Annotated in this window: 195 protein-coding genes, 6 pseudogenes and 2 riboswitches (2 of these 203 only partly in view); of the genes and pseudogenes, 77 read left to right on the plus strand and 124 right to left on the minus strand. The window is 68.9% G+C overall.

The window, feature by feature from the left end:
* Window positions 1-517: the 3' portion of a pyridoxamine 5'-phosphate oxidase family protein gene (locus tag QOM21_RS35705; RefSeq protein ID WP_407555241.1), read on the plus strand. 77 nt of this gene lie to the left of the window's left edge; the window shows 517 of its 594 coding nt (coding positions 78-594); the start codon falls outside the window, past its left edge; it ends in the stop codon at window positions 515-517.
* A 108-nt stretch (window positions 518-625) separates the two neighbouring features.
* Here QOM21_RS35705 and QOM21_RS35710 read toward each other — a convergent pair whose 3' ends face one another.
* Window positions 626-1,762: a Rieske 2Fe-2S domain-containing protein gene (locus QOM21_RS35710; RefSeq protein ID WP_407555242.1), complete on the minus strand. Its 1,137-nt coding sequence runs from the start codon at window positions 1,760-1,762 to the stop codon at window positions 626-628.
* A gap of 621 nt (window positions 1,763-2,383) precedes the next feature.
* Window positions 2,384-3,088, minus strand: a complete 705-nt coding sequence (locus QOM21_RS35715; protein ID WP_407555243.1) for a DUF2470 domain-containing protein — start codon at window positions 3,086-3,088, stop codon at window positions 2,384-2,386.
* A gap of 295 nt (window positions 3,089-3,383) precedes the next feature.
* Between QOM21_RS35715 and QOM21_RS35720 the strand changes: the two genes are divergently transcribed.
* Window positions 3,384-4,076, plus strand: a complete 693-nt coding sequence (locus tag QOM21_RS35720) for a PepSY domain-containing protein (protein WP_407555244.1) — start codon at window positions 3,384-3,386, stop codon at window positions 4,074-4,076.
* Between the two features lie 195 nt (window positions 4,077-4,271).
* Here the strand turns inward: QOM21_RS35720 and QOM21_RS35725 are convergent, their stop codons facing one another.
* Both QOM21_RS35725 and QOM21_RS35730 read right to left on the minus strand, forming a co-directional pair.
* Window positions 4,272-5,000: an SDR family oxidoreductase gene (locus QOM21_RS35725; RefSeq protein WP_407555245.1), complete on the minus strand. Its 729-nt coding sequence runs from the start codon at window positions 4,998-5,000 to the stop codon at window positions 4,272-4,274.
* Between the two features lie 98 nt (window positions 5,001-5,098).
* Window positions 5,099-5,767, minus strand: coding sequence for a nitroreductase (locus QOM21_RS35730; protein WP_407555246.1), 669 nt, complete (start codon window positions 5,765-5,767; stop codon window positions 5,099-5,101).
* A gap of 145 nt (window positions 5,768-5,912) precedes the next feature.
* Here QOM21_RS35730 and QOM21_RS35735 point away from each other — a divergent pair, with 145 nt between their 5' ends.
* Window positions 5,913-6,563 carry an FMN-dependent NADH-azoreductase gene (locus QOM21_RS35735; protein WP_407555247.1) on the plus strand — a complete coding sequence of 217 codons (651 nt, stop codon included), beginning with the start codon at window positions 5,913-5,915 and terminating at the stop codon, window positions 6,561-6,563.
* A gap of 81 nt (window positions 6,564-6,644) precedes the next feature.
* On the opposite strand, the gene QOM21_RS35740 is transcribed toward QOM21_RS35735, so the two are convergent.
* From QOM21_RS35740 to QOM21_RS35785, 10 genes and pseudogenes are all read right to left on the minus strand, one after another.
* Entirely contained in the window at window positions 6,645-7,010 is a 366-nt protein-coding gene (locus tag QOM21_RS35740; RefSeq protein ID WP_407555248.1) for a MarR family winged helix-turn-helix transcriptional regulator, read from the minus strand.
* Between the two features lie 251 nt (window positions 7,011-7,261).
* Complete coding sequence (locus tag QOM21_RS35745; protein ID WP_407555249.1) at window positions 7,262-8,032, minus strand: hypothetical protein; 771 nt, start codon at window positions 8,030-8,032, stop codon at window positions 7,262-7,264.
* A gap of 189 nt (window positions 8,033-8,221) precedes the next feature.
* A complete protein-coding gene (locus QOM21_RS35750; RefSeq protein WP_407555250.1) occupies window positions 8,222-9,838 on the minus strand; it encodes an ABC transporter ATP-binding protein in 1,617 nt (538 codons plus the stop codon).
* On the minus strand, window positions 9,835-10,668 hold the full coding sequence (locus QOM21_RS35755; protein WP_407555251.1) for an ABC transporter permease: 834 nt from the start codon (window positions 10,666-10,668) through the stop codon (window positions 9,835-9,837). The genes QOM21_RS35750 and QOM21_RS35755 overlap by 4 nt, the downstream gene beginning before the upstream one ends.
* Window positions 10,665-11,612: an ABC transporter permease gene (locus QOM21_RS35760; RefSeq protein WP_407555252.1), complete on the minus strand. Its 948-nt coding sequence runs from the start codon at window positions 11,610-11,612 to the stop codon at window positions 10,665-10,667. Before QOM21_RS35760 ends, QOM21_RS35755 begins: the two co-directional genes overlap by 4 nt.
* A gap of 1 nt (window position 11,613) precedes the next feature.
* Window positions 11,614-13,173, minus strand: coding sequence for an ABC transporter substrate-binding protein (locus QOM21_RS35765; RefSeq protein ID WP_407555253.1), 1,560 nt, complete (start codon window positions 13,171-13,173; stop codon window positions 11,614-11,616).
* A 52-nt stretch (window positions 13,174-13,225) separates the two neighbouring features.
* Window positions 13,226-13,354, minus strand: a riboswitch (cobalamin riboswitch).
* A 225-nt stretch (window positions 13,355-13,579) separates the two neighbouring features.
* On the minus strand, window positions 13,580-14,152 hold the full coding sequence (locus tag QOM21_RS35770; RefSeq protein WP_407555254.1) for a GNAT family N-acetyltransferase: 573 nt from the start codon (window positions 14,150-14,152) through the stop codon (window positions 13,580-13,582).
* Window positions 14,152-15,222: a tRNA (adenosine(37)-N6)-threonylcarbamoyltransferase complex transferase subunit TsaD gene (gene tsaD / locus QOM21_RS35775; RefSeq protein WP_407555255.1), complete on the minus strand. Its 1,071-nt coding sequence runs from the start codon at window positions 15,220-15,222 to the stop codon at window positions 14,152-14,154. Before tsaD ends, QOM21_RS35770 begins: the two co-directional genes overlap by 1 nt.
* Before the next feature lie 163 nt (window positions 15,223-15,385).
* Window positions 15,386-15,999, minus strand: a pseudogene (locus QOM21_RS35780) (adenosylcobinamide amidohydrolase).
* A 242-nt stretch (window positions 16,000-16,241) separates the two neighbouring features.
* Window positions 16,242-16,571 carry a chaplin gene (locus QOM21_RS35785; RefSeq protein ID WP_407555256.1) on the minus strand — a complete coding sequence of 110 codons (330 nt, stop codon included), beginning with the start codon at window positions 16,569-16,571 and terminating at the stop codon, window positions 16,242-16,244.
* Between the two features lie 402 nt (window positions 16,572-16,973).
* Here QOM21_RS35785 and QOM21_RS35790 point away from each other — a divergent pair, with 402 nt between their 5' ends.
* The gene (locus tag QOM21_RS35790) at window positions 16,974-17,453 is read left to right on the plus strand and encodes an ATP-binding protein (RefSeq protein WP_407555257.1); all 480 of its coding nucleotides are present in this window, start codon (window positions 16,974-16,976) and stop codon (window positions 17,451-17,453) included.
* A 132-nt stretch (window positions 17,454-17,585) separates the two neighbouring features.
* Here the strand turns inward: QOM21_RS35790 and sbnA are convergent, their stop codons facing one another.
* The 5 genes from sbnA to QOM21_RS35815 form a co-directional block, all read right to left on the minus strand.
* Window positions 17,586-18,641 (minus strand): 2,3-diaminopropionate biosynthesis protein SbnA, encoded by a 1,056-nt coding sequence (gene sbnA / locus QOM21_RS35795; protein WP_407555258.1) that lies wholly within the window; start codon window positions 18,639-18,641, stop codon window positions 17,586-17,588.
* A 228-nt stretch (window positions 18,642-18,869) separates the two neighbouring features.
* Window positions 18,870-19,946, minus strand: a complete 1,077-nt coding sequence (gene sbnB, locus QOM21_RS35800) for a 2,3-diaminopropionate biosynthesis protein SbnB (protein ID WP_407555259.1) — start codon at window positions 19,944-19,946, stop codon at window positions 18,870-18,872.
* Window positions 19,943-20,947, minus strand: coding sequence for a TauD/TfdA family dioxygenase (locus QOM21_RS35805; protein ID WP_407555260.1), 1,005 nt, complete (start codon window positions 20,945-20,947; stop codon window positions 19,943-19,945). Before QOM21_RS35805 ends, sbnB begins: the two co-directional genes overlap by 4 nt.
* Window positions 20,948-20,988: 41 nt before the next feature.
* The gene (locus QOM21_RS35810; protein WP_407555261.1) at window positions 20,989-24,042 is read right to left on the minus strand and encodes a non-ribosomal peptide synthetase; all 3,054 of its coding nucleotides are present in this window, start codon (window positions 24,040-24,042) and stop codon (window positions 20,989-20,991) included.
* A gap of 6 nt (window positions 24,043-24,048) precedes the next feature.
* Window positions 24,049-26,610 (minus strand): Pls/PosA family non-ribosomal peptide synthetase, encoded by a 2,562-nt coding sequence (locus tag QOM21_RS35815; RefSeq protein WP_407555262.1) that lies wholly within the window; start codon window positions 26,608-26,610, stop codon window positions 24,049-24,051.
* Between the two features lie 715 nt (window positions 26,611-27,325).
* On the opposite strand from QOM21_RS35815, the gene sigK (QOM21_RS35820) reads away from it, so the two are divergent.
* The 3 genes from sigK (QOM21_RS35820) to QOM21_RS35830 all read left to right on the plus strand — a co-directional run bounded on the left by sigK (QOM21_RS35820) (window position 27,326) and on the right by QOM21_RS35830 (window position 29,563).
* Window positions 27,326-27,931: an ECF RNA polymerase sigma factor SigK gene (gene sigK, locus QOM21_RS35820; protein WP_407555263.1), complete on the plus strand. Its 606-nt coding sequence runs from the start codon at window positions 27,326-27,328 to the stop codon at window positions 27,929-27,931.
* Complete coding sequence (locus tag QOM21_RS35825) at window positions 27,928-28,662, plus strand: anti-sigma factor domain-containing protein (RefSeq protein WP_407555264.1); 735 nt, start codon at window positions 27,928-27,930, stop codon at window positions 28,660-28,662. The genes sigK (QOM21_RS35820) and QOM21_RS35825 overlap by 4 nt, the downstream gene beginning before the upstream one ends.
* 184 nt (window positions 28,663-28,846) lie before the next feature.
* Window positions 28,847-29,563, plus strand: coding sequence for a 4'-phosphopantetheinyl transferase family protein (locus tag QOM21_RS35830; protein ID WP_407555265.1), 717 nt, complete (start codon window positions 28,847-28,849; stop codon window positions 29,561-29,563).
* A gap of 64 nt (window positions 29,564-29,627) precedes the next feature.
* On the opposite strand, the gene QOM21_RS35835 is transcribed toward QOM21_RS35830, so the two are convergent.
* The 9 genes from QOM21_RS35835 to QOM21_RS35875 form a co-directional block, all read right to left on the minus strand.
* A complete protein-coding gene (locus QOM21_RS35835; protein WP_407555266.1) occupies window positions 29,628-30,923 on the minus strand; it encodes a class I SAM-dependent methyltransferase in 1,296 nt (431 codons plus the stop codon).
* A gap of 256 nt (window positions 30,924-31,179) precedes the next feature.
* Window positions 31,180-32,490, minus strand: coding sequence for an NAD(P)/FAD-dependent oxidoreductase (locus QOM21_RS35840; RefSeq protein WP_407555267.1), 1,311 nt, complete (start codon window positions 32,488-32,490; stop codon window positions 31,180-31,182).
* A gap of 135 nt (window positions 32,491-32,625) precedes the next feature.
* The gene (locus QOM21_RS35845) at window positions 32,626-33,372 is read right to left on the minus strand and encodes an anti-sigma factor domain-containing protein (RefSeq protein WP_407555268.1); all 747 of its coding nucleotides are present in this window, start codon (window positions 33,370-33,372) and stop codon (window positions 32,626-32,628) included.
* Window positions 33,369-33,956, minus strand: coding sequence for an ECF RNA polymerase sigma factor SigK (gene sigK, locus QOM21_RS35850; protein WP_407555269.1), 588 nt, complete (start codon window positions 33,954-33,956; stop codon window positions 33,369-33,371). The genes QOM21_RS35845 and sigK (QOM21_RS35850) overlap by 4 nt, the downstream gene beginning before the upstream one ends.
* Window positions 33,957-34,150: 194 nt before the next feature.
* On the minus strand, window positions 34,151-35,728 hold the full coding sequence (locus QOM21_RS35855) for a molybdopterin-dependent oxidoreductase (protein WP_407555270.1): 1,578 nt from the start codon (window positions 35,726-35,728) through the stop codon (window positions 34,151-34,153).
* A gap of 291 nt (window positions 35,729-36,019) precedes the next feature.
* Complete coding sequence (locus QOM21_RS35860; protein ID WP_407555271.1) at window positions 36,020-36,673, minus strand: fasciclin domain-containing protein; 654 nt, start codon at window positions 36,671-36,673, stop codon at window positions 36,020-36,022.
* Between the two features lie 566 nt (window positions 36,674-37,239).
* Window positions 37,240-37,680 (minus strand): GNAT family N-acetyltransferase, encoded by a 441-nt coding sequence (locus tag QOM21_RS35865; protein ID WP_407555272.1) that lies wholly within the window; start codon window positions 37,678-37,680, stop codon window positions 37,240-37,242.
* A 32-nt stretch (window positions 37,681-37,712) separates the two neighbouring features.
* On the minus strand, window positions 37,713-38,138 hold the full coding sequence (locus tag QOM21_RS35870) for a pyridoxamine 5'-phosphate oxidase family protein (protein WP_407555273.1): 426 nt from the start codon (window positions 38,136-38,138) through the stop codon (window positions 37,713-37,715).
* A gap of 213 nt (window positions 38,139-38,351) precedes the next feature.
* Window positions 38,352-38,825, minus strand: a complete 474-nt coding sequence (locus QOM21_RS35875; RefSeq protein ID WP_407555274.1) for an ArsI/CadI family heavy metal resistance metalloenzyme — start codon at window positions 38,823-38,825, stop codon at window positions 38,352-38,354.
* Window positions 38,826-38,905: 80 nt separating this feature from the next.
* On the opposite strand from QOM21_RS35875, the gene QOM21_RS35880 reads away from it, so the two are divergent.
* The 4 genes from QOM21_RS35880 to QOM21_RS35895 all read left to right on the plus strand — a co-directional run bounded on the left by QOM21_RS35880 (window position 38,906) and on the right by QOM21_RS35895 (window position 41,786).
* Window positions 38,906-39,304 carry an ArsR/SmtB family transcription factor gene (locus QOM21_RS35880; RefSeq protein ID WP_407555275.1) on the plus strand — a complete coding sequence of 133 codons (399 nt, stop codon included), beginning with the start codon at window positions 38,906-38,908 and terminating at the stop codon, window positions 39,302-39,304.
* Window positions 39,301-40,428: an ACR3 family arsenite efflux transporter gene (gene arsB / locus QOM21_RS35885; RefSeq protein ID WP_407555276.1), complete on the plus strand. Its 1,128-nt coding sequence runs from the start codon at window positions 39,301-39,303 to the stop codon at window positions 40,426-40,428. Before QOM21_RS35880 ends, arsB begins: the two co-directional genes overlap by 4 nt.
* On the plus strand, window positions 40,421-40,834 hold the full coding sequence (locus QOM21_RS35890; protein WP_407555277.1) for an arsenate reductase ArsC: 414 nt from the start codon (window positions 40,421-40,423) through the stop codon (window positions 40,832-40,834). Before arsB ends, QOM21_RS35890 begins: the two co-directional genes overlap by 8 nt.
* A gap of 583 nt (window positions 40,835-41,417) precedes the next feature.
* A complete protein-coding gene (locus QOM21_RS35895; protein WP_407555278.1) occupies window positions 41,418-41,786 on the plus strand; it encodes a hypothetical protein in 369 nt (122 codons plus the stop codon).
* 110 nt (window positions 41,787-41,896) lie between these two features.
* Here the strand turns inward: QOM21_RS35895 and QOM21_RS35900 are convergent, their stop codons facing one another.
* A complete protein-coding gene (locus tag QOM21_RS35900; protein ID WP_407555279.1) occupies window positions 41,897-42,247 on the minus strand; it encodes a hypothetical protein in 351 nt (116 codons plus the stop codon).
* A gap of 317 nt (window positions 42,248-42,564) precedes the next feature.
* Here QOM21_RS35900 and QOM21_RS35905 point away from each other — a divergent pair, with 317 nt between their 5' ends.
* Together QOM21_RS35905 and QOM21_RS35910 are read left to right on the plus strand one after the other, a co-directional pair.
* Complete coding sequence (locus tag QOM21_RS35905) at window positions 42,565-43,257, plus strand: PepSY domain-containing protein (protein WP_407555280.1); 693 nt, start codon at window positions 42,565-42,567, stop codon at window positions 43,255-43,257.
* 530 nt (window positions 43,258-43,787) lie between these two features.
* A complete protein-coding gene (locus tag QOM21_RS35910; RefSeq protein WP_407555281.1) occupies window positions 43,788-45,260 on the plus strand; it encodes an APC family permease in 1,473 nt (490 codons plus the stop codon).
* Between the two features lie 127 nt (window positions 45,261-45,387).
* Here QOM21_RS35910 and QOM21_RS35915 read toward each other — a convergent pair whose 3' ends face one another.
* A complete protein-coding gene (locus QOM21_RS35915; RefSeq protein WP_407555282.1) occupies window positions 45,388-47,730 on the minus strand; it encodes a collagenase in 2,343 nt (780 codons plus the stop codon).
* 138 nt (window positions 47,731-47,868) lie between these two features.
* Between QOM21_RS35915 and QOM21_RS35920 the strand changes: the two genes are divergently transcribed.
* Window positions 47,869-49,254, plus strand: coding sequence for an aminopeptidase P family protein (locus tag QOM21_RS35920; protein WP_407556003.1), 1,386 nt, complete (start codon window positions 47,869-47,871; stop codon window positions 49,252-49,254).
* A 12-nt stretch (window positions 49,255-49,266) separates the two neighbouring features.
* Here QOM21_RS35920 and QOM21_RS35925 read toward each other — a convergent pair whose 3' ends face one another.
* From QOM21_RS35925 to QOM21_RS35950, 6 genes are all read right to left on the minus strand, one after another.
* Window positions 49,267-49,983 carry a GntR family transcriptional regulator gene (locus tag QOM21_RS35925; protein ID WP_407555283.1) on the minus strand — a complete coding sequence of 239 codons (717 nt, stop codon included), beginning with the start codon at window positions 49,981-49,983 and terminating at the stop codon, window positions 49,267-49,269.
* A gap of 94 nt (window positions 49,984-50,077) precedes the next feature.
* Window positions 50,078-51,079 (minus strand): proline racemase family protein, encoded by a 1,002-nt coding sequence (locus QOM21_RS35930; protein WP_407555284.1) that lies wholly within the window; start codon window positions 51,077-51,079, stop codon window positions 50,078-50,080.
* A gap of 12 nt (window positions 51,080-51,091) precedes the next feature.
* Window positions 51,092-51,997: a dihydrodipicolinate synthase family protein gene (locus QOM21_RS35935; protein ID WP_407555285.1), complete on the minus strand. Its 906-nt coding sequence runs from the start codon at window positions 51,995-51,997 to the stop codon at window positions 51,092-51,094.
* Window positions 51,998-52,071: 74 nt separating this feature from the next.
* Window positions 52,072-53,466 (minus strand): NAD(P)/FAD-dependent oxidoreductase, encoded by a 1,395-nt coding sequence (locus QOM21_RS35940; protein ID WP_407555286.1) that lies wholly within the window; start codon window positions 53,464-53,466, stop codon window positions 52,072-52,074.
* Entirely contained in the window at window positions 53,447-53,767 is a 321-nt protein-coding gene (locus QOM21_RS35945; RefSeq protein WP_407555287.1) for a (2Fe-2S)-binding protein, read from the minus strand. Before QOM21_RS35945 ends, QOM21_RS35940 begins: the two co-directional genes overlap by 20 nt.
* Window positions 53,768-53,903: 136 nt before the next feature.
* Window positions 53,904-55,076, minus strand: coding sequence for an NAD(P)/FAD-dependent oxidoreductase (locus tag QOM21_RS35950; protein WP_407555288.1), 1,173 nt, complete (start codon window positions 55,074-55,076; stop codon window positions 53,904-53,906).
* A gap of 342 nt (window positions 55,077-55,418) precedes the next feature.
* On the opposite strand from QOM21_RS35950, the gene QOM21_RS35955 reads away from it, so the two are divergent.
* The 5 genes from QOM21_RS35955 to QOM21_RS35975 all read left to right on the plus strand — a co-directional run bounded on the left by QOM21_RS35955 (window position 55,419) and on the right by QOM21_RS35975 (window position 59,524).
* On the plus strand, window positions 55,419-56,135 hold the full coding sequence (locus QOM21_RS35955) for a DUF4232 domain-containing protein (protein WP_407555289.1): 717 nt from the start codon (window positions 55,419-55,421) through the stop codon (window positions 56,133-56,135).
* An 864-nt stretch (window positions 56,136-56,999) separates the two neighbouring features.
* Window positions 57,000-57,203 carry a hypothetical protein gene (locus tag QOM21_RS35960; protein ID WP_407555290.1) on the plus strand — a complete coding sequence of 68 codons (204 nt, stop codon included), beginning with the start codon at window positions 57,000-57,002 and terminating at the stop codon, window positions 57,201-57,203.
* Window positions 57,200-57,790: a sigma-70 family RNA polymerase sigma factor gene (locus tag QOM21_RS35965; RefSeq protein ID WP_407555291.1), complete on the plus strand. Its 591-nt coding sequence runs from the start codon at window positions 57,200-57,202 to the stop codon at window positions 57,788-57,790. The genes QOM21_RS35960 and QOM21_RS35965 overlap by 4 nt, the downstream gene beginning before the upstream one ends.
* A gap of 11 nt (window positions 57,791-57,801) precedes the next feature.
* Window positions 57,802-58,602: a hypothetical protein gene (locus QOM21_RS35970; RefSeq protein WP_407555292.1), complete on the plus strand. Its 801-nt coding sequence runs from the start codon at window positions 57,802-57,804 to the stop codon at window positions 58,600-58,602.
* A 265-nt stretch (window positions 58,603-58,867) separates the two neighbouring features.
* Window positions 58,868-59,524 carry a hypothetical protein gene (locus QOM21_RS35975; RefSeq protein ID WP_407555293.1) on the plus strand — a complete coding sequence of 219 codons (657 nt, stop codon included), beginning with the start codon at window positions 58,868-58,870 and terminating at the stop codon, window positions 59,522-59,524.
* Window positions 59,525-59,727: 203 nt separating this feature from the next.
* Here QOM21_RS35975 and QOM21_RS35980 read toward each other — a convergent pair whose 3' ends face one another.
* The 3 genes from QOM21_RS35980 to QOM21_RS35990 form a co-directional block, all read right to left on the minus strand.
* Window positions 59,728-60,243 (minus strand): hypothetical protein, encoded by a 516-nt coding sequence (locus tag QOM21_RS35980; protein WP_407555294.1) that lies wholly within the window; start codon window positions 60,241-60,243, stop codon window positions 59,728-59,730.
* 114 nt (window positions 60,244-60,357) lie between these two features.
* On the minus strand, window positions 60,358-61,095 hold the full coding sequence (locus tag QOM21_RS35985) for a MerR family transcriptional regulator (protein ID WP_407555295.1): 738 nt from the start codon (window positions 61,093-61,095) through the stop codon (window positions 60,358-60,360).
* A 40-nt stretch (window positions 61,096-61,135) separates the two neighbouring features.
* Complete coding sequence (locus QOM21_RS35990; RefSeq protein ID WP_407555296.1) at window positions 61,136-62,050, minus strand: alpha/beta fold hydrolase; 915 nt, start codon at window positions 62,048-62,050, stop codon at window positions 61,136-61,138.
* Window positions 62,051-62,374: 324 nt separating this feature from the next.
* Between QOM21_RS35990 and QOM21_RS35995 the strand changes: the two genes are divergently transcribed.
* From QOM21_RS35995 to QOM21_RS36005, 3 genes are all read left to right on the plus strand, one after another.
* The gene (locus QOM21_RS35995; protein ID WP_407555297.1) at window positions 62,375-64,330 is read left to right on the plus strand and encodes a protein kinase domain-containing protein; all 1,956 of its coding nucleotides are present in this window, start codon (window positions 62,375-62,377) and stop codon (window positions 64,328-64,330) included.
* Window positions 64,327-64,869, plus strand: coding sequence for a hypothetical protein (locus QOM21_RS36000; RefSeq protein ID WP_407555298.1), 543 nt, complete (start codon window positions 64,327-64,329; stop codon window positions 64,867-64,869). The genes QOM21_RS35995 and QOM21_RS36000 overlap by 4 nt, the downstream gene beginning before the upstream one ends.
* A gap of 157 nt (window positions 64,870-65,026) precedes the next feature.
* Window positions 65,027-65,896 (plus strand): hypothetical protein, encoded by an 870-nt coding sequence (locus QOM21_RS36005; protein ID WP_407555299.1) that lies wholly within the window; start codon window positions 65,027-65,029, stop codon window positions 65,894-65,896.
* Between the two features lie 339 nt (window positions 65,897-66,235).
* Here the strand turns inward: QOM21_RS36005 and QOM21_RS36010 are convergent, their stop codons facing one another.
* Window positions 66,236-66,733 carry an N-acetyltransferase gene (locus QOM21_RS36010; protein ID WP_407555300.1) on the minus strand — a complete coding sequence of 166 codons (498 nt, stop codon included), beginning with the start codon at window positions 66,731-66,733 and terminating at the stop codon, window positions 66,236-66,238.
* A 471-nt stretch (window positions 66,734-67,204) separates the two neighbouring features.
* Between QOM21_RS36010 and QOM21_RS36015 the strand changes: the two genes are divergently transcribed.
* Window positions 67,205-67,492, plus strand: a complete 288-nt coding sequence (locus tag QOM21_RS36015) for a hypothetical protein (protein ID WP_407555301.1) — start codon at window positions 67,205-67,207, stop codon at window positions 67,490-67,492.
* Between the two features lie 240 nt (window positions 67,493-67,732).
* Here QOM21_RS36015 and QOM21_RS36020 read toward each other — a convergent pair whose 3' ends face one another.
* Both QOM21_RS36020 and QOM21_RS36025 read right to left on the minus strand, forming a co-directional pair.
* Window positions 67,733-68,392 carry a response regulator gene (locus tag QOM21_RS36020; protein WP_407555302.1) on the minus strand — a complete coding sequence of 220 codons (660 nt, stop codon included), beginning with the start codon at window positions 68,390-68,392 and terminating at the stop codon, window positions 67,733-67,735.
* Window positions 68,393-68,394: 2 nt separating this feature from the next.
* Entirely contained in the window at window positions 68,395-69,342 is a 948-nt protein-coding gene (locus QOM21_RS36025) for a HAMP domain-containing sensor histidine kinase (protein WP_407556005.1), read from the minus strand.
* A 280-nt stretch (window positions 69,343-69,622) separates the two neighbouring features.
* On the opposite strand from QOM21_RS36025, the gene QOM21_RS36030 reads away from it, so the two are divergent.
* Both QOM21_RS36030 and QOM21_RS36035 read left to right on the plus strand, forming a co-directional pair.
* Window positions 69,623-69,907, plus strand: coding sequence for a DUF3040 domain-containing protein (locus QOM21_RS36030; protein WP_407555303.1), 285 nt, complete (start codon window positions 69,623-69,625; stop codon window positions 69,905-69,907).
* Window positions 69,908-70,037: 130 nt separating this feature from the next.
* On the plus strand, window positions 70,038-71,315 hold the full coding sequence (locus tag QOM21_RS36035) for a cation:proton antiporter (protein ID WP_407555304.1): 1,278 nt from the start codon (window positions 70,038-70,040) through the stop codon (window positions 71,313-71,315).
* Between the two features lie 135 nt (window positions 71,316-71,450).
* Here the strand turns inward: QOM21_RS36035 and QOM21_RS36040 are convergent, their stop codons facing one another.
* Window positions 71,451-71,588 carry a hypothetical protein gene (locus QOM21_RS36040; RefSeq protein ID WP_407555305.1) on the minus strand — a complete coding sequence of 46 codons (138 nt, stop codon included), beginning with the start codon at window positions 71,586-71,588 and terminating at the stop codon, window positions 71,451-71,453.
* 200 nt (window positions 71,589-71,788) lie between these two features.
* A complete protein-coding gene (locus QOM21_RS36045; RefSeq protein WP_407555306.1) occupies window positions 71,789-72,874 on the minus strand; it encodes a TerC family protein in 1,086 nt (361 codons plus the stop codon).
* A gap of 553 nt (window positions 72,875-73,427) precedes the next feature.
* Between QOM21_RS36045 and QOM21_RS36050 the strand changes: the two genes are divergently transcribed.
* On the plus strand, window positions 73,428-73,922 hold the full coding sequence (locus QOM21_RS36050; protein WP_407555307.1) for a lamin tail domain-containing protein: 495 nt from the start codon (window positions 73,428-73,430) through the stop codon (window positions 73,920-73,922).
* 92 nt (window positions 73,923-74,014) lie between these two features.
* Here the strand turns inward: QOM21_RS36050 and QOM21_RS36055 are convergent, their stop codons facing one another.
* From QOM21_RS36055 to QOM21_RS36080, 6 genes are all read right to left on the minus strand, one after another.
* Complete coding sequence (locus QOM21_RS36055; RefSeq protein ID WP_407555308.1) at window positions 74,015-75,220, minus strand: hypothetical protein; 1,206 nt, start codon at window positions 75,218-75,220, stop codon at window positions 74,015-74,017.
* Window positions 75,221-75,542: 322 nt separating this feature from the next.
* Window positions 75,543-75,836 (minus strand): short-chain fatty acyl-CoA regulator family protein, encoded by a 294-nt coding sequence (locus tag QOM21_RS36060; RefSeq protein ID WP_407555309.1) that lies wholly within the window; start codon window positions 75,834-75,836, stop codon window positions 75,543-75,545.
* A gap of 120 nt (window positions 75,837-75,956) precedes the next feature.
* Entirely contained in the window at window positions 75,957-76,808 is an 852-nt protein-coding gene (gene cobF / locus QOM21_RS36065; RefSeq protein WP_407555310.1) for a precorrin-6A synthase (deacetylating), read from the minus strand.
* A complete protein-coding gene (gene thiI, locus QOM21_RS36070; RefSeq protein ID WP_407556007.1) occupies window positions 76,805-78,112 on the minus strand; it encodes a tRNA uracil 4-sulfurtransferase ThiI in 1,308 nt (435 codons plus the stop codon). The genes cobF and thiI overlap by 4 nt, the downstream gene beginning before the upstream one ends.
* Window positions 78,113-78,283: 171 nt before the next feature.
* A riboswitch (cobalamin riboswitch) is annotated at window positions 78,284-78,499 on the minus strand.
* Between the two features lie 374 nt (window positions 78,500-78,873).
* Window positions 78,874-79,596 (minus strand): (2Fe-2S)-binding protein, encoded by a 723-nt coding sequence (locus QOM21_RS36075; RefSeq protein ID WP_407555311.1) that lies wholly within the window; start codon window positions 79,594-79,596, stop codon window positions 78,874-78,876.
* Window positions 79,597-79,804: 208 nt separating this feature from the next.
* On the minus strand, window positions 79,805-80,731 hold the full coding sequence (locus QOM21_RS36080; RefSeq protein WP_407555312.1) for a cobalamin-binding protein: 927 nt from the start codon (window positions 80,729-80,731) through the stop codon (window positions 79,805-79,807).
* A 311-nt stretch (window positions 80,732-81,042) separates the two neighbouring features.
* Here QOM21_RS36080 and QOM21_RS36085 point away from each other — a divergent pair.
* A pseudogene (locus tag QOM21_RS36085) lies at window positions 81,043-81,162 on the plus strand (enoyl-CoA hydratase); the annotation flags it as partial.
* Between the two features lie 117 nt (window positions 81,163-81,279).
* On the opposite strand, the gene QOM21_RS36090 reads toward QOM21_RS36085, so the two are convergent.
* Window positions 81,280-81,501 (minus strand): helix-turn-helix domain-containing protein, encoded by a 222-nt coding sequence (locus QOM21_RS36090; protein ID WP_407555313.1) that lies wholly within the window; start codon window positions 81,499-81,501, stop codon window positions 81,280-81,282.
* Window positions 81,501-81,998, minus strand: a complete 498-nt coding sequence (locus QOM21_RS36095) for a DUF2975 domain-containing protein (RefSeq protein WP_407555314.1) — start codon at window positions 81,996-81,998, stop codon at window positions 81,501-81,503. Before QOM21_RS36095 ends, QOM21_RS36090 begins: the two co-directional genes overlap by 1 nt.
* 296 nt (window positions 81,999-82,294) lie before the next feature.
* Here QOM21_RS36095 and QOM21_RS36100 point away from each other — a divergent pair, with 296 nt between their 5' ends.
* Entirely contained in the window at window positions 82,295-84,301 is a 2,007-nt protein-coding gene (locus QOM21_RS36100) for an ABC transporter ATP-binding protein (RefSeq protein WP_407555315.1), read from the plus strand.
* 71 nt (window positions 84,302-84,372) lie between these two features.
* Window positions 84,373-85,221 (plus strand): glycosyltransferase family 2 protein, encoded by an 849-nt coding sequence (locus QOM21_RS36105; protein ID WP_407556009.1) that lies wholly within the window; start codon window positions 84,373-84,375, stop codon window positions 85,219-85,221.
* An 88-nt stretch (window positions 85,222-85,309) separates the two neighbouring features.
* Here the strand turns inward: QOM21_RS36105 and QOM21_RS36110 are convergent, their stop codons facing one another.
* The 9 genes from QOM21_RS36110 to QOM21_RS36150 all read right to left on the minus strand — a co-directional run bounded on the left by QOM21_RS36110 (window position 85,310) and on the right by QOM21_RS36150 (window position 95,053).
* The gene (locus QOM21_RS36110; RefSeq protein ID WP_407555316.1) at window positions 85,310-85,969 is read right to left on the minus strand and encodes a DUF5825 family protein; all 660 of its coding nucleotides are present in this window, start codon (window positions 85,967-85,969) and stop codon (window positions 85,310-85,312) included.
* A complete protein-coding gene (locus QOM21_RS36115; protein WP_407555317.1) occupies window positions 85,966-87,894 on the minus strand; it encodes a RiPP maturation radical SAM C-methyltransferase in 1,929 nt (642 codons plus the stop codon). The genes QOM21_RS36110 and QOM21_RS36115 overlap by 4 nt, the downstream gene beginning before the upstream one ends.
* A 19-nt stretch (window positions 87,895-87,913) precedes the next feature.
* On the minus strand, window positions 87,914-88,882 hold the full coding sequence (locus QOM21_RS36120) for a phytanoyl-CoA dioxygenase family protein (RefSeq protein ID WP_407555318.1): 969 nt from the start codon (window positions 88,880-88,882) through the stop codon (window positions 87,914-87,916).
* Window positions 88,876-89,847, minus strand: coding sequence for an NAD-dependent epimerase/dehydratase family protein (locus QOM21_RS36125; protein WP_407555319.1), 972 nt, complete (start codon window positions 89,845-89,847; stop codon window positions 88,876-88,878). Before QOM21_RS36125 ends, QOM21_RS36120 begins: the two co-directional genes overlap by 7 nt.
* A complete protein-coding gene (locus tag QOM21_RS36130) occupies window positions 89,847-91,010 on the minus strand; it encodes a glycosyltransferase family 4 protein (RefSeq protein WP_407555320.1) in 1,164 nt (387 codons plus the stop codon). The genes QOM21_RS36125 and QOM21_RS36130 overlap by 1 nt, the downstream gene beginning before the upstream one ends.
* A gap of 70 nt (window positions 91,011-91,080) precedes the next feature.
* The gene (locus tag QOM21_RS36135) at window positions 91,081-91,950 is read right to left on the minus strand and encodes a class I SAM-dependent methyltransferase (RefSeq protein ID WP_407555321.1); all 870 of its coding nucleotides are present in this window, start codon (window positions 91,948-91,950) and stop codon (window positions 91,081-91,083) included.
* A complete protein-coding gene (locus QOM21_RS36140; protein WP_407555322.1) occupies window positions 91,947-92,726 on the minus strand; it encodes a class I SAM-dependent DNA methyltransferase in 780 nt (259 codons plus the stop codon). Before QOM21_RS36140 ends, QOM21_RS36135 begins: the two co-directional genes overlap by 4 nt.
* Window positions 92,727-92,795: 69 nt before the next feature.
* Window positions 92,796-94,055, minus strand: coding sequence for a YcaO-like family protein (locus QOM21_RS36145; protein WP_407555323.1), 1,260 nt, complete (start codon window positions 94,053-94,055; stop codon window positions 92,796-92,798).
* On the minus strand, window positions 94,052-95,053 hold the full coding sequence (locus QOM21_RS36150) for an aKG-HExxH-type peptide beta-hydroxylase (RefSeq protein ID WP_407555324.1): 1,002 nt from the start codon (window positions 95,051-95,053) through the stop codon (window positions 94,052-94,054). The genes QOM21_RS36145 and QOM21_RS36150 overlap by 4 nt, the downstream gene beginning before the upstream one ends.
* Window positions 95,054-95,771: 718 nt before the next feature.
* Between QOM21_RS36150 and QOM21_RS36155 the strand changes: the two genes are divergently transcribed.
* Window positions 95,772-96,632, plus strand: coding sequence for a sulfotransferase domain-containing protein (locus QOM21_RS36155; protein ID WP_407555325.1), 861 nt, complete (start codon window positions 95,772-95,774; stop codon window positions 96,630-96,632).
* Here the strand turns inward: QOM21_RS36155 and QOM21_RS36160 are convergent.
* The gene (locus QOM21_RS36160) at window positions 96,616-97,851 is read right to left on the minus strand and encodes an MFS transporter (protein ID WP_407555326.1); all 1,236 of its coding nucleotides are present in this window, start codon (window positions 97,849-97,851) and stop codon (window positions 96,616-96,618) included. The two genes, QOM21_RS36155 and QOM21_RS36160, sit on opposite strands and share 17 nt — an antisense overlap.
* 466 nt (window positions 97,852-98,317) lie before the next feature.
* Between QOM21_RS36160 and QOM21_RS36165 the strand changes: the two genes are divergently transcribed.
* Complete coding sequence (locus QOM21_RS36165) at window positions 98,318-98,923, plus strand: hypothetical protein (protein WP_407555327.1); 606 nt, start codon at window positions 98,318-98,320, stop codon at window positions 98,921-98,923.
* A gap of 69 nt (window positions 98,924-98,992) precedes the next feature.
* Here the strand turns inward: QOM21_RS36165 and QOM21_RS36170 are convergent, their stop codons facing one another.
* The 8 genes from QOM21_RS36170 to QOM21_RS36205 form a co-directional block, all read right to left on the minus strand.
* Window positions 98,993-101,008, minus strand: coding sequence for an acetoacetate--CoA ligase (locus tag QOM21_RS36170; protein ID WP_407555328.1), 2,016 nt, complete (start codon window positions 101,006-101,008; stop codon window positions 98,993-98,995).
* A 92-nt stretch (window positions 101,009-101,100) separates the two neighbouring features.
* A complete protein-coding gene (locus tag QOM21_RS36175; protein WP_407555329.1) occupies window positions 101,101-101,661 on the minus strand; it encodes an RBBP9/YdeN family alpha/beta hydrolase in 561 nt (186 codons plus the stop codon).
* Window positions 101,662-101,676: 15 nt separating this feature from the next.
* The gene (locus QOM21_RS36180; protein ID WP_407555330.1) at window positions 101,677-102,999 is read right to left on the minus strand and encodes an MFS transporter; all 1,323 of its coding nucleotides are present in this window, start codon (window positions 102,997-102,999) and stop codon (window positions 101,677-101,679) included.
* A 28-nt stretch (window positions 103,000-103,027) separates the two neighbouring features.
* The gene (locus QOM21_RS36185) at window positions 103,028-103,942 is read right to left on the minus strand and encodes a TauD/TfdA dioxygenase family protein (RefSeq protein WP_407555331.1); all 915 of its coding nucleotides are present in this window, start codon (window positions 103,940-103,942) and stop codon (window positions 103,028-103,030) included.
* Window positions 103,943-103,986: 44 nt separating this feature from the next.
* Window positions 103,987-104,958, minus strand: a complete 972-nt coding sequence (locus QOM21_RS36190) for a quinone oxidoreductase family protein (protein WP_407555332.1) — start codon at window positions 104,956-104,958, stop codon at window positions 103,987-103,989.
* Window positions 104,959-105,060: 102 nt separating this feature from the next.
* The gene (locus QOM21_RS36195) at window positions 105,061-106,119 is read right to left on the minus strand and encodes a 3-keto-5-aminohexanoate cleavage protein (protein WP_407555333.1); all 1,059 of its coding nucleotides are present in this window, start codon (window positions 106,117-106,119) and stop codon (window positions 105,061-105,063) included.
* Window positions 106,120-106,209: 90 nt separating this feature from the next.
* Window positions 106,210-106,599, minus strand: coding sequence for a carboxymuconolactone decarboxylase family protein (locus tag QOM21_RS36200; RefSeq protein ID WP_407555334.1), 390 nt, complete (start codon window positions 106,597-106,599; stop codon window positions 106,210-106,212).
* 337 nt (window positions 106,600-106,936) lie between these two features.
* The gene (locus QOM21_RS36205; protein WP_407555335.1) at window positions 106,937-107,959 is read right to left on the minus strand and encodes an AraC family transcriptional regulator; all 1,023 of its coding nucleotides are present in this window, start codon (window positions 107,957-107,959) and stop codon (window positions 106,937-106,939) included.
* A gap of 410 nt (window positions 107,960-108,369) precedes the next feature.
* On the opposite strand from QOM21_RS36205, the gene QOM21_RS36210 reads away from it, so the two are divergent.
* The 3 genes from QOM21_RS36210 to QOM21_RS36220 all read left to right on the plus strand — a co-directional run bounded on the left by QOM21_RS36210 (window position 108,370) and on the right by QOM21_RS36220 (window position 112,403).
* Window positions 108,370-109,278 (plus strand): TauD/TfdA family dioxygenase, encoded by a 909-nt coding sequence (locus QOM21_RS36210; RefSeq protein ID WP_407555336.1) that lies wholly within the window; start codon window positions 108,370-108,372, stop codon window positions 109,276-109,278.
* 36 nt (window positions 109,279-109,314) lie between these two features.
* A complete protein-coding gene (locus QOM21_RS36215) occupies window positions 109,315-110,823 on the plus strand; it encodes a long-chain-fatty-acid--CoA ligase (RefSeq protein ID WP_407555337.1) in 1,509 nt (502 codons plus the stop codon).
* Window positions 110,824-111,347: 524 nt separating this feature from the next.
* Window positions 111,348-112,403, plus strand: a complete 1,056-nt coding sequence (locus QOM21_RS36220; RefSeq protein ID WP_407555338.1) for a D-alanyl-D-alanine carboxypeptidase family protein — start codon at window positions 111,348-111,350, stop codon at window positions 112,401-112,403.
* Window positions 112,404-112,947: 544 nt separating this feature from the next.
* Here QOM21_RS36220 and QOM21_RS36225 read toward each other — a convergent pair.
* Window positions 112,948-113,319: a VOC family protein gene (locus tag QOM21_RS36225; RefSeq protein WP_407555339.1), complete on the minus strand. Its 372-nt coding sequence runs from the start codon at window positions 113,317-113,319 to the stop codon at window positions 112,948-112,950.
* Between the two features lie 81 nt (window positions 113,320-113,400).
* Between QOM21_RS36225 and QOM21_RS36230 the strand changes: the two genes are divergently transcribed.
* Window positions 113,401-113,862 (plus strand): MarR family winged helix-turn-helix transcriptional regulator, encoded by a 462-nt coding sequence (locus tag QOM21_RS36230; RefSeq protein ID WP_407555340.1) that lies wholly within the window; start codon window positions 113,401-113,403, stop codon window positions 113,860-113,862.
* A gap of 199 nt (window positions 113,863-114,061) precedes the next feature.
* Here QOM21_RS36230 and QOM21_RS36235 read toward each other — a convergent pair whose 3' ends face one another.
* From QOM21_RS36235 to QOM21_RS36250, 4 genes and pseudogenes are all read right to left on the minus strand, one after another.
* Complete coding sequence (locus tag QOM21_RS36235) at window positions 114,062-115,051, minus strand: glycine betaine ABC transporter substrate-binding protein (protein ID WP_407555341.1); 990 nt, start codon at window positions 115,049-115,051, stop codon at window positions 114,062-114,064.
* The gene (locus QOM21_RS36240) at window positions 115,051-115,281 is read right to left on the minus strand and encodes a hypothetical protein (protein ID WP_407555342.1); all 231 of its coding nucleotides are present in this window, start codon (window positions 115,279-115,281) and stop codon (window positions 115,051-115,053) included. The genes QOM21_RS36235 and QOM21_RS36240 overlap by 1 nt, the downstream gene beginning before the upstream one ends.
* Window positions 115,274-115,771: pseudogene (locus QOM21_RS36245) on the minus strand (ABC transporter permease); the annotation flags it as partial. The gene QOM21_RS36240 and the pseudogene QOM21_RS36245, both read right to left, overlap by 8 nt.
* Before the next feature lie 8 nt (window positions 115,772-115,779).
* On the minus strand, window positions 115,780-116,577 hold the full coding sequence (locus QOM21_RS36250; RefSeq protein WP_407555343.1) for an inositol monophosphatase family protein: 798 nt from the start codon (window positions 116,575-116,577) through the stop codon (window positions 115,780-115,782).
* A gap of 553 nt (window positions 116,578-117,130) precedes the next feature.
* Here QOM21_RS36250 and QOM21_RS36255 point away from each other — a divergent pair.
* Window positions 117,131-117,487 carry a hypothetical protein gene (locus QOM21_RS36255; RefSeq protein WP_407555344.1) on the plus strand — a complete coding sequence of 119 codons (357 nt, stop codon included), beginning with the start codon at window positions 117,131-117,133 and terminating at the stop codon, window positions 117,485-117,487.
* A gap of 1,421 nt (window positions 117,488-118,908) precedes the next feature.
* Here QOM21_RS36255 and QOM21_RS36260 read toward each other — a convergent pair.
* Window positions 118,909-120,030, minus strand: coding sequence for a substrate-binding domain-containing protein (locus QOM21_RS36260; protein ID WP_407555345.1), 1,122 nt, complete (start codon window positions 120,028-120,030; stop codon window positions 118,909-118,911).
* 334 nt (window positions 120,031-120,364) lie between these two features.
* Here QOM21_RS36260 and QOM21_RS36265 point away from each other — a divergent pair, with 334 nt between their 5' ends.
* From QOM21_RS36265 to QOM21_RS36290, 6 genes are all read left to right on the plus strand, one after another.
* Complete coding sequence (locus tag QOM21_RS36265; protein ID WP_407555346.1) at window positions 120,365-121,708, plus strand: ABC transporter substrate-binding protein; 1,344 nt, start codon at window positions 120,365-120,367, stop codon at window positions 121,706-121,708.
* Window positions 121,705-122,637 carry a carbohydrate ABC transporter permease gene (locus tag QOM21_RS36270; RefSeq protein WP_407555347.1) on the plus strand — a complete coding sequence of 311 codons (933 nt, stop codon included), beginning with the start codon at window positions 121,705-121,707 and terminating at the stop codon, window positions 122,635-122,637. Before QOM21_RS36265 ends, QOM21_RS36270 begins: the two co-directional genes overlap by 4 nt.
* The gene (locus QOM21_RS36275; RefSeq protein WP_407555348.1) at window positions 122,634-123,524 is read left to right on the plus strand and encodes a carbohydrate ABC transporter permease; all 891 of its coding nucleotides are present in this window, start codon (window positions 122,634-122,636) and stop codon (window positions 123,522-123,524) included. The genes QOM21_RS36270 and QOM21_RS36275 overlap by 4 nt, the downstream gene beginning before the upstream one ends.
* A 35-nt stretch (window positions 123,525-123,559) precedes the next feature.
* Entirely contained in the window at window positions 123,560-124,540 is a 981-nt protein-coding gene (locus QOM21_RS36280) for a hydroxyacid dehydrogenase (RefSeq protein WP_407556011.1), read from the plus strand.
* A 180-nt stretch (window positions 124,541-124,720) separates the two neighbouring features.
* Window positions 124,721-126,730, plus strand: a complete 2,010-nt coding sequence (locus QOM21_RS36285; RefSeq protein ID WP_407555349.1) for a PQQ-binding-like beta-propeller repeat protein — start codon at window positions 124,721-124,723, stop codon at window positions 126,728-126,730.
* A gap of 46 nt (window positions 126,731-126,776) precedes the next feature.
* Window positions 126,777-127,628, plus strand: a complete 852-nt coding sequence (locus QOM21_RS36290) for a heparin lyase I family protein (protein WP_407555350.1) — start codon at window positions 126,777-126,779, stop codon at window positions 127,626-127,628.
* Between the two features lie 48 nt (window positions 127,629-127,676).
* Here the strand turns inward: QOM21_RS36290 and QOM21_RS36295 are convergent, their stop codons facing one another.
* Complete coding sequence (locus QOM21_RS36295) at window positions 127,677-128,141, minus strand: hypothetical protein (RefSeq protein ID WP_407555351.1); 465 nt, start codon at window positions 128,139-128,141, stop codon at window positions 127,677-127,679.
* A gap of 246 nt (window positions 128,142-128,387) precedes the next feature.
* Here QOM21_RS36295 and QOM21_RS36300 point away from each other — a divergent pair, with 246 nt between their 5' ends.
* Entirely contained in the window at window positions 128,388-129,803 is a 1,416-nt protein-coding gene (locus tag QOM21_RS36300; protein WP_407555352.1) for a hypothetical protein, read from the plus strand.
* A gap of 183 nt (window positions 129,804-129,986) precedes the next feature.
* Here the strand turns inward: QOM21_RS36300 and QOM21_RS36305 are convergent, their stop codons facing one another.
* The gene (locus QOM21_RS36305; RefSeq protein WP_407555353.1) at window positions 129,987-130,931 is read right to left on the minus strand and encodes an alpha/beta fold hydrolase; all 945 of its coding nucleotides are present in this window, start codon (window positions 130,929-130,931) and stop codon (window positions 129,987-129,989) included.
* An 89-nt stretch (window positions 130,932-131,020) separates the two neighbouring features.
* Here QOM21_RS36305 and QOM21_RS36310 point away from each other — a divergent pair, with 89 nt between their 5' ends.
* The 3 genes from QOM21_RS36310 (at window position 131,021) to QOM21_RS36320 (ending at window position 135,319) form a co-directional block, all read left to right on the plus strand.
* Window positions 131,021-131,611 (plus strand): TetR/AcrR family transcriptional regulator, encoded by a 591-nt coding sequence (locus QOM21_RS36310; RefSeq protein ID WP_407555354.1) that lies wholly within the window; start codon window positions 131,021-131,023, stop codon window positions 131,609-131,611.
* A 291-nt stretch (window positions 131,612-131,902) separates the two neighbouring features.
* Window positions 131,903-132,343 carry a VOC family protein gene (locus QOM21_RS36315; RefSeq protein WP_407555355.1) on the plus strand — a complete coding sequence of 147 codons (441 nt, stop codon included), beginning with the start codon at window positions 131,903-131,905 and terminating at the stop codon, window positions 132,341-132,343.
* A gap of 420 nt (window positions 132,344-132,763) precedes the next feature.
* Window positions 132,764-135,319: an SCO7613 C-terminal domain-containing membrane protein gene (locus QOM21_RS36320; protein WP_407556012.1), complete on the plus strand. Its 2,556-nt coding sequence runs from the start codon at window positions 132,764-132,766 to the stop codon at window positions 135,317-135,319.
* 366 nt (window positions 135,320-135,685) lie between these two features.
* Here QOM21_RS36320 and QOM21_RS36325 read toward each other — a convergent pair whose 3' ends face one another.
* Window positions 135,686-136,165, minus strand: coding sequence for an RNHCP domain-containing protein (locus tag QOM21_RS36325; RefSeq protein ID WP_407555356.1), 480 nt, complete (start codon window positions 136,163-136,165; stop codon window positions 135,686-135,688).
* A gap of 853 nt (window positions 136,166-137,018) precedes the next feature.
* Here QOM21_RS36325 and QOM21_RS36330 point away from each other — a divergent pair.
* Both QOM21_RS36330 and QOM21_RS36335 read left to right on the plus strand, forming a co-directional pair.
* Entirely contained in the window at window positions 137,019-137,624 is a 606-nt protein-coding gene (locus QOM21_RS36330; protein ID WP_407555357.1) for a TetR/AcrR family transcriptional regulator, read from the plus strand.
* A gap of 48 nt (window positions 137,625-137,672) precedes the next feature.
* The gene (locus QOM21_RS36335; RefSeq protein WP_407555358.1) at window positions 137,673-138,353 is read left to right on the plus strand and encodes a VC0807 family protein; all 681 of its coding nucleotides are present in this window, start codon (window positions 137,673-137,675) and stop codon (window positions 138,351-138,353) included.
* 1,584 nt (window positions 138,354-139,937) lie between these two features.
* Here QOM21_RS36335 and QOM21_RS36340 read toward each other — a convergent pair.
* A complete protein-coding gene (locus QOM21_RS36340) occupies window positions 139,938-140,678 on the minus strand; it encodes a class I SAM-dependent methyltransferase (protein WP_407555359.1) in 741 nt (246 codons plus the stop codon).
* Window positions 140,679-141,261: 583 nt separating this feature from the next.
* Between QOM21_RS36340 and QOM21_RS36345 the strand changes: the two genes are divergently transcribed.
* Window positions 141,262-142,683, plus strand: a complete 1,422-nt coding sequence (locus tag QOM21_RS36345; RefSeq protein ID WP_407555360.1) for a HEAT repeat domain-containing protein — start codon at window positions 141,262-141,264, stop codon at window positions 142,681-142,683.
* A gap of 539 nt (window positions 142,684-143,222) precedes the next feature.
* On the opposite strand, the gene QOM21_RS36350 is transcribed toward QOM21_RS36345, so the two are convergent.
* Window positions 143,223-144,263, minus strand: coding sequence for a vWA domain-containing protein (locus tag QOM21_RS36350; protein ID WP_407555361.1), 1,041 nt, complete (start codon window positions 144,261-144,263; stop codon window positions 143,223-143,225).
* A gap of 334 nt (window positions 144,264-144,597) precedes the next feature.
* Between QOM21_RS36350 and QOM21_RS36355 the strand changes: the two genes are divergently transcribed.
* Together QOM21_RS36355 and QOM21_RS36360 are read left to right on the plus strand one after the other, a co-directional pair.
* Window positions 144,598-144,840 (plus strand): hypothetical protein, encoded by a 243-nt coding sequence (locus QOM21_RS36355; RefSeq protein ID WP_407555362.1) that lies wholly within the window; start codon window positions 144,598-144,600, stop codon window positions 144,838-144,840.
* An 874-nt stretch (window positions 144,841-145,714) separates the two neighbouring features.
* Window positions 145,715-146,236 (plus strand): annotated as a pseudogene (locus QOM21_RS36360) (Tn3 family transposase); the annotation flags it as partial.
* Between the two features lie 167 nt (window positions 146,237-146,403).
* On the opposite strand, the gene QOM21_RS36365 reads toward QOM21_RS36360, so the two are convergent.
* The 5 genes from QOM21_RS36365 to QOM21_RS36385 form a co-directional block, all read right to left on the minus strand.
* On the minus strand, window positions 146,404-146,670 hold the full coding sequence (locus QOM21_RS36365) for a metal-sensitive transcriptional regulator (RefSeq protein ID WP_407555363.1): 267 nt from the start codon (window positions 146,668-146,670) through the stop codon (window positions 146,404-146,406).
* Between the two features lie 64 nt (window positions 146,671-146,734).
* Entirely contained in the window at window positions 146,735-147,307 is a 573-nt protein-coding gene (locus tag QOM21_RS36370; protein ID WP_407555364.1) for a rhodanese-like domain-containing protein, read from the minus strand.
* A 101-nt stretch (window positions 147,308-147,408) separates the two neighbouring features.
* Complete coding sequence (locus QOM21_RS36375) at window positions 147,409-148,155, minus strand: sulfite exporter TauE/SafE family protein (RefSeq protein WP_407555365.1); 747 nt, start codon at window positions 148,153-148,155, stop codon at window positions 147,409-147,411.
* Entirely contained in the window at window positions 148,152-148,511 is a 360-nt protein-coding gene (locus QOM21_RS36380; protein ID WP_407555366.1) for a rhodanese-like domain-containing protein, read from the minus strand. Before QOM21_RS36380 ends, QOM21_RS36375 begins: the two co-directional genes overlap by 4 nt.
* 41 nt (window positions 148,512-148,552) lie before the next feature.
* Window positions 148,553-149,938, minus strand: a complete 1,386-nt coding sequence (locus tag QOM21_RS36385; RefSeq protein ID WP_407555367.1) for a rhodanese-like domain-containing protein — start codon at window positions 149,936-149,938, stop codon at window positions 148,553-148,555.
* Window positions 149,939-150,017: 79 nt separating this feature from the next.
* Between QOM21_RS36385 and QOM21_RS36390 the strand changes: the two genes are divergently transcribed.
* Window positions 150,018-150,533 carry a hypothetical protein gene (locus QOM21_RS36390; RefSeq protein WP_407555368.1) on the plus strand — a complete coding sequence of 172 codons (516 nt, stop codon included), beginning with the start codon at window positions 150,018-150,020 and terminating at the stop codon, window positions 150,531-150,533.
* A gap of 103 nt (window positions 150,534-150,636) precedes the next feature.
* Here QOM21_RS36390 and QOM21_RS36395 read toward each other — a convergent pair whose 3' ends face one another.
* The 14 genes from QOM21_RS36395 to QOM21_RS36460 all read right to left on the minus strand — a co-directional run bounded on the left by QOM21_RS36395 (window position 150,637) and on the right by QOM21_RS36460 (window position 163,964).
* A complete protein-coding gene (locus QOM21_RS36395) occupies window positions 150,637-151,242 on the minus strand; it encodes a hypothetical protein (protein ID WP_407555369.1) in 606 nt (201 codons plus the stop codon).
* Window positions 151,239-152,519 carry a hypothetical protein gene (locus QOM21_RS36400; protein WP_407555370.1) on the minus strand — a complete coding sequence of 427 codons (1,281 nt, stop codon included), beginning with the start codon at window positions 152,517-152,519 and terminating at the stop codon, window positions 151,239-151,241. Before QOM21_RS36400 ends, QOM21_RS36395 begins: the two co-directional genes overlap by 4 nt.
* Window positions 152,520-152,522: 3 nt before the next feature.
* Window positions 152,523-153,266, minus strand: a complete 744-nt coding sequence (locus tag QOM21_RS36405; protein ID WP_407555371.1) for an ABC transporter ATP-binding protein — start codon at window positions 153,264-153,266, stop codon at window positions 152,523-152,525.
* Window positions 153,267-155,338: 2,072 nt separating this feature from the next.
* Window positions 155,339-155,605 (minus strand): hypothetical protein, encoded by a 267-nt coding sequence (locus tag QOM21_RS36410; RefSeq protein WP_407555372.1) that lies wholly within the window; start codon window positions 155,603-155,605, stop codon window positions 155,339-155,341.
* Between the two features lie 261 nt (window positions 155,606-155,866).
* Entirely contained in the window at window positions 155,867-156,424 is a 558-nt protein-coding gene (locus QOM21_RS36415; RefSeq protein WP_407555373.1) for a hypothetical protein, read from the minus strand.
* A gap of 462 nt (window positions 156,425-156,886) precedes the next feature.
* Window positions 156,887-157,564: a peptidoglycan DD-metalloendopeptidase family protein gene (locus QOM21_RS36420; RefSeq protein WP_407555374.1), complete on the minus strand. Its 678-nt coding sequence runs from the start codon at window positions 157,562-157,564 to the stop codon at window positions 156,887-156,889.
* Window positions 157,565-157,641: 77 nt separating this feature from the next.
* Window positions 157,642-158,937: a peptidoglycan-binding protein gene (locus tag QOM21_RS36425; RefSeq protein ID WP_407555375.1), complete on the minus strand. Its 1,296-nt coding sequence runs from the start codon at window positions 158,935-158,937 to the stop codon at window positions 157,642-157,644.
* A 239-nt stretch (window positions 158,938-159,176) separates the two neighbouring features.
* Entirely contained in the window at window positions 159,177-159,455 is a 279-nt protein-coding gene (locus tag QOM21_RS36430; RefSeq protein WP_407555376.1) for a hypothetical protein, read from the minus strand.
* A 123-nt stretch (window positions 159,456-159,578) separates the two neighbouring features.
* Complete coding sequence (locus QOM21_RS36435) at window positions 159,579-160,553, minus strand: helix-turn-helix domain-containing protein (RefSeq protein ID WP_407555377.1); 975 nt, start codon at window positions 160,551-160,553, stop codon at window positions 159,579-159,581.
* A gap of 304 nt (window positions 160,554-160,857) precedes the next feature.
* Window positions 160,858-161,757, minus strand: coding sequence for a PhzF family phenazine biosynthesis protein (locus QOM21_RS36440; RefSeq protein WP_407555378.1), 900 nt, complete (start codon window positions 161,755-161,757; stop codon window positions 160,858-160,860).
* A 2-nt stretch (window positions 161,758-161,759) separates the two neighbouring features.
* Window positions 161,760-162,137, minus strand: coding sequence for a Rid family detoxifying hydrolase (locus QOM21_RS36445; RefSeq protein ID WP_407555379.1), 378 nt, complete (start codon window positions 162,135-162,137; stop codon window positions 161,760-161,762).
* Between the two features lie 73 nt (window positions 162,138-162,210).
* Window positions 162,211-163,095 (minus strand): fumarylacetoacetate hydrolase family protein, encoded by an 885-nt coding sequence (locus tag QOM21_RS36450; RefSeq protein WP_407555380.1) that lies wholly within the window; start codon window positions 163,093-163,095, stop codon window positions 162,211-162,213.
* Complete coding sequence (locus QOM21_RS36455) at window positions 163,092-163,511, minus strand: tautomerase family protein (RefSeq protein ID WP_407555381.1); 420 nt, start codon at window positions 163,509-163,511, stop codon at window positions 163,092-163,094. Before QOM21_RS36455 ends, QOM21_RS36450 begins: the two co-directional genes overlap by 4 nt.
* 15 nt (window positions 163,512-163,526) lie before the next feature.
* The gene (locus tag QOM21_RS36460; RefSeq protein WP_407555382.1) at window positions 163,527-163,964 is read right to left on the minus strand and encodes a MarR family winged helix-turn-helix transcriptional regulator; all 438 of its coding nucleotides are present in this window, start codon (window positions 163,962-163,964) and stop codon (window positions 163,527-163,529) included.
* A 143-nt stretch (window positions 163,965-164,107) separates the two neighbouring features.
* Between QOM21_RS36460 and QOM21_RS36465 the strand changes: the two genes are divergently transcribed.
* Entirely contained in the window at window positions 164,108-164,452 is a 345-nt protein-coding gene (locus QOM21_RS36465; RefSeq protein ID WP_407555383.1) for a YbaK/EbsC family protein, read from the plus strand.
* Between the two features lie 23 nt (window positions 164,453-164,475).
* Window positions 164,476-165,228, plus strand: a complete 753-nt coding sequence (locus QOM21_RS36470; RefSeq protein WP_407555384.1) for an SDR family NAD(P)-dependent oxidoreductase — start codon at window positions 164,476-164,478, stop codon at window positions 165,226-165,228.
* 197 nt (window positions 165,229-165,425) lie between these two features.
* Here QOM21_RS36470 and QOM21_RS36475 read toward each other — a convergent pair whose 3' ends face one another.
* Window positions 165,426-166,130 (minus strand): SDR family oxidoreductase, encoded by a 705-nt coding sequence (locus tag QOM21_RS36475; RefSeq protein ID WP_407555385.1) that lies wholly within the window; start codon window positions 166,128-166,130, stop codon window positions 165,426-165,428.
* A 519-nt stretch (window positions 166,131-166,649) separates the two neighbouring features.
* On the opposite strand from QOM21_RS36475, the gene QOM21_RS36480 reads away from it, so the two are divergent.
* On the plus strand, window positions 166,650-167,471 hold the full coding sequence (locus QOM21_RS36480) for a maleylpyruvate isomerase family mycothiol-dependent enzyme (RefSeq protein ID WP_407555386.1): 822 nt from the start codon (window positions 166,650-166,652) through the stop codon (window positions 167,469-167,471).
* 182 nt (window positions 167,472-167,653) lie between these two features.
* Here QOM21_RS36480 and QOM21_RS36485 read toward each other — a convergent pair whose 3' ends face one another.
* The 3 genes from QOM21_RS36485 to QOM21_RS36495 all read right to left on the minus strand — a co-directional run bounded on the left by QOM21_RS36485 (window position 167,654) and on the right by QOM21_RS36495 (window position 172,769).
* Window positions 167,654-168,412 carry an alpha/beta hydrolase family protein gene (locus QOM21_RS36485; protein WP_393894071.1) on the minus strand — a complete coding sequence of 253 codons (759 nt, stop codon included), beginning with the start codon at window positions 168,410-168,412 and terminating at the stop codon, window positions 167,654-167,656.
* Window positions 168,413-168,533: 121 nt separating this feature from the next.
* Window positions 168,534-170,078: an FMN-binding glutamate synthase family protein gene (locus QOM21_RS36490; RefSeq protein ID WP_407555387.1), complete on the minus strand. Its 1,545-nt coding sequence runs from the start codon at window positions 170,076-170,078 to the stop codon at window positions 168,534-168,536.
* Between the two features lie 1,203 nt (window positions 170,079-171,281).
* Window positions 171,282-172,769 (minus strand): PucR family transcriptional regulator, encoded by a 1,488-nt coding sequence (locus QOM21_RS36495; protein WP_407555388.1) that lies wholly within the window; start codon window positions 172,767-172,769, stop codon window positions 171,282-171,284.
* A gap of 147 nt (window positions 172,770-172,916) precedes the next feature.
* Here QOM21_RS36495 and QOM21_RS36500 point away from each other — a divergent pair, with 147 nt between their 5' ends.
* The 5 genes and pseudogenes from QOM21_RS36500 to QOM21_RS36520 all read left to right on the plus strand — a co-directional run.
* On the plus strand, window positions 172,917-174,392 hold the full coding sequence (locus QOM21_RS36500) for a purine-cytosine permease family protein (RefSeq protein ID WP_407555389.1): 1,476 nt from the start codon (window positions 172,917-172,919) through the stop codon (window positions 174,390-174,392).
* A gap of 5 nt (window positions 174,393-174,397) precedes the next feature.
* Window positions 174,398-175,423 carry a carbon-nitrogen hydrolase family protein gene (locus QOM21_RS36505; protein WP_407555390.1) on the plus strand — a complete coding sequence of 342 codons (1,026 nt, stop codon included), beginning with the start codon at window positions 174,398-174,400 and terminating at the stop codon, window positions 175,421-175,423.
* 475 nt (window positions 175,424-175,898) lie between these two features.
* The gene (locus tag QOM21_RS36510) at window positions 175,899-176,390 is read left to right on the plus strand and encodes a hypothetical protein (protein WP_407555391.1); all 492 of its coding nucleotides are present in this window, start codon (window positions 175,899-175,901) and stop codon (window positions 176,388-176,390) included.
* Between the two features lie 1,113 nt (window positions 176,391-177,503).
* Window positions 177,504-178,604 carry an alpha/beta hydrolase family protein gene (locus tag QOM21_RS36515; protein ID WP_407555392.1) on the plus strand — a complete coding sequence of 367 codons (1,101 nt, stop codon included), beginning with the start codon at window positions 177,504-177,506 and terminating at the stop codon, window positions 178,602-178,604.
* Between the two features lie 4 nt (window positions 178,605-178,608).
* Window positions 178,609-178,734, plus strand: a pseudogene (locus QOM21_RS36520) (ribonuclease BN); the annotation flags it as partial.
* Between the two features lie 293 nt (window positions 178,735-179,027).
* Here QOM21_RS36520 and QOM21_RS36525 read toward each other — a convergent pair.
* Window positions 179,028-180,176, minus strand: coding sequence for a S1 family peptidase (locus QOM21_RS36525; RefSeq protein ID WP_407555393.1), 1,149 nt, complete (start codon window positions 180,174-180,176; stop codon window positions 179,028-179,030).
* A 449-nt stretch (window positions 180,177-180,625) separates the two neighbouring features.
* Here QOM21_RS36525 and QOM21_RS36530 point away from each other — a divergent pair, with 449 nt between their 5' ends.
* The gene (locus QOM21_RS36530; RefSeq protein WP_407555394.1) at window positions 180,626-181,060 is read left to right on the plus strand and encodes a VOC family protein; all 435 of its coding nucleotides are present in this window, start codon (window positions 180,626-180,628) and stop codon (window positions 181,058-181,060) included.
* A gap of 613 nt (window positions 181,061-181,673) precedes the next feature.
* Here the strand turns inward: QOM21_RS36530 and QOM21_RS36535 are convergent.
* Together QOM21_RS36535 and QOM21_RS36540 are read right to left on the minus strand one after the other, a co-directional pair.
* On the minus strand, window positions 181,674-182,477 hold the full coding sequence (locus tag QOM21_RS36535) for a maleylpyruvate isomerase family mycothiol-dependent enzyme (protein ID WP_407555395.1): 804 nt from the start codon (window positions 182,475-182,477) through the stop codon (window positions 181,674-181,676).
* A gap of 695 nt (window positions 182,478-183,172) precedes the next feature.
* Window positions 183,173-184,291: an FAD-dependent oxidoreductase gene (locus QOM21_RS36540; protein WP_407555396.1), complete on the minus strand. Its 1,119-nt coding sequence runs from the start codon at window positions 184,289-184,291 to the stop codon at window positions 183,173-183,175.
* 53 nt (window positions 184,292-184,344) lie between these two features.
* On the opposite strand from QOM21_RS36540, the gene QOM21_RS36545 reads away from it, so the two are divergent.
* Entirely contained in the window at window positions 184,345-185,031 is a 687-nt protein-coding gene (locus QOM21_RS36545) for a TetR/AcrR family transcriptional regulator (RefSeq protein ID WP_407555397.1), read from the plus strand.
* Window positions 185,032-185,449: 418 nt separating this feature from the next.
* Here QOM21_RS36545 and QOM21_RS36550 read toward each other — a convergent pair whose 3' ends face one another.
* On the minus strand, window positions 185,450-186,004 hold the full coding sequence (locus QOM21_RS36550; RefSeq protein WP_407555398.1) for a DUF6328 family protein: 555 nt from the start codon (window positions 186,002-186,004) through the stop codon (window positions 185,450-185,452).
* A gap of 805 nt (window positions 186,005-186,809) precedes the next feature.
* Between QOM21_RS36550 and QOM21_RS36555 the strand changes: the two genes are divergently transcribed.
* Both QOM21_RS36555 and QOM21_RS36560 read left to right on the plus strand, forming a co-directional pair.
* Window positions 186,810-188,051 (plus strand): acetyl-CoA carboxylase biotin carboxylase subunit family protein, encoded by a 1,242-nt coding sequence (locus QOM21_RS36555; protein WP_407555399.1) that lies wholly within the window; start codon window positions 186,810-186,812, stop codon window positions 188,049-188,051.
* Between the two features lie 39 nt (window positions 188,052-188,090).
* Window positions 188,091-190,121, plus strand: a complete 2,031-nt coding sequence (locus QOM21_RS36560) for a hypothetical protein (RefSeq protein ID WP_407555400.1) — start codon at window positions 188,091-188,093, stop codon at window positions 190,119-190,121.
* Window positions 190,122-190,490: 369 nt separating this feature from the next.
* Here QOM21_RS36560 and QOM21_RS36565 read toward each other — a convergent pair.
* Window positions 190,491-190,857: pseudogene (locus tag QOM21_RS36565) on the minus strand (transposase); the annotation flags it as partial.
* Between the two features lie 336 nt (window positions 190,858-191,193).
* Window positions 191,194-191,823 (minus strand): TetR/AcrR family transcriptional regulator, encoded by a 630-nt coding sequence (locus QOM21_RS36570; RefSeq protein WP_407555401.1) that lies wholly within the window; start codon window positions 191,821-191,823, stop codon window positions 191,194-191,196.
* A 66-nt stretch (window positions 191,824-191,889) separates the two neighbouring features.
* Here QOM21_RS36570 and QOM21_RS36575 point away from each other — a divergent pair, with 66 nt between their 5' ends.
* A complete protein-coding gene (locus QOM21_RS36575) occupies window positions 191,890-193,695 on the plus strand; it encodes an amidohydrolase (RefSeq protein WP_407555402.1) in 1,806 nt (601 codons plus the stop codon).
* Window positions 193,696-193,992: 297 nt separating this feature from the next.
* Here QOM21_RS36575 and QOM21_RS36580 read toward each other — a convergent pair whose 3' ends face one another.
* Together QOM21_RS36580 and QOM21_RS36585 are read right to left on the minus strand one after the other, a co-directional pair.
* On the minus strand, window positions 193,993-196,287 hold the full coding sequence (locus tag QOM21_RS36580; protein WP_407555403.1) for a protein kinase domain-containing protein: 2,295 nt from the start codon (window positions 196,285-196,287) through the stop codon (window positions 193,993-193,995).
* Between the two features lie 538 nt (window positions 196,288-196,825).
* Window positions 196,826-198,283, minus strand: coding sequence for an FG-GAP-like repeat-containing protein (locus QOM21_RS36585; RefSeq protein WP_407555404.1), 1,458 nt, complete (start codon window positions 198,281-198,283; stop codon window positions 196,826-196,828).
* A 524-nt stretch (window positions 198,284-198,807) separates the two neighbouring features.
* Here QOM21_RS36585 and QOM21_RS36590 point away from each other — a divergent pair.
* Complete coding sequence (locus tag QOM21_RS36590; RefSeq protein ID WP_407555405.1) at window positions 198,808-199,290, plus strand: hypothetical protein; 483 nt, start codon at window positions 198,808-198,810, stop codon at window positions 199,288-199,290.
* The gene (locus QOM21_RS36595; protein ID WP_407555406.1) at window positions 199,287-202,172 is read left to right on the plus strand and encodes a M48 family metalloprotease; all 2,886 of its coding nucleotides are present in this window, start codon (window positions 199,287-199,289) and stop codon (window positions 202,170-202,172) included. Before QOM21_RS36590 ends, QOM21_RS36595 begins: the two co-directional genes overlap by 4 nt.
* Before the next feature lie 718 nt (window positions 202,173-202,890).
* Here QOM21_RS36595 and QOM21_RS36600 read toward each other — a convergent pair.
* Both QOM21_RS36600 and QOM21_RS36605 read right to left on the minus strand, forming a co-directional pair.
* Entirely contained in the window at window positions 202,891-204,126 is a 1,236-nt protein-coding gene (locus tag QOM21_RS36600) for an amidohydrolase family protein (RefSeq protein ID WP_407555407.1), read from the minus strand.
* On the minus strand, window positions 204,123-205,535 hold the full coding sequence (locus QOM21_RS36605; RefSeq protein ID WP_407555408.1) for an MFS transporter: 1,413 nt from the start codon (window positions 205,533-205,535) through the stop codon (window positions 204,123-204,125). The genes QOM21_RS36600 and QOM21_RS36605 overlap by 4 nt, the downstream gene beginning before the upstream one ends.
* Window positions 205,536-205,626: 91 nt before the next feature.
* Between QOM21_RS36605 and QOM21_RS36610 the strand changes: the two genes are divergently transcribed.
* From QOM21_RS36610 to QOM21_RS36620, 3 genes are all read left to right on the plus strand, one after another.
* Window positions 205,627-205,926 carry an antibiotic biosynthesis monooxygenase family protein gene (locus QOM21_RS36610; RefSeq protein ID WP_407555409.1) on the plus strand — a complete coding sequence of 100 codons (300 nt, stop codon included), beginning with the start codon at window positions 205,627-205,629 and terminating at the stop codon, window positions 205,924-205,926.
* Window positions 205,927-205,954: 28 nt separating this feature from the next.
* Window positions 205,955-206,788, plus strand: coding sequence for a MurR/RpiR family transcriptional regulator (locus QOM21_RS36615; RefSeq protein WP_407555410.1), 834 nt, complete (start codon window positions 205,955-205,957; stop codon window positions 206,786-206,788).
* A 349-nt stretch (window positions 206,789-207,137) separates the two neighbouring features.
* Window positions 207,138-207,410 (plus strand): DUF1876 domain-containing protein, encoded by a 273-nt coding sequence (locus tag QOM21_RS36620; RefSeq protein WP_407555411.1) that lies wholly within the window; start codon window positions 207,138-207,140, stop codon window positions 207,408-207,410.
* Window positions 207,411-207,485: 75 nt separating this feature from the next.
* Here the strand turns inward: QOM21_RS36620 and QOM21_RS36625 are convergent, their stop codons facing one another.
* The 4 genes from QOM21_RS36625 to QOM21_RS36640 form a co-directional block, all read right to left on the minus strand.
* Complete coding sequence (locus QOM21_RS36625; RefSeq protein WP_407555412.1) at window positions 207,486-208,337, minus strand: ribonuclease BN; 852 nt, start codon at window positions 208,335-208,337, stop codon at window positions 207,486-207,488.
* A gap of 333 nt (window positions 208,338-208,670) precedes the next feature.
* A complete protein-coding gene (locus QOM21_RS36630; protein WP_407555413.1) occupies window positions 208,671-209,321 on the minus strand; it encodes a carbonic anhydrase in 651 nt (216 codons plus the stop codon).
* A gap of 912 nt (window positions 209,322-210,233) precedes the next feature.
* Window positions 210,234-211,124, minus strand: a complete 891-nt coding sequence (locus tag QOM21_RS36635; protein ID WP_407555414.1) for an RNA polymerase sigma-70 factor — start codon at window positions 211,122-211,124, stop codon at window positions 210,234-210,236.
* Window positions 211,121-212,218, minus strand: a complete 1,098-nt coding sequence (locus QOM21_RS36640) for an NAD(P)/FAD-dependent oxidoreductase (protein ID WP_407555415.1) — start codon at window positions 212,216-212,218, stop codon at window positions 211,121-211,123. The genes QOM21_RS36635 and QOM21_RS36640 overlap by 4 nt, the downstream gene beginning before the upstream one ends.
* Window positions 212,219-213,000: 782 nt before the next feature.
* Here QOM21_RS36640 and QOM21_RS36645 point away from each other — a divergent pair.
* The 5 genes from QOM21_RS36645 (at window position 213,001) to QOM21_RS36665 (ending at window position 218,597) form a co-directional block, all read left to right on the plus strand.
* On the plus strand, window positions 213,001-213,582 hold the full coding sequence (locus QOM21_RS36645) for a TetR/AcrR family transcriptional regulator (RefSeq protein ID WP_407555416.1): 582 nt from the start codon (window positions 213,001-213,003) through the stop codon (window positions 213,580-213,582).
* A gap of 1,213 nt (window positions 213,583-214,795) precedes the next feature.
* The gene (locus QOM21_RS36650; protein ID WP_407555417.1) at window positions 214,796-215,080 is read left to right on the plus strand and encodes a hypothetical protein; all 285 of its coding nucleotides are present in this window, start codon (window positions 214,796-214,798) and stop codon (window positions 215,078-215,080) included.
* Between the two features lie 4 nt (window positions 215,081-215,084).
* Window positions 215,085-216,704 (plus strand): sodium:solute symporter family transporter, encoded by a 1,620-nt coding sequence (locus QOM21_RS36655; RefSeq protein WP_407555418.1) that lies wholly within the window; start codon window positions 215,085-215,087, stop codon window positions 216,702-216,704.
* 112 nt (window positions 216,705-216,816) lie between these two features.
* Window positions 216,817-217,713 (plus strand): MBL fold metallo-hydrolase, encoded by an 897-nt coding sequence (locus tag QOM21_RS36660; protein WP_407555419.1) that lies wholly within the window; start codon window positions 216,817-216,819, stop codon window positions 217,711-217,713.
* Between the two features lie 287 nt (window positions 217,714-218,000).
* On the plus strand, window positions 218,001-218,597 hold the full coding sequence (locus QOM21_RS36665) for a hypothetical protein (RefSeq protein ID WP_407555420.1): 597 nt from the start codon (window positions 218,001-218,003) through the stop codon (window positions 218,595-218,597).
* A 502-nt stretch (window positions 218,598-219,099) separates the two neighbouring features.
* Here the strand turns inward: QOM21_RS36665 and QOM21_RS36670 are convergent.
* A complete protein-coding gene (locus tag QOM21_RS36670; RefSeq protein WP_407555421.1) occupies window positions 219,100-221,274 on the minus strand; it encodes a SpoIIE family protein phosphatase in 2,175 nt (724 codons plus the stop codon).
* A 242-nt stretch (window positions 221,275-221,516) separates the two neighbouring features.
* On the opposite strand from QOM21_RS36670, the gene QOM21_RS36675 reads away from it, so the two are divergent.
* On the plus strand, window positions 221,517-221,702 hold the full coding sequence (locus QOM21_RS36675) for a hypothetical protein (protein WP_407555422.1): 186 nt from the start codon (window positions 221,517-221,519) through the stop codon (window positions 221,700-221,702).
* A gap of 503 nt (window positions 221,703-222,205) precedes the next feature.
* Window positions 222,206-223,516, plus strand: a complete 1,311-nt coding sequence (locus tag QOM21_RS36680) for an NAD(P)/FAD-dependent oxidoreductase (protein ID WP_407555423.1) — start codon at window positions 222,206-222,208, stop codon at window positions 223,514-223,516.
* A 406-nt stretch (window positions 223,517-223,922) separates the two neighbouring features.
* On the opposite strand, the gene QOM21_RS36685 is transcribed toward QOM21_RS36680, so the two are convergent.
* The 5 genes from QOM21_RS36685 to QOM21_RS36705 form a co-directional block, all read right to left on the minus strand.
* Window positions 223,923-224,390: a hypothetical protein gene (locus tag QOM21_RS36685; protein WP_407555424.1), complete on the minus strand. Its 468-nt coding sequence runs from the start codon at window positions 224,388-224,390 to the stop codon at window positions 223,923-223,925.
* A 216-nt stretch (window positions 224,391-224,606) separates the two neighbouring features.
* Window positions 224,607-226,169, minus strand: a complete 1,563-nt coding sequence (locus QOM21_RS36690; RefSeq protein WP_407555425.1) for a long-chain-fatty-acid--CoA ligase — start codon at window positions 226,167-226,169, stop codon at window positions 224,607-224,609.
* 493 nt (window positions 226,170-226,662) lie between these two features.
* Window positions 226,663-228,030, minus strand: coding sequence for a flavin monoamine oxidase family protein (locus QOM21_RS36695; RefSeq protein ID WP_407555426.1), 1,368 nt, complete (start codon window positions 228,028-228,030; stop codon window positions 226,663-226,665).
* A 7-nt stretch (window positions 228,031-228,037) separates the two neighbouring features.
* Window positions 228,038-228,418, minus strand: a complete 381-nt coding sequence (locus QOM21_RS36700; RefSeq protein ID WP_407555427.1) for a hotdog fold domain-containing protein — start codon at window positions 228,416-228,418, stop codon at window positions 228,038-228,040.
* Window positions 228,415-228,458, minus strand: the 3' end of a protein-coding gene (locus QOM21_RS36705) for a flavin-containing monooxygenase (protein ID WP_407555428.1). The gene runs 1,618 nt beyond the window's last position; the window shows 44 of its 1,662 coding nt (coding positions 1,619-1,662); the start codon falls outside the window, past its right edge — the gene reads right to left on this strand; the stop codon is at window positions 228,415-228,417. The genes QOM21_RS36700 and QOM21_RS36705 overlap by 4 nt, the downstream gene beginning before the upstream one ends.

A 228,458-nucleotide genomic window follows, 5' to 3' on the forward strand; every position in this document is an offset into this window, starting at 1 on the left:
GGCGCCACTGGACGGCGGGGGCACGGTCAACCTCTCGCCAAAGGGCTTGAACGGCTCCTTCGCCGTGCTCGATGAACTCACCGTGGCCTACCTCGACTTCGCCGGCAGCAACGCGGAGACGATCGCCCATCTGCGCGAGAACGGCCGCATCACCCTGATGTGGTGTGCCTTCGACGGGCCGCCCAACATCGTGCGCGTGCACGGCCGGGGAGAGCCGGTCTTCCGGGACGACGCGCGATGGTCGAAGCTGATGGGGTACTTCCCGGACATCGATCCGACCCTGCACGGTCTGCGCGCGATCATCGTCGTGACCGCAGAGAGCATCCGCGACACCTGCGGATACGCCGTCCCGTGGATGACCTATGACGAGGACCGCCCGCTGCACGCGTCGCGCTTCGCGCGCGAGACCGATGAAACGCTCGACGGGTACTTCCAGAAGAAGGAGCACATCGCGACGAGCATCGACGGCCTGCCGGGGCTGCCGCTACCACTGCCACCGCTCCCGTCCACCGAATAGCCCCGGCCTCCGGGGCCTGAACCAGGGCGGTCCCTCGACTTCGCCCATTCCCGCCGGCGGGGTGAACACCGTACGGACGGGATGCGCCAAACCGTCCCTTGGCCCAGGTCAGCCCTCGCAGACCATGCCGGGGCGGAGGGGGACGCCGTTGGTGCGGAGTACGTCGCGGACGTGGAGGATCAGCGGGAACACCTCTTGGTTGCGGTCCTCTCCCTGCTCGTCCCAGGCTCGCTGCTCGGCCTCGACGGCCATCCGGTCCTCGGCGAAAACCCGCTCGGTGAAGCGCCGGATGAAAGGCCAGGCGAGATTGAGGGCCCCGGGGATCGGAGGTTTCGCAATCATCAGCAGACCGTAGGCGTGGTTGGTGCGCTGCTCGGCGTCCTCGGGCACGTAGGCCACCCAGAGGGAGAACGCGGGCAGCTCGGCATTCTCCGGGACCGCTTGCAGGGTCTGGTAGGGATACTGCGTACGGACCGTGATGACATCGGGCGATGAGCGGCCGCGCACCCCTTCGGCGGACAGCAGACCGGCGCCGCGGTCCTTCTTCCCGCCGGCCGGGACGAACAGGTACCGGGCCTCCACGAAGTGCGGGCCGGTGTCGTACCCGAGGAGTTCGGGCCGGATTCTGCCGAGGACCCCTCGGTGGAGGAACTGGTGGTTCATGTCGAGCAGGTTTTCGTGCATGAACGAGTAGTGGCAGCGAACGGTGCGCGAAAACGTCATGGTCTTGTGCCTGGCCGAATCGAACTCCGGCAGCTCGGGCAACGGTGTCGAGTCCGCCTTCTGCGGATCGCCCGGGAACACGAAGACAAGACCGTACGCTTCGCGGACCGGATAGGCGCGCACACCACGTGGCGGCCGGTCCACGCCCTTGGGCAGATAGGGAATCTGCGAGATGCGGCCGTTCCCTCGGTAGGCCCAGGCGTGATAGCAGCAGCGCAGCGCCTCACCGTCCACGACGCCTATGCTCAGCGGCACCTGACGATGGGCGCACCGGTCCTCCAGCGCATAGACCGCGCCGCCCTCACCGCGATACAAGGCGATCCGCTCACCTGCGAAGACAGCTGCGAAGGTGCCCTTCTTCGGCACGCTGCCCGACCGAGCGACCGGGTACCAGAAATCCGGGTGGATACCCGTACGCCGGAGGTCGGCGCCCGCCCCGGAACGGTGGTCCGGCAACGGGGACGGCCCCTTCGCCGCCCCGGCCGCGATCGCCGCCTCGCTTCCGGGTTGAGCATCAGTCATGTGTGCTGCTCCCTTGCAGGCAGGTTCGGTGAGACGGAGCCCACGGTGCGCCAGACGTCCGCCGATGTGGCAGGCGGTCACTTCTGTCTGACATCGCCGGAGGACGAGCCCGCAGCCTCACTCTCGCTCGCTCTGTGGATCCCCTGGAAGCGCGCCGATCAGGCTCCGCCCGAAGAGTGACAAGGCGGTGCGGCATGTCGAAGGAGTGATCGCGCCTGGCCAGGACGGCTGTGGCGGATTCGTGCCCGGCGCCATGATTGCGTCCCTCCACGGCAAGGAGTCGAACGCCACGGGAGGACGGTGCCGGGATCGGGCTCGACCAACCGGAGCCAATTTGCGGGCTCCTCGGTTACGCCGTCCCGCCGCACGCTCCTGGCTGCGTACGAACGCCTTCCGCTGCCGAGGCGGTGCATCAATTGATCACCATCACGTGAAGTCCCAGGATCCCCCCGGAGCCTGGGGCCTCACGTCTGTCGGCTTCTTCGCCGCGTTCGGGGCGGCCCGGCAGAACGACGGTGGCCGGTTCCACTCCAGGGGTTGGCGATGTGCGAAGGCGCGGCGGACCAACCTCCGTGTGTGGAAGGGCGGTTCGCGCCCCGGAGCCGTGGTGCGGCCTGGCCTTCAGGGCAGCATGTGGCCCGCGTGGGCGAGGTTGTGTGCCGTGGTCAGGAGGGCGTGGATCTGGGGGCCGGCCTGGTCGATGTCGGTCACGGGTGTCTGGAAGGGCAGCCGGATGTCTTGGTGGGTGTGCGGGTATTCGAGGCGCAGGGTCATGCCGTAGCGGTCGATCGCCACCGGGAGGGCGCGCAGAACGCCGCTGTCCGGGTGGGGGTGGACGAGGCGCAGCAGCAGGGGGACGAGCTCGCTGTGGTCGTCGAGGAGGTGGGTCAGCATGGCCGCTTCGCTGGTGGCGATGGGGTCGAGTTCGGTCGCCTCCAGGTCGTGGAGGGTGACGTAGGCGGATCCGTGGGCGTCTTCGAGGACGGCCTGGCCGAACTCCATGCAGGTGCTCTGGGTGGATTCCGTGCTGTAGGGGGCGGCCAGAAGCCCGGTCAGGGTGACGCGGGCACGTACCCGGTCGCGGACGGGCGCGGGCGTGATGTCGGTGAGCTCCAGCCGGACGGGGAGGTGTGTCGCCGTTTGGGCATCGCCGTCCTCGGACGGTGCGTGCAGGTGGAAGTGGCCCATCGCCCCCGTCCCTTCGAGGCGACGCACCTCGGTGTGGTGCCCGTCGCTCACCACTGTCATGGAGTGGGCAGCAGCGAGGATCGACCGGACGCGCTCGGCGGCAGACGGTGTGGCGGCGCGGTTTTGGAAGGGAGGCATTCCGGATTCTCCAGGCATGAGTAGGGGAGGCGCGCAGCAACGCAAGGTCACTTAGGTAAGGCTAACCTAATCAAGTGTGGAGGTGTCCTGCAAGGCATCCGGAACGCCGACGAGCGACTGAGTCGCCGGCCTCGTAGCGCCGGCCCTTCCGCCTGTGTGCGGATGGGTTCCTTAAGGGGGCTTCAGGGTTTCAGGTTGTGTTCAGGTTGGGTTCGGCAGTGTGGTGGTTGTCGGTGAGGGCGCAGGAGGTCCGCCGGCGGAAGTAGACCGCATCTCGATCTGGAGGTATGTCCTCATGAAGGCCACCGTCAAGCGCACTCTTGCCCCTCGTGCCGTTGTTCTCGCCACGGCTGCTGCCGTTGCCCTTGTCGGCGGGGCGGGTGCCGCGACTGCTTTCGCGGGTGACGACGGCCCGGCTCCGCAGTCCTCGGTTCAGCTCTCGAAGGGTGAGCGTGGGCTGGGTGACACTGCCAAGGACCGGGCGCAGGTCCAGGGTGACGAGGTCGGTCAGTCCCAGGCCACGGCGAAGGCTTTGAAGGCTGTGGCCGGCACTGCGACGTCGGCGGAGCTGGACAGCGCGGACCGTAATGGTTCCCTGGTCTGGGAGGTCGGTGTCCTCGGGAAGGATCACAAGAATCACGAGGTCATCGTCGATGCCGGCAATGGCAAGGTTCTGAGCCAGCATGCCGATCGTGACGACGATGCCGCTCAGGGTGCTGCTGAGGCGCAGGCTTTGGTCAAGGGGGCGAAGGTCGGTCACGGCAAGGCGACTGCTGCGGCGCTCAAGGCTGTCCCGGGCACGGTCGTCTCCTACGGTCTGGATGACAACGACCGTAACGGCTCGACGGTGTGGGAGGTCGATGTCCTTGGTAAGGACCACAAGAGCCATGACGTCACCATCGACGCCGCCTCGGGCAAGGTCCTCAACCAGCACATCGACCAGGACGACCACAACGGTCAGGGTGACAACGACGGCGACGACGACTGATCAGGCTCCAGGGTGTCCGCCTGACGCCGCCACAGCCCGAGGGGGCCGCACCGCCACTGCCCGGCGGACGCGGCCCCCTCGCCCGTTCCGGACGGGGTCCGCTGCCGCACCCCGCGGCATGCTGCCGTGTCCGTTGGGGACGTGCGCGGTCCCCGCACCCGCTGACGGTTGGCGTGCCTGAGGGGGCGCCAGGAGTCAGGCGAGCCAGTCGGTGTAGCGGGTGGGGGCGAGGTGGGCGTCCTTGTCGGTGAGGACATCGCCCTTGATGGCCGCGAACATGCCGGCGGTGGGGTCGATGGTGACGGTGCGCTTGTCGCCCTTGCGGGACAGGGTGATCCGGCCCAGCTCGTCCAGGGTGAAGATCTCGGGGCCGGCGATGTTGCGGATGGCTCCCAGCGGGGTGCCCGCGGCGACCTGTGTCACCTCGTTCGCCACGTCCTTGGCTGCGATCGGCTGGATCGGCGTGGCGGGCAACCGGACGGTGTCGCCGTCCGCGGTCCAGGACAGGACGGCGTCCATGAACTCCATGAATTGCGTCGCCCGAACGATGGAGTAGGGGATCGGCCCGGCCGCGAGCAGCTGCTCCTGGAGCAGCTTGGCCCGGTAGTAGTCCAGCTCCGGCACCTGGTCGACGCCGACGATCGAGAGGATGACGAAGTGGCCGACGCCGCCCTTGTGGGCCGCGGCCAGAAGGTTCTCCATCGAGGTGCGGAAGAAGGCCGGGGAGGCTTCGTCGAAAGTCGGGGAGTTCGTCAGGTTGACGACGGCGTCGGCTCCCGCCACGGCTTCCTCCAGCCCCTGGCCGCTGATGACGTCGACTCCGGTGGACTGCGAGTGCGGTACCGCCTCGTGCCCGGCGGCGTTCAGGTTCCTGACGACCTGCGACCCGATCAGTCCGGTCCCGCCGATGACTGCGAACTTCATGACGTGCCTTTCGTTGGGGGCATGTGTGCAACATGGCACATGAGCCATGTGTGGGCGCGGCAAGAAACGGCGCCCTGGCCGGTTGGAGGCGGGCGGTGTCAGCAGCCGTCGACGAACGTGACCGTCTCGTCGAGCGGCGCCCGCCCCGTGCGTGCGTCACCCGCCGTGCCGTCCTCGAACCCCATCGACATGCCGCAGAAGAGGATGAGTTCGTCGGGCGGTGACAGGACCTCCGCGACGGACGTGTGAAACTTCGCCCACGCCATCTGCGGGCAACTGTGCAGCCCTTCGGCGCGCAGCAGCAGCATGACGGTTTGCAGATACATGCCGACGTCGGACCACTGCGGCCCGCCCAGTTCCGGGTCGATGTAGCAGAACAGGGCCGCGGGCGCGCCGAAGCATTGCCAGTTCGCGGAAGCGGCCCTCTGGCGCGCCTCTATGTCCTCGCGCGCGATCCCGAGCGAACCGTAGCGCTGCTCGCCGAAGGCGGCTCGGCGCTCGCGGTACGGGGACTTCAGGGCGGTCGGGTACTGCTCGTACTCCGGCTCGTCCCAGGAGTCGCCGGCAGCCAGACGCTCGCCGGCCCGCTTCTTGAGCTCTGCCAGCGGGTCGCCGGTCAGCACGTAGGCGTGCCACGGCTGGAGGTTCGATCCGGACGGCGCCCATGCCGCTGCGGACAGTACGCGCTCAAGCGCCTGCCGGGGGACGGGCCGGTCGGTGAACCCGCGCACCGCACGTCGGGTCGTGACCGCCTCGTAGACGTCCATGATCGCCTGCCTCCTCGACCGCTCAACAGCTCATTCCGTTACGCACGAGATAGTATCACTCGATACTGTCTCGTGTTTAACTATCTTCGAGTGTTGATCCTCGGCCCTTGGTTCCCGCCTCGGGCGCGATTCTTTGGAGAAGGTCATGGCCACACTGCTGCACATCGATTCGTCCGTGTTTTCCGGCGAGGCGTCCTCGTCCCGAGCGGTCACGGCCGCCTTCCGTAAGGCGTGGGAGGGGCGGCACCCGGAGGGCGTGGTCATCTACCGCGATGTCGCCGCCGACCCTGTCCCGCACATCACTGCTGACGCCTGGTCCGCCGGTTACGCCGCCCCCTCCGAGCGCACTGCGCAGCAGTCCGCCGCGTTCGCCGCGCGCGTGACGCTCATTGAGGAGCTGGAGCGGGCGGATGTCGTCCTGATCGGCGCGCCCATGTACAACTTCTCGATCCCGTCGACCCTCAAGGCGTGGGTCGACAGCGTCCTCCTGCTCGGTCGCACCGCGGGCGAGGCCCCCTCTGCCCAAGGCACCCCGGCCGTCGTCGTCGCCAGCCGCGGCGGCTCCTACGCGCCGGGGACCCCGCGCGAAGGCTACGACTTCGTGCAGAACTACCTGGAAGCCGTCCTCAAGGACACTCTCGGCCTGCAGCTCGACCACATCGTCCCGGAACTCACCATGGCTCCTCGCAGCGCGGCCATGTCCGAACTGATCCCCCTCTATGAAGCATCCCGCGAGCGTGCGTTCGAGGCGGCGGTCGCCAAGGCCGAGGAACTCGCGGAGCGCCTCGCCGCGTGATCCCGCGGGGGTGATGGGCGCGCCGCCGGTCGCGCGGCGGCGCGGCGCGCCTACGCGGTAACAACCGCCGCGCGGACGGGCTTACGCCTCGACGCCCGCGGGATGGGCGAACCGGGTCAGTAGATCCGCCAACTGCTCGGGCTCGCCGGGCTTCAGTTCGGCAACGAGACGCTCGGTCAGCGGCTCCGCCGCCACGTGGGCCGCGTCGAAAAGCTCCAGGCCCTCAGGCGTGATCTCCACCGCCCGCGCCCGTCGGTCCCCCGGGACGGCCTTGCGTGCGGCCAGCCCCTTGCGCTCCAGGTCGTCCACGACTCGCATGATTCCTGCCTTGTCCGACCCCGTCGCCGTCGCCAAGTCCCGCTGCATCGTGGGCCCTTGGTTGACCAACTCGATCAGCACGGCGAAGTGCCGCAACTCGATGCCGAGCGGCTTAAGGGCCTCTGCCATCACCGCGGCCGCATGCCAGTGGGCCCGACGCAAGAGCAGGCCGAGAGCGAAGGGCGATGCGTCTCCCGGGCGGTCGGTCGCACGGGAGGCAGGGGTTCGGTGAGGAGCGTCGGCGGCCATGAAGCCACAGTACAGTCACCGTTTGTTCGATACCGTATCGATTGAAACCAGATATTCCCGCGGCCGAGGAAGACCGACCGAACAGTCCACCGGCCTTCGGAGCCGGGCGGCTTCAGGGGTGTGCAATCAGGTCAGTCGATCTCGCCGCTTTCACGGAGGAGCTCGGAGTCGACATGGGGCGCCCGTGAGGAGCTTGCCTTGCGCTCAACAGGGACGCAGGCCTCCCCGTCGTCCTTCAGGAGCTTTTCGAGATCCTCGACCCGGAGGTAACAGTCACCGTCGACGCCCCAGTCCCGCCCCCAGGAATTACGCAGCCGCACGACCGGCGTGGTGCCGCGGCTCCCGTTGAGCCGTGCCTTGAGTGAGACACCGCGCACGAGGATCGCATGGCCCCCAAAGTCACCCGGGGACACCTCAAGCAACCCGTTGGGGGCCGGCTGGAACATGGAGTTGTACCACTTGATACCGATCACGACGGGGCCGAAGTAGCCCAGTGTGCGCAGCACGTCGTCCACTCCGAAAGCCCAGCGGTACTCGTCCATGTATCCGCGTGCGGATACCGCCTTGGCTCCGGCGAGCACCGAGGTGCCGTCGTAGTCCTCCCCGGGCCACTCGTCGACCTTCTGCGCTTCGCGATAGACACCGCGCGCGAAGGAATCGTTCACTCCCGGCACCTCGACCGGGGTGGCGATCAGCTCGTGGGACCAGGCGAATCCGACGCAGGCCCCTTCGTTGCCCTGGTCCAGCCAGGAGGGGCAGGCCCAGCCTGCGGAGCGCAGGGGAGCGCGCTCGGTGACCATCTCTCGGATGGGGAAATTCCGGCTGCGCTCGTCGAACTGCGGAATGCGATCGAGCCGCCGGTCGATGGTCGTGTTGCCATTTTTCAATCGGTTGCCGGCCATCGTTTCTCCTCGGTTCGGTCCCCTTCCTCAGCTGACGCTGCTGCGGGACGCGGCGCACCTTGGAAGGCAGGATTCCCGTGCAAACGGGGTAACCGGTGGTGCCGCCACGGATGAGGGTGCCGGGAGGCAGGGGCCGGACCTGAGGTTTTCGACCCCGGATCCTGGTGGGAGCCCTCCTGGGCTTCTCGGTCACGCGTCGTCGCCGCGGCCGCCCTGGCCAGATGTGCCGGACCACGCCGCAGACAGCACCTCGTCGACCGGACCGTGGCGCACACAGCGGCCGCCGTCGAACAGCGCGGCCTCGTCGGTCAGTGCCCGTACCGCGGGCAGGTCGTGGCTGATGAACAGCAGGGCGGTATCTGCCGGGGCGAGCAGGCGGGGCAGCGTGTCGATGACCCGCTGCCGGGATACGGTGTCCAGCGCCGACGTCACCTCGTCGCACACCAGCAGTGCCGGATGTGCCGTCAGTGCCCGCACCAGCGCACAGCGCTGGAGCTGGCCGCCGGAGAGCCGGTCCGGGGTCCGGTGCAGCAGCGCCTCGTCGAGCCCCAGCGAACCGGCGGTCCCGATCGCCTCGGCTGTCGCATCATCGCCCCGCAAACCTCGCAACAGTCGTGCGGTGTCTGCGAGTTGACCGAGGACCGGGCGATGGTTCTCGAATGAGCCGGCGCTGTTCTGGTGCACGTACTGGATGGCGCGGCGCTGCGCGGCCGTGCGCCGGTCGATGCGGCGGGGGAGTGGACGGTCGTCGAACCGCACCTCGCCCTCGGACGGCGTGGTGAGCCCGGCCAGCACCCGGGCGAACGTCGTCTTGCCCGAGCCGGAGGGGCCGAGCAGAGCGACCCTGCCACCGGGCGGGAACGCCATCGATACCGTGCCGGTGAGCGGATCGCCGGACCTGCGGCGCACGACGATCCCCGTGGCGGCGACCCCGCCGCGGCCTTCCGCAGCCGGGCCGATCGTGTCCGGGCCCGCTTCCTTGCCCGCGTCGCCGGGACGTTCCGCGGCGAGCAGTTCCCGGGTGGTGCGATGGCGGACGGCTGGGGGAGGCGTGACGATGGGCACCGGACCGCCGGCACCCAGGACGTCCGCCGCCGGCCCGTCGTCCACGGCCCTGCCCTGCTCCAGCACAATGACCCGGTCGGCCGTCTCTCGCACCAGCTGCAGATCGTGACTGAGCAGCAGCACGCCCGCCCCGTCGTCCGCGAGGTTCCGCACCGTACGGCCCAGGGCGTACGCGAGTGCCGGGTCCAGGCCACTTGTCGGCTCGTCCAGCACCAGCAGCCCGGCCCCGGTCACCATGGTGGAGGCGAGCGCCAGACGCTGCTGCTGACCGCCGGAGAGCTGGTGCGGGAACCGACGGCGGACGGTCTCCCACTCCAGGCCGGAGGCTGTCAGTGCCTCTCGCGCCGCGCGTTTTTGTGCGGCCCGTCCCCGATGCCCGAGGGCGGCCAGCTCCGTCAGCGCGCCGCCGGCCCGGCGGACCGGATCCAGGACGCTCTCCGGATGCTGCGGCAGATGCGCGGCCCGGCCCGCCCGGGCCGCGGGACGCCCGGCAGGTGGCAGGAGCAGGAGGTCCGTGCCCGCCAGCAGGACGCGTCCGGCCAGCCGCACGCCGCTTCGGGAGGCACCGAGCACCGCCAGGCCGAGCGTCGTCTTGCCGCTGCCCGACGGACCGACGACGGCAGTGACGGCGCCCGCCGGAACGGTCAGTCCGACCCGGTCCAGCAGTGGGCGCTCCGCCCCGTCGGCATGCGCGGAGACCTCAGGGACGTCCAGCAGTGGCAGGTGTGCGGAGCCGGTCACCGGCCTCTCCTCTTCCGTGCGAGGGTTCGGTCCACGAGCAGGTTGCCTCCGATGCACAGCGCCGTCAGCAGGCCGGCGGGCACCAGCACAGCAGCGGGCTGGGTGAACAGTGCGTCGCTGTTGCGCTCGATGAGGACGGCCCAGTCCGGCGACGACGCGGGCAACCCCAGGCCGAGGAAGTTGGCGGACGCCAGTAGGTAGAGCACCACGGAGAACCTGCCGCCCGCGTCGGTGGCCAGGGGAGCGGCCAGTTCCCGTGCCAGATGCCGAAGATGGATGTACGCCCAGCCGCGCCCCTGCATCCGCAGTGCCTCGACGACCGTCCGGCTGCCCGGCGCCAGCGCGGCGCCGCGTACCAGGCGTGTCACGGCAGGGACTTGCAGCACCCCGGCGACCGTCACCAGCCAGTACCAGTTGCGGTGTCCCGTCGCGGCCAAGGTCATCAGCACCAGCAGTCCGGGGAAGGCGAGCAACAGGTCCAGCCCGCGCATCACCGTCTCGTCGAGGCCGCGCCGGGGGCCGGCGGCCAGCAGCCCCAGCGGCACCCCCGCGGCCATGCCGACCAGCAGCGCGCCAAGGGCGCTGCACAGCACCGAAGCGCCGCCGTGCAGCACGAGCCACAGCACATCGCGGCCCAGGACGTCCGTACCGAGCGGATGACCCGCGCCGGGCGGCTGCGACGGCAGCGCACCCTCCGCCGACGGCACGGCCCCCGCCACCCACGGCCCCGACAACGCTGCGACCACCGGCACTCCGAGCAGCACCAACGCCGTCCACGGACGGCGAGGCCGGTAGGCGCCTGCGGCGCCGGCCTTCTCCCGCAAGGTCACGCCGTCACCTCCCGGCGCGGTGCCAGCCGATGGGCGGCCAGGTCACCGGCGAGGTTCACCGCGACGGCGGTGCCGGCGAACAGCAGCGCGTACGTCTGCACCTGGGGAAGGTCCCGGTTCTGCACCGCCTCGACGAAACCGCTGCCCAGCCCGTGGAAGCCGAACACGGATTCCACCAGTACGGCGCCGCCCAGCAGCCCCTCCACGCAGCGGGCGAACTGCTGTGTGGCGGGGCCCAGGGCGTTGGGCAGCACATGGCGCAGCACCACCGTCCGCTCCCGCATCCCCAGCAGCCGAAGGTGCTCGGCAACGGCGCCGTACCGCTCCGCCGCCACTCCGACGCGAATCTGCCGGGCCAGGTCACAGAGATGACGAGCCGTCAGGACGATGACGGGCAGCACCAGTACGGCAGGTTGCGCCACCAGCGCGGCGGTGTCCATGCCGACGGCGGTGGCCGGCAGCAGCCCGGCCGTCAGCGAGACCGAGGCGACCAGCAGCAGTCCGAGCACGAACTCCGGTACGGCGTGCAGCAGAAGGGCGGCGGTGTTCAGCGTCCGGTCGACGCGACTGCCCTCCCGCAGCCCCGAAACCGTGCCCAGCAGCGGAGCCAGAACCGTCACCAGCACCAGTGCCGGTATCCCCAGCAGCAGCGTCACCCCGAAGCGACGGCCGACGTCGTCGCCCACCGGCAGCCCGGTGGTCAGGGAAGTGCCGAGGTCACCGGTGAAGAGGTCGCCGAGCCAGTGTCCGAAGCGGGTCCAGGCCGGCTCGTCCAGCCCCAACTGCCTTCGCAGCGCCACCACCTGTTCGGGAGTACCGAGTTCGCCGCGGAGCACGTCGGCCGTGTCTCCGGGCAGCAGCGACCCCACGGCGAACACAGCGACCAGTACCACCAGGCACTGAATGACTGCCAGTAGTGAGCGCCGCAGGACGTAGGCGCACACCTCAGCCCACGCGGACCCGGTCGAACCGGGCCCAGTCGTGCGAGTTCGGCGGTGCGGCGCGCAGTCCGCGGACGGACGGGCCGATGGCGTCGTTGGCGTCGGAGAACGCCCACACCAGCAGCCCGGACCCGTCGCGGGCGATCTTCTGGGCGCGCGCGAGCAGGGCCAGCCGTCCTTGCTCGTCCCGGGTGGTACGGGCGCGTTCCAGCAACGCGTCGAAATCCTTCGAGGCGTACTGCGTCTGGTTGCGGGCAGCTCCGCCGCGGACCCGCTGCTGGAGGAAGTCGGATACGGGCAGCGTGGAGGTGGTGTTGAAGGCGGCGACGCCCTTCGTCTTGATCTCGCTGAAGTAGGTGCTGGAGGCACGGGTGTTGGAGGTGAGCCTCAGCCCCACCTCGCGCAGCTGGCGTGCCATCAGGTCCGCGGCAGGCTCCCATGCGGCGTCGACGGAGCTGGTCTCCACGGTGATCTCCAGCCCGTTCGCGCCGGCCTCCTTCACGAGCCTGCGCGCCTTGCCGATGTCCCGCTCGCGGGGTTTGAGGTCGTCCGGGTAGCCGCGCAGGCCCATGCCGAACAGGTCGTTCCCCGGCTCGCCGTGCCCGGCGAGGGCGACACGCACCAACGCCTCCCGGTCGAGCCCGAGTTGCACGGCCCGCACCAGCCGGGGGTCGTCGAACGGCTTTCGGCCGGTCCGCAGCACCAACTGCTGGGCGGTGGCCCGTTCCGCGGTCAGCAGCCGCGTCGAGCCCTCCTTCTTCAGCCGTTCCACGGAGGCGCCGGCCATGTCGGATATGTAGTGGACCTGTCCGGACAGCAGGGCGTTGAGCCGCGCCGACTCCTCGTTCGCGGGGACGATCTCCAACTCGGCGATGTGCGGGGCGCCGTCCCAGTGGTCCGCCCAGCGCCGGTAGCGGGCGGTACCGCCGGGCGTGAAGGAGACGTAGGTGAAGGGGCCGGAGCCGACGGGCGTGCGGAAGTCCTTCGTACCGTCGGGGATGATCTCGGTGCCCGGGCCGGCGAGGACGCTGGGGAACTCGAAGTTCGGCGCCTTCAGCACGAAGACGACGGACCGCTCGCCGTCGGCTTTTCCGGCGTCGAAGTCGATCGCGGAGAGCAGCTGTTGCGAGGGGGAGCCGGTGTCGGGGTCGGCGGCACGGCGGTAGCTGTAGAGGACGTCCTTTGCCGTCACCGGTCTGCCGTCGTGGAACTCCGCCTTGCGCAGCCGTACGCGCCACCGGGTGCCGGAGGCGTCGCTCTCCCAGGACTCCGCGAGCCGCCCGCGGACGGACATGTCGGCCGCGTAGGTGCCCAGCGTGTCGTAGAGGGCCTTGGCCCGGGCCTGGTCGACGAAGTTCGGGGCGACGTGGGGGTCGAGGGTCTCCTGGGATCCCCCGGCGGTGAACGCGGCGCGGAACCGGTCGCTGCCTCCGCCGTCCCTCGTGTCCCCGCCGCAGCCTGTGAGCAGGCCGGACGCGGCCAGCGCCAGGGAGCCTCCGGCGGCCAGCACCCCTCGTCTGCCGAGTTCGGGCCGTACCGGCTCCGTCCGGGCATGCGTCGTCACAATCGATCCTCTCCGGGGTGTCCTCGCCCCTGCTGTCGGACCGGCGACGGGTCAGTCTCCTGGCTCCCGGATCGTCACTCGCCTCCGCCTTCCCATCCGCGTCCGCGGACAGTGACATGCGGGAGGTTCGCTCCTCGGTCACAGTGGCGGGACCGCGCCGGAATCACACCGGCTTCCTGGTCCCCGTCGCCTCGTGCACTCATTCTGGCGCACGGACAGGGGAACCGGGGCCCAGGGGTCGTTCCCCGCAGGACCCGGGACGAACGAGTTGAAGCGGCTGGAGGGGCTGTCGGGGCGGCGCCGTGTGGGCTCGGCGATGTGAACGGCCGGCTCAGTGCCCGTGGGCAGGGTTCGGACGTCGGAGGTGCACAAGAAGGCTTGCAAAGAGGGTTCCGGAGTGGTCAGTTCAGTCGGGAAGGGGGGCCGGCACTTCGGCGGGGTGGTGGGGACCGAGGAAGACGGCCACTCCCTGCCCTCCGGGTGCGGGGTGGGTGGCCTGGCGCCAGCCGAGTCGCCGGTAGAAGGCGACGGCGCGTTCGGCGCGTACGGAGGTGAGCAGCCACGAGCGGCCGTGTGCCGTCTCGGCGTGCAGCGCATCCAGCAGGCAGGCACCCAGGCCACTGCCGCGCGCCTGTGTGTGCACGGCCAGTTCGTCGATTTCCTGGGCGCCGCACAGCCAGGCAGTGGTGCGTGCGGCACCCAGAGCGGCGGCCGCCTGCGGGTAGCAACGGGTGGTGGGGAAGGGGGCGGGAGTTGTCCAGGCGGTCGCGAACCCGAGCACGGTGCCCTCGTCGAGTGCGAGCGCGGCCCGGAACCCGGGGCGTCGCACATCGTCGGCCAGTCGCAACAGGTACCCGTCGGCCGGGGTCGGACCTTCCGCCCACGGAGGCCCGCCGAAGGCATCGGCATATACGGTGCGAATGCCGTCGGCGTACGACTCCAGCTGTCGGCCGGATACAGCGCGGACCACGCCGGCCATCAGGACACCTTCACGGGGACCTTGCGGGCGACCGGGTGCAGCGCGGCGTACTCCAAGGGCGCTGACGGATCGATCGAGACGTTCAGCGGTGCGGGCTCGGCGCCCGCCCGGACCAGGAGATCCCCGATAGCGGCGATCATCGCGCCATTGTCCGTGCACAGCTTCAGCGGCGGCACGCGCAGGGTGACTCCGGCGGCCGCGCAGCGCTCCTCCGCCAGCGCCCGGACCCGGGAGTTGGCCGCCACCCCGCCGACCACGACCAGGGTGCCCACGCCGTGCGCGGTGCAGGCGGCCACTGCCTTGCGGGTCAGCACATCGGCGACCGCCTCCTGGAGCGAGGCGGCACCGTCGGCCACCGGCAGGACCTGTCCCCGATGCCGCTCCGCCCACCGTGCCGCGGCGGTCTTCAGCCCCGAGAACGAGAAGCCGTACGGATCATCCCGCGGCCCGGTGAGTGGCCGGGGGAAGGCGACGGCGCGGGCGTCGCCCTCGCGCGCGGCCCGGTCGATGGCCGGACCGCCGGGATAGGGCAGCCCGAAGACCCGGGCGACCTTGTCGAAGCATTCGCCGGCCGCGTCGTCGAGCGTGTCGCCGAGGTGCACGATCGGATCCCGGGCCAGATCGCGTACGAGCAGCAGCGAGGTGTGCCCGCCGGAGACGATCAGCACCATGCAGGGGTCGGGCAGCGGACCGTGCTCCAGGGTGTCGGCGGCGACATGCCCCGCCAAGTGGTGCACGCCGTAGAGCGGGACGCCCAGCGCATACGCCAGCCCCTTCGCGCCGGCCAGTCCGACCTGAAGGGCGCCCGACAGCCCCGGACCGGTCGTCACCGCGACCGCCCCGATGTCGGACATCCCCAGTCCGGCCTGCTCCAGCGCCTGCCGGACGACCGGATTGAGCGCCTGGACATGGGCGCGGGACGCGATCTCCGGCACCACTCCACCGAACCGGGCGTGCTCGTCCATACTCGACGCCACCGCATGCCCCAGCAGCCGGCCGTCCTGCACGAGCCCGGCCCCCGTCTCGTCACAGGACGACTCAATGCCCAGCACCACGGGCGTCCCACGCATGCCCTTCTCCTCTCGCACCGCGCCCAGACTAATTGCACCAAAATTGTTATTGCGAACAGTATGCAATAAGCCCGGGCGGTCCCTCGGGCGGGGAGTGGGCCCTGAGGGCAGGGGAAAGCTGCGGCGGTGAGACACAGGGATGCCGGCGGGGCGAGCGCAGGCTTCAGTGCTCAGGGAGCGCGCCGCGCACCGCGTGGTGCACGGAGCGGGCCAGGCGGGCACCCCACAGCGAGCGTGGCCCCGCGAAGGCATGGACCTCGTCTCCCGGCCCTGCGGTACGAGGACCTTGGCCTCCGTGGCGGTGGCGACCGCGTTGACCAGGGCCGAGTCCGAAAGCGGCACGGGCAGCGCGGCGATGATGTTGATCGTGCCCGGCTCCAAGGGCACGGGTATGCCCTGCGCCGGCGAGGCGGCCCAGCCGCGAATCCTGACTCCTGCGGTCGCAACGGCCTCGGTTCCGCCGTCCTCCGCGTGGACGTACGCCTGGACGTCCGCAGCGGTCATCAGCCCGACGCCGGTGCCGTGCGCTCCTGCCTCGCCCGCCAGCTGTTTCAGGTGCCGGGCGGGGTCGGTGCGCCGATAGCCGTGGGCGACTTGGGCGTTGAGAACCCAGGCCCGTTCCCCGATGCCGCCGCCGAGCACCGCGCTGCTGATCATTCGCCAACCGGGCCCGGCCGACCACATCAGCGCCTGTAGCTGTTCCCCGTCCTCGATCCGACTCAGCTGCCGCACCGGCATGAGAACGGCAGTACGCGGCGGCGGGATGGTGGCGGTCACCGGACTGAACTCCTCGGGGGCGAAGGCTGCCCGATCGTACTCGGCGGACCTCACCTCACCCGCCGCCTGCACCGGGTTCCGCTACGTCCCGGCCGATCGCGGGGCGATCTCAGATCGGGCGGAAGCCTGTCGGCGGTCGAGTCGGCCCCCTCCGGTGCAGGGGTCGGAACACCGGAGGGGGCCGGAGCCGATCATGACCGGCCGCGCCCTTGGTCAGGGGGAGCCGTCATGTGCCGGTGGGCTCAGCGGCGGTTCCAGCCGGCGTGCTTCCTCTCCATGTTGTGGTGCTTGCCGCCCCACTTGTCATCGTGCTTCTTGCCCCAGTGGTGGCCGGAGCCGTTGACGCAGGTATTGCCGAACGCCGGGTTCAGCGCCCCGAGCGCACTGACGCTGTTGCCGCACACGTTGACCGGGATGTGCACCGGGACCTGGGTGACGTTGCCTGAGAGCACTCCCGGGGACCCGGCAGCGACGCCGTGCGCGCCGCTGTCGGCGGAGGCGATCGACGCGCCACCCAGGACTGTGGTGGCGGCGAAGGCGGCAAGAGCGGTGAACCGCACGATCCGTGACATAGCGAAATGCCTTTCCGGTCGAGTGGGAAGCGGCGATGCTGCCGCTTCCCGTCATGCCGCATTCGGGGCCGGCAGCGGGAAGGTTGGTTCATGGACGGGCGATTCACCCGATCGGACGCGATGGCGCAGGAGCGGGGCATGCCGGGCGCTGCTTCAGCGCTCTGTGACGGAAAGGAGGCTCAGGCGCAGGTGGGGCGGCGGCGCGTCACAACACGTGATCGAGATCGCACGCAAAGAAATGGTTATTTGTGCGCTCCGGGCCCATCCGGGAGTGGAGTGGGCTCCGAATAAAGGGCAGTTGGAAAACGACAGCGGCTTCCGGTCTTCCGGAAGTCGTGCCGCCCCTCAGAACGCTCGGCGGCACCCAACCGCCCTCTTGGTCACCGCGACAAAGGTCTCGTCATGACTGCCACCCTCTCCACCAGCGCATCCATCTCTCCCGACACCCGGCACCCAGGCGTGGACGACCAGTGGCAATGCGCGTGCTGTTTCGCCGAGAGGCCGGAGGAGGTCTCGGCCACCCGCGATGCCACCCGCGGATTCTTCGATCAGGTGCACCCGGGAAACTCGGCCGACGTGGAAGCAGCGGCCCTTGTGGTGTCCGAACTCGTCACCAATGCCATTAGGCACGGTCATGGGCCCGGCACTCTCACCCTCACCGCGCACCCTGACGGGCTGGACATCACCGTGACCGACCCCAACCCCGAGCTTCCGCACGCACGCCGCCCCGATATCGAGAACGGGACCGGTGGTTTGGGCTGGTACCTCATCACCGCGGTGTGCGATGAACTCGATGCCGCCCCGAATCCGGGTGGTGGCAAGACCGTCCACGCTCATCTGCCCTGGGCGGTGGAGTCCTGGCGGGTCGGCGCGCCCGGATGAGGAGACGCAGGGTGGTGCGAAAGCCACTTGCGGAAGGGCCACCCCTCCTGAAGTTCGCCTTCAGGAGGGGTGGCCCTTTCGCACTTCGGGCCAGGGGCGCTGCGTACGGCATTCGGGCTCGCAGGCTCGGTTTCAGGCTTCGAACCGGTGAGGGCGCGGGCTCGGCTGTGTGTCGAGTGACCGGTCCTGTGGTGCGGTACGGGCAGTGGCGGCATCGGTGTCGGGCGGCAGGTCCGTGTCGAGGACATCCTCGCCGTACAGGTCCTGAACCCAGTTGGCCTGGTAGATGGTGTCGAGGTAGCGCTCACCGAGGTCCGGGGCGATGGCGACCGCCGTATGACCTCGTGTGCCGTGCCGGGCCAGCCAGTCGGTGGCGCCGCTGACGACCGTGCCGGTCGATCCGCCGAACACGAAGCCGCGTCGGGCCAGTCGATGGCACGCCCGGATGGTGTCCGCTTCCTCCACACGGACGACGTCATCCACGTAGGAGTCGTCGAGGAGCGGCGGCCGGACGCTCATGCCCAGGCCGGGAATCATCCTTCGTCCTGGTGCCCCGCCAAAGGTCACCGAGCCGACACTGTCAACGGCGATGATCTGCACCGGCCGGTGCCAATTCCGGAAGTAGCGTGCGCAGCCCATCAGGGTGCCCGTGGTTCCCGCACCGACGAACAGCAGGTCCAGTTGCGGGAAGGAGTGGGCGATGGCGGGAGCGGTCCTGCGGTAGTGCGCCATCCAGTTGCTCGGATTCGTGTACTGACTGAGCCATATGCACCGTGGGTCGGAGGCACACATGTCGCGGACGTACGCGAGTCGCGCGCCGAGGAATCCGCCGTTGCCCTCCTCGTCGGAGACCACGTGCACCTGGCTTCCCAGTGCCTCCATCATCAGCCTGGTTGTCAGATTGCAGCGGGAATCAGTGACGCACAGAAACTGGTATCCCTTGCTGGCCGCGATGATGCTCAGCGCCACGCCGAGGTTTCCGGACGAGGACTCGACCAGGATCGAATCCGACGTCAGGTCGCCGTTTCGTTCGGCGGACTCCACCATCTCGGTCGCGGCCTTCAGCTTGATCGAGCCGGCGAAGTTGAAGCCCTCGCATTTGAGGAAGAGCGAGTGCTCGAAAATCGGCCGGAGGTCGACGTAGAGCTCTTCCTCGTTGAATGCGTGGGGCTCGGTGATGACTGGCACGACGGTCTCCTCCTCTGCGGCAGAGCACCTCGGAATGTTCATCCATCCGACCGTGGCGTCGGGCTTCGCGCTCTTGCGGTGGGACCGGAGTCCAGCCGAGTGGGGCGGGGAGCCGAGGCAGGGCCGCGGCGTGGTGCGTTCTGGTCGGCGGCGTTCAGTCGCCGATCTCTCTTGTGGCGAATCGTGTGGTGCGGCCTCCCTGCCATGGGAGACCGGGCTCTCGGCGGCTCATCCGTACCGGTGCAGCTCATGGAAGAAGCTGTCGACGACCTGTAGTTCTCCGCTGCGGACCACCTCGTCGTAGACGTACTTGCCGACTGCGAGGTCGAGCACCCCGAGGCCGAACGGGGAGAACACGGCGGGCCGGTCCTGCGGCACCGCCACTTGGCCGGCCATCACGTCGTCCAGCGTGCCGTGCAGGAAATCCCGGTTTCCTGTGGCCTGTTCGGTCAGATGGGTGGAGGTGGAGGCTCGCAGGCAGTGCTCGATGTCGTCGACGATGTTGGTCGACTCCAGCAGAACCTGCGGCGCGAGGTCACGCAGCGACACATGCAGCACCACCGGGTTGTGATCGAACCAGCCCACGTCGCTGACGTGTGGCTGCCCGGCGATGGTGGCGAAGACCACCAGGTCGCTGACCCGGATCAGTTCCTCGGCACTCTCATGCACAGTGACCCGGCCGCCGGCGCCCGACTGCTCCAGGTACACCCGGAAGCCGGCAGCGCTCTCGGCCGACAGATCGTGCACACCGACCTCCTCGAACGACCAGCCCGTCCCGCGCAGGAAGGTGTGGATGTAGCGGGCGATCAGGCCGGCTCCGAAGAATCCGACACGTGTGGGGCGCTGCCGTCCGCGGCTGAGCCAGTCGGCGGCGGACGCGGCGGACGCGGCGGTCCTGGTGGCGCTGATGATCGAACTCTCCAGGCAGGCGAAGGGGTAGCCGGTGACGTAGTCGTTGAGGATCAGCACGGCGGAGGCCCTGGGGATGCCTGATGCCACATTCGGCGGGAAGCTGGAGATCCACTTCAGCCCGTCCACCCGGGCCTCGCCGCGGATCGAGGCCGGCAGGGCGATGATCCGGGAGGTGGGCCGGTCGGTGAAGCGCAGGAAGGACGACGGCGGGTTCACCGACTCCCCTGCGCCGTGCAGCCGGTAGGTGTCCTCGACCACCTCCACGATCTCCTTTTCGTGTCCCTCCAGGGCCTTTTGGACCTGGGCTCCCGGGATCACCGAGAAGGACGGGACGGGGCGAGGGTCGTCGGGCAGCGTGGCGGGCGTTGCGACGGGACGGGTTGTGGTGGTCATGAGAGAGTCACCTCGACACTCGGTGAGCATGCGGCCAGGCGTATCGGATCGGCCAGGGCCACGACGACGTCCCGCGTCCCCTTGAACGGCTCCCGGCTGTGGGCGGTACGGACGTTGTCGACGATCAGCAGGTCGCCGGCCTGCCACGGACGGCGTGCGGTGTTGGCCTCGTAGACCTCGTTGAGCAGTTGCACGACGTCCTCGGTGATGGGGTCGCCGTTTCCGTAGCGAGTGTTGAACGGCAGCCCGTCGGGGCCGTATTCGTCGATCAGGTACTCGCGCACCTCGGGCGCCATCGTCCACTCGTTGAGGAACGCGATCTGGTTGAACCAGCACTGCCGGCCGCTGGACGGGTGGCGCACCACGGCGCTGCGGCGCTGTCTGGTGTGCAGCCCGCCGTCCGACTGCCATGCGAACTCGATCGCGTTGGCACGGCAGTAGCGCTCGATGGCCTCCCGGTCCTCGGTACCGAACGCCTGGTCCAAGGAAGCCCCGATCTCGTCGTTGTAGCTGCGGGTCAGCAGCCAGCCCTCCCGCCCGAACCGGTCGGTCAGAGCAGCGGGAAGAGCGTCGAGCACTGCTGCCGAGTCGGCCACTGCGGTCGCCCCGCCCTCAGCGGGCGCGGCGAGGCACGCGAACAGCATCAGGCCGGGGAACTCAAGGGTGTAACTGAGCTCGTGGTGCATGCACATCGGCTGGTTCGGGGGCCATTTCACCGAGGAGTAGATGCCGTCGAAGTAGGTCTGCCGCAGGGCGAAGGCTTCCTTCTCCGCCATCGGAGCGAGGCCCAAGCCTTCAAGGACGGCCCCGACCTCCGCCGCGTCGTGCACCTCCAGACCCCGGATCAGCACCGATCCGTGCCCGGTGACGATGGCCCGCAGCGTCTCGCGCTGCTCGGCCGCCCAGCTCCTCGGGTCGACGGTGGACCCGACACGTAGCATCGGAGGTTTGCCGACTTCCCTTTCGAGGTCGGGCAGAAGGATGGGAAGTGAGGACAGCATCGTTCTTCTCCTCTGAGTTCGGGCGCGGAAAATACCGGCCGTCAGATGTCGCGCAGCACGACTTGTGCAGCGTCTTTCGCACGGGTTCGCAAGAAGGAGTGGCCACCGTCGGGCAGCTCGTGCAGGTCCACGCACTCGGCCGGCAGTTGCCAATCCCGGTATCGGCGCGGAGATTCGGCCGTGTGCGGGTCGTCCGCGGCAACGATGACGGTGATGGGTGCGGAGAGCTTCACCATCGGCGGGGTGTTCAGAACGTCACCGACCGGCGGCGCGCCGAGGAAGACCCGCTCGACGTCCACGCCACGCGCCTCAAGGCCCATGGCTGTTGCCACGGCGAAGGCCGTGCCCGACGCCTGGCCCCAGAGCCGGACCTTGGTCAGGCCGAGCCGGATGATCTCGTCGGCGACCTGGTCGGCCACCTGGGCGGTCGGTGTGGATGCTTCTCCCGTACCGACCGTGTCGGGCAGGGCGAGAGTGACGGCGTAGGGCGCCGTTCCGGTGCCGTGCAGCGCCTTGGCCAGGTCATGGAACTCGGTGGTGTTTCCCCTGATGGAGGGGAAACACACAAGGGAACGTGCCTGTGCGCTCTCCGATTCCGTCAGGGGGCGCAGCACCTCGGAGTGGCTCTCCGACCGGTCTTCAACCAGCCTGGCGAGATCGGCGAGGACCGGGTGCCGGGTGACCTCCTTCACGGAGACCACGCGGCCCAGGGCGATCGCGAGTTTCACGGCCGACAGCGAGGTGCCGCCGCGGTCGAAGAAGTGGTCCTGGCGGCCGACGCGGTCCTGCGGGATTCCCAGCACCTTGGCCCAAGCCGCGGCCAGTTGCCGCTCCGTGGGTGTGCGCGGTGCGTGGTAGTCGTCCTCGGACGGGTCGAGGCCCTCCGCGAGACTCCCGAGAGCCTTCTTGTCGATCTTGCCGTTGGCGGTCAGCGGCAGGCTCTCCTGCCAGAGGAACACCGGCGGGACCATGTACTCCGGCAGTGACCGACCCAGCCGTTCCCTGAGTGCGTCGGTCTCCAGCGGATGCCGGCCCGAGTAGAAGGCCACCAGGCGTTTGGCTGTGCCCTCTTGGGCGACGACCACCGCGGCGTCACGGACCCCGGGTATGCGCAGCAGGGCGTTCTCGATCTCGCCGATCTCGATGCGGAATCCGCGGATCTTGATCTGGCTGTCGCGACGGCCGAAGAACTCCATTTTTCCGTCCGGAGACCAGCGGCCGTGGTCACCTCCGCGGAAGAGCCGCCGACCGGGGTGGTGCGGGTCCGCCATGAAGGCCGGCCGGGTGCGCTCGGGATCGTTGAGGTAGCCGCGGCCGACGCAGATTCCGGAGAAGACGATCGCTCCCGGTGCGCCGAGTGGCACCGGAGACAGGTTCTCGTCGACGACGTACACCTGCACGTTGTTGACGGGCCGGCCGAGCGGGATCCGCTCGGTGTCCGGCACCCGGTCCATGACCTCGTGATTGGTGTCGTCCGAGGTCTCGGTGAGTCCGTAGGCGTTGACCAGCCTGATCCCGGGCTGTGCCGCGAACCAGCGTTGGACCAGCTCCTTCTTCAGCGCCTCGCCGGTGACCGAAACGCACCGCAGGTCCGGCAGCTCGCGGGGGTGCTCCTCAAGACAGGCCAGGACCACATCGAGGTACGACGGGACCACCTGCAGCACCGAGGCCCGGCCGTCGACGATCGTGTCGAGGAACCGACCGGCATCCAGCACGGCCGTCTGCTCGACCAGCAGGGTCCGACCGCCCACCAGCAGCGCTGAGAGCAGCTGCCACAGGGAGATGTCGAAGCACTGGGGCGCGCTTTGGGCGACCACCCGGCCTTCGCCGATCGCCAGGTCGTCGACCTTGGCGAAGAGATGGTTGAGCATGCCCGCGTGCTCGCACATCGCACCCTTGGGCTCGCCGGTGGAGCCAGAGGTGAAGTAGACGTAGGCGAGCTGGTCCGGGGCCACGTCGAGGCCCGGATCGCCGTCCGCGGCGGTCTCTTCGCAGACGGCGTCGATGAAGAGGGCCCGGATGCCCGACGCCGAGCCGAGAGCCTGGTCCAACGCGGTGGTGCTGCCGGGCTCCGTCAGCACGAGTCGGCAATCGGCGCGCGAGAGCATGGTGGCGATACGGCCGGGCGGGAAGTGCGGCTCGATGGGCAGATATACGCCGCCGGCCTTGAAGACCGCGATGACGGCCGCCATCCACTCCAGATTGCGTTCGGTGACCACTGCGACCACGTCTTCGCGGCGAAGTCCGCGTGCCAGGAGGGAGTGCGCGAGCCGGTTGGCTCGTGCGTTGAGTTCCCGGTAGGTCCACCGCCGGTCCGCGTGGACGGCCGCGATGGCGTCAGGGTTCGCTCGCACCCGCTGTTCGAACAACTCGTGGAACCGTCGGTCCGGAAGCTCCCTGCGGGGCCCGGCCAGTCCTTCGAGCTGGAAACGGAGTTCATCGGTGGACAGGAGGGTCTGCCGCCCGTGTTCGGCATCAGGATTGACGGTGATCCGTGTGAGCGCGGAGAGGTAGTAGCCGCTGATTCTGGCGGCGGATTCCGCGTCGAGTACGTCGGTCCGGTATCGCAGTCGAAGTGCGTGCCGGCCACCGTGACCGGAGAGGGACACGCGCAACACGGCGTCGTGCTCAGGGCCGGCGCCGTCACCGCCCAAGTCCAACACGGTCTCCGGGAGTTCCCCGTCCGGTCCCAACATGGCGTCCGTCGAAGCGAGTTGAACTTCCTGACGCGCGAGCAGCTCCGCTTCGGCCCGGTGAGTGTCGAGCAGCAGGGCTCGCCACGTCGTGGGTGCGGTCGTCAGTCGGCAGGGCAGCGGCGTGTCTCCGTGGGGGCCGAGGTAGCCCGTCATGACCTCGCGGTCACCGGACAGCACGGCAAGCACTTTGGCATGGGCCGTCAGCAACACCGCGCTCAGCGTGATGTGTTGATCGTCGGCGAGACGGCGCAGCGACGCCAGAAGGTCATCGGGGACCTCCGTCTCGTGGCTGGCAGTGCCGGGCGTGTGGGAGTGGGTCCATCGCGGGACCTTGGTGAAGGCGCCGGCGGGCAGCGCGTCATACGAGAAGTCGGCATGGGTCTGCGAGGTCGTAGTCATCAGCTCTTACCTCCACTCCGCCCCTGCGTCAGGGCGGTTGGTCTCCCGGGCCGGGTTCCCGCCCCACCGCGCGTACGGGGGAACGGCCTCGCCCTTCATGAGGAAGGAGTCGGGGGCGAGAGTCGCTCCCTCACCCATCGCGACGCCGTAGTGGACCAGGGCGCCGACTCCGAGGGTGCAGCCGGCGGCGATCGCGCTCCGGTCGGATTTGAAGGTGCCGTCCTCCTGCGAGTGGCTCTGGACGACGCTTCCCGCATTGAGGGTGCAGCGGTCGCCGATGCTGACCAGCGTCCGCTCGGTCAGGTGGCCGCCGTCGTCGAAGACTCCTGTGCCGATCCGCACTCCCAGCAGGCGCCAGATCACGTTCTTGAAGGGGGTGCCGTTGAAGATCCGCGCGTACGCCTCCGAGGGCACCTTCCAGAAGCGCTCCCGTCGCCAGAAGCGCCGGTCGTAGATCGAGCAGAACAGCGGGACGAGAGGATGGAAGACCGTGACGGCGCGCTCGACCAGGACGAAGTACACGGTGCCCGACAGGACGACCAAGACATTGCCCAGGGCGATCGCACCCACGCCGAGCGGGGCGTAGAGCTCCGCGGCGATGGCGACGAGCAGGGTGACCCAGAAGAAGTAGAACCACCGCACCAGCAGGTAGAGCCCCATGGTGGCGACGTTGTGCCTGTTCTTGGCGGCGAGGCGGCGACGGAGTTCCGCACCGCTCTTGAGGAGGTCGAATGTGCTGTCCCGCTGGACCGAACGCGGAATCTCGAAGCTGGGCGAGCCGAGGAGTCCGACGCCTTCCCTGATCTTCCCGTCGACAGGGACCATCACCTTCGTCGCGAGCAGGCAGTTGTCGCCCGTCCTGCCCCGTGAGGGGTAGGCGATCTTGTTCCCGAGGAAGTTATGTGGCCCGATCGACGCCCGTGACACGCGGAAGGACGTGCTGGAGAAGTCGGCATTGATGATCGACAGGCCGTCGGCGACCATGGTTCCGCTCCCGACGGAACACAGGTAGGGGGCCTCGTGCTTGACCTCGGTTCCGAAGTTCGACCCGGTCTGCTCCACTCGCGAGAGGTCATAACCGAGGCCGCGCAGATAGTGGACGATGCCGGAGCTGTCGCCGAACAGGCGCATCAGGAACTTGCGGTTGGTGGTGAGCGCGATGATCCGGTGCAACGCGTACTGGAAGCCGTACAGCGGATAGACCTTGCCAGGGGTGATGGCCTTGCTGAGCAGACGGGGGACCGTGGCCAGGAAGAGGAGGCCGAGGAACACGGCACCGAAGAAGAGCACGAAGGAAGCCGCCAGGGCTTCGGCGTAGAAGGTCCAGCTGGTGAGCGCCGTGGGGCCCGGTTCCAACACCGCGGTGAGCTGCGGGGCTTCGGCCAGCAGTATGCCCACTCCGCCGACCGCCACCGGCACATAGAGAAGAAGCACGCTCAGCAGTTGCAGCACGGTGTGGACCGCTCTTCTCAGGACGCCACAGCCGGCCGGCCCCACCGTCCGGTAGTCCGTGTCCGTCCGCTGCGCCGGCGACCCGTGCCAGTGCTCACCGTCGGGCACCGCCTGTCCGCTGTGCAGGGATGAGGCGTGGCCGAGCTGGGCACCGTCACCCATCGAGCACTCGATATCGAGCACGGTGGCCTCGCTGATGACCACGTCTTTCCCGAGAGAGACCGCGCCCGTCTGGATCAGCCCGGCGTGCGCCCGGTAGCAGTTGAAGAAGGAGTCCTTGCGGACGATGGTGTCGTCGCCGATGGTCAGCAGATCGGTGCACACGGGGACGCTGCGGGAGAAGACCGTGACGCGTCGCCCGATCTTCGCGCCCAGGGACCTGAGATAGAGCGTGTAGAGCGGCGAACCGACGAACAGGACCAGCGGGTTGGAGCGGATCAGCGTCTTCACCGCCCAGAACCGGACGTAGGACAAGCTCCAGACAGGGATCTGCTGGGGCTTCCACCGGCCGATGAGGACCCACTTCGCCACGATGGGGAGGGAGCACAGGACCAGAAGGCCGGCAGCTCCGAACAGGACCGACCGCAGGTACACGTCGAAGACGCCGCTTCCGGCCGAGATCCACTCGTAGCCCCGGGTGGTGATGAGGGCGAGGAGATACGAGTACCCGAGGAACGCCAGGAGCTGCAGCACTCCGCACAGGATGTACTGCGCCCGGTTCGTCGGAGCCGGAGCCGGCGCCGCATCCGAAGCCGGGGCCGGGGCCGAGGAGGGGGCGTCCACTTCGGTGCAGGCAGCAGACGCAGCGGGCGCGGAGGCGCCCACTGCCGTCGACAGGGTCCTGATCGTCGGGTTGCGGTAGACGTCCTTCATCGACACCGTGGGCAGGTCGGCCTGCTTCCTGACCCGTGCGCAGAAATGGGCCATCACCAAGGAGTCGGCGCCCAGATCGTCGAAGAAGTGACCGTCGAGCGAGACATCTCCCGTGCCAATGACGTCCGCCAGCGTGGCGGCGAGCACCAGCTCGGTATCGGTGGATGGAGCATCATGCCCACAAGGGCTGACGGCGGATTCTCCGGGGTGTGCGGCCAATTCCTGGACCGGCTCTTGGATCATGCGAGCTCCTCGGCGGCGATCCGATCACCGCCCATACGCTGCGGCGGTCAATCCCAGCCCTGTATGCGCTCGGTCGCGCTCTGCGGGCGGTCTACCTTGTATTCGAACCTCGCGAGGATGTGGATGGGTTTGTGCCGATATTTCTTGAGCTGCTTCCGGTCTGATCGACGGCTGGAGGCCAGGAGCCCGTGAGTAAGCCGGTGGGGAGCGGCCGGGCCCGCGCAGACGGGTGAACACCAGCTCATTCATAGCCTCGGGCGTGCCCTGCTACCGATGGGCGACGCCTTTGATTCAGAGGATTCCATCCCCATGAAGGGAAGGAACGGTGGCGTATCGTCCGTTACGCTCTCCGATTGCCACCCCTCGGAGGGGCTTCCGGAGGTTCGCGGATAACGGCATCATCGGATGTTGCCTCCGGCACCGAAGTCATCCCGCGGCGTTGAGGCGTCGGGCGAATCTGCCGTTCGGGGACCCGGCAGAGGCAGCACCTGAGCGCCATTCACGGGCTCAGGAGGCCGAGCGCAACGGCCCTGCCTGCTCGGCGCGCAGCCATCGAGGCGAAACCCTCAGCCGAACGGGCCCCGCAGAGCTGCGGTCCACGTGGATGAGCATCAGCGTGAGAGAGCCGGCCGGGCGCGTGGTCCGACATCCGGCGCTACCTTCCTTCGGTTTGTGGAGCCAGACCACATTGAGAGATGGGATGGTTCGACACGTCATGAGGCGGATACCGCACACTGGAACCGAGAGGCACCAGCGGTCGGAACGCTCTGCCTCTGATCGAAGGGTGGACAACCTGCTGATGCGGGTCGCCCAGGGGGACCGGGATTCATTCGCCGGCGTGTACGACGCACTCGCTGCGCCCGTGATGGGCGTGGCCTGTCGGGTTCTGCTCGACGAGGCCCAGGCGGAGGAGGTGACTCAGGACGTGATGATCGAGGTGTGGCGGACAGCCGACCGGTTCCGCCCTGAGCGCGGTGCCGCCAAGACCTGGGTACTCACGCTGGCCCATCGGCGGGCGGTGGACCGGGTGAGGTCAGCACAGGCAGGTGCGGAGCGGGAGCGAAGAGCCGCGCGGCTGGACGCCCCTGCCCCCTTCGACGAAGTGGTCGAGGAAATCGAGGGCAGGGAGGAGCAGGCGCGGGTGCACCGCTGTCTGGCCGGCCTGGGGAGTATCCAGCGCCTGCCGCTGGTGCTGGCCTACTACCAGGGGCTGACCTGCGCCGAGGTCGCCGCGGCCCTGTCCACACCCGCAGGCACGGTGAAATCGAGGATGCGCACCGGACTACGGAAACTGCGCGCCTGTCTGGAGGCCGACCGATGAATCCCACCGAGGATCCACACCTGGCCGTGGGCGCATACGTACTGCACGCCCTTCCGCCCGACGAAGCGGCCGCCTTCGAGAACCACCTGGCCGGTTGCGATGCCTGCACCCGGGAGCGAGCCGACTTGGCGGCCGCCGCCGCGCGCTTGGCCGCCGCAGAACCGGTCACGCCTCCCGCGCCGCTGCGTCAGCGAGTACTGGACACGGTCGCGACCACCCGTCAGGAACAGGTGGTCCGCCCCGCCGCCGCGCCCCGCCGCAGGGTGATGCGATTCCTGCTCGCGGCCTGCCTGGCCGCAGCGGCCGCCCTTGGCGGCGTCACGGTCTGGCAGAGCCAGGAAGCCGGCGACGCCCGAGCCCGCATGGCCGAGGCCGAGTCCCGATCGACAGGGCTCACGGACGTGCTCGCCGCGCCGGACGCAACGATCCGCACGCAGAAGCTCGCCGACGGCGCCACCGCAAGCGTCGTCGCCTCCCGCTCCCAGCGCCAAGCGGCTTTGATCGCCGCCGGCCTGCCGCAGCTCACCCGCGATCAGGTGTACGAAATCTGGTACGCCAATGCCGACGAACTGCGCCCCGCGGGCCTGCTGCCCGGCACCGGCGGCCGGCAGACCCACCTACTGGCGGGCCGTCTCGACGGCGCGACCGCCGTGGGCATCACCGTGGAACCCGCAGGTGGATCCGAACAGCCCACGTCCACACCCCTTGGGCTCATCCCGATCCCGGCGTGAATCGACCCGAATGGGCCCCGGGTTGACCCAGATGGGCGGACCGGACGGACGGGCCGACCGACGGGCGCCCGGCGCCGGAGATCGCGAACGACGGGGCTTTGCCGGCCGCCCGGTACGCGCAGTCCGGTTACGCCTTCATCGCGTCGCCGCTCTCCGGCCGGCCGGCGCTACTACTGTCCGTCGCATGCAACCGACCACGCCTGCCCCTGCCGGGCCCGTCAGGACCGAGGTGTGGCAGCTGCCCATCCGTGGGGTCGAGGAGTCCGCGCTCGATCCGGCCGACTTGAGCGAAGGAGAGCGCCAGAGGATCGGCCGCCTCGCACACGCGGCGGATCGTGTGAGCTACGGCGCAGCCCACCTCGCGCTGCGCCGCTTGCTGGGCCGACGGCTGAATGTCCGGCCGGCGGACCTGGAGTTCTTCCGGGAACCGTGCCCGTGTTGCGACGAGCCGCACGGGCGACCAGCGGTGGCGGGACCGACGGTGCCCACCCACTTCTCGCTTTCCCATGACCGTGATCTGGTCCTGATCGCGGTCGCAGCAGAGCCGGTCGGGGTGGACGTGGAGGCGCTCCCTGGAGCCGAGACCGTCAGAAACCTGGCCCCCGAACTGCATCCGGCCGAAGAGGAGGAAATCATCTCGGACAACTACCGTCCCAAGACGTTCGCTCGGATCTGGACGCGTAAGGAGGCCTACCTCAAAGGTCTCGGCACCGGTCTGGGCCGCGAGCTGAACGCCGATTACCTCGGCACGAGGGGACTCGGGCCCACCCCCGAGGGCTGGACGGTCACCAACTTCCCCACAGGCGCCGCACATGCCGCTGCGGCAGCCGTGAAGGCTCCCGGAGCATCCTTCCACTTCAGCCTGCTCGCTCCTCACTTCGTCTCCAAGGACACCGCGTAGCTCACCGGGCAGCACGGCGATCGTTACTCCCCGGGGCTCGGCGCCGGCCGCCACGGGAACCCCGTCACCGCCGCGCGTCCAGTGCGTACCAGTCAGCCGGGGTCGCCGGGAAGTCCGCGCGGCCCGCGGCCGAGGGACGGACGGCGACGATCTGGTCGACGCCCATCCGGCCCTCCGTGAAGGCCAGGCCGCCGCCGGCCAGGTAGAGCCGCCATACCCGCGTGGTCGCCTCCCCGCCCAGCGCCACGAACTCGGGCCGGCGTTCCTCCAGTGTCCGGTGCCAGGCCGCGATGGTGCGGGCGTAGTGCTCACGCAGGGATTCGACCGAGCGCACCTCCAGCCCACCGGCTTCCAGCAGGCCGATGGTCTCGCCGAGCGGGCGCATGTGCATGTCGGGGGCGATGTAGGACTCGATGAACGCCCCTCCGCCGGGCGCGGCGGCTCCGCGGGACATCTGCTGGATGAGCAGCCGCCCCTCGGGACGCAGCAGACGGTGCAGGCGGGTGGCGAAGGCCGGGTACTCGGCGTCGCCGACGTGCTCGCCCATCTCGATGGCGCAGACCGCGTCGTAGCCACCGCCCTGGATGTCGCGGTAGTGCCGCAGCTCGACCTCCACCAGGTCCCCGAGGCCCTCCGCACGGATGCGGGCGGCGACGAAGTCACGCTGTTCCTGGGAGAGCGTGACCGCCGTGACCTGGGCCTTGAACTCCCGTGCCGCGTAAAGGCTGAGCGAGCCCCAGCCGCAGCCGACGTCCAGCAGCCGGGCGCCGGGCGTGAGTCCGAGCTTGCGGCAGATCAGCTCCAGCTTGTCCCGCTGGGCGTCGGCGAGCTGGTAGTCCCGATTGTCGGGGTCGGTCCAGTAGCCGCAGGAGTAGGCCATGGTCGAGTCGAGCAGCAGGGCGTACCAGTCGTTGGACAGGTCGTAGTGGTGGCTGATGGCCGCTCGGTCGCGGGTGGTGCTGTGAAGTGCGCCCCGCAGTCGCGCCCGGGGCGCTCCCGGCTCGGGCGGACGCGGCCCGATGGCCCCGAGCCGCAGCGCGGTGAGGGCGGCCCGGGCCCGGCTCCCCAGGCGCGGCGCCACCGGGCCCAGCCCGCGCTCACGCACGGCCTGCCAGACCCGGCCCAGGCCGTCGGCGAGGTCTCCATCGACATCCAGGTCACCTGCGATGTATGCCTGGGCCAGGCCGAGTTCGTCCGGCTGCCACAGCAGCCGGCGCAGCGCGCGGCGCGAGCGGACGACCACGACGGGCACATCGGCGGGGCCGGCCTCGCTGCCGTCCCAGGCGCGCACCCGCACGGGCGGGCTCCCCGCGAAGTAGCCTTCCAGCAACTGGACGATCTGGTCCGCGACGCGTGTCACCGGACACCTCCATCTTTCGGGGTGGTGTGGTCCGCGGCCGGCAGCAGCCGGCACACGTCCACGTAATGGGCACGGAGTCCGGCCTCGGTGTGCGTCTGGGAGATCTCCCACATTCGCCGGCACGTTCGGTCGAAACCTGGCGTGGTGGCCGCGCCGGACCGTTCAGCGAAGTGGTCACGCCACATCCGCAGGGTTCCGGCGCAGTGTGTGCCGAAGTGGTCGGTGCGCACTGCGCGCGACCCGGGGCCGCGGGGCGTCACCAGCACACCCCTAGAGCCGCGGCCGCCTGGACTCCCGAGCGGCAGCCGTCCTCGTGGAAGCCCCAGCCGTGGTAGGCACCCGCGTAGGCGGTCACCGCGGTGTTCAACTGCGGTAGCCGCTGCTGAGCGGCCACCGACTCCGGTGTGTAAACGGGGTGTTCGTAGACCATCCGCGCCAGGACGCGGTCGGGGGCGACCTTGTCCGTCGCGTTGAGGGTGACGAGGTAGTCCTCCGGAACGCTCAGCTGCTGGAGGCGGTTCATGTCGTAGCTGACCTGCACCCTGTCGGCCGACGTATCGCAGGAGGCCATGAGGTAGTTCCACGAGGCGCGCGCCCCGCGCGCCCGAGGCAGCAGCGACGTGTCACTGTGCAGCAGGGTGGTGTTGCGCGAATAGCGGAAAGCGCCCAGGATCTGCCGCTCTTCCGCGGTGGGGTCGGCCAGCAGCCGCAGTGCCTGGTCGGGATGGACGGCTATCACCACGGCGTCGTAGTCGCGCTCGGTGCCGTCCTCGGTGATCAACGAAGCCCGGTCGGACGCGCGGTGCACCGCCCGGACCGGCGCGGCGGTGTGGACGGCGGTGAGCTGCTTGCCCACCCGGCTGACGTACTCCACCGAACCACCGGTCACGGTCTTCCACTGCGGGGAGCCGCCGACCGACAGCATGCCGTGGTGTTCAAGAAACCGGAACAGGTAGACGGCCGGGTACTGCATGGCGGTGTCGGGGGAGCAGGACCACACCGCCGAGACGAGCGGAATGACGAAGTGACTGACGAAGTACCGCGAGAAGCCGCAGCGTTCCAGGAACCGTCCGAGCGTCAGGCCGTCCCGGGGGCGGTCCTCGGCGAGCGCGCTGCGCGCCGCCTGGTGGAACGCTCTCACCTCCATCAGCATCCTCAGATACCGGCCGTTCAGGGCGCTGCGCGGCCGTGCGAAGAGACCCGCAGGGCCGCGGGCGCCGGCGTACTCCAGTCCGCAGCCCTCGCACCGGACCGACATACTCATCTCGGAGTTCTGGGTGGCGACGCCCAGTTCGCGAAAGAGCCGCAGCAGCATCGGGTAGGAGCGTTCGTTGTGGACGATGAACCCCGTATCGACCCGGGTCACCCGGCCGTCGTCCGAAGCCATGTCGTGGGTGTGGGCGTGGCCGCCGAGCCGTTCCTCCGCCTCGTACAGCGACACCTCGCAACCGCCCCGCTGCAGCACATAGGCGGCGGTCAGCCCCGCCACTCCGCCGCCCGCCACGGCCACCCGTCGACGCTCCACGGTCGTCCTTCCTTGTCCCGGGCCCGCTGAGGTATGCGGCATCCCTCTCCGACCGGCATTCGGAGCTGTCCGGCAGGGGGATTGGTGGACAGATCACGAAGGCCGCCCGCCTGACGCAGCCGGTCGGGGGTGGGCTCCTGCCCGCGAAGCCCACCTCCGCTTCCTCGCGAGGCGCGGTCAGACGGGCAGGATGGCCAGCGGCGGTGACGTCGGCTCACGTGAGCCGCCCTGCGGCTCGGCGGTCACCCCGACCCCGTCGGCGCCTCGCAGCGTGCCGGTCAGCAGCACCGCCCCGGAGTCCCGGCTGCTCCGGACCAGACCGGCGGACACCATCGAGCCGTCGCGGCTGTACCAGAGCTGGTAGACCCGGGAATCCGAGAGAGCCGGCAGGCCGTGGTAGACGAAGGCGGTACGGCCCTGCCGCTCGGACGCCACGACCGTTCCGGTGCCGCCGCCCTTGAGGTGGGCGGAGCGGAAGGTGGCGTCCGGGGCGGACATCAGCGCGCTGAGCTCGCTCGCCCGGGCCTCCGCCCGGGTGCTGCGGGCACGCTGCTGATCGGCCTCCTGCTGGGCATTGACCGCCAGGCCACCCGCGACTGCGGTGACCACCAGGCAGGCGGCGGCCGCGAGATAGGGCATCCGGTGCCGCAACCGGCGGCGCAGCGGGACCACGGTGGCCTCGCCCTGTATCGGGGGCAGCTGCCGGATTTCGGGGAGCGCCCGCATGACACGGGTGCGCAGCTCCGCCGGGGGCACCTCGGCAACCGCGAGCGCGAGCCGGGCCGCGGTCTCCCGCAGTTCCCGAACCTCCTGGGCGCATGCCGGACACTGCGCCAGATGGCGGTTGAACTCCGTCGCCTCCGGCTCGCTCAGCGCCCCCAGCGCGGAGGCGCCGGTCAACGTGTGCAGATCCACGGCGCTCATGCGCTCACCCCCAGGCAGTCACGGAGCCGGATCAGCCCGTCCCGCAGCCTCGTCTTGACCGTGCCCAGGGCCGTATCCAGCAGGTCTGCGGTCTCCCGGTACGTGTAGCCGCGGTAGTAGGCCAGAGTGACCGACTCCCTTTGCAGTTCGGTCAGTTGCTCCAGGCATCGGCGCACCTGCTCGCGCTCCAGACGCCGCTCGACCTGCTCGCTGACCTCGTCGAAGGGCGCGGTGTACGCGCTGACCCCGGCCTTGTGGTCACGGTCGGCGGCCGCCTGCGCGGAGCGCACCCGGTCCACCGCACGCCGGTGGGTGAGCGTCATGATCCAGGCCATGGCACTTCCCTTCTGCGGATCGAAGCGGGCCGCGGAGCGCCATACCTCGATAAGCACCTCCTGCGCGACCTCCTCCGACTGCGCGGAGTCGCGCACCACTCGGCGCACCAGGCCCAGCACCGCGCCGGCCACCGCGGTGTAGAGAGTCTCGAACGCCTCTTGGTCGCCCCGGGAAACCCGATCGAGCAGTGATTCCAGGGCGCCGTGGTGCGGCGTCGGGGACTGGTCGCCGCGTGCTGCGACGGGCATGGACACCTCCGGACTATGACGTGGACACCAGTACTTCGACGCAGGTCGGCGCGTGGATTGGTCGGAGCGGGAAGTCATTCGCGGCAACGGGTCGCGAGCGCGGCCGCCACCCGGACGGCTGCCGCGAGGCGGCTGTGAGGTGGTCGCTGTCGGAAGCACAGTCGTGTCGCCCCATGACTGTGGTGTGCCGCGGGTCAGGGCACCATCACCACCACCGAGTGCCAGCCGGAGGCGCCGTCGGGAATGGGGCGGGCGCGCTTGTCGGTCTGGGTGTAGCCGGTGCGATCGGTCGCTCGGACCTCAAGAGTGTGGGTGCCGGACTTGGCCGCCCATTCCCACGACCACTGCCGCCAGGTGTCCACCGGTCCCTCGGCGGCCAGGTCGGCCCGGTGCCATGCGCCGCCGTCGACCCGGACCTCGACGCGGGCGATGCCCTTGTGCTGGGCCCAGGCCACTCCGGCCACGGCAACGGTGCCGGCTTTGACGTTGGCGAACGGCTTGGGGGTGTCGATGCGGGACTCGGTCTTGATCGGGGCCTTCGCGGCCCAGTCCCGCTTGACCCAGTAGGGGTCGTAGGTGTCGAAGGTGGTCAGTTCGATGTCCTGGATCCACTTGCAGGCCGAGACGTAGCCGAACAGGCCGGGGACGAGCATCCGTACGGGGAAGCCGTGCGCGAAGGGCAGCGGCTCCCCGTTCATGCCGACCGCGAGCAGCGCGTCCCTCCCGTCCATCACCGTCTCGACGGGGGTGCCCAGGGTCATCCCGTCCACGGACCGGGCGACGAGCTGGTCGGCCGGTCCGCCCTTCGACGGCGGCCGCACGCCTGCCTCCTTCAGCACGTCGGCGAGCCGGACGCCGAGCCAGCGGGCGGTTCCGACGTAGGAGCCGCCGACCTCGTTGGACACACAGGCCATGGTGATGTCCCGCTCGACCAGCGGCTTGCGCAGCAGATCCTTGAAGTCGACGGTCAGCGGCCTGCTGACGCCCTTGCCGTGGATGCGCAGCTGCCAGGTGTCGACGTCGACGCGGGGCACGGTCAGGGCGGTGTCCACGCGGTAGAAGTCGCGGTTGGGCGTGGTGAACGAGCCCAGCCCCGGCAGCTTCAGGTCCACACCGCGCGGAAGGTCGGGCGCGGCGGAGGCGGGCGCCGGAAGTTCGACCGTGGCCCGGGACGCCGCTGCCTGTGCGGCGCCGGCCGCGTTCAGCCGAAGCCCGAGGAAACCCGCACCGGTGGAGGCCGCCGCCACCCCGGCCGCGCCGAGGACAAAGCCCCTGCGGTCCATGCCGGAAGGCGCCGTCGATGCCTGTGGTGAGGTGGCCGGCCTGGTCAGAGGCCCGGCGAGGAGGTAGAGCACCGCCGCCGCGGCAACGGCCCCGACGACGGAGGGCGCAGCGTCCAGCAGGCTGGTGGAGTCGGGCCGTCCGGTCGCCGCCAGCGCACCCACGACACCGAAGACGAGCACTCCGGCCGACGCCGCCCTGCGGAAGCGAAGGGCCAGTACGCCCAGGGCCATGGCGAAGAGGGCGAGCACGCTGAGGATGCCCAGTTGCAGGATCAGTTTGTCGTCGGTTCCGAAGTTCCGGATGGCCCAGTCCTTGACCGCCGCGGGCGTGCGGTCGATGGCGGCGCCGCCGACCGCGGTGACGGGACCGGCCTCGGGCCGTACCGCGACCGCGGCCAACTCCGCGACGGCAAGCGCCGCGTACCCGGCGACCAGGCCACTCAGCGCACCCAGGGCCGCATGGACAAGAGTCTTACGTCGCGAGGTCATGACCACTATTCGGATCACGCCCGGACGCGGATTGGCCGAGTGCCGAAGGTCTGTCATCGACGCTCCGGTGGTCGGCGGAACTGAGGTCGGGGAGAGATACGTGGCTCGTGTGGCACTCCACAGAACGGCCCCCCGGCTCGGATACCGCCGGAGGGGGCTGCGTGCGCTCAATCCCGTGACGGCTGTGCTCGCAGCAGTCCTCCAAAGGAAGCGGGCCCTCGGCCGCCGCGGTTCCACGCGACGCCCGAAGGCCCGACTGCTCCGACCGTGGCCGGGGACCTGAGGCCCGGTCTACTTCTTGGGAAGGAGGACGCTGTCGATGATGTGGACGGTGGCGTTGGCGGTCTGCACATTGCCGCAGACGACCTTCGCGGAGTCGTTGACCATGTACGACTCGCCGGAACCGGAGGTGGTCAGCTTGTTCTTCGCCAGGGTGCTGAAGGAGCCGTCGGCCAGCTTGTCGGGGGAGACCTTCTCGCCGACGACGTGACCGGTAAGGATCTTGGTCAGCATGGTCTTGTCGGCCAGCACCTTGTCGAGCTGATCCTTCGGGATCTTGCCGAAGGCGTCGTTGGTCGGCGCGAAGACGGTGATGTCCTTGGCGCTGTTGAGAGTGTCGACCAGGCCCGCCTTCTTCACCGCGGTCACCAGGGTGGACAGAGCCGGGTTGTTCGATGCGGCAGTGGCGACCGGGTCCTTGGCCATGCCGTCGAAGCTGCCCTTACCGTCCTTGGGCACCGTCGAACAGGCGGGGCCGAACGGCTTGGCCATGGTGTCCATGCCATCGCCGGCGCTGCTGTCCTTCGAGGGCTTGGATGCGGTCGAGGACTTGTCGGATGCCTTCTCCTTGCTGTCCATGTCGCTGGAGCAGGCGGCCAGTGCGATCGGCAGAACCGCGGCCGCGGTGACAGCGAGGGCGGCACGACGGAAACGCAGGGTGCTCACAGTGTTCTCCTGAAATTGATGAGGTGATGGGGCGGGCGCGAGTGGTCCGTCGGGACGCGCCCGCCGGTCGAGTCCTGGGCACGAGCGACGTCAGCTCCGCGATGGACGTCGCCACGCACGCGGCCACGAGACGTTTCCTGCGTCTCGTCCCGAGTGGATGACTGTCTGTCGTCGCGTGCTCATGCCCGGTATTCGCAGCCCTCGGGCAAGCGGATTGGTCGATCCCGCTCATCAATTTCCCGCGACCTCTGCCGACCGGCTACAGCAGGCGCTCATCCAGTCGGGTACGGGTCCTGGGGGGCACGTGCAGGCCCGGCGGGCAAGGCAGGCAGCGCGGCCGAACCGGCGTGTCGGGGCTCGTACAGCGGGTCCCTACCGGAAGCACTGGCCCGCGCCTACGCCGACACCCCGCGTGCAATGGACAAGGCCGTGCAGTGCGGCCCGGAACGTCTCGACGAACAGCCCCGGTTCATCAGGATGCGCCTGGTCGACGAGAAGGTCCAGCAGGGCCTGGAACGCCTCACGCAAGGGGAGGTCAGCCGCCTCCAGCGGAGTGAACTCGCCGACTACGACAGTGATTTGTACATGTGGACATCCTCGGCGCCGCCGGGGATTCCCAGGGTCCTACCGGTCTCGACGTATCCGTGGCGCTGGTAGAACGCCGGAGCCTGGAAGGTGAACGAGGACACGCACGCGCGGTCGCAGCCGCGCCGCCGTGCTTCCTCCTCCGCCGACAGCAGGAGCTTGCTGCCCCAGCCCTCCTGGCGGCTTTCCTCACGCACCCAGAGCATGTCGATGCCGAGCAGTCCGCCCCACGTCCAGGCGGACAGACCCCCGATGAGGTTCCCGGCGTCATCGACGACCTTCACCGACAGTGCCCCCTGGTCGGCGGCTGTGGTTCCGGTCGCGGGAAAGTTGACCTCGTCCAGCCCTTGGGACAGGCGTTCACCGAGTTCCGCATCGCGGTTTCCGATGCTCACCGTCGCGCCGTTGGGGTCATGCGTCATGCCGCCGAGTTTGGCACACCTACTCGACCGGATCAGGCGGGCCCGAGGTCGGCGGACACCCAGTGCCGCGGCTGCATGTAGATGGCGATGTGCTCACCGAGCTGGTTGTGGTCGAACTCGACGAACCCGGCGACCTTCTCCTGCGGGAGGTAGCGGGCGGCCATCTCCCAGGAGCGCTCGTGGCTGTCCGGTTCGGTCCTGATGACCGGCCCCTCCACCGACACGTAACGCACCGTCGGCTGGGTGCGCTGCACCATCAGGCTGAAGCGCCCTGCCGCGCGAATTGCCTGCGCTTTCCGTGAGTCGGGACCCGTACGCACCCACAGCTCGCCGCCCGGCGTGTACTGATACCAGATGGGCACCGTCAGCGGTGCGCGATCCGACCGCTCGACCACCGACAGCGCACCGATGTGAGGTTCCGCCAGAAACTGTTCTCGTTCTCGCATCGATAGTGCCATGCACCCGACCATAGTCCGACCGACAGCTCGCAGCCGTGTGGAAACACGGTTTGTCGAGGCTGGCGGCCCCACAACGAACTGTCGCTGTACGACGGCCTTTCGCCAGCAGTCCGAACCGCCACGCGCGCGTCGCCGTAGGTTTTCGGCGGCGCGCGGGCTCCTTGTTGTGGTCGGTGTCGCGGTCGTGTCGTGGTCGGCTGACTGGTCTGTGAATCAGCTGCCGCAGGCGCATCCGGTGGGAGCCTGTGCAGGCTCGGCGGCTGCCGATTGGCTGCTGCAGCAGGCGTCGCCGTCGAGGGCGGCGCTCTTGCCCATCCGGTCGGCGTCGGCCTTGACGACGTAGACCTCCCAGGGCTCCTTACCGGGGCCGTGGACCCAGACCTTGTCCTGGAGGGCGTAGCAGCAGGAGGTGTCGTTCTCCTCGAAGGTTGCCAGCCCGGCGTCCCGGAGGCGGTTGGTGGCGGCGGTGACCTGATCGCCGGATTCGACCTCGACGCCGAGGTGGTCCAGGCGTGTCTCCTGGTCCGCCTCGCCCTCGATGAGGACGAGTTTCAGTGGCGGCTCGGTGATGGCGAAGTTGGCGTACCCGGGCCGGCGCTTTGCCGGCTCGACTCCGAAGAGCTTGGTGTAGAACTCCACCGATCCTTCGAGGTCGGCGACGTTGAGAGCGAGCTGAAGGCGGGACATGGTGGTCTCCCTGAACACATTGAATCGAAGCCTGTCGATACAAGCTTGCGCCTTGAATTGAAGTACGTCAACATAGAAGTATGTCGAAACAAGAGCTTGAGGTGATCGGCCTCGCCGAAGCCTGCTGCCCCGGCCTGCTCGACGCCCCGCTGGGCGAGGAGCAGGCCGCCGAGCTGGCGAAGGTGTTCAAGGCCCTGGGGGACCCGATCCGGCTGCGGCTGCTGTCGATGATCGCCTCCCGGCAGGGCGGGGAGGTCTGTGTCTGTGACCTGACCCCCGCTTTCGATCTGTCCCAGCCGACGATCTCCCACCACCTCAAGCTGCTGCGGCAGGCCGGCCTCATCGACTGTGAACGCCGCGGGACGTGGGTCTATTACTGGCTGCTGCCCGAGATGACGGACAGGCTCGCAGGGATCCTCACCCGCCCGGGATCCCCGCCCGCTCAGTCCCTGGACGAGCCGGCCGGGGCCGCTTCGTGACCGTCGAAGCCGCCACCGCGACGCCCGCCTCGGGGCCGGTGGCCGCCCGGCTGTCGTTCCTGGACCGATTCCTCGCCGTCTGGATCCTGATCGCGATGGGCGTCGGCCTCGGCCTGGGGCGACTCGTACCCGGGCTCGGCGACGTCCTCGCGGAAATCACCGTCACCGGTGTCTCGCTGCCGATCGCGCTGGGCCTGCTCGTGATGATGTACCCGGTCCTCGCGAAGGTCCGCTATGACCGCTTGGACACCGTCACCCGCGATCGGCGTCTGCTGATCCCCTCGCTGGCGGTGAACTGGGTCCTCGGCCCGGCGATCATGTTCGCGCTCGCCTGGATCTTCCTGCCGGACCTGCCCGAATACCGGACCGGCCTGATCATCGTCGGCCTCGCGCGATGTATCGCCATGGTCATCATCTGGAACGACCTGGCCTGCGGCGACCGCGAGGCCGCTGCCGTCCTGGTCGCGTTGAACTCGGTGTTCCAGGTGTTCGCGTTCGGCCTGCTGGGCTGGTTCTATCTCTCCGTCCTGCCCGGCTGGCTCGGCCTCCAGCAGACCGCCCTCGACGTCGGCGTGTGGGAGATCGCCCGCTCCGTGCTGATCTTCCTCGGCATCCCGCTGCTCGCCGGATTCCTGACCCGTCGCCTGGGCGAGAAGGCCAAGGGGCGGGCCTGGTACGAGGCCGAGCTGATGCCGCGGCTCGGGCCGTTCGCCCTGTACGGGCTGCTGTTCACGATCGTCGTGCTGTTCGCTCTCCAGGGCGACGCCATCACCTCCAAGCCCCTCGACGTCGCCAGGATCGCGCTGCCCCTGCTGGTGTATTTCGCCGTCATGTGGGCCGGCTCCATGGCCCTCGGCAAGGCAGTGGGACTCGACTATCCGAAGGCGACGACGTTGGCGTTCACCGCTGCGGGCAACAACTTCGAACTGGCCATCGCGGTGGCCGTCGCGACCTTCGGCGCGACCTCCGGCCAGGCTCTGGCCGGTGTCGTCGGCCCGCTCATCGAAGTGCCGGTGCTGATCGGGCTGGTCAGTGTCGCCCTGGCCGCCCGCCGGTTCTTCCCCCGGCCCACACAGGCGGCGTCCGGTCCGGCCACCGTCGAGGAAGGTCCCGCCCGTGTCTGAGTCCAAGCCGTCCGTACTGTTCGTCTGCGTGCACAACGCGGGCCGATCTCAGATGGCCGCCGCCTTTCTCGGCCACGTCGGCCAGGGCAGGGTCGAGGTGCGCTCGGCGGGATCGGCTCCGGCGGAAACGGTGAATCCGGCAGTGGTCGAGGCCATGGCCGAGGCGGGCATCGACATCGCCGCGGAGACGCCGAAAGTCCTGACCGCAGAGGCGGTGCAGGCATCCGACGTGGTGATCACCATGGGATGCGGTGACGCATGCCCGGTCTTCCCCGGAAAGAAGTACCTGGACTGGAAGCTCGAAGACCCGGCCGGGCAGGGAGTCGATGCGGTCCGGCCGATCCGGGACGAGATCGAGCAGAGGATCCGGGGCTTGCTGGCCGAACTCCTGCCCAAGGAAGGCTGACCGTAAATCACCTGGCGGCCCGGCTCATTCGCGAGGCGAGCGCTAAGTACCTGGTCCGCACTTAGCCCAAGCTCAAAGCCGCAACGGGCGGAGCCGGTTATTCCCTTTGGCGGCCCGGCCATGAACAGCGGGGCCGGGCCGCAGGGGCCGGACAAGCCAACATTTCGAAATGCTGCTGCTCGGGAGAAGTTCGTCTTCTAATCTCAGCATGTCGCGGCGCGGCGGCCCGTGCGGTGAGGTTGTCGGCCGGTCCTTTTCGGTACTGCATACGGACCCGGATTGCTGTGTCGGGTCCCACCGATCAGCACCCATCAAATTCGCGTCGGTGGCGCGGCCTGACCAGGCTCCGCCACCGGCTCTCCCTACGCCCGGGGCCACATGCGTCTGCACCACATCCTTCCGCTCGGCGCGGCTACTCTGCTGCTCCTCGCCGGCTGCGCCGACACGGGAAGGCATGAGACTCCAGACCGAGACGCCTCTACGGGCCGGCCTTCCAAGTCCCCCCCAGGAACAGACCACATCACCACCGGACACCAGCCGAGCATGGGAACCGGACGACGCGTTACAGCGCGCTGACAGGGCCTTGGACGCATACGACGGGGACGGCAGCCACCCCGAACTCGTCGACTCCGCAACCTCATCCATCACAGGCGAGTTACACAAGAATTTTCAGGCGCCGGGCACACGGTGGTACCGCCTCGACATCACCTGCGATACGCAAGGCGTCAAGGAACTCACCCTCACCTTGTCACGCGGCAATAAGGAACAGGCATACGCAATCGGCTGCGGCGACACCGAAGCCGATCAGTTCAACATCCCACCGGGCGGCACCTTCACCGCCCAAGTCGACCCGGTCAAGGACGGCACCGGCCTCGTCACGTGGCGCCTCAACACCGTCGCACGGGACAACGTGGACGGATGCGATGACGACATCGACGGATGCGACGGCTGAATCGCACCCCACACGCCCGGACAGTGAGCCGCGGCTGGTGCCGATGCTGTCGCGGGGCGGAGGTGAGCGTCGCCCCTGTGAGGAGGCCACCACCACGCCGACGAGCGCGTTCAGGAAGGGCCGGCCAAGACCTTCACAGCGAACGGTCGATGCGACTCATCGTTGCGCTCGGCTTCGTAGCCGAGCGCAACGAGCATGCAGACGACGGCGTTCGCTGCCTGCTCGTGCACGTCGACCGAGGCCTGAACAATCGACTCCTGGGGCCGGCCTGCCCGGACGGCTTCCCGAAGGGTGCTTCGCACCGTGGGATGCAGCTCCCATGTGAGCCAGAGGCCACTGAACATGTCGTCGGTGCCGTCCACCTCGACCTCAAGTCCTCCGGGCGCCGTCCTCCGGTCGGGCTCTTCACCGACATCGCGAACGACGAGTCCTGACCGGGCGAGGTCCTGCTTCACGTCCACGGCCAGCCTTTGCAGACGACGGACCTCATGGGCGTGGGCGGCCCTGGGATCAGACTCACTCTCTCGCTGCACGACGTTCACGCTACCGGGCGGTGAAGCAAGCCCGCGTGCGCGTCGACGAGCGGCGGAGGGCGTGGGGGGCGGGCAGCGCAGGGGCGGCGCGGGGCCCGTCCACCGCTTCGGTGGTGGTTCCTGAAGGGGGCTTCAGGGTTTCAGGTTGTGTTCAGGTTGGGTTCGGCAGTGTGGTGGTTGTCGGTGAGGGCGCAGGAGGTCCGCCGGCGGAAGTAGACCGCATCTCGATCTGGAGGTATGTCCTCATGAAGGTCACCGTCAAGCGCACTCTTGCCCCTCGTGCCGTTGTTCTCGCCACGGCTGCTGCCGTTGCCCTTGTCGGCGGGGCGGGTGCCGCGACTGCTTTCGCGGGTGACGACGGCCCGGCTCCGCAGTCCTCGGTTCAGCTCTCGAAGGGTGAGCGTGGGCTGGATGACACTGCCAAGGACCGGGTGCAGGTCCAGGGTGACGAGGTCGGTCAGTCCGGGGCCACGGCGAAGGCTTTGAAGGCTGTGGCCGGCACCGCGATGTCGGCGGAGCTGGACAGCGCGGACCGTAATGGTTCCCTGGTCTGGGAGGTCGGTGTCCTCGGGAAGGATCACAAGAATCACGAGGTCATCGTCGATGCCGGCAATGGCAAGGTTCTGAGCCAGCATGCCGATCGTGACGACGATGCCGCTCAGGGTGCTGCTGAGGCGCAGGCTTTGGTCAAGGGGGCGAAGGTCGGTCACGGCAAGGCGACTGCTGCGGCGCTCAAGGCTGTCCCGGGCACCGTTGTCTCCTACGGTCTGGATGACAACGACCGTAACGGCTCGACGGTGTGGGAGGTCGATGTCCTTGGTAAGGACCACAAGAGCCATGACGTCACCATCGACGCCGCCTCGGGCAAGGTCCTCAACCAGCACATCGACCAGGACGACCACAACGGTCAGGGTGACAACGACGGCGACGACGACTGATCAGGCTCCAGGGTGTCTGCCTGACGCCGCCACAGCCCGAGGGGGCCGCACCGCCACTGCCCGGCGGACGCGGCCCCTTCGGGCTGTGGCTCAACGAAGGGAAGAGGTCGAACAGCGCGGCGTCGGCCGTCCTTAGCCCGCTCGGGTCATGTCCGCTCCAGGGATGGTCGGGATCCGGTGCGTACCAGGGAAGGAGAGCCACGGAGCGTGACAATGGTGCTCATTCCGATGGCCGCCGGCCTGGGCGGATCCGTGATGAAGAGGGGATCGATGGCTGAGAGGTATGGGGGCGATGAGCCTGCCGCGCTTCAGGGCTTGGCCCGCCCGGCGAAGGCTGCGGATGTCTCCGGTCACGGGGCGGTGAGGGCAAGAGGAGGCAGCTTGCGACGATCCGGTTGTCCGTCGGACGGTGCGACCTCCGCCGCTGCCTTTGCGTCCTCGCCGGACGTGTCCCTTGCCTCGGCTGCTCAGCGGGCCGCGTACCCGCTCCGACCGCATGATGCGGGCAACGGGCGGGGCAGGGGCTGCCGGTGACCGCGTCCCCCGCCCCCGCACCGGGGGGCGCCGCAGGCACCGGGCCGGAAGAGGAATCGGAGTTCCGCAAGGACATGGGGCCATGGGCCAATTTCGCCCTCGGCTTCACCTACCTCTCCCCGGTGGTCAGCACCTACACGCTCTTCGCCACGGCGCTGGCGACCGGCGGACCGCCGATGATCTGGGCGTTCGTCATGGCCGGGGCCGGCCAGTTCCTGGTCGCGCTCGTCTTCGGTGAGATCGTCGCGCAGTACCCCATCGCGGGCGGCGTCTACCCGTGGGCCCGACGGCTGTGGGGCAAACGCTGGGCGTGGATGACCGGCTGGGTCTATATGTGGGCGCTGCTGGTCACCATCACGAGCGTGGCCTACGGTGCCGGCCCGTACATCGCCATCCTGATCGGCTTCGAACCGACCGTGCACACCACCGTGCTGTGTACCGTCGCGCTCATCATCGTGGCCGTCCTGATCAACTACGCGGGCACCAAAGCCCTTTCGTGGGCGGCCATGATCGGCTTCAGCGCGGAACTGATCGGCGCGCTCATCGTGGGCATCTACCTGCTTGCCACCCACCGTGCCCACGGCCTGGGCGTCATCTTCGATACCTACGGGACACAGGGAGACGGTTCGTACGCCCCGGTGTTTCTCGCCGCCGCCATCATCGGCTTCTACCAGTACTACGGCTTCGAGGCGTGCGGCGACACCGCCGAGGAGGTCGCGCATCCGGGCCGGGTCATCCCCAAGGCGATGCGTCGCACCATCTACGTCGGGGGAGCGGCAGCCACGTTCACCTGTCTGTCCCTGCTCCTGTCCGTGACCGACTACCAAGCGGTGATCGCCGGGGAGGACACCGACCCCGTCGTGAATCTGCTCTTCGACGCGATGGGCGAGCTGGGGGCACGACTCGTGATGGCCGTGGTGCTCATCTCTTTCCTGTCCTGCACCATCAGCCTCCAGGCCGCCGCCGGCCGGCTGATCTACTCCTACGCCCGCGACAAAATGATCGTCGGTCACCAGTTGCTCCGTAAGTTCTCCCATGCCCGCGCCGTCCCCGGGTTCGCGCTGCTGACGGCCGCCGTGATCCCCGCGCTGATCGCCTTCGCTTCCCTCGTCTCGGCCGATGCCCTGACCAAGATCGTGTCCTTCGCCATCCTCGGCATCTACGGCTCGTTCCAGATGGTCGTTCTGGCTTCTCTCCGTGCACGCCTCAAGGGCTGGAAGCCCGCCGGAGAATTCGTCCTGGGCAGGTGGGGGCTGCTGGTCAACGTCGGTGCGCTGGCCTACGGCATCTTCGCCATCATCAACATCGCCTGGGCCCGCACTCCGGAAGATCCTTGGTACGACAACTACATCGTGCTGCTGTGCGGTGGGCTCGTCGTCGCGGTCGGGCTCCTCTACATGTTCACCACCCACCACTACGGACGCAGCGACGCGCCGTCCGGAGTCGCCATTCCCGAACGCAGGGACTGACCGACGGCAGACCTCCCCGTGACCGGGGTGCCGTGTGGCTGGGGTTCCGGGTGGCCGGCCGGCTCGCCCCGCCGGGCCGAAGCCGGGCGGGGCGAGCTGACCGGCGGAATCCTGGCGCGACGCGGTGTCACCGCCGCAGCGGGCCCTCGCAGCGGAAGTCCGCGCTGCCGGCCTTGCCCGAGGGCCAGATCTCGGTGGGGCCGAAGGAGCAGTTCATGTCGGCGAAGTTGTTCGCGGCGGGCTTGGTGCGGTCGAGGACGAAGTAGTCGACGGTCTCGGCCATGTCCTTGAAGACCTGGTCGGGGCTGCCCGAGTCGTCGAGATTGGCGGTGATGCGGCCGGTGCAGGTGAACCGGCCCGTGCCGGGATCACCCTCGTCCTTGCAGGTGGGCGTGTTCGCGGTGGCGGCGCCGAACGCGCTTTGCACTTCGGCGGGGGTGGCGAACTTCAGGGAACCCTGCGGCGTGAACGTGGTGTTCGGCACGAAGAGGTCGTCGACGATGGCGATCTGTGCGTCGAGGAAGGCGTCGTACCGCTGTTGCAGACCTGCGTCGGCCCCCATGCGGTTGCGCCAGGAGTCGAAGGCGGACGGGTCGTCGGCGCGCAGATGCCGGTACATCTCCTGGAGCTGTGCCGGGCGCTCGCGCCACAGGAACTCGAAGAACGTCCCGGCGTAGGAGTAGAAGCGGAAGCCGTCGTGGTCGTACGTGGCGTGCAGGAACTCGTTGACGGTCATACGGGGCTTGCCGCCTGCGGTGTCCGCGATGATGTCGCGCACGAGTGACCGGCGGACGGCGATGCCGTCGTCGCGGGTCGAGCCGTCGAAGAACTCGGCGCTCCCCTCGTCCATGGCGGTGGTGCGGTCGCCCTCGTACCAGGGGCCCTCGCCGAAGAAGCCGGGGACGGCGAAACGGCCGTTGAGGTAGTGGACGTACTCGTGCCGGAAGAGCTCTTCGAGGGTGAGGCTGGAGTCCTGCGGGACGCGGCGCTGGTAGGTGTAGAAGGTCGCGCCCTGCTCGATGTAGACACCGCCGTTGTTGGTGTCCATGCCGGTGAGCAGCGGGTGGTAGACCTCGTAGTCGGCGCGTGAGGCGTACAGGACGATGTTCAGGGTGGTGTTGGGGTCGCCGGCGAGCGGTTCACCGGTGCCGAGCACTCGGTGGAACTGGGCCCTGACCTGCTTGGACGCGTAGTAGAGCTGGTCGACGACGGACCGGTCGAGAGCGGTGCGGACCTTGATGGAGCCGTTGTCGTAGGAGTAGGTGCGCGGGAAGATCCGCTTTTCGATGTCCTCCTTGCACACCCCGTACGGCTTGCAGGCGTCGAAGAAGCCCAGCCACGTGGCGACCTTGGCCCAGGGTTCGCTGCCCTCGCCGAAGTTCGCCACGGTGGTCGGGAGAAGGGCTCCGAGGTCGGCGACGATGGCCGTCTTGAGGGAGGGGATCTGCCCGAAGCGGCCGTACTCCCCGAGGGCATCGCGTACGGCCCAGGCGTTGGTTGTGCCCTTGAGATGGGTGTATCCGACGAAGGACTTGAAGACGGCGCGGTAGCCGGGGTCCGTGGCGACCGCGTACTGGAAGGCGGTGTCCTTGTTGCCGGGGTAGACGCCGAGGTAGTTGACGGAGAGTGCGGCGAGGGCGGCGTTGCCCCATGCCTGGTCCTTGTGGGTGGCGGGGTGGGACGCGTCCATGGTGGCCAGGACCCGCTGGATCAAGCCGAGTTGATGCTGCCGAAGACCTGGGGCACTGGCGGCGTACAGGGCTTCGCGCAGAGTGTCCGCGTTGGCGCGAGTGACATCGAAGGTGCGGGCGGCGGAGCCGAAGGCGTCGACGGCGCGGCGTACGGCGTCGACGGTGGGGGAGTCGGTGGTGTCGATCTCGTCGTGCGAGAAGTCCTGGTAGGCCACCGCGTGCAAATACGTGAGCATCTCGTACAGATGGCTGCCGTTCTTGCCGTCGTGGGCAGCGGCAAGGCTGCTGACGCGACGGGCCACGGCCTGGACATGGGCGTCGGACATGACCGGGATGAGCCGGGCGTCCCAGGTCCAGACGAGGTTGCGCAGGCAGTCGTCGGCCGTGACGGCGGGGTCGGCGAGGAAATCCGCGAATTGCTCGGGGCTCAGGCCGGTGATGCCGTCGAGGGTGCAGGGCGCGACGCCGGGTCTCGGACCGTGCGGCGCGGCGGAGGGTTCGGTCTGTGGGCCCGGTATGCGGCCTCTCTCGGTGAGAGTGCGCGGTGCCGGCGCAGGGCCTGCGTCGAACTTCGGTGTTCTGGCGAGGCGTTGGACCTGATCCACGGGGTCGGCCGTGGGGGTCTCGGACCGGTGCCCGGACTGTTGCGCCTGGGGCTGCTGGGCGGGGACGCCCGACCTGAGGGGCGCGGCCTGGGATGCCTGGGCGGCCGACATGACGAGCGTGGTGGCGAGGGTCGCGGCGAGCAGGATCCTGCGTGGTATGCGCGGATGTAACACCTGAACCTCCGGGAGGGGGTGGGGGGTTGTGGGGTGTGGGGCCATGGCCTTCACTCCACGAGGTGTGACCCGTAACATAGTAATGTGAAATTGCACTGACAAGGCTTCAGGTAGATTTCCTTCCAGGAGGTGTCGACATTGACCTCGCGCGCCCCTCAACTCCACACCGGTAGCCATGACTTGCCGGTGTCGGATGCCCTCGCCGACTTCATGACCGGGCGGTGGGCCGCCACCCCGCTCCCCGCCGAGTCCCGCGTTCCGGGCTTCGACCGCTTCGCAGGCCGCCGGGCGCGGCTCGCCGCACTCCTCCCCGGCGAACGACTCCTCATCCCCGCAGGTGAGTTGACGGTCCGCTCCCACGACTGCGATCACCGCTTTCGCCCGCACAGCGCCTACGCCTGGCTGACCGGGCTGACGGGCGAGGACCAGCCGGGGCACGTCCTGGTGCTGGAGCCCGACGGTGAGGCGGTGCTGTACCTCCGGCCGCGGTCGCCACGGGACGTCGGCGGTGAGTTCTACCGGGACCGCCGCTACGGTGAGTTCTGGGTGGGCCGCCGCCCCGACCTGGCCGAGGCCGGGCGGCTCACCGGCCTCCGCTGTGCGCACCTGGACGACCTCGCCCGTCACCGAACCGACCGTGATGCCTCCCGGGACGCCGAACTCGCCGCTGTTCTCAGCGAGTTGAGGCTGGTCAAGGACGACTGGGAAGTGGCGCAGCTACAGCAGGCCGTCGATCACACGACCGCCGGCTTCGAGGATGTCGTACGCTCCCTGCCCACCGCATTGCGCCACCCGCGCGGCGAACGCTGGATCGAAGGGGTCTTCCAGCTGCGCGCCCGCGCCGAGGGCAACGGCACGGGGTACGAAACCATCGCCGCCGCCGGAGCCCATGCCTGCGTTCTCCACTGGATCCGCAACGACGGTCCGCTCGATCCCGGCCAGTTGCTGCTGCTGGACGCGGGCGTGGAGACGGACACGCTGTACACCGCCGACCTCACCCGCACCCTGCCGTTGTCCGGGCGGTTTTCCTCGGTCCAGCGATGGGTGTACGACCTGGTGCTCGCGGCCCAGGACGCGGGCATCGCCGCCCTCAAACCGGGGGCGAGCTTCCGCGACTTCCACCGGGCCTGCACAGGCGTCCTGGCCGAGGGGCTGGCCGATCGGGGCGTACTGCCCGTCCCGGCGACGGAAGCGCTCGCCCCCGACAGCGGCCTGTACCGGCGCTACACGTTGTGCAGCTCCGGCCATATGCTCGGACTCGATGTGCATGACTGCGGCCGGGCGCGCGCCGAACAGTATCTGGACGGCGTCCTGACCGAGGGGCAGGTTCTCACGGTCGAACCGGGGCTCTATCTCCAGCCAGACGACGAGACGCTGCCGCCGGAACTGCGTGGCATCGGTGTCCGCATCGAGGACGACCTGGTGATCACCGCGGACGGGGCCCGGCTGATGTCGTCGGCGCTGCCGCGCACCGCCGACGCGGTGGAGGAGTGGATGGAAGGACTCCTCGCCGGGCGGGCCTGACCGGCGGCGCAGTCAGCCCTGACGGACGCCCAACGGGCTCTGTGGGTGCGGAATCACCGGTTCTTCGCGGCTCCGCGCCCACAGCGACCGGACATGGCCGAGGTGGCGGGCCATACAGGCCTCGGCCGCCTCGGCGTCGCCCGTCAGCATCACATCGAGCAGTTCCCCGTGCTCCTCGGCGGACGGCAGCAGTTGGTTGCGCTCGTCGAGGCGGGTGAGTCCGTAGAGGCGGGAGCGTTTGCGCAGATCGCCGACGGTCTCGACGAGGCGGTCGTTGCCGCTGAGGCCGAGCAGTTCGAGGTGGAAGCGCCGGTCGGCCTCCAAGTAGCCGATGAGGTCGTGCGCCCGGGCGGCCGCGACGATCTCCAGGGCGGCCGGCCGGAGTGCTTCAAGCTGCGCACGTTCGGCGGTGCGGGTGATCTGGCCGACCACCGGGACTTCGATCAGGGCCCGGATCTCGGTGTACTGGTCGAGGTCGCGCTCGCTCACCTCGGTGATCCGGAAGCCCTTGTTGCGGACCGGTTCGACCAGTCCCTCCCGGGCAAGATCGAGCATCGCCTCGCGCACCGGGGTGGCGGAGACACCGAAGTCCGCGGCGAGGCCCGGGGCCGAGTAGACCGACCCCGGGCGGAGCTCTCCTGCGATCAGCGCCGCGCGCAGCTGATGGGCGACCTGATCGCGGAGCCGCTCCTGAGCGGTGATCAGGCTGCGGTGCTTGAGTTCACCCATCGTGCTCCTCCGGCTTGACGCGGAGTGCCAGCGTACAATGTCACGTTGCGCAGAGTCCCCGGTGGCGGTCAACGGCCGTCGTCACGGCCGGTGGTCACAGCAGAAAACCCCCGGGAAACGGATCGGACGGGTCGAGGAAGTACTGCGCGGTGCCGGTCACCCAGGCTCGTCCGGTGACCGTGGGGACGACGGCCGGGCGGGAAGCGACCGTGGTCTCGCCGACCAGGCGGCCGGTGAACTCCGTGCCGATGAAGGACTCGTTGACGAAGTCCTGGTGGAGGGGGAGTTTGCCGCGGGCGTGCAGCTGCGCCATCCGCGCGGAGGTGCCCGTTCCGCACGGCGAGCGGTCGAACCATCCGGGGTGGATGGCCATCGCATGCCGGGAGCGGGTGGCGTCCGACCCAGGTGCGGCGAAGTAGACGTGTTTGAGGCCGCCGATGCGCTCGTCCTCGGGGTGGACCGGCCGGTCGGTGGCGTTCACGGCGTCCATGAGGGCGAGCCCGGCGGAGAGGATGTCATTCTTGCGGGCCCGGTCGAAGGGCAGCCCGACGCTGTCCAGCGGCAGGATCGCGTAGAAGTTGCCGCCGTAGGCGAGGTCGTAGCTCAGCGTGCCGTAGCCCGGGACGGTGACCTTGCGATCGAGACCGGCGCAGAACGCGGGCACGTTGGTGAGGGTGACGGCCGTGGCCGCCCCGTCCCGCACCTGTACCGCGGCGGTCACCAGCCCGGCGGGGGTGTCGAGCCGCACCGTGGTCACGGGTTCGCGGACCTCCACCATGCCGGTCTCGACGAGGACGGTGGCCACGCCGATCGTCCCGTGCCCGCACATCGGGAGATAGCCGGAGACCTCGATGAACAGCACGCCGTGGTCGGCGTCGGGGCGGGTCGGCGGCTGGAGGATCGCACCGCTCATGGCGGCGTGGCCGCGCGGCTCGTACATCAGGAGCGTGCGGATGTCGTCACGGTGTTCGGCGAGGTACAGCCGGCGCTCGGCCATGGTGGCGCCGGGCAGGGTGCCGACGCCGCCGGTGATGACACGGGTGGGCATGCCCTCGGTGTGGGAGTCGACGGCGTGGAAGACATGGCGGGTGCGCATGGGGAGCCCTTCTCAGTGGTGGCCGTCGGCGAGGAGCTTCTCGGTGGCGGAGCGGAGCGCGGCCGATTGCTCGGCGGTGAGCGGGGAGCGAGGCGGGCGGGTCGGGCCGCCGCGGTGCCCGGCGAGGTCCATGGAGAGCTTGATCGCCTGCACGAATTCGGGCTTGGAGTCCCAGCGCAGCAGCGGGTGCAGGGCGCGGTAGAGAGGCAGCGCGGTGTCGAGGTCGCCGGCCACCGCGGACCGGTAGAGGGCGCCGCATGCCCCGGGCAGGGCGTTCGGACAGCCCGCGACCCAGCCGACGGCACCGGCCAGGGCGAGTTCGAGGAGGACGTCGTCGGCGCCGATCAACAGGTCCAGATCCGGGGCGACTTCGGCGATCTCGTAGGCCCTGCGGACGTCGCCGCTGAACTCCTTGACGGCGACGATGCTGCCGTCGGAGTGCAGTTCGGCGAGCAGGCCCGGGGTGAGATCGACCTTGGTGTCGAAGGGGTTGTTGTAGGCGACGACGGGCAGGCCGGCCGCGGCGACCTCGGCGAAGTGGGCGCGTACCGCGGCCGGGTCGGCCCGGTAGCCGTTGGGCGGCAGCAGCAGGACGGAACCGGCGCCCGCCTCGGCGGCCTGTTCGGCCCAGCGGCGCGACGCCGCGCTGCCGTAGGCGGAGACACCGGGCATCACACGGTCGCCGTCACCTGCGGCTTCCACGGCGATGCGCACGACGCGGGCCCGTTCGTCGTCCGTCAGCGTCTGGTACTCGCCGAGGGAGCCGTTGGGGACGACGCCGTCACAGCCGGCGGCGATGAGCCGCGCGACCTGAGCGCCGTAGGCGTCGTAGTCGACGGAGAGCTCGTTGCGGAAGGAGCGGAAGGGGAGGGTGGTGGCGACCATGATGCCGTGCCAAGGGCGGGTGCGCGTGACCATACGAAGTCTCCTTCTATGAGGTGTGACATTTTATTGAGTGACCTAGGGGCTTGCCAAGGTCGGCAGGAGCGGAACTACCCCTGTTCGCGGGCGAGTTCCCCCAGAGTGACGGGGCAGGCGAGCGGTCTGCGGTCGGCCGCGGGCCCGTCCTCTCCCGCCAGGCGGGCCACGGCCGAGGCGCACATCCGCCCCTGACACCAGCCCATTCCGGCCCGGGTGAGCAGTTTGACGGTGCGGGTGTCGCGGGCACCGAGACCGGCGACGGCGTCCTGGATCCGCCCGGCGGTGACCTCTTCGCAGCGGCATACGTCGGTGTCCTCGCGCAGCCAGCCGGTCCAGCCGGGGCGCGGCGCGTGGGCGGCGGCCATGGTCCGGGCGAACCGGCGCAGCCGGTCACGACGACGCCCCAGCCTCCCACCGGGTGCCTTGCCCGCGATGTCATGAGCCGCCAACTCGCCCTCAAGCATTGCGAGTTCCGCACCGCCCACGCCGCCGGTCTCACCGGCCGCCCAGACTCCGTCGACCGTGGTCCGCTGCCGGCCGTCGAGGACCAGCGCACAGGTGCCGTCCGGGGTGCGGCGGGTGGCGCAGCCCAGGCCGGTGGCCAGCTCCAGTTGCGGTACGAGTCCGTGCCCGACGGCGAGCGCATCGCAGGGGATGCGCAGTCCGGTTCCGGCCAGGGGGCTCCAGTTCCGGTCGAGCCGCGTCAGGGTGACGGCCTCCACCCGGTCGGTGCCGTGCACGGCGGTAATCGCACTGCGGAAGCGGATGCGTACGCCATGGTGGAGCAGGGATGCTGCGTGGACGGCCCCTTCGGCGAGCTTGCGGGGGTTGGCGGCCAGGGTGCGCGGAGCGCGGGCGTAGCGGGCGTAGCCGCTCGCCTCGGCGACGACCGGCACCGTGGCACCCGCCGCCGCGAGCGATCCGGCAACGGCGAGCAGCAGCGGCCCGCTGCCCGCGACCACGATCCGGCGCCCCGGCAGCACCAGTCCCGCCTTGAGCATGGCCTGCGCGCCGCCCGCTCCCACTACCCCAGGCAACGTCCAGCCGGGGAAGGGGAATTGACGCTCGTGGGCACCGGTGGCGAGAAGCACCGTCCGCGCCGCGACCTCGGCCCGCCCGTGCGCGCCGTCGGGCCCGGTGACCGCACGCACGGTCCAGTGCGCCTCGTCGCGGGTGACGGCCCAGACATGGTGCTCGGGCAGGTGCTGTACCCGGCCGGCAGTGATCTGCTCGTCCAGCCGGTTGGCGCGCCGGGCGAACGCGCCCCAGGAGTGGTGCAGGGCCTCGGGGCGGGCCGCGCCCAGCCCGGGGGCCGGCTGTCGGTAGAACTGTCCGCCGGGCCGGGCGGCCGCATCCACGAGCGCCACACGCAATCCGAGGCCGGCCGCGGTGACGGCGGCGGCGAGCCCGGCGGGCCCCGCGCCGATGACGGCGAGGTCGTGGGTGTCAGACGGCGAGATCGGCACGCCCGTGTCCCTCCTGGGTGGTGATCTCATCCCCGGGCCGGGCCGGCACCAGACAGGCCCGCTGATTGGGCTGGCCGTTGACGGTGGCCAGACAGTCGAAGCAGGAGCCGATGCCGCAGAAGGCCCCGCGCGGCCGCCCGTCGCGCCGCGTGGTCCGCCAGGAAAGCACCCCGGCCGCCCAGAGCGCGGCGGCGATGCTCTGACCGGGCAGTGCGGACAGCGGCCGCCCGTCGAGACGGATCTCGAACGCCGGTCCCGGCGCGGACCGTACGAGCTCGGCAGGGGTGCGGCGAACGCTCATCGTGGACTCCTCTCTGTGGTGGCTTGGCGTTGGTGAGTGCGGTATCGAGTGCGACGCCAGGGGAAGTTGGTTGCCAGAGCCTGACGCCTGGCCGGCTCGGTCCTGCCGCTCCCCGCCCCTTCCGGTCCGGCCCTGCTCACTCCTTCCCCGCACCGTCGACGAAACGATCCGGGCGGAACGGCCGCACATCCAGCGGGCTGGGCGCCCCCGTCAGCGCGGCCGCGATCAACCGGCCGGTAGCCGGGGCGAGACCGATGCCCGCGCCCTCGTGGCCGCAGGCGTGCAGCAGGCCCGGGAGGCGAGGGTCGGGGCCGATTGCCGGGAGGTGGTCCGGGAGGTAGGGGCGGAACCCTTGGTAGGTACGCATGACCCGGACGCGCGCCAGGACGGGGAACAGGGCCGCGGCCTGGGCGGCGAGCCGGCGGAGCACCTCGACCGACAGCGTACGGTCGAAGCCGACGCGTTCTCGGCTGGCACCGATCAGCACCGGGCCCGCCGCGGTGCCCTCGACGACCGCGGAGGTCTGCAGCGCGGCTGATCCGCTGGCCACATCGGCCACGTAATCCGCGGCATAGACCTTGCGGCGTACGACACGCGGCAGCGGCTCGGTGACCAGCACATATCCCCGGCGGGGCAGGACGGGGACGGTCACCCCCGCGAGCGAGGCCAGCCGGCCGGCCCAGGTGCCGGTGGCGTTCACGACCGCGGGAGCCAGGAGATCGCCCCGCGGGGTACGGACGCCTCGTACGCCTCCGCCGGGCCCGCGCAGTACGGCCGTGACCTCCGCGCCCAGATGGAGCCGGGCTCCGGATGCGCGCAGCAAATGGGCGGCGGCCAGAGCCGGTTGGACCTGCGCATCCTGCGGGTAGAGGACACCTCCGGCGAGGTCGGGGGCCAGATGGGGCTCGGCGTCCCGCAGTTGGCCGGCGGTGAGGCAGGTGCTCTGCACGCCCACCCTGCCCTGCGCCGCGCGGAACGCGCGCAGGGACGTCATCCCGGCCTCGTCGGAGGCGACGACCAGGCCGCCCTTCGTCTCGTACTCGATCTCCGGCGGGAGGACGGCGGCGAGTTCGCGCCACAGTCGGGTGGAGAGCAGCGCGAGATCGAGCTCCGGGCCCGGCTCCTTGTCGGAGACGAGCAGATTGCCCTCACCGGCGCCGGTGGTGCCGCCCGCGACGGGTCCGCGGTCGACGACGGCGACGGTGAGGCCGGACCGGCCGGCGTAGTAGGCGCAGGCGGCACCGACCACTCCGGCTCCGACGATGACGACATCGGGAGCATCCAGGGGCTGTCCGTGTCTCGTGGGCACGCGCAGTAATATGTCACACAACACAGGTGCTGAAAAGGGGACTTGGCGTGGCTCCCGGGAAGCGGTCGGCCCGGCGCTCCGGGGGAGCCCGGCAGCCGAGCCGGCCCGGCAGGACCGTACGCAGGTGCCGCGGACGCCGGGGGCAGGCGTCGCTGCCGGAGTGCAGGGCGATGGGTGTACCGGTGATGTCGTCGGCGGCAAGGGCTCTGCCGTGCCGTCGATGCGGCGCGTTAGTGATCCGTTAGCAGAACGCCAAACCGGTGATCGAAGCTGATTGCCGACAGGGCGTGTGCTTGGCGCCGTGTCCGGTTGAAGCAGTCCGATCCACGGGGGACCCCACCAATGCGTAAGAGCCTCATCCGCACGACCACCCTGGCCGCCATGGCGATGGCCACCGTCTTGTCGCTCACTGCCTGCGAGGGCGGGTCCGACTCCGCCGACGCTTCGTCCTCGCCCGGCGCGGCGCAGTCCGCGGGCAAGGGGCAGAAGGGTGACGGCGGCGCGGGCGGCAACGCCGGGGGCTCCGGCTCCGAGGGCACCTCAGGAGGGGCGAAGGCCGGGAGCTCGACGGGCGGCAAGGGGTCCGGCAGCGGCGGTAGCGGGTCCGACGGCAGTGGCGGCGGCAGTGACAAGGGCGGGTACGGGCAGGTCTGTGGCGCCAATGACCTGACGTGGAGCGCCAAGTCCGAGACCCAGGCCGGCGGCTACATCCTCATCTCGGTGAAGGCCAAGCCGGGCATCACCTGCACCCTCCCTGCCGCGCTTCCGGGCGTGGCGTTCGGGTCCGACGGCACCGAAGCGGGGCCTGCCGAGCAGTCCGTTGGTGAGCAGGTGAAGCTGAGTGGCGCGACCACCGCCTATGCCGGGGTGAACCCCAAGACCACCAACACCGACAGCGGCAAGGAACTGACCGAGATCATCGCCTTCGTGAGCAAGGACGACCAGACCGATCCGGTCAGCCTGAACACCGGCAGCATCACCGTCGACGAGCCGATCGTCACCAACTGGCACACCACGCCCCAGGACGCCGTTCCCGGCGACGGCGTGGACAGCCACTGACCAACGCGACGCCCGGGGCAGGGGAAGGCGCGTGCGAGCCCTGCGCCCGTCAGACGTGGATGCCTCAGCCCCGGGCGTACCGCCATCGGCACGACCAGGTCGCTGTCGGCCTGGTCGGACGCCGTGACGGCTTCGCCGTCGTAGGGCTGGGGCAGGGCAGGTAGCCGCGCATCATCCATCCAATCGAGGCGCACGCTGCCTCGCGCCGCAGTACCGCTCCCCGGCGCGCCCTGTGCAACGGCTCGCTTCGTCGCGCCAAGTTCACGCCTCACGGGTGCCCCACGCTGCTGACCGCCGGCTTGCCGCTCGGTGCCGTCCCTGCCCCGGCCGGTAACGCGGCCCTCCTCACTGTGACCACGGGTGTCGCCCCCCCCGGCCCGCAGCCGGGCGCCCACGGGCCCGGGATGCCGTCACGCCGCCCGGGTGGGATGGCATTCCGGTCGATTGTGGGCCGCCGCCGGATCGCCATCACCGGCTGAGCTGACCGGGTTTCCCGTTGGACTCGAAGTCGGTCGTCGGCTACCTCGGAGTAGCTGAAAGGTTGTGACTCAGGTCACGATCGGACTCCGCGCGGCCTGCTGCGACCTGGCTTCGAAGGGCCGCGGGGCGCCCTGATCCGCAAAGTCGCTGCTCACAGCCCGTATTTGACTCATCGCTTTCTGTCTACTGGTCGGTAGGGGATTCAGGGTGAGCGGACGCGAAACCTTTCCGGCTGCGTTGGGTCGAAATTTCTCCGAGACGGCCTCCACGTTTGCCTACCCCTGACCGCTTAGCTGTTGTTCGAGGACAGCGAAGTCCTCCGGCACGCAACCCGGTTGGGGCCCAGGGGGTGGGGCAGTGCCGCCGAAGGGAAGGAATCGTCTCTTGTTCGATCTGCTGACCGGCGCGCTGGTGATAACCACGGCTCTGCGCGTCTTCGCCCCCGACGCCCTGCGTCCGGCCAGACGAGGACTCGCTGTAGGTGTCCGGGTGGGGGCCGCCTCGCCGGCCGACCATCGACGCTCGGGTGGGCTGCCCAGCCGGCGCCTCGAGGTGACTCCGCCGCTGACCGGCGAGGAGGAGGCATGACCGAGAACGAGGAAAGGACAGGCTGGATGGCGCCGGCGCCAGGCGTGCGCGAATCGCAGCGGATCCCGGTGGCCTTCTGGGGTTTCCACGACCGCTTCAAGCGGGCCTACCGCAAATACGCAGAGCTGCATCTGGGTGACGAGCGGCTCGCCGGCCGAGTCGTTCACACCGTCTTCCTCAACCTCCTGCGGGGCTGGCCCCGCCTGATGGAAGAGGCCAGTCCCGCCGCGAGCGCCTGGGCGCATCTGAAAGAGGCGGTCGACGACGTGCTCATCGCCCAGGGCCGGGACTCCGCCATGGCGGAGACGGCCGTCTTCCACCGTGTCGCCCGCGCAGTGCTGGAGGACGCCCGGGACGAGTTCGCCGCCATGGAGAGCAGCGTCGGGTTGTATCCCGCGATCGCCCGCCTGCCCGGACGGCAGTTCGACGTGATGGTGCTGCACTACGTCCTCGGCTGCACCACGGCCAAGACAGCCAGCATCATGGGAATCACCGACGCCACGGTGCGCTCCCACCGCCTCCACGCCCGCAACCGGATCGGCCGCGAACTGGGCCTTGCCCCCGAACCCGAACACCCCGAGGACTGAGGAGTATCGCCATGCAGCCGCCGCGCACGTTGGATGACCTCCTGCACGATGCCCGAGTCTTCCCCGATGACGACCACGACGACGGAAGCGAGGAAAGGGCCTCCCGTCGCCGCCTGGAGGAGGACTTCACCCAGGCCGTCCGGCGCGGCGCTGCCTGGGGCGGCTACCCGCAGCCCGCGGTCCCCCCGCCGTCCCTCGCCGCCCAAGGGAAACCCGCCCCGACAGCCCGCAGGGAGCGGGCAGCCCGCCAGCTGCGGGCGCTGTCGACCTGGACCATCCGCGGCCCCCACGCTGCCCAGCACATCGCCGGCCTCGCCACCACGCATCAGATCGACCCCGACGGAGCCATGGCCTTCGCCTGCCTGCTCCACCTGGCCGACCGCGACGAACTGGCCGAGTTCCTCTGGCAGTTCGCGGCCGGCGCCGGCAAGCCGGCCTCCGCGGAATGCCTGTACCTGCTGCACCTCACCCGCGGCGAACTGCGCCACGCGCGGCACTGGGCGCGTCAGGCAGCGGACCTGGAGTCGGCCGCCGCCGATCCACATCGCCGCAGCACCCCTCCGCCACCGGCCCGGGAGCCCGAGCCGCTGACCTCCCTCATGCTCCTGCGCGCGCTGCACATACTCAGACGTCAGGACCCCGCCACCGAACGGTGGACCATGGCCACCTTCCACACCCGCTCCGGAACCCTCTCCAGGTCCCTGACCGCCGCGGTCCAGGGCCTCACCGCCGAACCCAGCGCCGAGGTCGACGCCTTGCCCTGGCCCGACCTCGCTCTCGCCGACCGGCTCCACGAGTGCCACACTCCGTGAGCCCGCCCGCGCGTAAACGGCGTCACCGCAGGTCCCAAGGGGTGTCCCTTGCGCAGCCCAAGAGACCGCGCCCGGGGCGACGGCGGTCGTGCCGAGGCCATCAGGCGGGAGCGAGGGGTCGGCCTTGCCTGATGATCCATCAACTGACTGCGCCACAGCGGCAATACAGTCACCCTAGGAGGCGGCGATTTCCCGCCCTTCAGGAGTATGGCGTGTGCATGGCACGTATACGATCTGATGCCCCCTAGGGAGAAGGTCACCCCCCATGAACGCGATATTCGCCAGGAAAACCCCCCGCCGCATCCTCCTCGTCCTGGGCAGTGTGGCGGCGCTGACCGTACCTGCCGCGACCGCCGGCGCAGCCGCCGGGCAGTCACCCGACGCCGCCGGAAACGCGAGCCCGCGTGGCGGGTGCGTGGTCGCGTACTTCGACCTCGGCGAGACGTTGGTGCACACCGCAGAGGACAACAGCGTGCGGTACATGCCGCGAGCCGAGGCGCATCTGCGCGCGCTGCGTGCCCGTCACATCCCTGTCGGCCTCATCACGAACGTGCCGTCCTCCTGGGGGGCCACCGATGCAGAGCGGGCGGCGAAGCTGAAGGAGGCGGTCAATCAGGACTGGAAGGGTTCGAAGCCGTTCGCGTGGACCGATTTCGGCGACCGCATCTTCACCCCACGGACCGAGGCGGAACGCAAGCCCGCGCCCGCTCTGTGGGAGCGCGCCAAGAAGGCCGCCGGCGGCTGCCGGGTGGTCTACCAAGCGGAGACGGCTGACGAGGTAGCTGCGGGCGGCTCGCTCGGGTACTTCGCCTATCAGACGGGCCGGGACGGCCGCCCCGCGTACCTTCCCGCACCGTTCATCGCCGCGCTCGCCCAGCTGCCCGCTACGACCACGGCGGCGCGCCCGTCCGAGCCTCAATGACGGTAGTCGGGCAGTAAGCCTCGGGCACAGCGTGATGGACGCCCATCACGTCTGACTCGCCACGACCTCCGATGCCGCCACCTCCATGGGCGCGGCTACACCTCCCGCGTACGTCAGGCCCGCGGGTCGCGTCATCGGAGGTCTGGCGTGACGTGAGTGCGTGCGGCGCGGACAGCACAGGGCAGTGAGGGGTGAGGCTGCGCTCAGCTCACCAGGGCAGCGATGCCTCCGGTGAGCAGGCCCACGACAACGATCAGTGGGCTGCCCTTGACTGCGGCGCCGAGGTGGAATCGCAGGTCGCGATACTCCGCCATGCCCTCGGTGCCGGGAAGGACGAGCAGGCGGGGACGCAGCCCCGCGAAGATGATCCAGTCGAAGACGACCAGGTCCCAGACGGTCAGCGTGGCGAAGACGAGGGCCGCGCAGACGGCCGCGGGCAGGAATTCCAGGCCGCCGTCCAGAGCGCCGTCGAGGCCGATCATCGCCGCGATCATCAAGGGAAGGCCGCAGACGGCCCAGATGAAGGCGCCGAAGAGCACCGCCACCCTGCGGCCACGGGCGCTCTTGGGACGGCCGTACCGGCGCTGGATCGCGGGCGGGTAGTCGTTCAGCAAGAAGTCCCGGCTCATGGCTGCTCCGGCGAACACCGACGCTGTGAACAGCACGCTGAGCACCAGCCCGTAGCCCAAGCCGTACCCGAGCACCGCCGACCACTGCATGCCAACCTCCCGAAGTTTTCCCCCATCCTGCCCGCAACCGGCCGCTGCGTGGGTGTCTTTGACGTCGGCGCCGATGTGCGTGCATCGGCCGTCGGAAGTGACCAGGGTGCCGGCTCAGCTGTCGTGCCCGGCGGTCATGCGCTGCTCGGCGCGGTGGACGAGCGCTTCGATGATGCGTTGCCATGCCGGTGATGCCTCGGAGATCCGGGAAGAGACCAGCTTCAAGTACCCTGCCCGGTCGCTGTCTCGTTCGTGTTCGACCTCCCACGCGTCCAGGTCGTCGATGAGCTGGTCCAGGCGTGGATCGTGCGGGTCCCAGTCAACTGACTGATCACAGGCCAGATACAGGCGCGTCGTCTCGGGATCGTCGAAGCCGGCGTTCTTCTCCCGTATTCGCTGCGGCATGACGTGCGGGTCCAGTGCCTGCATCAGGATCCACGAGTCGCGCTCGAGCAGAACCCTCCGCTCGCTGACCCCGAGACTGCGCATCCGGTCCAGGATGGCGACCACCTCGGGGGGCAGAACGAGCCGTTCACCGCCGGCCAGTTCAGTGATCCGGCGGCGGTATTCGGTGAGCTCGTCGATCTTGCGCTGCAAATCGGCGTCGATATCGGTGATCGCTTCGGCGAACTCGGTCGGCTGTGCGTGCAGCAGCGCGTCGATTCGGGCCAGTGGCACCCCGGCATCGGCGAGGGTCCTGATCCGGATGAGATCCACCGCGGTTTGCGCGCTGTAGCGGCGGTAGCCGGAGGCATCGCGCTCGGGCTCGGGCAACAGTCCGACGTGGTGGTAGTGGCGAACGGTGCGCACGGTCACGCCTGCGGTTGCCGCGAGCCGGCTGATCGTGAGCACCGTCCTCCTCTGGTCTACGTGCAACGTGGTGGCGCCGAGTCTACGGTCGAGCCGCCCGGTCGAGGACGTCACGGATCGCCTGGAGCACGGCGTCGGGGCGGTCGAAGCAGAGCCGGTGGTGGCTGGTGTCGGAGATGAGGCGCTGTTCCCCGTGCGAGACCGCGCTCACCAGGTCCGCGTCCAGTCGCGTCCTGCCGTCGTTCATCTCCTGCAGCGTCCGCTCCGACGTCAGCGCCTGCTGGGCGGGGTCGGTGCCCACCACGCTGAGAGCGACCAACGGGACGTCGGGAATGTTCGGCCCGGCCCGCAGTTCGGTGGCGAGTTCGGCCAACTTGGTGCGCTCGGCGATACCGGCGTGCGTCCATTCGTCACTCACCTTGGCATCGATCAGCGCCTGCCGTATGTGCTCCGGGTAGTCCGCGAGCAGTTCGGCGCTCATCTCGCGCAGGGCCGGGCGCATCTCTTCGAGCTGCTCCAGGTCAGGCATCATCTGCTCGAGCGCGGCCAGACTCGCCGCGGGCGGCATGGAGTCGTCCCAGTCGCGGTGGAAGGCGTCCAGCCAGACCAGCCCGGCCACGTCCTGCGGGTACAGCTGCGCGAACCGGTGCGCGTAGAAGCCGCCGAGGGAATGCGGCACCAGAATGTATGGGGCGGCGATGTTCTGGTCCCTGAGCAGCTCGCGCAGTTCCGTGGCGACCGCGGTGGCGGTGCGGGGCAGCGGGAGAGGATCGCTATAGCCCGTGCCACCGCGGTCGTACAGCACAGCGGTGGTGAACTGCGAAACCTGTTGTTGGACACCGAAGTAGTCCAGGCCGACCGCGCCGGCGCCCGGAAGGAACACGACCGCCGGACCGCCGCTGCCCGACCGATGTACGAAAATGCGGCGGCCGTCGATCTCCTGGAACTCTCCGATCGGCGGAGCGAGCCGCGCTGAGGAAGTGCTGCTGTTCGTCATGCGAGAAGGCTCCAACCCTGACGCAGGGTCAAGGTCAAGCCCGCTCATCATCGTCGCCCCGCTTGCCTGCGCCCTCTGCGACATCCCCAACGCGCCAGGAAAGCCTGGAAGTCCACTGGCAGCGAGTCGTCCGGAGCCGATGCCTCCTCGGGATCGAAGGCGAGTGGTGCGGACAGCTGAACCGACAACACCCGTACATGCAGCCGGTGTTGGAGTGATTTGGTGTCGGCCCTCGGCGCGCTGTGAGGATTCTGGGGTGGTCCGCTCGAACGGCTGTGGGTCGGATCATGGCTCGGTACACTCTGTCACTGTCCGCAACTATGTGTGAGTCTAGGGCTGGGAGTGACGGTGCTGGTGACGCTGGAGGCCGGCGACAAGATCGCTGACCGGTACCTCCTGGAGGAACCCATCGGCAAGGGCGGGATGGGCGTCGTCTGGCGGGCCTGGGACGAGACGCTGAAGCGGCGCGTCGCGGTCAAGTGCGCGCGTCCCGACGACGGCGAGGCGGCGAGGCGGCTCAAGAAGGAGGCGCAGTACGCCGCGCGGCTGCACCATCCGAACATCGTGCCCGTCTTCGACTTCGTCGAGGGGGAGACCGCCTGCTGGATCGTCATGGAGTACGTGCCCTCGCACAGCCTCGCGCAACTGGTCGCCGCGAACGGCCCGTTGACGCCCGAGGACGCCGGTTCCATCGGCTGCCAGGTCGCGGCGGCGCTGGCGAGGTCCCACGCCGAGGGTGTGGTGCACGGCGACGTCACCCCGGAGAACGTCCTCGTCACCGAGGAGGGCGTCGCCCGCCTGATGGACTTCGGGATCGCCCGCGCCCTGTGGAGCGACACCACGCAGACGCACACCATGACGGGCGCTGTGCGGGGGAAGCCGAAGTACCTCGCACCCGAGGTGGCCAAGGGTGGGCCGGGCGACGAGAAGGCCGACGTGTTCTCGCTGGGGGCGTCACTGTTCGCGGCGGTCGAGGGACGCTCCCCGTACGGAGAGGCCGCGCACCCCATGGCTTACCTGGTGCGGGCGATCGAGGGGCACATCGAGACTCCGGAGCGTGCGGGCCGGCTCGCCGCCCCGATGACGGCGCTCCTCGCGGCGGAACCACGGCACCGCCCCAACGCTGCCGAGGCGTACAAGCTGTTGACGCAGGCCACGCCGCCGCCCCCGCACGTCCAGGAAATGCTGCACGACGGCCGCACCCTGTCGCTCGCCCCTCTGACGTCACGACTTCCGCGGCCCCTGCGCCGCCGGCGCCGCTCGCTGACTCTCGCGGCGGTGGCGCTCATCGCGGTGGCGGCGCTCACGACGGGGCTCCTCGTCCTCCTCCCCGGCGACGACGACGGCGGCAGGAGCGGGCGGGGTGCAGCCGACGCCAAGCCCTCGACGTCGGCGCCGATTTCGGGCCCGGGGGAGGCGGGCACCATCGGCGCCGCCCGTACGGCCGACCCCTGCGCACTGCTCGACGCGGCATCCCTGAGCCGTTTCGGAGACACCGAACGGGATCCGGACTACGGGCGGTTCGACCGCTGCGACGTCCTGGTGAAGAACGAGAACGGGGACGAGGCGGCCGGCGTCCAGGTCAACCTCGACAAGGACCCGGCCGAGTTCGGGGACGACGTAGCCACCCGGCGGGTCGGCAATGTCACGGTCGGGACGATGCAGCGCGACGGGGACGACTGCGAACGGATCATCGCGACTGCCGACAGCAAGCAGATCGTGGTGGTCGGGGAGCGCTACGAGTCGCCGTCGCCCGACCCGTGCCGGCTGGCCGACGCCGCCACCGATCACGTCGTGGGCGTACTGGACCGGGGCGCGGTCCCCCGGCGCACCGCGGAGCCCGCAGAGCGGTCCCTGGCCCGCCTCGACGCCTGCGGCCTGCTGGACGCCGCCGCACTCAGGCGACTGCCGGGCATCGATCCGCGCGATCCCGCACCGGACTTCGGTGATTGGGGTTGTGAGTGGAGCAGCCCGGACGGCGACACGGGAGTGGAGCTGGTGTTCAGCCGGGACAACACCCTGGAGGACGACGGAGACCCGACCGTCCTTGCGGGGCACAGGAGTTACGTGTCGCCCCGGGAGTCCGGCGACGACGACTGCGTCGTACGGACGCCGCACCGCTCCTACACGAACTCCGTTGGGGACGAGACCGTCGAGCACCTGATGGTGACCGTGCACGGGCCGCAGACGGTCGGCCGGCTGTGCGAAGGGGCCGAGGCACTCGCGGCCACGGCCACGAAGAAGATCACGAAGGAACTGAACGAAATGAAGGGGAAGTGACCGCACCGGGAAACTCGGCAGCATCGACGGGCCCGGCTGGGGCCTCAGGGCGGGCTGGGCGGCCCGTCGTCGACGGTCGGGCGCTGCTCGCCAGTCACGGCAGCCTCGCCCGGGGCGTCACCGCGCCGGTGCCGGGCACGGTCTTCGCGCTCGCGCTGACCGGGGGCATGACGCTAGGGCCCGGGGACGGCCGCGAGGTCCTGTTCGGCCGCAACAGACCCGGGACGCACGTATGTCTGGGCGAGGACGACCCGCAGGTCAGCCGCCACCAGGGCACGCTCACCCACCGCGGCGGCCAGTGGTGGGTGAGCAACGCGGGGCGGCTGCCGATCCGGTGCGCCGACGGCCGGCTGCTGGAGCGCGTCGAGCACATGGTCAACGGGGTGCGTGCGTGGCTGTCCCGCGGCGGTGAGCCGTGGCTCACCCGGGAGGAGGTCGGCGAGCCGGTCGGCAACGCGCTCAACGACAACCTGATCCGGGCCCTGCTGATGTCGACCACACTCGTCCCGACGGACCTGGCACTTATCGACGCCATCTGAGGCTGCGTGCGCGCACACGCAGTACGCATGCCCGTTACGCCGTCCACTCCCTCGCGATCTCTTACGTCCCCGCGATCTCTCTTACGCCCCGAGGTCGCGTCAGCCTGACGGCCGGCCTCGGGACCGCTCCCGGGAAAGGCTCCTAGGGTCACGCGTCATGACGACCCACCATCACGCACCCGCCCGGCGTGGGACCCGCGAACGGCTCCTTCTCACCGGAGTCGCGCTGCTCGCGGCCCTCGCTGCCGTGCCCACCCCGTCCCCGGCGGTGCCCACCCCGTCCCCGGCGGTGCCCGCCACGTCCTCGGTCCCCGCCGCGCAGGAAGGCACGGCCGCCCGGCTGGTGATCACCAAGGGTGGTACCGCCGAGCACCCGGCCGTCCACCACGGAGCCGGCCGGACCGTCGGTGGCATCACCGTCGAGGCCGACCATGTCGTAGTCGAGGGCTATCGGGTCGACAGGCCGAAGGCCCCGGGCATCGAGATCACCGGGCGCGACATCACCGTGCGCGACAACACCGTCAGCCGTCCGCACGGCGGTGACGGCGACGGCCTGCGCTTCTTCGGCTCCGACTTGAAGATCCAGCGCAACAACATCAGCGGAACGTCGAACCGCTACGGCCACGCCGACTGCATACAGACCTTCGCCGACGACACCCCGCCCAGCCGACGGGTCCTGATCGAGGGCAACCGCTGCGAGGACATCGACAACATGTGTCTGATGGCCGAAGGCCCCAACGACGGCGAGGGCGACGGCCACGGCATCACCTCCGATTTCACCGTCCGGGACAACCACTGCGCGACGCGAAAGGCCTCCCAGGCCCTGATGCTCGAGGACGTGCAGAACGCCACCATCACCGGCAACACTTTCCCCGCCGGACCGCACCACGCGATCGGCCTCGCCATCGGCTCGACGGGCGCCTTTGTCGACGGCAACGAGGTAAGCCCGCACATCGAGTACGAGGTCGGCATCGACTCCTCCTCACGACCGGGCTACGAGGGTTCGGAACCTGGCGGAGCCCCCTGAGCTTCCGGGGTGACGACGTGGCCGTCGAGTTGCAGGGGAGGGCAGGAGCGAACGTCTGGGTCCGGGTGGGTGGCGCCCCCGAGCCAGCGCCTGCGAGCCGGTGTCATGCCGTCCCGAACGGGCAGCATCACCGCCTCCACTCACCGCCGACAACGAAGCCGTTCAGTCGGCGCATCGCGAATACGCCGTCGGCTCGATGGAGGTCACGCCCTGCCTCGTTCAGGTGCCACAAGCGGTCGTGGCTCCAATGACGTTGCGCCGAACGGGTGGCGGCCTCCGTGGGCTCAGACCACCCCGGCCTCCGTTGTGGCGTTTGACCTCACCTTGCCCGGACCCCTGTCACGGGGTGCGGGGCAGCGCGAGCCAGTCCTGCCAGGTGATTTCGCGGCCCAGGTAACGGGGCTGCTGGAAGGGCCAGTCGGCGGCGATCCACTGCGGCACCAACGCGTCGAGGGCGCCCTCGACCTCGCTGCCGACGAGGTCGTCCACCACCCACCAGGAGACCTCTCCGTCGGAGCCGGTGCGCTCTGGCGGGTCGATGTAGACACAGCCGAGGATCGCGGTCTCCTCCGCGTCCAGCAGCGCGTAGTTGAACGATTGGTGCGCGGCTATCTCCTTCTCGTGTCGCAGCAGGTCGATGCGGTCCTCTTCGTAGGTCATCGTCTCCTTGGGCCAAGACCAGGCGGGACCGAAGATCTCCCACAAGCGTTCGCGGGAGCCCATCACGGCGGGGTAGTCCAGCGCGGTGTCCGCCTCCCGGATCGGCCGCAGATGAAGCGCGGTGTTGGGCACGGGCACGTGGACGGGGTGGACGAAGTCTTCAGGCAACCAGGTCATAAGGGCCGAGGTTACAACCGGTCTGCTCGGAATGGTCCGTCTGAGCCTTTGGGGACTCCGCGTGGTGAAATTGCCCACTGGGGTGGCTTGTTGGCCTGATTGGTTCGGAAGGGCCATCGGGGCGGCGGCCGCTCGGCGCCGCCCCGATGAGACCTCGGCCGGTCCAGGGGAGGTCGGACTACGGTGATTCATCTGGTGGGCGGGGGGGGGGATGGCGGCTGCCCGCTCCTGCCGGTGCTGATCATGCCCGGGCAGTAGGTCGACGCATCACAGCTGAGCCCGGCCCTTGAGCGCGTTCGCGTTCCGGGGCCAGGGACTACAGCGCGACTGCGCTCACCGCGCACGCGTGTCGTTCGGATCAGCCAGGACCGCCCTTCAGGTGATTGCCGGGCTCCGCACGAGCCAGGGAGCCGCCACAGGGGTACGGCGTTCCAGCAGACCACGATCCGGACCCCCGTGAGGAGATCGGCCATGTACGCAGCAGTGCGACGGTACGAAGGAGTGAGCGATCCGTCCGAGGCAGGACGCATCGTGGATGAGGGATTCGTACCGCTCATGCGTCAGGTCCCTGGCTTCGTGGCCTACTACTGGGTCGACGCCGGGAACGGAGTCATGGTCTCGACCAGCGTCTTCCTCGACCAGGCCGGCGCTGAAGAATCGGTTTCCAGAGCGGCAGGATTCGTGCGGGACAACCTCGCGTCACTACTCCCCAACCCGCCCCAGGTCATGGCCGGCGAGGTCGTGGCCTCCGCTTATTGATCGACGCCACGGGTGCCGCGACTGACTTCGCGGACGAAGACGGTCGGCCCCGCCCCACCCCCGACGCGCCTCCGCCCCCTCCCTCCAGCGGTACGCCCGCCGTCGGGCGTGGACGCGTCCCCACAAGCGTTTCCCGGCAGCCCCGGCAGCCCCGGCAGCCCCGGCAGCCCCGGCCGCCGCCGACGCGTCTGGTCCCGGTTCCCGTGCTGCGACGGGCAACGCAGCTACCGCGCCTGCGGGCTAAGGCTCGATCAGTCCGACCCGGATCGCGTACCGGGTGAGCTCCAGCCGGTCCTTCATGCCGAGTTTTTCCAGCAGGTTGGCCCGGTGCCGCTCCACCGTCTTGACGCTGATGACGAGCAGGTCGGCGATTTCCTGCGAGGTGTTGCCCTCGGCCACGAGCTTGAGGATTTCCTCTTCCCGGTCGGTGATGGCCTTGGAGGGGATGGTGCCGCCTTCGCGGGCACGGTCGAGGTAGTTGCGGATGAGGGCGTTGACGGCGCCGGGGTAGAGGAAGGGCTCGCCCCGCATGGTGGCGCGGCAGGCCTCGACGAGGTCGCGGTCGGCGACGGATTTCAGGACGTAGCCGGAGGCCCCGGCGGCCAGGGCTTCGAAGAAGTACTGCTCGTTGTCGTACATGGTCAGCATCAGGATGCGGGTCTCGGGCTGTGAGCGGGAGAGTTCGCGGGCGGCCTGAAGCCCGGTCAGACGAGGCATGGCGATGTCGAGGATGGCCAGGTCGGGGTGGTGGGTGCGGGCCGCTTCGACGGCTTCGGCTCCGTCGCCGGCCTCGGCGACGACCGTGAGGTCGGCCTCGCCCTCAAGGATGAGGCGGACTCCACGGCGGACCAGGCGGTGGTCGTCGGCGAGGAGAATGCGGGTTCTTGTCGCCTGGGACATGGTCAGCGGCTCCGGTGGTGGACGGGCACGATCAGGCGTACTTCGGTGCCCCCGCCGGGGCCGGGGCCGAGGGAGAGGTCGGCACCGATGAGCAGGGCGCGTTCGCGCATGCCGCTGATGCCGGCCCCTTCGGCAGCGCCGTCGATGCCGCGGCCGTCGTCGTGGACGCGCAGCTCCACCCCGGTGGGGGAGTGACGGAGCGTGAGGTCGACGCGGTGGGCGCCGGCGTGGCGGGCGACGTTGGTCAGGCTCTCCTGGGCCACGCGATAGAGGACGAGTTCGGTGTCCCTGCTCAGCGGCGGCAGGTCGGCGTCGATGTGGTGGCGTACGGCGAGGGTGGGCCAGGTGAACTCGGTGGTCAGGGCTTTCAGCGCGCTGGTCAGTCCGAGTTCTTCCAGGACGCCGGGGCGCAGGCGGCGGGCGATGCGGCGAATCTCGTCGAGGCTGGCGCGGGTGGTCTCCTGCACCTGATGGAGTTCCTCCCGCACGGCGGGCGTGGCGTGGTCGGCGACGCGTTTGAGTTCCAGGAGCACGGCGGTGAGGGTCTGGCCGATCTCGTCGTGGAGTTCTTGGGCGATGCGGTGGCGTTCGGCTTCCTGTGCGGACAGGGCGCGGGCCGCGCTGGTGGCTCGTTCGGCCTCCAGGCGGTCGAGCATGGTGTTGAAGGTCGTGATCAGTTCGGCGACCTCTCCGTGCCCTCCGACGGCCGGGCGCTTACCCGGTCGCAGCAGATCGGTGGTGGTCATGGCGCGGGTGAGACGTTGCAGCGGGGCGAGTCCGAGGCGCAGCAGCACGCCGTTGGCGACGAGCATCGCGGCCAGTCCGGCGGTGAGGACGGCGGCCTCGGTGAGCAGCACCGGGGTGGAGACGGTGACCGGGCCCAGCAGCAGGGCAGCGGCAGCGATCAGCACCACGGCGTTGAGCAGGAAGATCCGCCAGAACAAGGGCACCGACACCGCCTCCGTCCCGTCGTCGTCCCTGCCTCTGTAGCCGGCCTCGGCGCCACTCGCCGGCGCCTGTGCCCCGGCTGCCGTCGAGTCGCCCTGTGGCCGTCATTGTCAGCCTGCGGGGCGGGTGCTCTGGTGTCCATCGGTGCCGGCACCCAACTGCTGCACGCGTTGGGTGCCAGGCACCTGCGGAAATGGGTGCTGGACCCGATGGTGACGCCTCCGGGCCGCGTGTGACGGTGGCATCGCACCCCTCACCTGCCCGTCCTTGGGAGGAGGAGAGATGACCCAGCATGGTGGCAATCCGCTACGCGATCTTGAGGAGCAGCCACATCACAGCGACCCTCGTGCCGCCCGTGGCCGGGAAACGGGGCGCCCGCGCCGGCCTCGGGGAAACCGCCGCGGCCCGGCCTGGGCGTTGTTGGTCCTCTCCGTGACGATGCTGGTCATGGGGCTGGTGCTCCCGCACGGCCCGGTCCTTGCCGCGGGCCTGGTCGCGGCCAGTGTGGCGGCGTATCTGTTCGCACCCCCACAGGACCCGGCCGGGCACCGTCCCCGCCTGCTCTGACAACCACCGGCCCTTACCGCCGCGGCACCGATGCTCAGATGATCACCGGTGCCCGACGGACCCGTGAACGGAGGACATTCCCGTCGCTCGCAACACCGTGAACGTTCCACGCCGCGGAGGGTGGTGACCCGTGGGACACACCGACACTCTGCTCGCCATGGGCGGCGCCTTCCTGGCCGCCGCCATTCTCGCCCGCCTCGGCAGGCGGATCGGCCTGCCGACGATCCCGCTCTTCATACTCGCCGGCATCCTGCTCGGCCCGCATACCCCGGGCCTGGTCCTCGTCGAGGACGCGCACGACTTCGAAATGCTCTCCGCGCTCGGCCTGGTGCTCCTGCTGTTCTATCTCGGTCTGGAGTTCCACCTCGACGACCTCAGGAGCGGCGGCAGGCGCCTGCTCGCCGCAGGCGGGATCTACTTGCTGCTGAACGTCGGCGCGGGCCTGGGATTCGGGTTCGCCCTGGGCTGGGGTGCGCGGGAGGCCCTGGTGCTCGCCGGCGTCCTCGGCATTTCCTCCTCCGCGATCGTCACCAAGGTCCTTGTCGACCTCGGCCGCATCGCTCGCCCCGAGACCCGCCTGATCCTGGGTGTCACCGTCGTGGAGGACATCTTCCTCGCCCTGTACCTCGCCGCGCTCCAGCCCGTCATCAGCGGCGCCCAGGGTGTCGGGGAGACGGTCGCCCAAGGGGCCAAGGCGTTCGGTTTCCTCATGGTGCTGGCTGTTGCCGCCCGCTTCGGCACCCGTCTGATCGGGCGCCTGATCGCGGTGCGCGACAACGAACTGCTGGTCATCAGCTTCCTCGGCGCCGCGATCCTCGTCGCCGGCGTCTCCGAGGTCCTTGGGGTCGTCGACGCCATCGGCGCGTTCATGGTCGGCATGATCCTGGCCGGAACCCCCTCCGGGCCGCGAATACGCAAACTGGTGCATCCGCTGCGCGATGCCTTCGCCGCGATCTTCTTCTTCGCCTTCGGTCTGGCCATCAACCCGGCAGACATCGCCTCCGTCGCCGTGCCGGTCGCCGTAGCGGCAGCGCTGACCATTGCCATGAACGTGGCCGCGGGCCTGTTCGCCGCCCGACTGTACCGATACGGCCCCCAGCCCGCCGCGAACATCGCCACCACTCTCTTGGGGCGCGGCGAGTTCGCACTGATTCTGGCGGCCATGGCCACAAGCGCCGGCCTCGACAGACGCCTCGCACCCTTCATCGCCAGCTACGTCCTGGTCCTCGCCGTCCTCGGCCCGATCGCCGCCGGTCGCGCCCACCTGCTCGCCCGTCTCCTCCAGGCCGCGACCAGCCGCCTCCGCGGTCACCGAGCCCGCATGCCTACGGACGTCACCCCGCAAGCCGACGGCCGTACCCATGCACGCCACATCAAACGCTCGGACGCCGCACTCGACGGAGATTAGGAGCATTCGTGGGCATCGGCGGCGACAGTCGGGATGGGTTCCTGTGCATCGCCCGGCGCGCCCCGGCAGGCCCGGCGCGTCCGGCACGCGCTCGGCACGTCCGGGTGCTGTGTGGTGCACGCCGGTCGGTTGCCTCTAGAGCTTCTGCTCCTCGCTCCGTTCCCGACCGTCCCGCTGCGACTCCGGCACGTGGTGCGGGCAGTCGAGGTTGGAGCAGGGGCCCGGGACCCAGAGTGGGACGACGATCCCCATCGTCTTGTATCTCTTGACCACCTGGCTCAGTGGGTGATGGCAGGCGGGGCAGAGGTGTCCGGCCTGCGGTGCCGTTTCACGCTCTCGGGTTCGCATATCTACAGAGTAAATCAGAGGCAAAGAAATAGTAATGCCTCTCTTTGTTTCCCTGGGCTTCGAGGGGGTGATCTTGTTGCGCTCCCGGGCAGCGGCGGATTGCGTCGCTGCCTCGGATCACGGGATCACCTGTCACCTGTTGGGGGATTCTCCGGGGGTCTGAATTCGTCTTCCTCGGGCGGTTGGGCGTCGGCATCGGGCGGTCCGTGGGGCGCTCCGGGCGCCGGGGCGGCCTTTTCCTCGCCCTGTCCCGGAGTCGTGGCCCCCGCCGGTTGGGGCTCGGCAGGGCGTCGCAGGCTCAGGATCACGGATACGGCCAGGACCAGGACGATGACCGCAAGACTCACCAGTGACGGGATTTCCGGGATGCCGCTGTTGATCGTCTTGTGCGATGCCTGCAGGATCAGCTTCACGCCGATGAAGGCGAGGATCAGGGCCAGGCCCTTGCTCAGGTAATGGAATCGGTCCAGCAGGCCCGCGAGGAGGAAGTACAGGGCCCGCAGGCCGAGAATGGCGAAGGCGTTGCTTGTGTAGACGATGAAGGAGTCGTCGCTGACCGCGAGGACGGCCGGCACGCTGTCCACGGCGAAGACCAGGTCGGCCGCCTCGATGGCGGCGACGACGGCAAGCAGCGGTGTGGCGACCCGCTTGCCGGCCTCCTTGACGAAGAACTTCATCCCGACGTATTCGTCTCGGACCGGGACCACCTTGCGCAGCAGTCGTACGGCGAAGCTCTTGCCGGGGTCGAAGCTCTCGTCCTCGCCTTTGAGGATTTTGTACGTGCTGTAGAAGAGAACCGCGGCGAACGCGAAAAGAACGGCCGTGAAGCGGTTGACCACGGCAACGCCGAGAGCGAGGAAGACACCGCGGAATACCAGGGCACCGAAGACCCCGTAGAACAGCACGCGGTGCTGGTAGGCGCGTGGGACTTTGAAGTAGGCGAAGATCAGAGCGAACACGAACAGGTTGTCCACCGACAGGCTCTTCTCCAGCAGCCATGCGGTGGTGTATTCAACCCCGGCCGTCGACCCCAGGACGACGAATACGAGCGCGCCGAAGGCCAGGGCGAGGCCGATCCATACTCCGCTCCAGGCGGCTGCCTCCTTGAACCTGATGACATGCGCCTCCCGGTGCGAGAGCAGGTCAACGGCCAGCGACAGGAGAACCGTGACGGCGAATACCGCCCACAGCCAGAACGGAACATCGAGCACCAGGACCCCCTCACGCGAGTAAAGGCGGCAGAACGGGTAGACCCCTTTGCGGAAAGTCTGACCCACCCGGTCGGGGTTGTCGCCCGCAATTGTCCGTGCGGCGGACGAAGCCGCCCCGTCCTGGCAGCCCGGCCGGCATACGGGGCGCATCAGCGGCACGGGACTCTCTCCGCGTCCGGTGCTCACACGTGGTGCCGGATGGACACGACGGAGTCGCGCCAAGCTCATCCGCTGAAGGTCTTACGGCTCCGCTCGCACTGCCTTCTCGCGCCGCTGTTCGACCACGGCGATGCCCTGGCCAAGTCGCCGACCATCTCCATGGGTGGGGTGCACAGTCTCGCCTCTGCCTCCAACCTCTGAGGGTGCCGAGCTTCGCGCACAGTGCGTTGATGGTGGGTCAGTCGGTCGTTGTGGCGGGTGGTGGTGTCGGGGTTCGTGCAGCGGATCCGCTGCCCGTGATGTCCGGGATCAGAAAACTTGAAACCGTAACAAGCGACTCGTGTTGTCTGTAGGGTCCTGTCTCTCATCAGCACTCTTGAGGGGGGACCTCACCATGCGTACCCGTATCGCCTTCGGTGCCACATTTCTCGCGGCCGGAACACTGGCCGCACTGATAGCCAGCCCTGCCCAGGCCGCCGAGTACTCCTCTGCCCTGAAAGTCCGCGGAGCCCAGTACGACGCGCCTGGCCGCGACTCCAACAGCTGCAGCTCCGGCAACACCCGGGACGAGTACCTGACCATCAAGAACTACTCGCGTACGGCGACCGTCAACCTCCGCGGTTACGTCGTCAAGGACGCCACGGGCAACCGGTTCACGTTCACCGCGAACCACTACTTGCAGCCCGGCGACTACATCAGGCTCCGGGGCGGCAACGGCACCGACTCCGACGGCGGCAACGTCGTCTACCGCGACAACTGCAACTTCCTCTGGAACAACGACCGCGACACCATCTACCTCTACAAGCCCGGCGGCAGCCGCGCCGACGTCCACTCGTACTCCAAGAGCGGGAACGACCGCGACGGCAACGGCTACGTCACCTTCCACTGAGCTACGAGCCGGCCCCCTCGCCCGGAGCGACGGGGCCGGCTCCTGTTCCGCCCCGGGGCTCTGCTCGACGCTTCATTGGAGGCAGCCAGAGGTCAGCCGCCGCGCTGCAGGCGTACGACGACGGGGGCGCCGAAGGGATCGCCGGACTGGTTGACCTGCACTTGTCCGGCGCCCAGCCACTCGTCGGTGCCGGGGACCCGGTGAATCTCCTTGAGCCACAGCGATTGATTCGACCCCTTGCGGGCGCCGGTCGACAGGGGCAGGCGGTGGCGCTTGATCTTCACGCACCGGCCGCCGTCGGTCAGGAACCAGTTGCCGTCGAGGAACAGGCCCTTGTCGTCCTGACCCACCGGGGTCCGACCGGCGCAGCCGCCGGTCGCTTCTTCCTGATCGACCCACTTCGAGCCGTCCCAGCGCAGCCGGATGTACTCGTCCGCCGGTTCGTTCTCGACCTCGCCATGGTTGAAGGTGTTGCCGCCGTATGCGCGCACCTCACCGCTTTCGAGAGCGAAGACCTGGCTGAGACCGGCGCTGGGCTCCGGCGGGATCGGCTTCTCGAAGCGGGCCTGTGGAGTCGCCACGGACTTCCATGACGTGCCGTCCCAGTGCATCGAGGCCGGCTGGTTGTACCGCTCGCCGTAGCCCAGTTCGGTGCCCGGACCGGTCGAGCGGCTGCCGACCGCCCAGACATCGTCCGGCCCCACCACGGCCAGGTCGGAGGCGCCGTACGGCAGACGCGTCGTGGTCCAGCGGGTGCCGTCCCAGTGCACGGCGGTCTGCTCGCCGCCGAGGGCCCAGATGTCGTCCGGGCTCGCGGCATCGAGGTCGCCGACGTTGCCCGGCGGAGGGTTCGGCACCGCGGACCAGCGAGTGCCGTCCCACATCGCCCAGGGGTTCACGCCGTCGCCGTCTTGGTGGGTCTGCGGCCGCACCCACAGGGCTTTCTCTCCGACTTCTTCCAGTTTCGGCGGGTAGTCGGTGGCGGCGAGAGGATCGGGGAGAGGCTCACGCTTCCACCGCGAACCGTCATAGTGCAGCAAGTGGGCGTTGGACTTGCCGTTGTTCTCGGTCCCGACCGCCCAGATGTCGTCCTTGGCCAGGACGGCGACATCCGTGAGTTCTCCGCTGAAGTCCGCGATGTGCTCGAACTTCCAAGTGAGGGAGCTGGTCTTCGGCGGGGCATCCTTGCCGCCGTTGTCTGCCGCGTCGGTGGAGCCTGTGGCCCGGGAGTCGGTCGGCTTGGAGTCCGCGCCGCATCCCGCAGCCGTGAGCACAGTGGCCAGCACGGCAGCGGTCACTATGCCCCTACGCCTGATTCCCGCAGCTCTGCGCATGATCGCTCCCCCTCGTCGCTCCCCTTCGGAGCGGTTCTCGGCGAGCGGGCAGCGTACCCGGCCGCCGACCGATATCGCGTGCTGCTGCGGGGGCCGAGCCTGCCTTGCAGTCCCAACGGGATTGGGAGTTGGCCTTTGGGGGCGCGCAACACAATGGGCTGTAGGCCCATGAGACCTGATGAGCACGGCAACATCGCCCCATCTCGACGCTGATGCCCTCGCGGGTGCGGGGGCCCTCGAAGCCCGCCGCGCACTGCGAACACTGCGGAGAGGCTCAAGGCGCCGCTCACCTGTCGCTGCCCGACGGCTCCACCGGATAGGGGACGTGAGTGCGCCGAACGGGTCGAAGGCGAGTCGGCCACCGGCCGGTGGGACGGGCCTGCTGGGCGCAGTCGCGGCGCTCGCAGATGCGGCAGCCCAGGCCGATCGGAGTAGCCGCCCGGGGGTCTTCCAGGGGCGATGCCTTCCGCGTAGACGAGGCGATGGGCGTGGCGCAGGGCATCGGCAGTGGCCGGTACCTCCGGGACACGGGCCGCCCAGGCGCCTGGGCGGCCCGTGTCCCGACTGCGACGCTCCCCATCGTGGGGTCCGCTCGACCCCGCTGGCGTCGTTGTATGACCGCAGCCTCGCCCGGTGTGAAACGTGGGAGCAGCTTGACCACAACGCGCTCATGCGGCAGCGCGCTTCGGCCACCGGGGTGCTACAGCGGCGGGAGAAGCCCGGCGGAGTTCTGGCCGGAACCCGATGGAGGCGTGGCCTCTGCCTGCTGATCGGGACCGTCGGTGCGCAGCAGGCAGGCATCCATGATCCAGCCATGACGCTTGCGTGCTGCGGCACGCAACTCCACTACCTGGTCGGCGACTTCGTTCAGTGGGCCGGAGACGAGCAGCTCTTCGGGTGTGCCGACGTAGGCGCCCCAGTACATCCACCAGCCCTCCGCCCGGTGCGCGGTGAGCGCCGCACCGACGTCGAGCATGACGGCGACGTCCTCGCCCGCGACGAGTCCTGACCCGGCGACGTGTCGGCCGGGGGCGATTCGGAGCGGCCTGCCGAGTCGGGTCAGCGTCGTACGGTGGCGGGCGGCCAGCACCGAGATGCTGCTCACCCCGGGAATCACGTTGTATGTGAACGACACCTGGCCGCGGGCAGCCACCTCATCCAGCGCGTCGATCGTGCTGTCGTAGAGCGCGGGGTCGCCCCACACGAGGAAGGCGCCGGTCCGGCTCGGCGCCAGTTCGTCCTGGATGAGCCGCTCGTACAGGGCGGCCCGGTGGTGGCGCCAGTCGACGACCTGGGACCGGTAGCCCGCGGTGTCCGCGGGGGAGCGGTCACGCCGCGGGTCCTCGGCTTCGACCACCCGGTGGCCGGGGCCGGCGTGCTCGGCCACCAGGTTGCGGCGTAGTCGTGTCAGTTCGGACGTCCGCGTGCCCTTGTCCAGGAGGAGGAACACCTCGCAGTCCCGCATGGCCCGCACGGCGGCCAGCGTCACATGCTCCGGATCTCCCGCGCCGATCCCGATCACCAGGATCCGCCGCAGGTCCTCGCCGGTCATGAGGACACCGCCGCGGACGGTGCCGTCGCGCACACGGCCGTGCCCGTACCGCCATGCGCGAACTCGCTGTCCGCGTCCGCCCGGTCTTCCCCTTCGATCTCACCCGGATACATGACCTGGACGTCGCGCAGCAGGCCGTCCACCACGTCGTCAAGATCGAGGCGCTTCTCCACCGAGCGCAGGTCGGTCAATCCGGCCCGGAGGGAGACTCGGGGTGGTGCGAGGAGTTTGCAGCAGTCCTCGTCAGGCAGTACGGAGATCTCCGCCGTGCCGATGGCCCGGGCTTCGTCGATGATCTCCTGCTTCTCCCAGCCGACCAGCGGGCGAAGCACCGGCAGGGTGGCGGCCTCGTCCACGGCGGCCATGTTCGCGAGGGTCTGGCTGGCCACCTGCCCCAGGCTGTCACCCGTCACCAGGGCTTCCGCTCGGGTCCGGCTCGCCAGCGCGGAAGCCGCGCGGACCATCAGCCGTCGCTGTGCGACGACCTGAAGCTTGCCGGCCCCCGCGATGGCCAGTTGCTTCTGGGCGTTGCCGAGCGCGATGACATGCAGCCGTCCGCCGGGCTGGTAGCGGTTGAGTTCACGCGCGAGGGCGTAAGCCTTGTAGACGGAAGCGGCGTTCGTGTACGGGGCGCCGGTGAAGTGGACGAAGTCGCAGCGCAGCCCGCGACGCATCGCCCGATGGGCCGCCACCGGCGAGTCGTAGCCGCCGGAGAGCAGCACCAGGGCACGCCCGCCGGAGCCGACGGGGAGCCCGCCCGCCCCCTGGTAGCGGTTCCATGAGACATAGCTCTCCTTGTGGTCGATCTCGACCGAGAGTCGTACATCCGGGTTGGAGAGGTTCACCGGCACCGGTCCCAGAGCTTCCTGGACGCGTGCGCCGAGAAAGCGCTCGAACTGCGACGAGGTCATCTCGAAGCCCTTGTACCGACGCTTGACCCGCACGGCGAAACTGATCCCGGGCTGCTCGGCACGGGCGTCGGCGAGCGCGTCCACAGCCACCTGCGTGATGTCCGCAACGGTGCCGGGGACCCGCAGGGCGGGCTCCACCGAGTTGAACCCGATCACCCGGCGGGCGCGCTCCACCAGGACATCCTGCGAAACCTCGCCGCCGAGCACGGTCACGTTCTGGCCGGACTTGATCCACGTGGAGCCGCCTATGCCCCGCAGAGCGTGGCGGAGGTTGTCGTGCAACCGCTCGGTGAACAGGTGCCGGTTGCGGCCCTTGAGGAAGATCTCACCATGCTTGAGCAGGACACAGGGGCCGCTGGGGCGAGGCGTTCGAGGGGAGGGGACGGTGGGCATGCTCGGTTCGTCGGGCACGAAACTCTCCTTCGCGAGTCGTCGTGAGGACCGGATCAGGGCCGCGAACGGGATGCGGGCCGGCCCGTCCCCGTCATGCGCAGGGAGAGGTGGAACGCGCCACTCGGTCATCGGTCCCGGTACCGGGTCGCCGTGGATGCGTGCGCGGTGATCACACCCCGCACGAGCAGTGGCAGGTCTTCGGACTCGTGGGCACATCCCGAAGGACGGGGCACCTACTGACCGTCGCTTCCCAGGTCACACGACCCAGTGCTGGATGACGGCGGTCGTTCCCACTCACCGCTGCGAGGCAGTCCCGGACTCCCACCGGGTTCCCTCTTACGACACCCCGTCTGGCGGACGGGGCGAACCAGCTGCTGGTCCAGGGTAGACAAGGCGGCACACGGCCCACGCACCAGCGGGGGGGGGGCCACCGCGCGCCGCGGGCCTCAGCGGCCTGGCAAGGCGTCGGACTCGACCGTAGACAGTGGTTGCCTGATCGTGGTCCCCTGCCGCACCGATCCGGAGGTCTGACCACAGCAAGGCCGGTAGACCACTCAAGGAGTCCGAGAGTTCCACAGCGAGCGGAACGACCGCCGTGCCCGACACCGGCCCTCCTTGCGCGAGGAGGACACATCGCGCGACGACACCGGGCCGCCAGCACCTCACCGGTACGCGCTTCCCGGCATCACCTCCGTACTCGTCGTATGACGCCGCGATCTCGGCCGGATCGCGAATGGGCCCGGCCCGAAGGGGCTGACGCCCTATCGCCCGGTTCGCCTCAGCACGCAGTCTCCGCAGAGCCCTCCGCCTGGAACGCGGTAGTACAGGCAGCAACTGCGTCGTGAGAATTCAGGGACGGCGGGATCCAGGGTTCCGGTGTCGCGCAGAGGCGGGGCGTCGAGCAGGGTCGTGGTCAGCGCCACCGCTCGTTCCGCCGCTTCCGGGCGGCCTGTTCTGTGGCACCAGTCGTGCAGGACACGGAGGGTGCCGACCAGTGCCGAAGCGGCGTTGCCCCACAGCACCCGGGGGGAGATCGTGGCCACAGTGCTGACGGCCTGGAGCAGCGGCACCAGGTGACCGTGCAGGACCGCTGCCAGTAGTTGGCCCGACAGATCCTTCTCGGAGGTCGAGGGCAGGGGGCACGGGGCGGGCAGCCAGAGTTCGTCAGGGGTGCTCCGGTCCGGATGCCACCACAAGGCGTCGCTGTCGAGATCGGGTAGCCGTCCGGTCAGTACCGCGGGTGCAAGGGCGATGGACCACAGCCGCCCGGCCAGGCCCTGGTAAACGAGGGATGCGGCGACCCGCCGTTCCGCTGTGCGGAGCCGGGTGGCGACCGTCTCCAGGCGGTGGCTCAGTGCCGGTGAGGCATTCTCTTGGTACAGCTCGGCCAGGGGGACAAAGCCCTGGTCGCGCGGTGTTCCGGCATCGGTCCGTACGGAGAAGAACGGCCCTACCAACTCGCTGCGGCCGAGCGTTGCGGTCATCGGCTCCTGCGGCACCGGGCCCTCCTCGGTTCGGGCTGGGTTGCCCGGGCCGGATCGTAGCGGCCTGGGTGGGTTCGGTGCCGGGTCGGGTGGAGCCGGCAGGCGCCCGGCTCGGTGCTCCGTGAGGGAGCGGCCCGGTGAGGCGCGCTATGGCCGCATTGGGAGGCTGTTGCCTCGCAAGCCGTGGTGCCATTGTCCAGCCCTATGGTCACTCCTCCACTGCGGACAGGCGGGTCGCCTCGCCCGGCACCACGGGGTCGCCCGCATCGACGGAGTGCAGGACGTGGGCCAGGACCTCCGCACCCCGGACCACCCTCGGGCCCGGCCGGTTGAAGTAGGCGGGCCCGTCCAGGACCCAGACGGCCTCGTTGCGCACGGCGGGCAGTTCGTCCCAGCCCGGCAGTTCGGTGAGCAAACGGCGTTCCCGCAGCGTGCGGTCAGGGCTGAAGCCGCAGGGCAGAACGAGGATCACGTCGGGGCGGGCGGCGCGTACCGCACTCCACTCCATCGGCTCGGTGTGCTCGCCCGGCACCGCGAGCAGTGGCGTGCCGCCTGCGCAGGTGATCTGCTCCGGCACCCAGTGCCCCGCCGGCCAGAGCGGATCGAGCCACTCGATGGCCACCACGCGCGGTCGCGTTCGCCCGGCGGTCAGCTGCTCCACCTCTGCCAGGCGGGTACGCAGCTCCTCCCGCCGCTGCTCCGCGCGTTCACGTACGCCAAGCTGAGCGCCTACCGTGACCAGGCAGTCCAGTACATCGCCCAGGGTCCGCGGCTCCAGGCTGAGCACCTTGGTGTCGGCGTCCAGGACCCGCACCGCTCGGGAGACGCTGCTGTAGGACACCGCGCACACGTCGCACAGGTCCTGGGTGAGAACCACGTCCGGAGCGAGGGCGGCGAGAGCCCGGGTGTCGAGGGTGTAGAGCGAGGAGCCCGTGTGGGATGCGCCGCCCACGGCGTCGGAGATCTCCCTGCTGCTCAGGGTGTCCGCGGAGAACTCGGCAGCCGTGACGACGGGCATCCCGGTGACGGCTTCCGGCGGCCAGTCACATTCGTGGGTGCGGCCCACCAGGTCGGCGGTCAGACCGAGTTCGGCCACGATGTCGGTGGCCGCGGGCAGCAGGGAGACGATGCGCATGTTCCGACCCTAGGTGTATTGACCCGGCAGCGTTGTGCACACGGTCGATGGGCGGCTGACCTGCGAGCGCGGTGGTGGCATCGGTGGTGGCGAACGCACCGACTGTCCGCAGCGGGCGGTACCACCACCGGGCCGCCGGCTCGCGCTGGACGAGACTGGAGGAGAACAGCAGCGCATTCGTGCCTACCCCGTTGCCGCACAGGACGGCTGAGCGCGCGCAACCGCGGCGCGCCTCTGGGCGAGCACCTGCCCACTGGCCGAAACTGGAGTACGCGACGGCGAAGTGCTCCTGTGCAGTTCGTGGCGGGGTGGTTACCGAGGGCGTTCGCTTCGAACGGCGCCTGTTCCACGCCGTGTTCGCGACCGCGGATCAGAAGGAGGGCATGAGCGCCTTCGTCGACAAGCGACCGCCGGACTTCGTCCACCGCTGAGCGGGCGGCGCCGTGACGGGTGTGGGCCACTGTCTCCGCGACAGGGGCACGCGCCGGAGGTGATGCCGGCTTGGTGAAGTCTTCCTGTGGTTCAACTGCTCAGTCCCTCTCAACTGCCTAGCTCCCTTCGGCGTCGTGGGGCACCCAGCGCAGGACGTCGCCGGGTTGGCAGTCAAGGGCGTCGCAGATGGCTTCGAGGGTGGTGAACCGCACCGCCTTCGCCCGTCCGTTCTTGAGCACGGCGAGGTTGGCGGGGGTGATGCCGACGGTGGCGGCGAACTCGCCGACCGACAGGTTGCGTTCGGTGAGCAGGCGGTCGAGGTCGACGACGATCGCCATCAGATGACTCCGGCCATCTCCGTCCGGAGCGCCGTCGCTCTGCGCAGGAGACTTCGCATGATCAGGGTGAGCATGGCGAACGAGGCTCCCGCACCCGCGGCGGCGATCGCGGCTGCCAAGCCGCTCAGGACGTCCATACCGTCGTCCGGGGAGGGGATCTCGGCCACCGCCAGGTGTGCGGCGGCCCCGACCGCCAGCGTCGTGGCCACGACCGAGGACCCGATGATGATGTCGACCCACGGGTAGGCCCGTGGAGTGAAGATCGCGCCGTGCCGGACCATGCCGAGCAGCCTCCACACGGCGGCGAGGGCGACCTGGACGCAGGCCACGCCGAGGATGGCCACCGCCACGTAGGGCGCCGCGAAGGGGGCGTAGGCGGGGAAGACGTCGACCTCGTCGGCCGCCGTGGTCGGGATGACCACGATCTGGCCGAAGAGGCCGAGCGCGATTGCCACGGCGATAGCGGCCCGGAGCACGCCTGTGATGAGGTGATGCATCTATCGATTGTCGATCGACGCCTATCGGAAATCAATAGACCGAGGTGAGTTTCGGTCATTCGCGTTCGCCGCACGACCGTTGCAGGACAAGGGCTCATGCAGCACACAGGCTGAGGACCCGTCATTTGCCGGGGGCGAAGGGCGACCGAAACACGTGTGTTCGAAAACTCGGCGCTGTCGTTAAGCCCGACATCGAGCTGGACGACTGGCCAGGGGGACCACGTGACGTCGACCGCATCACTGCCACAGCAAGACGCGGAGCCGCTTACGCCTCCCATGGGGCAAGGAGGCCGCTCGTGAAGCCGAGGAGGAAGCGTGCGCTCGCCCCGAGCGGGATCTCGGACGCGGAGCGGGAACTGTTCGGGGGGCGGTTGCGCTGGGACCAGTCCTTCGTCCGCCACGAGGACGCCCTGTCCCGGTTGGGGTTCGGGCAGATGGCCGTGGCTCTACCCCGCATGGCGGGGACGGTGTTGCGCACCGCGTGGGAAGTGGACAGGCGAGCGCTGGCCGGACTGATGACGGCCCAGCTCGGGCAGGGGGTGACGGCCGCGTGGGGGCTGGTGGCGGTCAATCGCGTGCTCACGCAGCTCTTCGCTGACGGCCCGACAGCGGACAAGCTGCGCGCTGCTTTGCCCTCGCTGCTGATGCTTGCGGTGGTGTCGTTGGGCTCGGCGATCCTCGCGGCGTGGTCGACAGCGATGTCTGGCAGGCTGGAACCACAGGTGGAGCGAGCCGTTTCCGTCCGCTATTACGAGGCCATCACCCGGGTCGAGGTGGAGGCGACCGAGCGTCCGGAGATTCAACGGGTCCTGGAGGCGGGGAGGTTCGGGACCGACTCGGCACGCAGCATGCTCCGGCTGTCGGTCGGCGTGGGCAACGTGCTGATCGGCATGGTCGCAGCCGCCGTCGTGCTGGTCTCACTGCACTGGATCCTGCTGCCGATGCTGCTGGCCATCGCGCTGCCCAAGGGGTGGGGTGCGGTGCGCTCGGCTCGCCGTGACTACGCCTCGCGCATGAAGTGGGTCGATCACAGGCGTGCGATCGTCTCCATGCTTGCCTATCTGACCCGGCCCCACGCCGCGGGCGAGATCCGTGCCCACGCTGCCGGGGAGAGACTGCTGGCCGGCTATGCGGAGATGTCGCAGCAGTCGGAGTCGGAGCAACGGCGTCTGGCGCGGGCGCAGGCGAACACCGATCTGGTCGCCGGCGGATTCTCCGGCCTGGCGTCGCTCGCCTGCTACGGGGTGCTGTGGTGGCTGCTGACCAACGGGGGCCTGCCGCTGGCGGTCGGTGGGACGGCGGTCATCGCGATCAGCAACTGCACCGCGCGGCTCACGTCCTTGGTCCAGCAGGTCAACCGCCTGTACGAGGAGATGCTGTTCCTCACCGACACCAAGAACGCCACCGAGCTGGCCGGCGAGCACGCCATCCCGCGCACCGGCACGCCCCTGCCCCGTTCCGTGCGCGCCGCGCATGTGGAGGACGTGTCGTTCACCTATCCCGGGGCCGCCTCGCCGGCGCTGAAGGGCGTGAGCCTGTCGGTCCGCAGGGGCGAGGTGACGGCGCTGGTGGGCGCGAACGGCTCGGGCAAGACCACGTTGACCAAGCTTCTTGCCGGGCTCCTGCTGCCGACGGATGGCAACGTGTGGTGGGAAGGGGCGTCCGGCGAGCGGGTCGGGATCCGAGAGGCCGACCGCTCCCAGGTTTTTGCCCACGTGGGACTGCTCGCGCAGGACTTCCCGCACTGGGAGATGACGGCCGCCACGAACGTGGCCATCGGCGTCGGTGACCACCCCCGTGACATGCAACGGGTCAAAGAGGCGACACAGGCCGCCGGTGTGTATGCCCTCATCGAGGGCCTACCGCACGGCATGGACTCCATCGTCTTCAAGGGATACGAGCGCGGCGTCCAGCTCTCGGGAGGGCAGTGGCAGAAGGTGGGCACCGCCCGCAGCCGGTACAGGAACGCGCCCTTCTTCCTGGTCGACGAGCCCACCTCGGCGCTCGATCCCCACGCGGAAATCGCCGCGTTCGACGGCTTGTGGTCCCTGGCCGACCGCGACCACGCGGTCGTGCTGGTCACCCACCGGCTCGCCGCGACCGCGAAAGCCGACCGTATCTACGTCCTCGACCAGGGGCGCATCGCCGAAGAGGGCACCCACGACCAGCTCATGGCACGCCAGGGCGGCCTCTACCGTGAGATGTACACCGTCCAGGCGGCCCAGTACGGGCCGGCACTGCCGGCGGGCGACGCGTTGCCTGCTCCTCGCGGCGACGCCGAACGCCACGAGGAGACCATGTGACCCTGAAGAAACCCGCGTCCGTCAGGACCAAAGAAGTGCCACAACCTCGCGTCGACGCCGTCCTGTTGACGATGAACGACCGCCCCGACCAGGAGCGCGCCGCTCAGGGCACGCTCCTGGCCCAGCGCGGGGTCGACCTGCGAATCTGCGTCGTCGGCAACGGCTGCGTCCCGGACATCGTGCCGGCCGGCGCCCACACCGTAGCCCTGGCGGAGAACCTCGGTATCCCCGGTGGCAGGAACGTGGGCGCTCAAGCCTTCGCGGAGAGTGGAGGGCCGAGCGAGTACCTGTTCTTCCTGGACAACGACGCGACCTTCCCCCGCGCCGATGTGCTCGCCAGGCTCGTCGCCGAGGCCGAGCGGCACCCTCGTGCCGCGTACGTGCAGCCGCGACTGACCGGCCCGGATGACTCCACCACGCCCAGACGCTGGGTCCCGCGGCTGCGCACGGTCGATCCTGGCCGGCCAGGGACAGTTACCACCATGGCCGAGGGCGTCGTGCTCGTCCGCAGACGGGCCTTCGACGCGGTGGGCGGCTGGGCTGACGGCTTCTTTCTGTACCACGAGGGCCTCGATCTGGCGCAGCGGCTGTGGGACCGCGGGGACACCGGCTGGTATGCGGCCGAGGTCCGTATGCACCACCCGCTCACGGTGCCCAGCAGGCATGCCCTGTTCCATCGGCTCGCCGCCCGCAATCGCGTCTGGGTCGCCTACCGCAATCTCCCGGCGCTGCTGATCCCCCCGTACCTCCTCGTGTGGAGTGCCGCGACGCTGATCCGCTCCGTACGGACCGGCGGGCTCCGGCAATCGCTGCTCGGACTCCGCGAAGGCTGGGCCGGCCGTCACGCCCAGGTCCGAAGGCCGATGAGCTGGCACAGCGTCCTCCGACTCACTGCGGCCGGACGGCCGCCACTCCTCTGACCGGAACGCCCGCCACGCACGGCCGGGACGAGCCGCTGGTGCGATCGGGCGCGCGCGTGGCCGAGGGTGTCGCCGACGGGGTGGTCGGTCAGAACAGCATTGCCGGGAAGGGCCACCGGTGTGGTCGGCACGGTAGCCAGAGGACCTGGGGGCCGACGGCGAGGAGCAGGTTGCGGCGGAGCCAGTCGGCGGACAGGTCCGAGGGCAGGGCGCGGGCCGTTGATCCGTCTGCGGCGGTGCGCTGTGCTGCCAGGGCCGCGGGCTCGTCCAGCAGGTCCACTCTCGGGGGATCGCCGCGGTGGTCGCGGATTTCGATGAATCCGGGACCCCTGCGCCAGATGCACATGCCCGGCAGGTGAGCTGCCCGCCACGCCCGCAATGCGTGCCCGGGACCCTCCTTCGGCTCTTCCGCCAGGTGCAGGTGCCGGGGCGGCGTCAGATGGACGAGGCGCTTCCAGTCGTCGGCCGTACTCAGTCGTACGGACCAGTCGACGGGGATGCCCACGGAGGTCAGTTCGCGTATCACGGCGAGGTGGCGGAGAGCGGTGGCCCGTGTTGCGGCGTCGGTCAGGTCGACGGGTTCGTGCAGGGCCGCGTGCCTGGCGCCTTCCCGGAAGCGGTCGAGCGCCCAGCCGTCCAGAGCGCCGTCGGGCAGCGGCGTACGCCATGTCGCCTCGATGTCCGCGCCCGGTTGCCGAGGGCGGTAGTCGCAGGACCAGGTGAGGAATCCGGCCGCGGTCTCCTTCATTGCGCGCACTCCTCGTCGCGGGGCGAACGCAGCCTGGTGTCGCCCGGCTTCCGTACCGGCAGACGGAGCAGTTCGGCGTTGGTGGCTCGCGGTGCGACCTGCACGACCTGGCCGTCCTCGCGGAACAGCAGGCCCAGTTCGAGCCAGTGGTCGAGGAGCTCGTCCACCCGGGGCTGCTCGGCTCCCAGGCGGCGGGCCAGCCCCTTCGGTGTACGAGGGTTGTCCAGCAACCGGAACGCGGCCACCTCCGCGGGATCGGTCAGCCGGAGGGACGACCAGCCGAAGTGCGGTCGGGTGTTGACCAGTTCGATCGCCTCGCCTTCGTCGCGCCGGGTGAGGCGGGCCGCGGGGTGGGCCTCCTGCCAGGCGCGCAGGCCGTCGTCGAGCCGGGTGGCGGCATCGGGGCCGATCCCTCGGTCGGGCGTCTCGAACAGGTAGGCCAGATCGTGGAGTTCCGCCTCCGGCAGGTCGTAGGCGAGCGCGTACCTGGGGTCGGGGCGCAGCTCGGGAAAGCCCAGCTCGGGCCGGTCGAAGTACGGGCTGAAGCGCTCGACGCGGAGGCGTCCGGCATGCCGTGCGGGCTGGAGGTGGTGCAGTACGGGGAACTGGTCGATCACGCGGTCGTAGAGCTCGGGCTCCTCGCCCGGGAATCCGTACAGGTAGTTCCACGAGACCGTCAGTCCGGCCTCGTCCGCATCCCGTAGGAACCGCACGTTGAGGCAGCCGGTGACGCCCTTGTCCATGATCGAGAGCACTCGGCTGCTCAGGTTCTCGATGCCGGGCTGGACGTGCACCATGCCGGCGGCCGACAGGCGCCTGAGGGCGTCGAGGCGCAGGTTGGACTTGATCTCCACGAACATCCGCAGGTCGTGGCCGGCCTCGGCGAGCAGGGGCAGGGCGGTGTTGAGGTGGGAGGTGCCGAGGATGTTGTCGACGACCCAGAAGTCGAGCGTCCGGTGGCGTTCGGCGAGCCGGATCACCTCGCGGGCGAACGCCTCGGGTGGCTTGGCGCGGAACTCCATGGTGGATCCGTTGAGTCCGCAGAATGTGCAGTGGTGCTTCTCGCCCCACCAGCAGCCCCGTGACCCTTCCACCACCAGTGTGGGTGTGACCTGCTGGGCCGCCGGTGAGCGGGCCAGCCGTTCGAAGTAGTCGTCATAGCCGGGGTCGGCGATGTCCGCCGGGGAGAGCGGCCCGGTCGACTGCGTCTGGACGACACTCCGGCCGTCGGCCGAGCGGTGGCAGATTCCCGGGAGGGCGGACAGGTCGGGCGGGTCGGATGGCGCATCGTGGCGTGCCGGGCCGTCCGGACCGGCCGGCCGCAGTCGTTCCAGCAGGCGCGGGAAGATGCGGTCGCCCTCACCGCGCACCACGACGTCCACCCAGGGGAAGTTGCGGTGCAGCGCCGCGCCCTGCTCCCCCTCGCAGTTGGCGCCACCGAACACGGTCACCACGTGCGGCAGGTCCCGTTTGAGGCGACGGGCCACGGCCAGTGCCGCGGTGTTCTGCTGGAACGTCGAGGTGAAGCCCACCACGTCGGGCTGCCACCGCTGGATCCGGCGGGCCGTCAGCTCGATGAAGTCCGGTGCGGCGCGGTGCAGCCGGCGGGCGAGCCGGTCGGTCCGGGCGGGCAGGTCGAACTGCTCGGCGTACCGGTCGATGTGCCAGTCCGGGTCGTTGTGGAGCGCGGAGGAGAAGATCCAGTCCCCGAGGCCCTCCTCATAGGTCCGCAGGGCGAAGAAGGCGTAGTCGTCGAGGGTGAAGTCGCCGTCGGCCGTGGTGTGGTCGAGGTAGTCCAGATTGGCGTACAGGGTCGCGACCTCGGCGTCCGGGGCGGCGGTCCGGACCGCTGAGGCCAGGATGCCCAGGGCCAGCGAGGGCACCTCGACCAGCGCCCATGGCATGTTGACCAGCAGGACGCGCATGGCCTCTCCTTTCGGGGGTTCAGCGGTGACCGGTCACGGTGCGCAGGGCGTGGCGCAGGCCCGCGGTGGTGAGCCGGGAGCGCCAGGACGTGAGGGGCTCCCAGCGCAGGCCGGAGAGCCGAGGGTCGTGGTACGGCACCCACCCGGTGCCGTGCCGCGGGTAGCGCGGAGGTCCCAGGCAGAGCCGCTTGGTGAGCACGATGCGGGTCGCATCAGTGTCGTTGGGCTGTGAGGCGTGCAGATGGTCGCCGGCGAACAGCAGGACGTCCTGGGCGTCCATCGCCACGTCCACGGGATCGCCGACGTCCTGACCGGGCAACAGGTCCCAGCCGTCGTGGCGCAGCGGGCGGCGGTATGCGTCCGGGTGGAACAGCAGTCCGTTGCCCCGCTCCACCCGGGTCAGGGCGATCCACAGGTTGATGGAGTTGACGGGTGTGTTGAACCACGAGTCGACATGGGCGTCGCGGGGGGTGAGGAATCCGGCGAGGCCGTCCGGTGCGCCGCCGGGGGCGAGGGAGGAGCGTGGCGGCATGATGCGCACCCCGAGGTGGTCGCTCAGGTATACCCGCCCTGGCTGCGGGGTCAGCGCGGTCGTGAAGTCCCGCAGCATGGTCCGGGCGAGGGGGCGGATCCGGGTCTCCAGGTCGGTGCGGATGCGAACGGTGAGCGCGGTGTCCGCGTGGCGGTGCAGCTCTTCGAGGGGGCGGTCCGCCGCCGTACCGTGCGGCAGATGCTCGTCGAGGGCCGCGCGAACCTGCTGTCGCAGCGGCTCCCATGCGCCGAGGTGTGCCAGTCCCCCCTTGAGCAGCACCAGATGGCCTTCGAGTACGGCGCGCAGCGGGGCGGGGAGGGTGCCTGCCCGTGCCCGGGCGCGCTGCTCCGGCAGATTGTCGGCCGTGCGCCCGGCAGGCTCGATGACGTGCAGGTCGGCGGCGCGCGGCGGGGGTGTGGCCGGGTGCTGCTCCGTCGGCTCGGACCGGTTCACCATGGCTCGCCTCCGGTGGGTGCCATCCTGTGACGGTGGTCGGGCGCCCCATGTTCCAAGGCCATCTCCGCCAGGCCCTCGGGCAGGCCGACCGACGGCCTGAAGCCGAACGCCGCCTGCGCCCGCCGGATGTCGGCTCCGGTGTGGCGGGCGTCTCCCGTCGAGGCGGCATGGCGGGTCAGCAGTACCGGGCCGACGAGGCGCTCGACGACGGCGACCGCCTGTTGCATGGAGACCGGGCCGGCACCGCCGAGGTTCGCGATGCCGGTGAAGGAGCTGCGGGCGGCGGCGCGCATCGCGGACACCACGTCGGTGACGTAGGTGAAGTCGCGGGTCTGGCTGCCGTCGCCGTACAGGGGGAACGCAGGCCCTCCGCTCGCGGCGGCGAGCAGCCGGGCGAAGGCCATGTCGGGCCGCTGCCGGGGCCCGTAGACGGTGAACAGCCGCAGCGCGACGGTGGGCAGCCCGTGTGCCGTTCGGTACAGCTCGCACAGCTGCTCCCCGGCGAGTTTGGTGACGCCGTACGGCGAGACCGGCCGTGGGTGGGCGGACTCCGGAGTGGGGCGACAGAGCGCTTCGCCGTAGACGGAGGAGCTGGAGGCGTAGACGAACTTTGCGGGCGGCTGGGCGCGGGCCGCCTCCAGCAGTCGCTGCGTGGCCAGCACATTGCGGTCGGTGTAGAGCGCGAAGTCCTCGCCCCAGGAGAGCCGGACCCCGGGCTGGCCGGCCAAGTGGTAGACGGCGTCGGCACCGGCGAGGAGCGCGACCGCGTCGGTGCGCAGCAGGTCGGCATGACGGAAGGTGAAGCGTGGGCTGCCCAGCGCGGTGCGCAGGTTGCGGCGTTTGACGGCCGGGTCGTAGGTGTCGGTCAGGCAGTCGACGCCGATCACCTCGTCCCCGGCGGCCAGCAGGTGTTCGCACAGGTGGGACCCGATGAAACCGGCCGCGCCGGTGACCACGGCGCGCATCAGCGGACCGCCCGCTCGGTCGCCGCCGGTCCGGCGGGGCGGCGCGGCTCGGTGACCGGGGTCAGGACCCGGTCGGCGCGTCTGCGCCAGGTGTACTCGGTGAGCAACCGGTCGCGGGCCTCGTCACCCAGGCGGGTCCGCAGGTCGGGCTCGGCGGCCAGGCGGCGGACGGCGCGTTCCCAGGCGTCGAGGTCGGCCGGCGGCACCAGCAGGCAGTTGACGTCGTCGGCCATGACCTCCCGGAGGACGGGCAGGTCCGAGGCGACCACCGCCAGCCCGTGGGACATGTACTCGAACAGCTTCATCGGCGAGACCCAGCGGCTGATGTCGCCGACTCCACCCGCGCAGGCCACCTGCTGTTGATACGGGGCGAGGACGAGGTCGAACGCCCGGTAGTAGGGGTGGAGGGAGCCGGGCGGCTGATGGCCGTGGAAGTGCAGATGGGGGCGGTCCGCCCGCTTCCTCCAGTGCGCCAGATCGGCTGCGGTCCCGCCCACGACGTGGAAGTCGGCCTCGGGAACGCGGTCGGCGAGAGCGAGGATGACCTCGATCCCGCGACCGGGGTAGAGGTGCCCGACGTAGCCCACCTTGAGTGCGCCCGGTCGCCCGGGTAGCTGGGCGACCGGGCCCGGCGGGGGAGGATCGGCGCAGTCGTGGGCGGTAACCCGTGCCGGCCCGGCGGGACCGTCGAGGCCGGGATAGGCATTCGCGTAGTCGTCGGCGAGCGCCTGCGAGACGAACACCACGCCGCGCACCGACCGGCTGCCGAGCAGTACCCGTTCGATCGCCCGCATCATCCGGCCTTCCCACAGCAGATGGGTCTCGTAGATGCGGGGCGCCAGGCCGCGGGCGGCGACCAGCGCGTGCGGATCGCGCCCGTAGAGGAGGTCGGGGATGCCGTCGCGGCGGATCGCGCGGCGTATCCGCCAGGCACGCAGCCAGCTGCCGAGCAGCATGGGTGCGCGCATCGGGAAGGTCCGCACGGGGAAGCGGTTGCGCGTCCCGTAGTAGGCGTGCACGTCCTCGGAGACCATCTCGCCGCGCAGGGCGTAGAGGCGGACGTCGTGGCCGGCGTCGGTCAGCGCGTCGCACATGCGCATGACGTGGACTCCGTTGGCGTAGACCGAGGGGATGCTGCCGGAGTGCAGATAGGCGATGCGCATGCGGCGGTCCTCCGTACGACGGGGTGAGGGGCGACAGCGGGGAGGCGGGTGGGGGAGGGCGTCGAGAGGATCAGGGGCCCGCGGGTCCTGGGGGCTCACTGGGGTCCGCCGGCTTGGCGGCGCGGAGCGAGAACGACAGCGGCAGTGCAGGCAGCGTGTCCGGCAGTCGCCACCAGCCGTCCTGGCCCTCCTCCATGAAGGGCAGCATCCGCCAGCCCACGAACGGCCACTCATGCAGGAACTCCACCCGCAGCCCGGCCTCCGCCAGCGCGGTGACCAGGTCGCCCAAGGTGTGCCCCCACACGTACTCGACGTCCGGGATGCGGGCCTCCGGTACCGAGGTGGGACTGTGGTACTCGAAGGAGAGAGGTTCCGGCTCGCCGAAGTAGGAGTAGCGCAGCCGCAGTTCCGGCTCCTGCAGGGTGTTGTCGAGCATCCAGGCGGCGGGGTGGCCCTCGAAGAGGTAGAGGAAGCCGCCGGGCGCCAGGAAGTGGGCCACCACCCGCGCCCATCCGCGCAGGTCGGGCAGCCAGCCGAGGACTCCGTTGGAGGTGTAGACGATGTCCCAGGTCCCGGTCAGCACCTCCGGCAGCCGCAGGACGTCGGACTCGACGAAGCGCGCGTCCGGCGCGACATCGGCGGCCAGCGAGTTGGCGATCTCCACCGCCCTGGAGGAGAAGTCGACCCCGGTCACGCGGGCGCCCAACCGGGCCCACGAGAGGGTGTCGAGTCCGACATGGCTCTGCAGGTGCAGCAGGGTGCGGCCTTCGACGGGGCCGACCTCGGCCTGCTCCAGCGGCCGCATCCGGTTGCCACCTGCCCGGAACCCGTCCAGGTCGTAGTGGGACGAGGCGGCCTTGAGCGGGGTCCACTGCTGCCACAGGCGGTGGTTGTCGGTGAGGTAGCGCTCCGGATCGCGCGGCGCGCCCGTGGCGCTCACGCGGGCAGCTCGTAGACGGAGACGTGATGGGTGCTCGCGTCGCTCAGCGGTCGGCCCGACCAGCCGCCGGTGCGGCGCACCAGGCGCAGGCCCGCGAACTCGGCCAGCAGGTCGAGTTCGCCCGGTGAGGAGTAGCGGAAGGAGACCCGCACATGTCGCATCCTGCCGTCGTCGAGTACCAGGTAGTCGGACGTATAGCGCTGGTCGGCGGGGTGGAGGGCGCGGGTGCGCAGCACGAAGCCCTCACCGGGTGTCGGGACCGGCTGGGTGCCCGTGCCGACGGTGGCGAGAGCTTCGGGCAGATGTGCGTCCAGCACGAAAGAGCCGCCGGGAGCCAGCCGTTGGGCGACCGAGGCGAAACAGCGGCGCTGGGCGGCCTGGGAGTCCAGCTCGGCGAACGTGCCGCCGGCCGCGTAGACGAGCGCGTGGCGGCCGATGTCCGGTGGCTGCGGCGGGGCGGAGAAGTCGCCCAGAGTGATGCGTACGGTGTCGCCGCCGGGCTTGGCACGCAGCCGGGCGGTCATCTCCGGCGAGGCGTCGAGGCCCTCCACGGTCAGTCCGCGCGCGGTGAGCGGCAACACCACACGGCCGGTGCCGCTGCCCAGCTCCAGCAGCGGTCCCGGTGGCCCCTGCTCGGCGATCGAGGCCAGGAACTCCACGGTCGCGTCGCTGTTCGGTGCCGCCAACCAGTCGTCGTAGTGCGCGGCGAACAGGGCCGCGTAGGCCGGCTCGGCGCACTCGGGCTCACAAGGTGCGTCGTCGGGGAGCGCGGACATCGGTCCTCCTGGGGAGCGGTGGCGAGGGTGCGGTGGACGGTGCGGAGTACGAGGAGGGCGTCGCGCCGGTCAGCCGAACGGGTGCGGAGGCACGCCGGGGCGGGGGCCGGCCGGCAGGGGCAGCGAGCCGGGGGCGACCAGCCGGACGACGGCCAGCCCCTCATCTGCCGGTGGCCCCACCGCGCGCTCCACCGCGATGACGTCCTCGCCGGTGCGGTCGGCCAGGAGGGCCGTAGGCGAGGGCGAGGCAGTGGCCCCGACACGAGCGAACAGGTCGGGCCCGGGGGACGGGACGGCCGGGCCCGGAGAGCGCCCCGGTGCGCGGGATCCGGTCCAGTGCGCAAGCGCATCCTGAGCGTGGTACGCCCACAGCGCGTGATCCAGTCCGCTCCGCGGGACCCGGGTGCCGGCCAGTCGATCCCAGCCGCGGCGGGCTACCGGTGTCGCCATGCTCCAACGGACCATCAGCGCCTCCCAGCAGGCCCGCACGACGGCGTCCTGCCCCTCCCCGGCCGGTGCGCAGCGTGCGCCGAAGGTCTGATGGGCGCCGTCCGGATCGTGCAGGCAGACGGCGACCGCCACGACACCCGCAGGCGTCGGCAGCGCCAGCACGACGGCCGTCAGCGCCTCGCGGTCGAGCAGCCCGCGCAGCACGTCGGCGTCCGCGTCCGCGGGCAGTGCGGCACGGGCATCGAAGGACACCGGTGGCCGGAGGTGCGGAGCGCACCAGCTGCGGCCGACCAGATCGCGCTCCAGAATCTCCCAGGCCGCGTGCGCAGCCGCCGCGGCCGGATCCGGATGCGCGGCCACACCGGTCGACCCCGCGCGATGCGTGACCGTACAGCCCGGCGGCGGGCGGTGCTGGAGGAACGCCGTACCGGCCGGCACCCACACCTCCTCACCGGTGCCCGCCGAGCGGCCCCGGCACCACAACTGGCGCACATCACGGGAGTCGTCACGCCCACTCCAGGCGGCGGGGTCTACCGCCGGGACGCCGTGCCGGCGCAGCGCACACCAGTCACCGATGTGGACGAATTCGCCGGTGCCGGGTGTGGCGCCCGGCCGGGCCCGGGCGGCCTCGGCCTCCGCCGACCGGCCGGCGAGCACGTTGCCCATCCGCTCCATCAACTCGCCCCGGGCGCGCCGCCGTACGTCGCCGGGGTCGGCGCCCGCAGCACTGCCGATCAGGACGGGGGCACCGCCGGCCGCGCCCGTGCCGGCGAAGGCTGCGGACCGGGCCGCGACGCGGGCCAGCAGCGCGCCGGGGGAGTGCGGCCAGGGGCCGAAGACCTCGGGCGTCCAGCGGGCCGCCGATACGGAGACCGTCACCCGCGGCCCCCGGAAGTGCCGGCGTGCGCACCCGTCGGCACGATTTCCCGCGCCAGCAGCTGGTCCACCTCGGCGCGTACCGCCTCACCGGCCGGGGTCAGGGAGGCACGGTAGCGGCTCAGCGTCTCGGCGCCCTGCCGGGCCCGGTCCAGCACCTGCGTCCGGCGGGCGGCCACGGCCTTCGGCGGCAGGTCCGCCGGTGCCTCCTCGTACAGGAGGCGGTAGAGGACCACCTGACGCGCCAGGACGACGGTCTGCTGGAAGAGACCGGTCAGCGGCCGGGGATCCGCGCGCAGCGGGGTCGACATGGTCGGCGCGGAGCCGGTGCCGGTGCCGGGTACGAGGAAAGGGGTGCTGAGCGCTGCGGCGTTGCAGCGGGTGTGCGTGCCCTCGTGCACCAGGGCGTCGGCCAGCCGGACCCAACCGGTCAGCCCGGTGCGGCCCGTGGTCAGCCGGGATGCGTTGACGAACACCGCGCCGTGCGTGGTGAAGTCGGTGAAGCCGTCGATCGAAGGGCCGTGCAGCAGGGCGATCTGCCGTACTCCTTCCCGCAGTTCGGCGAACATCGTCGGCCAGGTTCGGTGCAGCCACTCCGCCGACGCGGCCAGGACCGCGGCCTGCTCGGCATCCCAGGCCCGCACCACCGAATGCCGGCCCGCCGCGTCCGCTGCCGGGCCGTGGCCGGGTGGGAGGGAGGCGAGAGCCCGGTCGACGGCCTGCTCCAGATGCGGTGCCGGGTCGGCGAGATCGACGGGCCAGCGGCCGGCGGCCCGCCGAGGGGGCGGGACCACAGCCCCGCCGGCGCCCGGCTCCGGGCTGACGGCCGGCGCGACACCGTCTGCCGACTCCGTCCGCACTGCGTGCGCCGCTGCCTTGCGGGCGGGATGGCGAGCCGGTCCCGGCGCGCAGGCCCCGGCCGTACGCAGCACGGCATCGGTGGTGCTCCAGAGGGCGTCTTCGTCGCGGCGGGCGGCCCCCGCGTCAGGGCTGACAAGCAACAGTCCGGTCTCCAACGTCGTGAGGACTACGGTGTCGTCGGTCTTGGGCCTCGCCGTTCTGCGCACCTCTGCCGCAGGGCGGCGTCGTTCGAGGCGGGCACAGGCACGGGTACGGCGGGCCGGCCGGCCGCGGCGGACGCCCGGGTGCGTGACGGGCGGACCCGCCACGCACCCGGGGTGCTGCCCTTGGACGGACCGGCCGTCTCAGTCCTCGCTCGGGATGTCGATCATCAGGGCGAACTCGGGAAGTTCCTCGGTGACCTCTTCGATCTCCTGCTGCTCCATGAGTGCTCTCTTTCTGATGGGGGCATCCGTGACCGGCCGACGGCGTCCGCCATCGGCCGGTCAGCAGCTACCCCGCCCGGAAACGGCCCAAAGAATCGTGAGCCGGCCACCCGGCGAGATGAAGCCTTGATCAACGGAGCGGGAAATTCTCGGCAGGTTTCCGGAAAGCGTCGAAATTCGTCCGGTAAACGCCTTCGCGTGTTTCCTGTGTGATGAGAGTTTATGCCTGGGGCGCGTCATGCGCAGTGCATATGACCGAGCGTCAACGTTCTGCGGGGGAAAGCAGGCTTGATCGCTCCACTTGCTGTCTCAAGGGCCGAGAAAGCGTGGCCGGGAGCGTCGGAAGGGCCGGAAGCGCCCAGGTGTTTTCTCTCCCGGCCTGCCGCGAAGGCGCTGTTGTCATCCCTCGGAGAGCCGGAGACAATGACCGGCTGTGGCTCATGACAACGCAAAGACCGCCGCATCGAACGCCGTTCGCGCGGTCGATGCCGAAGGCGACGTCTACATCCTCTCGTTCCCCAAGTGCGGCCGGACCTGGCTTCGGCTGCTGCTGGCCCGCGCGATCTCGGCGGCCCACGGCATTCCGATGGAGGTGTGCAGGGACCTGGACCTCACGCATTTCAGCGCGGTCGATTCCACAGTTCCCCGGATCGTTTTCTGGCACGACGACCGGGTGGCCTTGCGCGCCCCCGCGCAGTTATCGGCTGACAAGGATTTCTACCGCGACCGCAGAGTCGTCCTGCTGCTGCGGGACATCCGCGACGTAGCCGTCTCCCACTACTTCCAGCGCACCCGGCGGGAAGGAGACTCCTACAACGGTACGCTCGGCGACTTCCTGACCGAGGAGGTGGGCAGCGTGCGCACCTGCCTGGAGTTCTGGAACATCTGGCACGCCCAGCAGCATGTGCCGGCCGCGTTCCTGCTCTCCTCCTACGAACGGCTGACCGCCGACACCCCCGGCGAACTCGGCCGCATCATGCGCTTCTGCGGTCTGACACAAGCCGTGGACCCCGCCGCGGTGGAGACAGCGGTGGCGTTCGCCCACTTCGGCGCCATGCGGGCGATGGAACGCGACGACGTATTCCGCTCGGAGAAATTGCGCCCCTCCGACCCGGGCGACGTGGAATCGTACAAGACCCGGCGCGGTGTGGTCGGCGGGTACCGCGACTACCTCACAAAGGAACAGGCCGACGACGTGGACGCACTCGTCCGCGGCCACCTGGTCCCGGCCTGGCAGCCCGCCGCCCTCGCGGCCGACGAGCAGCCAGAACCGCCGCTCAGCACTGCGAAGTGACCGCGCCGCGCAGCCCACGCACTTCGGGGAGCGCCAGCGGAAGCACGGCAAGCACGGCGATGAGCGCCGCTCCGGCACCCAACGCGCCCTCCAAACCGAACAGCTGTGCCGCAGGGGCGGCGGCGAGGTAACCGAGGGGAACGGTGACCGACTGGCCGAGTGCCGCGTAGGAGACCGCACGGCTGAGCCGGGCACCGGGCACCCGCTCCTGGAGCACCCCCGTCCATACCGTTATCGACACCGCGCTCGCAGCCCCCGCCGCGGCGGCGGCCACGGTCAGCCCGGCCGTCCGTCCATCTGCGGCCATCACTGCCAGCGGGGCCGCTATCGGCACCATGGCCGCGCAGACCGTGACCCCGGATCTGACGGGCCGCCACCACAGCGCGACCCCGGAGCCGGCGACCAGTCCCAAAGCGAATCCGGAGGTCACCATCCCCCACGCCGCCGGCCCGCCCAGCACCTGGTGTCCGTACACCGGCCCCAGCAGCTGGTAGCCGGCCAGCCACACCGGGACGATCAGCGCGCCCTGCGTCGTGATCGCGACCAGCCAGCGCCTGGAGCGGAAGTCCTGCCAGCCTTCCCGCAGATCATGACGAAACCGGCCCGATGGCGGTGCCGGGTGAGCCGGCTGCGGCAGGCTCGCGAACAACGCGGCGGCACAAGCGAACGACAGCGCGTCCCAGGCGATGACCCAGGCCGACCCCACGAGTGCGACCAGCACGGCACCGACCGCCGGGCCACCGACCTTCACGATGTTCTGCCCCAGTCGCAGCAGGGCGTTGGCCGCCGGCCGGACCTGCTCCGGCACCAGGTCGGTGAGCACCGCGGAGCACGCCGGGGTGAAGAACGCGGCCGCCGCACCGCACACTGCGGACAGCGCCGCCAGATGCCAGACCTGTGCCGTATGTGTCCACAGCAGAATCGCCGCGGTGGCCTGCGCGGCCGACGACGCGGTGTTGGCCACCGCTATCACCCGCAACCGCGGCCACCGGTCGGCGCTCGCGCCCCCGATCAGCAGAAGCACCAGCTGCGGGGCCATCCCACAGGCGAGAACCGAACCGAGCCCCGCGCCGCTCCCACCGGGAAGTCGCAGCACCGCGAAGGCGAGAGCAATCGGCGCGATCGCCGTTCCCGACCAACTCAGCAGCCGGGCGGCGAAGTGCCGACGGAAGACCGGCACCGCGAGTGGCGTCCACACCCCACCGACTCCCGTCGACACCAGCCCACTCCTCCCGCGGTCGCCTCGGCCGGGCACGCCATCCAGGGATCGTCACACGGCGTACGTGTGGCGCGGCGGAACCGGGCCGCCCGCGATCGGGGGACCGTCCACCCGGCGGCCGCTCCGCAACGAAGCCCGCCGCGGCCGGCTGAGGCGACGAATGGGGCGTGAGCTTGCCCGACCGCGGAGCAGGTCAGGTGCTCGGATCCGCACTGACCCAGCCGTGTGGACGATGACCCGAAGGCTCTGCGCGTCGTTCTCGACACCCCGCTGCCATGCCGGAACCATGAGGGCCATGACATGCTCGGCCGAAGTGGGACGACGTCGGATACTCGGGGGTATCGGGGGTATCGCGATCTGGGGCCTCGGTGCGACAGCCACGGGTTGCACCACTCGGCAGGGCTCGGCGAGAGCCGAAGCAAGGGAAGCCGATACCAGCGGTCAGTATGTGTTCGGATATGGATCCTTGATTCAAAGGAAATCCCGAGAGGAGACCTGGCCGAAAGCCGGAAGGGCTTTCCCGGTCTCCGTCAAGGGTGTTACGCGTGGCTGGTACGACCGGGTTGACACGGTCAGCTGGGGGCCCACCTATTTGGGAGCCTTTCCGGACCGCGGCTCCACCTGCAACGGTGTGATCTTCCAGGTGTCGCACGGCGAATTGAAGGCATTTGCCGAGAGGGAGCAGGGATACAAGCTGACCCGCATCCCCGCGGGTGACATCACCATGCTGGACGGCAGATCGGCTCCACCACCCGGAATCTTCTGGTACTTCGGAAGCACGTCGCGTCGATACGTCAGCCGGGAGTTCCCCATCGTGCAGTCGTATGTCGATGTATGCGTGAGTGGATGCCTGGAGGTCGAGGATGAGTTTCCGGCATCCCGCGCAGCGAAGTTTACCCAGAACTTCTTCACCTCTACGACCGACTGGAAGACTCCATGGATCAACGACCGCATCTATCCATGGCGGCCTTTTGTTCATGTTCCGCAGGCCAACAAGATCGACACTCTGATCCGGGATGAGCTCGGCGACGAAATGTTCCGCTCCATCTCCCTTCCTGGTGCCGGGATTTAGGCGCTGTGCGCCCATGCCGGTCGCCGGGGCCGGGCTGTGTGCGGGCTACACCGTGCTCGGACAGCCCCGTCAGTGACCGCCGTCCTGGTCCGGCTTCGGCCTCGTTGACAGACCGGTGGCGAAGTCCGCGAACCACCTGAGCATCTCGGGGTGCGTCGTGGCACCTTCGGCAGCGATGTCGGTGAGGTCGGCTCCTTGGAGCAGTCGCTTGACGGGCACTTCCAGTTTCTTCCCGGTCAGGGTGCGCGGGACCCCGGCTATCTGCACGATGGTGTCGGGCACGTGGCGGGGTGAGAGTTGCTGCCTGATCGACGTGTTGATGCTCTGCCGGGTCCTTTCGTCGAGGGTGGCGCCTTCGGAGAGGACGACGAACAGGGGCATGAAGTACTGGCCGTCGGGCATTTCCGCTCCGATGACGAGGCTGTCCGCGATCTGCGTCATACCTTCGACGATCTCGTAGATATCGGCGGATCCCATGCGCACGCCCATCCGGTTGAGCGTGGAGTCCGAACGTCCCGCCACCACAATGGAGAGGTCGGAGTCGACCGTCACCCAGTCGCCATGGCGCCAGACACCCGGATAGACATCGAAGTAGCTGGCCCGGTAGCGCTCGTCGTCCGGGTCGCTGACGAAACGCAGCGGCATCGACGGCAACGGAGTTGTCACCACTAGCTCTCCTTGCTCACCGGTCACGGGCCGGCCCCCGGTATCCCACGCGGCGAGAGCGACACCGAGCGCGGGAGCCTGAATGCGGCCCACGCGGACAGGGAGCAGCGGAGAACCTCCGGCAAGCACCGAGCAGATATCGGTTCCTCCGCAGATGGACTGCAGCCATACGTCTCCGGGAAGACGGTCCTGGACCCAGCGCCAGGCGCTTGCGGGAAGCGACGAACCCGTCTGCAGGACCGACCGCACAGCGCTCAGGTCCAGTTCCGTGGCCGGGTACGCGTCCGCCTTCTCCGCCGCCATCAGGTACGCCGCGCCCACACCGACCATGGTCGCCCCGGTCTGCCCGGCCACGGCCCAGACACCGTTGACGTCCGGCCAGGTCGGGCTGCCGTCGTAGAGGACGATCGTCGCCCCGTGCAGCAGACCGCCGACCATGAAGTTCCACACCATCCAACTCGTCGAGGTGTGGAAGAAGTAGCGGTCCTCGCCGCGCAGGTCGGCGCCGAGCCCGAGGGCCTTGAGCAGCTCGACGACGATGCCGCCGTGACTGTGGACAATGCCCTTCGGCATGCCCGTTGTGCCGGACGACCACAGGATCCACAGTGGGTGGTCGAAGGGAACGTCGGCGAACGTCAGGGGGACATGCTCGGTGAGGAGTGCCGCCCACGCGTGCTGTTCGACACCCGGCGTAAGCGGCCACGGGGGAGGGGACGGCGACGCGCGCAGCTGGTCGACGGTGATCAGATGCCGGAGCGTGGGCAAACCCTCCACGATCTCGGCCACTTCCCTCCTCCGGTCGAACTCCTTGCCTCCGTAGGGGTAGCCGTCAGTGGCGATCAACACGGTGGGCTCAGCCTGCCGAAGTCGCCCGAGGACGCTGGGAGTGCCGAAGTCCGGGGAGCACACCGTCCATACCGCGCCGACGGCGGCGGAGGCCAACAAACCGATCACGGCGTGGGGCGTGTTGGTGAGGTATCCCGCCACGCGGTCGCCGGGGCCGACCCCCATGTCTCGTAGGGCGGCGGCGAGCGCGGCGACGTCGTGACGCAGTTCCTCCCAGGTGGTCTCCACGGGTATGCCACCCTCGGACATGCTGATCAGAGCCGGGCGCACGTCGGTGGCCTGGGCGAAGCACCGCTGCGAGAAGTTCATGCGCGCTCCCGGAAACCAGGAAGCTCCGGGCATGGACCGGTCCGGCAGCACCTCGTCGTAGTCGCTGACTTCGTCGAGCCCGTAGAACTCCCATACAGCGGACCAGAACGCTGATACGTCCGTGGAACTCCATCGCCACAGTTCCGGGTAGTCCGCGAAGGAGAGCCCGCGTTCCTGTTCCAACCAGCGCATGAAGGCCGTGACGTTGGCGTTGCCGGTCGTTGCGGGGGACGGCGACCACAGCAGATCGGTGGGCGTACTCATCGGGTCTCCAGGGGAGGTTGCAGGGGAAGGACGCCCCTCCTGCCCGGAGCGAGCAGGAGGGCGCGGCGTGGTGGCCGAAGTCGGTGGCCCGCTCAGCCGAACTCGCGGATCAGCGCCGCCGCTCGCGGCCATTCGCCGTACCCGGAGGCCGGGTTGAGGTGGCCGACGGCACCGAGGTCAACGAGGCGGCTGCCCCAGGCCCGCGCGAGGCGGGCGACACGGTCACGGCTCCCCAGCGGGTCGTTGCTGCTCGCCGTCACGATGCTCGGGAAGGGCAGGGGCTTGCGCGGGGTCGGCGTCCAGCCGTTCTCGCGCAGCGTCGTAATGGTCGGGTAGCCCTCGGGCAGCGGCCTCTCGAAGTCCGGCGGGGCGGCCAGCAACGCGCCCTGAATGCGACGCCGGTGCCGTTGGGCCCAGTGCACGGTGGTCATCACGCCGGCGCTGTGGGCAACCAGAACGACCGGCCCCGACACTTCCGCGAGGACGTCGTCGAGGGCCGAGACCTGCGCGTCGCGGCTCAGTCTGTCCTCGGTGAGCGGCGGCACGGTACGGGAATCCGGGAGCTGGTGGGCGAGGACGGTCTGCCAGTGCTCCGGGACGTGATCCCGCATTCCGGGGACGATCACGCAGGTCGGAGGCGGGGTGCGGGTCATGGTGGGGACTCCGGGTCAGTGGACCGGCTCGGGCAGGAGGCCCAGGCGGCGCCGGTCGTGTTCGTAGAAGCGCTTGCCGACGGCGAAGGCCGCACCGCCGGCAATGGCGACGAGAGGGACGATCTGCAGGGCGTCGAGCAGGCCCATACGATCGGCGAGCATGCCCGTGACGGCAGGGCCCGGTGCGAGCCCGAGCAGGCTGTTGGCCAGGGTGAGAGTGGCGAAGGCCGTCGCCGAGAGGGCGGCGGGGGTCAGGTTCGCCACCATGGCGGCGGTCGGCCCGGCCGTCGCGTTGCACAGCAGACTCCCGACGCCTATCAACCCGAGCTGCAGCGGGCCGGCGGGCAGTTGGAACCCACTCATCAGCAGCACCAGTGAGCCGACGCTGCAGACGATCGACACCGTCCACTTGCGGGCCGCGACACGCCGGCCGAGACGGTCCGCCAGCATGCCCCCGCCGATCATCCCGACCCCGGTGATCAGCGCGAAGACCCCGGCCATCAGTCCGGCCTTCGAAGGGGACATGGCGTAGTAGCGGTTGAGGAAACTCGGCATCCAGGCGAGCAGCGCCATCGCGATGAACATCTGCAGCCCGCTGCCGACGTAGGCGCAGTTCACGGACACCGAGGAGAACAGCCGGGGCAGCAGTGGACGGAGCGGAGTACGCGCGCGGGGCCGGTCGCGGGTGTCGGCCGTCGCTTCCCCCCGCTGCCTCCTCAGCCGTTTCTCCGTGACCACCAGGCCGTAGAGCAGGGCCAGGACCAGCCCGAAGATCCCCATCACGCCGAACGCCCAGCGCCAGCCCAGGTGCCCGGCCACCACACCGCCGACCGACACGCCCAGCACCGACCCGAACGCCCCGCCCCCGATGAACGCGCCGGAGAGCGTGGCCCGCAGGCTGACCGGAAAGACGCTGACGACCACGGCGATGCCGACGCTGCCGTATGCCGCCTCACCGACGCCCACGACGAACCTGGCTGCGAACATCTCGCCGTAACCGGCCGAGACGGCGCAGGCCAGGGTCGCCAGACTCCACACCGTGGCGGCGGCGACCAGACACCGGACCCTTCCCCACCGGTCCGCGGCCAGTGACAGCGGAAAGGTCAGTACGCCGACCATCAGGGCCACGATTCCGCTGAGGGAGCCCAACTGGCCGTCGGAGAGCAGCCATTCGGCCTTGAGCATGGGGAAGACGGCATTGAGGACCTGCCGCGACATGTAGTCGGACAGCAGGAGCCCGAAACTGAGCGCGAAGACCAGCCACGCATAGCCGCGGGAGACAGCAGGTCCGGTCCGGGATGCCTCCGGGCCGGTCGCACCGGCGGTGTGCAGCGCCATCGGTGTCACCTCTCTCGTCTCGGGAACGTCAGAAGGGTTGGTCACCGACGATTCCGGCGCGCTCCATCTTGCGGACCGCGGGCCAGTAGTCCTGCACCGCGTAGTGCTGGGTACAGCGGTTGTCCCAGATCGCCACGCTGTTCTTCCGCCAGCGCCAGCGCACCTGGTACTCCGGGACGGCCGCCTGGCTGATCAGGTAGTTCAGCAGGTTGGCGGCGCCTGGGGCGTGGTCCTGACCGAACCGCACGTTGTCGGGGGTGTGGAAGTTGACGAGGTGCGTGGTGAAGCTGTTGACGAAGAGGATCTGCTCGCCCGTTTCCGGGTGGGTGCGCACCACCGGGTGCTCGGGGTCCGGATAGCGGGCCTTGAGCTGGTGACGCTGTTCCATGGGCATGACCGCGCCGAAGGTCGACTCGATGCTGTGCCGTGCGCGCAGATCCGCGATCTGCGCCTTGATGTGTTCGGGCAGCCGGCGGTATGCCTCGGCCATGTTGACCCAGATGGTGTCGCCGCCGACCTCGGGCGTCTCCACGCAGCGCAGTACGGAGCCCATGGGCGGGCACTCGCGCCAGGTGGCGTCACAGTGCAGTGCGTTCTCGTAGTGCTCGGGCTTGCTGTTGAGGTCCTTGTAGATGCGGACCAGCCCCGGGTGTTCGGGGTCGCTGCCCAGAACCGGGTGGTCCTCCAGGGATCCGAAGCGTGAGGCGAAGGCCACGTGCTCGCCGCCCGTGATGTCCTGGTCCCGCAGGAAGAGGACCTTGTACTGCAGCAGCAGCTCCCTGATCTCGGCGAACAGTTCCTCGTCCCGCGCGGCGTCGGCCAGGCTCACTCCGGAGAGTTCGGCGCCGATGGTGCAGGTGAGGGGCTCGACCTGGAGGGAGCTGCGACGGCCCCTTGCGCCCGTGGTGGGCGCGCTCTGCCTCGGTCGGATGGCATGCGGCATGGTGCTCACTCCTTGAACGACGTGCTGCGGCCGGTGCGCAGGTGTCAGACGACGAAGACGGAAGAGCCCGTTGTCCGGGCGGCCTCCAGGTCGCGATGGGCCTGTGGCGCGTCCTGGAGGGCGTAGCGCTGGTTGATCTCGATGCTGATGCGGGCGGAGGCGACGTGGTCGAAGAGTTCGCCGGCCAGGCTGTCGCGCTCCTCGGGATCGGAGATGTAGTCGGCCAGTGCGGGGCGGGTCACGAACAGCGAGCCGTGGATGGCGAGTTGCATGGCATCCAGTGGTGGGACGCCGGAGGCCGTACCGAAGCACACCAGGAGCCCGCGGCGCCGTAGCGAGGCCATGGACCCGGCGACGGTGTCCTTGCCGACGCTGTCGAAGACGACGGGGACACCGGCTCCGTCGGTGAGCTCGCGTACTCTCGCGGCCACGTCTTCCCGCCGGTAGTAGATGATGTGGCTGCAGCCGTGGGCGCGGGCGATCTCGGCTTTCTCCTCGGTGGAGACCGTGCCGATCACGGTGATGCCGTTCAGCTCGGCCCACTGGGAGACGATCAGGCCGACGCCGCCCGCCGCGGCGTGGAGCAGGACGGTGTCCCCGGCCTTCAGCGGGTGGATCCGGCGCAGGAGATAGGCGGAGGTCAGGCCGCGCATCGTCATGGCGGCGGCGGTCTCGCAGCTGATCTCTTCCGGTAGCTTGATCAGCGAGTCGGCGGGCATGACCCGTTCCGTGCTGTACGCCCCGAGCGGGCTGCCCGTGTAGGTCACGCGGTCGCCCTCGGAGACGTGACTCACGCCTTCCCCGATGGCCTCGATGACGCCGGAGGCCTCGACGCCGAGCCCGTCCGGCAGCCGGGCCGGGTAGAGGCCGGTACGGAAGTAGGTGTCGGCGAAATTGAGTCCGACCGCGACGTGCCGGATACGGACCTCGCCAGGGCCGGGACGGCCCACGGTGACCTTCTCCCACCGCAGGACGTCGGGACCCCCGGTCTCATGGAAACGAACGGCATGTGCCACAAGTTGCTCCGTAGTGCTCGTGTGCGGGCGGCTGCCGCGGGCGGTCCCGGGCGCGTGTGCGGGACGGACCCGGCCCTCGCGACAGCCGCCGTCTCTGTCGGATCAGCGTTCGCGGGCGCCCAGCAGGAAACCGCGCTGGCCGGGGAGGCGGTTCGGGCCCATGCCGAGACGGGCCAGGGTCTCGTCGGTGTCCGCGTACCATTCGCCGACCCGGTAGATCTCCTTGGCCTCGGGACCGGTCGCGATGTCGCGGCCGAGTACGCGGGCGAGCTGGACCATCTGCTCGATCTGCTCGACGGAGCTCATCCGCTGACCCTTGTGACGCCACAGGTTGTCCTCGTTGCCCACGCGGACGTGCGCACCCAGCGCGATACCGACCGCGTTCATCGGGGCCACCGCGCGCATGGACGCCTCGATGGTCAGGACGGCGCCGTCGGGGACGCGGCGAATGAACTCGACCAGATCGGCGGGGTGCCGGCCCGCGAAACCACCGCCGATCGCCACGTAGTTGAGCACGAGGGGGCCGCTGTAGACGCCCTTGCGGATCATCCGCTCCACGGTCTCCAGCTGTGCGGTGTGGGCGAGTTGGAAGTGGGGCTGGATGTTCTTGGCGCGCAGTCGCTTGAGGTGTTCCAGGTAGAAGTCCGGCGTGGCGTCGACGACCATGTCGCGGTACGCCTCGTAGGTCGCGGGCTTGGCGATCGAGGTGCCCTCGATGTCCTCGTCGTCGAAGAGCTCGACGATGTTCATCTGGCTGGAGCCGATCGCGATGGTCACCTGGTCGGGCCGGGGCGTGATCTCCGCCAGCATGTGGCGGGTGTCGTAGCTCAGCCACTTGGCGTCGGCCCCCTCCTCCTCGGGGGCGAACGAGATCGAACCGCCGATCTGCAGGACCATGTCGGGCACGGCCTCCCGCAGCCGGGACATCAGCTCGTTGAACATGGACATGCGCTTGGACCCGTGACCGTCCAGCTCACGCACATGGATGTGGAGCACGGTGGCCCCGGCGTTGTAGCAGTCGACGGCCGCCTGGACGTGCTCGTCCATGGTGAGCGGAAGGTCGTCGGCGTCGCCCGGCAGCCACTCCGGCCCGTAGGGCGCGGCCTGGATGACCAGCTTCTCCTGGTTCTCCGGGTACAGAGAGTCGTCGAGGAAATGCATGTCGTGCCTCCTTGCAAGGGAATGTGTGTGGGGATGGGGTGGGAGCGGGTCGGTGGACGGGGCCGTCCGACGAGCCCGCCCGCGCGGGAATCAGCCGCCGTCGCCGCGCTGTTGGCGCGAGTCGATTTCCTCGGCGAGGATCGGTACGCCCACGTTGCAGGCGTGGATTCCCACCAGCGTCGTCAGCTTGAGGACTTCGAGGATCTCCGCACGCGTGGCGCCCAGTCGCAGCGCCGTCCGGATGTGCCGGCGAACTCCGGGTGCGTACATGTGCGTGGCGGACGCGTCCACGGCGATGGCGAGCAGCTCGACGAACTTCGGCTCCAGCACTCCGCTCAGCCACGGCTGCATGGCCGTCGCCATGAACTGCTCCGTCCAGGCCGGGTCCCAGTCGTACAACTCGTCCCACAGCGGGTTCCAGGCGTCGTGCTCGCGCATCCGTTCCACGACCGGGGTGGGGACGGTCTTGCTGTCGCTCATCACTCGTTCAACTCCGTCTCGTGATGGTGGGAGACCGCTCGCGGCGCTGCCACTTGCCCGGCGTGGGAATGGGAGAGTGGCGGAGCGCAGCGAGGGCGTGGAGACGGGGCTCCGGTGCCCTCGCATGGCTCGGTGCGAGACCAGCCGGCTCCGGGAGGAACGGTGTGGCCGCGAGCGGGATCCCCGCTCTTCCTCGTGCGGCCTGCGTTCCCTCCAGCGATGCTTCGACGTTACGTCCGGGCAGGGACCGGTGCTTTGCCCTGCGGGACGCGTGACTTACCTGCTGGGGACATGCCGCTTACCGAGGGGATCCGGCCCGCTCGCGAGCGGGCGTGATTCATCGCCGGGCGGAGGGCTGTGCGCTGCTCTGCTGGATGCGCCACGCCCTCGGGCTGCAGCCGAATCGTTCCCGGAACCAGCGGGAGAAGGCGCTGGGCGCGGAGAAGCCCAGCAGCTGTGAGACATCCGTCAGCGAGCGGTGCGGGTTGGGCACCAGTTGCTCCGCGAGCTGGGTGCGCGTCGCATTGACCAGCGACGAGAACGTCTCGCCCGAGTCCGCCAGGTGCCGGTGGACCGTTCTCCGGTCGACGCCGAGACTCCGTGCCACCTGGCCGATGGAGCAACGCCCGGTGGGCAGAAGGACCTCGATCAGCTCGCGGACACGGTTCAGCACAGTTGTGTCACGTGATTCCGAGACCGACGCGAAATAGCTCCGTGCGTAGGTGTGCAGCTGTGGATCCGACATCGGGTTGACGGTGTTCAGATCGCTTGCGCACAGCACGATCCCGTTGAATTCCTGGTCGAACTCGACGACGGGGCCGAAGACGCGCCGATGCGTACGGAGGTCCGTCGGAGCGGAGTGGACGAAGGACACGCACAGCGGCTGCCGGCGGCTGCCGAGGAAAAGCTGCAGCAGCTGATGGGTTGCTCCCACCGCCAGCTCGGTGGCCTGGCGAACCGCCATGGTCCCACCGGGATCAAGAGCCGTCTTGATGGTGGCCAGATCGTTCGCCACGGAGAGCCGGATGCTCAGCATCTCGTTGTACATGTGCTCGTAGCCGATGAGCAGTTCGAGGGCGCTGCGGAGATTCGGCTCCTCGCGTATGACCAGGCTGAGGGGGCCGAGGCTCGATATGCGGCGGCGCTCGGCCAGCAGCAGGCCGAAGTCCTCGTGCCGTGATGCGGCGGCCGAGAGCTCCAGCAGCTCGGTCACCGCGGGACCGGAGATCCACCGGTCCTGGACCGCGAGGCCCACCGGGTCCAGCCCCACGCGTTTCATCAGGGCACCTGGGTCGAGCCCGAGCGCACGGCTGAGTTCCACGTAGCCGGTCAGCGCTGCGTTGCGAACGAGGGGCTTCATGGCACTCCCTGACTCTGTCCCCAAGCGGTAAGCCGCCTGTCACGTCACGTCACGTATGGAGCGTGCGTGTGTCCTAGCGTTGCACCACCGCGACGGGTTGCCCACCTGCGCTGCTGTGTCCGTGCAGGGTCCGTCCCACACCGGGCAACACCATGGCAAACATCCCGGCCAATGGCGAGACCCGAGGACGCCAGGAAGGAATTCCACTCCAGCTGGGGGAGGATACCGAGGAGGAACGTATGGTTCGCCATGCCAATATCCTGCGACGGCCCTGCAGGGGTCGAGCCGTATGGGGAATGTCGGATCTGGCATCCTCGCGAGATTGGGTCCAACATCTTTCGCCGGCCCATGTCGGTGAAATCGAACGAGCACTACGGGCCGTGCATAATCGGGGTGTACCGCTGCTCAAGGTGACCGCCGCAGACTTCCCGCTGCCGACGCTGGCCCGTGAGCTACGGCGCATCGCCGACGTACTGGAGAACGGCACGGGAGTCGCGCTCATCAAGCGCATACCTTCCGAACGCTACAGCGAGTCGGCAGCCGGCCTCGTTTTCTGGGCCCTGTGCCAGTACCTCGGAACTCCGGTATCGCAGAACTCGTCAGGCCACATGCTCGGCCACGTCCGGGATACGGGCCGAATCATGGGTGACCCTGCCACACGCGGTTACCAGACAAGGGAAATGCTGCCGTTCCACACGAGCGGGTCGGATGTGCTCGGACTGATGTGCTTGCGAGCGGCCCGCTCCGGTGCGCGCATCTCCGTCGCCAGTTCGGGTGCGGTCTACAACGCGATACTGGCACGGCGCCCGGACCTGGTCGAACGGCTGTATCGGACGCACTTCCTCGACCGGCGTGAGGAGCAGGCTCCCGGCGAGAGCCCGTTTCACTCCGTGCCGCTCGCCTGCTGGCACGGCGAGAAGCTGAGCGTGCGCTACCACCGCTGCTATCTCGAATCGGCGCAGCGATTCCCCCGCGTACCCCGGCTGGAAACGGCAGACATCGAGCTCTTCGACCTGATGGACGATATTTCCGGATCACCCGGCCTCCGTCTTGACGTCGATTTCGAGGAGGGTGATCTGCTGCTCATCAACAATCACACGGTTTTCCATTCCCGTACGGACTACGAGGATTTCGCCGAGCCGGAGCGGAAGAGGCATCTGCTACGCCTGTGGCTGACCCTGCGGGAAGGGCGCGAGCTGCCGCGGGAATTCTGGGGAGACATGTACGGCAACACTCGCGACACGGGGCGCGGCGGAATCGCTCCTCGCGACGTGGTCGCCAGGCATGGCCTCCCGAATTCCGGCGGTCGAACTTGGTGATCACCTTGACGACTGATCGAAGAGGACACGCAGACCATGACCAATTTCGCCCAGGCGCTTGTCGAATCGGCTCGCGCCGGCGCTCATCGGACCGCCGTACGCCAGGACGATTCCGCCCTGACCTTTGCCCAACTGGACAAGGCCGCCGCGCGCATCGCGGCGCTGCTGCACACGAGGGGAGTCGCGCCCGGCGACAGGGTCGCGCTGGTGATGCCCAACGTCACGCACTTCCCGACCGCCTACTTCGGCATACTCCGGGCCGGCGGCGTGGTGGTTCCCATGAATCCGCTCTGGAAGGCGCGGGAGATCGCCCACGCCTTGAGGGACTCCGGTGCCGGGCTCGTACTGGCCTTCCCGCAGCCTGACGGCCAAGCCGAACGGGCCGCAGCCGAGGTGGGGGCACAGTGCCTGGTCACGGACTCGACGTTCTTCGAGGCCGCAGTGGGCACCACCGACCCCATGGCGGGGGTCGTCGAGCGGAGGGGCGACGACACCGCGGTGATCCTCTACACCTCGGGTACGACCGGGAGCCCGAAGGGCGCCGAGCTGACTCACCGCAACCTTGCGACGAACGCCGCCACCGTGATCGAGACGCTGGTCCGCGTCGGTCCGGACGACGTCCTGTTCGGCGGGTTGCCGCTGTTCCACGCCTTCGGCCAGACGTGCGCCCTGAACGCCTCCGTGACCGCCGGTGCCACCCTGACGTTGCTGCCGAGGTTCGACCCCGCCAGAGCGTTGGAGATCATGCGCAGGGACGGGGCCACCGTCTTCCTGGGGGTGCCGACGATGTACACGGCACTGCTCCAGGCGGAGTCTCCCGGCAACGATGTCCCGCAGTTGCGACTGGCTGTTTCCGGAGGGGCTGCGCTGCCCGCCGAGGTGCTGTATGCCTTCGAGGAGCGGTTCGGCGTCCCGGTGCTGGAGGGATACGGACTCTCGGAGACCTCGCCGGTGGCAGCGTTCAACCCGCCGGACCGGCCACGCAAACCGGGTTCGATCGGCCTTCCCGTCCGAGGCGTCGAAATGAACCTCGTCGCGGAGGACGGAACCCCCGTGGCCCCCGGCGATATCGGTGAGATCGTGATCCGCGGCGAGAACGTGATGAAGGGCTACTGGAACCGCCCGTCAGCGACCGCGGAAGCCATCCGGGAGGGCTGGTTTCACAGCGGGGACCTCGCGCGCGCCGACGATGACGGCTACCTCTTCATCGTCGACCGGAAGAAGGACGTCATCATCCGCGGTGGATACAACGTCTACCCGCGAGAGATCGAGGAGGTGCTGTACGAACACCCCGCGGTTCTCGAAGCGGCGGTCGTCGGCGTACCCGACGAAGTGCACGGGGAGGAAGTCGCGGCCGTAGTCGCCCTGCGGAAGGGTGCCCACACCAACGCGGCTGAACTACGAGATCACGTCAGGGAACGTGTGGCCCCCTACAAGTATCCGCGGATCGTCACCTTGACCGACGCCCTGCCCAAGGGGACCACCGGCAAGATCCTCAAGCGCGAAATAGTGGTCGCCCGCGACCGCCGCGAACCAGAGGAATGAGGAAATCGGGTGCAGGGCAAGCCACAGGTCCAGCAGATTGGAGCCGGGCGGCGCAAAACGTCCGCGACTACGTCAACTAGCGTGAATCGGTGGGTGGTTGGAGGACGCGGAGGCATCGCCGTCGGGTGCCGGTGATCGTTATGGCTTCGCGCGGCGTGCTCTGCCGGAGGTGCAAGTTGCGCAGGGGGAGGCCGGCCGGGACCCACCGATCGGACAGCGGGCACGCGCGGGCGATTTGGATCACCGGACCGACAAAACAGGCCGGACACGTCGGAGTTGGCAGCCGGTGCCAGGGCTTGCTGTTCGGGCAGCAAACCCGTAACCCAGGGAAGCCGACCGGACGCTGCGCGCGAGCGACCTCACGGAACCCACCTGTCACCTGCACAACACATCCACAGAGGTGAGCCCCGTTACGTGGCTATGACATAGCCCGCTTGACGGTCGTTGTCCCCGTACAAGTAGGTTCACCGTGAACCGAGTTTCTACTACGCACCGGCGTCCCTTCGCCGGAGGAGGACGCCCCCATGGGTTCCCATGCCCGCCCCAACCGGATACACCGCACCGGAGTCCGGATCGCGATGGTCGCACTTGTCGGTGCGGCCCTGCCGATCACCGCCGGAGGTCTGGCCCAGGCGGCCACCCCCGGCGCCACGCACTCCGCGGACGAGAACGACCAGCAGAGCAGCAAGGCCACCACGACGGCCGATCAGAACCAGGAAGCCCAGCAGCAGTTCCAGTCCTCCCAGGCACCACAGCACGCCGTCAAGACCGGTGCCGCAGATGCGCAGGATCAGGCTGCTCCCCAGATCAACGCCGACCATGCCTTCCTGCTGGATGCCCGCGACGGCACCCAGGAGCGGGAGCTGTGGGGCGGGGCCAAGGCGGACGAGAGTGTGTCGATGGCCAGCACCACCAAGATCATGACGGCCATCGTGGTGCTCAAGCACCCGGAGTGGCTGAACCGGAAGATCACGGTGAAGCAGGAGTACCGGGACTACGTCCAGGAGGTCGGCGGCAGCACCGCCGACCTCCAGACCGGCGACACGCTGACCGTCGAGCAGCTGCTGCATGCCATGCTGATCCCGTCCGGCGACGACGCCGCGATGGCCCTGGCCGACAACTTCGGCTCCGGGGACACCGCGGACGCGCGGATCGCCGACTTCGTGAACCAGATGAACGCCGAGGCGCAGCAACTGGGCTTGAGCGGCACGCACTTCGACAGCTTCGATGGCATCTCGCACGGCAACAACCGCGGCACCGCCCGCGACCTGGCCAAGCTCGGTCAGCGCGCCATGCTGCAGCCGGTGTTCGCCGACGTCGTGAAGAAGACTCAGTTCAAGGCCGAGGCGCCGGCGGCCAACGGCCACATCCGGTACTACACCTGGGACAACACCAACAAACTGCTGAGCAGCTACGACGGTGCCCTGGGCATCAAGACGGGCAGCGGCCCGGAGGCCGGCTACGCCCTCGTCTTCGCCGCCCAGCGGGACAACCGCACCCTGGTGGGCGCGATCCTCAAGGACGACCAGGGCCGCTTCGACGACGCCACCAAGATGCTCGACTGGGGCTTCGCCCACTGAAGGGGCCTGTCCCCGGCAGGAACTGAGTAGCCAACGCGGGCATCGTAGCCCCGCATGAAGGGGCTCCACGGCACCCCCGGCTGCGTGACCCGGCTGCCGGGGGAGTCGGCCGTGGATGGTTTCCCGGCAGTCCTGGGGCCGGTTCTGCGACTGGCCGAAGGGCTGCCGGTACTGTCACGGAGGCCGGGGAAGGTAGAGCGGCGCGAAGGCCGCGGAGGCACGTCGAGGTAGCCGTTGGGGAACACGCGGAGCCCAGCGCGCAGGCTCTGCGAGAGGTGCGATCCCCAGCGGCGCCGCCGTTGAATGCGCGGCCCTTCGGCGGGCGATGGAACCATCGTTGCAACAGCTGGATGGAGCGTGCCACCAGCCTGCAGACCGCCCACCCCCACCGGTTGCCCGCCTGAACCGGGCAGCGCTATCGGCCTAGAGACCGCTGTTCAAAGGCTGCACGCCCGCAGTGATCGGGGGGTCGTGGGCGCCCAACGGAGACCACTCAATCCCCCGTCTGTGCCTGAGCGTTCAGTTGGAAGGGCGCTGGCTTCGATCAGCCTCCGTGTGCGGTGAGTGTGTATCCCTCCGGGCCCTCGAAGGAGAACATCGGCCCGAAGGGGCTGTCCGTCATCGGCGTGAGGATCGTGATGTCGGCGGCGACGAGCTGGTCGTGGAGCTGTTGAGCGTCCGGAGTTCGGAACCAGAGCACCACGCCGAGGCCCGGCCGTGGGGCGTCGGCGAGGTTGACACCCGGCAGGAACGCGCGGACGGCGAACGGGATCGGCTTGGTGTCGAACACGACCGCGTGCGGAGGCGAAACCTCGGCCCGGCGCAGCCCCAGGTGCTGTTCGCAGAATGCCGCCGCGGCTTCGAGGTCGTGGACCTGCAGGGCGACGAAGTCGGGACCGTCGATGGCGAATGACATGGGTTTCCCTCACTCTTCAATGTCAGGACTTTGACATGAGGGAGGTTAGGGCGCCGGATTCGGCTATGTCAAAATACTGACATGAACGAGAGTGTGCCGACGGAGCCGTTCCGTCCCGCGGACGACGTCACCCGCCACATGGGGTATCTGCTCAAACGTGCCCAGGCCGCCCTGCGCGGCGCCATGGACAAGGTTCTGCGCCAGCACGGGCTGACCGTGCCGCAGTACGCGACGCTCGAACTGCTGGCCCTGCACCCCGGCATGTCGAACGCCGACCTCGCCCGCGCAACCTTCGTCACCCGACAGTCCGGGAACGTCGTCCTGAGGGGCCTGCAGGACGCGGGACTGCTCACCCGCCCTGCCACGGCCGACCACGGCCGGGCCCGGCCCGCCCGCCTCACCGAAGAGGGCCACGCGCGTCTCGCCGCGGTCCAGGCCGCCGTCTACGCAGTCGAACAGCGCATGGTCGAAGCGATTCCGCCCCAGCGCGTCGCAGCGCTCCTCGCCGACCTCGACCACATCGCTGCAGCTCTGGAGGACTGACCCGCCAAGCCGACGCGAAGGCCCCTCATGGCGACGGCCACGTGTCCCCGTGTGCGGTCTCCCATCTGTGCTTTCCGTAAGCGGCGCAGCGGGATCCGGGGAAGGGCTAGGTCATTTCCTGTGGATCACTGGCCCAGACGTGGGCCATCAGTCAGGATGCTCTCCTCCTGCTCGACGGAAGCTCGTGCGGATCCGTCTGTCAGCCTTCCCGGATGAAGCCCTCTCGCACCAGCCAGTCCTTCGCCACCTCGTGCGGGTCCTCTCCGTCCACGTCCACCCGCGCGTTCAGCCGCTGGGCCTCCGCCCCCGTCAGCCGCTTGGTGATCGGGGTGAGGAGGTCGGCGATGGCGGGGTACTTCTTCATGGTGGCGCTGTTCATCTCGGGTGCCGCGTTGTAGTTGGGGAAGAAGTGCCGGTCGTCCTCCAGCACCTTCAGCTTGAGTTCGGGGATGCGGCCGTCGGTGGTGGCCGCGACGCCGAGGGTGCAGGCCGTGCCCTCGGCGACCTGGGTGTAGACGACACCGTCGTCCATCTTTTTGAAGTTCCCGCGCCGGAGGGCGAATCCGTACGTCTTCGCCACGCCCGGCAGGCCGTCCTCGCGCAACGAGAACTCGCTTCCGCCGCAGATCGTCGCCGCGCCCGGGTCTTTCTTCGTCAGACGTGCCACGTCGGAGAGTGTGCGCAGCCGGTACTTCTGCGCATTCGCCTGGTTCGCGACCAGCGCGTAGGTGTTGTTGAGCGGGGCGGCGGGCAGCCAGGTGATGCCGTTGCGGCGGTCCTCCTTGCGTACGGCCTCCCACTGCTCGTACGGGTCGACGACCGGCTTGGCGTGACCGAGGTAGGTGATCCAGGCCGTGCCGGTGTACTCGTACATCCCGTCCGCCGCACCGGACTTGACCGCCTCGCGGGCACCGATCGAGCCCTGGATGTTCGTCCGGTCCAGGACTTCCGCGCCGGCCGCTTTGAAGACCAGGCCCATGATCTGGCCCAGGATGATCTGCTCGGTGAACTCCTTTGAAGTCACGGTCAGTTGGGCGCCATCCAGCGGTCGCCCCTTCCCGATGGAGCCGGGCTGCACCGAGTCGGCCAGCGGGCTGCCGCTGGTCAGTCCGCAGCCGCTCAGCCCCGCGGCGGCGAGCAGCAGGGCGCCCGCGCCCGCGACGGCCGTCCATATCCGGGTCAGGCGCATCAGTCCACCTCCAGGCTGCGTGGGCGTAGCAGTAACTCGGTGAGCGTCCCCAACCGGTCCATGATCAGCGCCCTGGTGACCGTCAGTACGGAGTCAGGCACCAGATCCGGCAGACGCTGGTGGGTGATCCCGGAGGACACCAGGCCCCAGGCGGATCGGGCGGATCCTCCGGGGCCCGCTGCGCCGGACGACGGGGAGGTCGGTTCGACTATTTCGGCAGAGTCAGCCACGGATCCCCCGTGAGATGGTGAGCCGTCCGATCAGCACGTACCCGGTGTCGAACGGCAGGGCTGGGACGACGATTCCGAGCGTCCCCGACTGTACTTCGTGGAGCGTGTTCGCACTGCCCAGGCGGGAGATCCCGCGGAAGATCTGGTTGCCAAGTCCGGGCCCTGAGGCAAAGGCCGCGACAGCCGTGATGCCCATCAGCATCTGGGTCGACACCCGGACACCGGTGTGGATTGGCGGCCGGGCGAGGGGCAGTTCGCCCCTGAGCAGCTGGGCGAACGTGACATCCCTGTGCCCTCGGCGGCTCGACGAGGGCCGGGTCGACTCCGCGTCACCTGATGACCTTGTTACGGACCACTGGCAGCCGTTCGTACAGCGTCGGCACGATGACGGTCGGCGCGACGCCGAGGCCGACGACCCCGGTACGAGCAGGCCGAGGAGAGCCAGGGAGGGGACGGTGGGGATGCTTGCGGTCATGGTGATCGCGACAGCGAAAGTGCCTAGCCCCGACCGCTGGTCATCGACAACAGCAGTTCGTGAGTCTCGGCGTCCGCGGCCACTACAAGCCCGCGGCCTGCGTGCCCGATCGGAGCTCCGTCGACACCGGTGACGACACAGCCGGCGGCCTTGCACAGGGCGATGCCGGCGGCGAAGTGCACGCTCTCGGTCAGGTCGCCGCCGTCGGTGACATATGCGGCGCGCTTGCCGGCCGCGACCCACGCCAGCGCCAGCGTCGTGGAGACAACTCGCGGGCGGAACCGTTGGATGAACTCAGGGTGAGCGAGCAGGTCCACAGCGCGGAATTCCGGTGCGCTCGGAAAGGGCGGATCGAGGTTCACATCCACCAACCGGCTGGCAGCGGTCGGCGCCAGCTCCGTGTCGATCCCGTTGCGCCGCACCCGAGCGGTCGCACCGTCGGTGAAAAAGACCTCGCCGCTGAACGGATCGGCCACTGCGGCCGGACCGTTGCGCAGCGCCACGTTGACGGCAACCAGCATGTTGCCGACCGCATAGTTGAGCGTGCCGCACAAGGGGTCCACCAACCACTGTCGTGCCGCGCCGGCCGCGCCCTGCTGCCCACCCTCCTCGCCGTGCACCGCATCGTCAGGCCGTGCGGCACGGATGACGCCGAGAATCGCCTCCTCAGCCGCGACATCGGCATCAGTGGCGAAGTCCCCGGCGCCCTTTTCAATACGGGTGAGCCGCTGCCCGTACCTTGAGCGCACGGCCTCAGCGCCGGCACACGCCGCAGCTATCGCAACATCGGCACCGTCAAGGCTCGCATTTGAGTTGGTCACGGCCTGCAGCGTATCGGGGCCATCCTCGCCCTACGCGGAGCCCGCAGGCGGAGGTCATGCTTCCGGCCCACCCGGCCTGATCCGGTGGAGTCCTCCGTTGATCACCTGCCAGAGAGCCCGCCACCTGTCACAGTGCAGCGGCCCCCAGGGCTCCAGCAGGCTCCTGTCACCTTTCTCCGTCCGGCCAGACGGCAGTTCCAGACGGCCGGTGGCCCTCGCTCGGACCGGTCTTGCCGGCTTCACCCAATGAGAGATATCACCCTTTGTCTGACTTAAAGAGCAATGCTTGAAATATGGTGAGCGTCATTCGGTTTGATCCACGTAGAATCCTGTGCCTATTATCGGCGCAGTTTCACCCGACCAGTGAATAGAAAAATATGGGGGAATTGTGTCTACTGCTCGCCGTATAGGTGCAGGGGCTCTAGCGCTTGGCGCGCTTTCCGGGGGAATGGTATTTGCTTCAGCGGCTCCGGCCGCTGCAAGTGGCGGCTGCCGAACCTTTTCGCAGGCCTATTACCCGTCCGAGGCGAAAGTGTCCATGCGACTTGGGCACGTGAAGATGCGCATTCAGATCTGCGAGAACGGGAAGGGCGACATCACCGACAGTCGGGCCTGGGGCGAGGACTCGACGACGGCGCCCGCCAAGTTGACCGGCTGGGAGGTGAAGCTCAACGGGCCCTACCAGTCCGGAAAAAGCAAGACGGTCGTCGAGTGGAAAGCTACCGGCAAGGCCCAGACCTGCCTGATGGGAAAGCTCCCGGTCTGTAGCTATGCTGAAGATTTCGAAATCTCGGGGACGTACTACAGCAGCAGCTTCATCGGTCCGGTGGCCGGCGGAAAGGGCAAGGTACACTGGAAGCCCAAGTGTACTAACAAATACTGCAAGCTGAAGTTCAACAAGACGACGTAAGCGCCAGGAAAGGGGAGGGAATGCCGCAGGAAGGTGCAGGTTACCGACGTATCCGCACACGACGTTGGGCCCCCATCGCAGTTCTTTTCATCACCTGGGCATTTTCTGCCATCGGCTGGGACGAGAATGGTGGCAAGCCAAGCATTCCATGGGCCCTGGGAGGTCTTGCCGTCGGTGTTTGCGTCGTCTGGGTGATTCACCGGATACGGAAGCGCTGACGCACCTCCACAGATCTCGCGCATGACGTGCGGAGAGGCCCGACAGGAACCCTGTCGGGCCTCTCCGCATACGGATGCCGTCGAACTTTGCAGGGCAGCGCTACCCGCTAAGGCCGAACGCTTCCCCCAGACCGGTCCTGTGAGCGGTGGTCAGCAGTGCTGACCGGGCCAAGTCCGATCCCGCCGATGCGCCCTGGTGGAACGTGCCTAAGTCTTCCTTGGCGCGGTTACCGGGGCGGCGCTCATGGTTTGTCTTCGCTCATGGTCGCCCGGATACTGCCCGAGACCGAGCATCCGGGCCCCTACGAGGTCACCCCACCCCCGATTGGTCAGCCCTTCGAGCGGCAGTCCTTCCGCGGTGAGGCATTCCGTCGGCCCGTGCCAGGCGCCGCATTCGGTGCAGTTCCAGTCCGTGCGCAGTGCCGAAACGGTCGCCCATGAGCTGCACCAGCAACAGCGGCGAGTCACGTCGAACCAACCGCCGGGCATGGTGGCGACGCATCTGTCTTCTCGGCGCAGTTCTTCCGGCGGCGGGGCGTGCGCGGCGTCTCGCCGGGGGCCGCAGGCTGATGTTGGGATCCGGGCAGTCGTCATGACGGTATGGTGCCGCACTTACCTGATTGTTCACGTATGTTGCGCCGGTGGGCGGCGAGTTTCGCTGAGTGGCCCGGGGCATCCGGGGACGCGCGACCTCGGTGGTAGGGCCACGGCCGGGCTTGTTATCGCCCAACGAAGCGGCTGGAGCTCCGGATGAACTGGGCGTCGGTCGACTGTTTCGACGGGGCCCGACACCGCGGGCCGATCAGCAGTCGTGATCGCGCTCAAGGCTGAAGTTCCGGTATTGGGTCGGTGCTGCGGTTTCTTGTGGCGCCGGCGGTCTTCGCCACCCGACCCTGCGTCGATGGCCGGGTGGATGACGGAGAAATGCCCGTGTGTGTCGAGGAGCAGTCCGATTCCCCTTCGGAGTGCGGTCCAGACTCGCACTGGCACTGCACCCATCACGAATGGCTCAGCGAGCTTCGAGTTCAGCCGCGAGACACCGGCAGTCTGAAGCATTGGGACTTTCGCCGATAAGGAGGCGACCCGAGCCGCGTGCCGCAAGGAAATATCCGGTCGGCCGAGTACTGGACCGGCACGGATCGCATGGCGGCCGGCCGGCCGGTGCGGAGCCACCAGCCGCCATTGCCCCGCACCGAAGCCCCGTCACCAATCAGCCGGCGGCGAAGTACTCTCGGCACCCCCGCACGAAGCGCGGACGATCAGTGTGGGCCACAGTTGGACGCGGTGTACGGGGCGGTCGGTCGGGTCGGCCATGCGTGCCAGGGCCAATTCCGCCGCGACGGCACCGAGTCGGTGCTTCGGTGGGCGGACCGCGGTCAGTGGGGGATCGGATGCGGCGGCGACTTCGTCGTCGTAGGAGACGACCGCCAGGTCGTCGGGGACGGTGAGCCCTCGGTCGCGGGCGCGCTCCGTGAGGCCGATGGCCTCGCGGTCGGAGTGCACGAACAGGGCCGTGACTCCTGCGTCGTGGCAGCGTTCCAATACCGCGTCGTAGGCGGCGGCCCAGCCGGGGGAGCCATAGGGGGGTAGATCGAATTCGAGGTTCTCACCGCTGGGGAGGTCGAGATCGGAGGTGGTCTCCCGCCAGCCTTCGAGCAGGGCACGGGTCGTGGGGCTGAAGCGAGCGGTGATGAAGGCGATCCGGCGGTGGCCGAGCGTGACGAGGTGCCGCACGGCCAGCCCCGCTCCCAGACTGTGGGCGGTGGTCGCCGCGTCGAGCGGCAGTGTGGGCAGAGCCGGTGGCGGAAGACGTTCGACCAGCATGACCGGGATGTTGAGGCCGCCGAGCCAGCGGACCAGATCCAGGCCGGCATCTCCGGTGTTGGTGGGTGCGATGAGCAGGGTGCGTACCCCGCGGTCGAGGAGCGCCGCGACCTGGCGCCGGTCTTCGGCGGCGTCGTACGCGGACGCGCGCAGTGCGAGCCTTCCGCCCGCGGCGGCCACCGCTGATTGGGCTCCCTGGATGACGGGCGGCCAGTAGAACTCGACGGTGGGGACCACCATGCCCACCAGGGCCTGACCGGGCAGGCGGCCGAAGGGGGAGGAGGTGGCGGCGGCCCGCTGCTCGGCCGGAGGGACGCGGTGAGGCAGGGTGATCCCGCCGTGCACACGCAGCACCAGGCCACGGTCGGCGAGGATCGTCACGTCGCGCCGGACGGTCACCGCGGTCACCCCGAGGCGTGCGACAAGGTCGGTCAGGCGCACGGTGCCGCGCTGCCGTACCGCGGCGAGGATGAGTTCGTGCCGTTCGGACGCCAGCGTCATGCCGCCGCTCCCGCTCCCGCTTGCTGGGGTGATCGATTTGCTTCGTTGGGTTTCCTTCTCCGTGGGCCCCGTTCTATCGCATCACCTCGGCCGCGTGGAAGGAGAAGGCGCTTGCTCGTCCCGTGCTCGTGGCCGGTCAGAGCCTGCTTCTGTGCACCGGCAGTTGCTCCTGCCGGACGGTGCTGCGGGCGCTGTGCTGGGTTTCGCTGCCGAAGTAGCTTTCGTTGTCTATCGAAGTTGATCGCTTTGGTTCGTTGTCGTTGACCAGGGGCTTCCACGGGCGCTGAAGTGTGCGAACACCTCGCTGCCTGAAAGGAAACTCATGGTGTTCGGCATGCCTCCCGACGCCGGTGACAGAGAGGGCGGTCCTCGGACACGCTGGTCGAGGAGATCGCTGCTGCGTACCTCCTCCGGCCTCGGTGCCACGCTCCTCACCGGCGGCGCTCTCTCCGGTTGCGCGAACCGGTCCTCCGGAACCACCCGCGTGCGCATGTGGTCCTGGCTGACCGGGATGGACCGGTACGTCGCGGCTTTCAACTCCAGCCAACGTGATGTCCGTGTCGAGCTGAGCGTGATCGCCGCCGGCGTCGCGGGCGGCTACGCGCAGCAGACCAATGCGATCCGCGCCCACAACGCTCCGGACATCCTGCACGTGGAATATCAGGCGTTGCCGCAGATCCTGACGACCGGCGGCCTGCGCGAACTGACCGACGACGTGGCTGACTTGGCTGACGGTTTCCTGCCCGCCGCCTGGCAGGCCGTCCGCCCGGACGGCCGTACCTGGGCCGTGCCGATGGACTTCTGCCCGATGGCCTTCTACTACCGCAAGGATCTTTTCGACGACGCGGGAATCCGGGTGCCCCGTACCTGGGAGGAGTTCCGGCAGGCCGCCACCGCCGTCCGCCGGGCCGACCGGGCGGCGCGGATCACCACCTTTCCCCTCAACGACGGCGCGTTCCTCGCCGGGATGGCCTGGCAGGCGGGGGACCCGTGGTGGCGGATCACCGACGGCTCCTGGCAGGTCGGCATCGACCGCCGGGGCACCTTGCGCACCGCCGACTACTGGCAGGAAATGATCAGCTCCGGCCGGGTCGCCGGTAGCGGCACCGGCACGCAGAGCTGGACCGCCGCCATGCACGAGGGGCGGCTGTGGGGGCTTCTGGGCGCGACCTGGAGCGTGGGGCTGCTGAAGAAGTCCCTGCCCAAGGACACCGGGCGCTGGGCCGTCGCGACGATGCCGACCTGGGGAGACGAGGCGGCCAATGGCGTGCACGGCGGTTCCGCCTTCGGGATATCCGCCGAGAGCGAGGCGCCCGAGGCTGCCCTGACGTTCCTGCGCTGGCTGAGCACCGACCCCGCGGTTCCGCGCATCGGAGCGAAGGTGACCTTCCCCTCGCCGGCGTACCGCTCCGCCCGGCGGGTGGCCCGTGAGGCGTACGACGACACGTATTTCACCGGCGACCCGGTCCACGACGTGCTGGACGAGGCGGCGACCCGTGTGCCGACGTGGACCTGGGGCCCCAACGCACTCAGTGTCTTCTCCGCGGCCGCCGATGCCCTGGGGCCCGTGCCCACCGGAGCGACCACGATGACCAAGGCGATGCACCGCCTCCAGTCCTCCGCCGTGACCACCATGCGTGAGCGTGGTCTGGCCGTGACGAACGGAGCACGGACATGACCACCACTCTCGCCCCCACCTCAACGCCCGCACCCGTCACCGCTCCTGAGGCGCCGTCCCGGCGGACGGGCCGCCGTCGACGGGCCGGGATGGCACTGGCCGCGCCCTTCGCGCTGCTGCTGCTCTGCACGGTGGTGGTGCCCATCGGATACGCCATCTACCTGAGCCTGTTCACCGACCGCCTCTCGGGACTCGGATTCGAGGGCTACCGCCAGGTGTTCACCGGACTCGCCACCTACGCGTCAGTCCTCGGAGACCCCGCCTTCCGGGACAGCGTGGCCCACGTAGCCCTGTACGCCCTGGTCCATATCCCGGTGATGTTCGCCGGCGCCCTGGCCATCGCTCTGCTGCTGGACTCCGCCGCCGTACGGCTGCGCCAGATCTGGTCGCTGGCCGTCTTCCTGCCGCACGCGGTGCCCGGGGTGATCGCCGGATTGATCTGGGGCTATCTCTACAGCCCGGACATCGGCCCGCTGAACGACATCCTCCCGTTCGACCCGCTCAGTGACGGCGGCGTACTGCCCTCCATCGTGAACATGGCCACCTGGCAGTGGATGGGCTACAACATGATCATTTTCTACACCGCGCTCCAGGCCGTACCCCGCGACGTGCTCGAAGCCGCACGCGCCGACGGCGCCGGCGCCCTCCGCACCGCCCTGTCCATCAAGGTCCCCATGATCCGGCCGACGATTTTCGTCGCGCTCGTGTTCACCACGATCGGCTCGCTGCAGCTGTTCACCGAACCTCTGGTGCTGCGGACCTTCACCGGCACGGTGACCAGTACCTGGACCCCCAGCCTCTACATCTACGAAGCGGCCTTCATCAGCAACGACTACGGGCGCGCCGCCGCCGCGTCCATCCTGCTCGCCGCGGCCTCGGCCCTGCTCTCCGCGCTGGTGATGCGGCTGTCCGCCCGGAGGTCACGATGACTGCCCCGACCACGACGCCGCCCCGCCCCGCCACGCCCGGGCGGGCCGCCGGATCGCGATGGACCTCCCGGGGTGCCGTGCACGGCGTACTGCTCCTCGCCGCGCTCTACAGCGTGCTGCCCCTGGTGTGGCTGGCCACCTCCGCCACCAAGTCCGTCGGCGACTTCTCCACCAGCGGCGCCTTCGAGTTCGCGGACTGGCACCTGTGGGACAACTTGCGGAACCTCTTCACCACGGAGGACGGGGTCTTCCTCGACTGGATCCGCAACTCCGTGCTCTACGCCGGGGTGGGAGCACTCCTCGGCGCGCTGATCTGCACCGCCTGCGGCTACGCCATCGCCAAACTCGACTTTCCCGGACGGCGCGCCCTGTTCGCGGTGACCCTGGCCGGCGTTCTCGTGCCGCCCACGGCCCTCGCCCTGCCGTTGTACCTTCTCGCCTCGCACCTGCGCGTCGTGGACACCTTCTGGGCGGTGTTCATCCCCTTGCTCACCAACCCCTTCGGCGTCTACCTCGCACGGACCTTCGCCGAAGCGTCCGTTCCCGACGAGGTCCTCGAAGCGGCGCGGCTCGACGGAGCCGGCGAACTGCGCACGTTCGCGACGATCGCCCTGCCCGTGATGCTGCCAGGATTCGTGACCATTCTGTTGTTCCAGTTCGTCAGCATCTGGAACAACTTCTTTCTGCCGCTGGTGATGCTCACCGACCCCGAGCTGTTCCCCATGACCCTCGGCATCTACCAATGGGGCACCCGCGCACCCCAGTTCCCCGACTACAACCCCCTGGTGATCACCGGGTCCCTCCTCGCGGTGATCCCGCTGGTCGTCGCCTTCCTCGTGCTGCAGCGCCAGTGGCGCAGCGGCCTGTCCGCCGGGAGCGTGAAGTGACCGCCGCCGTACGCAGGCCCGAAACGCTCCTGCTGATGAACCGCCGGACCCGAGAGACGCAGTTCGGCCCGGCCGAGATGACCCGCCTGCGGGCCGCCGCCTCCCTGGGTGAGCCGGTGGCGGCAGAGGACCTGAGCGGTGACCGCACCCTCGCGCGTCTCGCCGAGACAGAGGTCCTGATCACCTCATGGGGCTGCCCGGTGCTGGACGAACCGGTGCTGCGGGCCGCGCCGCGGCTGCGCGCCGTCCTGCACGCGGCGGGCTCCGTACGCGGCCACGTACCGGCCGCCGCGTTCGACCGCGGCCTGCTGGTGACCACGGCGGCCGACGCCAACGCCGAACCCGTCGCCCAGTACACGCTTGCCGCGGTGCTGTGGGCGTTCAAGAAGGTGCCCTTCCTCGCCGCCGACGCACGACGATTCCGCGAGGACTGGACGTACCGGGACGGCAGGGGAGAGCTGAGCGGCCGCGACCGCACGGTCGTCGTGGTCGGTTTCTCCCGCATCGGCAGGCGTGTCACCCACCTGCTGCGCAGCCTCGGTCTCGCCCGGGTGCTCGTCGTCGATCCGGTCGTCGATCCGGCCGCGATCACCGCGGCCGGAGCCGAACCGGCGCTGCTGGAGGAGGCGCTGCCGCAGGCCGACGTGCTGAGTCTGCATGCGCCGGCGCTGCCGGGGACCCACCACATGATCGCGGCTGCGCAGCTCGCCGCACTGCCCCCCGGCGCGGTACTCGTCAATACCGCCCGCGGAGCCCTGATCGACCACCTCGCACTCGAAGACGCCTGCCGCAACGGCCTGCATGCCGTCCTCGACGTGACTGACCCCGAACCGCTGCCGGCCACCAGCCCCCTGTACGACCTGCCCAACGTGGTCCTCACACCGCATATCGCCGGCTCGCTCGGATCGGAGACCCGGACCATGTCCGCCGCGGTCCTCACCGAACTCGAACGTTACGCCGCCGGTCTGCCGCCGCTCTCCCCGGTGACCCAACAATCCCTGGTGGTGCAGGCATGACCACTGCCGACGACCGCGACGGCCCCGCACAGGGGGCCGCCCTGCCACGCGGGCCTCCCGCCCCCCGACCAAGCACGCGATACGGCACCGGTCCACAGCAACTCCTGGTGCACCAGGGCCCGCCCCTCCACCGGGACGGGCACCCCCACACACCTCACTCCGCAGACACCGGAGGAAGCCATGCCCAACCCCCGGACCATCAGCAGACGACACATGCTGCAGGCAGGAGGTGCGGCCGGCCTGGCCGCCACGCTCGGCCTCGCGGGAATATCGGCCGCAGCCCCCGGCCGGCCCACCGCCAAGATCACCGACCTCGGGCCGGCCGTGGTCCAGTTCTCGCTGATGAGTGCGGTCCTGGTCGGCGACACCGTGTACATCGGCTCGCGCAACGTCGACCCGGTGCGCATCATCGCGCTCCACCTGCCCACCCGCAGAGTCGTGGCCCAGACCGCGCTCACCAATGGGCACTCCATCCAGGCCCTCGCCGCCGACGCCACCGGCCGGTACCTCTACGCCGGTGTGTTGCAGAAGTCCGATGAAGGCAAGCCCAATCTCTACCGCTGGGACCTCAAGACGCCCGGCACACCTGCCAAGGCCATCGCCCGCATAGCCGACCGCGACGTCCGGGCCCTCACTGTCGCGCCCGACGGATTCCTGTACGCGGTGGGCGGTGGAGCCGAGTCCGCCCCGGCGCTGTGGGAGTGCGACCCCAAGACCCTCAAGGTCCGCGACGCCGGGACACCGGGTCCGAAAGGCACCCTCGCACGGGCCGTCGCGGCAACCCGGACGACGGTGTTCGTCGGAGCCGGCACCACCTTCAACGGGGGAGGCGACTCGGGCAGGGCCGCCCTGTACGCCTACGACCGGTCCGCCGGAACCTTCGCCTCGATCGCGCCCTCGGAGATGGAGCGCGACCCGAGCATCCGGGACCTCGCGGTCATCGGCGACAAGCTCGTCATCGGCTCCGCCGCGTCGAAGGAGCCCGCGAAGGTCGCCGTCATGGACCTGGGCGACGCGTCCTCGTACGCCGTCGCGACCTCGTCCGGCACGGTCGCCAAGTCGTTCACGGCCATCGACGACACCGTCTACTTCGCCGGCGACTCCGGCGTCCTCGCCTACAGCATGACGTCCGGCAAGGTTTCCCCCGTCGAGACCGACGGGCCGGACCTGGGCGAGATCTGGGGCGTGGACAGCCGGGACGGCAAACTCGTCGTCACCTCGGCCTTCGGCTTCGTCGCGGAGATCGACCCGGCCGCCGGGACCTCGGCGGTCACCGACCTCGGGAAGGCCCACGCCCCCAGGACCGCGCAGGTCGCCATGGGCATCGCCGCCGGCGGGGGCTACGTGTACGTCGGAGGTACGGGCACCGTCGCCCGCCACTCACTGGGGTCCGGCGACGTCGCCAACCTGCGCGCGCCCGGCGAGGCCAAGGACTGCGTCGTCCACGACGGAGTCCTGTACACCGGCCAGTACAACTCGCAGGGCATCTGGCGCTACGACCCCGGCGACGGCAAGCCGATGCGCCAGGCGGCCCACTTCCTCCCCGAGCAGAACCGGCCCCTGGACGTCACCCTGGACCGCAAGAACGGCCTGGTGCTCGCCGGTGTGCAGTCCGACACCGAAGGCGGCGGCTCACTGTGGACCCACGACCCCAGGACGGGTCGCTCCCGCTGCTTCGTCAACCCGATCGACGAGTCGCAGTGCGTGCGCGGCCTCGCGAGCCGGGACGGCGTGGCGTACCTCGGTGGTGACAACACACTCACCACCGGGCCGCGCAGTACCGTCGTGGCATTCGACCCCGTCAGGGGCGAGGAACTCTGGCGCATCGACCCGCGGCAGACGGCGGGCGCGGCCGCCCTGGCGGTCCGGGGCGGACACCTCTACGGCCTGTCACGCAAGGGCGGCCTCTTCGTCATCGACGTCCGGCGGCGTGCCCTCGTGCACCGCGCCGACGTCAGCGAGGTCTGCGACGGGTTCGCGGCGATGGTGACCAACCGGGGCGTGGTGTACGGAGTTTCCGACACGACCGTGTTCCGCTTCGACCCCCGTACCTTCGCCGTGACCACTGTCGTTTCCGGCATCAACGGCGGCTGGTACAGCGGCGCCCACCTCGCGAACGACGAGGCCGGCCACCTCTACACGATGCGTGGCCGCAACCTCGTCCGGATCACCGACCGGCCCGCCCCGTGACTGCCGCCCCGGCACCCGGATTCCCCCACTCGAAAGGCGCACCGCAATGAACAAGAAGTCACTGGTACGTGCATCGACCGCCCTCGTACTGGCGGGGACCCTCACCACTGTCTGCCTGGCCGCCGCCGAGGCAGGCCAGGACACACCGAACACGTCGGCTGCACCGCAGACCCAAAGCCGTGCAGAAGCCTCCTTGCTGGACGTCAACTACAAGGACGGCAGCCTCAATTCGGGGATTCCCGAACTGACGACGACACACGCCACCGCGAAGGACGCGTCGTACACCGTCAAGTCCGGCGACGACCACGCCGTCGCCCACAAGGTGACCCTCGGCGACTCCGACTACGAATCCGACGGAGCCCCGCGCAGCGAGAGCGCCACGAACGCGGTCCCCAAGGGGATATTCCACGTCGGCGACGAACGCCGCTACGAGTTCAGCGTCCTGCTCAAGGACTGGAAGACCTACGAGCCGGGCGGCTCGGAGAGCGGCGACATCATCTTCCAGGGAAAGCACTCCGGCGGAAACTGGCCGTCCTTCTACCTGATGGCCAAGCGCAACAGCATCGCCTTCCGGTCACCGACCCTCGAACTGCAGGCCGATGTCGTCGACGACTTCCGCCCTTACATCAACAAGTGGATGACGTTCCGCGTCGACGTCCGCTGGACCGACGACAAGACCGGCTACTACAAGGTCTCCACCAAGATGCCCGGCGAATCGGACTTCACCCCGCGAAAGACATACGAGAACGTGCAGACCTTCCACCCCAAGAATCCGGCGAATTTCGGATACATCAAGTGGGGCCTCTACCGCCCCGATGAGAGCGTCGAGAACGGAGACGTCCCGACGCGGGTCGTGCACCACGACAACGTCAGCATCCAGGATCTCGCGAGCAACTGACAGCAAGGGGGCGGGCGTTCGGCCCGCCCCTTCTGGCGGCTTCGACCGTCAGCGATCCAGGCCTCTGACCGCGGCCCCGAGCCGGGCGGCCGCGATTTCCCGACTGCGTGCCGCGGTCACGGCGCCGACCACCGGCATGGCGAACAGCGCCAGGAGCATCGGCCCGTACCCACCCTTGCTGGAGACCGCCATCACGGCCACTTCGGCGAAGGACAGCGTTCCGCCGAGTACGAAACAGATCAGCGTCCGCAGCGGTCCGGAGGAGACCCACGAGAGGGGGAGACAGGCCAGCGCCAGGCCCGTTACCGCACCGACCAGGACGCCCGCGGCCAGGGAACCCAGCACGGCCAGCGCGGCCAGCGCCGGGTCCTCGAGGGTGCTGCCGCCCGGACCACCCGCGAGCCGCGCCGCCTCGATGGTCCCCCACAGCACGGCGCAGGCACCTGCCGGGATGGCCCCCGCCCGCACACCGAACGTCAGCCCCCGCAGCACCACGGCGCGCGACTCTCCCATGCCGTCCCCGTCCCCGTTTTTTTCCGAGCGTGCTGGCGCCTGCCGGCATCCCCGCGTGCAGTATCCCAGCAGGTTGGTCGGTCCGGAGGAGCCGGCGGACCTGGCACGGATAGCGCCGGGTCGGGCCGATCGATGACTTCCAACGGGTGCCCCGAATCGCCCAGATACCGTGCCCGGCAGACGAGTTGCTTCAATCTGCCTTCCGATCTGCGAGCGCACTGGCGGGGGAGGCGCTAACTTTCCGGCATGGAGGAAGCGTTCGAAGCACTGCGCGCTGCCGTCGCCGCTTGGTTCACTGCGGCCTCGGCCGGCCCCGTCCCGGCACCGTCTTCCAGTGCCGCGGTGGACGCCATTTCCGGAATCCCGGCCTGGGGCGAGGTGCGTGCCCGGGTGGCGGCAGTCGTCAACTCGGACCGCCGGCCAGACCTTTACCGCGAAGTTGGGCCGCGGTCCGCCAGGAAGCGAGAGCTTCGGTTGTCCGATCGTGAGTTGCTCATGGGATCGGGCCTGGCTCGGGCTGTGTATGCGGGCGACCAAGGTTTGGCGTATGACGCGGACTCGGTTGCGCAGGCGTTCGCTGCCTTCTGCGTTGCGCCGATGCCGGTGTCGGAGGACTGGCTGCTGCTGGACGGGGAGTTCCCCTCCGGCTGCTGTGTGCAGGTGGGTGACTTCACCTTGCAGACGTTCACTCTGGCTGAACTGCAAGCGATCCGGCCAACCGGTCCTCTTGCGGCAGAGGCGCCATTCGCTTTGAGCTCCGCGCTGCTGGACGGCGCGCCATTTCTCCACCGCGCCGTGGAGGGGCGCCGGCCGAAGACTGGTCTGCGGCTGCCCCTGCTGCACACCCGTCCCGAGATCAAGTTCTGTGAGCCGTTGATCGCCCTGTCCTTGTGGCGGAGCGAACCGCTGCACATGAATGCCCTGTTCACCGTCGAACGTGGTCGTCAGGTTCTCCGGGCGAGCGGTGACATCCCCATCGAGGAACAGACTTCCGACGGCGAGGATGTCTGGAGCCGTCGGGCGACGGGTCGCTACGAGGTCACTGCAGAGGAGCTGCCCTCCTTTGAGAGGTTCTGTGCACGGATTGGTGCACTGGTCGCCGGCGTCAGCCGTGAGGTGACCGTAGGGAAGAGGCCGAAAGAGGCTCCGCGAGCCCGGCGGCTCGGCCGGGCCGGCGAACACCTTGTGCGTGCCGGCCATCGAACCTTCGGCCATGACTTCGTGTGGGATGAGGAGACCGACGAGACGGTCCTTCACCACGTGATCGCGCTCGAAGCACTGCTGTCCGACGGCAAACCGGGTGGCGAGCTCAGTCGTAAGGTTGCGCAGCGGGCCGCGGCCTTGTGGCTGACCGATGCTCACCGTCTTGAGGTCGCCAAGATCGTCAAGGAGGCATACGACCTCAGGTCGACCTACGCGCACGGCTCGCCCACTCAGTTGATGAGTTCAGCCAACCTCAACCGCCTGCGGCAGGTTACGCATCACGTGCTGCTGCGCTGGCTGATTGTGGCGCCCACTGACGACAGCCTGGGTAAACACCTTGACGACTCCCTGCTGTCGGAGGCGAAACGTCGCCAGTTCGTGGAAGAGCCTTTGGTGGACTTCTACACCTCCACACCACCTGCGAGTCTCCCGGGGGATGTCAAGGAGACGGTCGGCTGACCGGCGGGCCCTGGCCGTCCGGGGGCCGTGAAGCCGGTTGGTGGCTTTCTGCGCGCAGGGAGGGTATCGGTTCGCGTTCCTGGCTTCATGTCTCCGCCGACGGGGCAGGGGTGGTGGGTCATGCCGGGGCACGGCTGCTGGCTGATCTCGCCGACGTCACCGGACTGACCAGCGCGTCGCGAACTACTCGACACGCTCGTGATCGATGAACGCGGTCAGCACGTCCACAGTTGCGTCGGGCTGCTCGTCGGGAATGAAGTGTCCGGCCTGTGGGATGAAGGCGCCGGTCGCGTTCTCTGCCCACGGGCTGATGGAGGCGGCCATGTCGGGGATCGAGCCATGGGAGCTGGAGATTCCCAGGACCGGGACGGTCAAGTGCCCTCGCTCGAGAGCGTCATGATTCTTGCGCGCTGATTCCGCGGCGTCGCGGTAGTAGGCGAGAGACGCTGAAAGACCTCCCTCGGCCGCGATGGCGGCGGCGTAATGGTCGATCTCGGCGCCGTCGAAGGTGTTCGGGGACAGAGCTTTGGCTTTCAAGAACCAGTCGACGTAGTCACGCTCGCGGCCGGTGAGCAGAGTCTCGGGCAGTTCGGGCACCAGGTGGAAGGCGAAGTGCCAGGTCTTCCAAGCCCGGTCGGGATCCGTTGGGATGGAGCCCGGGAGGGTGATTCCGGGAATGCCGGCGTCAAGCAGAGCGACACCATGCAGGCGCTCTTCGTACTTCAGGGCCAGCGAGAAGGCAACCCAGGCCCCGATGTCGTGGGCGACCAGCCAGTACTTCGGCACGTTGAGCGCGGTCAGCGCGGCTTGGACACGCGAAGCGACGGTGTGCGTGTCGTAGCCCCCTTGAGGGCGGTCGGAGTGGCCCTGCCCCGGCAGGTCGATCGCGATCACATGGAATCGCTCGGTAAGGCCCGGCATCACCTTTCGCCAAGCCCACCAGGTCTGCGGGAATCCGGCGAGCAGGACGACGGTGGGACCGGTCGGTCGGCCGCCTTCCACGGCGTGGAGTCGGATTCCTTCCGCGTCGACCCAGCGGTGAGTGAAACCCGCGAGGTCGTACAGCGGCAGCCCGGGGACCGGGTTCTGCTCGCAGGAGCGGTTCGGGGCTATGGCGTCGTCGGTCATGTCCCGAGCCTACTGCATCTTGGACTGTTCAGTTCAAGATAGGATGGGCCGGGCCACAACGGCTGGTCCAAGAACGAGGTGCGTGCGTGATGGCCGGGAAGAAGCAGTTCGACGTGGGCACCGCGCTCGACGCGGCGATGGTCCAGTTCTGGCGGGCCGGATACGCCGACACGTCTCTCGACGACCTCTCCAGGGCGACCGGATTGAACCGCAGTTCCCTCTACTCCTCGTTCGGCGACAAGGACTCGCTCTACCTGCGCTGCCTGGACCGCTACGCCGCGCGGTACGGAAACAGGTACGACCAGGCGCTTTCCCGTGCGTCCGAGGAACCGCTCCAGGCGGTACGTGCGTTCTTCGAGGTCACGCTGCAGCGCATCGCCGACCCTGACGTACCTGATGGATGCCTGATCGCCCAGACCGCGATGGCGGCACCGGTGCTCAGCCCCACCATCGCCGCACGCGCGATCGAAGCTCTGGGCTTTCAGCATGCGCGGCTGCGGACCGCCCTGAACGCAGCGCAGTTGGCCGAAGTCGATGCCGACGACTTCGCGGTTCACATAGCGGCGGTCAACCAGTCGCTGGCCGTGATGAGCAGGACCGGGGCGAGCCAGAAGCAGCTCCGCACGGTCATCGACATCAGCATGAGCGCGCTCTCGCATGCCGTGCATGCCCGGAGCTAGCCCGCCGTTTCGCCTGGGTACGGCGGGTACAGCGCACCAGCACCATCCTCCGTAGGCATCAACGGGTTCCCTCGCCTGGTGCGGTTCAGCATCCCGGACCGGGCCAGGCCACCTGCGCGGTCCTCACCCTCGGTGGTGGCGCCTGGCTCGCGGGTCTGCTGTAGCGGACTCGGACGCGATCCAGGTTTTTCGGAGTTCGGTGGTCTGAGGATGTCCAGAACGCGGCACCGGCTCCGTCCCAGGGACACCAGCGGCCACCACCGGCCGCACGAGAATGAAGGAGAAACCGGCATGGCGATTCAGCGGATGGACAACGTCGGCATCGTTGTTGAGGACATGGATGCCGCCATCGCGTTCTTCGTGGAACTCGGTATGGAGCTGGAGGGCACGGCGGAGGTCGAGGGCCTCGTCGCCGACCAGTGCACCGGACTCGACGGCGTCCGCTGTGACATCGCGATGGTCCGGACCCCGGACGGCCACAGCCGGCTCGAGCTGGCGAAGTACCGCAGCCCCGCGGTAATCAGCGACGGGCCGCGCAACAAGCCGCACAACATTCTGGGCACGCACCGCGTCATGTTCGCCGTCGACGACCTCGAGGACACCGTTGCCCGCCTGCGCCCTCACGGCGCCGAACTCGTCGGCGAGATCGCCCGGTTCGAAGACAGCTATCTGCTCTGCTACGTCCGCGGCCCGGAGGGCATCATCGTCGGACTGGCCGAGCAACTGCGCTGAGAAGGAGCAGCCGATCCGTGCAGCCGTACGAGATCATCGAGGTTCTGAACCGCCCGATCAGCCAGGACTGCCGGCCTGTGACGTGACCCGCTTGACCTACGTCGCCAAGGACGGAACCCCGCGCAACGTACCGATCGCCTTCACCTGGAACGGGTGGAGGGAGGGGAAGCCGCTAGGGAGGCCAAGAGGGCAGACGATGCAGGGGGCGAGAAAGAGGTCCTCGGCTCTCGGGGGTGGGGTGAGTAGGCGTACCCATCCAGCTCCGGGATTCGGGGTGGGTTGAGTATGCGTACTCATGTTGTGGTCGGTGTGGCTGCGCATACTCGCGGCATGCCTATGCAATCGCTCGTTTGTCCGGACTGCGCTGTGCCTGTGCCCTCGCCTGTGCCTGCGTGGTGCGATGGGTGTGGGTTGCCGCTGGTGGGGCCGGATGCTGCGGCGTTGTGGCAGGTCACGGGGGAGTTGCGTGCTCTGGATGCTCGCCGGCAGTGGCTGGTGCAGCGTCACTACGAGTTGTTGACGGCGCTGCGGGGGCGCCGCCAGGTGCCTGTGGGGATGCAGGCGAGTGCTCCGGTGGGGGAGGGGGACGGGGCGGCTGGTGGTCCGCGGCGGGAGGTCTCCGTGGGGTCGGTGCGGGCCGGGCTGCTGATCCTCGGTGGTGTGCTGGTGGTCGTGGCCGCGTTGGTGTTCTGCGTGGTGAGCTGGGGGCGGCTGGGCATCGGCGGTCGGGCCGCGGTGCTGCTGGCGCTGACCGCGTGTGCACTTGCGCTGCCTCGTGTGCTGCTGCGACGGCAGCTCACGGCCACCGCTGAGGCGTCGGCCGGGGTGGGGCTTGCCCTGGTCGTTTTGGATGCCTATGCCGCCCGTCAGGCCGGGCTGGGTGGTCTGGACGGGATCGGGACGGACGCCTACTGGGCGGTGGTCACCACGCTGATGGCCGTGGGGGCGGCGGTCTACGGATGGTGGCAACGGCTCCGCCTCCCGCTGCCTGCGGGATTGGTGTTGGCGCAGTTGCCGGGCCTCCTGTGCACCGCGGCCTTGGGCGGAACGGCCGTGGACTACGCGACGGCGATGGTCGCCACGGCCGTAATGGATTTCGTGGTCGTGTATGCGCTCACTGCTCACGTCGCGACCGGGCCTGCCGCGCTCCGTGACCGACTGGGTGGCCGGAGGGCTGCCGCCATTCTGGACGCGGGAAGCCGTGCGATGGGCGGTGGTTGGGCGCTGCTGGGTGGCGCGCTCGCGGTGGGGCAGGCGGTGGATGCCTCGGCGCTGCCGGAGGTGGTGCGGGCCTGGGTCCCGTTGGGTCTGTTGGTGCTGGGAGGGGGCGCGCTGTGCCGCGTTTTGCGCACGCTTCCGTTCGCGCTGCGTTCGGGTGGCGAGGGCGTGGCCGTGGTGGCGTTGATCGTGGCGGTGGGGTCCGGTGTGCGGTGGGTGCTGCCCTCGGGGTGGGCGGTGGTTGGGTACGCGGCGCCGGCTGCGCTGATGGTGTTCGGCGCTGCGGTGTCCTGTGCGCGAAGCGGCCGGTGGGCGAAGCCTGCCGGGGGCGCCCCGTTGGCACCGCCGTCCGGGGCTGCGGCTGCGGTGGGAGAGCTGGCCGCCGCTTCAGCCGTGCTGCTGTTGACGGGTGTTGTGGTGCTGCCGGACCTCGTATCTGCCCTTTTCCGGCCTGTCGTGGCCGGCATGGCGCTGTGGTTCTTCGGTGACCCGCCGGGGTGGAGCTGGCAGCTTTCGGCTGCGCCGCTGACTGTGCTGTGGCTGGTCGCGTCCACTGTGGTGGCGGTGGCGGTGGTGCGTGCGCGTGCCGCCGGTGGCCGGAGTGCGGATCGTCTGGCGGTCGTGATGTCAGGCGCCGCAGCTCTGGTGACCGTGCCCGCGTTGTTCTTGCTGCCGGTCGCAGCGGGGCTGCCGTACGGGTGGGTGCTCACGGCCGCCGCAGTGGCGTCTCTCGCCGTGGCGGTGGACGTGGTGCGGCGGCCGGGGGCCGCGCTCGTTGCCAGGCTTGTCGCGCTGGCCGCGGGCGGGGCACTTGTGCTGCTGTGGTCGTCGGCCGACCGGGCCGCGGTCCTCGCGGTGTGGGGGGCCTTCGCCGTATCGGCCGCTGTCATGGCCCATGTCCTGTCGGCGCCGGAAGCCCGGCCTGCCGCGCGTCTGACGGCGCGCGTTGCGGGTGTCTTCGCCGCTCTCGCCCTGGGCGTCGAGGGCGCTGCGTCGACCATCACCGCCGGCCTGCCCGTGCATGTCACGGCGTTCGCGGTGCTCGCGGCCGCTGTCGTAGCGGCCGGTGCCGCGGCGGCGTGGAACCGCATGCCGGGGCGTGACCAGGTTTCTTGGGCTGTCGAAGGCACGGGATACACCCTCGCGGCAGTCGCCCTCGCCCTGACGGCCGCCCACCCAGGAGCTCTGAGCCTTGCCCTCGCCGCGAGTGGGGTCGTGGGTCTGGCGATCGCGCTGCGCCCGGACCGCCGCCGCGCCGCCCTCGCCGGAACCGTTCTGCTCCTTGCCTCCTCCTGGGTGCGTCTTGCCATGTCGGGTGTCACCACCCCCGAGGCGTACACGCTCCCGGTCACGGCAGCAGCACTGGTCATCGGCCACCGCCGCCGCGCGAGCATCCCGGGGACGAGTTCGTGGCCTACCTACGGGGGGCCGCTCGTCGCGACGATGCTGCCGAGTCTCACCGCCATGTGGGGCGACGGGGGTTGGGTGCGCCCGCTGCTCCTGGGCACGGCGGCCCTGCTCGCCACGGTCGTCGGGGTGCGCGCGCGTCTTCAGGCGCCGCTGGTGGTCGGTGGCGGCGTCCTCGTACTGGTCGGACTGCACGAACTCGCCCCAGCCGTGGTCCAGGTACTCGGTCTCCTTCCCCGCTGGGTGCCCTTGGCTGCTGCCGGCCTGCTTCTGCTGCTGCTCGGGGCGACGTACGACAGGCGGATCGGCGAGGCGAGGCGCTTGCGTGAGAAGGTGCGCGGCTTGGGGTGACCCTGCGACACGGACTTCGCTGAGGGCGTGGGTTCTGCTGACGGCAGGTCTCGCCTGCGCTGCGGACCAGGCCCGCGAAACCCGCCACAGGAAACGCGAAACAAACCTCGACGGCGAAGCGAGCCGACTGCCACTCGCAGGTAGACAGCTCCCGACGGCCATAGCCACGGCCATAGCCACGGCCACAGTCACTGGTGCCCACGCCCCACCTTGGGGCTCAGCCACCCTGGGCCTGAAGCTGGAGCTGTCCCACACTATCCAGGGGGACGGAGATGCGCCGTCAGATCTCACCTGTGCGCTGCGGGTACTGACTGGTGGGGTGGTACGGGCAGGCGGCTCCCGCTGTGAGCGGGAGCCGCCGGGGCGTCAGATGTGTGTCCGGCGCCGGGTTGTGTGTCCGGCTTCGTGAGGGCCGACGGCCTTGTGCATCAGTGCGATGACGCTGTCCAGGTCGTCGCCTTGGTGCGAGTCGTCCGCCATGCGGTTGCGGCCACGGGTCCCGCAGCCGGTGCACTGGTGGACGATCATGTAGCCCTTGGCGGAGTGGTGCTCGACGGCAACCGGGCGCATCAGCGCACGACAATCGTTGGCACGGTCTCCGGGCGAGATGTCCACGTGCAGCGAGTGCAGGCAGTGCGGGCAGTGGTTGCGGTAGCTCCCGTTGACCAGAGCCGCGACCGCTCTACCGCAGTTTTCGCAGGTGAAGCCGGTGTTTTCGGTTGTTCTGCTGATGGTGCTGCTCCTCAGCGAGTCGAAGGGGTCTTCAACTCGGAGGCGCAGGGTTCCGTTCGCTCTCCTCTGCTCGGGGCAGGGTCGCAGGCTTGACCGGGGAGGGACGCGGTTCACCGCCGCTCTTGGCGGCGATTACTTCCGGCTCCAGCTTCACCAGAGAGGCGCCTGCCGCTCTGGATCCGGACCACGACTGGGTTTGTGTATTTGTCCCAGCCACTGTCACGCGGGTGTTCCACGTGCCGCCGGTAGGTGTCCATCCGGTCTCACTGCCGTCGGCGTCGTCCCCCGTCAGGCAGCGCCAGCAGCGGCATGCTTCATCGTGATCACGCCACCTCCTTGATCTTCCGGGCCTGCGCCGTATCCCGGATGAATGGACTGCGCAGGCTCCTCCATCGTATTAGGACCCCGGAGGACGTCTGCAGGGCCGAGGCCAGGGGCTTATGGCCCCGGCGAGGCGAGGCGAGGCGAGGCGAGGCGACGCGAGGTGCAGGGCGGGCAAGCGGGGTGTGGGGCAATCGGGGGCGGCTCGAAACGCCCTGGCCCAGAGTCCGACGCCTCTGAGGTGAACGTGCCCATGTGATGAGCGTTTCGGATCGCTGACCGGGCCGTCCTCCGGCCGGACCGTTCGCCGACCGGGCTGCCGGCGAGCGCGCATCGGCCAGTCCAGGCACGTTCCACTGGCTCGCGTCGGGGGAGTAGCCGAAGCTGAAGGAGTCCAGAACTGCGGTCTGGCGGGCGGTAGAAGTTCGGAGCCCTGTTTATCGAACGCTCTGGTGCACTCTCGAGGACGTCTTCTGGAGCTCACCGACTCCGTTGACGCTCCCTCGCCCTGCTGGCGGCCCCTGTGACCGTGCATGTCCTCGCCCGTGACGCTCCCGTCCTGCCGGCCGACTGCCGAGACATGGTCCAAATTTGATTCATGCAGGGTAGTATTTATCTACACAGATAAATCGAGGCTGGGAAGGTCATGGTTCGGACGGAGCGGACGTTCACCAATGAGGCACGACGGGCGCAGATCGTCCAGGCGGCGATCGAGACGATCGCCGACCTCGGCTATGCCAAGGCATCGTTTGCCAAGATCACGGAGCGGGCGGGGTTGAGCAGCCCGCGGATGATCTCGTACCACTTCACGGACAAGGACGAGCTGATCCATCAGGTCGTGCGGGAGGTGTTCACGGCCGGCGCGGAGTTCATCGGCGCGCGGATGGCCGCCGAGGAGACGGCGGCCGGCAAGCTGCGCGCCTATCTGGAGGCCAACCTGCAGTTTCTGCGCGAGCACCCACAGGAGATGGCCGCGCTCACCCAGATCGGACCCCATGCGCGCGACGAGAGCGGGCGGCCGCACACGTCTCAGAGCGCACAGGAGCCGAGTGTGCGCGGACTGGGGGAGCTGCTGGCGGCGGGGCAGCGCAGCGGTGAGTTCCGCGACTTCGATGTCCCCTCGATGGCGGTGATGATCCGCGGCGCTGTCGACGCAGCAGCCCAGCGGCTGCGCGGGGAGCCGGGGCTGGACTTCGACGCCTACACCCGCGAGCTGGTCACCGCGTTCGCGCTCGCCACTCGATCCGGGTGACCCTTCGCCCGGACGCCCCTCAAGAGTCCACGTCAGAAAGGTTATGTTGTGGTAGGGAGCTTGGGCGCGCAGCGCCCCGCACGGTCCGGTGGGGCGTTCAGCCGCCTACTGCTGGTCCACATGATCACCCCGCTCGCCCTCTTCTACGGTCTGCGCTGGCTAGGCGTGAACCAGTTCCTCGCGCTGCTGGCCGGTGCGCTGATCCCGCTGGTTGGGGCTGTCCGCGGCATTGTCACCGAACGCCGGATCGGCGGGTTGCAGATCTTCATACTCGGGACAATGGGGCTCACCGTCGCCATGTCGTTCGTGACCGGCAGCCCGCGGCTGCTGCTGATTCGCAACGGCTGGGGCATGGCGGCCATCGGCGTGTGGATGTTGTGCACGCTGCTGACCCGGCGGCCGTTCCTCTACGAGGCGACCAGGGTCGTCGTGGACGAAGACAGGCAGCGAATGCTGGAGGCCAACTGGGACCGCTATCCGGCCTTCCGTCGGATGCTGTGCATCTGTAGTGCCTTCTGGGGCGTCGCCTGCCTGATCGACAGCACGGTGCGGGTCGTCTTGGCGATGACCCTGCCGGTCGACCTGGTGCCCGTTCTGGACGATGTGCTGCTGGGCGTCACCGTGTTGGCCATCCTGGCCTTCCAGCGGTTCTTCGGCCGTGCTTACCTGCGCCGCAACGGGCTCCACAGCCGCGGCGTGATGATCACGCCCATAGCGGCTACCGGGTAACCAACATAACGACCAGTCAGGTCGACGACGGTTGGTGCTGCTATCCATCGGCTGCCCCGGTAGCGACGCCGCTACGGTCGCCGTGCAGCCTGTTCGTGAGCGCGCAGGCTGCGGCTTACCAGCACCGGGTACGCCGCAGTCCACCACAGGGGGTGCCGTGCCTATGCAATTCTCGGCGACAGGGCATAAGAATGCGGAAGGGCTCCCGTTCGTAGCCGAGCCCTTCCGCTTCCTTTCCAGTGGTTACGGCCGGCCCCTGCGGTGAGCTCCCAGCCCGATCGCAGTCAGAATCGTGACGATGAATCCGGCTGCTTCCGTCGTTGTCGCGGTGCCAGTGATCACGAGCACGGATCCGACCGCCAGCGAGGCGATAACCAAGGTTAACGAGATCAACTCCCGCTGGAAGCTGTCGCGTTCGGGCATGACTGTCTTAGGCTTACGTGGCAAAGGACTGTTCCTCTCTCGGATCTTCCCCGAAGGGGCACAGCGCCTCAGGGCCTCCAGCCGCTCACCGCCAAGTAGTGGGCTGGGGGCCCTTTTTGGGCGCTGAGAGGAATCGTGGCCGGATGCCCTGGCGGATACAACCCCATCCGGAAAATTTTTTTTGATTCTTCGGTGTCGTCTGGCTCACAGCCGCACTTCGCGGGGTGAATCGTGATCCTGACTTTCAAAGTGAAGGTCTTGCATGAGGTCTGCACGCACAATCACGCGCAGTGCACGGCAAACCCCTATGAATGGCCCACTGGTGTGAACTCGAAGTTGACCTCCCCCTACCTGCCCGTGGCCGCCCTTTCCGTCGAACGCAAGGCGCCAGGGCTCAATTCCCCCAGCTCTCGAAGGTGTTTGGCGACTGTCGCATTGGCCGACTGTGCGTTCGAGGAGGGAGAGCGATCGGAAAAGTGCCGGCACTTGCTGTAGCCCTCGCCGCCGCTGACGGAGCGTGGGCCGCAAATGTTGGACGTGAGGAGATCTCGGTTCGGGAGATCTGGCGCAGTGCCTTGACCCACAGGGATGAGGATTCCGCGGGCACACTGACTACGCAGACCACCTCTCTCGTGGCTGTCACCATGCGTAGAGCGAAGGGGCAAGGCCCGGGGTAGGTGGTGTTTGGACAGGCGCGGGGGGGCAACCGATGGTGCGCTCACCGCCAGCGGCGGGGCCTCCGCTTCAAGCTCCGCCTCGTCCGTAGCCACTGGCGTAACCCCGCGTCGCCAGACGGTTGGCCCGCCCTTCTTGCGCGCCGCGCCGATGAGACGCCAGTTGGTTGCGCGCGTGCCGCCCAGCTGCGCGTTTCTCCTCCAGGGGAACACTCGACGCGTACGCCTTCCACGGAACGGTGGCCGCTGCCTCGGTCCGGCTGTGGCTCCGCTCGTGACCCATCAGCAGCCCTGTCAGGGGAGGTCCTGGCCGATGGCCCGGATTACGTCGGCAAGCCAAACCAAGTGGTGGCCCACGGCCCGCCCAGGGCGCAGGGCATGGTTCACCACTATTTCCCGGAAAGCCCACCACGCGACGCAGCGAGGAGGGCATCCGCTGGGGCGGAAGTCCCCTCTCAGGGCTGACCAAACCTGCCGGACTTCCCGGTCAAAGCAATCCGAGTTCAGCTCGATAGCACTCGGTCACATAGGGCATCTCCATCGGACGCTTCGCGTCGAGCAGCGCGCGGACCCGCCCCAACAGTTCGTGCCGTGTTGTGGGTTCCAGAGTGATCACGTAGCTGCGGGAGGCGACCATGTCCATGACCGCTCCAGGCGTCATCGGATGGCTCCAGCGGAAGTCCTGCCGCTCGACGGGGCCGAACGGCGCGCCCACGCAATCCACTTGACGGCCTTCCCTCGGCGCTGCGGCGCAGTCGCGCAGGATCCGGTCCAGCTCTGCGACCCAGGGCACCGACACGTCACGGCAGTTCCACACCAGGCCCAGCCGCCCGCCTGGGCGCAGCACCCGGGCAACTTCCGGGACCGCCCGCTCCGGGTCCACCCAGTGCCAGGCCTGCGCGCAGACCACGGCGTCCACACTCGTGTCCGGTAGCGGGATCGACTCCCCTGCCCCTTCCAGAACCTGCACGTCGGGGAGCACTTGGGAGAACTGCTCGCGCATCCCGACCGAGGGCTCCACCGCGACAACCTCTCGGCCTGGGGCCCGCAAGGCGCGGGTCAGCTTGCCGGTGCCTGCGCCGAGATCGACCATGGTCCGTGCGTCCTCGGGCACCAGCCAGGCGACCGCCTCCGGCGGGTAGGGCGGGCGGCCACGCTCGTAAGCGTCCGCTGCAGCTCCGAATGAGCCGGCCTGACGGTACTTCTCCTGCTCCTCGGCTGTCGTCATGCCCGGCATCCTGCCAGCTCGCTGCTCGGCGCATCCCTGCGTTCCGGTGAACCCTGCCGACAAGTCACAGCCGAGCATGCGGAGGCTGTGCATGCCAACTTCACTGCTCGGGCCGAAGGCTCTCGTAGCGACCTGGAGCTCGCCGACGGCTTGCCTTTTGCGGAGCCGTCTCAGGCCGGCGGCCACGGTTGTGTCCGACCAGCGCGTGTATACAGCGCTGTGTTCGCCGGTCGTGGCGGGTGGCGCGCGCCCGACCTCATGGCCAGGGCTTCGAGCAGACCTTGAGCTTGCTTCCTACCACCATGGTCGGATCGGACGTCCCCGGTCCAACCGCTGGACCTTCGACCCGGCAGGCTCCCGGACAGAGCACGAGACCGGCGGCGCCCCAGTGGGGCACCGGTGTAGCTGTGATCGAGCCCTTCATATGGCGGTGAGCGCGAGTGTTGGCCTGTCTTGTTCCGTGCTCGGCTTCGGATGGGCCGGTGCGGCTGGTTGCCTCATGATGCGTGGGCAGTATTTCGCGCGCCTTGTGCGCGCCCCGCCTCCTACGATCATTGGTGCGACTGCTGGGGAAGGCGGGGGAATGTATAACGACACCGAGGGCGGGGCGATGGGAGCGGGGCGGCTCGCGGGAGGTGCGCCGCTTCGGAGCACGCTCAATGTCGCCGACCCCGGCGATTGGCTTGCGCTGGACGCAGGAGTGCGGGAGGTGGCCTGGTACCGCTCGCAGTTCCTGCCGGAGTGGGAGCACTCGGCACCGCTGCCGGTCGACCTGAATCGGGCCGATGAGTCTGGGCTCGCGCTCGCCCTCTGCCACCGCGACGGGCGGATCCGCCAGGAGGCAGTGAGTTGGTCGGCCCAATACCCCGGTCTGCTGCCGTTGATTGTGATCCGTTGCGCCGACTGGGTCGGCCCGGTGCGCGAGCGTGCCCGGCGGCTGCTACGCGAGGTCATGGATGTGGATGGTGCCGTTGACCTCGCGCCGCTGATCCTGCGGGTCGGCCGCCGCGAGAGAGGTGACTTCGGCGTCGAGGTGCTGGGGGAGGTCCTGGGCCGGGCATCTCGCGCGGGGCTTACGGCTCTCTTCACTGCCCCCGACCGCGTCGTACGGCGATTTGCCTACCGGCTGGCCGTCGACAGCCGTCTGCTCGGCCCCGTCGAGCTGGCCCGCGCTGCCGCCCAGGACGAGGACACCGTGGTCCAGGACCTGTGTGCCACAGCAGCGCTCACAGCTCTGTGCGACGAGGAGGCGTACGAGGACGTGCTGCCGCATCTTTTGACCGCACGCATTCCGCGGACCCGTTCGGCCGGCGTCACCGCGCTGCGGCGGGCGGGGCGCCCCGAGCAGGCGGAGTCGTTCCTCAGCGACCGGTCAGTGCTGGTGCGCGCGTGCGCCCGGTATGTCGTGCGACAGGCGGGAGGGGATCCGGCGGTCTGGTACCGAGAGCGGTGCACGGCACCGGACGACCCCGAGTTGCCACCCGGTGCGGTCATCGGGCTGGCCGAGTGCAGGGACCGTGCGGATAGCAGGCTCCTGTGGCCGTTGCTCATGCACCCGGCGGCCAGGGTGCGGGCACGGGCGGTTGCCGGGCTTCGGGCACTGGACTGCACGGACGCGAAGCAGTTGCGTCCACTCCTCGACGACCCAGCTCCCTGCGTCGTGCGGGAGACGGCCCTTGCCCTGCTGCCATCGACAAATGAATTGTCCGCCGACTGGCTGCTGGAACGCACCGGCTCCGAGCGGCAGCGGCACGTCCGCCTCGCCGCATTCCGGCTCCTCGAGGCGCAGGGCGGAGTCGTGGCACTGCGGGCGGCGGTCGGGCTCTTGGAGGACCCGGACGTGAAGCTGCGCGTCTGGGCAGGGCAGTCCGTACAGCGCTGGCATCCGCCTGCGGGCGTGCGGCGCTGCGGCGCGGAAGCGGGGGAGCTGCTCGACCGGAGCCGACACCTCTTCAGCGACCACGCGCTGCGGCGGCGCAAGTGGGAGGCTGGAGTGGACGGCTGAGATCGCCTGGAGGCTTCGTAGGTGCTGCCCCGGGCACGTTGCAGCTCGATCAGATCTTGGGGGAAGCGCACGGAGGACGGCGCGTGCAGGACTCCCGCCAAGGGAAGTTGGCCTACTTCGTAGCGTCCGCGTCCCACAGGCCACGCCTCCGATGGCGCCCGCCCGAAGGCGCCGGTGCCATGAGGGCCGTTTCATGTAGCGGCCCGGGGACGTCGTCGTAGGTGGCGATTCCGCCAGCCGCAGAGAAAGGACGCCATCCCTGGTCCGCCGCGTGACGTGGCGGACATCGTGACCGATGCACGGCCTATATCCAGGAGGTGTGGACGGAGATGCGTCCGAAGAGCCTGCGGGACAGAGGCGCAGGCTGACCCTCAGGGATAGCCAGGTCCTCGTCCTTGTGTGAGGGGCTGCTGCCCAGCAGCCCCTCACCGGCGTCTTGAAGGTCTGTGGTCAGTGGCAGTCGGTGGATGGTGTGGCGCTCATCGGAACCGTGAACGGCCCCACCAACCTGGCCATGGGTTGGTGGGGCCGGCAGGGTGTCAGATCATCAGCAGCAGCCGTGTGTGAGGTACCAGCTTCCGGTTGACGCTGGTGCTCTGTACAAAGATGGTGAAGTCGTCGTTGTGGTCGGGCTTGACGCGGACTTCGGTGTCGGGCAGGCCGAGGAGGGCTCGGGCTTCCGGACCTGAATACACCCGGTCCGTCTTCTTCTCCAGGACGGCGATTTGCTTCTTCGCCTGAATCTTCTCCGACTTGCTGAGTTGGTAGAACGCGCAGCCGGTGCGGTAGGTGTGTCCGCATTCGGTGACCCAGTCGCGGATTGCGGCGTCGCGGGCTACGGGAATCAGCTGATACCGGGACGGCTTTACCGGGGTCAGGCCGGCTGCCTCTATGGTGTCTTTGTTGACGGCGTCGGCGCCGGTGGAGAACACGGCCCGCGAGCCTCGGATGCCTTGGGCGCGGCCCATCATGAAGTTCTCGGTTGCCTGCCGGATGACCTGTCCGGCTTCTTCCAGGCCTTGTGTGCTGGTGGCATCCCAGATGGCGATGTTGTCCCTGGGGAATCCGCACTGCATGGCCTCGCGCTTGCCCATCTGGTCCGGGACGAGGACTGCCAGCGTCCAGTTGTCCTCCTGCGTCCCGACCAACTTGGCGACTGCCTGGACCATTTCACGCGGGTTGCCGGCGGGGGCGTCCGGGCAGCGATGGCTTGCGTTCTCCTGTCCGTCGGTCAGGACGAAGGTCAGGAAGCTGTGGTCGCCGTAGAGTTGAGCGGTCTGTGCCAGTTCCTGCTGCGACTTGAGCGTGGCCGCCAGCAGAGCCGTCATTCCACCGACCCGGTACATCTGCTTCAAAGACGGCATTCGCAGCACGTCCTTGTCATAGATGACGCACTGGACCTTGTCCGCGAAGACGTAAACGGTCACGCGGGTTTCCTGGTCCAGTTCCTTCGACCGGCGGGCCAGATAGGCGATCTGCTGATCGGCGACGTCGACGACCTTGCGGCTCAGGTGCGACATGGACGAACTGGCATCCAGCACAAGAGCAACGTGATTGATGTAGTTCTGGGTTCCGGACATGACTGCTCCCCCTTTTCCTTCGAAGCTTTCCTCCGAAGCGATGTACTCATCCTTCCACCCACCACTGACAATCGATCTTGAAGCGCAGGACGGGGGCGCAGGACATCCAGCCGGCAGTCGCCCCTCACCAGTCCGACCAGTCGCCACCCACGCCTTGTTACCGCAACCCCTGGAACCACCCGCGACGCCAGTGACACCCCCGCGCTGCTCGGCGTCGTCGGCCAGGACGCCGGTTCGGACGCGATCGGCTTCCCGTGGGTGCAGTGCCGGCGTGGACCGAAAAACGGGGTGTCCGAAGCCCCAACGTGTCGTTGTTCAGCGCATGATCAAGAAGATGACGACTCTTGCCCTGACGGTCGGCGCAGCCGCCCTCTCCCTCGCCTCTCCCGCCTTCGCCGACAGCCTGGACGACCGGGACAAGCCGCTTGTGGACTCCAGCACCGTCACCAAAAACGTGGTGCGCAAGCCCACCGTGACGTTGGACGCGGTCGTGGGCGCGGTGTCCAAGGCGACGGACAAGGCGCAGCGCGCCGAGACCCCCGCAAGGCCCCGAATCGGCGGCACCCGCAAGGGCTGACCTCCCACAAACCCTCCGCAACACCTGGGCACCACGCCCGGGAACGACGACCACCCGAGCCCTCGTACTCCGGACACCTGAGCGTTGGAGTCGGCCACACCGCCATACCGGTGACGCACCCAACGCTCAGCCACAACAAGCCGTCGGCTCGGCGGCCCACCGCCCACGTCTACTCCCAGCACATCTGCGGCGGACAGTTGCTCGCCGCTCGGGCGCCAACGCAGCCACCCCGCGCCGCTGATCGTGACCAACCGCCGAGCCCGATGGCGCGCTGCTCCTGGCCCTCGCCGTCATTCCGGACGACCGCTATCGCCTCGCTGCGCTTGTCTCCACCTCCAGCTGACCTCCAGGTTCGTAGAGCTGCCGCGCGCCGGTGAGGTTGAGCGGCTCTACCACCACTGAGCCGCAGACTGGCGGCCGTGTCCGGGTACTTCGCCTGGTGCCGGCGGTGATGGACAGTCGATGTCCTCACAGCGGCTGGCGGTGCTGGCTCCGCCCTGGGGGCAACCTCCTGCAGACAGCCTCGGCGCGGGGCTGTCCCAGCACCCGCCAGGAGCGTCCCTTGAAGCGGAAGCGGTCCGTCCTGCGGCGGTGTGTCGCTCCTTGTCCGGCGCTGGGACCAGCGATACAGCGATTGGCGCCAAGGGTTCGACCTTCGCGGTCCAGCACAGGTGATCGGTCTGCTTCGGGGGCCGGAGGATCCTCGGCTGCTGGCCGGAGCTGACGACGGTCCTGGACGCGGCGTGGTAGCAGATGGCCGAGCGTTTGGAGGGGGCCGGCACCGGCGCGAAGATCAGCATCGAGGTTCAGTCGAACGGGTGGGCGAAGCTGAAGGTGGAGAAGCTTCACGCGCTCGGCGTGCCGAAGTCGTTGGCGTGCCTACGACCTGCTGCGCATGTTCGGCAGCGAGGGCCACCCCACCCCGCTGGGGCAAGCTTTTGCCGAGTGCGGGGCGCATCGCCAAGACCTTCCACCTCCTGGCTGTCCTCGACCGGGTCGACGACACCTACCGGCGCCGGATGCACAAGCAGCTCACCGTCCAGGAGTCCCGCCACGAGCCGGCCCGCGACCTCTGCCACGGTATAAAGGGCGCCATCCAGCAGGCGTACCGGGACAGGATGGGGGACCAGTTGGGCTCGCTCGGCCTGGTGCTGAACGCCGTGGTGCCTTGGACCACCCGGTACATCGAAGCCGCCGTCGGTCGACTCCGCGCCGAGGGTCACCAGATCCGGGATGAGGACCTCGATCGAGCGGCTGTTCACGCTCAAGCACAAGAAACCTATACGTGCTGGGCTGCTACAGCTTCACCGCCTCCACCCCGGCCGGTGGTGGCCCGCGGTCGCTGCGTTACGCGGATACGGCCGGGCTCGATGGCGCCGAGGACGGCGAAGAGTGATGGTGCCGCCCCGTGTCTGACTCCCTGGCTTGGGGGGAGTCAGCCACGGGGCGGGGGCGCGGCGAGGCTCGGGGGCGGCGGGTTCGGCGGCCGGCTGAGTGGTGGGATGTGCCAACGGCCCGGCCCGCTGTTGCGGGGCCGGGCCGTTCGTGTGGGCGTGGTGTCTGTCAGGCGAGGGCGAGGAAGAGCTTTTCGAGTTCTTCCTCGGTCATGGGGGCCTGATCCTCGTCGGCGTTGTTCATGCACTGGCGCATGCCGCTGGCGACGATTTTGAAGCCTGCGCGGTCCAGGGCCCTGGAGACGGCGGCGAGCTGGGTGACGACGTCTTTGCAGTCGCGGCCGGCTTCGATCATGGCGATGACGCCGGCGAGTTGTCCCTGGGCGCGACGCAGGCGGTTGAGGACTGCGTTCACTGCGTCTTCGTCGACCTTCACCGGTGCCTCCTGGCCTTGTGTGCTCTTCCCCATTGTACCCCAGGGGGTATGTGCTCGGGGTGGGTCAGTGGTCGCGGAGGGCGGCGAGGGTGAGGTCGAGGTCAACCTGGCAGGGGCGGTTGTGGGGGAGTTTGGCGAGGACGGCGGCCATGCCGCAGGTGTTGGTGAACGCGGAGAAGACCAAGCCGCCGGCGATGCCGGCGGAGGTGAGGCGGAAGGCGGGGCGCAGACGGCCGAGCGCGAGGCCGGCCAGGACGACGGCGCCTGCGGTGAAGCGGACCTGGCGTTCCATGCTCCAGGCGATGCGGCCCCCGCCCTCGGGGCGGTGGAGGGCGTGGCCGCCTGCGGCCCAGGCTCCGGTGCCGCCGGCGAGGGTGGCGGTGGCGATGCCGTGGGCGGCGAGGGTGTGGCAGGCGTTCTCGGAGCGCGCGCCGGAGGCGCAGACGACGAGGATGTCGCCGCGCCCGGCGGCGTCGCGGATGTCGGGCAGGGCCTGGTCGAGTTGGTCGAGGGGGATGTTGAGGGCGCCGGGGAGGTGGCCGGTGGCGTATTCGCCGGGGGTGCGGACGTCGAGGACGATCAGTTCGTGCAGTCGGCTGCTTGCCTGGGCGGTGTCCATGGTGCGGGGGCTGGTCATGGTGCGGTGGTCCGTCCTTTCTCAGTGATGCCCGCGTATGGGCACCACGGTACCCCGGGGGGTATTGATGATGGTGTGGGCAGTGCGGTCGTGGCGGGGTGTCAGTGGAGGGCGTCGGTGAGCATGAGGGCGGCGACGGCCAGGAGCGCGGCGGCGAAGCTCCGCTGGAGGGTGGGGCCGGAGATCTTCCCGGCGAGGCGTTTGCCGTCCCAGGCGCCGAGGACCGCGGCGCCGGTGAAGGGGGCGATGACCGCCCAGTGCAGGGGGGTGTGGGTGCCGGCGCGGGCGGTGAGCGCGGCGAGGGAGTTGACGGTGATGACCAGGAGGCTGGTGCCGACGGCGGCCCGCATGCGCAGTCCCAGGACGGAGACGAGTGCGGGGACGGCGAGGAAGCCGCCGTCGACGCCGAGGAAGCCGGTGACCGCGCCGAGTCCGGCGCCGGCCCCGGCGGCCCGCGTGGGGCGGACGGGCTTCGGCTGCCGGCCGGTGGCGGGGGTTTTGAGCATGGCCGCGGCGGCGAGGGCGGCTATCGCGGCGAAGGCCGCGGTCAGGGCGGCTTCGGGCAGTCGGGCGGCGAGGAGGCCGGCGGCGACGGCGGGCGGGATGCCGGCGGCCGCGAACAGGGCGCCGGTCTTCCAGCGGACGTTGCCTGAGGCGGCGTGCGTATGGAGGGCGGTCGCGGAAGTGGCGCTGACGATGATCAGCGAGGCGGTGGTGGCCGCGGCCGGGGTGAAGCCGAGGAGATAGATCAGGGCGGGGACGGCCAGGACGCTGCCGCCGCCTCCGAGCGCCCCGAGGGCCAGGCCGATGACGGCCCCGGCGGCGAGGGCGAGGAGGAGAGTGCTCACGCTATGCGACCGCTGCTTCCGCGCTCGTCCACGACCGGAAGCGAGGCAGACGCCCAGGCATTCATGCCGCCCTTGACATCGACGGCGTCGGCCCCGTGTCCGGCCAGGAGCTTGACGGCCTGCTGGGAGCGGCGTCCGGAGCGGCAGATCACCACCAGCGGGCGCCCGTTCGCGGCCGGGGGCAGGTCCTGGCCGGCGAGAAGCCGGGAAAGCGGGGCGTGGACGGCGCCGGGGGCGTGCCCGGCGTTCCACTCGAGCTGCTCGCGTACGTCCAAGAGCACGGAGTTGCCGGAGGCGCTGCGCTCGCGGGCCTGGGCGGGGGTGATGCGGGGGATGCCGCGATGGAAGAGGAACATCCTTCTTCCTTCCGATCTCAGGGGGTGGGGCAGTGGGTGGTTCAGTGACCGGTGCCGGTGCCGGTGCCGGTGCCGGTGCCGGTGGTGAGGGGGAGGCCGGCGTCGGTGGCGGCGTCGAAGGAGTCGTCGACGGCGACGACGTCGCGTCCGGCGGCGTCCAGGAGGGAGGCCGCGATGCCCGCGCGCATCCCGCCGCCGCAGTGCACCCACACCGTGCCGGGCGGGACCTCGGCCAGGCGCCGGTGAAGCTGGTGGATGGGGATGTGCGCGGAGCCCTTGATCCAGCCCTTGTCGCGTTCGGAGTCGCGGCGCACGTCGAGGACGACGTCGGGGGCGTGGGCGGCGAGGTCGGCGAAGGTGGCGCGGGGAAAGGACCGCGGGGTTGCGCCCTCCGGTATCCAGTCGCGGGGGCCGCCGGTGGTGGCGGCGGCGGGGCGGTCGATGCCGACGCGGGCCAGTTCGCGCTGGGCGGCGGCGAGCTGTGCGGGTGACTCTGCGAGGAGGGTGACGGGCTTGCCCCAGGGGATCATCCAGGCGAGGTAGGTGGCGATCTTCCCGTCGGCCTCGAAGTTGAAGGATCCCGCGAGGTGGCCCTCGGCGAACGCGATCCGGTTGCGCAGGTCCACCACCCATTCCCCGGCCGCCAGGCGCCCGGCGATGTCGGCGGCGTCGGCCGGCGCGGGCTCGGTCAGGTCCACCGGGGCGGGGCCCTGGGCGTTGGTGGGGCCCATGTGGGCGTAGTAGGTGGGCACGTCCTCAAGGCCGGCCAGCAGCCCGGCGACGAAGGAGTCGACGTCCTTGGTCAGGGCGTCGTTGCCGCTCTTCTCCTTGCCGATGGTGGTGGCGTCGCCCTCGGACGGGGAGGAGGAGCAGAAACTGCCGAAGCCGTGGGTGGGCAGGACCGGCGTCTCGTCGGGGAGCTCGGCGGCCAGCCGGTGGGCGGAGGCGTGCTGGGCGCGGGCCAGCGCCTCGGTCAGCCGCGGTTCGACCAGGTCGGGGCGGCCCACCGAGCCGATCAGGAGCGATCCGCCCGTGAACACCGCCGCCACTGTCCCCTGCTCCTGGAGCACGTAGGAGGTGTGGTGCGGGGTGTGGCCGGGGGTGGCCATCGCCCGCAGAGTGACGCCCTCGTCCACCTCGACGGTCTCGCCGTCGGCGACCGGGGTGCGGGCGAACGCGACGTGGGCCTGGGCGGGGACGAGGTAGCCGGCGCCGGTGAGGCGCACGAGGTCCAGGCCGCCGCTCACGTAGTCGTTGTGGACGTGGGTCTCCGCCACGTGCGATATCCGCACCCCCCGCACGGCGGCCGCGGCCAGGACCCGGTCGATGTCGCGCGGCGGGTCCACCACCACCGCGGTGTGTGCGCCGCCCGCCAGGTAGCTGCGGTTGCCCAGGCCCTCGGTCTCGATGGTGTCAATGAAGAACACGTGATTGCTCCTTTCGGCTTACGTTTACCCCCGGGGGTATATTTCGAGCCTAGCACGGGTACCCCCAGGGGTATTTTTGGTGACAGGGGACCCGCTCGACGGCGGCTACCTCACCTGGCACACCGCCCAACACCACGGACCCCATCCGCCCCCATCCGCACTCAAGGACAAGGGCACCCCGGTCCCCGAGATCGCCAAGAAGCTCGTCATCAAGACCGGCAAGAACGTCGGCGAGCACCCGTTGGTCGCCTCGGTCTACCTGGCGCTCACCGACGCCGAGGAAGCCGCGCTCGCCGCGGTGGACGGCGACCTGCCGCTGCAGCCCAAGCCCGTACGCATCCGCCGACCCGGCGACCCGCTCACCACTGAGGAGATCGGCCTCCGCGAACGGCCCCGGTCCCAGCCCCATCCGAACGCCGAATCCGCAGCTGACCACGACGATCAAGCGCTTAGCGCAAACGGCTGTACCGCTGGTCCCCATGGCCGTCGTCGGCGACGAGGCATGCCGGGACGGCCACGTGCCCGACGGAGTTTCAGAGTGTGGGTTCACGGTGTGACGATGGCCTGGTGCGGTGGCCGGCGGCCGGGCCCCTGATGTAAGCGAGCTGCCCTGGTACTGGGCCAAGAGCGTCTCTGCGCCGGTCGAAGCTCGCGCAACCGTGCCTTGCTCACAGTGGAGCAAGGCATTGGACGGGTGGTCAGTTGGTGCGGGCGAGAGGGTTGAGGAGAGGGAGTTTCCTCAACAGGGCCAGTCCGCAGCCGATGGTGAAGAGGAAGGCGGCCTCGCCTGCGCCGAGGTATGAGGTGGGTTCGTGGATGGGCCATGCCCAGGGCTGGGCTGAGCCTCCTGGTCTGCGGCCTGCTGCTGCGCAGGCGAGGGGGAGCGCTGCGATGCAGATCGCGGCGATGCCGGGGCCCAGTACGGTCCGCACGATGAGGGCGGTTCCGAGGAAGCCGATGCAGTTGCGGGCGAGCGACAGCGCTTCGGGGCGGTCCCACAGAAGTTGGATGCCGGCCGCCAGGAGGAGAGCCAAAAGGGCGAAGGCGCAGCACAGTGCCAGGATGCGCCGGCCTCTGTCGCGCAGGGCGACTTCTTCGGTGATGGTGTCGCCCCGGTCGATGCCGTGCAGGAGCAGGACGACGGGCAGGACGCCGAGGATCTGGGTGACCAGGAGCTGTCCTGACGGGCCGACCACTGCGGGTACGGGAATGGCTTCCTGGCGCACGACGATGGCCAGGAGGTATGCCGCGAGCGTGGCCGCTGCCACTTGGGGGGCGCCTTTCGCCTTGAGCCACCAGATCATCGGGAGGTCTCCTGGGCGCCGGGCGAGGGGATCGGTGCGGGGTGGGTGGTGCAGTCGCGCAGGGCCTTGTTGTTGTGCTGGAACCAGGCAAGCTGCTTGTCGTGGGAGGCCTTCATGACGCGTTTCGCCACCGCGCTTTCCTTCTCGCCATAGCGGCCCGCGACCTCTTGAACGTCGGCTCCCGCGGTCATGGCCAGCCATGCGGCGGTGGGCCCGTAGGCGGCAGCTCCGGGAAAGGCGCTGCCCGATTGGGCACACGCCGGGGGGCCGGAGGGAAGCAGCGCGGTGCCGAGGCCCGCCCGCACCTCCACAGCGGTGGGGTCGGCCCAAGCTCCGATGAACAGGGCGCCCTTTCCTGGGTGTTCTTCCATGGTCAAAGTGCTGGGGACGGTGAGACCGGCCTGGTGGAGGCGGTCTTTGGCATCGGAGGCACTCTCGCGGACCAGGGCCGGTCGGGGCAGCTCCGGCCACAGGCACACGCGCGGCTCCTGCCCGTTGCACTGCAGTTGATCGTCGGACCGGGCAGAGACAGGGTCAGCGGGCAACCCGTAGGCGAGCCATCCGCTGCCGGCCAGACCCACCACCAATGCGGCGCTGATCACGAAGGTGCGTGCCTGTCGGCGCACCCCGGTGAGAGCCAGTGCACAGGCGCCGATGACACCGATGCCCAGTACGACGGCGCTTGCTGCGGCTCGCCAGCTGGGGACCTGGTCGAGGGAGCAGCACGATGACATGCCGCCGGTGACCATGTGGCGCAGCCACAACGGTTCCAGGGCTGCCGGATACGCGGTCAGCACGAAGCTCAGGACCAGAGCAATGGGCGCTGCCACCACCAGGGGCAGGCGCTTGCCGAGCAGGAAGCCGGCCATGGCGTGGGCGGCGAGGATGACCAGCCAGACCACAACCATGCCGATCGGTGGCGTGCCGACTCCGGGCCGGCCCGTGGAGATGGTCAGGGCAGCGGCCACCGCAATGCCGACCGCTCCCAGTACGAAGACGGGCACCAGCAGTGGCAGGGCGATGCCGAGCGCAGAGCGGGTCGGGGCCCAGCGAGCAACATTGCCGCGCGTGAGCCGTGAGCCTTCCCAGGCGCCGGCAGCGGCGCAGGCCGGGGCGACGAACGGCAGCGCAAAAGCGGCGGCCCCCAGAGCACTGGGCCAGTAGCCGTGCGTCACACCGGCTGTGAGGTCATCGGACAGCAACAGCGCGACGAAGGCGGCCAGGAGCGGAGCCAGCCAGGTGGCGGAGGAGGAGCGCAGAACGGTACGCCACAGCACAGCTCACTCCTCCGAGTCGATCAACTGCATGTAGGCACCCTCGGCCCGCCGGGCCTCGGGGATGCCTGGAGCGGCCAGGGAGAGGAAGGTGTCGGTGTCGCCTTCGAAGCGGACCTGTCCTTTGTCGAGGATGACGACGTGGTCGTACATGGTGTCGACGTCTTCGGTCTGGTGGGTGGAGACGACTACCTGGACGTCGGACAGCAGGTTCGTCACGAGTTCGCGGTAGATCTGCCGCTGAGAGGGATCCAGTCCCGCGGTGGGTTCGTCGAGCAGCACAATTTCGCTGCTGTGGACGAGCGTTCCGGCTATTCCCATGCGCCGCAGCTGTCCGCCGGAGAGCTGATGGCTCTTCCTATCTGCCAGGCTGTCGAGCCTTACGCGTTCCAGGGCATCGCGTGACGCGTCCCAAGCGTCGGAGCGGGACATTCCTTTCAACCAGCCGATGTAGGCGACGTTCTCGCGTACCGTGAGTCCAGGCATGGGTTTGACGTTCTGGGGGAGCCATCCCACGGCCTTGCGGTAGGCGGCTTGGGCTTTCGACTGCGCAGGGTTTTTTCCTCGCCAGGTAACGGTTCCCTCGGTGGGGGAGATCCAGGAGGCGGCGATTCCCAGGAGGGTTGATTTCCCTGCGCCGTTCGGACCGAGAAGGACGGTGGCTCTGTGTCCGATGGACAGATCGAGCCGATTGAGGACGGGCACCTTCCGGCCGTACCGGAAGGAACATCGAGTGAATTGCAGAGACATGCCGTCCTGCTTCCTGAGAGCCGAGACGAAGTCAGCTGGAAGCACATAGGCGTGCTCCCGACCGACACACCATTACCTCCCCGGTCCCGCTTACTGCCTCCGGGTCTCCGAGGTATCACCAGCGTGACTGATGGCGTCGGCGGCACCTGCCGCCGACGTAATTCCTCGGGTTTTACCGAGATGCTGCCGCTGGACATAGTCCTGCACTCCCCCCCCCGGGTGAACGAATATGTAGCCGCATGATCATGACAGCAAGTCCACCGAAGGCGGTTTCAAAGAGAGCGGGCTTCGGCTGAAAATCGCACACGTGGAGGGGGATCCGACGGGAACCTGCTGACGAAGACGTCACAGCTAGGAGATCCCTGCCAAGCTGCTCACCACGGCCGCTTACCGGTTCTGAACTCCAGCTACCGCACGCGGGAAGAGCCCCGAGTCGGCAGCCTGCGGTCGAGCGGCGGCCCACCTACCCGCTGGACCGGTAGGCCGCCGTCTGCCCACGCGCCCGACGAAGAATTCTTGCCGAAAAGCCGCGCCGACCAGACCCGGCCCGGCGGGACATGTCGGCCGGCCTTCAACTCGTGCACCTTCGCGTCGATCGAGGTCCTGGGCAGGCCTCGGCCTGGGGCAGGGCTTCGTTGGAGCACCTCGGCGCCAGTCTTCGGGAGCTTCTCCGTGAACACGGCGGCTTCGTCGCCACGCTGGTGGGACGTCATGACTGGGCGCAGTTGATGCTTGGCGGCGTGCTCCACAAGTGCCGTTTGCAACAGGGCGAGACATTGGCCGCACAGTGCCTCCTCTGATGGATCGGCCGAAGGCGGGGAGGGGCGCGGATCTCTAGCAGTTCATGCACTCCAGGACTCAACTCGAACGAGCCATCGCAGACTCGGGCAGACTGGTAGCCATGAAGAGGCGCAGTGCACGGCAGACGTTGGTGGTTGACGGGGAGAGGTTCGAGGTATCCAAACGCCCCGGGCAGCGGGGTACGTATGACTTCACCTGGCTGACAGGCCCTAATCCCGGATACGGCTTCACTTCTGCGGTGCATCCCCCCAGAGCTCTGAGCGTTCCGGAGTTGGAAGCGTCAGTCAGGGACTTCCTGGAGCAGGTCGATCCGACTACCGGGTACATCGAATAGGGCCCCTCCTCGTAGCCGGCTACACCTTGAGTGAGCGGGCGTCAGACCCTGAAGGTGAGGCCGGAAGGAGCCCGGGTGGGGAGCGAAGCGGACCCGCTGTCACGCCAGGTCGGATCAGTCTGCCTTTCCTCTCCACCTCCCTGGGCGGCCTGCCGTGGCCTGGAGCGCAGTGGGTTCCTGTGCTCCGGACCCACTGCGCACTCGGGCTCTCGCAACTGAGGGGCACCGGAATTCTGCCCCTGGACTCATCGCGGACCGTCGCACGGCCATATCTCCGGCTGGGCGTCATGAGTTTCTGTACTCAGGTGCTTTGAGGTTCCTTCCGCCACACTGGCCGTGTCATGACAGATCACCGGGAGGGGCAAGCGTGATGAACACGAGGAAGATCGTGACAGTGGCGATGCTGGCGGTCTTTGGGGTGGCGGGGGCAGGGGCGGGTCCGGCCGCTGCGGCCGGGGGTCTTCTTCCTCATCCTGGGCCGGAGGGCCTGGTGTGGGTGGAGGAGAGAACAGGGGACGGGGGAGTGGCGTCCGGCGGCGCGTGGGAGGGGCTGCCGACCGTGCTCACCGTGGCTTGTGATGGCGGAGGCAGCGTGGCGGTGACGATGGAATCGCAGCAGGTGCAGGTGGCCGAGTTCGAAGTGACGTGCCCTTCCGGCAGTGCCGGAGTGCGCTCGGTGACCATGGACGCAGGGGTCGTGCGGGGGTCCTTCACTGTGGGCGTTGACGCCTCGAAGGAGAACACTCGGTGGGCCCTGACGGTAACCCAGCCCGAGTAGCAGCCACTGCTGCCATGTGGCTAGCCACCCGCGCCAGCCGGCCTGCCGAAGGCGAGGGCCGCGAGGCCAGGGGAGCGTCCCGTGCGAGCACGGGACCTGACGGCCCGTAAGGGATCGGGTCTCGACGCCCGCTGCTCCGGGAAGTAGAACAACCCCAGGTTAAGCCTGATGAAATGGATCTCCGGCAATTCCGTCGATGCGCACCAGTCCATCTCCATCAGGATCGGAGACCTTCACGTAGAGGGTGTATTTCCAATCTTTTTCCTTGGCTTCGCTGCGAGCCCAGTGCAGTACTTCATCAATGCAGGCGTCGGTCACCTCATACTCGTATGAGGTGACCGACGTTGCATCCCAAAAATAGACTCGAAATTTGGGGGTGTCTTCTTCCCAGGAAATGTCTCGCGGGTCTACCAGTCGTTTCTTCATGGCGGGCACGGTACACCCGCCACCGGGGCTCTGCTAGAGGAGGACCCACTGCCTGAAACCGTCGTCACAGGTTCCGGAGACAGGGGAAGTGATCTGGCCAGAAATGCGAGCGCTGTATAGCCCGTGGGGCTATTCGTGCTTACCGGAGGTGCCCGGAGTGCAAAGGTCGCTGTCTTGTCGTTCTTGGTGACCTGGGTCTCGATCGATTTTGCCGCGCTTGAACACAATTCGGCCGTCTGCCGCGCCACTTGAGCTCATACCCTAGTAGGTCGAGGCATTCACCTCGCAGAGTGCGACCTCGGAGGCCCGGTTGGTAAAGTTCATTTTGATGCTCTTGGTCCGGGTCTCGCCCGGGGGGACCGAGACGAAGGCCCTGTCGGTCTCGATGACGCCACCGGAGGCGTCGACAATCCTGATCTTGATGGTGAGGGGAAGGTCGACCTCGGAACCCTCTGAGTTGTCGATGAACACGGTCGTGGCCGAGGTGCTGTCCGCACACTTGAGGACCTTGACCCTTTTGTCATTGGAGGAAATGCGGGGACCAACGGGTGTGGAGCCGGTCGGGGCGGCGGAGGAAGTGGAGCCGGTGCCCGGTGAGGAAGGGGCTGAAGTGGCTTCTGGGGAGCCGGTGCCCGAGGGCGATGGGGAGGCCCTGCGGCCCCCGGGGGTCTTGTTGTCGCCCTTGTCGCCCTTGCCGGCCGAGCCGACACCGTCGCGGCCGGCGGAGCTGTCGTTGTTGCAAGCGGTGAGTGCGAGCAACGCCACCCCCACTGAGGCGGTCAACTGGATGCATCGCAGGCTCGATTGACGTGACGTCATGTGAGAGTTCCCTGAGTTGATTTTCTGGGCCCCCGGCACCCCAGTGAAGAGGAGGGACCATGAGCGCACCATGGCCTGGCTCGTCGACGGCCGGCTGAGCTCGCGGACTGCCGACCGCGTCGTCGGACACGCGCGACCGGCTCGGCGGTGGCGAGATGTTCTCCCCGCCCTGTAAGGGAACCGGGGCGTGACGGAGTGATAACAGAATTCTGTACTTGCGCAGATCGATGCCAGCCCTGCACTGGGGATCTCCCGGTGAACACAGGAAAGGCATCAATACCGGGGTTCTGTAGGCGTGTTGGTGTGAGCCCTTTCCCCGGGCGAGACGGCTTGGTCGTCTGACCCCTGCGACGTCAAGGGGCATGGTTGACGAGCGGCCGGCGCGCCCCTGACCCCAAAGGGACGCGGGGCCAGGGGCGCGCTTCGCTGATCAGCGGTCAGGGAAACCGGTCAATGTCCCGCTCACCAGGCTGGTTTGCGATCGTGGCCGTAGCGGAACGGTCCTGCCGGGTGGTCCTCGAAGTGCAGGTGCGGGCCGGTGACGTTGCCGGTGGAACCGACCTTGCCCAGTCGCCGGCCGGCCTTGACCTCCTGGCCGGCGTGAACGCCTCGCCAAGACAGGTGGCAGTAAACATAGACGCGACCGTTGTCCGCTTGGAGGCCGATCCAGTTGCCGTAGTAGCCGCCTTCGGCGTTCGACCACTTGATGGTGCCGTTCAGGACAGCGACTACTGGCGTGCCTTCCGCTGCCGCGTAGTCGTCTCCCGTGTGATATCCCGCCTGGTAACTGGCGTTGGGCACTCCGTACGCATAGTTGACGCCGTGCCCCGGCACCGGGGAGGCGACGCGGCCACCCGACGGCGCCTCACCCCCGTCACCCGTCCGCACCTTGAAGCCGTACTCGGCTCCGAGCTTCTTGAGGGAGGTCTTCCCAGGAACGCCATCAGCGGCGCTGCCGGAGAATCCGAGGTGGCGCTGCCACTTGGCGTAGGCATCCTTGGTGCGCGGGCCGAAGGTTCCCGGGGCGGACGAGTAGTCGAGGCCCACCGCCTTCTCCAGTGCCTCCTGCACCGTCAGAACGCTGCCGTTCCTCGCCCCGGGGCTGACGTCGGACAAGGACACCACGTCTGCACGCTTCACGCTCGACTCTCCCGTGAACAACTGGGCCACGCTGCCGGCCACGCTGTCGAATAGTTCTCCGATGCCTGATGACATGCTCAGTAGCCACCCCCCTTACGGTTCGGGTCGAACTGCGAGACCCGTCCGGCGAGATTGGACCCGTCGCGGTACACGCCGTACCTGACCATCACGTAGTTCATGGCCGCGCAGATGTTGGCGACGCCGTCGTAGATGTTGTGCGAGGTGCCGGGCTGGTGGTTCTCGGCGAACGTCGCCGGCATGACTTGCAGAAGTCCTCGCGTGCAGCTCTGCGGATGCCCGTCACTCTGCTCGGGCCCATGGGCGTTCGAGTCGTAGGTGTTCACCGCGTTGAAGCGGTAGGACGATTCACGCTTGGCCGCGGTCATGATGCCCTTCACCCAGTGGTCTTCCGGGACCTTGAGGATGTGGCAGGCTTCCTTCGCCGCCCTCGACGCGCTCCCGTCCGGCACGTGCTTGTACGTCACCGAGTCCAGGGGGATGGCGATGCGGCCGGTGCCGGGCTTGCCGTCGTCGTCATCTCGCTTGCGGTCGAAGAAGTCCAGCCCGTGCACCCTGAACTTGTTGCGCTTGCCGAGCTCGACGAGCGACTGGCGGCCGAAGACGCCGTCCGCGTCTGAGCCGGTGAAGCCGAGCTCCTGTTGGAACGCGGCCACCGCGGCCTTGGTTCGAGGGCCGAATGTTCCAGGCGCCGAGCTGTAGTCGAGTCCCACCTCCGCCTTCAGAGCGGCCTGCACGATCCGCACGGAGACGTTCCTCTCCCCGTAGACGACCTCGGAGGCCTTCACCGAGTGGTTCTCGTGGGGGAGCCTGTGTCCGTGCCAGCGCCACTCCTTGCGCGCCGCACCGCCCCGGTGATCATGCGGATCAGCGGTCGGCGGGCACTCGTCGTGGGGGAACTTGGGCGCGAAGTAGCCGACGATGCTCGCGCTCTTCCGCTCGGTCTTGTGCGAGTACACGCCCTTGCCCTGGTTGGCATCCGTGGCGCCTGCTTCAACGGTGTTGCCGCCCTTGGTGTAGACGTGCGTCTCGTCGAAGCCGACCACGAGCTCCGTGTGACCACCGTCGTGGAGGTTGACCCACGCCCCGACCGACGGGTACTCGGACCACTGGTCACGCTCCTTGGCCCAGTCGGAGAACCCGTTGACGTTGGCTATGTGCGGCACGAACTCTTCCAGCCCCGTGTCGGCGTACATGTCCCAGTCGAACATGACACACCACGGCTGGCCGTCCATGCCGTACTGCTTCCCGAACCGCGTCCGGTTGTCGTACTCCCCGTCCACGTTCGTCTCGTAGACGCCCTCCTTGATGCTCTGAATGTGATCGACGAGCTTTCGCCACTTCGGCGTTGCCATAACTGTTCCACCATCCGATATTGCCGGTTTCCGCGCGTGTCGGCGTCGCGAAGCGCGGAGCATGAATTTCCGTCCCCTTTCGCAGCAGAAAGCCGCGACTGGGTAAGTTGAGAGCGACGGAGAAATGAGTGCGACCGCGGCAGGCGTAACGCCACCGACTCATCAATTAGTTGGCCGCTGACCATGCTGAGAACGACGTGAAACCGCCCGGCAGCAGCGCTGCCGGGCGGCTGGTTTCGTCAGCGGGCCGCAGCGTCGCAGGCCCTCATGGCCACGCTCTGCTTGACGCCCAGCCACTGCAGCTGGACGGTGCAGACGGCAGGGCCGGCCGGCGGCTCCTCTCCCGTCGAGCAGGCGCGGTAGACCTTCTTTCCCACCTTGTAGCCCGCCTTGGCCACGATCTGCTGGCAGTCGAAGCCGTCGGCGTGGGCCGGTGCGGTGGCGACGAGTGGAAGCGCAGCCGCCGCCACCAGCACTCCGGTGACTGCCGCCAGGCGGCGTAATGGCGCCTTGCCCATGATGAATCCCCCTTGTAGAACAACCGGGCCTACCGGAATCTGATTGAACTGACGCGTTCCATGTTGTCGGAAGGCGGCTGGGGAGTCGTGAGCTCAGAGTGCACAACTGCGTTGGCAATGCGTTCACTCGTGGCTGCGGAGGGCCTTGTGCCGGTGGTCCTTGGGTGTCGTGCCGTAGGCGTTGCGGTAGGCGCGGCTGAAGTCGGTTGCGCGGGGGAATCCCCAGCGCGTGGCGATGGCGTGGATGGAGAGGGTCTGGAGTGCTGGGTCGGTGAGGTCGCGCTGGGCTGCCTCCAGGCGCAGGCGGCGGATCCACGAGGCGACTGTGGTGTCTTCGCCTTGGAAGAGGCGGTGCAGATAGCTGGTGGAGATGTGGTGCGCGCCGGCGATCGTGGCCGGGGTGAGGTGCGGGTCGTGCAGGTGCTCCCGGATGAACGCTTGGATGCGCAGGGTGAGGGTCCGTCGGTGGGTCTCCGGGGGGAGGCAGTTCCCGGCTTCGAGCAGGTGGGCGAAGAGGGCGGTGGTCAGGTCGGTCAGGACCGTTCCCAGGCGGGGGCCGTCGGTGGGCTGGTAGGGGGTGGTGTCCTCGGTGAGCTGGGTGAGGAACCGCGCCAGGAGGGCGCCCATCCCTTCTTGGGCAGACACCGGCGCACCGACTATCCGGCTGGCCGCGTCGCGCGGTAGGGGCACCAGGGCCTTGGGGATCTCCAGAGCCACCGTCGTGGCCGGGGCCTCGGCGCTGTGGACGTCGTTCGGCAGCGAGGAAGAGTTGATGAACAGGTCGAACGGCTTGTAGTGGGTTTCCCGCTGCCTCCAAACACCTGCGCCGGTCCCGCGTAGGACGAGCGACAGATGATAGGTCTCGGGGTCGGACTGCCGGATCAGCTTGGGTGTGCGCCGGAAGACCAGCGGCTGGAAGGTGAATGACCACACGCTGGCAGCACCGAGGTCCAGCACCCGCTGGGAGGCCCGGAAGTCATCGGCGTCGTCGCTGCGCAGCTCCATGGGGGCGTGGGCGCGCCCCAAGAGTTCGGCGAAGTAGTCGAACCGGTCCGGCTGAGGTACATCGGTACTGCGAAACACCATCTCGTTCAACAACAGTCTCTCCCCGTTTCTGAAGCTGTGGTCAAAGGGCCCCAGTAGGTGCCCCCGGTGTGCTGGACGCTGCGGTTCATGCTGCGGCGGCCGTTGATGTCCGCCTTCATGTGGCTGATTCGCCCGTGGTTTGTGGGTTCAGCTATCCCGGCACACCTTCGATTTCGTAGGTGTAGGTAAGTGGTTGTCGCAGGCCTCCCGTAGCCGGCCGGCGTGGGGCGTGCGCTTTTGCCCGTGCTTTCGCCGGCCCGCCGGCCGAGGCGTGATCGTCGACGTGAGCGACGCTCCTGTCTTGCATCGCATCGGGTCACACTCCTGGCGCGGCGGCCCCCGGCACGGTGATCGTGCCCTTGCCGACGACTGTGGTGAAGCCTCCGACGCTGATGCCGAGGAGGTGGCCTCCCTCTGTGCGAGCGCCTGCCTCGATCAGACTGGGACGCCCCATGCGGGAGCCCTGCCGGATGCGGAGGGTGTGGTCGCCGTCAGGCAGGGTCGAGCGTTGGGCGAGGCTTCCGATCAGCCCGGCGCAAGCGGAGCCGGTAGCGGGGTCCTCGTCGACCCCGACGGCGGGAACGAACGCCCGTGCGTACAGGGTGCTGCCGCTGTGGAATTCCCCGGCGAAGACGTACAGGTGGGGCGACCAGCCGTCGGCGAGATCGGCTGCCCAAACGGCCTTGTCCAGGACGGTGCGGTCAACAGCGTCGGCGGACGCCAGATGCACGTAGCAGAACGGCAGTCCGGCCCCGCCGTACCAGCACTCCAGTAGGTCCTCCCGAGTCAGGGAGATCGCCTGGGCGATCGTCGTCAACGGGGGTCGGTGAGAGGGGGCCTCGAAAGGGGCGGTCACGGACAGTCGGCTGAAGGCGCTGCGGACGTCCACGGTGACAGGACCTATGCCCTCTTCGAATGTCATTCTCCCTTCGTCCATCTGACGGTGTCCGTGCCCGCCGGAGGCGAGCACGGACGCGGTACCTATGGTCGGGTGGCCGGCGAACGGCAGCTCCATGTGCGGGGTGAAGATCCGCAGCCGGTAGGTGTTGCGGGCCGGGAGCGGGCAGGCAAAGGCCGTCTCGGAGAAGTTGAACTCCTTGGCCAGGGCCTGCATCGCCGTTCCGGACAACCCCCGTGCGTCCGGAAAGACCGACAACTGGTTGCCGCCGAAGGGCTGTTGTGTGAAGACGTCGGCGAGGACGAACCCGTACTCCATGGTCAGTGAACGATCACGTCGACTTCGACGGCTGCGCCGAGCGGGAGAGCCGCGACGCCGATGGCCGTACGCGCGGGGTAAGGCGCACTGAACATCTGTCCGTACACGGCGTTCACCGCGGCGAAGTCCGCCATGTCGGTCAGATAGACGCCCACGCGCACCACGTCCTCGAGCGTTTTTCCGGCGGCCTCGAGGACCGCCGACACGTTGCGAAAGACCTGCTCGGTCTGCGCTGACACATCGCCGTCGATCAGTGCGCCGGTGGCCGGGTCCTGAGCCACCTGCCCGCTGACGAAGGTGAAATTGTTCGCGCGGACGGCGGCCGAGAACGGGCCCACCGGCTTCGCGATCTCCGCGGTGGTGATCTCTTCACGGGTCATCTCTGCTCCTGGCTGAAGGTGTGGGTGTGGTCGCGAGCACGCCGTGCCCGTGCGCGGGTGCTGTGCTGTTCCGCTAATCGGCCTCGATGACGGTGTTGGTCAGCGTCCCGATGCCGGAGATCTCGATGCGGACGATGTCGCCGTCGGCCAGAAGCCGGGGAGGGGAGAACCCTGCGCCGACGCCGGCCGGGGTCCCGGTCGCGATCACGTCGCCGGGCAGCAGCGTGGTGCCCGCCGAAATGGTCTCGACGAGGGTGGAAGTGTCGAAGACGAGATCGCTGGAGTTGGCGTCCTGGCGCAGTTCGTCGTTGACCCAGCACCGCACGCGCAGCGCGGCGGCGTCGATCTCGTCGGCGGTGACGATCCACGGCCCCATCGGACAGGAGGAGTCGAGGGCTTTGCCGAGAAACCACTGGCTGTGCCGGGCCTGGAGGTCCCTGGCCGTGATGTCATTGACGATGGTGTAGCCGAAAATGTGCTGGTGGGCCTCTTCGCGGCTGATGCCGCGGCCTCCCCGGCCGATGACGACGGCGAGTTCCGCCTCGTAGTCCAGCGCTTGGGTTAGCTTGCGGGGCAGCCGGATTTCGGCTCCGTGACCGGATACGGTCTGAGGCGGCTTGGTGAAGACAACGGGCGCCTCGGGGACGGTACCGGTGGCTGTCGCGTTGAACCCGCTACGGTCGAACTCCTCGGCGTGCTCCCTGTAGTTCTTGCCGACGCACATGATGTTGCGGGCGGGAAGTGGCAGCGGAGCGAGGATTTCCACCTCCGACAGCGGAATCGGGCTGCCCCGGACGGCCGTCTCCGGATGGCCGCGTACCTGGTCGAACGCGTGGATGACGTCGAGCATCGTGGTGAGCGGACGCTCCGTGCCCAGCCGTTCGAGAGGCCGGACGCTGCCGTTGGCCACGCCCCCCACCCGCCGGCTGTTCCGGTCCCGGTACGTGGCGAGCTTCATGACGCCTCCTGCACCTTCCGCAGGTGCGGCGGAAGCTGATCGGCGAACTGCGCTTCCCCGTTGCCGAACGAGAAGTTCTCGGTCGGTGCTTCCAGCAGGCTGAGGAAGACATCTTCGAGACGCACATCGAGCTCGCCCGAGAGGAGCTTGACGATGCTCGCGTACAGCGCGGTCTTGGCCTCGCGGCTGCGGCCCGCGGCGAGCGTTATCTGGATCATGATGATGCCGTCGGTCCGCTCGATCCCGAGGAAGGAGCGGTCGTACACGATCTCTCCGGGGCCGTGCCCGGTAACCACCTGGAAACGGTCCCCCTCAGGGATCGCGAGCGCCTCCATCATCGCCCGGTGCACACAGTCGCCCACCAGACGGGCGGCGTCTCCGCTTCTCCTGTTGAGTGAAATACGAACGAAGGCCATGGGTCCTCCAGGAGGTCAGTGGGCCATCATCTGCTGGGTCTCCGCGAGCAGCTCGCGGAGCCTGCCGAGCAGGTCGTCGGTGGGTTCGCTCCCGAAGGCGTCCGCCACCCGCTGCTGGACCGCCACCCAGTGCGGCCGTCCCTCGGCCAGCTTGGCCTCGCCCTTGGGCGAGATGTGTACGACGCGCTGCCGGCGGTCGGTACCCGCCTCAATCTGGACCAGCTCGTCTCGGACCAAGGGCTGCAACTCGCGGGTGCAGGTGGTCCGTTCCATTGCCAGGCGATCGGCGAGCTGGCTCACCATGAGGGGTCCGTCGGTGGCCAGTCGGGAGAGGAACGCGTAGCTCGTGGGCCGCAGGCCCACCTCTCCCAAGGCTTGACTGTAGAGGCGGTCGATCCAGCGCGTCGTCATACGAAGCGTGGTGCACACGCAGTCCGTCGTGGCAGGTTCCATGCAGTGAGTGTATTTACACCTATCGGGTGGCGCAAGACCGGGCGGCCTTGGCGGCGATGCCTCTGCAGATCTATCGTTCCGCATCCTGAACGTTCTGCGTATGGAAGCGCGATGGCGCGCTACACGGCATGAAAAGGAGTCACATGGCGCCCCAGGAGAGCACATCCCTGCCCGTTGGCAGCATGCAGGTGGCCCTGGTTCGGAACAGTGGCCGGCGCAAGGTGGACACCACGGCACTCGCCACCGGGAGGGGGAGTGGCAAGCGTCGCCCCGCGAACCCTGAGCAGGTGCGCCAGGCCGCCGGACAAGTGGTCGTGGGCGCGGCTCCCGACGGCCACCCCCGGGCACTTCCCGCCGTGGTCGACGAAGCCCTGACCGACCACGCCCAGGTCTGGGCTGCCGCCGGAGCTCCCCGCACGGTCTTCTCCATCACCGCGGGTGAACTTCTTGAGCTCACGGGCGGGCTCCTTCTCCCCGTCGGCCGATGAGCAAGGACTGCGTGGGAGCCGGGATGAATCTGACTGGGCAAGTGGCCCTCGTCACCGGGGGCTCGACCGGGCTCGGCCGAGCCATCGCGCTGGGCCTTTCGTCCGCCGGATGCACGGTGGTGGTGGCCAGTCGGCAGCCGGAGGCATGTCGGCAGGCGGCGGCTGAGATCGCCGCCCGGACCGACGGTGCCACCCTGGGCATGGCCTGCGACGTAACCGAAGAGGGCGCGGTTTACGACCTCGTCCAGAACATCGTCACGCACTACGGTCGTCTGGACGTGCTTGTGACCAGCGCCGGCATCCAGGCCCGAGGCGAGCTGGAGGCGCTCGACGCCGGCACATTGCGCCGCTGCCTGGACGTCAATGTCGTCGGAACCTTTCTCGCCTGCCAGGCGGTTGTTCCGGTGAGGCGGCAGGCTGGGTACGGCCGCATCGTCACCCTGGCCAGTGCTCTCGGGCTTGTCGGTGGCGCAGGCCGGGCAGGCTACGCAGCCAGCAAGGGCGCGGTGGTCCAACTCACCCGCAGCCTCGGTGTCGAGCTTGCAGGAACCGGCATCTGCGTCAACACGCTGGCTCCCGGTCCCTTCCGCACGCCGCTGAATGATGACATCGACGACGATCCGCACGTGAGGGACTTCCTCGATCACCAGGTCCCTATGGGGCGTTGGGCTGATCCCGACGAACTTGTCGGAGCGGCAGTCCTGTTGGCCGGCCCAGCTGCTTCCTACCTCACGGGCGCTGTACTGGCGGTCGACGGAGGCTGGACCGCTCACTGACAACGGGCAGTGGTCAATTGCCTTCTGGGGCGAGGGCGCCTCCGGTCAAGGGTGTGCGACTCAGGTCGGCGTAGGCTCTTGACCAGAGGCGCTGGCCGGGTGTGGGCGCGGAGCTGCCCTCGTTCGGATGGGCGCCCAGCGGGAGGCTGATGCCCAGGGGCCGGACCCCGTCGGCGCCGGCCGGTCGAGAATTGCGATTACACGGTCTGGCCAATCGGCCTGATGATCACTGTGTTGATGTCGACGCCCTCCGGCTGACCGATGGCCCAGACGATTGTCCTACCCAATTGCTCCGCCGACAGAAAGTCGCGGTCAGGCAGCCCACCGGGGGCATCGTCGAAAAAGTTCGTCTTCGTCGCGCCCGGCGAGATGAGGGTGACGCCGATGCCATCAGCAGTCACCATCCTCCTGGTGTTCTCCGCGATGCCGGTGACGGCCCACTTCGTGGCGCCGTAGATGTTGCCTGGCGTGTAGACATGGCCGGCCACGCTGCCGACGAGCACGATCCGGCCCTTGCTCTCGCGCAGCGCGGGCAGCGCGGCATTGATGAGCAACGCGGGGCCGAGGACGTTGGTCAGCACCATGTCGTCCCAGCGGGTGGGGTCGCCGTCGGCCAAGTCGTCGAAGGTTGCGTAGCCCGCGTTGGCAACGACGACGTCCAGCCGCCCGAACGTCGTCACCGTCGTCGCGACCGCCGTGCGAACGGCATCATGGTCGGCCGCGCTGCCCGGGATCACCAGCAGACCCTCCGGCTCGCCGAGCTCCGTGGCGAATCGGCGGAGCCGATCCTCGCTCCGACCGGTGATCGTCACGCGGTACCCCTGCTTCACCAGTTGCCGAGCCGTCGCGGCCCCGATTCCGCTACCGCCGCCAGTGATGAGTGCAACAGGTGAGTCAGTCATGTGCAGCCCCAAGGGATGTGTCGTGAAGTCAACTCGGGGATTGCAGCATTTGAAGTGCGCTCTAAGTCAACCGCCTTGTGAGGTTCTGCAGTAGCCAACCCGCCTATCTGCACGATCACTGGGGACCCGCTTGCCAGGCCCCGAAATCAGTGGGCCGCTCCACGGGGCGGATCAAGACGAAACTGATTCCTTCAGGTCATATGGGGGTGAAACGTCTCTGGCGAAGCAACATCTATGACCTGGGTAGCGTCTGCTGAGTTGTGTGGCCGGTCAGTTCTCTCGTTCGCCTGTGAGTCCTTGACGCCTCTTGAACCTGGATCAGGCTTGTCCTTCCAGGAGGTGCGACCGGTTCCCCCTCCCGGCCGCCGCGGCATGGAACATCTGCCTGCGGAGTTCGTCCGGCCTCGCTGCTCAGGGTCTTGTTTCAGCCATTGATGCCTGGTCTCCTGTTCTCGGCGATCCGTGACGCGGGTGCGCACATATCCGGCACGGACACGAAGCAAGGGTGAAGTGAACGGCGTGGAATCAGCGGCTGGGCAGGATCTACGTGACGCTCTGCCCGAGGGGCTCGGTGCGGCTCTGCGCGGGACCGCCGAGGAGATCGCCGCGCTGCTGCGCGGGGGAGCGGACATGGGGCTCCCGGTGCCCAGGTCGGAGTGGACCGTAGGGGAGGCGGCAGCGCATCTGGCGCAGGCCAACGAACTGATGGCCGACATCGCGGCGGGACGTGCACGCAGTTACGGAGACGGCACGCCACAGAGTCTCGCTACGGCCAATGCGCGCGCCCTTGCCGAATTCGACGAGCGGAGAGCCGAGCCGCTGGCCGCAATGATCGTGACGCAGGCCGACGCCTACCTGAAGGCGTGGGATGAGGGTGTCACGAAGGGCACCGTCGTCACGCCGCTGGGCCCGATGGGTCCCGACGTGCTGGGGTCGTACCTCCTCACGCACATGCTGGGCCACGGCTACGACCTCGCCCGTGCGCTGGGGCGTCCGCACATGATCGACCGGGCCCGGGTCGCGCTGGCCCTGCCGTTCCTGATCACAGCCATGCCACGGGTGACCGATTCCGCCCGCACTGCCGGGTTGAACGCCCGCTACGCCATCCGTCTGTGGGGTGGTGGCTGCTTCGGCGTGACGGTGAACGGCGGTGTGGTGTCCGTTGCCCCGCAGCCGCCGAATCGCCCGGACTGCACCATCGTCATCGAGCCGGTCACCTTCCTTCTGATGGCACTCGGCCGCCGCGGTCAGTGGAGCGCCCTCGCCCAGGGCCGAATCCTCGTCCGGGGGCGCAAGCCGTGGCTCGCGCCCCGTTTTCCGGCACTCTTCAGGGCGCCCTGAAGCCCTGAAGGCAGGCCGAAGCGGTCATCTACCGCGTCCGCGTCACAGGAGGTGGCCCAAGGAGGCCCCGTGTCCCACCGAGTCGGCGCATGGCTGATAAGGGTTATTTGGGCCACAGCTTCCGCGCATATCGGGGACGGCGAGGCGTCAAAGCCCCCGTCCCCGAGCGCGCCGCCCCATCGTCACCCGTGGATGTACTGGTCAGCCCAGGCGCTGATGATGTGGGCGGCTCGCTGTGCTTGTCCTCGGGCGGTCAGGAAGTGGTCTGCGCCTTCGAGTGAGACGAAGCTTCGCGGGTGTCGTGCCTCGCGGAAGATCTCTCCGGCGTTGTCGATGTCGACGGTGTTGTCGGTCGGCGAATGCAGGACGAGAAGCGGCAGGTCCAACTCGCCGATCCGATCCCGCAGGTGAGCACGGCGGACGTCCTCGACGAAGGCACGCTTGAGGATCAGGGTCCTCCCGCCGACGAACCACTCGTGCGACCCGTCACTGAGCACGCGATCCACGACCGCGTCGTACTGTCGCTCGACGTGGCTGGGATCGACCGGCGCTCCGATCGTGACGACCGCGCGGACGCCGGTTGCCTCAGCAGCCGCGGCGAGGACGGCGGCGCCTCCCCATGAGTGCCCCACCAGCAGGTCTGCCGGCGTCCCGCGCTCCGCCATCATGGCGGCGGCACGGATCGTGTCCTGGACCTTGACGGTGAAGGAGCCGTCCCCCCAGTCGCCGTCGGAGTCCCCGATCCCGAGGTTGTCGAAGCGCAGCATTCCGATCCCCTCGCGTGCCAGCTGCTTGCTGACACGCGACGCGGCCGGTGAGCCCTTGCCGAGTGTGAATCCGTGTACGAAGATCCCCCAGCCGCGGATCTCGCCGTCGGGCAGGTCGATCGCTCCGGCCAGTTCGGGGCCGACGACGCTCGGGAATCTCACTTTTTCGCTCATGTTGTGATCACCTAGGCAGGGCTGTTCGTGGAGCAGGAAAGACAAGAGTGCCATCAGCCGGCCCCACGTGCGCGCTCCGGGCAGGGGAGCAGCGAGCGTGGTGCCGGCCCTGACCGGCGCGTCAGGCGGGCGGCGTCTGGTCGGAGGGCTGCTCGGCGGTCAGCAGCGCGGTGATCTCCTCGGCGAGGTGCGGGCCGAGTTCGCCCCACCCGTCCTTGTAGCCGTAGACGCCGGCCAGGGTGCGGGCCTCGTAGTCGCCGTTCATGATCTCGATGTCCGTGGCCGTGATGAGCGCCGGGTGGGCGACACCGACGGCAGCCGAGATCTTCATCAGCTCCTTGCGGAGGGTGCGCAGGTAGACGGCGGCCCGGGTGGCCTTCGAGGTCGGGTCGAGGCCGCGGGCCAGCCACGGGCTCTGGGTGGCGATTCCCGTGGGGCATTTGTCCGTGTGGCACTTCTGCGCCTGGATGCAGCCGATCGACAGCATCGCCTCACGGGCCACGTTGATCATGTCGGCACCCAGAGCGAAGGCGACCGCGGCGTTCTCGGGCAGGCCGAGCTTGCCGGAGGCGATGAACGTCAGGTCGTCGGTCAGCCCCCGCTCGGCGAACGTGCCATAGACCCGGGAGAAGCCCATCCGGAAGGGCAGCGACACCGAGTCGGAGAAGGTGAGCGGCGCCGCCCCGGTGCCGCCCTCGCCGCCGTCGATGGTCACGAAATCGACACCACGGTCACCACGGGCCATCAGCGTGGCCAACTCCTGCCAGAACTCCATCTCTCCCACCGCGCTCTTGATCCCGACCGGCAGGCCGGTCTCGGTGGCGAGCAGTTCGACGAAGTCGAGCATCGAGTCGACGTCGCCGAACGCGGTGTGCCGGGACGGGGACGCGCAGTCCTCGCCGAGCGGGATCCCGCGGATCTCGGCGATTTCCGGGGTCACCTTCGCGCCCGGCAGCATTCCGCCCAGACCGGGCTTGGCACCCTGGGAGAGCTTGATCTCTATCGCCTTGACCGGGCCGCCGGCGACCACGTCCTTGAGCTTGTCGATGTTGAAGCTGCCGTCGTCGTTGCGGCAGCCGAAATAGGACGTACCGATTTGAAGGACGAGGTCGCCGCCGTTGCGGTGGTGCGGCGAGAGACCGCCCTCGCCCGTGTTGTGCAGGGTGCCCGCCAGCGCCGCCCCCTTGTTGAGCGCAGTGATCGCCGCGCCGGAGAGCGATCCGAAGCTCATCGCGGAGATGTTCACCACGCTCGCCGGCCGGAACGCCTTGGCGCGCCCGCGCGGCCCGCCCAGCACCTTGGCTGACGGCAGTGGGGCCTGCGGGTCGTGCATGTCGGGCAGCGTGCCGGCGAACGTGCGCTGCTTCAGGTATGCGTGCCCCTGCGTGTGTTCGACGTCGTTGTCGGTGCCGAATCCGAAGTAGTTGTTCTCCCCCTTCGCCGACGCGTAGATCCAGGTGCGCTGGTCACGACTGAACGGGCGCTCCTCGTCATTGGAGGTCACTATGTACTGCCGTAGCTCAGGCCCGATCGTCTCCAACAGATACCGGGCGTGCCCGAGTACGGGGAAGTTCCGGAGCAATGCGTGCTTCTTCTGGACAAGGTCACGAGCGGCCACCACTGCCAATGCTGTTGCGGTGGCCGTGGCGATGGTCCGGGCGCGCATGAACGTTCCTCTCCTCGGTGCTCGACTCCATTGCCGTGCGGTGGAGTCGTCGTGCCGGGCCTTGGGCGGCCGGCACGATCCAGCGGGCGTCAGCATCCGTCGGAGGACGCCAACTGATAGTAGGGGCTCACCCGGATAGAGGGTTGCGGGTGGGTGGTCTTCCCAGGGTGGGTGGTCCAGGCACGTCGGAGCAGGCTGTGCATGGTGATGCTCGTGCAACACGGCGTCACGTCTGTGCGTCGGCCGGGCCGTGCGAGACAAGGGCTGCTGGATGGTCTCGTCGCCGAGACCGCGACCCAAGGAGCTGCGACCCGCGATGCCAGTGGAATGCATCTTCACCAGACATCCGTACGGACGTCAGTGGGCGCCGCGCTGCGAGTGCGGCGGCGGGTGTTCTGAACGGTCCTAGAGGTCCTAGAGAGCCCGGCCTTCGTCGACGGCCTCCTCGGTGTGGAGTGTGGGGTGCGGCGGGCGGGGGTGCGCGGTACGGAGCCGGAGCGCGGTGGGGAGCGGGCGGCGATGTCGTCCACCACGGCCCCGAGGGCGTCGGCTCAGGTGAGGGGCGTGGTCACGCGCTGTGGGAGCGAGGCGTCACGAGAGGTTTGTGTCCCGTCCCGTTTCACATTCGCTCCCGGGCACCTCGGCGACCAGGGGATAGGCAAGATGCGATGAATCCGTCGTCTTGCTGAATCCCGGTGTGTGTTGCCGCTGGCAGGGCTTCGGCCAAGCTCGTCCCAAACTTCATTGCCGGTGAACGGCGCGGCTCCTCAGCCCGTTACCAAACGCCAGCACGAGCAAGACGGGGTGGGTGTGGTGTGCATCGGCCGAAGAGTGACAAGCCGTCGAGTGCGGAGGACATCCTTCGGGCCACGTCCAGGTGTTCTACCGCCCCCGCCCAGCTTCCGGACGAGGACAGCGACAATGCCGCTGGGCGGTTGGAACCTGTGGACGGCTGCGGCTGTGACCGAGCGGCGTGATGACTACAAACCTCCAGCCGCACCCCGTGATCCGGTTGCATTCGTGCGGTGGTTCAAGAAGGCATCCGACACGCTGTTGACGGTGCTGGACAACGATGCGTCCACTAACGCCTGGACATTCCATCCGCCGCACACGACCGGCTTCTGGCAGCGGCGCCGCTGCCTGGAGGCGTTCCTACACCGATGGGCGAGTGTCTTCTTCTCATCGCCGGACACCTTGGTCAGCTCATGCAGACCGCGTTCCGCTGCGTGGGGCTTGCAGCGCCAGCCACAGGTCGACGCGGTCGCTGGTGTCATCGAGGCGGCGGCCGGTGATCTCCTCGACCCGGGCCAGGCGCTGGCGCAGTGTGTTGACGTGGACGTGGAGGTGATCTGCGGTTTGCTGCCATTTGCCGCCTGACGTCAGGAAGGCGCGCAGCGTTGTCACCAGCTCGCCGGAGTGCTTGGCGTCGTGTCTTTCCAGCGGGGCCAGCAAGGCGTCGCGGAAGGAGTCGAGAACGTCTTGGTCCTGGAGGGCGAGGAGCAGGGAGTGGTGTCCCGCGAGTTGTTGGGAGACAACGGTTCCTCCGCCGCGGCGCAGGCCCAGCTCGCACGCCTGACGGGCCTGGATGAGGCTCTTGCGTAGGTTCCTGGTGTCGGTTGCCAGGGGCCCTACACCTGCGGCGGTGGCGTTCACGGCTTGGACGAGGCTGCGCGCGTGGACATCGGCGGCGGTGCTGGTCGAGCTGGTGTCGATGATCAGGTGCAGTTCAGAGCCCCGGGCGGCGATCACGCCGGTGAGCCCTTGTCGTTCGAGCCAGCGCTCGGCGGCGCTAAGTTCTGTTTCTGCGTCGGCGACGGCGGCGATGATGGTGGCGTTGGGCTGGTGGGGGTCGAGGCCGTAGGACACCATGCGGGCCGCGGCTGCTTGTTCTTGCTGAGCCAGGATGAGTGAGACCAGTTCGCCGGCCAGCCTGCGCTCGGTCTCACGGGCGGTGCGTTCCCTGGCGAGCACCAGGCCGACGACGGGGACGGTCGCTTCGAGCCGGGCTTGGGCCAGTATTCCGGGTTCGTTCACCGTGAGGCCGATGAGGGCGGTGGTGCGCGAGCCGCTGCGGAGGGCGCGCATGTTGGGCTCGCCGGTGGGGCCGGGAGAGTCCGCCGTGCGCTGCGCCGCTGCCTGTAGGCGTCCTCTGTCCGGTTTCCGGCCGGCGTATGCGAGCAGGTGCCCTGCGGCGTCGGTGATCCAGGTGCTGTGGCCGGTTTCCCGGTGCAGGATGCGTGCGATCGCCTCCAGTCCCGCGGCTGGTTCCGGCCTGTCCGCAGAGGCGATCAGGTCGGACATGAAGGTGAGTGAGGTGCGAAGGTCCGCCTCCCGTTCACTGGACAGCCGTTCGACGAACCACTTGCTGATGGCGATGAACGGGGTGGCGGTGGGTACGAGTAGAAGTGGAACGGATTCGTCCCGACATGCGTGGATCAGCGCTTCCGGCACCGGTTCGCCCGATTCAAGCAGGCCGTAGCCGAGGGCGGCGACGGACTTGGTCTCCAGTGCGCGAACGAAGTCCAGTGATGACGTTTCTCGGCGGCGCCAGATCCCGGTGGTGAGGATGAGTTCATCGCCGTCGAGGTAGGGCGACGCGTCGGCGAGTTCACTGATGTGCACCCACCGTATCGGGCGGTCCAGGTCGCCCCCGACGAGCAGAGTCAGGCCGAGGTCTGGGTCGTCGAGCAAGTCTCGGATCGTGATGGCCACTGGAGGAACCTACATCGCGGGGCGTCGAAGTCTCTAGGTTCCTCTGTTGTCCGCGTCACTTCACCGACAGACACTCTCAGCCAAGCAGCGCCGCTTTGGACACCTCCGCGACACGAAGAAGGAAGAATGAGCGCACCACGTGACGGCAGGCAACACCGCGTGATCGAAACCCGCTCGATCGACCACGTCCCTGCTTCCGAGCGGCATGGCAAACCATGGCATCAGGGTCCGTTCTGGTTCACCGGGAACTTCGTTCTCGTGACGATGGTGTCCGGCTTCCTCGGGCCGGTTGTCGGGCTGTCGCTCGGCTACACCGTCTTGGCGATCGTGCTGGGCGCGGGCTTCGGGACCTTCTTCATGGCCTTCCATGCCAACCAGGGCCCCACGATGGGGCTGCCGCAGATGATCCAATGCCGGGCGCAGTTCGGCTCCCGCGGGGCGATCGTGCCGTTCACGGCGACGGTTTTCGTGTACGTCGGCTTCATCGTCTTCGATCTTGTGCTGGCGACCCAGGCCCTGCAGACGGTCCTTCCGGGCAGCCGGTGGTTCTGGTACCCGTTCCTCATGATCGTCGCCGTCGTACTGGCCGTCATCGGCCACGACCTGCTGCACCGAGTGCAGCGCTGGCTGACGCCGGTCCTCGTCGTGTTCTTCGGGGTGTTCACGATCTACGCGGCAGTCCACCTGGGCGGCGCCCCGGCGGTAGCCAGGACCGGCTGGACGCTCACGGGATTTCTGATCATGTTCTCCGTGGCGGCCGGCTACCAGATCAGCTACTCCGTCTACGTCTCCGACTACTCCCGCTACCTGCCGGAGGCCACCCCGGCGCGCAGGGTCATCACCTGGACCTACCTGGGCGCCACCGCTTCGGCGATCTGGCTGATGAGCCTGGGCGCCCTGCTGGGCACCCATCTGAACGCACCTGATGCGGTGGGCAGCCTCGTTACGGTCGGCAATAGCATGGTCAGTGGATTCGGCACGCTGCTGGTTCTCATCTCCGTTCCCGCGCTCTTGAGTATCTGCGCGGTCAACTCGTACGGCGCCATGCTGACCAGTGCGAGCGCGATCGACGGCTTCACACCTGTGCGGCCTGGGGTCCGCATGCGGGTCACTGGCATCACGGTCATCGCGATGTTGTCCGTGATCATCGCGCTCGCACTGCCGTCCGACTACCTCGGCTCATTCAACAACTTTGTGTTGTTGATGTTGTACTTCCTCATCCCCTGGACAGCCGTCAATCTCGCGGACTTCTACCTGGTGCGGCGCGGCCACTACGCGATAACCGAGATGTTCAACCCCAACGGGATGTACGGGCGCTGGGCCTGGCGCGGCCTGACTTCCTACGTGGTTGGCCTGCTCGCGATGATCCCGTTCATGTCCCTGAGCTTCTACGTCGGGCCTGCCGCACGCGCCCTCGGCGGCGTGGATATCGCTTTCCTCGTGGGGCTGGCCGTCGGCAGCGGCCTGTACTTCGTCCTCACCCGCAGACTCGACTTCACCGACGAGGCGAGGCGGATCGAGGAAAGTAAACGTGAACTGGACGAACTCGCCTCCACGCCCCGGACGGCCACGACCACAGCACACCTCGGGAGCGAACTGTGAATACCGTGCACGTCGCCATCGTCCAGGAGCCTCCATCGATCCTCGACATCGCCGAGGGTGTACGCCGCGCAGTCGAGCACATCGACGCCGCAGCGCATCAGGGCGCCCAGCTCATCGCCTTCCCCGAGACCTGGCTGACCGGCTACCCCGCCTGGATCTTCGGCCTCGCCGGCTGGGACGACGCCGAGGCCCGCCACTGGTATGCGGCCCTGCTCCGGCAGTGCCCAAGCGTCGACTCCCCCGAGCTCGCCCCAATCCGCGAAGCCGCCGCGCGATCCGGCGCGACCGTGAGTATCGGCATGAACGAGCGCCAGGCCAGTGACTCAGGCACCATCTATAACTCCCTGCTCACCATCGGGCCGCAGGGAGAAACCATGGGCCTGCACCGCAAGCTGACCCCGACGCACACGGAGCGTATCGTCTGGGCCCCATCCCCTGACGCCGCCGGCCTGCGCACACACGACACCGAATTCGGCCGCCTGGGCGGCTTGATCTGCTGGGAGCACTGGCAGCCCCTGATCCGCCAGTCCATGCACTCCCAGGGCGAGCAGATCCACGTCGCCGCCTGGCCGGACATGACGGACGCCCACCAGGCCGCCAGCCGCACCTACGCCTTCGAGGGCCGATGTTTCGTGCTCGCGGCAGCCCAGTTCCTGCGCGCCGAGGACGTGCCCGATCAAGTTCGCAGCGCCTACCGTGCCGGTGTCGGTCCGGGCACGCCGGAGACCGGCGTCTGGTTCGCCGGCGGCTCCGCCGTAGCGGGACCGGACGGAGCGTGGGTCACGGAGCCGCTGTTCGACACTCCCGGTATCGTTCACGCCGAGATCGATACCGAGCAGACGCTCGCCTACAAGCACGATCTCGACGTCGCCGGGCACTACGCGCGGCCAGACATCTTTAACCTCACCGTCGACCGGCGCCCCCGGTCCTCGGTCACTTGGATCGACAGCAGCGAAGACGAGGCTGCGACCAGGAAGAAGCCCGGCGCGGATTACACAGGCGCCGCAGCAAACACCCCGAATACCACCTGAAAGGTACCGGTCACGGCGGCGCCCAACTGACCACCGGGTGGCCTCTCCCGGCCCCGGGCCGCTGCCCGCTATCGGTGCTGGCAGCATCGATCCCAGGCTGTTGCCGCTGGGTGGCATTGCCTGGTCCACGTCCCGTTTTTCGTCGTCGGCAAGGAGCTCTTGCGGTTGCGCCGGCCAGCGGGGTAGCTCGTCGACGTTGAGGGCTGTCAGCTCTGCGGTGGCGTGGAGGGGGAGCCCGCGGGCCTGGAGCCACCTGACAGCTTTGGGTAGCAATTGGCTGCTTTCCGAGAGGTCGGGGTTGGCCGGAGCGGGGGCCTCGTCCTCACGTCCAAGTTTGGTCAGTGTGCGACGGGATGACCATTCGTGCGGGAGTTCCAGGTCGCGCAGGCGTCGAATGACGGCTGTGGTGGTGTCGCCCCACCTGCCGGCGGCGATCGCAAGGCGGTAGGGGGCGGTGGCGCCTAGCATCGCGGGGATGACCGCGGTGCGGGGCATCAGGAACGCGGCGGCGAACTTTCCTGCTGCAAAGTGCGCCTCGCGGCTTCCGGGGCTTCGGCTCGGCGAACACCTCCAGCAGCCGCTCGGCTGTCACCGAGCGCCAATTGCGCGGATGGCCGTAGCCTCGCAGCCAGCGCACGTTCGCCAGCAGGACCGGCTCGACGGCTCCCGCCCGCCGAAACGACCAGCCGGCCAGATCACAGACCCGCTCGTTCGCCGCGAACGCCTGAGCATCGTCCGGCCCGATCTGGTCATCCGGGCGGACATCAACCACCGCCCCGATGCCGTCTGCGAACCGGGCGAAGAAGTCCGGGACGTGCCCAACCGCCCACGGCGCCCCGGCCAGTACAGCCGAAACGGCTGCGACACCAGAGACATTACCTGGGGATCGAAGTCCATCAGCATCGCGAGATCACGCTCCAGTCGAGACTCGCACGCAAGCGCCCTCCGCATCGTCGTCGACCAGTAGTCACGCGTCACCGACCGCTGCCCGCCGTACGAACGCACCGTGCGCACCGGCGGCAGCGACTCGAACCTCACCGCCCACACCGCCGACAGGGCCTCACGTCGACGTACACGTTCGGCATCGACGTACTCGACCTCGAAAGCCCCGTGCCCAGCCTCGGCAAACGCTCCGACAGCCACCCGGCCCCCTCACCACAGCGCACAGCACAAGCCTCGATACCGAGCGAGCCACACAGACCTCTGGCCAGCAACGAATCACAGACCTGCATGGAGGAACGTGCAGCGGGGTGTCAGCGCCGCCACGAACTGCCGGTCGATCTGTTCCTGCAGGCGATTGTGGCCGAAGGTGAGGACGAGACCGAAGCTCGGGCAGCGGTACGCGCGGCCCAGCACGCGATCGTGAGCTCGGCCAGGCCCAGGGGGACCAGCCCCCTCCCAGCTGTCAGGGCGGCGAGTGCGGCCTCTCCGCCTGTCAGTGCTTGCTCGACCGCATGGCTTCGAACCCGTCCGCAGGGGCGGGCCCACCGGACTACGCCTGCGCAACCGCCCGTTCCACGCCTTCGCGGCTGAGTTCCCGGACCTGACCGCACAGGAACTCGTCGACAAGTCGTTGCCCGTGGTTGGAGAGTTGAGCGGACTGGGGGGCCGGTGCCGGAGTTCCTGCGCCACGCGGGGCTCCCCGACGCTGAGCCGCTCCTCGATGACCCCGGGGTGGGTGGAAGGGCGGCGGTGGACAGCCGCACGAGTATGGCGACGCCCGCTTCGCTGTGTTGGTCGAACAGGTCGGGCGTGCCCACGAGCGTGACCAGCATCCTGCCGTGGTGGACAGCGACCGTCGCACGCTTCGCCAAGGCTGTGGTGATGATCCGGCAGCACGTTCGGGACCCTTAGGAGTTGGTGGCAGGTACTCGGTGGAATGCCAGGGGCGGCTCCCTCTGGCGATGGATGCCCGGGGTGCTGGATCCGGGCGAGATTGGCCGGCATGCGAATCCACACAGCGATGGCCACCGCGGTGACTCTTGCCCTCTGTTTGAGCATCGGAGCAGGGGCTGGCGCCTCCGCCGCCGTCCCATCCGATGCCCTTCCCCCAACTACTCATGCAGGCATACGGTTTGAGTTGCCCGAGCCGACGGGGCGGCAGCTGGTCGGGAGCACCGAACTCCATCTCGTCGACCACGGCAGGCGCGACCCCTGGGTCGCCGGCAGGGACCGGGAGCTGATGGTCAGCATCTGGTATCCGGCACGTTCGGCGAGCGGGTACCCACGCCAGCCATACATGCCGCCCGGCGTCGCACGCGATGTGGACGAATCCGGCTCGTTCGGTCTTGCTCGACCCGGCGAGGTGGACTGGGGCGCCATCCGAACGGACGCGGCCCGGGAGGCTCCGGCCGACAACCACAGCAGCCGGCCGATCGTGCTGAACTCCCCAAGCCTGCAGTACTCCCGGGCGCTCGGCACCTCGACTGTTCTGGAATTGGCGAGCCGCGGCTACGTCGTCGTCACCATGGACCACACCTATGAGGCGCCCGCCGTCCAATTCCCGAACGGACGGGTCGAACGAAAGGTCCCGATGTCGGGAGACGAAGCGCTCAAGAAGATGGTGGACACGCGGGTGCGCGACACGCGCTTCGTCCTCGACCAGCTCGCTGTGCTGCACAGCGGCCGAAACCCGGATGCCGAGGGGCGCCATCTGCCCAAGGGCCTGGGGAAGGCCCTCGACCTGGACCGGATCGGAATGTACGGCCACTCAGGCGGAGGCGCCACCGCGGCCGAGACCATGCGCGTGGACCGCCGTATCGATGCGGGCATCAACATGGACGGCACGCTCCAGTACAAGGACGACTTCCTGCCAGTGGCTCGGGAGGGGCTGGACCGTCCGTTCATGCTCATGGGCAAGGACAACCAGACCCATCTGAACAAGCCGTCCTGGCGGTCGTTCTGGGACCACTCCACCGGCTGGAAGCGCGACCTGAGCCTGGAGGGAGCCAGCCACTTCAGCTACACGGATGCTCAGTCCTTCGTGCCGGCTCTGGACGAGCGCCTCGACATCCCGGCAGAGACCAGAGAGCAGTACATCGGGACCGTGGACCCCGAGCGCAGCACCGCTGCCCAGCGCGCCTACGTCACTGCGTTCTTCGACCAGCACCTGCGGGGCCGGCCGCAGCCCCTACTGGACGGGCCTTCCCCGTCCTACCCGGAGGTGAGGTTCGTCCGGTGAGCCGGCGGCGGCGCGACGGATCGGGCTCGTCGGCCTGAGGGTCCTCTCCAGTCTCGTCTTCTCGCCGCTGACCGCATCCAGCACCGTCACCTACGGCCCCGTCGGCACCGTCCTGGTCATCCAGTCCTGGCCGACATACGGCCGGGGCTGACAGCGCGACGCCCCTGGTCGACCCCCGCCCCAGAAGCAGGCGCAGGGTTCTCAGAGGCGTCGTCGGGAGCCACCGCCGGTCCGGTTCGCCGGCACCAGCGGTTTCGATCAGGACCCGCATCACATCAGTAGTCATCAAGCGGACGTACCGGCGGCATGCCCCATGGTGGTGGGCGCTGCCTTCCCAGACAGACGCGCTCACGCCGGTGCGCTCGCAGAGGTGCCCGGCCCCGTCCGGTCCGGGACGCCCCTGCACAAGCACGCTGCGCAGCATCAGGCTGTGTGGAGGGCCAGACCGTAGCGGTTCAGGATCTCGTTGATCGGCTGGTACCACGTCTCGCCGCCGCTGGTGCAGTTGCCCCAGCCGCCGGAGGTGACGCCTTGGGCCTGGTCGCCGCTGAGGAAGGAGCCGCCCGAGTCGCCGCCCTCGGCGCAGACACTGGTCTTGGTCATCTGGTGGACTGCGCCCTGGCTGTAGTTGACGGTCTCGTTCTTGGCCAGGACGGTGCCGCAGTGCCAGTGAGTGGTGGAACCGGACCGGCAGATCGAAGCACCGATCGGCGCCTCGTTGGAGCCGCGGACCAGCTGGTCGGGCACGGTGCCCCAGCCGAGGACCACCGGCACGGTCCACCAGCCGCTGCCGACGTTCACCCATGCGTAGTCGTTGTCAGGGAAGGAAGAGCCCTGGAAGTTGCCGATGGCCGAGCGGTCCCAGCCGCTGACCGAGGCGCCCGCCTGGCCGCAGTGGCCGGCTGTGACGAAGCCGCCGTGTACGGAGAAGCCGATGGAGCAGCGGACGTTGCCCGTGTAGTAGGGATCGCCGCCGACCGTGCCCGCAGCGAAGGTCCGGGGCTTTTGCGCGGTCTCATTGACCGTGACAGGGCCGGCCTGCCGGGCTCGGTCGAGGAATTCCCGGACGTTGTTGTCGTTCTTGTGAGTGGCGACGACGTTGACCACGACGCGGTTGGCCTTGGGATCGACGTGCCAACTGCTCACGCCGGCCGGCGGGGCGGAGAGCGCATCGATGTGCTTCTTGGCCGCGTCGAGTTGCCGGGCGTTGTGTTCGACCAGTCGTACGGCCGCACCCGCCGCCCGTACGGCGTCGGCTGTGCGGGCGCTGGTGACTGCGACGGTCAACGTGCCGCTGTTCGGAGTGAACCAGGAGCCGCCGTAGGACTCGCCCGCCGCGCGCCGCGCCTTGGCTTCGACGGTCGTCGCTGCCTTCTCTGCGGCCAGGCGCGCACGGGCCTGGCCAGCCGTCAGGCCCAGGTCTCGTTGCATCGCGGTGAGCAGGCCGGGGGATGCGGGGGCTTCGTTTGCGGGCGAGGGGGCCGCGGAGGCCGGGGCGAACCCGGCGGTGGCCCAGGAACCGAGGAGGAGGAATGCGGACAGGCCGGTGCGTATCGCTGTCGTACGTCTCACGGCAGATGGCCCTTCTGTGTTCCAGTGCTGTGGGGTGGAACAGCGAGCAGGTGAGAGCGCTCTCATTCGATGTCAGCCGGAGCGTAGCCGAGGATCACGGAGAAGGTCTACGCCAAGTGGCAAGTAGGTCCGGTTAATTGGGCACCGAGGTGTCCCTTGGAGGGGACCGTTGGTGACGGTGACGGGGCGGTCATGACCCCGCTCGGGGCTCAACGGCGGGATGTGCCGGAACGGGTCTTGGCGTGAAGGGTCTCGTCAGGACGGGTCCCGGGGAGCTCCGGGGTGCTCCGGGGTGCTCCGGGGTGCTCCGGGGTGCTCCGTCGCGCGGTCGCGTCGCTCTCGCGGACCGTCCGGTCTGGTCACTTGGTGGCTCAGGGCGCGACGGTGGGGGCGGATGGGTCTGGGGAAATGAGCGGCTGAGTCCCAATTCCCCTTGGTACGGTGCATCGATGTCGGCGATCAAGAAGTTCCAGGTCACCTTTGACTGCGCAGAGCCTGAGCGTCTCGCTCGTTTCTGGTGCGAGGTGTTGGGGTACGTCGTACCGCCGCCGCCAGAGGGTTTTGCTTCTTGGGATGCTTTCAAGCGTTCGCAGTCACCTGAGCAGCGGGATTCGTGGTTCGCCTGCACGGATCCCTCAGGTGTGGGCCCGCGACTGTATTTCCAGCGCGTCCCCGAAGGCAAGATCGTCAAGAATCGGGTGCATCTCGACGTTCGGGCCGGCACCGGGCTCGTGGGGGACGAGCGCCTCGCCACGCTCGAAGCCGAGTGCGCACGACTGGTCGCGCTCGGCGCCACCCACGTGCAAACGCTGTATGCCGATGAGGAAAACGAGTCGTGCATCCCCATGCTGGACATCGAGGGCAACGAATTCTGTATCGACTGAGCATTCTCCGATCAGGGGAGGCGAGGAGCCGCCTCCCCTGGGCCTCTCTGGTCAGGTGCCCGTCGTGAGCGGGCTGCACCAGCCTGCTTGGTCCGGAGGAAGGTGAGGTCATGTCGATGGTCTGCGCCCGCAGGCCGCGACCGGGTCTCTCGAGTACGGACTTCTCCCCACCCCGTCCGCCGCCACCGTCGGCGCCGTGTGAGGATCTGCCTGATCACCGATGCCCCGAGCACCTCTTGCTGGCCGCGTTCACCGCGATTCTGGCGCCTCGTCACCCGTCGAGGGCATCGATCCCGGACCGGCCGGCCCGGCGGTTCCGGGAGCCTCGCACGAACCGGACCATCCGGGCGCGCCCGCAGACGTCTACCTCCTCATTCCCCCCCGGGGGCTCTGGCCCTCGCCGCCCGCCGCGAGGAAAGCGGCGCCCCGGTGGACATCAGCGCCTTCCCCGGGATCCGCGGGCAGGCGGGTGCGCCGCAGGCTCTGGCGCAACTGGCCCTGCGCGCCGGGGCGGGGGCCGCCGGTGCCCGGGGCGTCCCGGGCACCCGCCGGGGATAGTGCGGCAGTTCGCGGCAACGCGTCGGTCGGTTGGTGTCCGGCTCTCTCTCAGCTCTCAGAATGCTGAGTGGGCGAACCAGCGCTCGAGCAGATGGTGGTCGCCGTGCAACGTGAAGGCGTCCGAGCGGCGGTCGAGACGTCCATAGACGAGCAGTAGCAGGTCGGCGGCGGCCGCGTGGACGGCGGCGCCGGCTGATGCGGCCGCCGCCGCCGGGTCCGCGTGGGCCGGTTCGACGCCGAAGCCGTCGGGCCGCAGCCGGACCAGCCAACCGGCCTCGCTGTCGGTGCAGCGGAAGAGCAGGGTCTCGTCCTGGCCACGGAGGCGGGCCACCTCGGGAGCGAAGGACTCCGCGAAGGGGAGATTCACCAGGAACTCGTCCACGCCGTCGGCCGCCAGCCCACGGTCGATGGTGGGCGGGATGCCTACAGCGGTCTCCGCGTCGGTGCGGTGGACCAGCGTCTCGAACAGCATCCGCCGTACCCAGAACCGGGCGTGCTGATCGGCACCCCAGGCCCACATCGGGTCCTCCGGATCGACGGCCGTGAAGGTCTCGGCCGCCTCGGCCGCACTGGCCGTCAACCATGCCGGGTAGTCGTCCTCGTGATCCGGCAAGCGCAGCTCCCCGATCTCGCGGCTGCGCGGGGGTTCCTGGACGCCCTCCCGCAGCAGCGCCGAGAATCGCCGCTGCACGCTTCCGGTGTGCCTGACCAGGTCGAGGAGCGTCCAGCCCGGACAGCTGGGGACCGGGGTGGCAAGGCTCGCGCCCGCGAGCGCGGCCACGAACTTCGCGGTCTCCGCGGCGATGGCCTCGCGACGGGTGACGTGGGAGGAAGTCCGCCCCGGATCCGGCACGTTCATCTGTTGCGTCCTTGACGTCGGCGGTCCGGCCGCCTGGCCGGCCGGGCCTCTTCGCGCAGCCTGCCACAGCGTGCCGCCGGTCGAGGTGTTCCGGTCCGGACTCAGTTCCGACGCCACGTCGTCGCCGCTCTCGCTGCCGAAACTCCTGCCTGCCTGCGTCCGGATCTCATTGGCCAGCCGTTGCGCGGAGGACTCCGGGAACCGGGTCACCAGCGCTTCTTCCTCCTCCACCCGTGCGACCCGCATCCGGACGGCCGGCGGCGTGCGGTCGCCTGGAGTCCGAGCATCTCGGTGAGATTCAGCAGCACTACAGCCAGGGCCCGTTCGTCAGGCAAGTGCTTCGGGCGGGTATCGCTCGTACCTTGAGTCGCACCCAGACTTCGATGAGCAGGCGCTCGTCGAGGCGACGGGCCTGAACCTCATCCAGGTCCAGAACAGCCTGGTTGGGGGAGTGAACGCTCCCTGCGGAAGCCTCGCAGGAGGGTGACGAAGGGCCGGGAGGCGGCGCACAGAGGACCGGAGGGGTGAGCTCAGGGCAGCGGGCAAAGTCCGGCGCTGCCGGTTCCGCTTACCCGGCCGAACTCGCCCAGCCGTAGTGCAAGGGCTGAGCAAGCACTCTGAGGCGGTGCCCCGGCGAGGCGAAGACGGTGCGTGTTCAGGTGTTTGGTGGAGGGCCCCTAAAGAGCCTGCTGCAGTCAGGATGGCTGGACTTGGTCGAAGAGGGCCAGGGCTTCGGCAGGGTCCGGGCTCACGAGGCGTTCCAGACCGGCCGTCGTGATCTTCGCCCACCTGTCGGCCCGTGCCCACATCTGTTCCTCGAAGGCACGGACAGTCTCGTCCAGATCTTCAGGGCCGGTGGCGATGGACTCGGCGAGTTCGGCGCCTTCCAGCATCGCGAGGTTCGCGCCTGCTCCCAAGGGGGGCATCAGATGGGCCGCGTCGCCCAGCAGCGTCACCCCGGAGACGTGGGCCCAGGTGTGGGACACGGGCAGCACGTAGAGGGGGCGGTGGACGAAGGCGGTGCCGTGGCGGAGGAGGTCGAGGACGGGAGCGGCCCAGCCGTCGAAGAGAGCCAGCAGGCTCGATCGCACGGCTTCGACGTCAGCCAGGTCCAGGTGTGTGTGCCAGTCCAGTGGCGCGCGGAACTGGGCGTACACCTTGACGTGGCCGCCGCTGTTGCGCTGGGCGACGAGCGCGCGGTTCACGCCGTACACAGCCACGGAGCCGTCGCCGATCATCCGGTCGAGGCCAGGGTGGCGGGCGGCGACGTCGTCCAGGGAGGTCTCGACGTAGGTGACGCCGGTGTAATGCGGCGTCACCGACGAGACTGCCGGACGGCTCCGGGACCAGGCGCCGTCCGCGCCGACCACGAGGTCGAACGTCTCCTGTCGCCCGTCCGCGAAATGGACCAGTACGCCATCTTGGGTCCCCGGCACCACCTGCGTCACGCCCCGACCCCACTGGACATCGAGAGGGCCGAGTAGTAGGTCACGGAGTTGCCCGCGGTCGATCTCGGGATTGGCCCGGTCATCCGGCCGGGGTCGCCAGTCGCGCAGGACGGTCCCGCCCGGGTCCAGGATGCGCATGGCCTGCCCCTCGGGACGGGCAAGCTCCTGGAACTCCGAGAGCAGCCCCGCCTTGTCCAATGCGAGCTGGCCCAGCCCTTCGTGCAGGTCCAGCGTGCCGCCCGGGGGGCGGGCATCGGGGGCGGGATCGCGTTCGAAGATGGCGACGCGGTAGCCATGGCGGTGCAGGACACGGGCGAAGGTAAGGCCGGCAGGGCCACTCCCGACCACGGCGATACGATGTCTCATGTCGATACACTGTATTTCCCCAATACGATGCATCGCAACAGAACGGTATGACCATGACTGTCTGGGACCGGCCGGAGCCGCCAACTCGCCCCGTGCCGCTCGACCGGGAGCGGATCGTCGCCGCCGCCATCGCGCTGGCCGACGAGGGCGGGCTGGAGGCGGTGTCGTTGCGCAAGGTCGCCGCCCGGCTGAACGCCGGCCCGATGCGGCTGTACGGATACATCGCCACCAAGCAGGAGCTGTTCGACCTCATGGTGGACGAGGTCCAGGCCGAGATCCTCCCTGAGGAGCAGCCCGGTGACTGGCGGGAGGCACTGCGTGTCCTCGCCCACCGCACAAGGCAGGCCGCTCTCCGTCACGAATGGCTGGCCGACCTGCTCGGCGGCCGCCCGACCCTGGGCCCGAACGGCCTCGCCGTGACCGAGGCCACGCTGGCCGCCCTCGACGGCCTCGCCGACATCGACACCGTCATGCGCGCCGTGGAGACTGTCGGCGCCTACTTCACTGGCGCGATCAGGCGCGAGATCGCGAACCTGCGGGCCGAGCGCGCCACGGGCCTGTCCAAGCAAGACTGGCAGCGCGCCTCCGGCCCGCATGTGACGAGCATGTTGGCCACGGGCCGCTTCCCGGCGCTGACCAGGGCCGTGTACGACGGCACGGACGTGGACGCCGAGACATCCTTTGCGACCGGCCTGGACTGGGTCCTCGACGCCGTGGCCGCCAAACTCACCCGGCCTTGACCGTTTTCTTGGTCCGGGAAAGAGCCAAGGGTTGGCGCTAACTGCTGCGCCTCAACTACTCAGCCCGAAGACGCCGGGCCGGCCTCCCTGGTGGCCGGTCCAAGTAGCTGCGGCCGGCATCGTCAGCTGAGTTCTCCCTTCGAGTTTCCTTCTCGGGGCGTGGGATGGGCTCTCAGGGTAGCCACGATGTTGACCGTGTACCGGAGCCACCGAATCTGCTTACGCAGCCGTCGTTCGCCGTCCGGCATGCCCATGGGTTCGTGAGAGCTGCCCCTCCGCTCAGGCGATAGGCGAGGACGCCCGAGACCGCCGTTGCCGACGAACGCCGAACAGCTGTTTCCAGGATCAGACCTGGGCCCCCGGCTGCGCGATCCGGATGCTGGCCTCGCTATTTACGCAGCGGGAGAGCAGCGCCGACCTAGGCCTCGGTTCGGTGGGCAGAGCGCCGACGAAGCAGAATTGGCAGGACGTACCAGCACACAGCGAACCACAACATGACACCGCCGACGAGCAGTTCTGCGAGGAGGCTCGGTACGACGACGTGAAGGAGCAGAAGGAGGGTGCCGCCGATCGTCAATGCCAGGAGGACCATGCCACACACCATCAGCCTGCCCGCGATCGAGATGATGTCGTCCTTCATGCGCTGCCCGGAGAGAAAACGGTGTATCGACACCGGCGCGATCAGTGCTCCGGTGCCGGAAGCCCCGAGTACCACGGTGATTACGTAGACGACGTGGTCGAAGGTTCTCAGTTCGTGGAAATATGGAGTGAACGCCACGCTGAGCAGGAAACCGAAGAGGATCTGCACGCCGGTCTGCGCGACTCTCGTCTCCTGCAAAATCTCGTTCCATCTTCGGTTCACACGCTCCCGCGCAGGCTCCCGCTGTTCCTCGAGAGGCGGATGATCCGCCCCGCGGCAGGAAGGACAGTGCTGCTGCGGTGTATACGGCTTCGACGCACCCGTCACGGTCATGACGTCCTCCCCAGGTGAGGCAACTGCTAAGGAAACACGTGTTCCCACTCTGAGGGGTTTCACGTCAGTGCGCCCCCGACGTCACGCGTCAACCACTTGGCGGCGGGGGAGGAGGTCACCGAGGCGCTCCGTTCGGGAAAGGCTGGCGCCCGTGCGCCGACCGGATCGATGCCGACCGACTGGCCGCGGGGGAGTGGTCGGCAGCCGTGGGGCGCGCTGGTGGTCTGGGTCGCCGGGTGAAGCTCACCGGAGCTGGCTGGGTGACGTTATCTCCGGCCGACTGTGTGACGCGGTGGGCCCGCTGCTTTCAATGGCGTGGCGCCGTCCCGCCTGGAGAGTGCGCCCCGGCAGCGCGCGCCACAAGTCACGGCGAGCGCGGGGGGGGCGAAAGTCTTGAGCTGGGCAGCATGTGGGCGCGAGGCGCACAGCAGCCGACGAGCTACGGCGCGAGCAGAGGTCTGATGTGAACGCCGCCAGTATGGCGCCCCGGAGAGCCACCTTCGCCGTCCGAAGCGGAGCACGCAGGCGGCTCGTCCGTCAGTCTGGGCGCTCTCGTTCCACTGACGCCGCCCGGATGGGGCGAGGTTGCTCCGGTGGGCGGCGGGATGACGAGTGGCGGGAGTACGCCCGTGAGGAGTTGATCGAGGCGGCCGGGGAGGCGTATCCGCGTGTGCATGCCATCTCCCTCCCTGTGAGCAGGAATGAGGTGCTTGCGCGTGGGCACGAGGCTTGCGAGGCAGATCGCCGGGCATGGTCGTGCCGGTCACGACGTCGATGAGCGCACGCGCCGAAGGAGAAATTGTCTATGACACAGGACGAACCGGTCACCAGGAATCCGGACAAAGGCTATGTAGCGCTTCTTGGTTGGAGCCTCAATGCGGTGGAAGCCCTCGCCCGGTTCGATCGGCGATACGTTGTCGTGGCGCCGGAGTGGGCCGAGGAGTACTGCGTCGAGCACGACATCCCCTACCTGCCGTGGGATTTCGAACGGCTCAACGACCGCTCCTTGGAGATCGCCGAGACTCTTCAGAGCGAGGGTGTCGACGTCGCGATCCCGCTGTTCGAGGAAACGGTTGAATGGGCAGGGGCGATCAACTCCGTTCTGCTGAACAACCCGCGTCTGTACGGTCAGGCCATGCTGCTGCGGGACAAGGCGCTGATGAAGCGCCGCGCGCAACTCGGCGGTATCCGGGTCGGAATCTTCGAGGAAGCCCACGACCGGGAAGACGTGATCCGCTTCCTCAAGCGCGTCAATCAGACCCTGCTCAAGCTGGACGGTGACCCGAACGACCCGATCCATCTCAAGGCGTTCGACAAGGCAGGATGCCTCGGGCACCGCGTCATCCGCACACCGGATGAGGTCGACATGATTCCGGAAGAGGAGTTCCCGGTTCTCATGGAATCCCACCTCGATGGCTGGGAGTTCGCTGTCGAGGCGTGGGTGCACAACGGGAAGATCAAGTTCCTCAATATCTCCGAATATGTCACGCTGGGGTATTCGGTGTTCGTGCCGGCAACTCCGGAACTGGAGCGGTACCGCCCGCAGATCACGGCGCAGATCGAGAAGCTCATCAAGACGTTCGACATCGAGTTCGGCTTCGTGCACCCGGAGTACTTCGTCACCAGTGACGGCGAGATGTACTTCGGCGAGGTCGCTTACCGGCCGCCGGGCTTCAAGGTGTTCGAGCTGCTGGAGCGGGCATACGGGTTCAACGCCTACCATGCGCTGGTGCTGGCCTTCGACCCGAAGACGACCGAGGAGGAGATCGACGCCTTCTTCCCGCGCGAGGTCGTCGACGCGTCCGGGGTCGCCGGCTGCTTCGGTGTCTACCCGCGCCGCCGCGTCGTCAGCGACCTGGAGATCCCGGAGGAGACCGAGGACGACGACTACTACGAGTCGCACGACCTCTCGACGCCGCTCGAGGAGACTGTCACCAAGAGGACCGCGTTCGGAACCCACTGGGGCCTGGTGTACTTCTTCGGTGATGACCCCTACCGGATGCGCGACCTGTTGAAGAAGCAGGAAGAGCTCGACTTCTACGTCTGACGATCCCGTGGACGCAGGAGACCAACCTGAGGAAACCCATTGAAACCGACCGTCGACGTCAGCGGTGAGGCCACGACGCTGGACAAGCGCGTGACCTCACTCGACGACGCCATCCAGGCCATGGCCGAAACCCGCGACTTCGGCAAGCACACGAAGCTGCGGCGAGTCCTGGAAGCATTGCGGCGGGTGCTCATACAGCCGGGCGGCGCCGCGGCGGTCCAGGCCAGGGCGCAGGCCCTTGAGGAAGCCGGGCTCTTCCAGGGGACGGACTGGGCGTCACCGGAGATCCTCATCCCGTCGCTGGTCGGCCCGGGCCTGCACAGCGGAGACGCGGACACCGTCGTCATCGAGGCGACCAGCGAGCTGCGGATGCTCGCCGTCGCCCGCGGCGACTTCGCGCACCCGACGTTGCCCGCCGAGGACGCCCGCCAGTTCCTGTCCCAGGTACTGGCAATGAACCTGGAGCTGCTGTTCACCCCGCCCAGCGAGGCGGAGCGAACCCAGCAGGGACGGACCGCACAGCTCATCCGGGACCTGTTCCGCCACCTCGCCGACGAGATCGGTTACGACAGCGTCCTGGACAACCTGGTCGACGAGATCTGGCGGATCCTGCGCCAGCGTCCGATCCAGGTCGAGGCGGTGCAGTCCCTGATCACCCGGATCGCGATCTACCGCAACGACCCGGACGTCGCTCTCGGCGTGTCTTCAGGGCAGGGCGTCGACCGGCTCATCTCGAGCCTGTTCGGGACCACCGAGGCGTGCCGGGAGGACCCGGGCATCGAGGTCTTCCGGTCCCGGCTGGAGGCGATGGACGCCGGCGGCCTTCAGTACGAGGCGACGGGGTTCGCGCGGGCGATGCACGACACGGGTCTGGTGTCGCCCTACCACGCGGAACTGCTCCGGTTTCTCCTGAGCGAGAGCGACTACCTCGTCGGTGAGGCGCTCGGGCTGTCCGACACCGGCCGGAACTGCCTGCTGCGCTACAGCCAACTGGTGCACCGGCTGATCGAGGTGGCCGTGCACCCGCAGACCGCGCAATGCATCTACGGGCTGGCGCTGCTGCTCGATCGCGGCATCCTCTACGAGCCGCCGGTGGTGCCCGCGCTGTGGCGCCAGCTGGCGCTTGAGCTCTCCCCGGTCGCGCGGGAGCGGTTGACGACCGTTTTCGGCGAGGTGCCGGGTCCGCAGGCGCGGCTGGTCGCGGGGGTGCTCTCGATGCTGGGCCAGCCGCTCGGCGTCGGTCAGGGCGACAACCCCACCTGCCAGTCGGCCCGCGCGCTGTCGATGTGGGCCTACAACGATCCGGACTACCTGCTGCAAGTGGTGGTCTGGGCGGCCCGCGACGACGAGATCCTCATGCACTTCGAGGGGCAGCCGATCTCGTCGAAGGACAGCGTGAGCGGAGTCGCGAGCACGCTGCCGATGGACCTGGACCCCGTGTCGCTGCTCGTGGTGCCCCACTTGGATCGGATCTACGCCGAGATGGGGCGGCGCTGCGCCGCGCGGCCGGGGGACCCGCACCGATGGGTCAACCCCGAGTTCCACGGCTGGTGGACGGCGCGTGGGTTCCACATCAACGTCGACGTCGCGACCGGAAACCTGGTCGACCTGGACGATTTCCTGCGGCAGTTCCACGCCAGCTACCACCCGTCCTACAACGGTGAGCAGCCGCTGATCCATCCGCAGCCGGCCGGCGTCGCCGTCACCGACAGTGCGGGCCGCTACGTCGGCTGGCACGCGATCACGATCCTGCGGGTCGCGCCGGACCCACAGGACGTCATGCGGGTGTATTTCTTCAACCCGAACAACGACAGCGGCCAGGACTGGGGCGACGGTGTCGTCGTCTCCACCGCGGGCAACGGCGAGCGGTTCGGCGAGGCGTCACTGCCGTTCGACCAGTTCGCCTCGCGGCTCTACATCTTCCATACCGATCCGCTCGAGCACGGCGAACCGGAGCGGGTGCCCGCCGAGGACGTCGCGCGGATCATCGGCTACATCGAGCGCAGCTGGGGCAACGACCGGCTACCCGCGGGGACACTGCAAGCCGCAGAGAGGCCCACGCGCCGGTGAGCCCAGTACTCCAGATGGAGATCCTGAAGAGCCTGACAACGCCGCGGAGCGCGTGCCAGGCGTCAAGGCGCAGGCTGGGAGTTTGACGACAACTCCCAGGTCACCGCAGCTTCGTCGTGGGCTTGCCGGAGCACGGCTTTCGGGGCGCAGTACCCGGCCGCCTACCGACGAGGGTGCACCGGTGAATCGAGTGAGAACCGAGCGTGCTCCAGTCGAGTCGGCTACGGGCCTTCCACGACCACCGTGTCACTTTGATCGGGCGGGTAGTTGATCGGACGTGTCTGTCTGATCGGTGATCACTGATGCGATGGGGGAGCGGATCGATCCGTTCGCGTGGAAGCACCGCACTGGTCCGCTCTGGCACAGGCGTGTTGGACACGGGCCCTCTTTTGACGCCCGGACGCTGACGCAATCGATCGCGCACCGAGACCAGTCCAGCTCACCTCGCGCGCCGAGTTCGTCGAAGCGATGCGGTGAAGCCGGGCCCAGACGCGCTCCGGCTCCATTGCGCGAAGCGCCGGTAAACCGTGGGCCAGGCCGACCCGAAAACGGACGGCAACTACCGCCACGGGCAACCAGAGGTCGCGAAAAGCAAGATCGACGCCAGCACTGCACGATCACCCGTCGGAGCCCGGCGGCGGCCTCCCAGCGGACGCATCACCACCGTCGGCGGAACCGCCCGACGAAACAACACCCACAACTCATCCGGCACCAATCGCTCAACCAGACCCGTCATGCACCGCTCAGCGACCGGACGCGCGATAGGAAACGTCTTCTCAGCCCGGTGTGCTGCCGATTCCCACCGCCACCAGGTCCTCGAGATCCTCTTCGGCCTCCTGCTCACTCATGTCTCAGACGGCGGGTTGCCGGAACAGGCCACGTCGCTGTCTCCCCGCGCTCTCCGCTGAGCGCGACCACCGGGCGGGTCCTCACGGCCCGCGTCCCCGTGCAGTCGCAGCCATCCCGCGATCCGCCCGGACGCTGAGCGCGCTGCGCCGCGGTGGCCCCGTAGAAATGGTTGACGGAGCCACGCACCCCGGTGAATACTCACGCCACCGAACTTAAATGAGATTCAGGTTTGTGCGGCCGGGGGCAGGTGCAGTTCCTCGGAGGCACGGGTGAGCGCGGTCCGCACGGCATCCGTACGGTCGAGCCGCCCGATCAGCACATGCACCGCCAGCCCGTCCAACAGGGCGTTGAACGAGGGGAGGAACTCCTCGGCGGTTACCGGGCGGAAGACCCCGCTCGCCGCACCGTCACGGAGGATCGTGGACAGGTCCCGCATCCACCCCTTGTCGAGCCCGTCGGCCGTCCGGCTCATCTCGTCGTTCTCCACCGCGCGCAACCACGCCTCCAACCAGAGCTTCCATGAGACGTCGTGCCTGCCCGAGGGCAGGTAGAGCCTGACGTACTGCTCCAACCGCTCACGAGGATCGGCGACCCCCGCCAGCTCCTGTGTCCGGCGCTCGGTCAGCTCCCGCTCACTCCAGCGGAAGGTCTCGGCCAGGATGTGGTCCTTCGAGGGGAAGTAGTACAGGACCCGTGCCGGGCTCATCCCTGCCCGCTCGGCGATCTGCTGTACCTGGATCTCCCCTACGGGCCGCTCCGCGATCAGCGCGAGCGCGGCCTCGACCACCGCACGGCGCGCCTGCCTGCCGCGCTCCTGCGTTCTGCCGCCGCCGCTGCCCGGTCGCTCAGCCATGCACCAATTGCCCTTCACCCGTTCCCCCGTCCACCTGTTCGTTCATCGCATCTGGAGGAGAGTCCTGTGGAAAGTCCCGTGGAGGGTAACCCGCGGCGTCGTACCGTGCTGGCGGCTGCCGGCGCGGTCGCGGCGGTGGCCGCCGTCGACAGCTGCTCCGAGCCCGCCGCCGAGAGCCACCAGCCGGCCGACCTCGTACTGACCGGCGGTTACGTCCACACCGTCGATGCCGAGGACAGCACGCATCAGGCGCTGGCCGTCAAGGACGGAAGGATCGTCTACGTCGGCACCACCAAGGGAGCCTCCCGCCACATCGGGAAGGGAACAAAGGTGATCAAGCTCGGCGGCCGTATGGTCATGCCGGGTCTCCACGACGGGCATGTGCACCCGATGTCGGGCGGCCAGGGGCTGCTCGGCTGCGACCTGAAGTACGCCCCGCTCACCGTCGAGGAGTTCCAGGAGAAGATTCAGGCGTATCTGGACAAGACGAAGGCGCAAGAGCCGGACGGCTGGGTGCAGGTGGAGCACTGGTACCTCCAGGCCATGCGACCGGAGGGCACCACGCTGACCAAGGCCGACCTCGACGCCCTGGACACCAAGCGGCCGATCGTCGTGAAGTCCAGCGACGGCCACACCACTTTGGTCAACAGCCGCGCCCTGGAACGCGCCGGTATCACCTCCAAGACCGACGACCCGGGTGGCGGCCGCATAGCGCGTGACGACAAGGGCGAGCCGACCGGCGTGCTGGAGGACGACGCGGGAGACATCATCGCGCGGAAGATCCCCGAGCCCTCCGCCGGAGAGAACCTGAAGATTGCCCGCACGGCGCTGGCTGCCCTGGCCGAGCAGGGCGTGACCACGTTCATGGACGCCATCGCCTCGGAAGGGGGGCTCCGGGCCTTCAGCACCCTCGCGGACCAGGGAAAGCTCACCGCCCGCGCGCACTTCGCCGCTCCGGTCAATGTGGACGACAAGGATCCGCTGAAGGAGCCGACCCGGCTGCGCCGTGCCTTCGACAGCGGAAACCGGATCACCGCTCGGCCTCGTATCGCCGTCCGGAACACGAAGCTCTTCCTGGACGGTGTGCTCCAGCACCCCGCCCAGACGGCCGCGCTGATCGACCCCTACCTCGTGCACCAGCACGACCACTGGATCGCGGGAAAGAAGAAGGGCGAGCAGTACTGGGAGCAGGAGAAGCTCAACGACACCGTTCTGAAGCTCGTCGACGCGGGCTTCGACCCCCATATGCACGCCATCGGTGACCAGGCTGTACGCGCCGCCCTCACCGCTTACGCGGCGGCACGCGAGGCCGGGCACAAGAGCAACCGCCTCACCGTGGCGCACGCCGAACTCGTCAACCCCAAGGACATACCGCGGTTCGGCAGGCTCGACATCGTCGCGGCCATGGGCTTCCACTGGGCCAAGCCCGCCCCCGACTCCGTCGACTCCGTCAAGCCCTACCTCGGCGCGAAGCGCTGGGCCCACTACGAGCCCGAGGGCGAGATCAACGAGAGCGGCGGGCGCATCTCCCTCGGGAGCGACTGGCCGGTCGACCCGCTCGACGAGTGGACCGCGATCAAGACGGTGATCACTCGCACCGCCGCACCCGACAGCCCGTTCGCCAAGCACGGCACGATGACACCGCACCAGCGGCTCAGCCGCGCCACGGCCCTGCGCGCCGCCACCATCAACGGCGCCTACCAGTTGCGGCAGGAGAAGCACACCGGGTCCCTGGAGAGGGGCAAGTTCGCGGACCTGATCGTGCTGGACCGCAATGTCATGAAGGTCCCCGCGGAGGAGATCGCCGAGACGAAGGTCCTGTTGACGATGGTCGGCGGCGAGATCGTGCACGGCAGCGCCGAACTCGACTGAACCGGAAGGGCTTTTGGGCTTGTGGGCCGGGTTGGCTCACAAGCCCTTCGGCACGTCCAGGTGCCCCCATGGCTCGCCTCGGTCCTCGCCGCCCTCCGACCTGCCGGCCGCCCTTCCCGGTTGACGGTCCGGAGCCCCCCTTGCGTACTGCCGAGTACGACGGCAACTCGGACGAAGCGCGGCAGCTGGACGGAGGTGGTCAGTGTGAGCATGAGCCCCGCGGTGGCGGTGCTGCCGGCGGCGGAGCTTCTCGCGGTACTCCCCGGCAATGTTGCAGCCACCGTCCAGCCACTGGTGTCAGCCCGACTTCGGCGGCTTCTGCGCGTCGAAAGCGAAGAGAGTGTTCTTGGCCGCGGCCACGATCACCGCGCGCCCTGCAAGAGTCACCCGCGGGCTTGCGCCCTGCTGGCCCGTCAAACCATCGACCTGCGGATCTGTTGTCCATAGGGGCTTGCCATCGTCCGGCGACAGCGCGACCACCCGGCCGGTGGCCGAGCTGAAATACAGTGCGTCGGCTCCCGCAACAGGACCCGCAGCGCCCTCCACGCCAGTCTGCCGCGACCACTTCTTCCGGCCGGTCGCCGGGTCGAGTGCGGTGACGAGACCGGCCTGCCCGCTCACGTAGACGGTGCTGTCCGCCACGCCGGGCGTCCCCGCGTATGTCTTGGCCAATCGGGAGTACGTGACCTTCCGCGAGGCCGGGTCGACGCGAGCCACCCCGTTGTAGCCGGCCGGATCCGTTCCCTCCATGTGTACTTGCAGGAGTACGAGCCTGCCGTTGGCGACGCCCATCGGCACGGCGGGGCCGTTGACCTCGATGGGCCTGCCCAGTGTCCCAGAGGCGCGGTCGACCGGGTACAGGGTGGGGTGGCGCACTGCCAAGGCGTCCACCTCCGCATCCTTCGCGCACATCGCGACGAGCTGTGGGCCCACCGGGACGGGAGCGCACTGGGTACCCGCAGGGAACGGCGAGGTCCATGTGACCTGACCGCTGTGCGCGTTGCGGGCCTCGAAGCGGGAGTTGGAAGCGTCGACCGTCACGACGTCGGAACCGACCACGACGGCGTCCTGGGTCCGACCCGTGACGGCCGTCGACTGGGCGCCGGACGGCACGGACCACAGCTCCCGTCCGTTGTTGGCGTCGATGGCCACCACCTCACTGGGAGGGTCCTGCGGGGCGTCCTGGGCGGCGAAGCGGTAACCGAGCACCGTGTCGTCGGTGGCGCCCACCAGGTGCATGCCGTTGGCGGGTACGCCGGGGCTCTTCGCCGTCCACACCCGCGAGCCGTCACCGGCCCTGATACGGGTCGCGACAACACTGCCGCCCCCGCAGAACAGCGCGTCGCCGTGCGCGACGCAACGCAACTCGTCGGGGATGTCCGGGCGACCGCCGGGCACGGCCTTGTGCCACGGCTTGAAGCCGTCCGGAAGCGCGGCACCCTGCGCCGCAGAGCTGTTGCCCTTGTCGCCGCCGCTGTTCCCTCCGAAGCCGCCCGCCGTCAGTGCGGCGACTCCACCACCGATCGCTGCCACCGTGACCGCGACCGCGGCCGCGATCACGGGACGCCGGCGGCGACGCAGTCGCCGGCCGATGGGGGTGTCGGCGCTCCCGGTATCGGGAGCGGCCGGGGTGACGGTCGGGGTCGCCGGCGTCGGGGTCGCCGGCTCCGGGATGGCCGGCTCAGGGGTCGCCGGCGCCGGGGTGGCCGGTGTCGCGAAGTGATGCTCGGTGACTATGTCGCGGGTGCGGCCCGCGCCGACTCCACTCGCGTCGATCTGGCCGAGGTCGGCCGGCAGGTCCCGTAGCAGCACGAGGAGTTCGTTCGCCGAGGGTCGCCCGTCGGGCTCCTTGGCCAGGCACGCCTCGACGACAGTGCGCAAGGCCGCCGGCACATCCTCCAGCGACGGCTCGTCGTGCACCACCTGGTAAGCAGCGATGTATGGGCTCTCCGCGTCGAAGGGCCCGCAGCCCGTCGCAGAGTAGGCCAGCAGCGTCCCCAGCGAGAAGACATCGGACCGCGGCCCCACATCGCGCGGCGCCTGCAACTGCTCCGGCGACATGAAGGGCGGTGTACCGATGACGCGCCCTGTAATCGTCAGCGTCTGCTGGTCCACGGCGCGCGAAATGCCGAAGTCGATGACGCGTGGGCCCTCGGCCGAGAGCACGACGTTCGACGGCTTCAGGTCACGGTGGACGACCCCCACCCGGTGGATGTCCCGCAGGGCCTCCGCCAGTCCGATGGCGAGCCTCCTCAGCTCAGCTCCGCTCAGCGGGCCTTTCGTGGCGATGCGCCGGGCGAGCGTATGCCCCTGGATATAGGTCGTCGCCATCCACGGCTGCTCGGCCTCAGGGGCAGCGTCGACCACGGCGGCGGTGAACGCGCCACTCACCTGCCGCGCCGCCGCCACCTCCTGCCGAAAGCGGATGCGGAACTCGTCGTCCGCCGCGAACTGCGGGTGGATCAGTTTGATCGCGACAGGACGCCCCGAACTCGTACGGGCCAGAAAGACCGTGCCCATGCCACCCGAGCCGAGTCGCGCCTCAAGCGGATAACCGCCGATCTCGGCTGGATCACCTGCGCGCAGCGACACTCTTCCCGACCTCCCGTCCCTCGTGCATCTACCACCACAGCCCTGCGTACCTCTCCTGCACACAAATTAGCCGCAGGGCAGTACAGCAGAGCACAGTGGGTGAGGAACAGGACTCCAGGACTGCCCCCGTGCCCCGTAGGCGGGGCCCTGACGATCAGTACGCCTCTTAGCCCCCCCGCAGCTCCGGTCCCTGAAGGGCCCGCACGGTGTGCTGGCAGATCGTCAGGCCGCGTGGGAGGACTCCAAGCATGCCTGCGGCCCGCCTCGGGGAGAACGGCCCCGAGACGGGCCGCACAAACGGGCCGCACAAGATGGTGCGCGAGTGGCGCAGGGCCACAGGGGAAGTGCCAAGGAGGCATTCGGCTGGGTACCCGCTGCCGCCTACATGGTCAGGGGGGATCGCCGGCCTGGATGATCAAGGTGGGCGTCGCTTGTGCAGGCGTCAGATCGGCTCGACCGAACGGCAGTGCATAGACGCGGGGGAGCCCAGAGGCGGGGACGGGGCCGCGACCGGAGAGGCCGACGGCCCCGAGACGGCCTACTTCGCCGGGTTCGTCAGCTCCGTGCCGAAGCGGCCCTTCGTCGCCGGGGCGCCAAGGTCACTCGGGTCGATGAGTGAGGAGTCCTTGGCGCTGAGCCCGTCGGTGCCCGCGTACAGCAGGGCCGCCGCGCCGGCGCCCTCGGAGCGGTTCGGGATGCCCACGGCCAGGTCGGTCTTGCCGTCGCCGTTGTAGTCGGCCGGCGAGACGGACGTACCGAACTTGTCGTTGCCCTCCATGGAGCCAGGGACGCCTTCGGTGTCGAGCGAGAAGGTCTGCGCCCCCTCGTCGGTCAGCCAGTTCTCGGTGCCCTTGAGCACGTTGATGGCTCCGGCGTTGTTGTAACCCCCGGGTGCCTCGGCGCCGGTGTTGCTGACCACCAGGTCGTCGTGGCCGTCGCCGTCGAAGTCGGCGAGCCGGATGGCCTCGCCCTCCTGCGCCTTGCCCTTCCAGTCCACCGGCTTGTCGGAGTCGAGCCCGTCGGCGGTGCCGGGGTAGGTGCGCAGCTTCTGCTCCTGCGGACCGTCCGAGAAGCCGGTGTCCGTGACGACGTCATCCTTCCCGTCGCCGTTGATGTCGCCGACCACGGGGCGGTACTGCGCGAACGGCAGGGGGATGTCCTCGCCCAGCGGCGTGCTCTTCAGACCTCCGGATGAGCCGGGCAGCACGCCGAGCGTGCCTTCGTCGGAGGGCGAGTCCTGGGAGGCGACGGTGACGAGATCGGTGTAGCCGTCCCCGTTGATGTCGCCGGAGGCCAGATGCTCGACGCTGACGCCGCCGCCGGGCGGGGTGACGCTGGTCATCTTCGGGGTCGCGGTCTCCCGCAGGTTCTTCGCGCCCTGGACGAGCTGTACCTTCACGCCGTCGGAGATGGCGATGTCGCTGAGGCCGTCCTTGTTGTGATCGCCCACGGCTATCCGGTCGCCGAAGTGCGCGTTGGCGGCGACCGTTGGCGCGTGGAAGGCGATGGCGTCGCCGGACAGGCCGCTCTGGGAGCCGAAGACGATCGTGACGGAACCGGCCTGCGTAGTGCTGCCGATGGCCTCGTTGTTCGCGGCGACGACCAGGTCGGCGTAACCGTCCCCGTCCACGTCGCCACGCACCACGGTCGAGCCGAAGCCGTCCTTGGCCTCCGGGGTGCCGGGCACGCCCGCGCTGGCCTGCGTCAGCGTGCTGTGCCGCTTGGTGTCTACGCCGCCCTTGGCGCCGTAAGTCACGCCCACGTAGCCCGCCTTGGACTTCCCGGAGACGGTGCCCTCGGGCGCTCCCACGCCGAGGTCGGCGTGGCCGTCGCCGTCGAGGTCGCCCTGGGCGATCTTGCTCCGCTCGGCGGCATCCGTCGAGGGCCGGCCCTGCCCGTTGCCGTCCGTCACTGCTGCCATGGCCCCGCCGGCCACGGCCGCGACCACGGCGGCGCCCACAGCGCCTGCCACCATGCTTCTGGTTCGGTTGCGCACAAATCCTCCAACGGGTAACACATCGAACGCCCCTCGGCTCCGCCCCCTGAGTTGTGGGCCCGGTCGAACGGAAGGGGTTGCAGAGATAGACAGAAACAAAAGCGGAACGGTTGCAGAACGAACAGAAAAAAACTCTGTCCAACACATGTACGCAGTGCACGGCAACTCCGCTCCGGAGTGCCGCACTTGGCGCCTACCGCCCGCCCCTCGATTCACTCCTTCATGCCGCACGGTGAGTGGTCGACCAGCGTCCCGGTGATGCTCCACCGCCTGCCCCGGCGACAGGTCTGCGGCAGATGCGGTACGAGTCGTGCCCGCTCATCGTTCGTCGGACCGCGCTCCGGCGCGGATCTTGTGACCGGGCGGGTGGTGTCAGCGGCGTCGCCGAGTGACGGCTCGTCCGCTTCGGCGCACGCCTTTGCGCGGGTCGGTCAGCGTTGTCTTCGGGGGTACCGCCGTTCCCCCTATGGTGCTGCAATGCACTGAACTGGACGGCTAGGTACGGGGGTTGAACGGTGCTGTATGTGCGCGATCTGGTGCGCGAAGTGGTGGCGGAGCACGCGGCGCACGAGTTGCCGCTCGTCGACAGCCTGCGGGCGTTGGACGACGACCGGGTCGTCCGTACCCTCGCCGGGGGCGGGCAAAAGCGGGAGCCGCTCGGGTTCGGCTACGCCGAAGTGTCCGCGCTGGTCACTCCGGTCCTCTGGCTCGTCCTCGATCAGGCGGCCCGCCGCACGGTCGACCGAGCCACGGAGGGTCTCATGGCGCGCGGCCGGACCGGCGTGCGCAGGCTGCTGGGCCGGGCGCCGGACCCTGCGAACCGCACGCTGATCGCGCTGGATCCCGGCGAACTGGCGCTGGTAAGAACCCACATCGTGGAGCAGGCCACGGAGCGAGGAACCGACCGCCGGGAGGCCGAGGCGCTGGCCGACAGCGTCGTGGCGCGGATCTCGACGGCGGCCGCGACCGACGAGGAGCCCCCCGAAACCCCTGGCACCGCCTCGTGAAGGCCCTCGCCGCGCTCCGGAGCGCGACCGGGACGGGCCCCCGCTTCGCGCTGCTGATGGTCCTCGTCGTGGCGTCGAGCATCCCCACGCTCGACACGCTGCTCCAGGACGTCCCGGTGCTCGTCGGCCTGCGCGACGGCCGGGAGGGCCTGCACGGCCCCTCAGGGTGCCTGTACGCCGCCGGATTCGACGCCGGCAGCGGCGATCTGGAGAACATCCTCAGGGCCCTGAGCCGCCCTGGCACCCTGCAGAAGTGCATCGGCGACCACACGCTCGTCCCGTACCGCGGCGCCCTCGCCACCCTGGTGCTCCTCGCCCTCGCGGCCGGGCTGTACTGGTGGCTGCCGGCCGCTCGCGAACGCTGGCGCCGAATGGTGCCGCTCGAAACCGTCGACACCGACGGCACACTACGGGCCGAACTCGCCGCGCTGTGCGCCCGCACCGGCATCCGTGCGGAATTGCGCTTCCGCGTCGACCCGGGACGGACGACCTCCAGCGCCAGCGTCTACGGCCGCTCCGGGAGCTACACCGTCTCCCTGCACTCCGGTCTGCTCCCCCTGCTCAGCACCGACCCCGAGGGCTTCCGCGCCGTCGTCCTGCACGAACTCGCCCATGTGCACCACCGCGACGTGGATTACGCCTACGCCAGTACGGCCCTTTGGCGGGCCTACGTCCTGCTCGCCCTGACCCCGACATTCGCGGTGACCGGCTGGATCCTCATCCTGGCGCTGTCCGGCCTCAAGTCCCCGTGGTGGCCCGCCGCTGCGCCCATGCTGCTGGCCCCCGTGCTGGTCGGACTGCTGCTGGCCGGGCTGGTGCACCTCGCCCGGGCCGACCTGCTGCGGCGGCGCGAACTGTTCGCCGACCGCCGGGCAGTCGCCTGGGGCGCGGACGTCGCCAGTTGGCAGCGCCCCGACCCCGCCGCCCCCGTGGCACCGTGGCTGCGCCGACTGACTGCGCTGCTCGGGACCCACCCGCGGTGGGAAGAGCGTCGGCAAGCACTCGCCGACGCCGACCGCCTCGACCGGGTCAGCCCCCTGGCGATGTTCCTCACCGGTGTCTCGGCGGCACTCCTGCACCAGTCCCTGGCGACGCTTCCGGTCCTGTCCGACGGCCCGGGCTCCATCTGGATCACGGTCGGCGCGGTGACCCCGGTGCTCTGCTTCGCCCTGGGACTGCCGCTCGTACGGCCTTCGGGCACGGCCGAAGGAGACGGGCGGTCCGCCGCGGTGGCGGGTCTCTGGCTCGGCTTCGGCCTGCTGCTCGGCGAGTTCGTGTCCAGTGGCCAGTACCGGCTCGACTGGATGCTGCCGCGGCCCCAGTACCTGCTCGCCTTCCCGCTCATCGCGGCCGTGCCTGCAGTGTGGTGGTCCCAGTCCCTGCGCCTGGCACTCGCCCTGCCCCGGCAGCGGCAGCGCTGGGCAGCTGCGGTGGTCTGCGCGCTGGTGACCGCGACGGTACTGTGGGCCGGGCTGCGGTGGTGGCAGACGGGGGGCATGGCGCTCTCGCTGGGCGCGGTCGACAACCAGGGCGCGGAACTGGCCGCGTACTACGCCCGGACGGTCCCGGGCGACTGGCGCGGTTACGGCCCCGACCTCTCGGCCTTCACCAACGGCCTCGTCCTCCTCACCCCGCTGAGCGGCAAGCCCCTGGCCGGGGTCGCCACGCTGCTGATGTGGCTGGTACCGCTGGCCCTCGCCCTGCTCCAGGGCGCGGGCACGACGGGCACGGGGTTGCGGCTGCGCCGGACGCTGGGCGCCGGGCTCGCCGGTGCCCTGGTGTGCGGGGCCGGGCTGGTCCTGGCCCAGCTCATGATGAACCAATCGCGGCCGGCCACGACGGAGGGACCGGCAGGCCCCTCCGTCGTCATCCATGTGTGGTGGGTGACAGTGACGGTCCTCGCGGCCTGCCTGCTGACGGCCGCCATGGTGGCAGCCCTCGCGCGCCGGCGCCGGCTGCTGCGGGGGCTGCTCGCCGCGCAGGTGGTCCAACTGCTTGCCTACGCCGAGGTGTTCCTGCTCTTCTCCGCCGACGGCTGCCTGGGGCCGCTGAACACCGCCTTCAACGTGTGCCGGTGGCGCCCCGCCAACGGTCTGATCATCGACGGCCAGGTCACCTCCCTCACGCTCGTCAACGCCGTCCTCGGATCGGCCTGCGCGGCGTTGGCAGGGGCAGGTCTGGCGTGGGCGGTGCGCCGATTCCGCGGCCGGCCGGCCGCGGACAATGCCACGGAACCGGCCTCGAACGCGGCCGTCCGCCCGCCCTCGACGCTCCTGAAGGCGGGCACGCTCCTCGCGCTCACCGTACCGGCGGTGGTGCTGGCCGCCGCGACCTTCACCCAGGCATCCGCCCCCGACGACTCCCGCCAATGGCGGGAAGCGGCCGATGCGGCCGGGAAGCAACGCGGGCCCGCCCCGCCGGCGCAGGCACCGCAGACCCGCGCCTGGCAGGCGGCGTCCTGGCTGAACAACGGCGGGACTCGCCATGCACAGCAGATCAACGCCGCCTCGGTGGCCCTGAACTCCGAACTCCTCAAGGCCGCCTCCGGGAAGCCCAACGCGGACGGGAAGGTCACGCTCGACGAGAAGGTATTCCACCGCCTCTGCGGCGCCCTGAGCCGGCGGGTCGAGGAGGCCCGGGACTACTTCCCCGCCCCGGCCCGGGACCTCCAGAAGAACTGGTCCGCCGCGCTGAACAAGGTGCACCACGGGGCCCAGGAGTGCCAGGAGGCGACCGTCCCACCCAAGAGCACCCCGCAACGGACCGACGCGGAGCGCGGGCGCCTCTTCACCGCATCGCTCAACGAGATCGTCAGCGGAATGCAAACCTTCGGCACCTCGGTCCAGGACATCAAGACGGCCGCCACCTCGCCGGCCAAGTAGCTCCCACGACGCGCGGCGGGGCACTGGCAACAGGCAGCTGAAGGGCGGACAGCCGGAGCGATACGTGTTGTCAGGGATCCCTCTACGGTGGAGCAAGTCAGTGGGGGAGGGGGTTCGTTCGCCCGGGTTTCGCACCCCCTGCCGTCGTACGCCGGGTTCGTACCGGTGCTCTGGCTCGTCGTCCCGGGCACCCTGGGCCTGCAGGCGCTGTTGAACCAGGCGGGCCCGGCAGTCAGCTGGCGGCCGTTTTTGAGATCGGGATCGCCTGCATGGTCCTCGTCGCCCTGGCCGTCGGCGTCCTGTTCGGCTCCCGCACCTTCGAGTCCGTACCGTCGCGTCACTGACCGCCCGTCCGGCCTGGCCCAAGTGGGCTGAGGGGATCGCCTGGTTGCTGCGGCGCAGACGGGCGCGCCAGCCGGTTCCGGCCCCCGCGTGGTGGCATCGGGCTCGGTCCGGCCGTCCCTGCTGCTTTCCCTCGAAGAGTCCGGTACTACGGGCGCTATCGGGCGGGTCCGGCAGCGTGCGCCGGTGCGGCTCGGATCAGCGCGGGGTTTGACGCGTCGCACAGATCACCGGTCCGTGGACGTGCCCGCCACCGGCCGCCCGGCGCGTGGCTCGGCGGCGCCTCGTCATGTCACGCGGCTGTTCCACCTCGCCGCCGGTCCGGTCCTCGCCGGGACCGCTGCGCGGTTCCGGGTGGCCGGCCGGTGAGTGAGGGTCAGGCCGGTGTGCCCGCCTTGACGACGTGCTTGAGGCATTCCTGTGGCCTGGTCAGGACCGAGATGTCCTCCAGTGGATTGCCGTCGACGACGAGCAGGTCGGCGTGGGCGCCGGCGGCGAGCGTGCCGATCCGGCCTTCCATGCGCAGTAGGCGGGCAGCGGTCGTGGTGGCCGAGCGGATGAGGTCCGCGTTGGGCTGCACCTGGGCGCGCAGGGTGAATTCGTCGAGCTGGTGGGCGTGCATGGGGCCGAGGAGATCGGAGCCGTAGACGAGGTTCACGCCCGCCTTCTGCGCCTTCTCCAGTGCGCCGAGGCCGGCCTGCCGTACGTCGTCGATCTTCCGGTACGAGGCTTCGCCCAGGCCGTGCCGCTTGCCGGTCTCGGCCAGCTGCTCGTAGGTGATCAGCGTCGGGACGAGGAAGGCGTCGTGGGTGAGGAGCAGTTCGATCGTTTCGTCGTCAATGAGGTTGCCGTGCTCGACGCAGCGGGCACCGGCGCGCAGGGCCTGGTTGACACCGCGCGGGTGGTAGGCGTGGACGGTGACGTAGCGGTTGTGGTTGTCGGCCTCGGTGACCGCCGCGCGGATCTCTTCGTCGGTGTACTGCACGGCGGACACCTCGTCGTGCGGGGAGGCGACGCCGCCGGAGAGCAGCATCTTCAGGTGCCGGGCGCCCTTGCGGAACTCGTCGCGTGCGGCGGCGCGCACGGCGTCCGGGCCGTCGGCGATGCGCGCGAAGTCCGGCTGGTGCTGGCAGCAGGGCACGCGGTTCTCGGACAGCGGGCGCATGTCGCCGTGCCCACCGGTCTGGGAGAGCGCCTTGCCGCCGAAGACGAGACGAGGTCCGGGCATCAGGCCCTCGTCCAGGGCCCGGGCCATGCCGTGGTCGGCGCCGCCCACGTCGCGCACGGTGGTGAAGCCCCGACGGAGCATGCGCCCGGCCTCCTGGAGGGCGCGGACCGTGGTGTAGCCGGGCGTCCAGGACGCCCGGTCGGCCGGGTCGAGGCTGGTGACCAGGATGTGGACGTGGGCGTCGATGAGGCCGGGCATCACGGTCGCTCCGCCCGCGTCGATCACGTGTACGCCGTCGGGGGCGGCCGGTGCGCGGCCGGCGCCGGTGGCGGCGATCCGGCCGTCGGTGACCTCGATCCAGGAGGCGTCGGTGAGTTCGCCCTGCTCGGGGTGGAGGAGGCGGGCGCCGGTGATGAGCAGGCGACCGGATGTGGGGCTGGTCATACCGTGGTTCCTTCCAGTTGTTCCAGGCTGCGTCCGGCGGTCTTCTCGCCGAACGCGACGATCGTGACCACGGCGAGGGCGAGGGCGCCCACCAGGGTCAGGAAGACGTTGGTGAAGCCGACGCTCCCGTACAGGTAGCCGATGGCGATGGGGGCGACGATCGCGCCGGCCCGGCCGACCGCGGAGGCCGCGCCCATGCCGGTAGCACGGACAGCGGTCGGGTAGAGCTCGGCGGTATACGCGTAGTAGACGGCGGCGGAGCCGTTGGTGAAGGCGGCCAGAAAGGCGGCACAGACCAGCAGGCTTGTCGGGCTGCCGGCCAGGGCAACGCCCAGGGCGGCCAGGGTGGCACCGGCCGAGTAGGCGGCGATGAGCCATTTGCGTTCGATGCGGTCGATGAGGGTGCCCGCCAGGTAGTAGCCGGGGATCTGGGCCAGGGCAGTGACCAGTCCGAAGAGGAAGGACTTGGTGATGGAGAATCCCTTGGCGGTCATCAGCATGGCGGGCAGCCAGCTGGAGAAGCCGTAGTTGACGCCGGTCAGGATGAACCACAGCACCCACAGCACGAGGGTGGTGCGGGCCGCACGCCCCTTCCACAGGGCGGCCATCTGCCCCGCGATGCTGTGCCTGCGAGCAGTATCGGCGGGGGCGGGCGGGGAAGGGTTCCCGCCCGGTGCGGGCGCGGCCTCCCGCACCGCGGTACCCGCCTCCCGCTCGAACTTCTCGACGATCACCGCGGCCTCGGCTATTCGGCCGCTCGCGACCAGGTAACGCGGGGACTCCGGAAGGTTCTTGCGCCACCACAGCAGCAGCAGGACCGGCGCGGCCGCGATCACGGAGGCGACGCGCCAGCCGGACTCGGGGTGCGGCGAGATCACGAGCGGCGCGACTACACCGGCGAGGATGTAGCCGAAGGCGAGGAAACCGACCGTCCGGGCGACGAAGCGCCCCCGGTGCCGTGCGGGCAGGAACTCGGAGATGTAGGGGGTGATCAGCGTCGTCTCCGCGCCGATGCCGACGCCTGACAGGGCCCGCCAGGCGAATATCTCGGCTGTTCCGGAGGACGTGGCCATCAGCAGGCTGAACACGCAGAAGACCAGCAGGGCGCACATCATCAGGCGGCGGCGTCCGAACCGGTCGGCCAGAAGGCCCGCCAGCAGCGCGCCGACGAGGTAGCCGAAGAAGATCGAGGACAGCAGCCAGCCGGCGGTGCTCTCGGTGACGCCCCACATCACGATGACCGCGGACAGGGCGTAGCCCATGAGGGCGCCGTCGAAGGAGTCGAAGGTGTAGCCCAGGCCGCTCTGGAACATCAACCGGCGGTGCGGGCGGCCGGGCTCCAGGCGGTCGAGCCGGTCCAGGAGCGCTCGGCCGTCGGCTGCCGAGAGGTCGGTCTTGGTGGTCGTCACGGTGCCTCCGCTTGAGGACGACAGACAAGGGGGATGGCGTGCAACGTTAGATGCATGGAAGGGTATGTGCAACGATTGATGCATGAAAAAAATGACGATACTTACGCTGCGGCCCGTCGCGGGCCACGTCGACGACGTGATCGCGTACTACCGCACGGCGGGCGTTCTCGAAGCATCCGGCGCCCTCGCCTCACACGTCCTGGTCCCCGAAGACGATCCGGGCACCGTCGTGGTCACTGCTCTGTGGGCCGATGTCGCCGCCTGCACGGCCTGGCAGAATTCCCCCGAGCGCCGGGAGTTCGGCGAGGGCATGGCACCCTTCTTCGACTCCGCGGACAACGCACGCACCCGGGAGTTCCGGGTCGCGCACGAAAACGGCCAGGTCGTCTGACCCGGGGCTGGAGCGACGAGGAGAACTTGTGACGATCGAGGCATGGCTCGCCGGACGGAAGGGGTACCACGCACTCGGCCCCCAGGCCGGTCAGGTGGTCCATGTTCTGCTCCGGGCCCCGCAGTTCGCCACGTACTCCTCGGCCCGCGAGGTCGCCGAACGGGCCGGCGTCAACGTCTCCACCGTCGTACGCACCGCGCAGCAGCTCGGCTTCGAGGGGTGGACCGACCTGCGGCAGGAGCTACGCGCCCACTACCTCGATTCGGTTGCCTCCGGTGACCCCGGCCCGCACCGAGCCACCGACGCCGCCGGCCGGACGCTGCGCCAGGACGCGGCGAACATCACCGCACTCACCACCGAGGAGAACCTCCAGGCGATCCGCGCCACCGCCGAGGCCATCGGGTCCGCGCGCCGCACCGTGGTCATCGGTTCCGGCAGCGGGGCCGGGCCCGCCCATGTCCTCGGCCACCTCGGCACCATCATGGGCCACGACATCCAGCTCGCCCTCGGCTCCGCCACCACCCAGGCCGTCCAGGTCACCCAGCTGCGAGAGAACGACTGCCTGGTCGTCCTCAACGTCTGGCGCCTCACCCGCACCCTGCGCGGACTGACACGGATGGGCCGCGAATGTGGCGCCACCGTCTGCGTCCTGACCGACCTACGCTCCTCCCCCCTCGCCGAGGACGCCCACCACGTGATCGTCACGCCCATCGAGGGTGTCCAGGGCACCGCCTCCCTCACCGCCATGGTCGCCGCAGTCCAGGCGATCCTCGGCGAACTCACCGACACCGAAACCGGCCGCGCCTCCGGCCGGGTCCAGCAGGCGTGGAACGAGCTCGACCTCATGGACGACCAGCCGTAGCTCAGTGGGGCCGGCGAAGTCGATAGCGTCATGCCGTCCAGCCCGGAGAGCGCGCTACAGGCCGTGGCAAGCGCGCACGGGTGGTGGCGAAACTCTTGAGCTGGGCATTGGGAGGGCGTGAGCCGCACAGCGGCCGACGAGCTACTGCGTGAGCTGGGGTCCGAATCGTCCCCCGCCGGCACGGCGCCCCCGGAGGGTGGATCAAGGCAGCCGAGCTCACTGCTGGGGGAGGACCCGGGTTCGGAGAAACCCGAAGACGTGTTGCCACTACGTTGCTCCCCGCGCGAGCGCCGTGCGCGGCGGCTGGAGCGGGCGCACCCTGGTAAGAGGGAAGCTGGAGGTGATCGTCATGTTGCAGACCGCCGTCGGATGGCATGTCGAGCTGGAATTCGAGGAAGACGCCAAACGCACGCGTGCGGCCGCACTGGTACGGCTGCGCGACGGCACCGAGGTACGGGCCCATGGTTATGCCAGCCGTCACCCGGTCGATTCCAATCAGCCCAGGGTCGGTGAGGAGGTCGCGGGCGCCCGCGCACTCAACGAATTGGCCATGAGGCTGCTGACCAAGGCCCACGAAGAGATCGACGACGCGTCGGGCCGCACGTCGTATCCGCTCACCTGAGACCGGCTCCTACGCGGATGTGGGGCACGCCCGAGCATGCCGCTCTGGGAGGGGTCGGCCAGGGTGCCGGGTGTGTCAGCTCTGGTCTGTATGTCGCCTGTGCCGTTTCCATGCGAGTGCCCTGCGGGAGGTCTCCTCGTACAGGAGCCGGCCCGTCAGCGCACCCCCGAAGACGACGACACCGACACCCACCAGCCAGGACTGGATGACCAGGACGGTGCCGACGGGGCCGTAGGTGACGGTGCTGGATGCGATCAGCGGTGAGAAGACGAGACTGGAGAAGACCCTCAGGCCAACGAGCCCGACCACGGTGGCCACGGCGCCGGGAAGCAGGGCGCGCCAGCGGACCCGTCCGGCGAGCAGTACGCGCTGGGACCACCAGAGGAACAGCACGGCGCTCAGCGACGCGATGGCCCCTCCCGCGACGGGATCGCGCTGCAGCGTGGTGGCCGAGAAGAAGAGAAATCCGGTCAGTACACCGAGCCACACCACCTGCCGCCAATGGGCATGCCAGCGGGCCGGCGGTAGACCCCAGACTTTTTCGTAGCCGGTCTGCACCGCTACCCCGAAGGTCAAGCCGAAGAGAGCAAGGGCGACAAAGCCAAACGCGGTCGTGCTGCGCAGAGCCTGGCCGGGTCGAGCGAACAGTTGCTCGATCAATTCTCTGGAGGCCGTCGAGACGCCGAGCCCTGCTCCCAGCCACTGTGCGAACCCGCGCCCGTGCTCGGGATCGCCTGTGGAAACAATGATGAGCAGCGGCACCAAGGTGAGGAACCCGAGCGCGGCAAAGCCCAACGCGCGCTGCCCCAGTTCAAGCTCCCTGCTTTGCCGCCACCCGCGACCGACCGGCGACCGGCTGACTGCGCGTCGAAGCCGCCCGATCAGAGAAGCAGGTTCCGCGTCAGCGGCGATGGGCTTCATTGGCATACATGTCGACTACCACGCCCCATACCGGCATCACGCGAGGGCGCGGCGCTGGCTTCTGTTGCGTTCCCCGTCCAGGCTCTTGCCGGTGCGGTGTCGATCAGGGCGCGGGGTGGTGGGGGCGAACTCCTGCGGGTCGGCCGTAGGTGACTGACAGGCCTGCGGCGATCCGCCCAGTGACCAGTCGATCTGTGGCCGCGTGCTCAGCACCCCTGCAGTACGGGGTCCTCCGGGCGATAGCGCAGTGCGAAACGCAACGCAAGGCGTGCCCGTCTCACTCCGGGCCTGGCCCGGAGTGAGACGGGCAGGCCGCGCCGTCGCCTGTGGAGCAGGCGCTCAGGCCCCCGGGCCGGCCCCTGCGGCTTCGGTGGGCAGGCCGCGGGTGGTGACGAGTCGGGCGCTGCCGTCGGTCAGTCGGTAGGACAGGCCCACTACGGCCGTCTGTCCGGCGGCGACCTGATCGGCGAGTACTCGGGAGCGGTCGAGGAGGAGGTCGACGGTGTGCTTTATGTGCTCCGCGATGATGTCGTCGTCCTGGGTGAGCCCGGCTGCGCGGGCTGCCAGGACACTAGGGGTGACACGTTCGATGACGTCGCGCACGTACCCGGTGGCGGCAACGCCGTCGGTCAGGGCGGCACGGGTGGCCGCGACCGCACCGCATGAGTCGTGACCGAGCACCACGACCAGCGGGCATTCCAGCACGCTCACGCCGTATTCGATGCTGCCCAGCACCTCGGGCCCCGCCACATGGCCGGCGGTGCGGACAACGAACAGGTCACCCAGGCCCCGGTCGAAGATGACCTCGGCGGCCAGGCGGGAGTCGGAGCAGCCGAAGAGCACAGCGAACGGCCGCTGGCCGGATGCGGTCTCCGCACGGCGCGCGGCGTCCTGGTTCGGGTGCTCCGGGGTGCCGGCGACGAAGCGCTTGTTGCCGGCCAACAGCAGCTCAACGGCCTCGGAGGGAGTCAGCGGTGGGGCGTCAGTCATGGCAGCAGGTTACGTCCAGGCCGGGCTCGCCACTCTGTCGGGGCCCGCCAACCGGGCTGGGGCCGCCTGTCCACCACTCTCCGACGAGCCGGCCCCGGTCGACCGTCGCATACCGCTCGCGGGCGCCACCCCGGGGGAGCGGTTTACTGCGCTGTCTCGACCAGCGCTCGCCGCCCGATCGGCAGGCGAGGTGCGGAACTCGCTCTCGGCGTGTCGGGTGGTCTGAACCTTTCTCGGCAGCGAAGAGCGGCCAGGACGCCGCTGATGGACTTGGGCAAACATTGGCCGCCAGGCAGCGAAAGATTGCCTCTGTCTGCCTGAATCCATCGGGAGCAACCCCGCCACGTGATTGCGCGTCTCCGCGCACCCGGGCACTGCTGCATGAGGTGGGAGCCCTGCCTTTGGGAGCCGCCTGCCGGCCATCTCGGACCACCTCATCCCGAGGAAGCAAGGCAGCCGGCATTGGTACGGCCCGAGGCTGCCTCGTTCGTGATCGTCCGCGGCGATCGCGAGGAGCACCAGGAGCCCACAGCGGTAGGCAGGGTCAGGGCATCTGGTAGGAGCAGCGCCCGCCGGGTGGCAGGAACCGTAGGGCATTCGTGCCCCATGGCGGCACCGACCGCAGAGAGCAGGTTGGGCAGGTGACGCCGGTGAGCTGCCCGGATGGGGCAGCGAGACTCACGAGGAACGGGCGCAGGGCAGCTCAAGCCACCAGACCCACAAGTGTGGCCAGCAGCTGGCTGAACATGCGGTCTCCTCTCGTGCTGCGCTGCCGGTGCGCGGCGGTCCTGCGTCGGTCAGGCTGAGTTGTTGATGCTGGAGAAGTGCCTGCCGTGGGCCACTGTGGGATGAGGGGGGACGCTGCGCATCCCACCTCATCCCAACTGTGACCTCGCCTTGAAGGCACGGGGGTCAGACTTTGACCGCCGTGAGCTTTTCCGGGTTGCGGACGCAGTAGATGGCCGTCACGACACTGCCGCGGATCTCGACGGACGTCACCTGATCGAGTTCGCCGTCGATGAGTACCGCCAGGGAGGGCATCCCGTTGTAGGTGCCCATACGGACGTCGAGTTGGCCCATGCGGGCTCCCTTGTCCAGGAGCCCGAGAAGCAGTCTGGCCACCTTCTCGGGTCCGACGACGGGGCGCCGCGCCGTGTTCACGACCCCGCCGCCGTCACCCAGGAACACCACATCGGGTGCGAGCAGGTCCATGAGGCCTTGGACGTCACCGGCCGCGGCCGCCGTCAGGCACCGCTCGGCGACCGGCCGTGCCTCCGTAGGGGCGGCAACGGCGGTGTGTCGCCTCGCACGCACGCTATTGCGGGCGCGCTGGTTCAACTGCCGCACCGCAGCCTCGGACTTACCCACTGCGGCGGCGATCTCCGCGTAGTCGAAGCCGAAAACCTCGCGCAACACGAACACCGCGCGCTGGGGTGGGGTCAGGGTCTCGAGAACCAGCAGCATCGCCGTGGTTGCTGCCTCGCCGGTGAGCACATGGTCGATGCCCTCGGGTGCGTTGCTGACAGCGTCGGTCAGCAGCGGCTCGGGCAGCCACGGCCCCACGTACTGCTCCCGGCGGCGGACGGCCGACCGCAGTACGCCAAGCGCCTGCCGGGTGACGATCTGCGCCAGATATGCGCGCGCGTTCTCCACCGAGGAGCGGTTGACCGACCGCCACCGCAGGTAGCTGTCCTGTAGGACATCTTCGGCGTCGGCAACCGAGCCGAGGATCTCGTAGGCGATCGAGAAAAGCAGGGCCCTGTGCGTGGTGAACTCGTCCACTGGATCGGGCTGTTCGGTCACTTCGAGCTCCGCAGCCAGGCGTAGCTGGCGGTGCGGGTGCCGAACTTCGCGTAGCGGCAGATTCGCTCCTTGGTTACGGCAGCGGTACGCCCTGCGAAGTAGAGCCGGCGCACGGTGCCGTTCCTGCGGTTGACCTGCAGCAGCCCGTCGCGCCTGCCCAGGCTCAATGCCTGTCCGGTGTACCCCATGGAGTAGGGCTTGAGCTTACGGCCTTGGATCATCCGTGCCAGCGTATCCACCGCGTGTGCGCCCTGAGGCATGGCCGTTGCGCAGGCCGCTCGAGAGCCGGGGACCGCCGCGCAGTCGCCGACGACGAAGATACGCGGGTCGGTCACGCTACGCAGATGCTCGTCGACCACCGCACGCCCGTCGGCATCCACCTCAAGTCCACTGCGGGCGGCCAGGTCGGGCACGCTCGCGATGACCGCCCACAGTGTGAGGTCGGAGGTGAACGGCGGGCGTGAGTGGAGACGCACCAGGTCACCTCCTCCTTCCCCGGCGCCATGGTCAATCTGCGTGACGGAGTCCACCACGACCTCCACATTCAGGCGGTCCAGGCTGGTGCGCACACGCTTCTGTGCTCCTGGCGACAGGCTCGCGGCGATCGTCTGTCCCACGAGCCGCACGCGGAGGTCGGGTCGGCCGCAGGCGATCTCGTATGCCGTCTTCTGCTTGAAAAAAAAAACACCGATGACAGTGACCACCCTCCCGCCGGGCAGCGCTGCCAGCGCGGCCCGCGCCTCCTCCGCTCCTTCCCAGATTCCCACCGGAACGCTTCCCGTCAGCGGGGCGACCGTGCTGCCCACGGCGAGGAACAGGTAGTCGAAGTCGAGGGTGGCACCGTCGCCGAGGGCGACCTGGCCGTCGCCGATCTTGTCGACGGTGCCCACCCGCGTTGCGACCCCATCGCTCAGCATCGACGTCAGCGGGGTCGCCGCGGCGCCGGTCCCGGCGATCTGCTCGTGCAGCCGCACCCGCTCGACGAAGTCCGGGCGGGGGTTGATCACCGTAATCTCCGCAGCCTTCACCTTCTTGGCGAGCCGATTCGCCGCTATCGTCCCCGCGTAGCCGGCTCCCACCACCACGACCCTCATGTGTGCCTCCTGTTGTGGAATCAGTTCACACACGGGATGCAGCACACCTCGCGTTGGTGACGGGCAAGGCGAGTGACCTGCATCACTCAGGAGTCATCCGCCCTGCCGGCGAACACACCAACCGTCCGCCAAGCCCTCACCAGGCGCGATGCACCCTTGTAGCCTGAAGGAACCCCCCGAGGGACCTCGTCCACGGAGCAGTTACAAGGGCGATCTGCCCGTACTTGGCGAACTCGGTGCCAAGCGAGGTGGGGGCGCGTCGATCCCCGCCCCGCTCCTCGTCGCCGACGGCCCGCCGCAGCTCCAGGGACTGCTTCAGAACGGTCAGCCCCTCGCTGAACCGGGCGGCGACGGCCAGCGACCTGCCGAGCCGTTCCAGCCGCGATCACCGGTTTGCGGCAGGTATGGATCGCCAGGGTGACCCTGCCTCCGGTGTCCCGGACCCGGCTGATGTCGGGCTGCTCAGATCGGACATGAAGACGAGGTTGGCGTGCATGCCTCGTCGAGCCTGACGACATTGCCGTCCCACCCACCTGAGGTCCCTGCCCGCGCGGAAGGCTCCGGTCACCGACCCCGGCGCGTCTTTGAGGGGTACGAGCGAGTGGCCCCGATGCTGAGGAGTCCCATGTCGAATTGAATTCGGGGCTCAGGGGATGGCCGGGCCTGTCAATCATTCCCGGATGGGTTATCGGGCAAGGCGACTGATATGATCTCGAATCGTGTTCGAGAAAAGGTCTAGAGCTCAGGCGCCGACTCGCCCGGCCGTGGTGCAGCGCCGGGGAGTGGAGCGGAGGCGGGCCCTCATCGAAGCCGCCGAGGGGCTGCTCGCCGAGCAGGACTACGAGGCTGCGACGCTCAAAGCGGTCGGCGATCGGGCGGGCATCCCCGTCGCCTCCGTCTACCACTACTTCGCCGACCGGTACCAGGTCGAGGCCGAGCTGATGCAGCGCTATGTGGACGAGCTCGATGGCATCATCGACTCCGCGCTGGTGAACCGCGACCCGCAGACGCTGCGTGACGTAAGCGACGCCGTCATTGACCCCCTGCTCGAGTACTTCCGCCTCCACCCAAGCTGCACGGAGCTGTGGTTCAGGGGGCGCAGCGAGACGGTCATCGACACGGTCCGCGCCTTCGACGAGGTCCAGGCCGAGCGCGTCTGGCGCCTCCTTGTCGAACGTGGTCTTGTCCCCGCCGACCTGCCTCTCCTGGTCGTACAGCTGACTTTCGAGGTCGGCAACCGGCTCTTCGACGTCGCGTTCCGGAACTCGCCGAACGGTGACGACATCACGATCAACGAAGCGCGCCGGATCGTGACCGCGTACCTGGCGTCCTACGCCACGGACGCACCGCAGCACCGCGCCTGACACCGCGACGCGTCAGGCTCCCGCGATCCGCGAGCCCCAGCTCCCGCAAGCGCGTCCGCGGGGTCCCAGGTGAGAGGGGACCACGTGGCGACGCGGTCGGAGCGAGTCGCCGACCTCCTTCGCGGCGTCTCACCAGCGCGGACCGCTCTCTCTGGATGGCCGTCGTGCACCGTTGCCGTTTCGGTGCAGGCACAGTGGATCCGGCCCACCGGCCGGATCACAGCGTTCGTCAGTTGGATGAGCAGGCCTGGTAGGTGGGTGCTCACGCAGCCCTCGACTCAGGGCTCGTGAGTCCCAGTCCTGCTCGGCCTCCAGCTCCACCGCCAACCGTTTGAAGTCCGCGAGCGTCGCCGGCGGGAGGGCCGCCTCGGTGAACTCCCGCACGCCACCCACCGGCTGTCCAGCCGGCCCCCGGCAACCGCCTCGGCCACTTCACCCGCTGGTGCCGGCCAGCCCGATCGCTGCCACGTTCATCCAGGACGCCCTGCCCGAGCAGGTTCAGAGAGGCTATGGCGGTCCGGTCGTTTCGGTCAGGTCGGGAGCGGCGATGTGATCGTGCGCCCGCCGCCGGGGCGCGTGCTGCGCAGGCGCCGGGGCAGCACGTCGACCAACGGGTCGACCAGTGGCCTGAGTTCGCGAGGCAGGCGGCAATGGATGCATCTACATCGGCCTCATGGAACGAAATGCCCTGAGATGCACAGATCAGGAGCCTCCCAAGTGGGAGAGGGATCTTGACAGCCCCGCGCAAGCAGCCCGTAAACTCAAATGCGATTCGAAATCGAATCTCGACGAGCTGTCGGCTTGCCGAGCCGCTCAAGGATGTCGCCGGGTGCGTGAAGCGAGGAAGGCGCCCCCGGCCTGATCCTCACCCCGCTGTCGTGCGGCAGTTGGCCACCCCGGTGCCCGTCACCTCGTCCGGCCTGACGACCTCAGTGCCTTGAGGCTGACGGTGGCAGCGTTCCAAGACCTCCCGGCGCGGCTGCGCTGTCGTGGCGGGCACACCGAGGAGCGGGGTCTCGGGCGGCGTCGAACCTGCCGGCGGAACGATCGCGCCCGGCTCAGCCATGAACCAGCACCGCTTCAGCCACCTGTACTCACCGATCGAGGTTTTGTGCCCTCTTACGTCACCCCGTCCCCGCCCATGGGCCCACCGGACCCACCCCGCTCACCCGATGCCTTCCCGCGACAAGGTGGTGGCAATATTCGTCGATGGGTGCGGCGCCCGCAGCGCGCGTTTATCGTCGTCAATGCCGGTCCGCTCGGTGTCGCCATCGTGTTGTACTGCGTCCCCGAGTTGTCCGGCACCGAAGTGTTCGGCCAGATCACCCTGGGGATCACCTGGGGCCTTCTCCAACTCGGCCTGTTCATCTCCACCTCCTGGTGGTACGAAAGCAGGTCATCCACCTTGTGTGATGCCGGAAATCGGCCTCCGGATTCCGTGAGGCCTCAGGCCAAGATGTCAGGCATATCCCATGTCTCCGAGACCGGGCAGGGGTGACGCGATGACCTTCTCCATCGTGAGCGCTGCCGCACTCGACTCGATCGGCTCAGCCGCCCGAGGCCCCGTGATCGTCGCCTTTCTGGTCTTCATCGGCCTCGCCCTCCTGTGGGTCTTCACGCTCGCCTCGCACGAAGACCGGCCCAGGAGCCTCTACATAGCCGACCGTTCCCTCTCCCCGGTCTTCAACGGTTTCGCCATGGCAGGCGAACAGATCTCGGTCATCACTCTGTTCACGATCACTGGGGCCGTTGCTCTCTTTGGATACGACGGGTTCGTTTCCGCCATCGACAGTGTCATCGCGCTCGGTGTGCTGCTGGTCTTCGCACAAAAAATACGCGACAGCGGCCAGTACACCCTCGGGGGATTGTTCTCCGTTCGTGCGTCCGGATCCGCTCCGCGCATTGCCGGTGCCGTGGTGACGCTGATCATCACGATCCCCGTGCTCATGGTCCAGTTGAGGGCCGCCGGCATCAGTACCGCCCTCCTCATCGGCGTGTCGACCGATAGCGTCCAGATCGTGTGCACGGTGCTCATGGGATGCCTCGTCGCCTGCTTCGCGGGAGTGGCCGATCTGAGAGGCGCCAGTTTCATGCATATCGTCAAGGTCCCCGTGACCTTGGTGACGCTCGCGACGGTCACGGTACTGGCCCTCAGGATGTTCGATTGGGACCCAGGACGCATGCTCTCCGAGGCGGTTCGACAGAGCCTCTCGCCGGACGGATATCTGAGTCCCGGCCTCTGGGCGCATACGGCAGGGCTCGGAACACTCAACACCATCGGTGACCACATCGTCGTGGTCCTCGGTACGGCCATGATGCCCCACCTGCTTTTGCGCATCAGCGCGTCCCGCACGGGGCGGGATGCGCAACGATCCATGACCATCGCTGTGGGACTGGTTGGCGGCTTCTTCTACCTCCTGATCGCGACAGGAGTCGCAGCGGCGGCCGTAGTGGGAAGCGGAAGTCTCGAAGCGGTCGACGCCAACGGACAGTCGTCCCCGATCCTGCTGGCCTCGGAGGTTCTCCGACACGGTTCTGGAGCGCGCGTCGTTCTCATCACCGTCATGGCGTGTGTCGCCTTTCTCGCCGTACTCACCGCCGTGACGAGCGTGACTTTCGCGGCCGCTGTCTCCCTCTCCCGCGATGTCTTCGCACGGGTCAAGGGGTCACCCAGCAAACTCGGTGAAGTGCGCGCGCTGCGTCTGGCCGTCGTTGCCCTGTGCACGGTCGGCCTTTCGTTGTCCGCCGTCACCAACAGCTATCCGGTCGAATTCCTGGTCACCTTCTCGCTGACCGTCGCGGCGTCGTGCATCTTTCCCGTGCTGGTGTACTCGTTCTGCTGGTCCGGATTCGATCGGAGCGGGCTGCTGTGGTCCGTCTACGGGGGGCTCTTCTTGTCCGCAGTGCTCACGCTGTTCTCACCCACCGTCTCCGGGACGGCGTACGCGCTCTGGCCGGATGTGCATCTCAACTGGTATCCCTTTCACAATCCGGGCCTGATTTCCGTTCCGGCGGCCTTCCTCCTCGGGTGGATGGGCAGCACGGGGCGGCCGGGAAAGGTGCCACTCTCTCGAGGGGTGCACCCGGTACGTCGAACGAAACAGACGGACGGACGGCGGTGACAGACGCGAAAGCGTAGCGCTCGCGCAGGGGCACCGTCGCGGATTACCTGCGTGGGGAGTTGTCCACGATGCGGGGATACGACTGGAGTTCGGATCGGAGTGACACCTAGTCATGAACACGCGCGACACGGGATACACAACAGCTCAGTACGGCGGGGTAAGCGTGCTCGTCGGCGCGAAACAGGGCGCCTACCCGTACGGCAACTCGCTGCTCGTACGGGGCGCGACCGCGTCGCTGGTCGTTGATCCGTCGCTGTCACTCGTCGAGGCGGCGCCCCACGCGGATGTGGTCCTCGTGAGCCATGCACACGAGGACCACATCGCCGGTCTCGGAAGCTACGAGGTGCCGGTTCATATCCACGAAGGCGACCTTGAAGCGCTGCGGTCCCGCGATGCGCTCGTTGCCGGTTTCGGTCTTCCGCCCGAGGCGGTTGACGGTGTCGACTTGGCGATGCGGGACGAGTTCCATGTGCACGGGCGCCCGGACGCGGCGGGGTTCGAAGACGGCACCGTGTTCGACCTCGGAGGGCGCACCGTGACGGTCGTGCACCTGCCCGGCCATACCGCGGGCCACAGCGGCTTCCTGATCGAGCCGGACGGCTTCCTGTTCGTGGGGGACATTGACCTGACGTCGTTCGGACCGTACTACGGTGACGTCGGCAGCAGTCTCGTTGACTTCGAGGCGTCCATGCGTCGGTGCCGGGAAATCGACGCGCAGTGGTACGGCACGTCCCATCAGAAGGGCGTGGTCGAGGGCGCCGGGGAGTTCCGGCGCCAGCTCGACGCCTACGTCGACGTGGTGGCGAAGCGGGAGGCAGCGCTTCTCGCGTTCCTCCACGAGCCGCGGACCGTTGAGGAGATCGTCGACCATCGGTGGGTCTACCGGCCCCACGTCGTGGGGCCGCAGGTGAGGCCGGTAGAGCGGCGGACGGCGGTGCAGCACCTGGACCGGTTGCGGAGCGCGGGGCTGGTCGCGGAGGTGGAGCAGGGGCGGTTCCGCGCGACGTGAGTTCGTGGCGGCCCCTCAGATCTGGGGGCGGTGCGGTGGGCGTGCACGACACCGCCCGGGCTTGTGCCCGGTCGCTCTTGATCTGTGGCTGTGTGTAGCTGGGACAGTTCCGCTCACCAGCGGGACAGGGTGGGTACGGACTCGAACGCACCCCGGTGACGCGGACGAGTCGGCCGACATACCCAGCCCGATACGTTCCGGATGCCATCGCGCACCATCTGTCGCGGCTCCACCGCATTTGCCCTACGGACGAACGTACGAGGCCTCGTAAGGTGGCTGTCTCACCAGTGACCACGGCAGCAGAGGAGTCGGAGATGCCGTCCGAGGAGAAAGCCGACGGGCTGTGGGGCAGGGCGCGAGGTATGGCCGAGATCATGGCTCTGCTGGGGCTGGCTGTGGTGTTCGGGGGCGCGGTGTTGGCGGTCGTCGGTCTGCCCCGGTGGCTGGTGCGCAGAGATCCGGGGCTCCTCGAAGGGTGGGCCGGAGGGCCAGCCGGATTCGGAGTCATGTGCGGGCTCGTGGCTCTTGCGGGGGCGTACGGCGGCTGGTGGATCTACTTCACCGAAACGCAGCGGACGCTGCGGATTCCGCGCGCGGTACGCCAGTTCGCGGGTGGGGCCGGGGGCGTTGTGGCCTTCTTCGCCGCGGGGATGGTGGTGGGCGCGGTGCGAGCGCGGCACTGTTCCGAGTACTGCACGGAAATGGAGGGGGCCTGGGGTTCTCTGCTGGCGTTCGCCGGAACCTTGGTGGTGGTCGGCGGTGGGCTCTACCGGGGAGTGACCGTGAGGCGGGCCCGGCAGGAGGCTGCGAGGCGAGTACGACTCCGGAAGTTGCGCAAGCGGGGGAAGGGAAGGAGTCGGGCGGCCATGCAGAGGCGCATATGACGCCAAGTAACCGATCAAGGGGTATGACACAGCTTCTCAGCTCGGTCATCCGGGCGCAGCGCAGGAAGCTACGGCAGCCCTGGATGAGACACGTTTGAGCGTCTGGGGAACCGTCCAGCTTTGCGTGAACTCGAACCGTGGCCGCACAATTCTCCCTCCCGACGTGACGACGAGCCGGCGCTCAGCCAGGCGCAGGGCGGTCGACATGCCTCCAGGCTCGCCGCCTACGACTTGTCACCTAACAGGTCGTCTCTTGCTTGAGCGCCGGAAGGACGTCGGAAGGCGGATCGGTCCAATCGGTCCGTTCGGTGAACGTCGTGTAGTCGATGTCATGGGTGGTGGCGCTGGTGCCCAGGCATTTCCCGCGCAGAGTGACGGCTCGCCATGTGAAAGGACTTGCCGGCGCCGTCGACGCGAGCATCTGCCCCACTGCCCGCTGCCGGGCTTCGCTCAGCCGACCGTGACCACTAGCGAGGGGCCCGGCGAGCGCTACTGGCTCTCATCAGCGGATGTTGTCGGGGAGAACCTGTTCTGCCCAGATGACCTTTCCCTCGCGGCTGTGCCGTGTGCCCCAACGTTCAGCGAGCTGGGCGACCAACAGCAGGCCACGGCCGCCTTCGTCGAAAGTACGGGCGCGACGTAGGTGTGGAGCGGTGCTGCTGGAGTCGAAGACCTCGCATGTCAGCGTGTCCTGGAGGATCAGTCGCAGGTGGATGGGGCTCTTGCCGTAGCGGATTGAGTTCGTCACCAGTTCGCTGACCATGAGCTCGGTGGCGAAGGCCAGCTCTTCCAGCCCCCAGGTGGTCAGCGTGTCGGACGTGAAGCTGCGGGCCCCGGCGACGGCGGCCGGGTCGGAGGGGAGGGGCAGCGTGGCGACGTGGCCGGGGTCGAGAGCCCGGGTTCGCGCCACCAGAAGAGCCACGTCATCAGCAGGCCGGCTGGGCAGCAACGCGGCAAGCAGCTGGTCGCAGATCTCCTCGGGCGGCATTGGAGCCCGGGCGAGGACGTCGCGCAGCACCGCGCGCGCGACATCCACGTCACCGGTTCGGCTCTCGATCAGACCGTCGGTGAACAGGGCCAGCAGACTGCCCTCCGACAGCTCGAACTGGGTGGTTTCGAAGGGCAGTCCGCCCAGGCCAAGCGGTGGACCGATCGGCATCTCAGGGAAGTCGACCGACCGGGAGGCCGGGGCGTCACCGTGGGCGGCCGGGGGAGTGGCAATGGCCGGCAGGACGTGTCCGGCACTGGCCAGGGAGCACAGCCGGGAGACGGGGTCGTAGATCGCGTACAGGCAGGTGGCGCTGGTTTCGCCCGCATCCCGGGCCTCCTCGCGTTGAAGGCGGATGACCACGTCATCGAGATGCGTGAGCAGTTCGTCGGGCATCAGATCGATGTCGGCGAAGGCGCGCACAGCCGTCCTCAGGCGGCCCATGGTGGCGGCGGCGTGGAGGCCACGGCCCACTACGTCGCCGACGACGAGGGCGACACGGGCTCCGGACAGCGGGATCACGTCGTACCAGTCGCCGCCCACGCCCGCCCGGGATCCGCTGGGCAGGTAGCGGGCGGCGGTCACGACGGCGGACTGTTCCACCGCACGCTGGGGCAGCAGACTGCGCTGGAGGGTGAGCGCGGTGGCCCGCTCGTGGGTGTAACGGCGGGCGTTGTCGATGTACACGGCTGCTCTGGCCGCGATCTCCTGGGCCAGGAGGAGATCGTCCTCGTCGAAGGGCGTGGCGGTTCGGTGACGGAAGAACTGGGCGAGGCCCAGGGTGTTGCCGCGGGCCTGCAAAGGCAGGAGCAGAATCGAGTGGAGGCCGAGGGTGCGCAGGAAGTCCCTGCGGTCCGGGGACGCCGCCAACCATGCGGGGGCGCCGGAGGCCGTGACGCGGCACAGGAGTGGCTGCCCCGTGGCCAGTGCGTGAGCCGGCTCCGACCCCGCCGGATAGGTGTGTCTTGCGCCGGTGGCGACTGCGGAGTCCGGGCAACCGCTCAAGACGGAATGCTGGGCGATGCGGCGCAGCGTCGGCGCATCTGCCGGTGGGGGCGTGCCTTCTTCGCGGAGAACGGAGTCGAGGAGGTCGACGGTGATGAGGTCGGCGAACTCACCGGTGCCGACGTCGGCCAGTTCTTGAGCGGTGCGGGCGGTGTCGAGTGTGGTCCCGATCCGCTTGCTTGCCTCGTTGATCAGGATCAGCTTTCGCTGAAGCCGCCGGTCGCGTTCCTCCTGGTACGCGGCGACAACTTCTTCCGAGCCGCGGTCGACGTATTCGAAAGCCACCGCGATCAGCTTGATCGACGCAGCGCTGATCAGTTCCCAGTCGCTGGTGAGGCGGGGGGCCTCGGCCTGCATCAGTTGGAGCAGGCTCATGTGGCCGAGCCGATAGGTGCGCAGGAGCTTGCTCAGCGGTATCCCGCTCTGAGCGAACCTACGAGAGAGCTCCAAGGCCTCGGGAGGAGCCTCGACCTCGTTCACATCAAGGCCGTGTTCGAACATATCCAGAAAGACGTTGACGTGGGCTGTCGTCTCTTCCAGGGCCAGAGCGGCGACATCCTCGTACTTCCACAGCTCGGGCAGTTCGCTGCGCATGCCCTCTAGCAACACGTCGACCGACTGGGCCGCCCGTGGCCTGAGCTCTTGGGCGAGACGAGAGAGGAACGCGTCCACATCGGTCCCCATAGAACAATTGTGGGCAAGGGAGGGGAGGCGTGCCACCTCAAGGCAACCTGAGGCGCACCTGGCCGTGCTACTGCCGCTCCCGCTTCTACGAACGCAGTGCCCGAAGCCGACATCGTAAAGCCGATTCGAGATCGAAATTCAGCGTTTCGGTCTGTCGATCCGACGCTCGACGGCCCGAGGCGTAGACCGACCGGGCCCAGGAGGCTGACGGCTCGACATGGCGCAGCAAAGACGATCCGGTGGTGGTGCGCCCGTTCACCGAGGTGGAGAAGCAGCAACCCCGGCCCGTCGGGGGCAACGCCACGCTGACCGAACGACTCGCGACGGCCCACGCCGACGCGCGCGGCATCTATGGCGTCCCCCGCCTTCACGCCGGCATGAGACGGGGCGGCGCCGACTGCGAGCGGTGCATCGATCGCCTCATGTGAGCAGCCGGCCTGCAGGGCGAACGACCGCATGTCACCACCGTCGCTGACTCGCGAGCCGCTCTGGTCGGCTGGTCAACCTGGCCGACCGCCTGCCGCCCTGCATGGTCGCTGACGCCCCCAAAGGCGGCCGGTCGCAGCGTCGCCACGCCGCCCCGTGGTCGTGCATCGGCTGCACAGCAGCCTTGGCTGGCTCCTGGGCGACGAGCCTTCCGTGACGACCCAGTGGTTGCGTGATCCCCGCGCGCATCTGGGACCGCACGACCGACCGCGCCCTCCCAGCCCAGATGGCCCACCAGGCGGTGCAGCCACCGCTGGGACCGTGGCTCAGGGGCTACGCACTGTTGCGCCGGGGACGATGCGCCTGGGGTTGGGTCGGGAGTCGCCGCGGGTCAGTGTGTGCATTGCGTCGTGTAAACTCGAACTCGATTCGGGATCGACTAATGAAGCGATGGCCCGTTCGCCGCTGCACAAGAGGGCACGGGAGGCGAGGAACAACGATGTCAATGAGTGCGACCGCCGACGGCTTGACCTACTCGGCGTTCACCGGGTGGAGCGATCGGCCCACCGATTTCGCGCCGGCGCTCAAGGGTGAGGTCCAGTGCGATGTCGCCGTCGTCGGCGGTGGTCTTGTCGGAATGGCGTCGGCGCTACGGCTGGCGGAGCGCGGAGCCGATGTGGTCCTGCTCGAAGCCGGGCATTGCGGCTGGGGCGCGAGTTCGCGCAACGCGGGTTACTTGTCGAACGCGTTGGCCGGGGATCCGCAACTCTTGCGCTTGCTGTACCGACGCCGGCTCCGTGACCTCATTCGGTATGGCGAGAATTCGGCGCATTTCACCGAGGGTTTGATCGAACGGCTCGCCATCGACTGCGAGTACGACCCCACTGGCAACGTCATCGCCGGGGTCTCCGCCGGACAGCTCCAGCGCTTGAAGAAGAACGTGCGGATCCTCCGCGACGCGGGGGCAGATGTGGAATTCGTCGAAGGCCCTGACTTCGGCCTGCCGGGAACGTTCCTGGGCGGCATTTTCGAGCGCGGTGGGGGGCTGTTGAACCCTGGGAAGCTCGCACTCGGGCTCCGGGACGCGCTTCTGGCGTCGAGCGCGAAGGTGTTCGAGCGGACGGCTGTGCAAGCCGTCGAGCCTGATGGCGCAAGCGTCGTCGTCCGTGTGCCAGGTGGCCGCGTTCACGCCGAGAGGGTCGTGCTCGCGACCAACGCCCACTCCCGCGACCTCGAGATTGCCCCGAGCGGTATCACGCCCATCTGGACCAGCCTGGTCGAGACCGAACCGGTCGATCCCGACCGCTTGGCGGCGATCGGCTGGACGAGCCGTACGGGCATCATCACCCCGCACACGATTCTCGAGAACTACCGGCGCACCGCTCGCGGCACCATCATGTTCGGTACCCGTCGGCTCCAGGCGGCACCGGGAGTGCTGGGTGCCCGCGAGCCGGATCGGACAGTGGTGGCGGATCTCGTCCGCGGCTTCCATGAGCGATTCCCGTCGCTCAGCTATGTCGCGCCGCAGCGGGCGTGGGGCGGGTGGGTAGCGATGACGTCGTTCCTCCCGGTCGCCGGTGAGGTTGCGAAGAACGTCTTCTACGCCGTCAGCTGCAACGGCCATGGGCTGGCTCAGTCGCCCTACATCGGCACGTTGCTGGCTGACCGGCTCGCGGGTGATGAGATCCACGATGACCTGCGTGCTATCTGGCGACCACGGCCGCCATACATGCCCTCATTTGCTCTCGGCGCGCCGACATTGAAGGCGGGGTGGGCGGTCGACCGCATCTCGGACCGTCTGAGCCGCGGGCGCTGAGGAGGCACGTTCGACTCCGACGCCAACGGCACGAGCAACTCACCACCGTGCGTTGACGTACTCCGATTGCGTCGACTCCATCCACTCGGGGGCTGATCCGGTGGGCGTGCACGGAACCTTGGGAAGGGATCCTCACCGCAGTCCTGGCCGCAGCCGACGACGGTGACAACATCGGTTGGACCGTGTCTGTGGACTCCACCATGCCGGGCCCACCAACATGCAGGCGGTCGACTGCCTGCGTTCGACGCCGAGACATACAAGCAGCGCAACCCGGTTGAACGATGGCCGGCTCAAGCGAGGGCGTGGTCTGGCCATGCGGACGGACAAGCTCACATCGCGTACCAGGCCGCACACCAATTCGCCGTCATCCTCTTCTGGGGGCGGTGCTGACCGGGCGGGGTGTCCATCAGCTGTCGCAGAAGAACAGCTCAAGGTCCTCCATGGGCCCTGGCCCGGTCAGGAAGCCCTCCGCCTGGGCGATCTCCTTCTCTGGTGGTACCTGACGCTCTCGAAGAAGCTGTGTCATCCACTTCTCGCCCTGCTCGCCGATCGCGTAGATGCCGGACAGCAGTTCGGCCATACCCGCAGGGTGCTTCGGACTGTGCCCGACGACAGGCTGGAGTTCCCACCCTCCTGCTCGGGCGGCAAGCCGGAGAACCCCAGCCCAATTGGCGATCCGCCCGATACGTACGTGCCAGGAGTCCTCGGTGAACGGAGCCAGTCGGCCGCCGTGCAGGGCATTGGTCGCGGCCATGATGTCCGACACCACCTGCCGCTCCACGGGATCACGAACCCAGCGCCCCTCCTGCGCCTCCTCGATAGCGACCGACCACCACTCCCATGCGCCGTCCAGCCTGGCCGTGAAGGTATGCATCCCGACAGAATCCCACGCGTGTGGACGTCAACCGTCCGGTTGAGACCGATGCTCCGACTTGGAGGAGGATGTGGGTCTCGGAGGGCACGGGCTGTAGCTCGTCCATGGGTCTACTTGGCGTGTGGCTTGGTCGACGAAGTGATCCCAGCCCGAAGCGATTTCGTGGCACCGGCTGGTATGGTGCCGACCGCGATGTGTGTTGGTGCGTCCTGTGGGTCACTGCTTTGTTCTGCGGGCCAGCTCGCGCTTGAGGATCTTTCCGGTGGCGGTCATCGGCAGGCTGGGCACGAACTCGACGATGCGAGGGTACTTGTAAGAGGCCATCTCTCCCTTGGCCCAGGCGACGAACTCATCGGTGGTCAGTGAGGAACCGGGCTGGAGGATGACGAAGGCCTTGACTTCCTCGCCATGGCTGTCGTGAGGTACGCCGATGACAGCGGCCAAGCTGACCTCCGGGTGCCTCATCAGGACTTCTTCGATCTCACGCGGATAGACGTTGAAGCCGCCTCGGATGATGAGGTCCTTTGATCGGTCGACGATGTAGTAGAAGCCGTCCTCGTCGCGTCGTGCGAGGTCGCCGGTGCGAAGCCAGCCGTCTCGGATGACCTCGGCCGTGACTTCCGGTCGGCCGTAGTAGCCCTTCATCACGTTGTGGCCCTTGACCGCGATTTCGCCGACCTGGCCGCTCTCGGTCACCTCGGTCCAGTCGTCGTCGATGAGTTTCAGTTCGACGCCCCAGATGGGCACCCCGATCGACCCCGGGCGCGGGTCGAGATCGGGATCGCTGAACGTCGCCACGGGAGAAGTCTCCGACAACCCGTATCCCTCGAGCACCGTGACCCCGAGGCGCTGTTTGACCTGGTGGGCGGTCTCCATCGGGAGTGGGGCACCCCCGGAGATGCCGATCCGGAGGTTGCTCGCGATGCGCGTGACGTCGATGTCGTCGCTGAGCGCGTTCAAGAGCCCCCACCACATGGTGGGTACGCCGGCGAAGAACGTGATGGGCTCACGGCCCATCAGGTCGACGACCTGGCGCGCATCGAAGCGAGGAACGAGGTAGAGGGTGGCAGCCATCGAGAAGCCTGCGTGCATCTGCACCGTGGCACCGAAGGTGTGGAAGAGCGGGAGGCAGAGCAGGTGGCTGTCGGAAGCCGGTGTGCTGCCGAACAGGCGGTTGCATGCAAGCACGTTCATCACTGTGTTGGCGTGCGACAGCTCTGCGCCCTTGGCCTGCCCGGTGGTCCCGGAGGTGTAGAGGATGACCGCCGTGTCGGTGGGCTCGGCCGTTACCGAGTCGAACGTTGTGCCCTGGCCGGCCAGGGCGCTGCCGAGCGTCTCAACCCCGTCGATGGGACTGGGCGCGGCAGGGTCATCGGTGATGACGAAGAAGTGCTCGACGGCGTCGACCTGGTCGAAGCCGGCGAAACCCTCGGCGCTCATGGGCAACTGGGGGGTGCCCTCGAAGCAGAAGTAGGCCTTCACGTCGGCGTCGTCGAGGTGGTAAGCGATCTCGCGGCTCTTCAGGAGCACGTTGAGCGGGACGACAGCTGCGCCGGTCTTGAGGATGCCGTAGTAGACGACCGGGAAGTGCGGCAGGTTCGGACAGCTGAGGGCCACCCTGTCACCGGGGCGGATCCCGAGCTCCACGAGCAGGTTCGCGACTTGGTTGGCCGCAGCGTCGACCTGGCTGTACGTCAGGCGGGTCGAGCCCAGTACGACAGCTTCGCGGTCGGGGTACTTGCGGGCGGAGTCCTCGAGCAGGATTGACAGGTTCAGCATGGTGACTCCTCAAGAGCCTCGCGGCGGGCTTGCTCGCCCGCGGATGGATCGTGCGGTCCGCGCTTCGCCCCCAGCGCGGCCGTGTACGTCGTCATCGCGGTCGATCGACGAAGATGTCGTACTCGAGCTTCCCCGTGCCCCTACGACGAGAGGTCGGTGACTCCGGCGTCGCCAAGCCCCTCGACGTCGAGGAATGCGGCCGGTGCATTTGCTTGCGGTCCGTTCGACCTGTGACCTCGGCGGCGAAGGGGACCCGGAACAGGCCGGCGGAGGCAAGGCCGTTGAAGACGTCCTGCGGGAATCCGTCGACGCATTCGTCCCTGTTCGCGATTCTGCGTGCGGCGGGGGCGACAACTTCGGCGGTGATCGTCCGCTCTCGGTCGCGGAGCTCTCGGGTCTCCGCGGGGGAGAGGGGGCGTGGTCGAGCTGGTCCGCCTGACGGGCCGAGGTCGGGGGAGTGGCTGCCGGCGCGGGCGGCCGAAGTGTCCGCTCGTCAGCGCACTGGGGCGGACAGGCTCGCCAGAACCTGCTCAGCGGCCCGCTCACCCGACGAGGCCGCGTCGGCGAGTGATGGCATGTCGAGCTGATAGTCGCCGGCCATGTAGACGGGGCCGAGGTGTTCGCGCAGCGTCGGCAGCGAGGCGCGGCCGCCGGGTGGCCAGAACGGCACGACCCGGGGGTGACGTCGGACGATCCCCTCCTCGAGCCTCCCCTCGAGCTCGGGGTAGAGCGAGAGGAGGTCTGCCGTGAATCGTGCAACGATTTCCTCATCGGTGCGCTCGAACAGACTGTCGGCCGCTGCGCCGCCCGCAAAGCAGGCCAGCGCGCCGCCCGGCTTTCGTGGGCCGGGACCGCGCAAGGCCGCGGCATGGTTGAACATCGCCTGGAACGACAGCTGCGGCGTCGACACAGCGATGTAGTCGTCCCACTGCTGCGGGCCCTCCTCGCGGGTGAAGTAGCCCACCACCACGTACCGGCCGTAGTGAATGTCGTCGAACGCCGCCCGGTACTCAGGTGGGAGGCCGGGCATGATCTTCACAGCCACGTCGCTGGGAACGGCCACGATCGCACGGCGGGCGCGTATCCGCGCCGGTCCGTTCTCGTCCTCGTAGTCGACGACGACGCCGTCCTCGTTCCACTCCACAGACCTCACCGGCGAGTTCAGCCGCAGCCGGTCGTCGAGGTCGGCGGCCAGGACGTCAGTGAGGGTTTGGTTTCCCCCCGCCGGCAGGGAGAAGTTCGGAACCTTCGCCGGGTCCGTCAGGAGTATCCCCATCGAGATCGCGAACTGCGTCGCCGCTGTCTCCTCCGGCTCGCATCCCATCCATTGCCCGGACCAGGACCGGACCATGGCACGCGCGACTTCGGAGCGAACGCCGCGGAGTACGTACGACGCGGCACGAGCATCGAGTGCCGCCCGGACCCGCTTCGCCAGGGAATTGTCGGGTTTCATCTCCAGGAACGGTACGGCCGCGAGGATACGAGCGCCGACAGCCGCCAGTCCGACCCGGTCCATGAAGGACATCCGGGAGCGAAGCATCAGGCCGAACGGATTTGAGGTGTCGACCTGCTTTCCGTGGAGCGAGAGGGCCACCTTCTTGCCCGCCAGCGTCCCCATGGGGATCCGGTGGCGTTCGAGGGCTTCGATCAGGGTGCCGGTTCCCTCGGTGAACTGGGTTCCGAGGTTGATCCAGTAGTCGCCCTGGCGAACCGACTCCACGCGCCCACCGGCCCGCCCGGTGGCTTCGAGGACGACGACATCCCGATCCGACAGGGTGGTCGCCGCCATCAGCCCCGCAATGCCGGCACCGACCACGACGACCTCGCACGTCTCTTCACGCACGTTGCTCGCTGCATCCATGGCTGTCTCAACTCCCGTTGTTGGTTGCGCCGGCAGGGATGACACCCGTCCCTCGGGCACGAGTGGCGACGATGGGCTCGGCGAGTACCTCAGCTCTCCCGGTCTCGTCCAAGGAGCGGCAGATGATGCGCAGTTCGAACTCGACCGTGCGACTCCGGTTGCCCTTGGACGCAAGGCGTGCCTCGGCTTCGATGACGTCTCCGCCGCGGATCGGCGCGAGGAACTCGACCGAGGAGTACCCGGCGAAGAGGCTCTCGTGACCGTCGCCGATGATCGCCAGGTGGGTTCCGGCATCACCGAACAACTTCAGGCTGTACGCGCCGTCGACGAGGTTGCCGGCGTAGTGGGCATCCGAGTGCGCGACGTAGCGCTGGTGGACGACCTTCACGCGATCTCCCTGTTGATACGGCCGATCCCGGGGGCGACGG

It is taken from the genome of Streptomyces sp. Pv4-95 (assembly GCF_045782725.1).
GTDB lineage: Bacteria > Actinomycetota > Actinomycetes > Streptomycetales > Streptomycetaceae > Streptomyces.

What these genes read in the sequence shown, in the direction of transcription:
- QOM21_RS35710 (WP_407555242.1), bottom strand. Translation starts at nt 1,762, where the DNA reads ATGACTGATGCTCAACCCGGAAGCGAGGCGGCGATCGCGGCCGGGGCG.
- QOM21_RS35715 (WP_407555243.1), bottom strand. Translation starts at nt 3,088, where the DNA reads ATGCCTCCCTTCCAAAACCGCGCCGCCACACCGTCTGCCGCCGAGCGC.
- QOM21_RS35720 (WP_407555244.1), top strand. Translation starts at nt 3,384, where the DNA reads ATGAAGGCCACCGTCAAGCGCACTCTTGCCCCTCGTGCCGTTGTTCTC.
- QOM21_RS35725 (WP_407555245.1), bottom strand. Translation starts at nt 5,000, where the DNA reads ATGAAGTTCGCAGTCATCGGCGGGACCGGACTGATCGGGTCGCAGGTC.
- QOM21_RS35730 (WP_407555246.1), bottom strand. Translation starts at nt 5,767, where the DNA reads ATGGACGTCTACGAGGCGGTCACGACCCGACGTGCGGTGCGCGGGTTC.
- QOM21_RS35735 (WP_407555247.1), top strand. Translation starts at nt 5,913, where the DNA reads ATGGCCACACTGCTGCACATCGATTCGTCCGTGTTTTCCGGCGAGGCG.
- QOM21_RS35740 (WP_407555248.1), bottom strand. Translation starts at nt 7,010, where the DNA reads ATGGCAGAGGCCCTTAAGCCGCTCGGCATCGAGTTGCGGCACTTCGCC.
- QOM21_RS35745 (WP_407555249.1), bottom strand. Translation starts at nt 8,032, where the DNA reads ATGGCCGGCAACCGATTGAAAAATGGCAACACGACCATCGACCGGCGG.
- QOM21_RS35770 (WP_407555254.1), bottom strand. Translation starts at nt 14,152, where the DNA reads ATGGCCGGCGTGGTCCGCGCTGTATCCGGCCGACAGCTGGAGTCGTAC.
- tsaD (WP_407555255.1), bottom strand. Translation starts at nt 15,222, where the DNA reads ATGCGTGGGACGCCCGTGGTGCTGGGCATTGAGTCGTCCTGTGACGAG.
- QOM21_RS35785 (WP_407555256.1), bottom strand. Translation starts at nt 16,571, where the DNA reads ATGTCACGGATCGTGCGGTTCACCGCTCTTGCCGCCTTCGCCGCCACC.
- QOM21_RS35790 (WP_407555257.1), top strand. Translation starts at nt 16,974, where the DNA reads ATGACTGCCACCCTCTCCACCAGCGCATCCATCTCTCCCGACACCCGG.
- sbnB (WP_407555259.1), bottom strand. Translation starts at nt 19,946, where the DNA reads ATGACCACCACAACCCGTCCCGTCGCAACGCCCGCCACGCTGCCCGAC.
- QOM21_RS35805 (WP_407555260.1), bottom strand. Translation starts at nt 20,947, where the DNA reads ATGCTGTCCTCACTTCCCATCCTTCTGCCCGACCTCGAAAGGGAAGTC.
- QOM21_RS35810 (WP_407555261.1), bottom strand. Translation starts at nt 24,042, where the DNA reads ATGACTACGACCTCGCAGACCCATGCCGACTTCTCGTATGACGCGCTG.
- QOM21_RS35815 (WP_407555262.1), bottom strand. Translation starts at nt 26,610, where the DNA reads ATGATCCAAGAGCCGGTCCAGGAATTGGCCGCACACCCCGGAGAATCC.
- sigK (WP_407555263.1), top strand. Translation starts at nt 27,326, where the DNA reads ATGAGGCGGATACCGCACACTGGAACCGAGAGGCACCAGCGGTCGGAA.
- QOM21_RS35825 (WP_407555264.1), top strand. Translation starts at nt 27,928, where the DNA reads ATGAATCCCACCGAGGATCCACACCTGGCCGTGGGCGCATACGTACTG.
- QOM21_RS35830 (WP_407555265.1), top strand. Translation starts at nt 28,847, where the DNA reads ATGCAACCGACCACGCCTGCCCCTGCCGGGCCCGTCAGGACCGAGGTG.
- QOM21_RS35840 (WP_407555267.1), bottom strand. Translation starts at nt 32,490, where the DNA reads ATGCCGCATACCTCAGCGGGCCCGGGACAAGGAAGGACGACCGTGGAG.
- QOM21_RS35845 (WP_407555268.1), bottom strand. Translation starts at nt 33,372, where the DNA reads ATGAGCGCCGTGGATCTGCACACGTTGACCGGCGCCTCCGCGCTGGGG.
- sigK (WP_407555269.1), bottom strand. Translation starts at nt 33,956, where the DNA reads ATGCCCGTCGCAGCACGCGGCGACCAGTCCCCGACGCCGCACCACGGC.
- QOM21_RS35855 (WP_407555270.1), bottom strand. Translation starts at nt 35,728, where the DNA reads ATGACCTCGCGACGTAAGACTCTTGTCCATGCGGCCCTGGGTGCGCTG.
- QOM21_RS35865 (WP_407555272.1), bottom strand. Translation starts at nt 37,680, where the DNA reads ATGACGCATGACCCCAACGGCGCGACGGTGAGCATCGGAAACCGCGAT.
- QOM21_RS35870 (WP_407555273.1), bottom strand. Translation starts at nt 38,138, where the DNA reads ATGGCACTATCGATGCGAGAACGAGAACAGTTTCTGGCGGAACCTCAC.
- QOM21_RS35875 (WP_407555274.1), bottom strand. Translation starts at nt 38,825, where the DNA reads ATGTCCCGCCTTCAGCTCGCTCTCAACGTCGCCGACCTCGAAGGATCG.
- QOM21_RS35880 (WP_407555275.1), top strand. Translation starts at nt 38,906, where the DNA reads ATGTCGAAACAAGAGCTTGAGGTGATCGGCCTCGCCGAAGCCTGCTGC.
- QOM21_RS35905 (WP_407555280.1), top strand. Translation starts at nt 42,565, where the DNA reads ATGAAGGTCACCGTCAAGCGCACTCTTGCCCCTCGTGCCGTTGTTCTC.
- QOM21_RS35925 (WP_407555283.1), bottom strand. Translation starts at nt 49,983, where the DNA reads ATGGGTGAACTCAAGCACCGCAGCCTGATCACCGCTCAGGAGCGGCTC.
- QOM21_RS35930 (WP_407555284.1), bottom strand. Translation starts at nt 51,079, where the DNA reads ATGCGCACCCGCCATGTCTTCCACGCCGTCGACTCCCACACCGAGGGC.
- QOM21_RS35935 (WP_407555285.1), bottom strand. Translation starts at nt 51,997, where the DNA reads ATGGTCACGCGCACCCGCCCTTGGCACGGCATCATGGTCGCCACCACC.
- QOM21_RS35945 (WP_407555287.1), bottom strand. Translation starts at nt 53,767, where the DNA reads ATGAGCGTTCGCCGCACCCCTGCCGAGCTCGTACGGTCCGCGCCGGGA.
- QOM21_RS35955 (WP_407555289.1), top strand. Translation starts at nt 55,419, where the DNA reads ATGCGTAAGAGCCTCATCCGCACGACCACCCTGGCCGCCATGGCGATG.
- QOM21_RS35965 (WP_407555291.1), top strand. Translation starts at nt 57,200, where the DNA reads ATGACCGAGAACGAGGAAAGGACAGGCTGGATGGCGCCGGCGCCAGGC.
- QOM21_RS35970 (WP_407555292.1), top strand. Translation starts at nt 57,802, where the DNA reads ATGCAGCCGCCGCGCACGTTGGATGACCTCCTGCACGATGCCCGAGTC.
- QOM21_RS35975 (WP_407555293.1), top strand. Translation starts at nt 58,868, where the DNA reads ATGAACGCGATATTCGCCAGGAAAACCCCCCGCCGCATCCTCCTCGTC.
- QOM21_RS35980 (WP_407555294.1), bottom strand. Translation starts at nt 60,243, where the DNA reads ATGCAGTGGTCGGCGGTGCTCGGGTACGGCTTGGGCTACGGGCTGGTG.
- QOM21_RS35990 (WP_407555296.1), bottom strand. Translation starts at nt 62,050, where the DNA reads ATGACGAACAGCAGCACTTCCTCAGCGCGGCTCGCTCCGCCGATCGGA.
- QOM21_RS36005 (WP_407555299.1), top strand. Translation starts at nt 65,027, where the DNA reads ATGACGACCCACCATCACGCACCCGCCCGGCGTGGGACCCGCGAACGG.
- QOM21_RS36010 (WP_407555300.1), bottom strand. Translation starts at nt 66,733, where the DNA reads ATGACCTGGTTGCCTGAAGACTTCGTCCACCCCGTCCACGTGCCCGTG.
- QOM21_RS36015 (WP_407555301.1), top strand. Translation starts at nt 67,205, where the DNA reads ATGTACGCAGCAGTGCGACGGTACGAAGGAGTGAGCGATCCGTCCGAG.
- QOM21_RS36020 (WP_407555302.1), bottom strand. Translation starts at nt 68,392, where the DNA reads ATGTCCCAGGCGACAAGAACCCGCATTCTCCTCGCCGACGACCACCGC.
- QOM21_RS36030 (WP_407555303.1), top strand. Translation starts at nt 69,623, where the DNA reads ATGACCCAGCATGGTGGCAATCCGCTACGCGATCTTGAGGAGCAGCCA.
- QOM21_RS36050 (WP_407555307.1), top strand. Translation starts at nt 73,428, where the DNA reads ATGCGTACCCGTATCGCCTTCGGTGCCACATTTCTCGCGGCCGGAACA.
- QOM21_RS36060 (WP_407555309.1), bottom strand. Translation starts at nt 75,836, where the DNA reads ATGGGGAGCGTCGCAGTCGGGACACGGGCCGCCCAGGCGCCTGGGCGG.
- cobF (WP_407555310.1), bottom strand. Translation starts at nt 76,808, where the DNA reads ATGACCGGCGAGGACCTGCGGCGGATCCTGGTGATCGGGATCGGCGCG.
- thiI (WP_407556007.1), bottom strand. Translation starts at nt 78,112, where the DNA reads ATGCCCACCGTCCCCTCCCCTCGAACGCCTCGCCCCAGCGGCCCCTGT.
- QOM21_RS36075 (WP_407555311.1), bottom strand. Translation starts at nt 79,596, where the DNA reads ATGACCGCAACGCTCGGCCGCAGCGAGTTGGTAGGGCCGTTCTTCTCC.
- QOM21_RS36080 (WP_407555312.1), bottom strand. Translation starts at nt 80,731, where the DNA reads ATGCGCATCGTCTCCCTGCTGCCCGCGGCCACCGACATCGTGGCCGAA.
- QOM21_RS36090 (WP_407555313.1), bottom strand. Translation starts at nt 81,501, where the DNA reads ATGGCGATCGTCGTCGACCTCGACCGCCTGCTCACCGAACGCAACCTG.
- QOM21_RS36095 (WP_407555314.1), bottom strand. Translation starts at nt 81,998, where the DNA reads ATGCATCACCTCATCACAGGCGTGCTCCGGGCCGCTATCGCCGTGGCA.
- QOM21_RS36105 (WP_407556009.1), top strand. Translation starts at nt 84,373, where the DNA reads ATGAACGACCGCCCCGACCAGGAGCGCGCCGCTCAGGGCACGCTCCTG.
- QOM21_RS36110 (WP_407555316.1), bottom strand. Translation starts at nt 85,969, where the DNA reads ATGAAGGAGACCGCGGCCGGATTCCTCACCTGGTCCTGCGACTACCGC.
- QOM21_RS36115 (WP_407555317.1), bottom strand. Translation starts at nt 87,894, where the DNA reads ATGCGCGTCCTGCTGGTCAACATGCCATGGGCGCTGGTCGAGGTGCCC.
- QOM21_RS36120 (WP_407555318.1), bottom strand. Translation starts at nt 88,882, where the DNA reads ATGGTGAACCGGTCCGAGCCGACGGAGCAGCACCCGGCCACACCCCCG.
- QOM21_RS36125 (WP_407555319.1), bottom strand. Translation starts at nt 89,847, where the DNA reads ATGCGCGCCGTGGTCACCGGCGCGGCCGGTTTCATCGGGTCCCACCTG.
- QOM21_RS36130 (WP_407555320.1), bottom strand. Translation starts at nt 91,010, where the DNA reads ATGCGCATCGCCTATCTGCACTCCGGCAGCATCCCCTCGGTCTACGCC.
- QOM21_RS36140 (WP_407555322.1), bottom strand. Translation starts at nt 92,726, where the DNA reads ATGTCCGCGCTCCCCGACGACGCACCTTGTGAGCCCGAGTGCGCCGAG.
- QOM21_RS36170 (WP_407555328.1), bottom strand. Translation starts at nt 101,008, where the DNA reads ATGAGTACGCCCACCGATCTGCTGTGGTCGCCGTCCCCCGCAACGACC.
- QOM21_RS36175 (WP_407555329.1), bottom strand. Translation starts at nt 101,661, where the DNA reads ATGACCCGCACCCCGCCTCCGACCTGCGTGATCGTCCCCGGAATGCGG.
- QOM21_RS36180 (WP_407555330.1), bottom strand. Translation starts at nt 102,999, where the DNA reads ATGGCGCTGCACACCGCCGGTGCGACCGGCCCGGAGGCATCCCGGACC.
- QOM21_RS36185 (WP_407555331.1), bottom strand. Translation starts at nt 103,942, where the DNA reads ATGCCGCATGCCATCCGACCGAGGCAGAGCGCGCCCACCACGGGCGCA.
- QOM21_RS36195 (WP_407555333.1), bottom strand. Translation starts at nt 106,119, where the DNA reads ATGCATTTCCTCGACGACTCTCTGTACCCGGAGAACCAGGAGAAGCTG.
- QOM21_RS36200 (WP_407555334.1), bottom strand. Translation starts at nt 106,599, where the DNA reads ATGAGCGACAGCAAGACCGTCCCCACCCCGGTCGTGGAACGGATGCGC.
- QOM21_RS36205 (WP_407555335.1), bottom strand. Translation starts at nt 107,959, where the DNA reads ATGAAGCCCCTCGTTCGCAACGCAGCGCTGACCGGCTACGTGGAACTC.
- QOM21_RS36215 (WP_407555337.1), top strand. Translation starts at nt 109,315, where the DNA reads ATGACCAATTTCGCCCAGGCGCTTGTCGAATCGGCTCGCGCCGGCGCT.
- QOM21_RS36220 (WP_407555338.1), top strand. Translation starts at nt 111,348, where the DNA reads ATGGGTTCCCATGCCCGCCCCAACCGGATACACCGCACCGGAGTCCGG.
- QOM21_RS36225 (WP_407555339.1), bottom strand. Translation starts at nt 113,319, where the DNA reads ATGTCATTCGCCATCGACGGTCCCGACTTCGTCGCCCTGCAGGTCCAC.
- QOM21_RS36230 (WP_407555340.1), top strand. Translation starts at nt 113,401, where the DNA reads ATGAACGAGAGTGTGCCGACGGAGCCGTTCCGTCCCGCGGACGACGTC.
- QOM21_RS36235 (WP_407555341.1), bottom strand. Translation starts at nt 115,051, where the DNA reads ATGCGCCTGACCCGGATATGGACGGCCGTCGCGGGCGCGGGCGCCCTG.
- QOM21_RS36260 (WP_407555345.1), bottom strand. Translation starts at nt 120,030, where the DNA reads ATGACGCTGGCGTCCGAACGGCACGAACTCATCCTCGCCGCGGTACGG.
- QOM21_RS36265 (WP_407555346.1), top strand. Translation starts at nt 120,365, where the DNA reads ATGCCTCCCGACGCCGGTGACAGAGAGGGCGGTCCTCGGACACGCTGG.
- QOM21_RS36270 (WP_407555347.1), top strand. Translation starts at nt 121,705, where the DNA reads ATGACCACCACTCTCGCCCCCACCTCAACGCCCGCACCCGTCACCGCT.
- QOM21_RS36275 (WP_407555348.1), top strand. Translation starts at nt 122,634, where the DNA reads ATGACTGCCCCGACCACGACGCCGCCCCGCCCCGCCACGCCCGGGCGG.
- QOM21_RS36280 (WP_407556011.1), top strand. Translation starts at nt 123,560, where the DNA reads ATGAACCGCCGGACCCGAGAGACGCAGTTCGGCCCGGCCGAGATGACC.
- QOM21_RS36285 (WP_407555349.1), top strand. Translation starts at nt 124,721, where the DNA reads ATGCCCAACCCCCGGACCATCAGCAGACGACACATGCTGCAGGCAGGA.
- QOM21_RS36290 (WP_407555350.1), top strand. Translation starts at nt 126,777, where the DNA reads ATGAACAAGAAGTCACTGGTACGTGCATCGACCGCCCTCGTACTGGCG.
- QOM21_RS36295 (WP_407555351.1), bottom strand. Translation starts at nt 128,141, where the DNA reads ATGGGAGAGTCGCGCGCCGTGGTGCTGCGGGGGCTGACGTTCGGTGTG.
- QOM21_RS36300 (WP_407555352.1), top strand. Translation starts at nt 128,388, where the DNA reads ATGGAGGAAGCGTTCGAAGCACTGCGCGCTGCCGTCGCCGCTTGGTTC.
- QOM21_RS36305 (WP_407555353.1), bottom strand. Translation starts at nt 130,931, where the DNA reads ATGACCGACGACGCCATAGCCCCGAACCGCTCCTGCGAGCAGAACCCG.
- QOM21_RS36310 (WP_407555354.1), top strand. Translation starts at nt 131,021, where the DNA reads ATGGCCGGGAAGAAGCAGTTCGACGTGGGCACCGCGCTCGACGCGGCG.
- QOM21_RS36315 (WP_407555355.1), top strand. Translation starts at nt 131,903, where the DNA reads ATGGCGATTCAGCGGATGGACAACGTCGGCATCGTTGTTGAGGACATG.
- QOM21_RS36330 (WP_407555357.1), top strand. Translation starts at nt 137,019, where the DNA reads ATGGTTCGGACGGAGCGGACGTTCACCAATGAGGCACGACGGGCGCAG.
- QOM21_RS36340 (WP_407555359.1), bottom strand. Translation starts at nt 140,678, where the DNA reads ATGACGACAGCCGAGGAGCAGGAGAAGTACCGTCAGGCCGGCTCATTC.
- QOM21_RS36345 (WP_407555360.1), top strand. Translation starts at nt 141,262, where the DNA reads ATGTATAACGACACCGAGGGCGGGGCGATGGGAGCGGGGCGGCTCGCG.
- QOM21_RS36350 (WP_407555361.1), bottom strand. Translation starts at nt 144,263, where the DNA reads ATGTCCGGAACCCAGAACTACATCAATCACGTTGCTCTTGTGCTGGAT.
- QOM21_RS36355 (WP_407555362.1), top strand. Translation starts at nt 144,598, where the DNA reads ATGACGACTCTTGCCCTGACGGTCGGCGCAGCCGCCCTCTCCCTCGCC.
- QOM21_RS36370 (WP_407555364.1), bottom strand. Translation starts at nt 147,307, where the DNA reads ATGACCAGCCCCCGCACCATGGACACCGCCCAGGCAAGCAGCCGACTG.
- QOM21_RS36380 (WP_407555366.1), bottom strand. Translation starts at nt 148,511, where the DNA reads ATGTTCCTCTTCCATCGCGGCATCCCCCGCATCACCCCCGCCCAGGCC.
- QOM21_RS36395 (WP_407555369.1), bottom strand. Translation starts at nt 151,242, where the DNA reads ATGATCTGGTGGCTCAAGGCGAAAGGCGCCCCCCAAGTGGCAGCGGCC.
- QOM21_RS36405 (WP_407555371.1), bottom strand. Translation starts at nt 153,266, where the DNA reads ATGTCTCTGCAATTCACTCGATGTTCCTTCCGGTACGGCCGGAAGGTG.
- QOM21_RS36410 (WP_407555372.1), bottom strand. Translation starts at nt 155,605, where the DNA reads ATGAAGAAACGACTGGTAGACCCGCGAGACATTTCCTGGGAAGAAGAC.
- QOM21_RS36415 (WP_407555373.1), bottom strand. Translation starts at nt 156,424, where the DNA reads ATGACGTCACGTCAATCGAGCCTGCGATGCATCCAGTTGACCGCCTCA.
- QOM21_RS36425 (WP_407555375.1), bottom strand. Translation starts at nt 158,937, where the DNA reads ATGGCAACGCCGAAGTGGCGAAAGCTCGTCGATCACATTCAGAGCATC.
- QOM21_RS36430 (WP_407555376.1), bottom strand. Translation starts at nt 159,455, where the DNA reads ATGGGCAAGGCGCCATTACGCCGCCTGGCGGCAGTCACCGGAGTGCTG.
- QOM21_RS36440 (WP_407555378.1), bottom strand. Translation starts at nt 161,757, where the DNA reads ATGGAGTACGGGTTCGTCCTCGCCGACGTCTTCACACAACAGCCCTTC.
- QOM21_RS36445 (WP_407555379.1), bottom strand. Translation starts at nt 162,137, where the DNA reads ATGACCCGTGAAGAGATCACCACCGCGGAGATCGCGAAGCCGGTGGGC.
- QOM21_RS36450 (WP_407555380.1), bottom strand. Translation starts at nt 163,095, where the DNA reads ATGAAGCTCGCCACGTACCGGGACCGGAACAGCCGGCGGGTGGGGGGC.
- QOM21_RS36455 (WP_407555381.1), bottom strand. Translation starts at nt 163,511, where the DNA reads ATGGCCTTCGTTCGTATTTCACTCAACAGGAGAAGCGGAGACGCCGCC.
- QOM21_RS36460 (WP_407555382.1), bottom strand. Translation starts at nt 163,964, where the DNA reads ATGGAACCTGCCACGACGGACTGCGTGTGCACCACGCTTCGTATGACG.
- QOM21_RS36465 (WP_407555383.1), top strand. Translation starts at nt 164,108, where the DNA reads ATGGCGCCCCAGGAGAGCACATCCCTGCCCGTTGGCAGCATGCAGGTG.
- QOM21_RS36470 (WP_407555384.1), top strand. Translation starts at nt 164,476, where the DNA reads ATGAATCTGACTGGGCAAGTGGCCCTCGTCACCGGGGGCTCGACCGGG.
- QOM21_RS36475 (WP_407555385.1), bottom strand. Translation starts at nt 166,130, where the DNA reads ATGACTGACTCACCTGTTGCACTCATCACTGGCGGCGGTAGCGGAATC.
- QOM21_RS36485 (WP_393894071.1), bottom strand. Translation starts at nt 168,412, where the DNA reads ATGAGCGAAAAAGTGAGATTCCCGAGCGTCGTCGGCCCCGAACTGGCC.
- QOM21_RS36490 (WP_407555387.1), bottom strand. Translation starts at nt 170,078, where the DNA reads ATGCGCGCCCGGACCATCGCCACGGCCACCGCAACAGCATTGGCAGTG.
- QOM21_RS36500 (WP_407555389.1), top strand. Translation starts at nt 172,917, where the DNA reads ATGAGCGCACCACGTGACGGCAGGCAACACCGCGTGATCGAAACCCGC.
- QOM21_RS36510 (WP_407555391.1), top strand. Translation starts at nt 175,899, where the DNA reads ATGACCGCGGTGCGGGGCATCAGGAACGCGGCGGCGAACTTTCCTGCT.
- QOM21_RS36530 (WP_407555394.1), top strand. Translation starts at nt 180,626, where the DNA reads ATGTCGGCGATCAAGAAGTTCCAGGTCACCTTTGACTGCGCAGAGCCT.
- QOM21_RS36535 (WP_407555395.1), bottom strand. Translation starts at nt 182,477, where the DNA reads ATGAACGTGCCGGATCCGGGGCGGACTTCCTCCCACGTCACCCGTCGC.
- QOM21_RS36540 (WP_407555396.1), bottom strand. Translation starts at nt 184,291, where the DNA reads ATGAGACATCGTATCGCCGTGGTCGGGAGTGGCCCTGCCGGCCTTACC.
- QOM21_RS36545 (WP_407555397.1), top strand. Translation starts at nt 184,345, where the DNA reads ATGACTGTCTGGGACCGGCCGGAGCCGCCAACTCGCCCCGTGCCGCTC.
- QOM21_RS36550 (WP_407555398.1), bottom strand. Translation starts at nt 186,004, where the DNA reads ATGACCGTGACGGGTGCGTCGAAGCCGTATACACCGCAGCAGCACTGT.
- QOM21_RS36555 (WP_407555399.1), top strand. Translation starts at nt 186,810, where the DNA reads ATGACACAGGACGAACCGGTCACCAGGAATCCGGACAAAGGCTATGTA.
- QOM21_RS36570 (WP_407555401.1), bottom strand. Translation starts at nt 191,823, where the DNA reads ATGGCTGAGCGACCGGGCAGCGGCGGCGGCAGAACGCAGGAGCGCGGC.
- QOM21_RS36600 (WP_407555407.1), bottom strand. Translation starts at nt 204,126, where the DNA reads ATGACCAGCCCCACATCCGGTCGCCTGCTCATCACCGGCGCCCGCCTC.
- QOM21_RS36610 (WP_407555409.1), top strand. Translation starts at nt 205,627, where the DNA reads ATGACGATACTTACGCTGCGGCCCGTCGCGGGCCACGTCGACGACGTG.
- QOM21_RS36620 (WP_407555411.1), top strand. Translation starts at nt 207,138, where the DNA reads ATGTTGCAGACCGCCGTCGGATGGCATGTCGAGCTGGAATTCGAGGAA.
- QOM21_RS36625 (WP_407555412.1), bottom strand. Translation starts at nt 208,337, where the DNA reads ATGCCAATGAAGCCCATCGCCGCTGACGCGGAACCTGCTTCTCTGATC.
- QOM21_RS36630 (WP_407555413.1), bottom strand. Translation starts at nt 209,321, where the DNA reads ATGACTGACGCCCCACCGCTGACTCCCTCCGAGGCCGTTGAGCTGCTG.
- QOM21_RS36640 (WP_407555415.1), bottom strand. Translation starts at nt 212,218, where the DNA reads ATGAGGGTCGTGGTGGTGGGAGCCGGCTACGCGGGGACGATAGCGGCG.
- QOM21_RS36655 (WP_407555418.1), top strand. Translation starts at nt 215,085, where the DNA reads ATGACCTTCTCCATCGTGAGCGCTGCCGCACTCGACTCGATCGGCTCA.
- QOM21_RS36660 (WP_407555419.1), top strand. Translation starts at nt 216,817, where the DNA reads ATGAACACGCGCGACACGGGATACACAACAGCTCAGTACGGCGGGGTA.
- QOM21_RS36670 (WP_407555421.1), bottom strand. Translation starts at nt 221,274, where the DNA reads ATGGGGACCGATGTGGACGCGTTCCTCTCTCGTCTCGCCCAAGAGCTC.
- QOM21_RS36680 (WP_407555423.1), top strand. Translation starts at nt 222,206, where the DNA reads ATGAGTGCGACCGCCGACGGCTTGACCTACTCGGCGTTCACCGGGTGG.
- QOM21_RS36685 (WP_407555424.1), bottom strand. Translation starts at nt 224,390, where the DNA reads ATGCATACCTTCACGGCCAGGCTGGACGGCGCATGGGAGTGGTGGTCG.
- QOM21_RS36690 (WP_407555425.1), bottom strand. Translation starts at nt 226,169, where the DNA reads ATGCTGAACCTGTCAATCCTGCTCGAGGACTCCGCCCGCAAGTACCCC.
- QOM21_RS36695 (WP_407555426.1), bottom strand. Translation starts at nt 228,030, where the DNA reads ATGGATGCAGCGAGCAACGTGCGTGAAGAGACGTGCGAGGTCGTCGTG.